The 227,107-nt window shown below is 64.0% G+C and carries 208 protein-coding genes, 1 pseudogene and 2 riboswitches (2 of these 211 running past the window's edge); of the genes and pseudogenes, 135 read left to right on the forward strand and 74 right to left on the reverse strand.

What is annotated here, in order from left to right:
* Positions 1 to 214: the final stretch of a winged helix-turn-helix domain-containing tetratricopeptide repeat protein gene (locus AB7Z56_RS20405; RefSeq protein WP_283016666.1), read on the forward strand. It extends 1,400 nt beyond the left edge of the window; the window shows 214 of its 1,614 coding nt (coding positions 1,401-1,614); its start codon lies beyond the left edge, outside the window; its stop codon occupies positions 212 to 214.
* Between the two features lie 51 nt (positions 215 to 265).
* Here the strand turns inward: AB7Z56_RS20405 and AB7Z56_RS20410 are convergent, their stop codons facing one another.
* Together AB7Z56_RS20410 and pdxR are read right to left on the reverse strand one after the other, a co-directional pair.
* Entirely contained in the window at positions 266 to 1,537 is a 1,272-nt protein-coding gene (locus tag AB7Z56_RS20410) for a hypothetical protein (protein WP_283016665.1), read from the reverse strand.
* A 138-nt stretch (positions 1,538 to 1,675) separates the two neighbouring features.
* Positions 1,676 to 3,085 (reverse strand): MocR-like pyridoxine biosynthesis transcription factor PdxR, encoded by a 1,410-nt coding sequence (gene pdxR, locus AB7Z56_RS20415; protein ID WP_283016664.1) that lies wholly within the window; start codon positions 3,083 to 3,085, stop codon positions 1,676 to 1,678.
* Positions 3,086 to 3,194: 109 nt separating this feature from the next.
* Between pdxR and AB7Z56_RS20420 the strand changes: the two genes are divergently transcribed.
* Both AB7Z56_RS20420 and AB7Z56_RS20425 read left to right on the forward strand, forming a co-directional pair.
* Positions 3,195 to 3,656 carry a carboxymuconolactone decarboxylase family protein gene (locus tag AB7Z56_RS20420; protein ID WP_259257335.1) on the forward strand — a complete coding sequence of 154 codons (462 nt, stop codon included), beginning with the start codon at positions 3,195 to 3,197 and terminating at the stop codon, positions 3,654 to 3,656.
* 50 nt (positions 3,657 to 3,706) lie between these two features.
* Complete coding sequence (locus AB7Z56_RS20425) at positions 3,707 to 4,345, forward strand: HD domain-containing protein (RefSeq protein ID WP_166341989.1); 639 nt, start codon at positions 3,707 to 3,709, stop codon at positions 4,343 to 4,345.
* Positions 4,346 to 4,353: 8 nt separating this feature from the next.
* Here the strand turns inward: AB7Z56_RS20425 and AB7Z56_RS20430 are convergent, their stop codons facing one another.
* Positions 4,354 to 5,655 carry an MFS transporter gene (locus tag AB7Z56_RS20430; protein WP_283016663.1) on the reverse strand — a complete coding sequence of 434 codons (1,302 nt, stop codon included), beginning with the start codon at positions 5,653 to 5,655 and terminating at the stop codon, positions 4,354 to 4,356.
* A 666-nt stretch (positions 5,656 to 6,321) separates the two neighbouring features.
* Between AB7Z56_RS20430 and AB7Z56_RS20435 the strand changes: the two genes are divergently transcribed.
* From AB7Z56_RS20435 to AB7Z56_RS20450, 4 genes are all read left to right on the forward strand, one after another.
* Positions 6,322 to 8,199, forward strand: coding sequence for an adenylate/guanylate cyclase domain-containing protein (locus AB7Z56_RS20435; RefSeq protein ID WP_441256406.1), 1,878 nt, complete (start codon positions 6,322 to 6,324; stop codon positions 8,197 to 8,199).
* Positions 8,200 to 8,248: 49 nt separating this feature from the next.
* The gene (locus tag AB7Z56_RS20440; protein WP_155795172.1) at positions 8,249 to 9,091 is read left to right on the forward strand and encodes a phosphatase PAP2 family protein; all 843 of its coding nucleotides are present in this window, start codon (positions 8,249 to 8,251) and stop codon (positions 9,089 to 9,091) included.
* Between the two features lie 113 nt (positions 9,092 to 9,204).
* Positions 9,205 to 9,765 (forward strand): papain-like cysteine protease family protein, encoded by a 561-nt coding sequence (locus tag AB7Z56_RS20445; protein WP_071913450.1) that lies wholly within the window; start codon positions 9,205 to 9,207, stop codon positions 9,763 to 9,765.
* Between the two features lie 29 nt (positions 9,766 to 9,794).
* The gene (locus AB7Z56_RS20450; protein ID WP_283016661.1) at positions 9,795 to 10,445 is read left to right on the forward strand and encodes a hypothetical protein; all 651 of its coding nucleotides are present in this window, start codon (positions 9,795 to 9,797) and stop codon (positions 10,443 to 10,445) included.
* An 89-nt stretch (positions 10,446 to 10,534) separates the two neighbouring features.
* Here the strand turns inward: AB7Z56_RS20450 and AB7Z56_RS20455 are convergent, their stop codons facing one another.
* Positions 10,535 to 10,789: a DUF3551 domain-containing protein gene (locus AB7Z56_RS20455; protein ID WP_135213820.1), complete on the reverse strand. Its 255-nt coding sequence runs from the start codon at positions 10,787 to 10,789 to the stop codon at positions 10,535 to 10,537.
* A gap of 1 nt (position 10,790) precedes the next feature.
* Positions 10,791 to 11,111, reverse strand: coding sequence for a DUF3551 domain-containing protein (locus tag AB7Z56_RS20460; protein WP_063986338.1), 321 nt, complete (start codon positions 11,109 to 11,111; stop codon positions 10,791 to 10,793).
* 254 nt (positions 11,112 to 11,365) lie between these two features.
* Between AB7Z56_RS20460 and AB7Z56_RS20465 the strand changes: the two genes are divergently transcribed.
* The 15 genes from AB7Z56_RS20465 (at position 11,366) to fabZ (ending at position 31,958) form a co-directional block, all read left to right on the forward strand.
* Positions 11,366 to 12,085: an outer membrane protein gene (locus tag AB7Z56_RS20465; protein ID WP_071913456.1), complete on the forward strand. Its 720-nt coding sequence runs from the start codon at positions 11,366 to 11,368 to the stop codon at positions 12,083 to 12,085.
* Positions 12,086 to 12,569: 484 nt separating this feature from the next.
* Positions 12,570 to 16,073 carry a DNA polymerase III subunit alpha gene (dnaE, locus tag AB7Z56_RS20470; protein WP_354123708.1) on the forward strand — a complete coding sequence of 1,168 codons (3,504 nt, stop codon included), beginning with the start codon at positions 12,570 to 12,572 and terminating at the stop codon, positions 16,071 to 16,073.
* A 326-nt stretch (positions 16,074 to 16,399) separates the two neighbouring features.
* Positions 16,400 to 17,170, forward strand: a complete 771-nt coding sequence (locus tag AB7Z56_RS20475; protein ID WP_283016659.1) for a carbonic anhydrase — start codon at positions 16,400 to 16,402, stop codon at positions 17,168 to 17,170.
* Positions 17,171 to 17,344: 174 nt separating this feature from the next.
* Positions 17,345 to 19,798, forward strand: a complete 2,454-nt coding sequence (locus tag AB7Z56_RS20480) for a caspase family protein (protein ID WP_283016658.1) — start codon at positions 17,345 to 17,347, stop codon at positions 19,796 to 19,798.
* 219 nt (positions 19,799 to 20,017) lie between these two features.
* Positions 20,018 to 21,013, forward strand: coding sequence for a 30S ribosomal protein S2 (locus tag AB7Z56_RS20485; protein ID WP_028151700.1), 996 nt, complete (start codon positions 20,018 to 20,020; stop codon positions 21,011 to 21,013).
* Positions 21,014 to 21,147: 134 nt separating this feature from the next.
* Positions 21,148 to 22,071 carry a translation elongation factor Ts gene (gene tsf, locus AB7Z56_RS20490; protein WP_028169462.1) on the forward strand — a complete coding sequence of 308 codons (924 nt, stop codon included), beginning with the start codon at positions 21,148 to 21,150 and terminating at the stop codon, positions 22,069 to 22,071.
* Positions 22,072 to 22,131: 60 nt separating this feature from the next.
* Positions 22,132 to 22,848 (forward strand): UMP kinase, encoded by a 717-nt coding sequence (gene pyrH, locus AB7Z56_RS20495; protein WP_028151698.1) that lies wholly within the window; start codon positions 22,132 to 22,134, stop codon positions 22,846 to 22,848.
* A gap of 63 nt (positions 22,849 to 22,911) precedes the next feature.
* Entirely contained in the window at positions 22,912 to 23,475 is a 564-nt protein-coding gene (gene frr, locus AB7Z56_RS20500; protein WP_014494937.1) for a ribosome recycling factor, read from the forward strand.
* A gap of 92 nt (positions 23,476 to 23,567) precedes the next feature.
* Positions 23,568 to 24,326 carry an isoprenyl transferase gene (locus AB7Z56_RS20505; RefSeq protein ID WP_014494938.1) on the forward strand — a complete coding sequence of 253 codons (759 nt, stop codon included), beginning with the start codon at positions 23,568 to 23,570 and terminating at the stop codon, positions 24,324 to 24,326.
* Complete coding sequence (locus tag AB7Z56_RS20510) at positions 24,323 to 25,165, forward strand: phosphatidate cytidylyltransferase (protein ID WP_354233652.1); 843 nt, start codon at positions 24,323 to 24,325, stop codon at positions 25,163 to 25,165. The genes AB7Z56_RS20505 and AB7Z56_RS20510 overlap by 4 nt, the downstream gene beginning before the upstream one ends.
* A gap of 4 nt (positions 25,166 to 25,169) precedes the next feature.
* On the forward strand, positions 25,170 to 26,393 hold the full coding sequence (gene dxr, locus AB7Z56_RS20515) for a 1-deoxy-D-xylulose-5-phosphate reductoisomerase (RefSeq protein ID WP_028151695.1): 1,224 nt from the start codon (positions 25,170 to 25,172) through the stop codon (positions 26,391 to 26,393).
* Between the two features lie 44 nt (positions 26,394 to 26,437).
* Entirely contained in the window at positions 26,438 to 27,589 is a 1,152-nt protein-coding gene (gene rseP, locus AB7Z56_RS20520) for an RIP metalloprotease RseP (protein WP_028151694.1), read from the forward strand.
* 174 nt (positions 27,590 to 27,763) lie between these two features.
* Entirely contained in the window at positions 27,764 to 30,304 is a 2,541-nt protein-coding gene (bamA, locus tag AB7Z56_RS20525; protein ID WP_063983033.1) for an outer membrane protein assembly factor BamA, read from the forward strand.
* A 128-nt stretch (positions 30,305 to 30,432) separates the two neighbouring features.
* The gene (gene lpxD, locus AB7Z56_RS20530; protein ID WP_283016657.1) at positions 30,433 to 31,500 is read left to right on the forward strand and encodes a UDP-3-O-(3-hydroxymyristoyl)glucosamine N-acyltransferase; all 1,068 of its coding nucleotides are present in this window, start codon (positions 30,433 to 30,435) and stop codon (positions 31,498 to 31,500) included.
* Positions 31,497 to 31,958 (forward strand): 3-hydroxyacyl-ACP dehydratase FabZ, encoded by a 462-nt coding sequence (fabZ, locus tag AB7Z56_RS20535; RefSeq protein WP_028151691.1) that lies wholly within the window; start codon positions 31,497 to 31,499, stop codon positions 31,956 to 31,958. The genes lpxD and fabZ overlap by 4 nt, the downstream gene beginning before the upstream one ends.
* Before the next feature lie 24 nt (positions 31,959 to 31,982).
* Here fabZ and AB7Z56_RS20540 read toward each other — a convergent pair whose 3' ends face one another.
* Entirely contained in the window at positions 31,983 to 32,306 is a 324-nt protein-coding gene (locus AB7Z56_RS20540) for a KTSC domain-containing protein (RefSeq protein WP_166096947.1), read from the reverse strand.
* Positions 32,307 to 32,583: 277 nt separating this feature from the next.
* Between AB7Z56_RS20540 and lpxA the strand changes: the two genes are divergently transcribed.
* From lpxA to lpxB, 3 genes are read left to right on the forward strand one after another with little or no spacing between them, the layout of a single operon-like run.
* On the forward strand, positions 32,584 to 33,378 hold the full coding sequence (gene lpxA, locus AB7Z56_RS20545) for an acyl-ACP--UDP-N-acetylglucosamine O-acyltransferase (protein ID WP_283016656.1): 795 nt from the start codon (positions 32,584 to 32,586) through the stop codon (positions 33,376 to 33,378).
* A gap of 19 nt (positions 33,379 to 33,397) precedes the next feature.
* Positions 33,398 to 34,255, forward strand: coding sequence for an LpxI family protein (locus tag AB7Z56_RS20550; RefSeq protein ID WP_049807903.1), 858 nt, complete (start codon positions 33,398 to 33,400; stop codon positions 34,253 to 34,255).
* The gene (gene lpxB / locus AB7Z56_RS20555; RefSeq protein ID WP_166096945.1) at positions 34,252 to 35,433 is read left to right on the forward strand and encodes a lipid-A-disaccharide synthase; all 1,182 of its coding nucleotides are present in this window, start codon (positions 34,252 to 34,254) and stop codon (positions 35,431 to 35,433) included. Before AB7Z56_RS20550 ends, lpxB begins: the two co-directional genes overlap by 4 nt.
* Positions 35,434 to 35,531: 98 nt before the next feature.
* On the opposite strand, the gene AB7Z56_RS20560 is transcribed toward lpxB, so the two are convergent.
* The 9 genes from AB7Z56_RS20560 to gltX all read right to left on the reverse strand — a co-directional run bounded on the left by AB7Z56_RS20560 (position 35,532) and on the right by gltX (position 45,294).
* Positions 35,532 to 36,299, reverse strand: a complete 768-nt coding sequence (locus AB7Z56_RS20560; protein WP_166096944.1) for an SDR family NAD(P)-dependent oxidoreductase — start codon at positions 36,297 to 36,299, stop codon at positions 35,532 to 35,534.
* A complete protein-coding gene (locus AB7Z56_RS20565) occupies positions 36,296 to 37,405 on the reverse strand; it encodes an ABC transporter ATP-binding protein (protein WP_283016655.1) in 1,110 nt (369 codons plus the stop codon). Before AB7Z56_RS20565 ends, AB7Z56_RS20560 begins: the two co-directional genes overlap by 4 nt.
* A gap of 10 nt (positions 37,406 to 37,415) precedes the next feature.
* Positions 37,416 to 38,273 carry a carbohydrate ABC transporter permease gene (locus AB7Z56_RS20570; RefSeq protein WP_014494951.1) on the reverse strand — a complete coding sequence of 286 codons (858 nt, stop codon included), beginning with the start codon at positions 38,271 to 38,273 and terminating at the stop codon, positions 37,416 to 37,418.
* Positions 38,266 to 39,186, reverse strand: coding sequence for a carbohydrate ABC transporter permease (locus tag AB7Z56_RS20575; RefSeq protein ID WP_283016654.1), 921 nt, complete (start codon positions 39,184 to 39,186; stop codon positions 38,266 to 38,268). Before AB7Z56_RS20575 ends, AB7Z56_RS20570 begins: the two co-directional genes overlap by 8 nt.
* On the reverse strand, positions 39,183 to 40,469 hold the full coding sequence (locus tag AB7Z56_RS20580) for an ABC transporter substrate-binding protein (protein ID WP_014494953.1): 1,287 nt from the start codon (positions 40,467 to 40,469) through the stop codon (positions 39,183 to 39,185). Before AB7Z56_RS20580 ends, AB7Z56_RS20575 begins: the two co-directional genes overlap by 4 nt.
* A gap of 58 nt (positions 40,470 to 40,527) precedes the next feature.
* Positions 40,528 to 41,706, reverse strand: coding sequence for an ROK family transcriptional regulator (locus AB7Z56_RS20585; protein ID WP_175618087.1), 1,179 nt, complete (start codon positions 41,704 to 41,706; stop codon positions 40,528 to 40,530).
* A 123-nt stretch (positions 41,707 to 41,829) separates the two neighbouring features.
* Entirely contained in the window at positions 41,830 to 42,234 is a 405-nt protein-coding gene (locus tag AB7Z56_RS20590; RefSeq protein WP_166096939.1) for a GFA family protein, read from the reverse strand.
* A 170-nt stretch (positions 42,235 to 42,404) separates the two neighbouring features.
* Entirely contained in the window at positions 42,405 to 43,709 is a 1,305-nt protein-coding gene (gltA, locus tag AB7Z56_RS20595) for a citrate synthase (protein ID WP_071913479.1), read from the reverse strand.
* A gap of 145 nt (positions 43,710 to 43,854) precedes the next feature.
* Positions 43,855 to 45,294 carry a glutamate--tRNA ligase gene (gene gltX / locus AB7Z56_RS20600; RefSeq protein WP_283016653.1) on the reverse strand — a complete coding sequence of 480 codons (1,440 nt, stop codon included), beginning with the start codon at positions 45,292 to 45,294 and terminating at the stop codon, positions 43,855 to 43,857.
* Between the two features lie 143 nt (positions 45,295 to 45,437).
* Between gltX and AB7Z56_RS20605 the strand changes: the two genes are divergently transcribed.
* From AB7Z56_RS20605 to AB7Z56_RS20620, 4 genes are all read left to right on the forward strand, one after another.
* Positions 45,438 to 47,114 carry a glutamine--tRNA ligase/YqeY domain fusion protein gene (locus tag AB7Z56_RS20605; RefSeq protein ID WP_166096937.1) on the forward strand — a complete coding sequence of 559 codons (1,677 nt, stop codon included), beginning with the start codon at positions 45,438 to 45,440 and terminating at the stop codon, positions 47,112 to 47,114.
* Positions 47,115 to 47,127: 13 nt separating this feature from the next.
* Positions 47,128 to 47,514 (forward strand): YybH family protein, encoded by a 387-nt coding sequence (locus tag AB7Z56_RS20610; RefSeq protein WP_283016652.1) that lies wholly within the window; start codon positions 47,128 to 47,130, stop codon positions 47,512 to 47,514.
* Positions 47,515 to 47,640: 126 nt separating this feature from the next.
* Positions 47,641 to 47,874, forward strand: a complete 234-nt coding sequence (locus tag AB7Z56_RS20615) for a DUF2171 domain-containing protein (protein WP_028149639.1) — start codon at positions 47,641 to 47,643, stop codon at positions 47,872 to 47,874.
* A gap of 95 nt (positions 47,875 to 47,969) precedes the next feature.
* Complete coding sequence (locus AB7Z56_RS20620) at positions 47,970 to 50,264, forward strand: ComEC/Rec2 family competence protein (protein WP_283016651.1); 2,295 nt, start codon at positions 47,970 to 47,972, stop codon at positions 50,262 to 50,264.
* A 9-nt stretch (positions 50,265 to 50,273) separates the two neighbouring features.
* Here the strand turns inward: AB7Z56_RS20620 and AB7Z56_RS20625 are convergent, their stop codons facing one another.
* Positions 50,274 to 51,215, reverse strand: coding sequence for a GAF domain-containing protein (locus AB7Z56_RS20625; protein ID WP_208071179.1), 942 nt, complete (start codon positions 51,213 to 51,215; stop codon positions 50,274 to 50,276).
* 224 nt (positions 51,216 to 51,439) lie between these two features.
* Positions 51,440 to 51,874 carry a hypothetical protein gene (locus tag AB7Z56_RS20630; RefSeq protein WP_166096930.1) on the reverse strand — a complete coding sequence of 145 codons (435 nt, stop codon included), beginning with the start codon at positions 51,872 to 51,874 and terminating at the stop codon, positions 51,440 to 51,442.
* 246 nt (positions 51,875 to 52,120) lie between these two features.
* Between AB7Z56_RS20630 and AB7Z56_RS20635 the strand changes: the two genes are divergently transcribed.
* On the forward strand, positions 52,121 to 52,453 hold the full coding sequence (locus tag AB7Z56_RS20635; protein ID WP_283016650.1) for a hypothetical protein: 333 nt from the start codon (positions 52,121 to 52,123) through the stop codon (positions 52,451 to 52,453).
* Between the two features lie 21 nt (positions 52,454 to 52,474).
* Here AB7Z56_RS20635 and lexA read toward each other — a convergent pair whose 3' ends face one another.
* From lexA to AB7Z56_RS20660, 5 genes are all read right to left on the reverse strand, one after another.
* Positions 52,475 to 53,176 carry a transcriptional repressor LexA gene (gene lexA, locus AB7Z56_RS20640; protein ID WP_166096924.1) on the reverse strand — a complete coding sequence of 234 codons (702 nt, stop codon included), beginning with the start codon at positions 53,174 to 53,176 and terminating at the stop codon, positions 52,475 to 52,477.
* Positions 53,177 to 53,352: 176 nt separating this feature from the next.
* Entirely contained in the window at positions 53,353 to 54,564 is a 1,212-nt protein-coding gene (locus AB7Z56_RS20645; RefSeq protein WP_135213798.1) for a molybdopterin molybdotransferase MoeA, read from the reverse strand.
* Between the two features lie 231 nt (positions 54,565 to 54,795).
* Positions 54,796 to 54,948: a hypothetical protein gene (locus tag AB7Z56_RS20650; RefSeq protein WP_244623050.1), complete on the reverse strand. Its 153-nt coding sequence runs from the start codon at positions 54,946 to 54,948 to the stop codon at positions 54,796 to 54,798.
* A gap of 197 nt (positions 54,949 to 55,145) precedes the next feature.
* Complete coding sequence (locus AB7Z56_RS20655) at positions 55,146 to 55,772, reverse strand: HAD family hydrolase (RefSeq protein ID WP_135213796.1); 627 nt, start codon at positions 55,770 to 55,772, stop codon at positions 55,146 to 55,148.
* Positions 55,773 to 55,785: 13 nt separating this feature from the next.
* The gene (locus AB7Z56_RS20660) at positions 55,786 to 56,919 is read right to left on the reverse strand and encodes an alpha-hydroxy acid oxidase (RefSeq protein WP_135213795.1); all 1,134 of its coding nucleotides are present in this window, start codon (positions 56,917 to 56,919) and stop codon (positions 55,786 to 55,788) included.
* A 307-nt stretch (positions 56,920 to 57,226) separates the two neighbouring features.
* On the opposite strand from AB7Z56_RS20660, the gene AB7Z56_RS20665 reads away from it, so the two are divergent.
* Positions 57,227 to 58,564: a S41 family peptidase gene (locus AB7Z56_RS20665; RefSeq protein WP_028149630.1), complete on the forward strand. Its 1,338-nt coding sequence runs from the start codon at positions 57,227 to 57,229 to the stop codon at positions 58,562 to 58,564.
* Between the two features lie 90 nt (positions 58,565 to 58,654).
* Here AB7Z56_RS20665 and AB7Z56_RS20670 read toward each other — a convergent pair whose 3' ends face one another.
* Entirely contained in the window at positions 58,655 to 61,387 is a 2,733-nt protein-coding gene (locus AB7Z56_RS20670) for a bifunctional diguanylate cyclase/phosphodiesterase (RefSeq protein WP_283018881.1), read from the reverse strand.
* Positions 61,388 to 61,699: 312 nt separating this feature from the next.
* Between AB7Z56_RS20670 and AB7Z56_RS20675 the strand changes: the two genes are divergently transcribed.
* Positions 61,700 to 61,864, forward strand: coding sequence for a Flp family type IVb pilin (locus AB7Z56_RS20675; RefSeq protein WP_028149628.1), 165 nt, complete (start codon positions 61,700 to 61,702; stop codon positions 61,862 to 61,864).
* Here the strand turns inward: AB7Z56_RS20675 and AB7Z56_RS20680 are convergent.
* Entirely contained in the window at positions 61,845 to 63,101 is a 1,257-nt protein-coding gene (locus AB7Z56_RS20680; protein ID WP_354123711.1) for an MFS transporter, read from the reverse strand. The genes AB7Z56_RS20675 and AB7Z56_RS20680 overlap by 20 nt on opposite strands.
* Complete coding sequence (locus AB7Z56_RS20685) at positions 63,098 to 64,513, reverse strand: amidase (RefSeq protein WP_283016648.1); 1,416 nt, start codon at positions 64,511 to 64,513, stop codon at positions 63,098 to 63,100. The genes AB7Z56_RS20680 and AB7Z56_RS20685 overlap by 4 nt, the downstream gene beginning before the upstream one ends.
* 139 nt (positions 64,514 to 64,652) lie before the next feature.
* Between AB7Z56_RS20685 and AB7Z56_RS20690 the strand changes: the two genes are divergently transcribed.
* Positions 64,653 to 65,246 carry a CGNR zinc finger domain-containing protein gene (locus tag AB7Z56_RS20690; RefSeq protein ID WP_063983054.1) on the forward strand — a complete coding sequence of 198 codons (594 nt, stop codon included), beginning with the start codon at positions 64,653 to 64,655 and terminating at the stop codon, positions 65,244 to 65,246.
* A gap of 12 nt (positions 65,247 to 65,258) precedes the next feature.
* Here AB7Z56_RS20690 and moaC read toward each other — a convergent pair whose 3' ends face one another.
* Genes moaC through AB7Z56_RS20710 form a run of 4 tightly spaced genes read right to left on the reverse strand, consistent with a single transcriptional unit; the run spans position 65,259 to position 69,534 of the window.
* The gene (gene moaC / locus AB7Z56_RS20695) at positions 65,259 to 65,777 is read right to left on the reverse strand and encodes a cyclic pyranopterin monophosphate synthase MoaC (protein WP_208087070.1); all 519 of its coding nucleotides are present in this window, start codon (positions 65,775 to 65,777) and stop codon (positions 65,259 to 65,261) included.
* Between the two features lies 1 nt (position 65,778).
* Positions 65,779 to 66,600 carry an indole-3-glycerol phosphate synthase TrpC gene (gene trpC / locus AB7Z56_RS20700; RefSeq protein ID WP_354123712.1) on the reverse strand — a complete coding sequence of 274 codons (822 nt, stop codon included), beginning with the start codon at positions 66,598 to 66,600 and terminating at the stop codon, positions 65,779 to 65,781.
* Between the two features lie 7 nt (positions 66,601 to 66,607).
* On the reverse strand, positions 66,608 to 67,621 hold the full coding sequence (gene trpD / locus AB7Z56_RS20705) for an anthranilate phosphoribosyltransferase (protein WP_166341966.1): 1,014 nt from the start codon (positions 67,619 to 67,621) through the stop codon (positions 66,608 to 66,610).
* Positions 67,622 to 67,635: 14 nt separating this feature from the next.
* A complete protein-coding gene (locus tag AB7Z56_RS20710) occupies positions 67,636 to 69,534 on the reverse strand; it encodes a peptidylprolyl isomerase (protein WP_283016645.1) in 1,899 nt (632 codons plus the stop codon).
* 222 nt (positions 69,535 to 69,756) lie between these two features.
* On the opposite strand from AB7Z56_RS20710, the gene tpiA reads away from it, so the two are divergent.
* From tpiA to AB7Z56_RS20725, 3 genes are all read left to right on the forward strand, one after another.
* Entirely contained in the window at positions 69,757 to 70,512 is a 756-nt protein-coding gene (tpiA, locus tag AB7Z56_RS20715; RefSeq protein WP_208071191.1) for a triose-phosphate isomerase, read from the forward strand.
* A 140-nt stretch (positions 70,513 to 70,652) separates the two neighbouring features.
* Complete coding sequence (gene secG / locus AB7Z56_RS20720; protein ID WP_063983061.1) at positions 70,653 to 71,039, forward strand: preprotein translocase subunit SecG; 387 nt, start codon at positions 70,653 to 70,655, stop codon at positions 71,037 to 71,039.
* A 166-nt stretch (positions 71,040 to 71,205) separates the two neighbouring features.
* Positions 71,206 to 72,837, forward strand: a complete 1,632-nt coding sequence (locus AB7Z56_RS20725; RefSeq protein ID WP_014494987.1) for a CTP synthase — start codon at positions 71,206 to 71,208, stop codon at positions 72,835 to 72,837.
* A gap of 4 nt (positions 72,838 to 72,841) precedes the next feature.
* Here the strand turns inward: AB7Z56_RS20725 and AB7Z56_RS20730 are convergent, their stop codons facing one another.
* From AB7Z56_RS20730 to AB7Z56_RS20740, 3 genes are all read right to left on the reverse strand, one after another.
* Positions 72,842 to 73,504: a class I SAM-dependent methyltransferase gene (locus AB7Z56_RS20730; RefSeq protein ID WP_063983062.1), complete on the reverse strand. Its 663-nt coding sequence runs from the start codon at positions 73,502 to 73,504 to the stop codon at positions 72,842 to 72,844.
* 109 nt (positions 73,505 to 73,613) lie between these two features.
* Positions 73,614 to 74,990, reverse strand: coding sequence for a sensor histidine kinase (locus tag AB7Z56_RS20735; RefSeq protein WP_441256407.1), 1,377 nt, complete (start codon positions 74,988 to 74,990; stop codon positions 73,614 to 73,616).
* Complete coding sequence (locus AB7Z56_RS20740) at positions 74,987 to 75,661, reverse strand: response regulator transcription factor (protein ID WP_063983064.1); 675 nt, start codon at positions 75,659 to 75,661, stop codon at positions 74,987 to 74,989. Before AB7Z56_RS20740 ends, AB7Z56_RS20735 begins: the two co-directional genes overlap by 4 nt.
* Positions 75,662 to 75,845: 184 nt before the next feature.
* Here AB7Z56_RS20740 and AB7Z56_RS20745 point away from each other — a divergent pair, with 184 nt between their 5' ends.
* From AB7Z56_RS20745 to AB7Z56_RS20760, 4 genes are all read left to right on the forward strand, one after another.
* A complete protein-coding gene (locus tag AB7Z56_RS20745; RefSeq protein WP_063983065.1) occupies positions 75,846 to 76,172 on the forward strand; it encodes an NIPSNAP family protein in 327 nt (108 codons plus the stop codon).
* 128 nt (positions 76,173 to 76,300) lie between these two features.
* Positions 76,301 to 77,152 carry a 3-deoxy-8-phosphooctulonate synthase gene (gene kdsA / locus AB7Z56_RS20750; protein ID WP_063983066.1) on the forward strand — a complete coding sequence of 284 codons (852 nt, stop codon included), beginning with the start codon at positions 76,301 to 76,303 and terminating at the stop codon, positions 77,150 to 77,152.
* On the forward strand, positions 77,152 to 78,363 hold the full coding sequence (locus AB7Z56_RS20755) for an MFS transporter (RefSeq protein ID WP_283016642.1): 1,212 nt from the start codon (positions 77,152 to 77,154) through the stop codon (positions 78,361 to 78,363). Before kdsA ends, AB7Z56_RS20755 begins: the two co-directional genes overlap by 1 nt.
* A gap of 138 nt (positions 78,364 to 78,501) precedes the next feature.
* A complete protein-coding gene (locus AB7Z56_RS20760) occupies positions 78,502 to 80,595 on the forward strand; it encodes a methyl-accepting chemotaxis protein (RefSeq protein ID WP_166096878.1) in 2,094 nt (697 codons plus the stop codon).
* 73 nt (positions 80,596 to 80,668) lie between these two features.
* Here the strand turns inward: AB7Z56_RS20760 and AB7Z56_RS20765 are convergent, their stop codons facing one another.
* The 5 genes from AB7Z56_RS20765 to AB7Z56_RS20785 are packed head-to-tail and all read right to left on the reverse strand — an operon-like array spanning position 80,669 to position 86,760.
* Positions 80,669 to 81,574, reverse strand: coding sequence for an HpcH/HpaI aldolase/citrate lyase family protein (locus tag AB7Z56_RS20765; RefSeq protein ID WP_135213780.1), 906 nt, complete (start codon positions 81,572 to 81,574; stop codon positions 80,669 to 80,671).
* On the reverse strand, positions 81,571 to 82,833 hold the full coding sequence (locus AB7Z56_RS20770) for a CaiB/BaiF CoA transferase family protein (RefSeq protein WP_028156065.1): 1,263 nt from the start codon (positions 82,831 to 82,833) through the stop codon (positions 81,571 to 81,573). Before AB7Z56_RS20770 ends, AB7Z56_RS20765 begins: the two co-directional genes overlap by 4 nt.
* The gene (locus AB7Z56_RS20775) at positions 82,817 to 83,920 is read right to left on the reverse strand and encodes an ABC transporter ATP-binding protein (protein ID WP_135213779.1); all 1,104 of its coding nucleotides are present in this window, start codon (positions 83,918 to 83,920) and stop codon (positions 82,817 to 82,819) included. Before AB7Z56_RS20775 ends, AB7Z56_RS20770 begins: the two co-directional genes overlap by 17 nt.
* Positions 83,913 to 85,652 carry an ABC transporter permease gene (locus AB7Z56_RS20780; RefSeq protein ID WP_283016641.1) on the reverse strand — a complete coding sequence of 580 codons (1,740 nt, stop codon included), beginning with the start codon at positions 85,650 to 85,652 and terminating at the stop codon, positions 83,913 to 83,915. Before AB7Z56_RS20780 ends, AB7Z56_RS20775 begins: the two co-directional genes overlap by 8 nt.
* Positions 85,642 to 86,760 carry an ABC transporter substrate-binding protein gene (locus tag AB7Z56_RS20785; protein ID WP_354123713.1) on the reverse strand — a complete coding sequence of 373 codons (1,119 nt, stop codon included), beginning with the start codon at positions 86,758 to 86,760 and terminating at the stop codon, positions 85,642 to 85,644. Before AB7Z56_RS20785 ends, AB7Z56_RS20780 begins: the two co-directional genes overlap by 11 nt.
* Positions 86,761 to 86,862: 102 nt before the next feature.
* Here AB7Z56_RS20785 and AB7Z56_RS20790 point away from each other — a divergent pair, with 102 nt between their 5' ends.
* Positions 86,863 to 87,537 (forward strand): GntR family transcriptional regulator, encoded by a 675-nt coding sequence (locus tag AB7Z56_RS20790; protein WP_354131580.1) that lies wholly within the window; start codon positions 86,863 to 86,865, stop codon positions 87,535 to 87,537.
* Positions 87,538 to 87,600: 63 nt separating this feature from the next.
* Here AB7Z56_RS20790 and AB7Z56_RS20795 read toward each other — a convergent pair whose 3' ends face one another.
* The 3 genes from AB7Z56_RS20795 to AB7Z56_RS20805 all read right to left on the reverse strand — a co-directional run bounded on the left by AB7Z56_RS20795 (position 87,601) and on the right by AB7Z56_RS20805 (position 89,979).
* Positions 87,601 to 88,398: a substrate-binding domain-containing protein gene (locus tag AB7Z56_RS20795; protein WP_283016638.1), complete on the reverse strand. Its 798-nt coding sequence runs from the start codon at positions 88,396 to 88,398 to the stop codon at positions 87,601 to 87,603.
* Between the two features lie 16 nt (positions 88,399 to 88,414).
* Entirely contained in the window at positions 88,415 to 88,891 is a 477-nt protein-coding gene (queF, locus tag AB7Z56_RS20800) for a preQ(1) synthase (RefSeq protein WP_041960296.1), read from the reverse strand.
* A 110-nt stretch (positions 88,892 to 89,001) separates the two neighbouring features.
* Positions 89,002 to 89,979 (reverse strand): Vgb family protein, encoded by a 978-nt coding sequence (locus tag AB7Z56_RS20805; protein WP_283016637.1) that lies wholly within the window; start codon positions 89,977 to 89,979, stop codon positions 89,002 to 89,004.
* A 174-nt stretch (positions 89,980 to 90,153) separates the two neighbouring features.
* Between AB7Z56_RS20805 and eno the strand changes: the two genes are divergently transcribed.
* The 17 genes from eno (at position 90,154) to AB7Z56_RS20890 (ending at position 108,588) form a co-directional block, all read left to right on the forward strand.
* The gene (gene eno, locus AB7Z56_RS20810; protein WP_085404746.1) at positions 90,154 to 91,437 is read left to right on the forward strand and encodes a phosphopyruvate hydratase; all 1,284 of its coding nucleotides are present in this window, start codon (positions 90,154 to 90,156) and stop codon (positions 91,435 to 91,437) included.
* Between the two features lie 34 nt (positions 91,438 to 91,471).
* Positions 91,472 to 92,611 carry a zinc-binding dehydrogenase gene (locus tag AB7Z56_RS20815; protein ID WP_071913536.1) on the forward strand — a complete coding sequence of 380 codons (1,140 nt, stop codon included), beginning with the start codon at positions 91,472 to 91,474 and terminating at the stop codon, positions 92,609 to 92,611.
* Between the two features lie 110 nt (positions 92,612 to 92,721).
* Positions 92,722 to 93,717, forward strand: a complete 996-nt coding sequence (locus tag AB7Z56_RS20820; protein WP_283016636.1) for an MBL fold metallo-hydrolase — start codon at positions 92,722 to 92,724, stop codon at positions 93,715 to 93,717.
* Between the two features lie 190 nt (positions 93,718 to 93,907).
* On the forward strand, positions 93,908 to 94,459 hold the full coding sequence (locus AB7Z56_RS20825) for an NADPH-dependent FMN reductase (RefSeq protein ID WP_071913540.1): 552 nt from the start codon (positions 93,908 to 93,910) through the stop codon (positions 94,457 to 94,459).
* Between the two features lie 172 nt (positions 94,460 to 94,631).
* On the forward strand, positions 94,632 to 94,949 hold the full coding sequence (locus tag AB7Z56_RS20830) for an FtsB family cell division protein (protein WP_028149600.1): 318 nt from the start codon (positions 94,632 to 94,634) through the stop codon (positions 94,947 to 94,949).
* Between the two features lie 216 nt (positions 94,950 to 95,165).
* On the forward strand, positions 95,166 to 96,125 hold the full coding sequence (locus tag AB7Z56_RS20835; protein WP_283016635.1) for a helix-turn-helix domain-containing protein: 960 nt from the start codon (positions 95,166 to 95,168) through the stop codon (positions 96,123 to 96,125).
* A gap of 309 nt (positions 96,126 to 96,434) precedes the next feature.
* Entirely contained in the window at positions 96,435 to 97,952 is a 1,518-nt protein-coding gene (gene adh, locus AB7Z56_RS20840) for an aldehyde dehydrogenase (protein ID WP_071913544.1), read from the forward strand.
* Between the two features lie 206 nt (positions 97,953 to 98,158).
* Positions 98,159 to 99,511, forward strand: coding sequence for a glycerophosphodiester phosphodiesterase family protein (locus AB7Z56_RS20845; protein ID WP_354123715.1), 1,353 nt, complete (start codon positions 98,159 to 98,161; stop codon positions 99,509 to 99,511).
* A gap of 254 nt (positions 99,512 to 99,765) precedes the next feature.
* The gene (pdhA, locus tag AB7Z56_RS20850; RefSeq protein WP_063983080.1) at positions 99,766 to 100,788 is read left to right on the forward strand and encodes a pyruvate dehydrogenase (acetyl-transferring) E1 component subunit alpha; all 1,023 of its coding nucleotides are present in this window, start codon (positions 99,766 to 99,768) and stop codon (positions 100,786 to 100,788) included.
* 29 nt (positions 100,789 to 100,817) lie between these two features.
* Entirely contained in the window at positions 100,818 to 102,218 is a 1,401-nt protein-coding gene (locus AB7Z56_RS20855) for a pyruvate dehydrogenase complex E1 component subunit beta (protein ID WP_283016633.1), read from the forward strand.
* A gap of 3 nt (positions 102,219 to 102,221) precedes the next feature.
* Positions 102,222 to 102,524, forward strand: a complete 303-nt coding sequence (locus tag AB7Z56_RS20860) for a DUF5076 domain-containing protein (RefSeq protein ID WP_028149595.1) — start codon at positions 102,222 to 102,224, stop codon at positions 102,522 to 102,524.
* Between the two features lie 2 nt (positions 102,525 to 102,526).
* Positions 102,527 to 102,979: a nucleoside deaminase gene (locus AB7Z56_RS20865; protein ID WP_283016632.1), complete on the forward strand. Its 453-nt coding sequence runs from the start codon at positions 102,527 to 102,529 to the stop codon at positions 102,977 to 102,979.
* A 57-nt stretch (positions 102,980 to 103,036) separates the two neighbouring features.
* Positions 103,037 to 104,383, forward strand: coding sequence for a pyruvate dehydrogenase complex dihydrolipoamide acetyltransferase (locus AB7Z56_RS20870; protein ID WP_283016631.1), 1,347 nt, complete (start codon positions 103,037 to 103,039; stop codon positions 104,381 to 104,383).
* An 8-nt stretch (positions 104,384 to 104,391) separates the two neighbouring features.
* On the forward strand, positions 104,392 to 104,625 hold the full coding sequence (locus AB7Z56_RS20875; protein ID WP_063983083.1) for a hypothetical protein: 234 nt from the start codon (positions 104,392 to 104,394) through the stop codon (positions 104,623 to 104,625).
* Between the two features lie 17 nt (positions 104,626 to 104,642).
* Positions 104,643 to 106,064: a dihydrolipoyl dehydrogenase gene (gene lpdA / locus AB7Z56_RS20880; RefSeq protein ID WP_283016630.1), complete on the forward strand. Its 1,422-nt coding sequence runs from the start codon at positions 104,643 to 104,645 to the stop codon at positions 106,062 to 106,064.
* Positions 106,065 to 106,247: 183 nt separating this feature from the next.
* A complete protein-coding gene (locus AB7Z56_RS20885) occupies positions 106,248 to 107,489 on the forward strand; it encodes a threonine synthase (protein ID WP_283016629.1) in 1,242 nt (413 codons plus the stop codon).
* Between the two features lie 127 nt (positions 107,490 to 107,616).
* Positions 107,617 to 108,588, forward strand: coding sequence for a tripartite tricarboxylate transporter substrate binding protein BugD (locus tag AB7Z56_RS20890; protein WP_259257381.1), 972 nt, complete (start codon positions 107,617 to 107,619; stop codon positions 108,586 to 108,588).
* A gap of 79 nt (positions 108,589 to 108,667) precedes the next feature.
* On the opposite strand, the gene AB7Z56_RS20895 is transcribed toward AB7Z56_RS20890, so the two are convergent.
* The 3 genes from AB7Z56_RS20895 to AB7Z56_RS20905 form a co-directional block, all read right to left on the reverse strand.
* Positions 108,668 to 109,054 (reverse strand): response regulator transcription factor, encoded by a 387-nt coding sequence (locus AB7Z56_RS20895; RefSeq protein WP_208087041.1) that lies wholly within the window; start codon positions 109,052 to 109,054, stop codon positions 108,668 to 108,670.
* A gap of 87 nt (positions 109,055 to 109,141) precedes the next feature.
* Entirely contained in the window at positions 109,142 to 109,819 is a 678-nt protein-coding gene (locus tag AB7Z56_RS20900; RefSeq protein ID WP_085404624.1) for a response regulator transcription factor, read from the reverse strand.
* Entirely contained in the window at positions 109,816 to 112,242 is a 2,427-nt protein-coding gene (locus AB7Z56_RS20905; protein WP_283016628.1) for a PAS domain-containing protein, read from the reverse strand. Before AB7Z56_RS20905 ends, AB7Z56_RS20900 begins: the two co-directional genes overlap by 4 nt.
* Before the next feature lie 702 nt (positions 112,243 to 112,944).
* Between AB7Z56_RS20905 and AB7Z56_RS20910 the strand changes: the two genes are divergently transcribed.
* From AB7Z56_RS20910 to AB7Z56_RS20920, 3 genes are all read left to right on the forward strand, one after another.
* On the forward strand, positions 112,945 to 113,343 hold the full coding sequence (locus AB7Z56_RS20910; RefSeq protein ID WP_014495024.1) for a hypothetical protein: 399 nt from the start codon (positions 112,945 to 112,947) through the stop codon (positions 113,341 to 113,343).
* On the forward strand, positions 113,340 to 113,528 hold the full coding sequence (locus tag AB7Z56_RS20915) for a hypothetical protein (RefSeq protein WP_084795121.1): 189 nt from the start codon (positions 113,340 to 113,342) through the stop codon (positions 113,526 to 113,528). Before AB7Z56_RS20910 ends, AB7Z56_RS20915 begins: the two co-directional genes overlap by 4 nt.
* A gap of 68 nt (positions 113,529 to 113,596) precedes the next feature.
* On the forward strand, positions 113,597 to 113,899 hold the full coding sequence (locus tag AB7Z56_RS20920; RefSeq protein WP_193560865.1) for a hypothetical protein: 303 nt from the start codon (positions 113,597 to 113,599) through the stop codon (positions 113,897 to 113,899).
* 90 nt (positions 113,900 to 113,989) lie between these two features.
* Here the strand turns inward: AB7Z56_RS20920 and AB7Z56_RS20925 are convergent, their stop codons facing one another.
* Entirely contained in the window at positions 113,990 to 116,176 is a 2,187-nt protein-coding gene (locus AB7Z56_RS20925; RefSeq protein WP_354123718.1) for a lytic transglycosylase domain-containing protein, read from the reverse strand.
* Positions 116,177 to 116,502: 326 nt separating this feature from the next.
* Here AB7Z56_RS20925 and AB7Z56_RS20930 point away from each other — a divergent pair, with 326 nt between their 5' ends.
* The 13 genes from AB7Z56_RS20930 (at position 116,503) to AB7Z56_RS20990 (ending at position 131,834) form a co-directional block, all read left to right on the forward strand.
* Positions 116,503 to 118,239, forward strand: coding sequence for an adenylate/guanylate cyclase domain-containing protein (locus AB7Z56_RS20930; RefSeq protein ID WP_354123719.1), 1,737 nt, complete (start codon positions 116,503 to 116,505; stop codon positions 118,237 to 118,239).
* Positions 118,240 to 118,365: 126 nt separating this feature from the next.
* Positions 118,366 to 118,542: a hypothetical protein gene (locus AB7Z56_RS20935; RefSeq protein ID WP_166341944.1), complete on the forward strand. Its 177-nt coding sequence runs from the start codon at positions 118,366 to 118,368 to the stop codon at positions 118,540 to 118,542.
* 151 nt (positions 118,543 to 118,693) lie between these two features.
* Positions 118,694 to 118,906, forward strand: a complete 213-nt coding sequence (locus tag AB7Z56_RS20940) for a hypothetical protein (protein ID WP_354123720.1) — start codon at positions 118,694 to 118,696, stop codon at positions 118,904 to 118,906.
* A gap of 104 nt (positions 118,907 to 119,010) precedes the next feature.
* Positions 119,011 to 119,268, forward strand: coding sequence for a hypothetical protein (locus AB7Z56_RS20945; protein WP_354123721.1), 258 nt, complete (start codon positions 119,011 to 119,013; stop codon positions 119,266 to 119,268).
* Between the two features lie 129 nt (positions 119,269 to 119,397).
* Complete coding sequence (locus tag AB7Z56_RS20950; protein WP_063986347.1) at positions 119,398 to 119,619, forward strand: hypothetical protein; 222 nt, start codon at positions 119,398 to 119,400, stop codon at positions 119,617 to 119,619.
* A 75-nt stretch (positions 119,620 to 119,694) separates the two neighbouring features.
* A riboswitch (cobalamin riboswitch) is annotated at positions 119,695 to 119,908 on the forward strand.
* A 114-nt stretch (positions 119,909 to 120,022) separates the two neighbouring features.
* Positions 120,023 to 122,140, forward strand: coding sequence for a TonB-dependent receptor plug domain-containing protein (locus AB7Z56_RS20955; protein ID WP_354123722.1), 2,118 nt, complete (start codon positions 120,023 to 120,025; stop codon positions 122,138 to 122,140).
* A gap of 33 nt (positions 122,141 to 122,173) precedes the next feature.
* Complete coding sequence (locus AB7Z56_RS20960; protein WP_354123723.1) at positions 122,174 to 123,184, forward strand: DUF6925 family protein; 1,011 nt, start codon at positions 122,174 to 122,176, stop codon at positions 123,182 to 123,184.
* Between the two features lie 61 nt (positions 123,185 to 123,245).
* A complete protein-coding gene (locus AB7Z56_RS20965) occupies positions 123,246 to 123,824 on the forward strand; it encodes a hypothetical protein (protein ID WP_063983095.1) in 579 nt (192 codons plus the stop codon).
* 113 nt (positions 123,825 to 123,937) lie between these two features.
* A riboswitch (cobalamin riboswitch) is annotated at positions 123,938 to 124,155 on the forward strand.
* 122 nt (positions 124,156 to 124,277) lie between these two features.
* Positions 124,278 to 127,181 (forward strand): ribonucleoside-diphosphate reductase subunit alpha, encoded by a 2,904-nt coding sequence (locus AB7Z56_RS20970; RefSeq protein WP_354123724.1) that lies wholly within the window; start codon positions 124,278 to 124,280, stop codon positions 127,179 to 127,181.
* Positions 127,182 to 127,191: 10 nt separating this feature from the next.
* Positions 127,192 to 128,346, forward strand: a complete 1,155-nt coding sequence (locus tag AB7Z56_RS20975) for a ribonucleotide-diphosphate reductase subunit beta (RefSeq protein ID WP_063986348.1) — start codon at positions 127,192 to 127,194, stop codon at positions 128,344 to 128,346.
* 75 nt (positions 128,347 to 128,421) lie between these two features.
* Complete coding sequence (locus AB7Z56_RS20980; protein ID WP_071913592.1) at positions 128,422 to 128,880, forward strand: GNAT family N-acetyltransferase; 459 nt, start codon at positions 128,422 to 128,424, stop codon at positions 128,878 to 128,880.
* A gap of 412 nt (positions 128,881 to 129,292) precedes the next feature.
* A complete protein-coding gene (gene ilvD, locus AB7Z56_RS20985; RefSeq protein ID WP_247305303.1) occupies positions 129,293 to 131,017 on the forward strand; it encodes a dihydroxy-acid dehydratase in 1,725 nt (574 codons plus the stop codon).
* The gene (locus tag AB7Z56_RS20990; RefSeq protein ID WP_071913596.1) at positions 131,004 to 131,834 is read left to right on the forward strand and encodes a tetratricopeptide repeat protein; all 831 of its coding nucleotides are present in this window, start codon (positions 131,004 to 131,006) and stop codon (positions 131,832 to 131,834) included. Before ilvD ends, AB7Z56_RS20990 begins: the two co-directional genes overlap by 14 nt.
* A gap of 65 nt (positions 131,835 to 131,899) precedes the next feature.
* Here AB7Z56_RS20990 and xth read toward each other — a convergent pair whose 3' ends face one another.
* Positions 131,900 to 132,697, reverse strand: coding sequence for an exodeoxyribonuclease III (gene xth, locus AB7Z56_RS20995; protein WP_014495040.1), 798 nt, complete (start codon positions 132,695 to 132,697; stop codon positions 131,900 to 131,902).
* A 133-nt stretch (positions 132,698 to 132,830) separates the two neighbouring features.
* On the opposite strand from xth, the gene AB7Z56_RS21000 reads away from it, so the two are divergent.
* Entirely contained in the window at positions 132,831 to 135,161 is a 2,331-nt protein-coding gene (locus AB7Z56_RS21000) for a hybrid sensor histidine kinase/response regulator (RefSeq protein WP_354123725.1), read from the forward strand.
* 71 nt (positions 135,162 to 135,232) lie between these two features.
* Here AB7Z56_RS21000 and AB7Z56_RS21005 read toward each other — a convergent pair whose 3' ends face one another.
* Positions 135,233 to 136,135: a hypothetical protein gene (locus AB7Z56_RS21005; RefSeq protein ID WP_354123726.1), complete on the reverse strand. Its 903-nt coding sequence runs from the start codon at positions 136,133 to 136,135 to the stop codon at positions 135,233 to 135,235.
* Positions 136,136 to 136,384: 249 nt separating this feature from the next.
* On the opposite strand from AB7Z56_RS21005, the gene AB7Z56_RS21010 reads away from it, so the two are divergent.
* Positions 136,385 to 136,906, forward strand: coding sequence for a methyltransferase family protein (locus tag AB7Z56_RS21010; RefSeq protein ID WP_354233622.1), 522 nt, complete (start codon positions 136,385 to 136,387; stop codon positions 136,904 to 136,906).
* A 277-nt stretch (positions 136,907 to 137,183) separates the two neighbouring features.
* On the opposite strand, the gene erpA is transcribed toward AB7Z56_RS21010, so the two are convergent.
* A complete protein-coding gene (erpA, locus tag AB7Z56_RS21015) occupies positions 137,184 to 137,513 on the reverse strand; it encodes an iron-sulfur cluster insertion protein ErpA (RefSeq protein WP_014495044.1) in 330 nt (109 codons plus the stop codon).
* Between the two features lie 123 nt (positions 137,514 to 137,636).
* Between erpA and AB7Z56_RS21020 the strand changes: the two genes are divergently transcribed.
* The 12 genes from AB7Z56_RS21020 to surE all read left to right on the forward strand — a co-directional run bounded on the left by AB7Z56_RS21020 (position 137,637) and on the right by surE (position 149,930).
* Positions 137,637 to 138,845 carry a deoxyguanosinetriphosphate triphosphohydrolase gene (locus tag AB7Z56_RS21020; RefSeq protein WP_094184451.1) on the forward strand — a complete coding sequence of 403 codons (1,209 nt, stop codon included), beginning with the start codon at positions 137,637 to 137,639 and terminating at the stop codon, positions 138,843 to 138,845.
* A 9-nt stretch (positions 138,846 to 138,854) separates the two neighbouring features.
* Positions 138,855 to 140,645: an arginine--tRNA ligase gene (gene argS, locus AB7Z56_RS21025; RefSeq protein WP_354123727.1), complete on the forward strand. Its 1,791-nt coding sequence runs from the start codon at positions 138,855 to 138,857 to the stop codon at positions 140,643 to 140,645.
* Positions 140,646 to 140,786: 141 nt separating this feature from the next.
* On the forward strand, positions 140,787 to 142,388 hold the full coding sequence (locus AB7Z56_RS21030; RefSeq protein ID WP_441256829.1) for an SPOR domain-containing protein: 1,602 nt from the start codon (positions 140,787 to 140,789) through the stop codon (positions 142,386 to 142,388).
* A gap of 46 nt (positions 142,389 to 142,434) precedes the next feature.
* Positions 142,435 to 143,463 carry a beta-N-acetylhexosaminidase gene (gene nagZ, locus AB7Z56_RS21035; RefSeq protein ID WP_354131574.1) on the forward strand — a complete coding sequence of 343 codons (1,029 nt, stop codon included), beginning with the start codon at positions 142,435 to 142,437 and terminating at the stop codon, positions 143,461 to 143,463.
* Positions 143,460 to 144,299 (forward strand): segregation and condensation protein A, encoded by an 840-nt coding sequence (locus tag AB7Z56_RS21040; RefSeq protein ID WP_063983110.1) that lies wholly within the window; start codon positions 143,460 to 143,462, stop codon positions 144,297 to 144,299. Before nagZ ends, AB7Z56_RS21040 begins: the two co-directional genes overlap by 4 nt.
* Before the next feature lie 21 nt (positions 144,300 to 144,320).
* A complete protein-coding gene (gene scpB, locus AB7Z56_RS21045) occupies positions 144,321 to 145,070 on the forward strand; it encodes an SMC-Scp complex subunit ScpB (RefSeq protein ID WP_063983111.1) in 750 nt (249 codons plus the stop codon).
* 167 nt (positions 145,071 to 145,237) lie between these two features.
* On the forward strand, positions 145,238 to 145,474 hold the full coding sequence (locus AB7Z56_RS21050) for a twin-arginine translocase TatA/TatE family subunit (RefSeq protein WP_028156107.1): 237 nt from the start codon (positions 145,238 to 145,240) through the stop codon (positions 145,472 to 145,474).
* An 86-nt stretch (positions 145,475 to 145,560) separates the two neighbouring features.
* Positions 145,561 to 146,100: a Sec-independent protein translocase protein TatB gene (gene tatB, locus AB7Z56_RS21055; protein ID WP_354123729.1), complete on the forward strand. Its 540-nt coding sequence runs from the start codon at positions 145,561 to 145,563 to the stop codon at positions 146,098 to 146,100.
* A complete protein-coding gene (gene tatC, locus AB7Z56_RS21060) occupies positions 146,097 to 146,909 on the forward strand; it encodes a twin-arginine translocase subunit TatC (protein ID WP_063983113.1) in 813 nt (270 codons plus the stop codon). Before tatB ends, tatC begins: the two co-directional genes overlap by 4 nt.
* A gap of 257 nt (positions 146,910 to 147,166) precedes the next feature.
* The gene (serS, locus tag AB7Z56_RS21065; RefSeq protein WP_354123730.1) at positions 147,167 to 148,498 is read left to right on the forward strand and encodes a serine--tRNA ligase; all 1,332 of its coding nucleotides are present in this window, start codon (positions 147,167 to 147,169) and stop codon (positions 148,496 to 148,498) included.
* A 197-nt stretch (positions 148,499 to 148,695) separates the two neighbouring features.
* Complete coding sequence (locus tag AB7Z56_RS21070; RefSeq protein ID WP_028152467.1) at positions 148,696 to 149,058, forward strand: hypothetical protein; 363 nt, start codon at positions 148,696 to 148,698, stop codon at positions 149,056 to 149,058.
* A 104-nt stretch (positions 149,059 to 149,162) separates the two neighbouring features.
* Positions 149,163 to 149,930 carry a 5'/3'-nucleotidase SurE gene (gene surE / locus AB7Z56_RS21075; protein WP_014495056.1) on the forward strand — a complete coding sequence of 256 codons (768 nt, stop codon included), beginning with the start codon at positions 149,163 to 149,165 and terminating at the stop codon, positions 149,928 to 149,930.
* 3 nt (positions 149,931 to 149,933) lie between these two features.
* On the opposite strand, the gene AB7Z56_RS21080 is transcribed toward surE, so the two are convergent.
* The gene (locus tag AB7Z56_RS21080) at positions 149,934 to 150,305 is read right to left on the reverse strand and encodes a response regulator (protein ID WP_028152469.1); all 372 of its coding nucleotides are present in this window, start codon (positions 150,303 to 150,305) and stop codon (positions 149,934 to 149,936) included.
* A gap of 236 nt (positions 150,306 to 150,541) precedes the next feature.
* Here AB7Z56_RS21080 and AB7Z56_RS21085 point away from each other — a divergent pair, with 236 nt between their 5' ends.
* The 6 genes from AB7Z56_RS21085 (at position 150,542) to AB7Z56_RS21110 (ending at position 158,858) form a co-directional block, all read left to right on the forward strand.
* Positions 150,542 to 151,192, forward strand: a complete 651-nt coding sequence (locus AB7Z56_RS21085) for a protein-L-isoaspartate(D-aspartate) O-methyltransferase (protein WP_028152470.1) — start codon at positions 150,542 to 150,544, stop codon at positions 151,190 to 151,192.
* A 109-nt stretch (positions 151,193 to 151,301) separates the two neighbouring features.
* Positions 151,302 to 152,684 carry a LysM peptidoglycan-binding domain-containing M23 family metallopeptidase gene (locus AB7Z56_RS21090; protein ID WP_354123731.1) on the forward strand — a complete coding sequence of 461 codons (1,383 nt, stop codon included), beginning with the start codon at positions 151,302 to 151,304 and terminating at the stop codon, positions 152,682 to 152,684.
* Between the two features lie 401 nt (positions 152,685 to 153,085).
* Positions 153,086 to 154,081, forward strand: a complete 996-nt coding sequence (locus AB7Z56_RS21095; protein WP_283016605.1) for a formylglycine-generating enzyme family protein — start codon at positions 153,086 to 153,088, stop codon at positions 154,079 to 154,081.
* A gap of 114 nt (positions 154,082 to 154,195) precedes the next feature.
* Positions 154,196 to 155,872, forward strand: coding sequence for an arylsulfatase (locus AB7Z56_RS21100; protein ID WP_283018879.1), 1,677 nt, complete (start codon positions 154,196 to 154,198; stop codon positions 155,870 to 155,872).
* 161 nt (positions 155,873 to 156,033) lie between these two features.
* The gene (locus AB7Z56_RS21105) at positions 156,034 to 157,743 is read left to right on the forward strand and encodes an arylsulfatase (RefSeq protein WP_441256408.1); all 1,710 of its coding nucleotides are present in this window, start codon (positions 156,034 to 156,036) and stop codon (positions 157,741 to 157,743) included.
* A 77-nt stretch (positions 157,744 to 157,820) separates the two neighbouring features.
* Positions 157,821 to 158,858, forward strand: coding sequence for an HAD family hydrolase (locus tag AB7Z56_RS21110; protein ID WP_354102450.1), 1,038 nt, complete (start codon positions 157,821 to 157,823; stop codon positions 158,856 to 158,858).
* A gap of 175 nt (positions 158,859 to 159,033) precedes the next feature.
* Here the strand turns inward: AB7Z56_RS21110 and AB7Z56_RS21115 are convergent.
* A pseudogene (locus tag AB7Z56_RS21115) lies at positions 159,034 to 159,255 on the reverse strand (hypothetical protein); the annotation flags it as partial.
* A 379-nt stretch (positions 159,256 to 159,634) separates the two neighbouring features.
* On the opposite strand from AB7Z56_RS21115, the gene AB7Z56_RS21120 reads away from it, so the two are divergent.
* From AB7Z56_RS21120 to AB7Z56_RS21130, 3 genes are all read left to right on the forward strand, one after another.
* Positions 159,635 to 160,255 carry a ParB-like protein gene (locus AB7Z56_RS21120; protein ID WP_283016602.1) on the forward strand — a complete coding sequence of 207 codons (621 nt, stop codon included), beginning with the start codon at positions 159,635 to 159,637 and terminating at the stop codon, positions 160,253 to 160,255.
* Between the two features lie 114 nt (positions 160,256 to 160,369).
* Positions 160,370 to 161,179, forward strand: a complete 810-nt coding sequence (locus AB7Z56_RS21125) for an MIP/aquaporin family protein (protein ID WP_283016601.1) — start codon at positions 160,370 to 160,372, stop codon at positions 161,177 to 161,179.
* Positions 161,180 to 161,191: 12 nt separating this feature from the next.
* The gene (locus AB7Z56_RS21130; protein ID WP_354102451.1) at positions 161,192 to 161,845 is read left to right on the forward strand and encodes a MarC family protein; all 654 of its coding nucleotides are present in this window, start codon (positions 161,192 to 161,194) and stop codon (positions 161,843 to 161,845) included.
* Between the two features lie 206 nt (positions 161,846 to 162,051).
* Here AB7Z56_RS21130 and AB7Z56_RS21135 read toward each other — a convergent pair whose 3' ends face one another.
* Entirely contained in the window at positions 162,052 to 163,572 is a 1,521-nt protein-coding gene (locus AB7Z56_RS21135) for an outer membrane protein (protein WP_354131602.1), read from the reverse strand.
* Positions 163,573 to 164,335: 763 nt separating this feature from the next.
* Here AB7Z56_RS21135 and AB7Z56_RS21140 point away from each other — a divergent pair.
* Positions 164,336 to 165,454, forward strand: coding sequence for a SphA family protein (locus tag AB7Z56_RS21140; RefSeq protein ID WP_244623043.1), 1,119 nt, complete (start codon positions 164,336 to 164,338; stop codon positions 165,452 to 165,454).
* Between the two features lie 280 nt (positions 165,455 to 165,734).
* Here AB7Z56_RS21140 and AB7Z56_RS21145 read toward each other — a convergent pair whose 3' ends face one another.
* A complete protein-coding gene (locus AB7Z56_RS21145; protein WP_354131569.1) occupies positions 165,735 to 166,727 on the reverse strand; it encodes an ATP-binding protein in 993 nt (330 codons plus the stop codon).
* 181 nt (positions 166,728 to 166,908) lie between these two features.
* On the opposite strand from AB7Z56_RS21145, the gene yajC reads away from it, so the two are divergent.
* From yajC to AB7Z56_RS21175, 6 genes are read left to right on the forward strand one after another with little or no spacing between them, the layout of a single operon-like run.
* A complete protein-coding gene (yajC, locus tag AB7Z56_RS21150) occupies positions 166,909 to 167,283 on the forward strand; it encodes a preprotein translocase subunit YajC (RefSeq protein ID WP_071913636.1) in 375 nt (124 codons plus the stop codon).
* Positions 167,284 to 167,329: 46 nt separating this feature from the next.
* Complete coding sequence (gene secD / locus AB7Z56_RS21155; protein WP_071913639.1) at positions 167,330 to 168,934, forward strand: protein translocase subunit SecD; 1,605 nt, start codon at positions 167,330 to 167,332, stop codon at positions 168,932 to 168,934.
* A gap of 11 nt (positions 168,935 to 168,945) precedes the next feature.
* Positions 168,946 to 169,965 carry a protein translocase subunit SecF gene (gene secF, locus AB7Z56_RS21160; protein ID WP_028152341.1) on the forward strand — a complete coding sequence of 340 codons (1,020 nt, stop codon included), beginning with the start codon at positions 168,946 to 168,948 and terminating at the stop codon, positions 169,963 to 169,965.
* A gap of 60 nt (positions 169,966 to 170,025) precedes the next feature.
* A complete protein-coding gene (locus AB7Z56_RS21165) occupies positions 170,026 to 170,409 on the forward strand; it encodes an Mth938-like domain-containing protein (protein ID WP_028152342.1) in 384 nt (127 codons plus the stop codon).
* On the forward strand, positions 170,406 to 171,269 hold the full coding sequence (locus tag AB7Z56_RS21170; protein ID WP_354131568.1) for a phytoene/squalene synthase family protein: 864 nt from the start codon (positions 170,406 to 170,408) through the stop codon (positions 171,267 to 171,269). The genes AB7Z56_RS21165 and AB7Z56_RS21170 overlap by 4 nt, the downstream gene beginning before the upstream one ends.
* Before the next feature lie 45 nt (positions 171,270 to 171,314).
* The gene (locus tag AB7Z56_RS21175; protein WP_354131567.1) at positions 171,315 to 172,559 is read left to right on the forward strand and encodes a threonine ammonia-lyase; all 1,245 of its coding nucleotides are present in this window, start codon (positions 171,315 to 171,317) and stop codon (positions 172,557 to 172,559) included.
* A 13-nt stretch (positions 172,560 to 172,572) separates the two neighbouring features.
* Here AB7Z56_RS21175 and AB7Z56_RS21180 read toward each other — a convergent pair whose 3' ends face one another.
* Positions 172,573 to 173,751, reverse strand: a complete 1,179-nt coding sequence (locus AB7Z56_RS21180; protein WP_441256409.1) for an aminotransferase class V-fold PLP-dependent enzyme — start codon at positions 173,749 to 173,751, stop codon at positions 172,573 to 172,575.
* A 202-nt stretch (positions 173,752 to 173,953) separates the two neighbouring features.
* Between AB7Z56_RS21180 and AB7Z56_RS21185 the strand changes: the two genes are divergently transcribed.
* The 5 genes from AB7Z56_RS21185 (at position 173,954) to AB7Z56_RS21205 (ending at position 179,125) form a co-directional block, all read left to right on the forward strand.
* On the forward strand, positions 173,954 to 174,910 hold the full coding sequence (locus tag AB7Z56_RS21185) for a LysR family transcriptional regulator (protein WP_354131565.1): 957 nt from the start codon (positions 173,954 to 173,956) through the stop codon (positions 174,908 to 174,910).
* A gap of 113 nt (positions 174,911 to 175,023) precedes the next feature.
* Positions 175,024 to 176,217 (forward strand): CaiB/BaiF CoA transferase family protein, encoded by a 1,194-nt coding sequence (locus AB7Z56_RS21190; RefSeq protein WP_354131564.1) that lies wholly within the window; start codon positions 175,024 to 175,026, stop codon positions 176,215 to 176,217.
* On the forward strand, positions 176,214 to 177,155 hold the full coding sequence (locus tag AB7Z56_RS21195; protein WP_354131563.1) for a hydroxymethylglutaryl-CoA lyase: 942 nt from the start codon (positions 176,214 to 176,216) through the stop codon (positions 177,153 to 177,155). The genes AB7Z56_RS21190 and AB7Z56_RS21195 overlap by 4 nt, the downstream gene beginning before the upstream one ends.
* A 39-nt stretch (positions 177,156 to 177,194) precedes the next feature.
* Positions 177,195 to 178,529 carry an MFS transporter gene (locus tag AB7Z56_RS21200; protein ID WP_283016588.1) on the forward strand — a complete coding sequence of 445 codons (1,335 nt, stop codon included), beginning with the start codon at positions 177,195 to 177,197 and terminating at the stop codon, positions 178,527 to 178,529.
* Positions 178,530 to 178,651: 122 nt separating this feature from the next.
* Positions 178,652 to 179,125 carry a VOC family protein gene (locus AB7Z56_RS21205; protein WP_283016587.1) on the forward strand — a complete coding sequence of 158 codons (474 nt, stop codon included), beginning with the start codon at positions 178,652 to 178,654 and terminating at the stop codon, positions 179,123 to 179,125.
* Positions 179,126 to 179,137: 12 nt separating this feature from the next.
* On the opposite strand, the gene AB7Z56_RS21210 is transcribed toward AB7Z56_RS21205, so the two are convergent.
* The 4 genes from AB7Z56_RS21210 to AB7Z56_RS21225 all read right to left on the reverse strand — a co-directional run bounded on the left by AB7Z56_RS21210 (position 179,138) and on the right by AB7Z56_RS21225 (position 182,601).
* Positions 179,138 to 179,701, reverse strand: coding sequence for a CAP domain-containing protein (locus AB7Z56_RS21210; RefSeq protein ID WP_208073856.1), 564 nt, complete (start codon positions 179,699 to 179,701; stop codon positions 179,138 to 179,140).
* 91 nt (positions 179,702 to 179,792) lie between these two features.
* Complete coding sequence (locus AB7Z56_RS21215; protein WP_283016586.1) at positions 179,793 to 180,887, reverse strand: AMP-binding enzyme; 1,095 nt, start codon at positions 180,885 to 180,887, stop codon at positions 179,793 to 179,795.
* A gap of 7 nt (positions 180,888 to 180,894) precedes the next feature.
* Positions 180,895 to 182,322 (reverse strand): methylenetetrahydrofolate--tRNA-(uracil(54)-C(5))-methyltransferase (FADH(2)-oxidizing) TrmFO, encoded by a 1,428-nt coding sequence (trmFO, locus tag AB7Z56_RS21220; protein ID WP_063983139.1) that lies wholly within the window; start codon positions 182,320 to 182,322, stop codon positions 180,895 to 180,897.
* A 126-nt stretch (positions 182,323 to 182,448) separates the two neighbouring features.
* Entirely contained in the window at positions 182,449 to 182,601 is a 153-nt protein-coding gene (locus AB7Z56_RS21225) for a DUF1127 domain-containing protein (protein WP_007590701.1), read from the reverse strand.
* Between the two features lie 639 nt (positions 182,602 to 183,240).
* On the opposite strand from AB7Z56_RS21225, the gene AB7Z56_RS21230 reads away from it, so the two are divergent.
* Positions 183,241 to 183,567 (forward strand): hypothetical protein, encoded by a 327-nt coding sequence (locus AB7Z56_RS21230; RefSeq protein ID WP_028152352.1) that lies wholly within the window; start codon positions 183,241 to 183,243, stop codon positions 183,565 to 183,567.
* 60 nt (positions 183,568 to 183,627) lie between these two features.
* Here the strand turns inward: AB7Z56_RS21230 and AB7Z56_RS21235 are convergent, their stop codons facing one another.
* Positions 183,628 to 184,452 (reverse strand): lytic murein transglycosylase, encoded by an 825-nt coding sequence (locus AB7Z56_RS21235; RefSeq protein ID WP_354123739.1) that lies wholly within the window; start codon positions 184,450 to 184,452, stop codon positions 183,628 to 183,630.
* Positions 184,453 to 184,587: 135 nt separating this feature from the next.
* Entirely contained in the window at positions 184,588 to 185,496 is a 909-nt protein-coding gene (locus tag AB7Z56_RS21240) for a DUF2189 domain-containing protein (RefSeq protein ID WP_166341915.1), read from the reverse strand.
* 332 nt (positions 185,497 to 185,828) lie between these two features.
* Between AB7Z56_RS21240 and AB7Z56_RS21245 the strand changes: the two genes are divergently transcribed.
* Complete coding sequence (locus tag AB7Z56_RS21245; protein ID WP_028156132.1) at positions 185,829 to 186,227, forward strand: DUF3597 domain-containing protein; 399 nt, start codon at positions 185,829 to 185,831, stop codon at positions 186,225 to 186,227.
* Positions 186,228 to 186,284: 57 nt separating this feature from the next.
* Here the strand turns inward: AB7Z56_RS21245 and AB7Z56_RS21250 are convergent, their stop codons facing one another.
* Positions 186,285 to 186,554 carry a GNAT family N-acetyltransferase gene (locus AB7Z56_RS21250; RefSeq protein WP_028152356.1) on the reverse strand — a complete coding sequence of 90 codons (270 nt, stop codon included), beginning with the start codon at positions 186,552 to 186,554 and terminating at the stop codon, positions 186,285 to 186,287.
* 104 nt (positions 186,555 to 186,658) lie between these two features.
* Between AB7Z56_RS21250 and AB7Z56_RS21255 the strand changes: the two genes are divergently transcribed.
* Both AB7Z56_RS21255 and AB7Z56_RS21260 read left to right on the forward strand, forming a co-directional pair.
* Complete coding sequence (locus AB7Z56_RS21255; protein WP_354123740.1) at positions 186,659 to 187,594, forward strand: tetratricopeptide repeat protein; 936 nt, start codon at positions 186,659 to 186,661, stop codon at positions 187,592 to 187,594.
* A gap of 202 nt (positions 187,595 to 187,796) precedes the next feature.
* Positions 187,797 to 188,195, forward strand: coding sequence for an SPW repeat protein (locus AB7Z56_RS21260; RefSeq protein ID WP_063986354.1), 399 nt, complete (start codon positions 187,797 to 187,799; stop codon positions 188,193 to 188,195).
* Between the two features lie 49 nt (positions 188,196 to 188,244).
* Here AB7Z56_RS21260 and AB7Z56_RS21265 read toward each other — a convergent pair whose 3' ends face one another.
* From AB7Z56_RS21265 to AB7Z56_RS21275, 3 genes are all read right to left on the reverse strand, one after another.
* Positions 188,245 to 188,520, reverse strand: a complete 276-nt coding sequence (locus AB7Z56_RS21265) for a GNAT family N-acetyltransferase (RefSeq protein ID WP_283016583.1) — start codon at positions 188,518 to 188,520, stop codon at positions 188,245 to 188,247.
* A gap of 11 nt (positions 188,521 to 188,531) precedes the next feature.
* Positions 188,532 to 189,047 (reverse strand): DUF3828 domain-containing protein, encoded by a 516-nt coding sequence (locus tag AB7Z56_RS21270; RefSeq protein ID WP_063983145.1) that lies wholly within the window; start codon positions 189,045 to 189,047, stop codon positions 188,532 to 188,534.
* Between the two features lie 92 nt (positions 189,048 to 189,139).
* Positions 189,140 to 189,502: a hypothetical protein gene (locus AB7Z56_RS21275; protein ID WP_014495092.1), complete on the reverse strand. Its 363-nt coding sequence runs from the start codon at positions 189,500 to 189,502 to the stop codon at positions 189,140 to 189,142.
* A 94-nt stretch (positions 189,503 to 189,596) separates the two neighbouring features.
* Between AB7Z56_RS21275 and AB7Z56_RS21280 the strand changes: the two genes are divergently transcribed.
* From AB7Z56_RS21280 to AB7Z56_RS21290, 3 genes are all read left to right on the forward strand, one after another.
* Entirely contained in the window at positions 189,597 to 190,094 is a 498-nt protein-coding gene (locus AB7Z56_RS21280) for a hypothetical protein (RefSeq protein ID WP_063983146.1), read from the forward strand.
* Between the two features lie 105 nt (positions 190,095 to 190,199).
* Positions 190,200 to 191,807 (forward strand): acyl-CoA synthetase, encoded by a 1,608-nt coding sequence (locus AB7Z56_RS21285; RefSeq protein WP_283016582.1) that lies wholly within the window; start codon positions 190,200 to 190,202, stop codon positions 191,805 to 191,807.
* Between the two features lie 9 nt (positions 191,808 to 191,816).
* Positions 191,817 to 192,677 carry a PCC domain-containing protein gene (locus AB7Z56_RS21290; RefSeq protein WP_283016581.1) on the forward strand — a complete coding sequence of 287 codons (861 nt, stop codon included), beginning with the start codon at positions 191,817 to 191,819 and terminating at the stop codon, positions 192,675 to 192,677.
* 16 nt (positions 192,678 to 192,693) lie between these two features.
* On the opposite strand, the gene AB7Z56_RS21295 is transcribed toward AB7Z56_RS21290, so the two are convergent.
* Positions 192,694 to 194,766 (reverse strand): DUF1217 domain-containing protein, encoded by a 2,073-nt coding sequence (locus AB7Z56_RS21295; protein WP_354123741.1) that lies wholly within the window; start codon positions 194,764 to 194,766, stop codon positions 192,694 to 192,696.
* A 266-nt stretch (positions 194,767 to 195,032) separates the two neighbouring features.
* On the opposite strand from AB7Z56_RS21295, the gene AB7Z56_RS21300 reads away from it, so the two are divergent.
* From AB7Z56_RS21300 to AB7Z56_RS21350, 11 genes are all read left to right on the forward strand, one after another.
* Positions 195,033 to 195,800, forward strand: coding sequence for an AAA family ATPase (locus AB7Z56_RS21300; RefSeq protein ID WP_135213716.1), 768 nt, complete (start codon positions 195,033 to 195,035; stop codon positions 195,798 to 195,800).
* Positions 195,801 to 196,273: 473 nt separating this feature from the next.
* Positions 196,274 to 197,623, forward strand: coding sequence for a site-specific integrase (locus tag AB7Z56_RS21305; protein ID WP_354233145.1), 1,350 nt, complete (start codon positions 196,274 to 196,276; stop codon positions 197,621 to 197,623).
* A gap of 66 nt (positions 197,624 to 197,689) precedes the next feature.
* On the forward strand, positions 197,690 to 198,106 hold the full coding sequence (locus AB7Z56_RS21310) for a hypothetical protein (protein WP_354132935.1): 417 nt from the start codon (positions 197,690 to 197,692) through the stop codon (positions 198,104 to 198,106).
* Between the two features lie 136 nt (positions 198,107 to 198,242).
* Positions 198,243 to 198,485, forward strand: coding sequence for a hypothetical protein (locus AB7Z56_RS21315; protein ID WP_354132934.1), 243 nt, complete (start codon positions 198,243 to 198,245; stop codon positions 198,483 to 198,485).
* A gap of 123 nt (positions 198,486 to 198,608) precedes the next feature.
* Positions 198,609 to 199,484, forward strand: coding sequence for a hypothetical protein (locus AB7Z56_RS21320; RefSeq protein ID WP_354233144.1), 876 nt, complete (start codon positions 198,609 to 198,611; stop codon positions 199,482 to 199,484).
* Positions 199,485 to 199,548: 64 nt separating this feature from the next.
* Positions 199,549 to 200,466 (forward strand): helix-turn-helix domain-containing protein, encoded by a 918-nt coding sequence (locus AB7Z56_RS21325; protein ID WP_354132932.1) that lies wholly within the window; start codon positions 199,549 to 199,551, stop codon positions 200,464 to 200,466.
* 99 nt (positions 200,467 to 200,565) lie between these two features.
* Positions 200,566 to 200,730, forward strand: coding sequence for a hypothetical protein (locus AB7Z56_RS21330; protein ID WP_354132931.1), 165 nt, complete (start codon positions 200,566 to 200,568; stop codon positions 200,728 to 200,730).
* Positions 200,731 to 200,878: 148 nt separating this feature from the next.
* Entirely contained in the window at positions 200,879 to 201,265 is a 387-nt protein-coding gene (locus tag AB7Z56_RS21335) for a hypothetical protein (protein ID WP_354132930.1), read from the forward strand.
* Entirely contained in the window at positions 201,262 to 201,612 is a 351-nt protein-coding gene (locus tag AB7Z56_RS21340) for a hypothetical protein (protein WP_354233143.1), read from the forward strand. Before AB7Z56_RS21335 ends, AB7Z56_RS21340 begins: the two co-directional genes overlap by 4 nt.
* Positions 201,613 to 201,680: 68 nt before the next feature.
* On the forward strand, positions 201,681 to 202,730 hold the full coding sequence (locus tag AB7Z56_RS21345) for a hypothetical protein (RefSeq protein ID WP_354132928.1): 1,050 nt from the start codon (positions 201,681 to 201,683) through the stop codon (positions 202,728 to 202,730).
* A 404-nt stretch (positions 202,731 to 203,134) separates the two neighbouring features.
* A complete protein-coding gene (locus AB7Z56_RS21350; RefSeq protein WP_354132927.1) occupies positions 203,135 to 203,335 on the forward strand; it encodes a hypothetical protein in 201 nt (66 codons plus the stop codon).
* Between the two features lie 23 nt (positions 203,336 to 203,358).
* Here AB7Z56_RS21350 and AB7Z56_RS21355 read toward each other — a convergent pair whose 3' ends face one another.
* Positions 203,359 to 204,471 (reverse strand): SAVED domain-containing protein, encoded by a 1,113-nt coding sequence (locus AB7Z56_RS21355; protein ID WP_354233142.1) that lies wholly within the window; start codon positions 204,469 to 204,471, stop codon positions 203,359 to 203,361.
* Between the two features lie 6 nt (positions 204,472 to 204,477).
* Positions 204,478 to 205,920 carry an SMODS domain-containing nucleotidyltransferase gene (locus AB7Z56_RS21360; RefSeq protein WP_354132925.1) on the reverse strand — a complete coding sequence of 481 codons (1,443 nt, stop codon included), beginning with the start codon at positions 205,918 to 205,920 and terminating at the stop codon, positions 204,478 to 204,480.
* A 439-nt stretch (positions 205,921 to 206,359) separates the two neighbouring features.
* Between AB7Z56_RS21360 and AB7Z56_RS21365 the strand changes: the two genes are divergently transcribed.
* The 5 genes from AB7Z56_RS21365 to AB7Z56_RS21385 all read left to right on the forward strand — a co-directional run bounded on the left by AB7Z56_RS21365 (position 206,360) and on the right by AB7Z56_RS21385 (position 213,541).
* Entirely contained in the window at positions 206,360 to 207,943 is a 1,584-nt protein-coding gene (locus AB7Z56_RS21365) for an MASE4 domain-containing protein (RefSeq protein WP_354132924.1), read from the forward strand.
* Between the two features lie 125 nt (positions 207,944 to 208,068).
* Entirely contained in the window at positions 208,069 to 208,392 is a 324-nt protein-coding gene (locus tag AB7Z56_RS21370; protein ID WP_354233141.1) for a hypothetical protein, read from the forward strand.
* 687 nt (positions 208,393 to 209,079) lie between these two features.
* On the forward strand, positions 209,080 to 210,693 hold the full coding sequence (locus AB7Z56_RS21375) for an arylsulfatase (RefSeq protein ID WP_441256830.1): 1,614 nt from the start codon (positions 209,080 to 209,082) through the stop codon (positions 210,691 to 210,693).
* Between the two features lie 1,322 nt (positions 210,694 to 212,015).
* A complete protein-coding gene (locus AB7Z56_RS21380) occupies positions 212,016 to 212,585 on the forward strand; it encodes an SRPBCC family protein (RefSeq protein WP_063983150.1) in 570 nt (189 codons plus the stop codon).
* Between the two features lie 2 nt (positions 212,586 to 212,587).
* On the forward strand, positions 212,588 to 213,541 hold the full coding sequence (locus AB7Z56_RS21385) for a YVTN family beta-propeller repeat protein (protein WP_135213715.1): 954 nt from the start codon (positions 212,588 to 212,590) through the stop codon (positions 213,539 to 213,541).
* 82 nt (positions 213,542 to 213,623) lie between these two features.
* Here AB7Z56_RS21385 and AB7Z56_RS21390 read toward each other — a convergent pair whose 3' ends face one another.
* The 9 genes from AB7Z56_RS21390 to AB7Z56_RS21430 form a co-directional block, all read right to left on the reverse strand.
* The gene (locus AB7Z56_RS21390; protein ID WP_208071250.1) at positions 213,624 to 214,559 is read right to left on the reverse strand and encodes a nucleoside hydrolase; all 936 of its coding nucleotides are present in this window, start codon (positions 214,557 to 214,559) and stop codon (positions 213,624 to 213,626) included.
* A 38-nt stretch (positions 214,560 to 214,597) separates the two neighbouring features.
* The gene (locus AB7Z56_RS21395; protein ID WP_135213713.1) at positions 214,598 to 215,239 is read right to left on the reverse strand and encodes an HAD-IA family hydrolase; all 642 of its coding nucleotides are present in this window, start codon (positions 215,237 to 215,239) and stop codon (positions 214,598 to 214,600) included.
* A 144-nt stretch (positions 215,240 to 215,383) separates the two neighbouring features.
* Complete coding sequence (locus AB7Z56_RS21400) at positions 215,384 to 215,716, reverse strand: hypothetical protein (protein ID WP_135213712.1); 333 nt, start codon at positions 215,714 to 215,716, stop codon at positions 215,384 to 215,386.
* Between the two features lie 45 nt (positions 215,717 to 215,761).
* Positions 215,762 to 218,740 carry an excinuclease ABC subunit UvrA gene (uvrA, locus tag AB7Z56_RS21405; RefSeq protein ID WP_208071256.1) on the reverse strand — a complete coding sequence of 993 codons (2,979 nt, stop codon included), beginning with the start codon at positions 218,738 to 218,740 and terminating at the stop codon, positions 215,762 to 215,764.
* Positions 218,741 to 219,044: 304 nt separating this feature from the next.
* Positions 219,045 to 219,800, reverse strand: coding sequence for an outer membrane protein (locus tag AB7Z56_RS21410; protein ID WP_166096658.1), 756 nt, complete (start codon positions 219,798 to 219,800; stop codon positions 219,045 to 219,047).
* A gap of 145 nt (positions 219,801 to 219,945) precedes the next feature.
* Complete coding sequence (locus tag AB7Z56_RS21415; RefSeq protein ID WP_247305428.1) at positions 219,946 to 220,710, reverse strand: outer membrane protein; 765 nt, start codon at positions 220,708 to 220,710, stop codon at positions 219,946 to 219,948.
* 189 nt (positions 220,711 to 220,899) lie between these two features.
* Positions 220,900 to 221,646, reverse strand: coding sequence for an outer membrane protein (locus AB7Z56_RS21420; RefSeq protein ID WP_208086988.1), 747 nt, complete (start codon positions 221,644 to 221,646; stop codon positions 220,900 to 220,902).
* A gap of 223 nt (positions 221,647 to 221,869) precedes the next feature.
* Positions 221,870 to 222,559, reverse strand: coding sequence for an outer membrane protein (locus AB7Z56_RS21425; protein ID WP_085404689.1), 690 nt, complete (start codon positions 222,557 to 222,559; stop codon positions 221,870 to 221,872).
* 233 nt (positions 222,560 to 222,792) lie between these two features.
* A complete protein-coding gene (locus AB7Z56_RS21430; RefSeq protein ID WP_085404690.1) occupies positions 222,793 to 223,554 on the reverse strand; it encodes an outer membrane protein in 762 nt (253 codons plus the stop codon).
* A gap of 449 nt (positions 223,555 to 224,003) precedes the next feature.
* On the opposite strand from AB7Z56_RS21430, the gene AB7Z56_RS21435 reads away from it, so the two are divergent.
* From AB7Z56_RS21435 to gyrA, 3 genes are all read left to right on the forward strand, one after another.
* Positions 224,004 to 224,525, forward strand: a complete 522-nt coding sequence (locus AB7Z56_RS21435) for a single-stranded DNA-binding protein (RefSeq protein WP_354123743.1) — start codon at positions 224,004 to 224,006, stop codon at positions 224,523 to 224,525.
* Between the two features lie 202 nt (positions 224,526 to 224,727).
* Entirely contained in the window at positions 224,728 to 225,126 is a 399-nt protein-coding gene (locus AB7Z56_RS21440; protein ID WP_166096654.1) for a DUF2306 domain-containing protein, read from the forward strand.
* A 168-nt stretch (positions 225,127 to 225,294) separates the two neighbouring features.
* Positions 225,295 to 227,107, forward strand: partial view of a DNA gyrase subunit A gene (gene gyrA, locus AB7Z56_RS21445; RefSeq protein WP_166096653.1) — the 5' portion only. Its footprint extends 926 nt past the window's final position; the window shows 1,813 of its 2,739 coding nt (coding positions 1-1,813); the start codon lies at positions 225,295 to 225,297; its stop codon lies off the right edge, out of view.

Genomic DNA, 227,107 nt, shown 5'->3' on the forward strand with positions numbered 1-227,107 from the left:
TCATCCCCTCCCGCATTACTATCTCGCCGCTGCGCTGTCGCTGCTCGGCTCACCGGACGAGGCGCGGGCCGCCGCACAGGCCGGCCTTGTGCTCAATCCGACCTTCACTCTCCGCCGCTACCGGGGCCGCGTGACGAGCGACCATCCGGCTTATCTCGCCGGGCGCGAGCGTGTGTATGAGGGCATGCGCATGGCCGGGGTGCCGGAGGGATGAACGGCAGGAGGTTGCCGGTGCGCGCCCAACAAGGATCGGGCGCTCCTGCGCTTACGGCGACGGCACGGCCGAGGGCGGCGCGGTGACGTTCGGCAGCGGAGTTGCTGGCCAAGGGCTTGCCGGCCAGGGACCTTTCGGCTTGGCGTCGACCGACGAGCACGCCGCCGCAAGCTGCGTCCGCATCGACGCCAGGCCCGTCAGGTCGATGTCGAATTTCGCGACGTCCACCTTTTCGTCCGGCATCGGCGTGGTCCGCCGGACATGGAGGGAGCGGGACGCGATGATCGCCTTGACCATGTCAGGGTCGATGCTGCCGCTCCACATCTCGTACTTCGCGGCTCGCACCGGAAACCCGCCGGCCTCCTGGTCCTTGTCGGAGTCCGCCGTCATCATGATCGTACTTTTGCCGACGCTCGCCTCGTCGATCTCGCCCGCGAACAGCAGCGGCACGCGATTCCTGGTTTCGCAAAACATGCGCCACTCCATCGTCCGGAACGAAGAGCCGCTTTCCTTCTTCATCACCGCGATCTTGCTGATGAACGGCCGCGTTGCCTTCTCCAGCCTCCACATCCCTTCGGCAAACGGTCGCGTGTCGATTCCGAAACGATAGAGCTCGGCTCGCGTCAGCATATGTAGGTTTTCGAACTTCACGATACGGATGAGACCGTCGAGCGCGCGGCTGATCCCCATCGCCGCGATGAACGCAGCGCGGTCGCGGTCGGCGTTCGCGATCCGGCGCTGCCTGTATTCCGCGACCGCCTGCGGCGCCGGATGCCCGTGAAAGACGAGGACCAGCCTGGAGTTATGGACCGCCAGGGCGGCGTCGGGAGCGACCTCGCGTGATGTCGCGCCGAGAAACAGGTAACCGCAGGCCGAGTTGCACATCGCATGGTAGGTCGTGAGCTCCGCCTCGACCTCGCCGCCTGCGGCCTTGGTCTTCAGGCATGCGGCGTCCACCTGTGTGCCGGCGGCGCACGCCGTCGCGATCGTCCGACCGACCCGCGCGACCGCCTTGCGACTGCGCAGCAGCCGGCCGATGACGTAGGACTGCTCCACGTTCTTGCCGGGCGAATGAAGGTAGATCGGACGCTGGGTGTCCTTGACGCCGGCCAGGAAGCGGCGAATGCGCTGGCTTGCGTCCCCATCGATCTCGCCCTCGATGGCGATCCAGCGGTCGCAGCCCGGCCCGCACGCGTCCGGTGCCCCCTTGGCAAGATAGATCGTCAGCCTATGCGCAAATCCGGGATTTTCGGCCGGCGTTTCCTCGGCATGCAGCGCGCATGGAAGCAGCATGGCCACGAGAAACAAAATACGGGCAAGCATGTAACGACTGGGCCACGCGCGGTGAGGATAGACGTCGATGTTACATGATGATCGGCGCGCTTACAACTTTCGGTGGCATGCCGGCCCGCGTTTATTCGGCCGGGCGGCACATCGTGCTGTCTCGAAATACAGCGTTCGTCACGTCAGACGATCGATGATTTCGAAGAGCCTCTCGCAGGAAGCCTCGATCCGCTTTTGCGGAGATGTGGCGATACCCAGCAACAGACCGGGGCGCGCCGAAGCCGTTGACGCATACCACAGCGACAGCGGGGTAGGCGCCAGTCCGAACGATGCCGCTTCCCTGGCGATGGCGAGATCGGGCGCTCCATCCGGCAGCCGCAGGACCGCTGCCAATCCGGCAAGCGCAACGTTCGCGGTGCGCGTCCGAAGCTGTTTCAGCAATGCATCGCCTTGCGCGGCGTAGACCCGCTTCGTGCGCCGGAGATGCCGCAGATAATGGCCCTCGCTCATGAAATCGGCGGTCGCGAGCTGCACCGCGGGCCCGGGCGCCGGTGCGAGGCAAGCCGCGGCTTCGGCAAATCGCGCCGCCAGAGCCGCCGGTGCAACGACAAAGCCGAGCCGCAAGGCAGGGGTCACGGTCTTGCTGAAAGAGCCGATGTGGATGACGCGGCCCGCGCGATCGAGCGAGGCAAGCGCCGGCGTGGCCCGGCCCTTGAGCTGAAGCTCGCTGAGATAGTCATCCTCGATCACCCACGCCTTGCGTCGGGTGGCCCAGTCGAGCAGGCGCGAACGCCTCGTCAGCGACAATGTGGATCCGAGTGGCGCCTGCTGTCCGGGCGTCACGACAACCAGCGCCGCGTCGGGAGCATGTTTCACGCCGTAATCGACATCGATGCCGTCAGCGTCGACCGGGATCGGCGCGATCGACAGTCTTGCAAGCGCGAGACCGTGCCGCGTGAAGGGAAAGCCCGGATTCTCCACCCAGACCTTCGTCTTTGGCTCGGGGCCGAGGACACGGAGCGCCAATCCGAGGCCGCCGCTGAAACCACTGGTGATGATGATCTGCGACGGCGCGCACGCGATCCCGCGCGCCAGCGCAAGGTAGGCTGCGATCTCGCGCCGCAAGTCGAGCTCGCCGCGCGGATCCGGATAGATCGCCGGCGCGCTCATTTCGGCGCGAACCGCCTGCGCGCGCATCCTTGAGAGCAGCGTCGCAGGAAAGGTCTCTTGCGCAGGCACGCCCATCTGGAAAATTGCCGGCCCCGCCGTGAGCTCCTGGTACATCTCCATGAACGAGCCGGGAGCCGGGGCTTTGTCCTTGCGAACGGGAAAGGACGGCCGATCCGCGACATGCGTGCCGGTCGCGCGTGACGCGACAATCAGTTGGGCGGAGGACAGCTTTTCATACGCCGCGCGCACAGTGCCCCGCGCGACGCCAAGCTGGGCTGCCAGATCCTGCCAGGAGGGCAGGCGCGCTCCGGGTGCGAGCACGCCGTTCTCGATGGCGGCCCTGATGCCCCCATGGATCTGCTCGGCCAGCGGCGTCTTCGCAGATCGATCCAGTTCGAGCCGCAGCGGTTTGGTCATGCCCCTTGGTACACGATTTTCGTGCATTCTTGGTGCTTTTTTGTGGACCAGGGCAGGGCCATTTATGGCGGAGACAAGGGCCGGGCATTGATCATCAAGGAGCAGGACAATGACAGGGCGTCTCGACTACGACCGTATCGCGCCGGCGGGTGTGAAAGCGCTGGGCGGCGTGTACGGCTACATCATGCAGAGCAATCTTCCTGCGGGGTTGATCAACCTCGTCTATCTGCGCGTATCCCAGATCAACAACTGCGCCTACTGCCTCGACATGCATATGCGCGATCTGCTCAAGAGCGGGGTGAAGATCGAAAAGCTCGCTCTGCTGCAGGCGTGGGAGGAAGCCGGCAATCTGTTCGACGCGCGCGAGCGCGCCGCCCTCGCATGGGCCGAAACGGTGACCCGCGTCGCGGATACCGGCGTGCCGGATCAGGCCTATGAAGCCGCGCGCGGGGTCTTCGAGGAGCGCGAACTCGTCGATCTCACCATCGCGATCGGCCTGATGAACACGTATAATCGTATGGCGATCAGCTTCCGTAAGACGCCGCAGGCCGCCGTCGAGAAGACAGCCTGACGGGCCACGAACGGCATCGGCCGACGTCAATGCAAGGCAGGAGTTAGAAAATGACGAGCGTGATTTCCGGCGTGAAAATTCCCGACAGCAAGCTGGCGCGCGAGGCCGCCGAGCTGGTGCGCAGCTACGAAGACGAGATGCTGTTCAACCATTCGGTCCGCGTCTACGTGTTCGGCGCGATGAAGGGGCTGCGTCAGAAGCTGAAATTCGATTCCGAGTTGCTTTATGTCGCGGCGCTGTTTCACGACCTCGGCCTGGTCGATCACTACCACACCGAAACAAAGCGATTTGAGGTCGACGGTGCCGACGCCGCGCGGGACTTTCTCCGGGCACGCGGCATCGCCGAGCCGCAGGCCGATCTGGTCTGGGAGGCGATTGCGCTGCACACCACACCCGGTATTCCGGAATATATGAGACCGGAAATCGCCCTCACGAGGGCAGGAGTTGTGGTGGACGTCGGGGCCGTTGGATATGACGAGTACACGCCGGAGCAGCGCGATCAGGTGATCGCTGCGTTCCCGCGCGGCGATTTCAAGAACGAGTTTCTGAAGGTGCAGACCTGCTCAGCGCTGAAGAAGCCGCAGACGACATTCGGGACCGTCAATTTCGACTATATCCAGGATCACGATCCCAGCTTCCACAAGCCAAACGTGTGTACGCGCATCCGCAACACGCCCTGGCAAAGCTGAGCTGCCGCTCAAGCCACCGGGTCGCTCGCGCGGCTGCGGTGATCCGGCGCCAGCGGCGGCGCCGCGCGCGCGGGCGCGTTCGCCGGCGGAGCGGCGTGCCTGCTCGCGGTGACCGCGACCGGTACAGACCTGGCGTCGCGCCAGGCGACGATCCAGATCAGGAAGCCGAGCAGTGCGAGCACGGCGCCGACCGGGCCGGTGGAGGTCCAGCCGAGCCCCTCGCGAATGGCGATGCCACCCAGGAACGGGCCGAGAGCATTGGCGGTGTTGAACGCCGAATGGTTCAGCGCAGCAGCGAGCGCCTGCGCGTCTCCCGCGACGTCCATCAGCCGCGTCTGCAGGACGGCGCCGAGCGAGACGCTGGCGCCGATCGCGAAGACGTCGGCCGCGAGCAGCCAGGGATTGCCGGCGGCAAGCGGAAACAGCAGCAGCGCGACCGCGGCGAACAGCAGGATGACGCCTGCCGTCGGCATCAAGGCACGGTCGGCAAAGCGCGGCACGAACAGATTGCCGAGCGTGGCGCCGATGCCGAACACGGCGAGGAAGAACGGGATGACCGCGGTGCTGACCTTGGTGACCTCGATCAGCGTCGTCGCGAGATATGTATAGACGGCGAACATGCCGCCAAAGCCGATGGCGCCGATCGCCAGCGTGATCCAGATGCGGCCGTTTCGGAGCGCACCGAGCTCGCGCAGCGGGTCGGACCGGCCGGCCGCATCGCGCGGCGCGAACAGGGCGCACAGCACGACCGTGATCAACGCCAGCACCGACACGAAGCCAAAACTCGCGCGCCAGCCGACCGCCTGGCCGATCAGATTGGCCAGGGGCACGCCGATGATCGTGGCAGAGGTCAGGCCGAGCATCACCTGGCCGATCGCCTGCGAACGGCGGTGCTGCGGAACGAGCGAGGCCGCGACCAGCGCGGCGATGCCGAAATAGGCACCATGCGGCAATCCCGACAGAAATCGCGCCGCGATCATCCAGCCGAAGCCCGGCGCGAGCGCGGTGAGCGCGTTGCCGAGCGCGAACACGGCCATCAGGGCCAGCAACTGGGTGCGCCGGGCGAACCGCGCGCCAAGCACGGCGATCAGCGGCGCGCCCAGCACCACGCCGAGCGCGTAGGCACTGATCGCGTGCCCCGCGGTCGGCTCGTCGATCCCGAGGTCGGCAGCGAAGAACGGCAGCAAGCTCATCGATGCGAATTCGGTGGTTCCGATCGCAAAGCCACCCATCGCGAGCGAGAACAGGACGATGGCGAGGTGAGGGGGCGCTGAGGCGCGGGGCGAGGTCGCGTGAGGCGAGGTCGTCATGTGTCCTGCATTGGTGGCGTCAACGGGAATCAGCCCAGCGAACGTCGCCACCCCTGCAAGATTTGTCGTCGTACTTAAACCCGCACCAGCCCGCGTCAACATCGGAGGCGCGATGCAAGGCATGCCGCATATCAGCGTCCCGATTTAAGTGTGGCGCCATCTGGACGCGTCGCGCATGAGGCCTGTGGCCTCATCGGTGCGCTTCGGCCTTCCCGCGACCTTCGCTATCCACTCTACAGATGGGGTCGACACGCCTGAGGGCAAAACAGTTGCATAGCTGCAGCAAAGTGTATTGGCGGTTGAAGCGGTCGGCGCGACCTTTTGCCATCGCGCCCGGCGCGAGGGCTTCCATGTCGGGGCCCGGCGCAAGTGGAAATTCGCGAATGCTGTCGAAATTCAAAAGGAATACATAAGGAATTCAAAAGGAATTCGAAAGGTAGAGTGCATTGATTGGGTGCCTTATTCCAGTGCGAGCCGCTCATCGCCAAGATGAGGTAATCCGAAGAACCCCTTTTACTCTCCGCCGCGACTTGTTGTGGCGCTGCCGCTCCAAGCCATTCGGGTGATTTTGGTAGCGCCTCAACCGAATTGCGTTTAGCGTGTTGCAGATTGGTTCAACGACGAGACTCTGCTCGGCAAGAGGCTTTATTCGCCGCTGAGGGATCAATGAAGTCGGAGCCTACGAGCGTCCCCCCGTCGTCGCCGAACACCGCCAACGACAGTGGTGCGAGGTTGGTTGGTGCTGCCGAACAGGACTTTAATTCCCAAGTCGGTACGATCCTCGAATTCGAAAGACCTTTCCGCGCCGTCCTCGTGGCGGACGTCGTCAGCTATACCAGACTTATGGAAGCTGCTGAGGTCGAGACGCATAGTCGCTATCGGGCTCTTCGCGTGAGCGTCATCGATCCCGCCTTGATCGGTCGACGAGGCGAGATCGTGAAGAACACCGGCGACGGCTTCGTCGCGGTGTTCGAGAGCCCGCTCGATGCCCTTCGCTGTGCCTCCGAGTTGCAGCGTGAAGTCACCGGGCTTGAAACCTTGCAACCTCCCGAGCGCCGCATAGCCTTTCGCATCGGCGTCCATTGGGAGCCTGTCATCTTTGATCTGAACGATGTCTACGGCCATGGCGTCAATATCGCAGCACGCTTGCAGTCTGTCGCTCCCGCGGGCGGCGTTGTGGTGTCGTCGGCCCTTTTGCGAGTAGTCGCCGATCTGAGCGAATTCAAGTTTGACGACCTGGGTGAGCTTCATCTCAAGAACCTGTCGCGGCCGGTTCATGCCTTTCTCCTGCTCTCGCCGGGAGTGGACCGCCGCACGGTGATCGGCGCTTCCACCAAATCCTCGAGACGAACCAAACTGCCCTCGATCGCCGTTCTTCCGTTTGCGAACAGCTCTTCGGAGGTCGACGACAGCTATTTTGCCGAAGGCTTCGTCGAAGACATCATTGTCAGCCTGAGTAATATTCAGGAGCTTCTGGTGGTGTCTCGCGGGTCGACGATGCCGTTTCGTCAGCGCGAGATCGATCCCGTCGAAATCGGCGAGAAGCTTGGCGTTCGCTATTACGTCAGCGGTCACGTTCGCCGATCGGGCAAGCGATTCCGGTTTTCGGTTGAGCTGGTCGATGTAGCGACTGGCTCCGTGGTGTGGGCCGAGAAATACGACACGGACCTCGCGGACGTTTTCGAAGTCCAGGACGAGATCGCCATTGGTGTCGTTGAGAAGATCGCCGCCTATGTGCGTCGCGCGGAGATCAAGCGGGCGCTGCGAAAGCCGCCGAAGAGCCTCAATGCGTATGACTATCTCCTGCGGGCGCTTGAGCTGCTCTACAAATTCGATTTCGCGAGCTTCTCGCGCGCCAAAGGGCTGCTCGAGAAAGCCAGCGAGGAAGACCCCGAATACGCGGCGCCGTACGCGTTCGCTGCGAAGTGGCACAATTTCAAGATCGCGGAGGGGTGGTCGTCGGATTTCGATGCGGATTCGGCCGACGTGATCCGGCTGTCCAATTGTGCCATCGAAAGAGACCCGCAAAATGCTCTCGCGCTCGCGATACAGGGGCACGGCAAGAGCATGTTCTTTCGTGACTACGACAGCGGATTGGACCTGTGTGAGCGGGCTCTTGCCATATCCCCCAGCAATTCGTGGGCATGGGTGTTCGGGAGCGGGACCCCCGGGTTCATCGGCGATGCTTCAACAGGAATTGCCCGTGCGGAGCGCGCCATCCGGCATTCACCACTTGGCCAACAGGCCTTTTTCAATTTCTGCCTGCTCGGCCAAAATCATTATCTGAACGGAACGTTTGACGATGCCATTCGCTGGTCGAAGAAGTCTTTGACCCTCAGCCCGCGTTTTGGAAACGCCGCGCGCGTCCTCGCCGCAAGCCTCGTCGCGGTTGGTCGCCTGGAGGAAGCGCGGCAGGTTTCGCAGCACCATAAGAACATCCTGCCCGGCTTCAGAGTATCGGACTATGCGCGCCGTTGTCCGTTCAAGGAGCCCCAGGGGTCTTTGTATGTCGAGCGATTAGGAGCAGCTGGGTTGCCGGATTGATGGGGCCAGGAGCCCGGTTCAAATTATTAGCCCCTCGATGGAGAGCACAATGCCTGGTGTTGCAGGAGGAGGCGGTGGCGGCGGTGGCGGTGGCGGCGGCGGTGGCGGTGGCGGTGGCGGAGGCGGAGGCGGCGGTGGTGGCGGAAACGGCGCAGTCAGCGGCGGTTACGTTGGTGGTGGAATTCCCCCGCGTCCTTTCCCGATCTTCGAGAGTTTCGTCGGAGTCCTGCCCGGTAGCTTGAATTACGGGGCGACATTCCCGCTGTCTGCCTGGCGCCCTGACTTTTTTGCCCAGATCGCATTGCTCGAATTTGCCAAGACCGATTGGCAAACCATCACTGTCGCCGGCCCGCCAACGGATCACGATGTGATTTTCGGCGAGATCGATGAACTGCTTGGGGCGTCGATGGATCGTCGCAAGAGGTTGGCAGATGAGATCGTCGATCAGGACGTGAGGCTTGTCGGCTATTTTGCGCAGGTCCTCATGCTTTCGCCGTCGGCGCATCCAAATACGATCAAGATTCTGGAGATGGCCGATCATGTTGGGCTGATGGTCGCCGTCTACTACAAGCTCAGGTTCAATCGCGGTCGGCCGCAACAGGTGTGTCCGGCGCTTTTCCCGATGGTCGCGTCGCCCTGGCACGCCTCCTATCCGAGCGGACATTCGCTGGAGAGTCACCTGATGGCACTGGCGCTGGGAGAGATTATCCCCGGTGCGAAGAGTGCACTGAGGGCGCTGGCCGCGCGGATCGGGAAGAATCGCGAGATCGCTGGCGTCCACTACCCGAGTGACACGGCTGCCGGGAAGGCCATTGCTGAAGCCGTGTTTCCGTACCTCCAGCAATGCAGCACCTTCCATGCGGTGACCGAGGCGGCAAAACAAGAGCATTGAACAGTGCCTAATGCCGCAGCCGAGATCGCATCCTTGGATTTTGCAAGGATGCGCTCCGCACGGCCACAAGGAATTGAAGTTGGACCAATCGATCTCAACCACGAGGTATTGCAATGGGTGTGGAAGAAATTTCCGTCATCGAAAGGACACGGATTCAGTTGGCGCCAGATTTCACGATGCAACATCAGTGTCACATCAATTGGTGCTGGGCCGCCGTCGCTTCCAGCATCTCGCGCTATTACGACGAGACCAGTACTTTCACGCAGTGCCGCATCGCCGACCTTGAATTGAACCGGCATGATTGCTGTGATTTCCCTTGCGGCACGCCGGGCCTGGAATTCGATGTGACGCATTCTCTCGGATCACCGCTCAACCGAGTCCGCTGCCTCGCCGTGTTGGCCCTCGACCAACGAGCGACACGAATGGAGGTGCAGCAGGAGATCAGTGCAGGGCGACCCATTTGTGTTCGCACGGTCTGGTCGGGAGACGAAGATGAGGAGGGACCGGCGCACTTCGTCGCGATCGTCGGATATCTGGAGGATACCGACAGCCTGGTCATCGAGGATCCCCTTTTCGGCCTAACACCGGAGATCCAGTTTGATCGATTTTGCTCAAACTATCAGGACGCCAAAGGTGTCTGGACGGACACTTACTTCACCAAGGCCCCGGTCTAGAACCTCGCCACCGTGAAAGGAGAGAAAAGATGGCAATTCATCCCAGCGATCCTCCGGCGGCTGCGGTCGTAGCTGTGAAGCGAGCGGTGGCCAGCCGGGTGGGCAACCCGAAATTCCCGCGATCAAGGCTTTCCACTGCCAAGCGCGACGCGGTCTTCATTTCCCTGCCGCATCGCATTGCCTATCTGGCTTTTGGCAAGATCCGCCGCGCAGACAAACTCAGAGCGGCTGCGAAGCTAGGCAATTGGAGATTTCTTGTGATTGAAGCGAAGCGGCGCACCGCCGCTGATGATGGTGGAGGAGAGGAACAGGAGCCGATCGCTGCTGCGACAATCGTGAAGTCGGCAGCGACGACGTATGAGACGACGTATGAACTGGGTGACCTGAACGAAGGGCCGTTTGTGGCAGCGACGTCGGAGGCGATCCGTCGTGCCGAGAAGCTTCCTGAAGTTCGGGAAGGACGCTTCGAGGCTTTCCTGCTCACCGTGCCGGCGGTCCATGTGACAGCGCTCTGGCTGCAAGATTATCAAGATTGTCATGGCGATGCGGACCTGCTGCTGACGTTACCGCCCTCGGACCAGGCCTTGGAGCCGTATCGGCCGATGGCGTCGGCTGCGTTCTTGGCTGTCGTGCAAGACCTCGCTCGGAAAGTAACTTCCGAATACGCGACGAGGGGGTGAGCGGGCAATGTCGGCGGGATGGAAAAGCTCGCAAGTGCGTTAAGCTCGTAAGGGCGTCAAAGTTGGCAAGTCCCGGCATGGGAGCACGCCTAGTCGGCCTGCTTCGGCCGCCGGGGAGCCTTTGACCGCTTCTGCGGAAAGTACGGGTTCACGGCGCAGCTCGCGGAGCGGCCGACGGCGAGAAATCTGCACTGTTCGAGCGAAGTGTAGCGGCAGTCGAAATAGCCGACCGGGCCGTAGATCTGCATGCAGACGGGATAGCTGGGATCGTAGGTCTGCGCGTGCGCCGGCACGCCCGAGAAGAGCAGGCCGGTGGCGACGAGCACGAAGCGGGCGCTGCGCATCTCAGCGCGGTGGGTAGTAGCCGGGTGAATAGCCCGGTGTCTGGGCGCGCGGACGATTCTGATAGGCGTAGGGATCGTCGCTCTGGCCCGTGAAATACGGATTCGCGATGCAGGTCAGCGCGCGGCCCGACGAGCTTGCCTGACACTGTGCGTAACTGTCGAACGTGCAATTGCTCAGCCCCGGCCATTCCTGGCCGGTCAGGCAGAACGCGTGATGCGTGCCGAATGCGCGTGCGGGCGTGCTTGCACTCAGCGTGAGCGCGAATGTGGCGATTGCGAGCGAAAATGTGGCGACAATGGGGAGGGCAATCTGTCTGCGCATCTCAATCTCCAATCACACAATCGTGCGTGCATCAGATGTCCAGGCACAGATGCAACATACGTCGTGTAGTCGACATTGGAACTCATGAAAACCCTTGTTTCAAAGGGTTTCGCGCGCGCGCTGCTAAACATTCATTAACGCAGCACAGCCCTTTGGCCCCGACTGTTGCGTCGGGGTTACAGCAATTCCGTCGAGCGCTGATATGACGGCCCTACGGCCCGGGGGCCTAACGACGAAACTGGAACGGGAATCAAATGAACAAGAATCTGTTGCTTGCTGCTGTGAGCCTTGTCGCGCTGAGCGCGACTGCGCCGGCGCTGGCTGCTGACCTCGCTGCGCGGCCTTACACCAAGGCGCCTGCGATGATCGCGACCGTCTATGACTGGAGCGGCTTCTACATCGGCATCAACGGCGGCGGCGGTTCGTCGCACGCGACCTGGGATTTCGTTGGCGTGGGTCGCGAAGGCTCGCACGATGCGACCGGCGGCACGGTCGGTGGTCAGATCGGCTATCGCTGGCAGTCCGGCCAGTGGGTGTTCGGCGTGGAAGGCCAGGGCAACTGGGCCGATTTCTCGGGCGACAACAACAGCGCGCTGTTCGCCTCCCGCAACCGCACCAAGATCGATGCGTTTGGCCTGATCACCGGTCAGGTTGGCTACGCCTGGAACAACGTCCTGGTCTACGTCAAGGGCGGTGCGGCTGTGGTCAGCAACAAGTACGAGATCTCCAGCACGGCGGGCGCGCTGCTCTCCTCGTCCAGCGACAGCCGCTGGGGTGGCACGGTCGGTGCCGGCCTCGAGTACGGCTTCGCGCCGAACTGGTCGGTTGGCGTCGAGTACAACCACATCTTCCTGTCCGACAAGGACGTGACCTTCGCTGGCTTCGCCGGCTCGGAGCGCATCCGCCAGGACGTCGACATGGGTCTCGTCCGCCTGAACTACAAGTTCGGCGGCCCGATGATCGGTCGCTACTGAGACTGGTCGCTCATTTCGAGCGATCGTCGAAAAGCCCCGGCCTTGCGCCGGGGCTTTTTTGTTGCGTGAATTCAGCGAGTTAACCATCACTTTTCGAGAGAGCTCACACGGCTTGACTCTCTAGAACGAAATGAGAACAATGTTCTTCATACGTTCTGGTGATGGAGCAAGCCATGTTCAGGATTTTCGTGGAAGAAGCCGCCGCACTCGCCTCGATCTCGCTGTTCGTCGGGATGATCGCAATCTGGGCGCAGGTGATTCCGCAGCTCTAGGCCGCGGCTCGCCAGATCCCCTCAGTACCCCCAGGTCATGCCCTTGGGGAAAAGCGGGACGACGCGGCCGATCGGCCGCTCCGGCGTGGACTCTGAAGCGGTGACGCCCCACCATTGTGAGGCGAGTCGGCTGGGTGGGCGGAAGATGTCCTCATGATCCCCCTGGAGCCGGCGACCGCTCCATCTCATCTGCAAGAGGCCGTCACGCGACCATGCCGAGCGCCGGATTTGTCCACCTTCACGTTCACTCGGCCTATTCGCTGCTCAAGGGCTCGATCAAGATCGCCAAGCTCGCCGAGCTTGCGAAGAAAGACCACCAGCCCGCACTGGCGCTGACCGACACCGACAACATGTTCGGCGCGCTGGAGTTCTCCGACAAGATGGCGGGCTCCGGCATCCAGCCGATCGTCGGCTGCGAGCTCGCGATCGATTTCGGCGACCAGGATCCCAATGCGCGCAATGCGCTGCTGCCGTCGCGTGTGGTGCTGCTGGCGGCCCAGGAGCGCGGCTATCGCAGCCTGATGCGGCTGAACTCGCGCGCGTTCCTCGAATCGCCTGACAGCCACGCGCCGTTCATCAAGTTCGATTGGCTTGACGGTGAGACCGAAGGTTTGATCGCACTCACGGGCGGCCCTGACGGGCCGATCTCGCTCGCGCTTGCCAGCGGGCAGGCCGAAATTGCGGCGACGCGCTGCGAGCGTCTCGCCGGCCTGTTCGGCGACCGCCTCTATGTCGAATTGCAGCGCCACAACATCGACAAGGAGCGCCGCGTCGAAAGCGGGCTGATCGACATCGCCTACGCAAAAGGCCTGCCGCTGGTTGCGACCAACGAGCCGTATTTCGCTTCGAACGACGATTACGAGGCGCACGATGCGCTGCTCTGCATCGCCGGCGGGCGGCTGGTCGCCGAGACCGATCGCCTTCAGCTCACGCCCGATCACCGCTTCAAGACCCGCGCCGAGATGGCGGTGCTGTTCGCCGACATTCCGGAGGCGCTGGCCTCGACGGTGGAGATCGCCGAGCGCTGCTCGTTCCGCCCGATGACGCGCAAGCCGATCCTGCCGTTCTTCACGGTCGGCGCCGCCGCAAGCTCCGACGCCGCGTCGGTCGAGGCGGCCGAGCTCAAGCGCCAGGCGGAGGAGGGGCTCGCCAACCGCCTGCGCGTGCACGGCCTGTCGCAGGGCACTACGGAAGAGGACTACGACAAGCGCCTGGCGTTCGAGCTCGACGTCATCATGCGGATGAAATACGCGGGCTACTTCCTGATCGTCTCGGATTTCATCAAATGGGCGAAGGGCCAGGGGATTCCGGTCGGACCGGGGCGCGGTTCGGGCGCCGGCTCTCTGGTCGCCTGGGCGCTGACCATCACCGACCTCGACCCGATCAAGTTCGGCCTGCTGTTCGAGCGCTTCCTCAATCCGGAACGCGTCTCGATGCCGGACTTCGACATCGATTTCTGCCAGGACCGCCGCGGCGAGGTGATCAGGTACGTCCAGGAGCGCTACGGTCGCGACCAGGTCGCGCAGATCATCACCTTCGGTACGCTGCAGGCGCGCGGCGTGCTGCGCGACGTCGGCCGGGTGCTGCAGATGCCCTATGGCCAGGTCGACAAGCTGACCAAGCTGGTGCCGCAGAATCCGGCCGCGCCGGTGACGTTGGCCGCCGCGATCGAGAGCGAGCCGAAGCTTCAGGCGTTCCGCGATGAAGACCCGGTGGTGGCGCGCGCCTTCGACATCGCGCAGCGCCTTGAAGGCCTGACCCGCCACGCCTCGACGCACGCGGCCGGCATCGTGATCGGCGATCGCCCCTTGAGCGAACTCGTGCCGATGTACCGCGATCCCAAGTCCGACATGCCGGTAACCCAGTTCAACATGAAATGGGTCGAGCCGGCCGGGCTCGTGAAGTTCGACTTCCTCGGCCTGAAGACGCTGACCGTGCTCGACGTCGCGGTGAAGCTCCTGAAGCCGCGCAACATCGACATCGATCTCGCGACGCTGCCGATCGACGATGCCGAAAGCTACCAGATGCTGGCGCGGGGCGAGGTGGTCGGCGTGTTCCAGGTTGAAAGCCAGGGCATGCGGCGCGCGCTGGTCGACATGCGCCCCGACCGTTTCGAGGACATCATCGCGCTGGTCGCGCTCTATCGCCCGGGCCCGATGGCGAACATCCCGACCTATTGCTCGCGCAAGCACGGCGACGAGGAGCCGGAATATCTGCATCCGGTGCTGGAGCCGATCCTGAAGGAGACCTTCGGCGTCATCATCTACCAGGAACAGGTGATGCAGATCGCGCAGGTCATGTCGGGCTATTCGCTCGGCGACGCCGACCTGCTGCGCCGCGCCATGGGCAAGAAGATCCGCGCCGAGATGGACAAGCAGCGCGACATCTTCGTCGCCGGCGCGGTCAAGAACGGCGTGCCGAAGGGGCAGGCCGAGACCATCTTCGAGCTGCTCGCAAAGTTCGCCGACTACGGCTTCAACAAGAGCCACGCGGCGGCCTACGCGCTGGTGTCCTACCACACCGCCTATATGAAGGCGCATTACCCGGTGGAGTTCATCGCAGCGTCGATGACGCTCGATCTCAACAACACCGACAAGCTCTCCGAATTCCGTTCCGAGGCGCAGCGCCTCGGCATCAAGGTCGAGCCGCCGAACATCAACCGCTCAGGCCCGACCTTCGAGGTCGGTGACAAGACGATCTACTACGCGCTTGCCGCGCTCAAGGGCGTCGGCATCCAGGCGATCGAGCAGATCATCGAGGAGCGGACCAGGCGCGGGCTGTTCACCTCGCTCGCCGACTTCGCCGCGCGGGTCAATCCACGCGCGATCAACAAGCGCATCATCGAGAGCCTCGCCGCTGCCGGCGCCTTCGACACGCTGGAGCCGAACAGGGCGCGGGTCTTTGCCGGCGCGGACTCGATCCTGGCCGCCTGCCAGCGTGCGCATCAGGCCGAGACCATCGGCCAGAACGACATGTTCGGCATGTCGGCGGACGCGCCGACCATCATGCTGCCGCAGATCGAGCCCTGGCTGCCGGCCGAACGGTTGCGCCGCGAATATGACGCGATCGGATTCTTCCTGTCGGGCCATCCGCTCGACGATTACGCGATGGTTCTGAAGCGCCTGCGGGTGCAGAGCTGGGCCGAATTCTCGCGTGCGGTGAAGACCGGCGCCACCGCCGGCAAGGTCGCGGCCACCGTGGTGTCGCGCATGGAGCGGCGCACTAAGACCGGCAACAAGATGGGCATCATGGGGCTCTCTGATCCCACGGGCCATTTCGAGGCGGTGCTGTTCTCCGAAGGCCTCGCGCAATACCGCGATGTGCTCGAGCCGGGCGCCGCCGTGCTGCTCCAGTTGGGCGCGGAATTGCAGGGCGAGGACGTTCGTGCCCGCGTGCTGCATGCCGAGCCGCTCGATGACGCCGCCGCCAAGACGCAGAAGGGCCTGCGCATCTTCGTGCGCGACACCAAGCCGCTGGAGTCGATCGCCAAGCGACTGGCCGGACCCGACATGGCGGCCTCGAACGGCGCCGCGCCAAAAGTCGGCAGTCCCGGCATCGCGCCGCGTTCGAACGGCGACGGCGAGGTCTCGCTGGTGATGATGCTCGACCTCGAGACCGAGGTCGAGATGAAGCTGCCGGGCCGCTTCAAGGTCTCGCCGCAGATCGCCGGCGCGATCAAGGCGGTCGCGGGCGTGGTGGACGTGCAGCAGCTGTAAAGCGCGATGAGATCTGGAAGAATCGTCTTCGCGCTTGGGATCGGCGTTGGCGTATGATCTCACCACAAACGCGTACCGCGTTTGTGGTGAGTGAGAATTGCTGCCCTTTTTCCGGATCATGCTTTCGCAGCCGATCTCGAATATATGCAGATGGACGCAGCTCTGTGCGGTCGTTGCGCGTGAGGCGAGCGATCGCTTCGGCTTTGCAGCACGGTTCGCGTTGCAGCAATCATCAGTTGCATCATTTATCATTGGTGATTTCTTCACATCGATGCACCTATCATCGCGACGCTTCCATTCGTCCACTGTACCTGGGGAAACGTCACATGTGCGACAAGTGCTCTGAATCTCTGCATCATGAATCTCTGCATCGAGACATCGCGCCGTCGCGGCGATCCGCGATGCTGTTTGGCGCCGCTGCATTCGGCATGGCCTTCGCCGGCGGAGCTTTCCCGAGCGGCGCCTTGGCAAAGGAGGCCAAGCAGCCACCCAAGCCGCAGAACGTGTTGTCGCCCGACGCATCGCTGAAGCGGTTGATGGAGGGCAATGCGCGCTATGTCGACGGTGTGGCGCGGCGCCACGATTTCAAGCACGAGCGCGAGGCGCTGGCCGGTGGACAGAATCCGTTCGCGGCGGTTCTGAGCTGCGCCGATTCACGCATCGCGCCGGAATATGCCTTCGACAGCGGCCGCGGCGATCTCTTCGTCTGCCGCGTCGCCGGAAATTTTGCCGGCACCGAAACCATTGCCAGCATGGAATATGCGGTGGCCGTGCTCAACGCACCGCTGATCCTGGTGCTTGGCCATGATGCCTGCGGCGCGGTCGATGCGACGCTGAAGGCAATCAAGGACAACACGTCGCCGCCGGGACACATTCCCTCGCTGGTCGATGCGATCGCGCCCGCCGCAAAGGCTGCGATGCAGCAGGGCGGGGACGTGCTCAACAAGGCGATCCGGCAGAACGTGATCGACAACGTCGCGAAGCTGAAGTCGGCCGCGCCGATCCTCAATGCGGCCGTGGAGCAGGGCAAGCTGAAGGTCGTCGGTGGCATCTACCGGCTCACCACGGGAACAGTCGATCTGATCGCGCAGGGCTGAGCGAGGTTCGCGCCACAGCGCGGTCGCGAGGCTTACGCGGGCCTGACGCAGGGACTTGATGGGGCGGGGCGCCATGCCGCCGCCTCAATCCGCGCTTTTCGTTCAAGAGCCATTCAGCCGGCCGCGCGTCTCATGTACGGTGGCAGCTCAACAACGATAGCGGGCAAGCAAGCCATGCGTGGGACCTACAAGGCCTTCATCTGTTTTCTCTTGCCGATCCTGGCGTTCGCTGCGGCCGCGCCTGATCCGGCGCGCGCGCAGCAGCAGGAAAAGCGCATCGCGCTCGTGGTCGGCAACGGCGCCTACGCCAAGTCGCCGCTGGCGACGACCGCGAACGATGCCGGCCTGATCGCGCAGACGCTGCAAGCGGCGGGCTTCGACGTGGTCGGCGCGCGCGATCTCGACGGCGACACGCTGCGCAAGAGTCTTCGCGATTTCATCCAGAAGGCGCAGGCCTCGGGTCCCGGCACCGTCGCGATGATCTATCTTGCCGGCTATGGCGTCCAGCTTGCGGGCGAGAACTATTTCATCCCGGTCGATTCCAACATCGTCCGCGACACCGACATTCCGACCGAAGGCCTGCGGATCAGCGACTACGCCCGCCAGCTCGCCTCCATTCCGCTCAAGGCCAACATCGTCGTGCTCGACGCGGCGCGCGCACAGCCCTTCATCGAGGGCGGCCAGCAGATCGCGAGCGGACTGGCGCTGGTCGAGCCGGATCCGAACATGCTGATCGCCTTCAACGCCGCGCCCGGCACGGTCGCGCCGGAAGAGCCCGGCCCGTACGGCATTTATGCGCAATCGCTGGCGGAGATGATCCGTACCGGCGGTCTGCCGCTGGCCGAGGTGTTCGACCGCGTCCGTCTGCGCGTCAACGAGGCCAGCAAGGGCGCGCAGGTGCCGTGGAACGAGGCGAAGATATCGGCACCCTTCTCGTTCTTCGAGCGCGGGCCCGATGCGCCGCCGCCGGAGGCCGCGCCCGACCAGGTTGCCGCGATCCGCAACAAGCCGATCCGCGATCTCGGCGTGCAGGACGCCTATGCGGCCGCGCTCGAGCGCGACACGTTGCCGGCCTATGAAGAATTTCTCGCGGCCTATCCCGGTGATCCGATGTCGAAGCGCGTGATGGCGATCGTCGCGGCGCGCCGCGAGGCGATCACCTGGCGGCGGACCTATCGCGCCGATACGCCGGACGCCTACTGGTCGTATCTGCGTCGTTATTCGCGCGGTCCGCATGCCGGCGATGCACGGCGCAGGCTTGCAATCCTGACCGCGCCGCTCGAGCCGCCGCCGACTTTCGCGATGATGGACTATGACGTGCCGCCGCCGCCGCCCGAGGAGATCGTCTATGTCGACCGTCCCGTGCTGCTGTTCGGCGACCCCGTGTTCGGCTTCGCGCCGCCACCGCCGCCGCCGGTCTATTATCTGCCGCCGCCGCCGCCGGATTTCATCGTGCTCGAGCCGCCGCTGCCCGTGGTCGGCCTGTTCGTGCTGCCGCAGCCGCTATTCGTGCCGATCCCGGTGTTCGTCAGGCCGCCGATCTATGTCGCGCCGCCGCCGAACAACATTGTCTTCAACAACATCCATAACACCACGGTCATCAACACCGTGATCAACCGGCCGCCCGCCCCGCCCGCAGGAGCGGGAGGAGGGACCGGGCCCGGCAATCTGAGGCCAGCGATTGCCGACCGCGCCAACCCGGTAGCGCCAATGTTGCCGCAAGCCGCTACGCAGCGCGCCGCGCTGATCCAGCAGGGCAAGGCGCCGATGCCGCCGAGCGCGACGGTCCAGCCGACGGCGAGGCCGGGGATGCCTCCCGGGACGCCGGCCAATGTCGCGCCGACCGGCACGCCCCCTGCCGCACCGCCGACCAGGCTGCCGCAGGCCAATACGCTGCCGGTTCCGGGCGCCCAAGGCGGGCCGCCGGCTGGGGCAGGGACGCCGCAGGGCGGCAGGCCCTTGGCGCCGACGGCAAATGCACCCGGCGGGCTCCCGCCGACGCATCCGGGGGCGCCGACCACGGCTGCGCCCGGCACAACGCTGCCGCCCCATCCTGGTGCGCCAACGGCCGGCACTCCGACGACCGTTGCGCCCACCGCGAATCCGGCTGCGCCCGGCCAACCGCCGAAGCCGCCGGTTGCTCAGACCCCGCCTGCCGGCGCGCCCGTTGGCGGCAAGTCTGCAACCCGTGAGCCGGCTGGCGCGCCGCCACCTACTGCGGGCACGCCGCCCGGCACGCCCTCGGGCGCCGCGGGCAAGCCGGTCACGCCGCCGCCCTCGGCCGCGCGCGAGCCGGTCAAACCGCAGAACTTGCCCGCGACCCCTCCAGCGCAGGCCGCCCGGCCGTCGCCGTCAACTCCAGCATCGCGGCCGCAGGCCGTGGCGAGGCCGACGCCGCCACCGCCCGCCGCTCGCCCGGCACCGCCGCCGCATGTCGCATCGCCTCCGCCGGCCCGAGCGGCTCCGCCTGTGGCCGTTGCACGGCCGGCGCCTCCGCCAATGGCCCGGCCGGCACCACCGCCGCCGCCGCGGATGGCCGTCGCGCCCCCGCCGCGTCCAGCGGCACCTCCGCCGCACCCAGCGGCGCCGGCGGCGAAAAAGTGCCCGCCGAACCAGCCCAAGTGCTAGGTCTTTGCGGGCTGGCGTGGTCTTTACGGAAGAGAGCCTTCGGGAGGCGAAAACAGCCCCCGAAAGGCCCTTATTTCCTTGCTTCTGGCCGAAATGGCGCTATATAGCGCCCCATCTCACACGGAAACATGGCTCACAAGGCCGTCCGGTGGCAACCGGGGCGAGAACGCTCCGTTTTGCTCACACGTTTCCGGAGGAACCAACCGGAGAATTGAAACTATGGCGCTTCCCGATTTCACCATGCGTCAGCTCCTCGAAGCTGGCGTGCACTTTGGTCACCAGTCTCACCGCTGGAATCCGAAAATGGCACCGTTCATTTTCGGCGCCCGCAACAACATCCACATCGTCGACCTCGCGCAGACCGTGCCGTTGCTGCACACCGCCTTGCAGGCGGTCAGCGACACCGTCGCCAAGGGCGGCCGCATCCTGTTCGTCGGCACCAAGCGCCAGGCGCAGGACGGCGTCGCGGACGCTGCCAAGCGCTGCGCGCAGTATTTCGTCAATTCGCGCTGGCTCGGCGGCACGCTGACCAACTGGAAGACGATCTCGGCCTCGATCAAGCGCCTGCGTCATCTCGATGACGTGCTGTCCGGCGGCGACGCCAGCTCCTACACCAAGAAGGAGCGCCTGACGCTTCAGCGCGAGCGCGACAAGCTCGATCGCTCGCTCGGCGGCATCAAGGACATGGGCGGTCTGCCCGACCTGATCTTCGTGATCGACACCAACAAGGAAGACATCGCGATCCAGGAAGCCCAGCGGCTCAACATCCCGGTCGCCGCGATCGTCGACACCAATTCGGATCCCAAGGGCATCACCTATGTGGTCCCGGGCAATGACGATGCCGGCCGCGCGATCGCGCTGTATTGCGACCTGATCGCACGTGCGGCGATCGACGGCATCTCGCGCGCCCAGGGCGATTCGGGCATCGACATCGGTGCCTCGGCTCGTCCGGTCGCCGAAGAGCTGCCGGCCGCTTCCTCGAGCGGCTTCCAGGGCCTTGCCGGTCCGCGCGGCACCGCCGACGACCTCAAGAAGCTCCCGGGCGTGTCGGGCGCGATCGAGAAGAAGTTCAACGACCTCGGCATCTTCCACTTCTGGCAGCTCGCCGAGCTCGATCACGACACCGCGCACAAGATCGGCGAAGAAGTCGGTCTGCCGAGCCGTGCGGATGCCTGGGTGGCCAAGGCCAAGGCGCTGACCGCGGAAGCGGAATAGTCAAAAAGAGCGATGGGTTGGCCGGATATAAGTCCGGCCACCATTTCAGTTGACGCGAATTCCTGAGATGGACCGCGGCGGGGCTGTTTGATGCCACGCCGCGGCAAACCGGCAGGCAAGAAGGATTTTCAACGATGGCAACGATCACAGCTGCGATGGTCAAGGATCTGCGCGAGTCCACCGGCGCAGGCATGATGGACTGCAAGGCCGCGCTCACCGAAAACGACGGCAACATGGAAGCGGCGCAGGACTGGCTGCGCAAGAAGGGCCTGTCGAAGGCCGCCAAGAAGTCCGGCCGCGTCGCCGCGGAAGGCCTGATCGGCGCGCTCACCAAGGGCACCAAGGGCGTCGTGGTCGAGGTCAACTCCGAGACCGACTTCGTCGCGCGCAACGGTCAGTTCCAGGGCCTCGTCAAGATGGTCGCGCAGGTCGCATTCGACGTCGGCGCCGATGTCGAGAAGATCAAGGCCGCCAAGGTCGGTGACGTCACGATCGAAGCCGCGATCAACGACGCGATCGCCACCATCGGCGAGAACATGACGCTGCGTCGCGCAGCTTCGCTCGAAGTGACGCAGGGCGTCGTGTCGAGCTACGTCCACGGCGCCGTCGTCGAAGGCGCCGGCAAGATGGGCGTGATCGTCGCGCTCGAATCGCCCGGCAAGGCCGACGAGCTCGCGGCCCTCGGTCGCCAGATCGCGATGCATGTCGCGGCCACCAACCCGCTCGCGCTCGAGCCGTCCGGCCTCGATCCGGCGGTCGTGAAGCGTGAGAAGGACGTGCTCGCCGACAAATATCGCCAGCAGGGCAAGCCCGAGAACGTGATCGAGAAGATCGTCGAGTCCGGCCTCAAGACCTATTACAAGGAAGTCTGCCTGCTCGAGCAGGCCTTCATCCACGACACCGGCAAGTCGGTCGCGCAGGCGGTGAAGGAAGCCGAAGGCAAGGTCGGCGGCGCGGTGAAGATCGCGGGCTTTGTGCGCTATGCTCTCGGTGAGGGAATCGAGAAGCAGGAAAGCGACTTCGCGGCCGAGGTCGCAGCGGCCAGCGGCAAGAAGTAAGCGCCGGTACGTTCCTTCCGGCTTGCCGCCGGAAGCGGCGCCCGGGCGGGGAAAGTGCTCATGACTGATCCGGTCTATCGTCGCGTCGTGATCAAGCTGTCCGGCGAGTATCTCGCGGGGCAGCAGGGTTTTGGCATCGATCAGCCGACCCTCGACCGGGTTGCGGACGATCTGATCGCCGCCCGCCAGCTCGGCACCGAGGTTGCGGTGGTGATCGGCGGCGGCAACATCGTGCGCGGCGTCGAAGTGTCCTCGCAAGGGGTGTCGCGCACCACCGGCGACACCATGGGCATGCTCGCCACCATGATGAACTGCCTCGCGCTGGAGGCGACGATCGAGCGCAAGGGCACACCGGCACGTACGCTGTCGGCCTTCGTCATGCCCGAGATCTCCGAGCTGTTCACCCGCACCGCGGCGCACAAATACCTCGCCGAGGGCCGGATCGTGCTGCTCGGGGGCGGAACCGGCAATCCGTTCTTCACCACCGATACGACCGCGGTGCTGCGGGCCGCCGAGATCGGAGCCGAGGCTGTGCTGAAGGCAACCAATGTCGACGGCGTCTACTCGGCCGACCCCAAAAAGGATCCGACCGCCACGCGATTCGACCGGCTGACGCATTCGCAGGCGATCGAGGGCGGCTACAAGGTGATGGATGCGACCGCCTTCGCGCTTGCCCGCGAGACGTTGCTGCCTATCATCGTATTCTCGATCGCGGAGCCGGGTTCGATCGGCGCTGTGCTGCGTGGCGGCGGCCACGGAACCGTCGTCGCCGGCTGACGCCTCGTCGGTCGCGCCTGAGGGGCGCGGAGTGGGTCGCCGGGATTTTGAAGGAGAAACGTGATGGCCACGGGTAATTTCGACCTCAACGAAGTGAAGCGTCGCATGCAGGGCGCCGTCCAGGCCCTCAAGCACGAGCTTGGCGGCCTGCGCACGGGGCGCGCGTCGGCCTCGATGCTCGACCCGGTGCAGGTCGAGGCTTACGGCAGCCACATGCCGCTCAACCAGCTTGCCACCGTCAGCGTGCCGGAGCCGCGGCTGATCTCGGTGCAGGTCTGGGACAAGTCGATGGTCAAGCCGGTCGAGAAGGCGATAGTCGATTCCAATCTCGGCCTGTCGCCCGCGACCGAAGGCCAGGTGCTGCGCCTTCGCATCCCCGAGCTCAACGAGGAGCGTCGCAAGGAGCTCGTCAAGGTCGCGCACAAATACGCGGAAGCGGCCAAGGTCGCCGCGCGTCACGTCCGCCGCGACGGCCTCGACGTCCTCAAGAAGCTCGAGAAGAATCACGAGATGTCGGAAGACGATCAGAAGCGTCACGCCGACGAGGTGCAGAAGGCGACCGACGGCACCATCTCCGAGATCGACCAGTTGCTGGCTGCCAAGGAAAAAGAAATCCTCACCGTCTAAAGCGCGATCATCGCGCTTTAGGTTATTGTTCGCGCATGATCTTTCGGAAAACCGCTTCGCACTTGTCCGGATCATGCTTTAGGGCCGCCTTCATGTCCAACGCCGCCGCGCCAGCAACCGAAGGACCAGACCGGTCCGACGCGCCTGCGCATGTCGCCATCATCATGGATGGCAACGGGCGTTGGGCCGCCGCGCGCGGCCTGCCGCGGGCCGAAGGGCATCGCCGCGGTGTCGAGGCGCTGCGCCGGGTGGTGCGTGCCTCGCACGAGCTCGGCATCCGCTATCTCACCATCTTCTCCTTCTCTTCGGAGAACTGGTCGCGCCCGGCGAGCGAGATCGGCGATCTGTTTGGTCTCCTGCGTCGCTTCATCCGCAACGATCTCGCGAGCCTGCACCGCGACGGCGTCAAGGTCCGCATCATCGGCGAGCGCGACGGACTCGACAGCGACATTTGTGCACTCCTCAACGAGGCCGAGGAGCTGACGCGCGACAACACGCGCCTGACGCTGGTCGTCGCCTTCAATTACGGTTCGCGGCAGGAAATCGCGAAAGCCGCGCAGAAGCTCGCGCGAGAAGTCGCAGACGGCAAGCGCGCCCCTGAAACGATCGACGCCGAGACGATCGGGGCTCATCTCGATGCGCCCGACATCCCCGATCCCGATCTCATCATCCGCACCAGCGGCGAGCAGCGGCTGTCCAACTTCCTGATGTGGCAGGCCGCCTACAGCGAGCTGGTCTTCGTGCCGATCCACTGGCCCGATTTCGACAAGGCGGCGCTGGAAGGCGCGATCGCCGAATTCGCCAGACGCGAGCGCCGTTTCGGCGGTCTGGTCGCGAAAAACGCCTCGTGAGCGAACCCGACGCCGCATCAGCGGGCGAGAAGCCTGCCTCGAGCAATCTCGTGATGCGAGTCCTCGCAGCGCTGGTGCTGGCGCCGCTCGCTATTGCACTCGCTTATGCCGGCGGCTGGCTGTGGGCGCTTCTCGTCACCCTGGTGTCGATCGGGCTGTTCGCGGAATGGCTGATGGTGGTGGGCGCGGGGTCTGCTGCACTGACCGGGGCAGGGACGATCGTCATTGCCATGATGGGGGCCTGCGTCGCCTTCGGCGCGCTCAAGACCGCGATCATCACCGGCCTCATCGGCGGCGCAATCGTGACGCTGATCGCGCGGGCCAAGTTCATCTGGGCGGCCACCGGCTTCGCCTACGCATCGGCGGCGCTGCTGGCCTCGATCCTGGTGCGGCAGGATCTCGTCAACGGGTTCGCCGCGCTGATGTTCGTGCTGCTCGTGGTGTGGGCGACCGATATCGGCGGCTATTTCGCCGGACGCAGCATTGGCGGACCGAAACTATGGCCGCGCGTGAGCCCGAAGAAGACCTGGTCCGGGGCGCTCGGCGGCTTTGCGGCGAGCCTTTTGGTTGCGGCCGGCTTTGCGGCGTGCGGGATCGGAAAGGCGGTTCCACTGCTGCTCGTCAGCGCCATCCTGTCGGTGGTATCGCAGGCGGGCGATCTGTTCGAATCCGCGGTGAAGCGGCGCTTCGGCGTCAAGGATTCCAGTCACTTGATTCCCGGCCATGGCGGGCTACTGGACCGTCTGGACGGTTTTGTTGCCGCCATCCTGATGGCATGGATTATCGGCTTTCTCCGCCATGGTGTGCATAGCGCCGGAAGCGGTCTTATGGTTTGGTGAGGATATGAGCGCGGTCCCATTGCGTAACAACAAGGCTGCGGCGTCGACCGTCCGCAGTGTCACGGTTCTCGGCGCCACCGGCTCGATCGGCGACAGCACGATGGATCTGCTGCGCGCCTCTCCCGAGCGCTATCGCGTCGAAGCCTTGACGGCGAACGGCAATGTCGAAGCGCTGGCCAAGCTCGCCAAGGAGTTTTCCGCGCGCTACGTCGCGATCGCCGACACGTCCAAGTTCGCCGAGCTCAAGGCTGCGCTCGCGGGAACGAGCACGGAATGCGGCGCGGGCGAAAGCGCTGTGATCGAAGCCGGCGCGCGTCCGGCCGATTGGGTGATGGCCGCCGTAAGCGGCGCCGCCGGACTGAAGCCGGCCCTGGCCGCGGTCGATCGCGGCGCGCATGTCGCGCTCGCCAACAAGGAATGTCTCGTCTGCGCCGGCGACTTCTTCATGCAGCGCGCGGCGAAAGCGGGCGCCTGCATCCTGCCGGCCGATTCCGAGCACAATGCGCTGTTCCAGGCGCTCGGCTCAGGCAACCGCGACGAACTCGTCCGCGTCATCATCACCGCCTCGGGTGGGCCGTTCCGGACCTGGAAGCCCGCCGACATCGAGCAGGCGACCCTCGAGCAGGCCCTGAAGCATCCGAACTGGAGCATGGGCCAGAAGATCACGATCGATTCCGCCTCGATGATGAACAAGGGCCTCGAGGTGATCGAGGCGTCCTATCTGTTCGCGCTCTCGCCCGACGAGATCGACGTCCTCGTGCATCCGCAGTCGATCATCCACGGCATGGTCGAGTTCTCCGACCGTTCGGTGGTGGCCCAGCTCGGTTCTCCCGACATGCGCACGCCGATCGCGCACTGCCTCGGCTGGCCCGATCGCATCAAGGGGCCGGCGGCCAAGCTCGATCTGGCCAAGATCGGCCAGCTGACCTTCGAGGCGCCGGACTTCGAGCGCTTCCCTGGGCTTCGGCTGGCCTTCGATTCGCTCCGGACCGGGAAGGGGGCGACCACCGTCTACAACGCCGCCAACGAGGTTGCGGTCGCCGCGTTCATCGCCGGCAAGATCCGGTTCGGCGCGATCGCGCGGCTGGTCGAGGCGACGTTGGACGACTGGATTCGCGGCGGGAACCAGGCTCCCCTGACGTCCGCTGACGATGCAATCTCTGTTGACCATGTTGCGCGAAATAGAGCTGCCGCCCTATTGCCTCAAATTGCCTTAAAGGCATCCTAGATGGCACGGGGCCAGGGCCTTGCGGCGCTGGATGAGGGAATTCGATGATCGACTTTTTCGTCCATAGTTTCAATACGTTGAGCCATGGGCTCCTCGGCTACGCGGTTCCCTTCCTGTTCGTCCTGACGATCGTCGTGTTCTTCCATGAGCTCGGCCATTTCCTGGTCGCGCGCTGGGCAGGCGTTCGGGTGCTGACCTTCTCGCTCGGTTTCGGACCGGAGCTCGTCGGCTTCAACGACCGCCATGGCACCCGCTGGAAGATCTCGGCGATCCCGCTCGGCGGCTACGTCAAGTTTTTCGGCGACGAGAGCGAGGCTTCGACCCCGTCGGCCGAGACACTTGCGGCCATGACGGCCGAGGAGCGCGCCGGTAGCTTCCATCACAAGAAGGTCGGCCCGCGCGCCGCCATCGTCGCGGCCGGACCGATCGCCAATTTCATCCTGGGCGCGCTGATCTTCGCCGCCATGGCGCTCTATTACGGAAAGCCGAGCACGATCGCCCGCGTCGACGGCGTGGTCGCCGACGGCGCTGCGGCCACGGCCGGTTTCAAGATCGGCGACGTCGTCGTGCAGATCGACGGCAAGCCGATCGAGAGCTTTGCCGACATGCAGCGAATCGTTGCGATGAATGCCGGTTCGGCACTTGCCTTCCAGGTCAAGCGGGACGGCGCCATCGTCTCCCTGACCGCGACGCCGGCGCTGCTCGAGCGCAAGGATCCCTTTGGCAACAGCCACCGCCTCGGCGTGCTCGGCGTCGAGCACAAGTCCCAGGCCGGCGAGGCCTCGACCACGCCGGTCGGCGTCGGCGAAGCGCTCAAGATCGGTGTCGAGCAGGTCTGGTTCATCATCACCAGCACCTTCAAGTTCCTTGGCTCGCTGTTTGTCGGACAAGGCAATCCCAACGAGGTCAGCGGCGTGCTCGGCATCGCCAAGATGTCGGGGCAGGCGGCCAGCGCCGGGTTCCAGTTCGTGATCAATCTGTGCGCGGTGCTGTCGGTGTCGATCGGGCTGTTGAACCTGTTCCCGATCCCGCTGCTCGATGGCGGTCACCTGATGTTCTACGCGGCGGAGGTGGTCCGGGGCCGACCCCTGTCCGAGCGGACTCAGGAGATGGGGTTCCGAATCGGGCTCGGTTTGGTGCTGATGCTGATGGTGTTTGCCACCTATAACGACATCTTGCGGATGGCAGCTTCCTGATACGGGCTTTTTTGTGGCGTTGCTCATGAGCAACGTCTTGGAATGAAATTGAAATTACGGTGTCAGCGGCCGTTTGCGACATCGGGGAAATTGGCTACAAGCGGCTTCGAACTTGGGGAATCTCCCGGACCGGCGTTGGGGTTGGGTCTGGTACTGATAAGGGCGCGTTGCGCAATGAAGTTTGGACTGCGACTCCGGGGGGGCTTGCTCGCATCCCTGATCTTGTTCGGCGCGCCGGTGCTTGCCCCGGTTGGGGCTGGTTTTGTGTCTTCGTCTGCGCTTGCTCAGACCGTCCAGTCGATTTCCGTCGAAGGAAATCGCCGTGTCGAGGTGGAGACGATCCGCTCCTATTTCAAGCCGGGCCCGGGTGGCCGCCTGGATCAGGGCGCCATCGATGACGGCCTGAAGGCCCTGATCGAGACCGGCCTGTTCCAGGACGTGCGAATCAATCGCGGTTCCGGTGGCCAGATCATCGTCTCCGTGGTGGAAAACCCGGTGATCGGCCGCATCGCGTTCGAAGGTAATAAGAAGGTCAAGGACGAGCAGCTCACCGCTGAAGTCCAGTCCAAGGCGCGCGGCACCTTCTCCCGCGCCATGGTGCAGTCCGACACCCTGCGAATCGCCGAAATCTACCGCCGCTCGGGTCGCTATGACGTCCGCGTCACGCCCGAGATCATCGAGCAGCCGAACAACCGCGTCGACCTGATCTTCACGGTCGAGGAGGGCGCCAAGACCGGCGTCAAGTCGATCGAGTTCGTCGGCAATAACGCGTTCTCGTCCTACCGCCTGCGCGACGTCATCAAGACGCACGAATCGAACCTGCTGAGCTTCCTCGCCAGCAACGACCTCTACGATCCCGATCGCGTCGAGGCCGACCGTGACCTGATTCGCCGTTTCTATCTCAAGAACGGTTTCGCCGACGTCCAGGTGGTCGCCGCGCTCACCGAATACGATCCGGAGAAGAAGGGCTTCAACGTCACCTTCAAGATCGAGGAAGGCTCGCAGTACCGCGTCGGCACCGTCGACTTCCGCTCCTCCATTCCGAACTTCGATCCGACCACGATGCGCAACTATTCGCGCGTCAATGTGGGCGCGCTCTACAACGTCGAATCGGTCGAGAAATCGGTCGAGGAAATGCAGATCGAGGCGTCGCGGCGCGGCTATGCCTTCGCCGTGGTCCGTCCCGGCGGCGACCGTAATTTCGAGGCGCACACCGTCGCCGTCGTGTTCAACATCGACGAAGGCCCGCGCACCTATATCGAGCGCATCAACGTCCGCGGCAACACCCGCACGCGCGACTACGTGATCCGCCGCGAGTTCGACATCTCCGAGGGCGATGCCTACAACCGCGCGCTGGTCGACCGTGCCGAGCGCCGCCTGAAGAACCTCGACTACTTCAAGAGCGTGAAGATCACGACGGAGCCGGGCTCCTCCAGCGACCGCGTGGTCCTGATCGTCGATCTCGAAGAGAAATCGACCGGCGACTTCTCGGTCTCGGGCGGCTACTCCACCACGGACGGTGCGCTCGCGGAAGTCTCGATCTCCGAGCGTAACCTGCTTGGCCGCGGCCTGTTCGCCAAGGCGTCGGTGACCTACGGCCAGTATGCGCGCGGCTATTCGCTGTCGTTCGTCGAGCCGTATCTGCTCGACTACCGCGTCGCGCTCGGTCTCGACCTCTATCAGCGTCAGCAGCTCTCCAACAGCTACATCTCCTACGGTACGAAGACGCTGGGCTTCAGCCCGCGCCTCGGCTTCAGCCTGCGTGAAGATCTGTCGCTCCAGCTGCGCTACTCGATCTACCAGCAGGAAATCACGCTGCCGTCCTACCTGGCGAACTGTAACAACGTCCTCGGTTCGTCGGCCTTCAACCCGAGCCCGGCCTTTGCCGCATCGCAAACGCCGCCGATCGATCTGACCTCGACCGGCGGTCTCGGCTGCTACTCCGACGGCGAAGCCTCGCTGCCGGTCCGCAAGGAGCTTGCCGGCGGCAAGACCCTGACCTCGGCGCTCGGCTACACGCTGACCTACAACACGCTGGACAACAACAAGAACCCCACCGACGGTCTGCTCGTCGACTTCCGGCAGGACTTCGCCGGCGTGGGCGGCGACGTCACCTACCTGAAGTCCGTCGTTGACGCGAAGTACTACGCTCCGCTGGTGTCCGACATCGTCGGCCTCGTTCACCTTCAGGGCGGCATGCTGAACAAGATCGGCAACAACGATATCCGCATGCTGGATCAGTTCCAGATGGGCCCGAACTTGGTCCGCGGCTTTGCTCCGAACGGCATCGGTCCGCGCGATTTGAATCCCTTTGGCACGCAAGACGCGCTTGGCGGCACCAAATATTGGGGCGCTTCGTTCGAATTGCAGATGCCGTTCTGGTTCCTGCCGAAGGAAGTGGGTCTGAAGGGCGCGGTCTACGCCGACGCCGGCGGCCTCTTCGACTATCAGGGCCCGACGACGTGGTCGCTGACGAACGAAATGACCACGACCAGGAACTCGAACTGTACGCCGTCGACCATCAACCCGCCCTCGGCTGGAACCTGTACCGGCCTGGTGTATGACAACGGCAATGTCGTCCGTTCGTCGGTTGGTATTGGCCTGATCTGGCAGTCGCCGTTCGGTCCGCTGCGGTTCGACTACGCCGTGCCGCTCACCAAGGGCCAGTTCGATCGCGTGCAGCAGTTCAGGTTCGGCGGCGGCACCTCGTTCTAGTTCGATCAGCAGGGCATGAGCCGGCCCCTTGTTGGGGCCGGTTTCCAAAAAGATCGTGCTCAATCCGTGAGATAAGGCATGATGCGGCCTGACCGCTTCATGCCGAAGCCGGACCGCGATGGGGTGGAATGGCGCAGCCGACCTTCTTCAGAAAGCCGCCGGCCTCACCGCTGGCTGACATTGCCGCGCTGACCAAGGCGCAGCTCGTCGACCCTGCCAGGGGCGGTCACGTCATTACCGGTCTTGCTTCGCTCGACGAAGCCGGCCCGATGCATCTGGCGTTCTTCGACAACCTCAAATATGCCGACGAGCTCAAGGCGACCAAGGCCGGGGCTTGCCTGGTGAGTCCGCGCTTCGAGGCCCAGGTGCCCGCGCATGTGGCCGTGCTGCGGGTGGCGCAGCCGTTCCGCGCCTTTGTCGGGCTCGCCCGGGAATGGCACGGCGATGCGCTGCGCCCGCAGTCCTGGGTCGGTAATGACGGCATCGCCCCGTCGGCCATCATCGATCCCTCGGCCCGGCTGGAGGACGACGTCATCGTCGATCCCCTGACCGTCATCGGCCCTGACGTCGAGATCGGCAGCGGCACCGTAATCGGCGCCGGCGTAGTCATCGGTCCCGGCGTCAAGATCGGCCGGGACTGCAATGTTGGCGCCCGCACGGCCATCCAGTGCGCGCTGATCGGCAACAACGTGCTGATCCATCCCGGCTGCTCGATCGGCCAGGACGGCTATGGCTTCATCTTCTTCGGCCCCGAGGGCCATCTCAAGGTGCCCCAGACCGGCCGCGTGCTGATCCAGAACAATGTGGAAGTCGGCGCCGGCACCACCATCGATCGCGGCTCCCTGCGCGACACCGTGATCGGGGAGGGCACCAAAATCGACAACCAGGTCCAGATCGGCCACAATGTGACCATCGGTCGGAACTGCCTGCTGGCGGCCCAGATCGGGCTCGCAGGCAGCCTGACGATCGGCGACAACGTGGCGCTGGGAGCGAAGGTTGGCATCAACAACCACCTCAAGATCGGCGATGGGGCTCAGGTCACCGCGATGAGCGGCGTCAAGGACGACATCCCGCCGAACGGGCGCTGGGGCGGCTTTTTCGCCAAGCCGACCAAGCAGTGGTTCAAGGAAATTATCGCGGTGGAGCGCCTGGTACGCGACAGCAGGGCCGATCCGAAGAACGAGGGACGGGAATGACGGAGGAATCACCGATCAAATTCGAGCTGGTGGATATCAACGCGATCCTCCGGACGCTGCCGCACCGTTTTCCGATGCTGTTGATCGACCGGGTGATCAATATCCGCGCCGATTACAGCGGCATTGGCATCAAGAACGTCACCTTCAACGAGCCGGCCTTCCAGGGGCATTTCCCGGAACGCCCGGTCTATCCCGGCGTGATGATGATCGAAGCGATGGCGCAGACCGCGGGCGTGATCGGCATCACCTCGGTCGAGGGCACCGAGAAGCCGCGCGCGGTGTATTTCCTCACCATCGACAAGTGCAAGTTCCGCAAGCCGGTGCTGCCCGGCGACACCATCGAATATCACATGCGCTCGATCGGCCGCCGCAAGGCGATGTGGTGGTTTCACGGCGACGCCAAGGTCAACGGCCAGATCGTTGCTGAAGCCGACGTCGGCGCCATGCTGACGGACTGAGCAGCTCAGGCCAGCGGAAATGGATTATGCGCCGCAGCCGTAACGGCCGCCGGCCGTCTCGCGTCCGATATTCCGGTTGAAGAACTGGCCCATGGACGGCGCGCCGAGCAGGCTGTCGACCGTCTCGGCCGCAACCCCGCAATAGCGGTCATATTGGCCGTCGATCGCGACGATGAGGTCCCGCCGCGCGCGGTCGTAGCAGACCCGCTGAAGCACCGTGCTGCGGGTGATGTCGCGGCACTCGAACGTCCCGAGATCGACGAAGCGGCGTTCGCCGGTCTCGACCGTCTCGGAGACGATCGGGGCGGCCGCGAGCTGTGCGAGCAGAACTGCCAGGGCCCTGACCACGATGACTTCAAGCTCCACATGAAGGCGTTGACGAGCTAGAGCATGATCCGGAAAAGCGTGCAGCGGTTTTCCGAAAGGATCATGCTCGAACGATAGCCTGAAGCGCGATGACGATTCATCCCAATCTCATCGTGCTTTAGGACGGCCGGCTCATCCGGTGCCTGAAACAGGCCGAGATGATACGTCACTGGACAGATCGGGCATAGTCGCGCTAACCACCGGAAAACTGAGCGACTTCAACACATAATCAGACCTTCTTGATGAGTCAGATTGCTTGATGAGTAAGATTGATCCCACCGCACGGGTCGCGGACGGCGCCGTGATCGGCGAGGGTACCGAGATCGGACCCTTCTGCATCATCGGTCCGAATGCCGTGATCGGCGCGAACTGCAAGCTGATCGGACAAGTCACGGTCATCGGCCACACCTCGATCGGCGATGGCTGCGTGATCTCGCCCTTCGCGGTGCTGGGCGGCGCGCCCCAGGACCTCAGCTACAAGGGTGAGCCGACCAGGCTGGAGGTCGGTTCCGGCTGCACCATCCGCGAAGGCGCGACGATGAATGTCGGCACCATCAAGGGCGGCGGGCTGACGCGCGTCGGCAACGGCGGCTACTTCATGAACAACAGCCATGTCGGCCATGACTGCATGGTCGGCAACAACGTGATCTTCGCGACCTCGGCGACGCTCGGCGGCCACTGCGAGATAGGCGATTTCGTCTATATCGGCGGCCTGTCGGCGGTGCATCAGCTCACGCGCATCGGCCCGCAGGTGATGGTCGGCGGCCTCTCGGGCGTGCGCGACGACATCATTCCGTTCGGCCTCGCCAACGGCCAGTATGCGGCGCTGGAAGGCCTCAATCTCATCGGGATGAAGCGGCGGCAGTTCACCAAGCAGCGGCGCGCGACTGTGCAATCGTTCTACCAAAAACTCTTCCACGGCCCCGGCACGTTCGCCGAGCGGCTCGCGGCGGCCCAGCCGCTCGCCAGCGAAGACCCCGCGATTGCCGAGATCCTCGACTTCATCGGCAAGCGCAAGCATCGCCCGATCTGTCTTCCCGCCATCGAGAAGTGATTTCGGGATGGCCGCGGGCATGACATCGGCGGCTTCGGAGATTTCTTCGCCGGTCGGCGTCGTCGCCGGCGGCGGCGCCATGCCGTTCGCGGTCGCCGATTCGCTTGCCGCGCGCGGCATCACGCCGGTGCTGTTCCCGCTGCGTGGCGCCTGCGATCCGACGCGGGTGGAGCAGTTCCGCCATCGCTGGATCTCGGTCGGCCAGCTCGGCCGTGCCATGCGGCTGTTCCGCGAGGAGGGCTGCCGCGATCTGATCTTCATCGGCACATTGGTGCGGCCTGCGCTGTCCGAAATAAGGTTCGACGTCACGACACTGCGCCTGCTCGGCAACGTCATCCGCGCCTTCCGCGGCGGCGACGATCATCTGTTGTCCGGCGTCGGGCGCATTCTCGAGCAAGGCGGCTTTCGCATGGTCGGCATCAAGGATGTTGCGCCGGATCTGCTGATGCCCGAGGGCTGCATCAGCCGCGCCTGGCCGAACGACAACAGCAAGGCCGACATCGAGCGCGGCCGCGCGGTGCTGACCGCGCTCGGCCCGTTCGACATCGGCCAAGCCGCGGTCGTGATCGACGGCCATGTAGTGGCGATCGAGGATATCGAGGGCACCGACGCGCTGCTCGCGCGCGTGGCACGCCTGCGCGAGGAGGGGCGCATCCGCGCTGCGACAGGACGCGGGGTGCTGGTGAAGGTACCGAAGAGCGGGCAAGATTTGCGCTTCGACCTGCCGACGATCGGTCCGCGTACCCTGGAGGGCGTCGCTCGAGCTGGACTGGCCGGCATTGCCGTCGTCGCCGGCAACACCATCGCCGCCGAGCCGCAGGCGATGATCTCGCTCGCCGACGCCAAATATCTCTTCGTCATCGGCCTGACGGCATGATGCAGAGCCGCGATCCCAAGCGGAAGATCTTCCTGATCGCGACGGAGGAATCCGGCGACCGGCTCGGCAGCGCCTTGATGAAAGTGTTGCGCCAGCGGCTCGGCGACGGCGTGCAGTTTGTGGGCGTCGGCGGCCGGACCATGGCGCGTGAGGGGCTCGAGACGCTGTTTCCGATCGAGGAGCTGTCGATCGTCGGCTTCGCCGGGGTCGTCCAGCAGTTGCCGAAGATTTTGCGGCTGATCCGCCAGACCGCGGATGCCGTGACTACGGCCGCACCCGACGCGCTCGTCATCATCGACAGTCCCGATTTCACCCATCGCGTCGCCCGCCGCGTGCGCGCGAAGACGCCGGAGATCCCGATTGTCGACTACGTGGCGCCGCAGCTCTGGGCCTGGCGACCCGGGCGGGCGCGCACCATGCGCCGCTATGTCGATCACGTGCTCGGCCTGCTGCCGTTCGAGCCGGAGGAATACCACAAGCTCGGCGGGCCGCCATGCAGCTATGTCGGCCATCCCCTGATCGAGCAATTGCCGTCGCTGCGCCCGAACGCGGAGGAGCAGCGGCGCCGTGATGTCGAGCCGCCGGTTCTGCTGGTGCTGCCCGGCAGCCGCCGCAGCGAGATCCGGCACCATCTCGACGTGTTTGGCGCGACGCTCGGACGGCTCCAGGCCGAAGGCCGCGCCTTCGAACTGAAGCTCCCGACCATGCCGCATCTCGAAGCCACCATCCGCGAAGGCATCGCGAGCTGGCCGGTCAAGCCGCAAATCGTGGTCGGCGAGACCGAGAGGCGCGCCGCGTTCCGAACCGCGCGCGCGGCGCTGGCCAAATCCGGCACCGTGACGCTGGAGCTCGCGCTGTCCGGCATTCCGATGGTGACGGCCTATCGCGTCGGCGCGATCGAAGCCTTCATCCTGCGCCGCGCGATCCGCGTCTCCTCGGTGATCCTCGCCAATCTCGTGATCGGCGAGGATGTCGTTCCGGAGTTCTTGCAGGAGGACTGCGTACCGGAGAAGCTGGCGCCGGCACTGTCGGAGCTGCTCACGGACACGCCGCTGCGCAAACGACAGGTCGAAGCCTTCGCCAGGCTCGACACTATCATGTCTACCGGCAACAAGTCGCCGAGCGTGCTCGCCGCCGACATCGTGCTCGCGACGATGCGCAAGGGCAGGCGGCAATAGACGGCTTCGTAGGGTGGGCAAAGCGAAAGCGTGCACACAACCTCTCCGTAACCGAGAAAGAAATGGTGGGCACGCTGCGCTTTGCCCACCCTACAGTCCTAGGCGAGGCCGCCGTCGACCCGAAAACACTGGCTGGTGATACGCTGGCTCTCGTCGGATGCGAGAAACAGCACCATGCTGGCGATGTCTTCCGGCGTCACCGCATCGGGAACGGCCTGGCGGGTGCGCAGCTCGGAGATCTTCTGCTCGTCCGGAAACCAGAGCCGGCGCTGGCGCTCGGTGATCACCATGCCGGGCGCGATCGCGTTGACGCGAATGCGGTCGGAGCCGACTGACCTGGCCAGCGAGTTGGTGAAGCCGACGATCGCCGCCTTCGCCGCGGCATAGACCGGCAGCGCCGGCGCGCCGCGGATCCACGCCACCGACGACATGTTGATGATCGAGCCGCCGCCGCGCGCCTGCATCTGCGGCACCACCGCCTGGGCCGCAAAGAAGACGTGCTTGAGATTGACGCCGATCGTCCAGTCGAATTCGGCCGGCGTCACCTCGGCCAGGACCTGACGCTGGTCGTTGGCGGCATTGTTGACGAGGACTGCGGCATCGCCGAGCGATCCGTGCACCCGCGCCACGGCAGCGCGCAAGGCGTCGATGTCGAGGAGGTCGCAGGGCACAAACAGGGGCGCGGAGCCGGATGAGGTCGCGACGTCCCGCACCAGCGCTTCGCCGGCACTCGCATCGATGTCGAGGAAGGCGACGCGGGCGCCCTGGGTCGCGAAGGCGCGCACGAAGGCGGCACCGATGCCGCTGGCGCCACCTGTGATCAACACCACGCGGCCGGCAAGGCTGGGAAAGATGGTCCGGGTCATGCGATCAGCCGCTCCGTCTCGGGGTCAAACAGGCAAATGCGCCGCGTGTCGAGCGCGAAGGTGGCGGTCGCGCCGGGCGCGGGACGGATATCCGGCGTGATGCGCGCCAGCGCAGTCTCGCCGCCGAGACGCAGCAGCACGATTGTCTCGGCGCCGGTCGGCTCGATCATCTCGACCGGCGCGTTGACGAGGACGGGCGCCTCGCCGGAAAAGACGCGGCTGGCCTCGGCGATGCATTCCGGCCTGATCCCGACGACCACCTCGCGGCCGAGATAAGATGTTGCCGCGTCGTGTCCATGCAGGCGCAGACGAACTTCGTCGGGTCGCCCCGCGCCGATTACGGCCACAGGTCCGCCGCTATCGGCCTCGAGCCGCCCCGGCATGGTGTTCATCGGCGGCGAACCCATGAAGCGGGCGACGAACAGATTGGCCGGATAGCGGTACACCGTGTCCGGATCGGCGAACTGCTGCACCACGCCCCGATGCATCACGGCGATGCGCGTTGCCATCGTCATCGCCTCGATCTGATCGTGGGTGACATAGACGATGGTGGCGCCGATGCGCTGGTGCAGCCGCTTGATCTCCATCCGCATCTCGACGCGCAACTTCGCATCGAGGTTGGAGAGCGGCTCGTCGAACAGGAAGAGCAGGGGATCGCGCACCAGCGCCCGGCCCATCGCCACGCGCTGGCGTTGCCCGCCGGACAATTGCGACGGCTTGCGACCGAGCAGGGGCTCGATCTGGAGGAGGCGAGCCACACTCGCCAGCGCCTTCTCCTGCTCCGCCTTCGGAACGTGACGGCATTCCATGCCGAAGGTGATGTTCTGGCGCACCGTCATCGACGGATAGAGCGCGTAGGACTGGAACACCATGGCGATGTCGCGATCCTTGGGCGGGACGTCGTTGACGACGCGTCCGCCGATCTCGATCGTTCCGTCACTCGGACGATCGAGCCCGGCGACGATGTTGAGCAGGGTGGACTTGCCACAGCCGGATGGCCCGACCAGCACGGTGAACTCGCCGCTCTCGATGTCGAGGTTGATGCCCTTCAGCACCTCCAGATTGGCGTAGCGCTTGGACAGGGTGCGAATGCTCAGTGCTGCCATGACGACCCCATCATTTCACTGCGCCGGCGGTCAGGCCGCGCACGAAGTACCGTCCGCCGAGGAGATAGATCAGCAAAGTGGGCAGCGCTGCGATGATCACCGCGGCGCTCTGCACGCCATGCTGCGGAATGTCCGCAATTGCGGCAGAGAGCGCGATGAGCGCGGCCGTGACGGGCTGCTGCTGGCCGGTGGTGAATGTCACGCCATAGAGGAACTCGTTCCAGATATGCGTGAATTGCCAGATCACGGTGACGATCAGAATAGGAGCCGAGAGCGGCAGGATGATGCGCCAGAAAATGCGAAAGAACCCGGCGCCATCGATGCGTGCGGCTCTGATCAACTCGTGTGGAATGGCGACATAGTAGTTTCGGCAGAACAGCGTGGTGAAGGAGAGCCCCTGGATCGTGTGAATCAGCACGAGGCCCGTCAGCGTGTTGATGAGACCGGTGTCCCGCAGCACGATGGTCCAGGGAAGCAGGCGCATCTGCTGGGGAAGGAAGAGGCCGAGGGTCACGATACCGTAGATCCAGCTATCGCCGCGAAAGCGCCAGAGCGACACGGCGTAACCGGCGACAGCGCCGAGCAGGGTCGAGAAAATCGTCGCCGGGATGGTGACGAGCGCGGAGTTCAGCATGTACGGCCGGATGCCGGCGCAGGTCTCAGCGACGCAGAAGCCGCTCCAGGCCTTGGCGTAGTTGCTCCAGGCCAAATGTTGCGGCCAGCCGATCATCGAACCCTGCGCGATCTCCTCGTTGGTGCGGAGAGAGTTCAGGACGACAACAACGAGTGGCGCGAGATAGGCTGCAGCGAACAATGTCACGACGAGATAGATCAGAATTCGGCTCGGTGCGAAGCTGCGGTCACGCATGGGTGGCCTGCCTTCGCTGGACATAACGCCACGCCGCATAGGGCAGCAGCACCGCGAGCAGGATGAGCAGCATGAGCACCGCCGCCGCGGCGCCCCGGCCGAGCTGGCTGCGCTGGAACATGAGGTCGTAGACGACAAGGGCCGGCAGCTGGGTCGCGATTCCCGGCCCGCCATTGGTGAGCGCACGGACGAGGTCGAAGGCCGAGATCGCGAACTGCAACTGGACGACGACGACGGTGATGGTGATCGGCCAGAGCGTCGGCAGAATGACCCGCCAATAGGTTCGGACCGGTCCGGCGCCGTCGATCTGGGCGGCCTTGATGATGTCGGAATCGACGGAGCGAAGGCCGGCGAGGAAGAGCGCCATGGCGAAGCCCGAGGATTGCCAGATCGCAGCAATCACGATCGTCCAGATCGCCATGTCGCGGTCGATCAGCCAGTCGAACCGGAAGGTGGTCCAGCCGAGATCATGGACGAGCTTCTGGATCCCGATGCCGGGATTGAGTAGCCAGCTCCAGACCGTGCCGGTGACGACGAACGACACCGCAAGCGGATACAGGAAGATGGATCGCAGCACATTCTCGCCGCGAATGCGCTGATCGAGCAGGATCGCCAGCATAAGGCCGGTGATCAAACTCAGCAGCACGAAAGCACTGCCAAACAGCAGCAGATTGTCGAAGGCGATCTGCCAGTTCCGCGATGCCAGGACCGCGTTGTAGTTGCGCAAACCCACCCAGCCGGAGACCGGAACAAGCGTCGAGGGCGTGAACGAAATCCAGATCGTCCACAGCGAAAACGAAATGAGATGCGCAGCCGACAACAGCAGTGGCACCCAGATCATCAGATATTCGGGCAGCCGGCGCACGAGATCAGACGTCGCCGGCCGCGTTGCTGTGGAGACGGTGTCGGTCAACGCGAACCCTCGACGGCCTCGGCGAGGCGGGTGACCGCCTGCTCCGGCGTGATCGTCTTGTTCTTCACATACTCGGTGAGCACGTCGATCATCGCGGCCGTCAGGCCGTTTTCCTGTGCCATATTGTGCGCAAGACTCAGGACGGCCTGATTGTTGGCGACAGCGTCCTTGAGCGCGGCTGCGGTCCGCCGTTGACCGTCCGACCAGCCCTCACCGGAGAGGTCGACATCGGTGCGCACCGGGATCGATCCCGTGATCTGCGAGTACATGGTCTGGATCGCCGGATCCATGACGAGCTGGGCCATCAACGTCTGACCGGCCTGGAGATCCGGCTCCTTGCGCTGCCAGAAGATGAAGGCGTCGGCATTCAACAGGAAGACCGGTTTGCCATTGTCGCTCGGGCCCGGCGTGATCATGAAGTCGTCGAACTTGAAACCGGCGTTACGCAACACGCCCTGCGCCCACCCGCCCATGATCATCATGCCCATGTCGCCGTCGACGAAGCGCTTCAAATTGGTGGCGTAGGGTTGGGCACCGACGTTGGGGTCCATCCAGTTGGCGATCTTGCGGACTTGGACGAAGGCAGCCTTGATCTCGGGGCCCTCCAGGGCCTTCTTGTCGAGATTCATGATGGCCGCACGGTATGCCGTGGGACTGATGCCGGCCAAAGAGGCCTCGAATTTCTGCCCGTCATCGGGGCGGGTGCCGCCGTTGGCGATGGGGTAGGTGATGCCGCCCGCCTTCATCTTGTCGGCGAGATCGTTGAAGTCGGCCCAGGTGACCGGGACCTTGTCGGCCTTGGCCTTGTCCATCGCGCGCTTGGAGAGAAACAGCATGTTGGTGCTGTAGATCTGCAACGGCAGCGCAATCCACTTGCCGCCCGGCTTGTGCAATTTTGCGAGGTCCGGAGCGACAACCTTTTCATAGCCGGCGGCCGCGACGAGGGCGTCGAGATCGACGGTCGGGGCGATCTTCGACCAGGCCGCAATCTCGGGGCCCTTCAGCTGCGAACAGGCCGGCGGATCGCCGGCGATGATCTGGGCGCGCAGCTTGTTCATCATCTCGGTGGTGAAGCCGGGGACGGGCGAGTGCTGCCAGACGCCGCCTTTCTCCTCGAATTTCTTGCCGAGTGCGGTGATCGCCGCGCCATCGCTGCCTGCGGACCATTGCGAGATCGCGGTGAGGCGCGGCTTGGCCGCGCCTTGCGCGCGGGCGAATGCCGGTAATGCGAGTGCGGCCGCAGATCCAGCGAGTAGACGGCGCCTTGTTGTCGTGATCGGCATGGCAGTTCCTCCCGGTGTGAACTTTCTTGGCGCGTTGAGCCACGCGGCTCAGGGCATGTCAGGCGGCCTCCGTCGAAGCCGCGGGCATCCCGCCGCGGCTGGCGAGACAAAAGGCGGCGAAGGCGAGAGCTGCTTGCGGATCGTTACCGTTCGAGGGCGGCACGAAGGCGAGCGACACCTGCGCCAGTTTCCGCCCGCCGAGAAGGCAGGCGTCGATCCCATCGACCACCGCTTTGCGATCCTCTTCCGAGAGAAGCGACGGCCAGCCGCTGATCGCGACGCCGTTGCACGGCTTCACGTTCAGCGTGTTGCCGATCGAAAGGCCCAGCCGGAACAGGCGCTGGCGCAACTCCTGGCGCATTCGCGACGAGCGCGGGATCGTGCTCACCCATTCGCCGCCGAGCTGGAGCAATTCGGCTTCAGTTACGCCGAGGAGCTCGGCGAGGGCCGGAAGCGACGTATAGGCCTCGACGCAGCCATGATGACCGCAGCGGCAGCGCGGCCCGTCGGCATTGAAAACCATATGGCCGAGCTCGACCGGCTGCGGGGCATCGGCCTCCAGCGGATCGTCCATCCAGGCGCCGGCAACGCCCTGGCCGACGAAGACGAAGAGATGTGCGCTGCTGAAGGGATAGTCCTGCGTGCGGCAGCGGTGAAACGTGGCGTGTGCGACCACCGAGTTGGTGAACTCGACCGGCACGCCGGCGAACATTCCGCCGAGCATGTCGCCGATGCGTTCGACGTCGCACGGAATGATCGGATTGCCCGCGGCGCTCAGGCGGCCGAGGCCGGGAATGGTGATGCCGATCTGCGCGAGACTGATGCGGCGGCGGCGCGTCCAGTCGCGCAGCAAGGTGAGGGCTTCGCGGAACACCCGGCCGACGGTCTCGACGGTCGGCTTCTTCAGCAACGGAACACGCTCGGTGTAGTGCATTTCGCCCGACATGCCGCCAACGCCCACGCTGAGCCACTGGCCGGTCAGCTCAAGGGCTGCGAGCGCCACGGAGCCATCGAGCGACACGAGGCCTGTCGGACCGCCGACATAGGGGGCAGGGCGCCGCACTTCCTCGATCAGGCCTTCGGCTTTCAGATCAAACAGGATGCGCGACAGGCTCGCCTCGGACAGGCGCACGGCCTTGGCCAGCGGCGGCCGGAACGAGCCGCCGGACTGGAGCAAGTGAGTCAAAATGGCAGCGCGCGTCTGCCGCCGACTTCTCGGCTGCTCCGGCATTTCCATCCCTGTCGTCATTCTTACTTAGTGTAAGAATTTGCGCGCGGAGCGTTTCGACTGTCAAGCGATTGCGGACGCGATGAGCCGACTTGTTGTTGTGCGTGGCAGCAAGATGAGGCGAAGAACCGATCAGGCTTTTGGTGCGGTGCCTTCGGCCCACTCCGGTAATTCGGCCTTCGGGTCGTACCAGTTGGCGGAATCTGATCGCCAGATGTGCATCTCGGGCCGTTCTGTGATCGGTGTATCGAGGCAGCCCATCCGCAGCAGGACCGTGTTCTTGCCCTCGCGCGAGGCGACGATGTGTGATCCGCATTGCGAGCAGAAATAGCGGGTTTTGCCGGGCGAGGATTCGAAGCCGCGCAGCAAGTCTTCGCCCTTGGTCCAGCGGAAGCGGTCGCGCGGCACGTTGGTGACGGTGGAGAAGGCCGATCCATGCGTCTTGCGGCAGGTCTGGCAATGGCAGTGCATGATGGTGCCCGGGGTCGCGTCGACCTCGTAGGCAACGCCTCCGCAGAGGCAGCTTCCGGTCAGCATCGGGTTCTCCATATCGTAGGGTGGGCAAAGCGCAGCGTGCCCACCGTTTCTGGCTCGGTCGCGGAGAGGTGGTGGGCACGCCGCGCTTTGCCCATCCTACAAATGTCGCCCGCAAACAAAAACGGCGCCATCACAGGATGGCGCCGTTTCCAAAAGCCCTCAGGCCGATCTTACTTCCGATCCTTGATCGCGACGTAGTCACGGCGGGTGACGCCCGTGTAGAGCTGGCGCGGACGGCCGATCTTCTGCTGCGGGTCCTCGATCATCTCGCTCCACTGGCTGATCCAGCCGACGGTGCGGGCGACCGCGAACAGCACGGTGAACATCGAGACCGGGAAGCCCATCGCCTTCAGCGTGATGCCCGAATAGAAGTCGACGTTCGGGTAGAGCTTGCGGTCGATGAAGTACTGGTCGCTGAGCGCGATCTTCTCGAGCTCGAGCGCCACCTTCAGCATCGGATCGTCGCCATGGCCGGTCTCCTTGAGAACGGCATGACACATCTTCTGCATGATCTTGGCGCGCGGATCGTAGTTCTTGTAGACGCGGTGGCCGAAGCCCATCAGGCGGACTTCGCTGTTCTTGTCCTTCACCTTGGCGATGAATTCCGGAATCTTGTCGACCGAGCCGATCTCGGCGAGCATCGCGAGCGCGGCTTCGTTGGCGCCGCCATGCGCCGGGCCCCAGAGGCAGGCGATGCCGGCGGCGATGCAGGCGAACGGGTTGGCGCCGGAGGAGCCGGCGATGCGCACCGTCGAGGTCGAGGCGTTCTGCTCGTGGTCGGCGTGCAGGATGAAGATCTTGTCCAGCGCGTCAGCCAGCACCGGGTTGATCTTGTACTCCTCGCACGGCACGGCGAAGCACATGTGCAGGAAGTTCTCGGCGAACTTCAGCGAGTTCTTCGGATACACGAAGGGCTGGCCGATCGTGTATTTGTAGGCCATCGCCGCCAGCGTCGGGATCTTGGCGATCATGCGCATCGACGCGATCATGCGCTGCTTCGGATCGTTGATGTCGGTGGAGTCGTGGTAGAACGCGGCGAGCGCGCCGACGGAGGCCACCATCACCGCCATCGGATGGGCGTCGCGGCGGAAGCCCTGGAAGAAGCGGGCCATCTGCTCGTGCACCATCGTGTGATGGATCACGCGGTCGTCGAAATCCTTCTTCTGCGCGGCTGTCGGCAGGTTCCCGTAGAGCAGGAGATAGCAGGTCTCGAGGAAGTCGCCGTTCTCGGCGAGCTGCTCGATCGGATAGCCGCGGTATTCCAGCACGCCGGCGTCACCGTCGATATAGGTGATCTTGGACTCGCAGCTTGCGGTCGAGGTGAAGCCGGGATCGTAGGTGAACAGCCCGGACTGGGCGTAGAGCTTGCCGATATCGACGACATCAGGCCCGACGCTGCCGCTGTGGATCGGGAGATCGTAGTTCTTGTTTCCGACCGTCAGCGTGGCGGTCTTATTGCTTGCTTTTGCGTCCATCAGAGGTCCCCGATGTGTGGTGAAACGGGCCGGACCCGGAAGGCCCCAATGACTTGGTGGGGCAGGCCGGATATTCCAGAAGGTACGGGTGAGATGGGTATATTATTGCTGTGTGCGCTGCAAGATCGCCGCACGCATGGTCGACTTACGTCGTAGCCTGGTCCTTGGCCTGGTCCTTAAGCCGGCCCAGGCTTTCCTGGCGTCCCAGCACGTCCAAAACCTCAAATATACCAGGCGATGTCGACCGTCCCGTCAGCGCCGCCCGCAGCGGCTGGGCGACGGCGCCGAGCTTGAGACTATTTTCCTCGGCAAAAGCGCGCAGCGCGGCCTCCGCATTCGCCGCACTCCACGTCTCGACTTTCTCCAGCGCGGAATGAAGCTGGCCGATCAGCTTGCGGTTCTCGGGCGTCAGCAGCGCTGCCGCCTTGGCATCGAGCTCCAGCGGCCGGTCGGCGAAGATGAAATAGGCGCTGTCGATCAGCTCGATCAGCGTCTTGGCGCGCTCCTTCAGGGCCGGCATGGCCTTGAGAAGCTGCGCCCGCGTCGTGTCGTTTAACTTGGCCTTAAGCTCGTTGCGGCTGGGCACGACGTGGTCGAGCACGTCCTCGAACATCTTCACGAGTGATTGATCGTCGGCGTGGCGGATGTAGTGGCCGTTGAGGTTTTCGAGCTTGGCGAAATCGAAGCGGGCGGCGGCGCGGCCGACGCTGGCGAGGTCGAACGCGGCGATCATCTCCTCGGTCGAAAAGATCTCCTGGTCGCCATGGCTCCAGCCGAGACGGACGAGGTAATTGCGGAGCGCGGCCGGGAGGTACCCCATGGCGCGGTAGGCATCGACGCCCAGCGCGCCGTGGCGCTTCGACAGTTTTGAGCCGTCCGGGCCGTGGATCAGGGGGATGTGGGACATGCTCGGCAGCGTCCAGCCCATGGCGTCGTAGATCTGCTTCTGGCGGGCGGCGTTAATCAGATGGTCGTCGCCGCGGATGACATGGGTGACGCCCATGTCGTGGTCGTCGACCACCACAGCGAGCATGTAGGTCGGATTGCCATCGCCGCGCAGCAGGACGAGGTCGTCGAGGTTCTCGTTCTGCCAGACCACGCGGCCCTGGACCTGGTCCTCGATCACGGTCTCGCCGGTCTGCGGTGCGCGCAGGCGGATGGTGGGCTTGACGTCGGACGGAGCGGTCGCCGGATCACGGTCGCGCCATAGGCCGTCATAGAGGCGGGTGCGGCCCTCGCTGCGCGCCTTCTCGCGCATGGCGGTGAGCTCCTCGGCGGTCGCGTAGCAGCGATAGGCCTTGCCGTCGGCGAGCAGCTGCTCGGCGACCTCGCGGTGACGCGCGGCGCGGCTGAACTGGTAGATGACGTCGCCATCCCAGCCGAGCTCCAGCCATTTGAGGCCGTCGAGGATGGCGCCGATCGCAGCCTCGGTGGAGCGCTCCCGGTCGGTGTCCTCGATCCGGAGCAGCATCTTGCCGCCGTGCTTCTTCGCATAGAGCCAGTTGAACAGCGCCGTGCGGGCGCCTCCGATATGGAGGAAGCCGGTCGGCGAGGGAGCAAAGCGGGTGACGACGGAATCGGTCATTCTTGGCAGGGCCTATGCATTGGAGGCGGTGGTATATAACAGGACCGGAGCATAACTAAAGCCCGGCAGCGGACCGCTAAGCTCTTGGCTCAGCCAAGCGAATTTGGCAGAAGGGCCGCTGATTTCCCTACAGGATTTTCGTAATGACAGAACCGGTGGCGACTGAGGTTGGGCGCGATTTCATTCGTGACATCATCCAGGCCGACCTCGATCAGGGCAAATACCAGGAGATCGTGACCCGGTTCCCGCCGGAGCCGAACGGCTACCTGCATATCGGCCACGCCAAGTCGATCGCACTCAATTTTGGCATCGCCCAGGAGTTTCCGGGCCGCTGCCACCTGCGCTTCGACGACACCAACCCGGTCAAGGAAGAGCAGGAATACATCGATTCCATCCAGGCCGACGTGCACTGGCTCGGCTTCGATTGGGGCAAGAACCTGTTCTTCGCCTCGGATTATTTCGACCGTCTGTACGAATGGGCGGAGAAGCTGATCCGCGACGGGCTCGCCTATGTCGACGACCAGACCCAGGAGGAGATTCGCCTGGCGCGCGGCACGCTGACCGAGCCCGGCAAGAACTCGCCGTTCCGCGACCGCAGCGTGGACGAGAATCTCGACCTGTTCCGCCGCATGAAGGCCGGTGAATTCCCGAACGGCGCGCGCGTGCTGCGGGCCAAGATCGACATGTCCGCGGGCAACATCAACCTGCGCGACCCCGTGCTGTACCGCATCCTGCATGCGCATCATCCGCGCACCGGCACAAAGTGGTCGATTTATCCGAGCTACGATTATGCGCACGGCCAGTCGGACGCGATCGAGGGCATCACGCACTCGATCTGCACGCTGGAGTTCGAGGACCATCGGCCGCTCTACGACTGGTTCATCGAAAAGCTGCCGGTGCCGTCCAAGCCGCACCAGTACGAAATGGCGCGGCTCAACCTGACCTACACGCTGCTGTCCAAGCGCGTGCTGACCCAGCTCGTCCGCGACGGCCATGTCGCCGGATGGGACGATCCGCGCATGCCGACTGTAGCGGGGATGCGCCGCCGCGGCGTGCCGCCGGCGGCCTTGCGCGAATTCGTCAAGCGCATCGGCGTTGCCAAGGCCAACAGCGTCGTCGACGTCGGTATGCTGGAGTTCTGCATCCGCGAGGAGCTGAACCGCACGTCGCAGCGGCGCATGGGCGTGCTGCGGCCGCTCAAGGTGGTCATCGAGAACTATCCGGAAGGGCAGACCGAAGAGCTCGAGGCGATCAACCATCCCGACGATCCCTCGGCCGGCACGCGCAAGATCACGTTCGGCCGCGAGCTCTATATCGAGCAGGACGACTTCATGGAGAACCCGCCCAAGAAGTTCTTCCGCCTGTCGCCCGGCAACGAGGTGCGGCTGCGCTACGCCTATTTCGTCAAGTGCACCGGCGTGATCAAGAACGACGCGGGCGAAGTGGTGGAGCTGCGCTGCACCTACGATCCCGCGACCAAGGGCGGCAACGCGCCCGACGGCCGCAAGGTCAAGGCGACCATGCACTGGCTGCCGGCGGCGAATTCGGTGCCGGCGGAGATCCGCATCTACAACCAGTTGTTCGCCAACCCGAGCCCGGACGCCTCGAACTTCGCGGCCGATCTCAATCCGCAGTCGCTGGAGATCCTCTCCAACGCGCGGATCGAGGCATCGGTTGCGGGAAGCAATTCGACCGAGCCGATGCAGTTCGAGCGTCAGGGCTATTTCGTGCGCGACAAGGACTCGACGCCGGGCAAGCCGGTGTTTTCGCGCACCATCGGCCTGCGCGACACGTTCGCGAAGGAAGTCGCCAAGGGCTGAGGGGATTGGGCCTATGAGCAGTGAAGCCGACGCCATCGTTTCCGCCATCATCGCGAAATGGTGCGCCGGCTTCGCGACGCTAGATGCGACCGCGCTGTCGTCGCTCTATGCGAAGAACGCGTTCTTCTTCGGCTCGAATCCAAGACTCTATCGGGGCAGGGACGGCGTCGCCGACTACTTCAACGGCCTGCCGCGCTGGCGCCAGCCGAGCGCCGTGTTTTCCGAGGTGCGCGCCACGCAAACCAGCCCGGACCTGATCAACATGGCCGCGATCGTGTCGTTTGACCTCGCCGGCGAGAGGGAGGAGTTCTCGGTCAAGATGAGCTGGGTCATCCTCTGCGAGGACGGCGACTGGAAGATCGTCAATCACCACGCCTCGTCGCGCGCGCCGTTGATCTAGCAGTCGCGCTACTCCGCCTCTTTCTCTTTCGTCATTCCGGGCTCGCGCCAAGTGGCGCGCCCCGGAATGGCGATAGCAACGAACTCTGCTCCCGCGCGTTGGGGTGGGTCCAACAAGGAACCCACCATGCAGAACATCGCAGAGCATATGGAAGTCATCGGCGCCGATGGCGTCCACATCGGCACGGTCGACAAGGTCGAGGGCCATCGCATCAAGCTGACCAAGAAGGACAGCGGCGAGGGCAGCCACAAGGGCCACCATCACTTCATCGACAAGGGCCTCGTTGCCGGTGTCGAGGGCAACAAGGTTCGGCTCTCGGCCAAGGCGGACGTCGCCGTGACGATGGAAGAGGAAAAGTAGGGGGCCGTTCGCTCCGTTCCTGATCCGTACCGCTATTCGCGCAGCCGCACGTTCCGGTAGCCTCCTGGCCTGTCGCGTATCGTAAGGTGCAGGGAATGGCGGAGCCGGGCCGGCCAGTTCGGTCCCAGGGGATCGCGGGGACTTGGATTGCGGGGACTTGGCCCGTCGGCCGAGCTGCATCCGCGGGCGGCCTCGCGCCGGCTGGGTTCGACCTCTGGACGTCGCTGGCCGGGACCCTGAGCGAATGGGCGCGCGCCGAGGCCGGCGCCGGGCGGTTGTTGCCATGGGTGCCGGTCGCGTTCGGCGGCGGCATCGCTCTCTACTTTGCCGCCGATCATGAACCGGTGCTGTGGGTCGTTGCCGCGACGGCCATCGCGCTCATGCTTGGCGCCGTGCTGTTGCGGCGGAGCCGGTTGTTTGCGCCGGCGATCATGATCGCGGCGGTCGCGGCCGGCTTTGCCACGGCGACCTGGAAGACGGCGCGGATCGCGCACACGGTGCTGGCAAAGCCGCTTTATTCCGTCTCGCTGTCGGGCTTCGTCGAGACCCGCGACATCCGCGAGCGCACCGACCGCTTCGTGCTGCGCGTCACCGCGATGGAGGCGCAGCGCAGCGACGTCAAGCTCGAGCGCGTGCGCCTCTCCGTGCGCAAGGGGACTGCGCCCGAGGTCGGCAGCTTCGTGCAGTTGAAGGCGCGGCTGTTGCCGCCGTTGTCGCCGGTGCGCCCCGGCAGCTATGACTTTTCGCGCGACATGTTCTTCCAGGGCATCGGCGCCTCCGGCTTCGTGATGGGCACGATTGCGGCATCGGTGCCGCCGGATGCCGGCGGCTTGCGGCTGCGTTATGCCGCCTTCATGCAGGGTCTGCGCGATGCGATCGACGCGCGCATCCGCGCCACGCTCGAGGGCGACAACCGGGCGATTGCGACCGCGCTGCTCACGGGCCGGCGCGACGCGATTACCACGCCCGTCAACGACGCCATGTTCATCTCGGGGCTCGGACATGTGCTCTCGATTTCCGGCTATCACATGGCGGTCGTCGCCGGCGTGGTCTTCTTCGCGGTGCGCGCGCTGCTGGCGTTGATTCCTGGAATGGCGGCCGGCTTTGCCATCAAGAAATGGTCGGCGGCCGCCGCGCTGGTCGCAGCCGCGTTCTATCTGCTGCTGTCGGGTGCGGAGGTCGCCACACAACGCTCGTTCTTCATGACGGCGGTGGTGTTGATCGCGGTCATGGTCGATCGCCGTGCCATCACCTTCCGCACGCTGGCTGTGGCCGCGCTGATCGTGCTCGCGGTCGCGCCGGAGGCGCTGGTGCATCCGAGTTTTCAAATGTCCTTCGCCGCGACGCTCGGACTGGTGGCACTGGTGCAGATCGGCATGCCGAACCTGTTTGCGTCGCCCGATCATTCCGCGACCGCGCGGATTGCAATGTGGGGCGGGCGCGAGATCGCGATGCTATTCCTGGCCTCGCTGATCGCGGGGCTCGCGACCACGCCCTATGCCGCCTTCCATTTTCACCGCGTGACGCCGTTCGGCGTGCTTGCCAACCTCGGGGCGATGCCGGTGGTCTCGGCCCTGGTGATGCCCGCGGGCCTGTTGGGCTTGATTGCAGCGCCGTTCGGACTCGATGGTCCGTTCTGGTGGCTGATGGGGATCGGCATCGACTGGATGGTTGCGGTGTCGCGCTGGGTGGCCGCTTTGCCGGGCGCGGTCGGCCGCATCTCGGCTTTTGGCATAGCACCGCTGATCGCGGCAAGCTTGGGAATCATCGTGATGGGCTTGTTGCGCACGCCGTTGCGCTGGGCCGGCGCGGTGGTGTTGTTGGCCGCGATCCTCTGGGGACTGTGCGCGCGGCAGCCCGATGTCCTGATCGCCGGTGACGGCCAGAGCGTCGCGATGCGGGGCAGGGATGGGCACCTGCATCTGATCAGGTCGAGCAAGGACAGTTTTCTTCTGAAGGAATGGCTCGCCGCCGACGCCGATCCGCGCGATGCCGGCAGTGCCTCACTGGCCGCCGGCGTGTCGTGCGACGAAGCCGGCTGCGTGACGCCGCTCGCCGACGGGCGCCTGGTCGCGCTGGCCTTGCGCATCGATTCATTGGCTGACGATTGCAGCCGGGCCGCGCTGGTGGTGACGGCGCGGCCGGCGCCGCCGGATTGCGCGGCCATGGTTGTCGACCGTCAGCGTCTCGCAAGGCAGGGCGCGCTGGCACTGACGCGAAGCGGCGACGGCTTTGCGGTTCAGGCGGCGAAGACGAGGGGGACAGACCGTCCGTGGTCGCCGGCGGCGGCCGGCGAGGCGGATTTCAGCGCGAGCCTTGCGCCGCAGGCGGCGGCTCCCCGCAACCGCGACGCGACGCCATCGGAAGCGGACCTGCAGGCTGAGGATTGAGCGGACGGGTTACAGATACCAGGCCAGCACGGCGTCGAGCCTGGCATTGCCGATCACCGGCAGGACGACCATCTGGCTCAGTCCAGAGGCGCTGGCCTGCGAGGCCGCGACCGAGCCGTCACGCGCGAGATCGTCGTTGAGCGCGGGCATGCCGGTGGCCCAGGCCCCGCCGATGCTGCCTTCGCCTTTGGCGATGGATTTCGTCGCATAGAGCGCGGCGAGGTCGGTCTGCGCGCTGCAATCGCCGGTGCGGAAGACCAGCGCCGAACGGGCCTCGTCCGGGACCCAGATCTCGAAGCGTCGCGCAATCGGGGTCGCCTGCGCGGAGAGAAATGTCAGCACCCAGGTTTGATCGGTGCCGGTCCGGTAGGGAACGCCGACGCCGAGATTGATTCCGACCTTGGCGGCGTCCTCCCAGCGCAGAAAACTCCTGGCATCGTGCAGGTCCTTGATGATCAGCGGCAGGCCGGCTTTCCAGATGCGGCCGGGCAGGCCGAAGCCACGCGGAAATCTGGTGTGGCGGGAGTTGAATTCGAACATGTCGGCGGTGCCGTAATAGCCGTCGACGAGCCCCATCTCGTGGGAGGTTTCGGCATCGTTGTGCCAGAGCTCGATCGCGCCGACATGGGCCTCGTCGTCGCCGCAGAACAGCACCATGACAGCTTGCAGGAATTCGCCTGAAAACACCGGCACCGCCACGCCGCAGGTCAGCCCGGCGGCGATGGCCTGATCGGTCCGCTTGAAATAGGAATCGGTGAATCTGGTGAGGATCACGGGGTGGCCGCTGGCCCAGGCCTTGCCGGGAAGTCCCTCGTCATATCCGAAGTGCAGATCCTCGCTCACGTCCCTAAACGCGGACAACCCTTCGCCGTAGAGGCCGCCGCCGAATTCCAGCCGCATGCGCGTGCGGTCAGGCACCCAGAGTTCAACGACGCGAATGAAGGTCTTCATCGAACGTGCCCGCCGTCTCAAGCCGCACCAAGCATCGGCCATTTGGCTGCGGAACGGACGTTTAAAATTCAGGCAGGACAGCGCAAACTTCGTGCGGTGGGAGGCACAACGGCTTGGTCCGCCCGATGGCGTTTCGCGGGGCACGAGCAACACCATCTCGCCGGCCTCGGCCGGCGATGGCGATTTTCAATCCTGGCCCGACCTGCCGGCCGGGAATGGCGATGTCAGCCGATCGGCAGGCGGGTGCTGGTTGGCCGGCTGTCGGTGATGGTCTGCGGCTTGTGCTCGCGCTCGCCGAGCGGCTGGGTCACCGGTAGCTGCAGCACGGTCGCACGCTGGCCTTCGACCAGCTGCGTCACCAGCACGGATTTGCCGTCGGGGAATTCGATCGCATCATGATGGCGATCGGGAATGTGCGGATCGATCTTGCCGAACTTGCCGACGCGCGAATTGACGGTGCGCGTCCAGATCCAGCGATTGTCGTAGCGGACGTTGTCGGCGAAGGCGAGCTCCGTTCCCGGGAGCAGGCAGACCGCGACGGTCGGATCGGCCGCGGAGGCAAAGCCGCGCGTCGAGGTGCCGCGGAAGGTTGTCGTGACGATCGTCTCGCCGACTTCGGCGGGACGCGACGCGACGGCATGCAGGCTGTAGTCACACATCGGGTGCTCCTCATGCAGGGATAGCGACCCACGTCTCTTAATCGAGGCGCAGGCCTCTATCAGAGTGGAAATACCAAACGTTCTGCCGGGTTGTAGGCAAATCTACGGCTCGCCGCCGCAGGCCGCAATCACATTAACTTTCCCGAATCCACCAGGAACAAAGCCCGCCCCTTTGCATTCCGCAGGCGCGTGTCAGCGCCCCGCAGGCGCCGACCAGCCGGAATATTGCCAGCCCGGCCGCGACGGTTGGTCGACGGCGTCGAGGGCCTTGCGGACTTGCTCGCTTACGGCGGTATCCTTGCGGGCATGGGGCCGCGATTGCGCGGCCAAGGCTTGCGCGGCCGATGCTGCGATCAGCGCCACAGCAACTGTGCTCAGAACGATCTGGCGCATGACTTCTCCTCGAACCTGAAGGCCGCGAAGCAGGGCTGCTTCGTGTGGCGTGCCGAGGATGTACCGCTGGAGGAGGGGCCGGATAATCTGCGCGAAACCAGAAAGACTATCCAGCGGAAGCGGACAATCGTCCGCTCCAATCCCGGATCGGCGATGCCGATCGAAAGCGCGCGGGGCGCGAAATGACCGATACCGGCACGTTCGGTATCAATACTTCCGGTACAGTCCGATCAGCTTGCCCTGGATCTTCACCCGGTTGGGCGGCAGAATGCGGACCTCATAGGCCGCATTGGCGGGCTCGAGCGCGATCGAGGCGCCGCGGCGGCGGAAGCGCTTGAGCGTCGCCTCCTCGTCGTCGATCAGCGCCACCACGATATCGCCGGTATCGGCGCTCTCGTTGCGCTGGATCAGCGCCATGTCGCCGTCGAGAATGCCGGCCTCGACCATGGAATCGCCGCGCACTTCGAGCGCGTAATGTTCGCCCGAGCCGAGCATGTCAGGCGGTACGCTGATGGTGTGGCTGCGGGTCTGCAAGGCCTCGATCGGCGTACCGGCCGCGATGCGGCCCATCACGGGGACCGCGACGGGGCGCTCGCCCTCGTCCGGCGGCGGGCTCGAAGTCGTGCGGACCTTGCCGAGATTGCCTTCGATGACGCTCGGCGTGAAGCCGCGGCGGCTGCCGGCGGCGGCCTGAAGCTCGGGCAGCTTGATCACCTCGATGGCGCGGGCCCGGTTGGGCAGGCGCCGGATGAAGCCGCGCTCCTCGAGCGCGGTGATCAGGCGATGGATGCCCGATTTCGAGCGCAGGTCGAGCGCGTCCTTCATCTCATCGAAGGAGGGCGGCACGCCGCTTTCCTTCAGTCGTTCGCTGATGAACCGCAGGAGCTCGTATTGTTTGCGCGTTAACATCTCGACCAAAATCCCCCGGTTGATGTCGTTCGATTCCGAGACGCTGAATTCAGCAGTAAGCCGCTACATTCTCGAAACAAATCATGAACGGACACTATATGTTCGATACATGTTCCGCAACTGCTTAATTTACCGTGAACGCGACAAAGTTCGCGGAACGCACGCGAACGAAGCGCTCAGACGGGCAGCCGCAAGACCTCGCAAGGCGTGCCGGCTTCGGCCTTCGACGCGAATGGCGCGCGCACGAGAAGTGCCTGTGCCGCAGCGAGATTCGCAAGCAGCGAGGAATCCTGGTGATTGACCGGAAGGGCGACGAGCGTGCCGTCGTCGCGCAGCTCGAGGCGTGCGCGCAGGTAATCCTCGCGCTGGTCATTGGCGCCGACATCGCGGCCGAGCACCGCGCGTTCGCGGCGGTGATGAATCATCGAACGGCCCGAAAGCGCGCGAATCAACGGCACCATGAACAGGAAGCCGCAAACGTAGGATGACACGGGATTGCCGGGCAGGCCGATCACGCGCATCGCGCCGAGCCGCCCGTTCATCATCGGCTTGCCCGGCCGCATCGCGATCTTCCAGAACGCCATCGAGATACCTTCGTCCCTCAGCGCCTGCTGGACCAGATCGTGGTCCCCGACCGACGCGCCGCCGGTCGTGATCAGGATGTCGGCGCCGCTCTCCCGCGCGCGGCCGATGCCGGCCGTGGTGGCCTCCAGCGTATCGGCGGCAACGCCGAGGTCGATGGTATCGGCGCCCTCGCTGCGGGCGAGCGCGTGCAGGGCGTAGCCGTTGGAATAGACGATCTGGCCGTGGCCCGGCGTCGTACCCGGCATCACCAGCTCGTCGCCGGTCGCGAGGATCGCGACCTTCGGGCGTCGCCGGACTGGCAGTTGCGGGTAATTCATGCCGGCGGCGAGCGCGAGGTCGCGCTCGGTGAGCCGGGCCCCTTTGCGCAGCAGCACGTCGCCTTCCGAGAAGTCGACGCCGGCGGGGCGGATGTGCCGCCCCGTTACGGCAGCTTCCTTGATCGTTATGCGCTTGCCGTCCGCGATCGTGTCCTCCTGGATCACGACCGCATCAGCGCCATCGGGAACGACACCGCCGGTGAAGATACGCACGGCCTCGCCGGCGCCGACCGATCCCGCAAACGGGCGGCCCGCCGCGACCTCGCCAATCAGGGTGAGCTGGGAGTCGATCTTCGCCGCATCGACCGCGCGCACCGCATAGCCGTCCATTGCCGACATCGCCTGCGGCGGCTGCGTGCGCCGCGCGGCGACGTCGCGCGCGAGCACGCGGTGGAAGGCTGCGTCGAGCGCGATCATCTCTTCAGGCAGCGGCTCTGCGCCCGCCAGCACCGCAGCGAGCGCGTCGGAAACCGGCATCAGGGCCACGGGTGAAAACTCCTGCTGGGCCCGTTCGGGCAAATCGGCGGCGAGAGTTCTAGCCGAGTGCAGGCGCAGAGGCAAAACAGTGGCCGCGCAGGATGATTTATCCTGCGTCATCCGCTCTGCGATGAAGGGTGAGCATCAAGTCCGCCGCGGCATGATCCAGAAGGCGAGACAGACCGGTACGAGGATGGCCATGGCGAGGACGAGAAGGACGAGAGCCACGGCCAGCATCGGTCAACTCCCCGGCGGCTTGTACGGACTGACGTCCGGCGCTGCGGGGCCCTGATCCTTGTCAGGCAGCGGGTCGGCCTGGGATTTCAGGTCGGCGGCCTTGCTGATCAGTTTTGCGGAGAGGTCAGAATCCGAGGTGGTTCTGGCGAATTTCATCAGCAGAGAGGCTTGCTTGGTAAGGTAGGTTTTGCCCAACACGACGATAAGCCCGATGTAGAATTCACAACGGACTCATGAGTCCCGAGAGGGGCAATCGTTCCGGGAACTCCGTATAAAAATGCACAAAGGGTTTTGGTTCCTCGCCCCCAGGCAAAATAGTTCCACTCGCGGCCCGTCGGCTTGCCGGCCAGAGGTCAGATTCCGAGCGCCTTGAGGGCATTCCCGACGTCGCGGGGCGAGGTCACGTGGACCGCGGTCAGGCCGCGCGACCGCGCTCCTTCGATGTTCTCGGCAAGATCGTCGAAGAACACGATACGGTTCGCCGGCACGCCGATCGCGGCCACGACATGGTCGAAGGCCTCCACATCCGGTTTGCGCAGGCCGATGCTGGACGACAGATACAGCTCGCGGAAATGGCCGAGCAGGCCGGCATATTCCTTCGAGAAGTGGTCCACATGCGGCCGGTTGGTGTTGGAGAAGGCGTAGAGCGGCAACTGCTTCGCCGCACGCGGCAGCAGCTCGGCGATGTCGGGCATCTCGCCGGCGAAGATCGCGTTCCAGCCCTCCAGGAACTGCGCGTCCGAAATGCCGATCCCGAGCGAGGCGCGCAGCGAGTCAAAATAGGCCTCGTCGCTGATCTTGCCGACCTCGTGCAGCCGGTAGGCTTCGCTGTCCCGCACGTAGCGCGCGACGATGGCGTCCGGCTTGCAGCCGGCATGTCCCGCCCAGCAGGCGATCGCCTTGGAGAAATCGATGTCGAGCACGACGCGCCCGAGATCGAACAGCAGCGCGTCCGCGCTGCCGGGAGAGAGCGAGCTCATTGCATCCTTTCACTCAATATCGATAGGGGTCATGGTCGAACAGCGGGAACGCGCTGAACACGCTCGGCGCATTCGTTGCAGTCGCCTGGTGCAGGCAGGACTTGTCGACCTCGGCGAATGAGGTGGCGCCCAAGAGGCCGAGGCAGCGCAGCACCTCGTCCTCGAGCAGCTCCAGCATTCGCCTCACGCCGGCCTCGCCGGCCGCCGCCAATGCCCAGCATTGCAGCCGGCCGATGCCGACCATGTCCGCGCCCGCCGCGATCGCCTTGACGATGTCGGTGCCGCGGCAGAAGCCGCCGTCGACCATGATCTTGGCGCGTCCCTTCACGGCGTCGACGATCTCGGGCAGCACATGCATGGCGCCGCGGCCGTGATCGAGCTGGCGGCCGCCATGGTTGGAGACGTAGATCCACTCGACGCCGTGATCGACCGCGATCCGGGCGTCCTCGGCGGTGGCGATGCCCTTCAGGATGAGCGGGATCTTGAACTTGTCCTTGATCATCTTCACGGTCCGCCACTCCAGGCCCTTCTGGTAATCACCGCCGGTGGCGCGCAGGCGGCTCTCGCGAACATAGCGCTTGGCAATGTCACGTTCGCGACGGCTGTAATGGGCCGTGTCAACGGTCAGGCAGAAGGCGGCGTAGGCGTTCTTCTCGCTCCGGCTGACGACATCGGCGACGAAATCGTCGTCGCCGCGCACATAGAGTTGATAGAGCCGCAGCGCATCAGGGGCGGCCTCGGCGGTCTTCTCCAGGCCGGGCTCGGACACCGAGCTCAGCATGTGCGCCGCGCCGAAGGTGCCGCAGGCGCGGGCGACGCTCGCCGCGCCATCCGGATCGAAGATCTCCAGTGCGCCGACAGGGGCCAGCACCACCGGCAGCCGCATCCGGCGCCCGAACAGCTCGACCGAGCCGTCGACCTCGCGGACGTCGCGCAGCACGCGCGGCCGGAAGGCGATCTCGTCCAGCGCCATGCGGTTGCGGCGCATCGTGGTCTCGGTCTCGGCGGCGCCGACGATATAGTCCCAGGCGTTCTGGTTGAGGTTGGCGCGCGCCTTACGGATGAATTCGTGCAGGTTCTGGAATGGCTCGGCGCTGGCGCCGAGTTCGACGTTCCTTTCCGGCCGGATGCGGGGCGCGTCATTCATTGTTGTCCTCCCGAGAATTTGAAGCGTTATTGTCATCGCGTATCGTGTCCGGCCCTCCAAAACCATCCTAAAATCGCATAGCTGCGAGGCGTGGGCCGGCCGGGTCGATTCCCGCCTTGCGCGAAACGGTTTCGGAACGTTGCCAAAAGTTTAGGCCCGGGCGAAGGGATTTTTACGATGTACCCGCCGGCGTGGCGTCCCGGCCTTGAAGAAACCAGAATGGTGTTGTGAACAGCGGGCTGGATCGCCATTTGCATGGCGCCTCACAAGCCCAAAGCAAAGCTCCAGCAAGAAGGCCAGCCTATCCATGCGGAAAAACCTGCTGTTCCCCCTGGGCGCGCTCACGGGAGCGTGTCTAACCCTTCTGGTCGCCAGCCCGCACGGTGGAGTATGGGCGGCACGGGCGGCAGCGAGCGCGGATGATGCCTATTCCCGGCTCAATCTGTTCGGCGAAGTGTTCGAGCGGGTGAAGGCGAGCTATGTCGAGAAGCCCGACAATTCCAAGCTGATCGAGGGTGCGATCACCGGCATGGTGACCTCGCTCGATCCGCATTCACGCTACATGAACGACAAGGCCTGGACCGAGATGCAGGAGACCACCTCCGGCGAGTTCGGCGGGCTCGGCATCGAGGTCACAATGGAGGACGGCTTGGTCAAGGTCGTCTCGCCGATCGACGACACGCCGGCGTCCAAGGCCGGGATCATGTCCGGCGACCTTATCAGCAAGATCGACGGCGATGCCGTGCAGGGCATGACGCTCGAGCAGGCCGTCAACAAGATGAAGGGGCCGGTCGATACCCAGACCAAGCTCACCATCGTTCGCAAGGGCGCCGACGCTCCGCTCGACGTCGCGATCAAGCGCGAGATTATCCATGTGCGACCGGTGCGCTTCCACGTCGAGAACGGCGACATCGGCTATATCCGCGTCACCTCGTTCAACGAGCAGACCACCGACGGGCTGAAGAAGGCGATCGCGTCGATCTCCAAGGAGGTCCCGCCGGAGAAGCTGGTCGGCTACGTGATGGACCTGCGCAACAATCCGGGCGGCTTGCTCGACCAGGCCGTCTCGGTGTCGAGCGCCTTCCTTCAGCGCGGCGAGGTCGTTTCGACCCGCGGCCGCAATCCGGAAGAGACCCAGCGCTTCACCGCCCATGGCGGCGACCTCACCAAGGGCAAGCCGCTGGTGATTCTGGTCAATGGCGGCTCGGCTTCGGCCTCGGAAATCGTCGCCGGCGCGCTGCATGACCACAAGCGTGCCACGATCATCGGCACGCGCTCGTTCGGCAAGGGCTCGGTGCAGACCATCATTCCGCTAGGCGCCGGCAATGGCGCGCTGGCGCTGACCACGGCGCGCTACTACACGCCGTCGGGCCGCTCGATCCAGGCCCAGGGCATCGCGCCCGACATCGAGATCCTCCAGGACGTGCCGCCCGAGCTGAAGGGCCGCATGGACACCATGGCGGAGTCCCAGATGCGCGGCCATCTGCAGGCCGCCGACGGCACCGAGCAGACCGGATCGCAGTCCTACGTCCCGCCGGAAGAGAAGGACGACAAGGCCCTGCATGCGGCCTACGACTTCCTGCACGGCGTGACCGCGAATGCGGTCGCCGCCAAGCCTGCGCCGAAGGCGGCGGTACCGAACTAAGCCTTACGACGTCCAGATATCGCCCGGGAGCGGATGACCGCTCCCGGGCGAATTCGTGCGGTGACGCTTCCAATTGTTGGGAAGACCGCCCTAGCTGGCCTCGCGGCGCCGGCTTCCTTCGCCGCCGCGCTGGGCGAGGCGGCTGCGGTGCAGCGCGAACAGCTCCAGCACCTTGTCGGCCGGTTTTGCGGCACTGAACAGATAGCCCTGCATCTCGGAGCAGCCGAGCGCACGGAGCAGGCGCTGCTGCTCCTCGGTCTCGACGCCCTCGGCCGTGGTGGTCATGCGGCGGGCGGCAGCCAGGTTGACGACGGCCTGCACGATGCTGGCGGAGCCGTCGGGACCGGCGATGTCGCTGACGAAGCAGCGGTCGATCTTGATCTTGTCGAACGGGAAGCGGTGCAGATAGCTCAGCGAGGAGTAGCCGGTGCCGAAATCGTCGAGCGCGATGCGCACGCCGATGGCGCGGAGTTGGTGCAAGATCGCAAGCGCGGCGTCGTCGTCGCGAATCAGCACGGCCTCGGTGATCTCGAGCTCGAGCCGGCTCGCCGGCAAATTGGAGGCGGCAAGGGCCGCCATGATCTTCAGCGCCAGCGTGCCGCTCTTGAACTGCACCGGCGAGACGTTGACGGCGAGGCGGATGTCGTCGGGCCAGTTGGCGGCATCGCGGCAGGCCGTGGCCAGCACCCATTCGCCGATCTCGTTGATCAGGCCGGTGTCTTCGGCGATCGGGATGAACTCGGCGGGCGAGACCATGCCGCGCTCGGGATGGCGCCAGCGCACCAGCGCCTCGCAGCCGGTGATGCGGTCGTCCTTCAGGGCAAGGCAGGGCTGGTAATAGACCTCGAGCCCGCCTTCGAGCCCACCTTGGGCGATGGCGTGGCGCAGATCGATCTCGAGCTGCCGCCGCTCGCGGACCTTGGCATCCATCTCCGGCTCGAAGAAGCGATAGGTGCGGCGTCCGGCGGCCTTGGCGGCATACATCGCCATGTCCGCGTTCTTCAGGATCTGGTCCAGCGCGGTGCCGTGTCGTGGCGCCAGCGCGATGCCGATACTGGCGTCCGTGGTGAGATGATGGCCCATGCAGTCGAACGGCGCGCGGATGGCCTGGAAGACCCGCGCGACGAGCTCGTTGACCTGCTCCAGCGACGTCACCGCGCTCTGCACGATGGCGAATTCGTCGCCGCCGAGCCGCGCCACGAAGTCCTGCGGACCCGCGCAACGGCTGAGGCTCGTCGCGATCGATTTCAACAGCTCGTCGCCGACGAGATGGCCGAGCGCGTCGTTGACGCCCTTGAACTCGTCGATGTCGATGTAATGCACCGCGATCTCTTCGCCACCGGCGATGGCGGCGAGCTCCGCGCGTAGGTGCTCGTGGAACATGGTGCGGTTGGGCAGGTCGGTCAGCGCGTCGTAATGGGCGAGGTGGGTGATGCGTTCCTCGATGCGCCGGCGCTCGGTGACGTCTTCGTGGGTCGCCACCCAGCCTCCGTCCGCGAGCGGCTCGTTGAGGATGTGGATCGAGCGCCCGTCGGAGGTGTCGACCACCATGGAGTTACGCACATGGATGTCGCGCAGCACACGGACGACATAGTCGCCGATGTCGCCACTGAACGAGCCGGTCGCCTTGCGGTGGGCAATGATGTCGTGGAAGCTGGAGCCGGGCTTCACCACCTCGGCTGACAGGCCGTACATCTCGATGTAGCGCTGGTTGCAGATCACCAGCCGCCGCTCGGCATCGAACAGCAGTAGGCCCTGCGTCATGTTGTTGACGGCGCGGTCGAGGCGCTGCTTCTCCAGCGTCAGCCGCTCGCGAGAGGCGCGGTGCTGCTCCAGCAGCTTGCGCACGATCGCGATCAGCACGCCCGCAATGGCGAGCGCGGAGGCGCCCGCAACCGAGATCAGGATGCCGATCTGCTCGCGCCAGTCCGTCAGCGCCGCCGCGCGCGTCGTGGTGGCCATCATCAGGATCGGGAAATGGGGCAGGGCGCGCGAGGAGATCAGCCGGTCTTCTCCGTCGACGGGGCTCGTGATGCGGCCGGCGAAGTGATCGAGCCCGAAGATCCTCTGCTGCTCGAACGGGCCGGTCTTGAAATTCCTGCCCATCTGCTCGTTGGAATGGGGATAGCGAGCGAGCAGCGTGCCGTCGCGATGCAGCATCGAGATCGTAGCGCCGTCGCCGAGCACGACGGAGGCGAAGAACTTCTCGAAATTGGCCGGTTCGATGCCGCGTCCGACCACGCCCATGAACTCGCCGTTCGGTCCCACGATCTTGCGCACGATCAGGATGGTCCAGGCGCCGGAGACGCGGCTGTGCACAGGCTCGATCAGCACGTTCGGCGAGTAGGGATCGTATTTGAAAGTGCGAAAATAGGCGCGATCGGCGACGTTCACTTTGGGGGCCGGCCATGCCGTCGACGAGTTGATCAGATTGCCTTCGGCATCGATGATGTTGACGCCGCCCATGTAGGGCAGCGCCTCGATCTTCGAGCGCAGCATCCGGTGGACGTCCTGGCCGGAGAGGCGTTTGCGATAGTCCTCGGCGCTTGCGATGCCGGTCGCGCGGACGTGGTCGACGAAATCCTTCTGGATGACCGCGAAATCCTGCAACTGCTGATCGAAATGATGAGCGAGCAGCAGCACGGTGTTTTCCAGCTCGCGCCCGCTGTTGCGCAGCGCGCGCTCTCGGAAATTCTGCGCCATCAGGACCGAGCCAATGGCGATGGCCGCGATCAGCAACGTGCCGCCCACCACCAGCCAGCGGATCGGTCCGCTGCGCACGAAGACCTGGTCAAAGAGGCGACTGCCGTATTTCGTCATCATGTCGATCGTTGCCGCGCACACGTCAGGATCGCTTCTTGATCCCGAGAACATCCGTTGGTTTACGGAAACGATATGGAGGCGAAGTTAGGAAGCGCGGTTAATGCGACATGAACGGCCGCGTACAAAAGCAATCGATGCGCGCGACGCAAGACGTGCAGGAATTGCCGGACGCTCTCGCGATGCCGGTCAATTCCTGCCGGTCGTGCCACGGTCAACCAAGGCTTAACCATCTAAGATGTTGGCGATCCTCGAGTCGGCATTGGCACGTGATTTGCGAACATGCCTGCCGACGACACAGAGAGGACACGAACGATGACAAACACCTTGAAGAACTTCCTGGCCGACGAGCGTGGTGCGACCGCGATCGAATACGGCCTGATTGCCGCCGGCATCGCGCTGGCCATCATTTCCGTCGTGAACGGCATGGGCTCCAAGCTCAACGCCAAATTCGGGTCGATCAGCTCCTCGCTGCGCTGATCGCGTCGGCTCCGCTGCGCGCCAGTATCGCCGCCACGATCAGCGCCGCGACGACGTTCGCGGCGGCGCTGATCAGGATCGGCAACGTATAGCTGTGGTTGACGTCGTAGGCGAAGCCGGCCGCACTCGGGCCAACCAGCGTGCCGAACGCCACGCTGGTGTAGAGAATACCGATGATTCCGCTGACGTTGCGTCCGCCAAAATAGTCCATGACCACAGCGGGCAGCACCGCGACCCAGCCGCCGTAGAACACGCCGTAGACGAAGGCGAAAGCGGCGAGGGTCCAGACATCGGCGGCGATGGCCCAGATCGCCATCGCGAACGCCATTCCGACCAGGACCATGATGAGCGAGCGGTCGCGGCCCATCCGGTCGGCGAGCGCGCCGAGAAAGAAGCGGCCTGCGGTGCTGCCGGCCCCGATCACGCCGAGCAGCAGCACCGCAGAGGACGCTGTGACCCCGTGGTCGCGCGCGTAAGGCACGAGATGGACGAACGGGACGAAGGCGCCGAACGAGCAGACCAGACACGATGCGTAGAGGGCGATAAACCGCGTCGACCGGACGGCCTCGCGCACCGAAGCGCCGCCGGCATTGCTTGCGCCCGCGGCCTCGCGAGGCGGATCGCCGTCGGGTCCGAGGCCGCGGTGCTTCGGATCGTTCTCGATCAGCAGCGACGCTCCGCCGCCCAGCACCAGCGCGATCGCGCCCAGCACCAGATAGGCGCCGCGCCAGCCCACCGATGCGATCAACAATGAGGCGAGCGGCGGCATCGCCAGCGTACCGAGCCCGATGCCGCTCACCGCGAGCCCGGAGGCAAAGCCGCGGCGCTTGACGAACCAGCGTTGCACCGCGCCGATCGCGGGAACATAGGCGCAGCCAAGGCCGAGGCCGACGCCCAGCCCGTAGGCGAGATAGACCTCGACAAGGGAACGCGCCGCGCTCGCCGCCGCAAGTCCGACCGCGATCAGGATCATGCCGGCGACGGCCAGCGGACGCGAGCCGAGCCGGTCGGCGAGGGGGCCGCTGACGAGTCCGAGCGCGAAGTACAGAAAGCCCGCAATCGAAAACACGAGCGAGATCGAACCGCGCGAGGCGCCGAAATCGCGCTGGAGCGGCTCCAGAAATGCGCTGAACGTGTAGGCGGAGCCGAAGCCGACGAACATGACGGCAAATGCCGCCGCGACGACGAACCAGCCATGGAAAATGCTTCGCTGAGCGAGCGTGGATTGAATGGTCAATGCTGCCTCCGCGAGGTGAGGGAAGGATGGCGACGGTGCCAGGACGTGGCACGCTGGAACGCCGCGCCGGCGCGCACGAGCATGGCCTCGCCGAGATGAGCGGCGACGAGCTGGAACGCGATCGGCAGTCCGTCGGCCGATGCACCACCCGGTAGCGTGATCGTGGGATGACCGGTCACGTCGAACGGGCAGGTGTATCGCTGCAGCTTCGCGATCAGATCCGGCTGCTCGCCGAGCGTCTGGATCATGGCGAGCGTCACCGGCGGGAACGGGTGTACCGGGATCAGCAGCAGGTCAATGGTCTCGAACAGCGCGGTGACGCGGCCGCGCAGCGCCAGCCGCCGCAGCAGGATCTTCTGATAATCGAGAGCGGAGAGCGCGCGACCGGCCTCGATCAGCGAGGCGAGCATCGGGCCATACTCGTTCTTGCGGGCAGGATAGGTCGCCTCGTGCGCGACCGCAGATTCCACCGCACAATTCGGTGTCCAGTCGGCAATCGCCTGCATGACGTCGGGAAATCTGACATCGACGATGCCGGCGCCGAGCGCACGGAACGCATCGATAGCGTCCGCCAGCACGTGTTGTGTCTTAACGTCCACGTCGTCGCTGTTCCAGGCGGCATCGACGCCGATCCGCAAGCTTCGCACGTCCTGTGCGGCCGCGGCCAGATAGTCGGGCACCGGATTGAACACCGAGGTCGGGTCGTTGGGGTCGTGTCCGGCAATGACGCCGAGCAGCGCGCCCGCATCGGCCGCGCTGCGGCCGATCGGTCCGACATGGTCGAGCGTCGCGGCCAGCTCGAAGGCGCCGTGTCGGCTGACGCGACCCCAGCTCGGCTTCAATCCGGTCAGCCCGTTGGCGGCGCAGGGCCAGCGGATCGAACCGCCGGTGTCGGAGCCGAGCGAGCCGAAGCAAAGCCCGGCAGCGGTTGCGACCGCCGAGCCACTGGACGAAATGCCCGGCCAGTAACTCGCATTCCACGGATTCTTCGGCGGCGTCACCAATGGATGGTGATCGGAATAGGCGCCCTCGGTGAGTTGCAGCTTGCCGAGTATCACGGCGCCTGCGTCCTTGAGCCGGCGCACGACGGTTGCGTCTTCGTGGGGACGAAAGTCGCGATGAAGCATGGTGCCGGCCGCCGTCGGAATGCCCTTGGTCCAGAACAGGTCCTTGAGCGCAATCGGCACGCCATGCAGCGGCCCCCGATACCGGCCCTGTGCGATTTCGGCGTCCGCGGCTTTTGCCTCGGCGATGGCCGTTTCTGCCATCACGTGAACGTAGCTGCCGAGATCCCGGTCCATGGCGTCGATACGGTCGAGTTGCGCGCGCGTCACGTCCAGCGCGGAGATGTCGCGCGCCTTGAGGCGTGCTGCGAGCGCGGTGAGTTCGAGATAGTGCAGGGCGTCGGCCATCGGTTCGGGGTCTCCGTTCTGGTGATCGCAATGGGCGCTCGATCCCGAAGGATTCGACACTAGTATAATTAGGATACAGGTGTCGCTTGCTGTCAACCAGTAAATCTGTTTTACTGGTGTTCCAATCTTTGGTGTCCCGATGTCGAAAGAGTCTCGCAAATTCCAGGTTCCCGACACGCTGGCGAACGTCTACGATTTCGCCAACACGCTCGATGTTCGCCACTTCATGCATTTCGGCGTGGAGCACCCGGAGAGCGATGAGCTTGGCGGGCCGAAGGAACTTGCGGACTGGATGCGGGAACGCGGCCTTGGCGCCGAGGGCGGGCGTGTCACGCCCGCGATGTTTGAGACTGCGCTAAGACTGCGCGGCGCCTTGCGCGCCTATCTGCAATGTGAGCCCGCCGAACGGCCCCGGAACAGGAGCGTTCTCGGCACTCTCAATGAGGCGCTCGCGCCGTTTCCGTTGCGGGTGGAGGCGCGCGCAGGCCGTGGCGCGATGCTGTCGGCAGCGCGCGAGGATGCGCTCGCAGGCCTCTCGGCCATCGCGATCGAGCTTCATGACGCGACGCTTGTGGGAACGCTGGACCGGCTGAAGATGTGCGCGTCGGAGGAATGCCGCCGGGTGTTCTTCGACCGCTCGAAACCATCGACGCGGCGGTGGTGCATGTCGACGCTGTGCGGCAACCGGATGAAGACGCGCGCCTATCGCGAGCGGCAGCGCGAGGCGAAATAGATCACGCGGCGTTCAGGCGCGGTAGTGGCCCGACTTGCCGCCGAGCTTCTCGACCAGATGGATGCCCTCGATGCGCACGCCGCGTTCGACCGCCTTGATCATGTCGTAGATGGTGAGGCAGGCGACCGACACCGCCGTGAGCGCCTCCATCTCGACGCCGGTCGGCCCCGTCACCTTCACGCTGGCGCGGACGAGGCAGCCTGGCAGCTTCGGGTCGGGCTCGATGTCGACGGTGACCTTCGACAGCGCGAGGGGATGACAGAGCGGGATCAGCTCCGAGGTGCGTTTGGCGGCCATGATGCCGGCGATGCGCGCGGTGCCGAGCACGTCGCCTTTCTTGGCGTTGCCCGAGACGATGAGATCAAGCGTCGCCTTGGTCATGATGACGTGGCCTGCGGCGACCGCGAGCCGCTCGGTCGCGGGCTTGTCCGACACGTCCACCATCCGCGCCTCGCCGGAGGCGCCGATATGGGTGAGGGCAGGGCCGGCTTTCGCTTTGGATTGCCTGGCCTTGGCGGGCTTGCGCGCCATGTCAGCGCGTACCCGTCGCGCGCGGCGCGTTCTCACGCGCGAGCAGCGTGCGCGTGGCGGCGGTCACGTCGGCCTGGCGCATCAGGCTCTCGCCGACCAGGAAGGTCGACATGCCGACGCGCTCAAGCCGGGCGAGATCGGCGGGCGTGAAGATGCCGCTCTCGCCCACCATCAGCCGTTCCGCTGGGATCAGCGGCGCCAGCGTCTCGCTGGTCGCGAGCGTGGTCTCAAAGGTGCGCAAATTGCGGTTGTTGACGCCGATCATCGGCGAACGCAGCTTCAGCGCACGGTCGAGCTCGGCGCGATCATGGATTTCGATCAGCACGTCCATGCCGTAGGCGAGGGCGGCGTCCTCGAGGTCCTTGGCGGTGGCGTCGTCGAGCGCGGCCATGATGATCAGGATGCAGTCGGCGCCATGCGCGCGCGCCTCAATCACCTGATAGCTGTCGAACATGAAATCCTTGCGCAGCACCGGGAGCGACGTCGCCGCGCGCGCTGCCACCATGAAGTCGAGATGGCCCTGGAACGAGGGCGTGTCGGTCAGCACCGACAGACAGGCCGCACCGCCGGCCTCATAGGCCTTGGCGAGCAGCGGCGGATCGAAATCGGCGCGGATCAGCCCCTTCGACGGCGAGGCTTTCTTGACCTCGGCAATCAGCGCGTAATCGCCATTGGCGTGCTTGGCCTTGATCGCGCGCACGAAGCCGCGTGGGGCCCCTTGCGCCTTGGCCCTGGCCTCGACGTCCGAGAGCGGCTGCGCGCGCTTGGCGGCTGCGATCTCGTCGCGCTTGTAGGCTTCGATCTTGGTCAGGATGTCAGACATGTCAGGTTCAGCCGTTCGAGACCGCGATCAGATGCTTCAGCCGCGCGCTCGCGGCGCCGCTGTCGAGCGACTTCGCGCCGATCGCAACGCCCTCCTTGAGGTCCTTGGCGCGGCCGGCCACGACCAGCGCGGCGGCGGCGTTGATCAGCGCGACGTCACGATAGGGGCTCGGCTTGCCGTCGAGCACGCTCTGCAAGGCGATCGCATTGGCGTCGGCGTCACCGCCCCTGAGCGCACCGGGATCGCAGCGCGGCAGGCCGGCGTCCTCCGGCGTCACCTCGAAATTCCGGATCTCGCCATTGTGGAGCGCGGAGACGAAGGTCGGGCCGGTGAGGGTGATCTCGTCGAGACCGTCGGAGCCATGCACCACCCAGGCGGATTCCGAGCCGAGGTTTTTCAGAACCTGTGCCAGCGGCTGCACCCATTGCCGCGAGAACACGCCGACCATCTGGCGCTTAACGCCGGCCGGGTTCGACAAGGGGCCGAGCAGATTGAAGATCGTGCGTGTCGCAAGCTCGACCCGGGTCGGGCCGACGTTCTTCATAGCCGGATGGTGGGCAGGGGCGAACATGAAGCCGATGCCGCATTCGCGCACACAGCGGCCGACCTGCTCGGGCCTGAGGTCGATCTTCACGCCGAGCGACGCCAGCACGTCGGCGGCGCCGGAGCGCGACGACAGTGCACGGTTGCCGTGCTTGGCCACCGGCAGGCCGGTGCCCGAGACGATGAAGGACGCGCAGGTCGAGACGTTGACCGAGCCGGAGCCGTCACCGCCAGTGCCGACGATGTCGACGGCGTCCGCGGGCGCGTCGACTGTGAGCATCTTGGAGCGCATCGCCGAGACCGCGCCGGTGATTTCGTCCACGGTCTCGCCGCGCACCCGCAGCGCCATCAGGAGGCCACCCATCTGCGAGGGCGTGGCCTCGCCGGACATCATGGCGTCGAAGGCGGAAGCCGCTTCGTCACGCGACAGGCTGGCGCCGGTCGCCACTTTTCCAATGATCGATTTCAGGTCGTCCATCGCGTGCTTTCAATTCACTGGTTCGCGCCGGTCACCTGCGCGAAGGCGGCCTGATTAATGGTGGTCCCGATGTCGGTTTCAAGCTTGTTGACGTAGGAGGCGACCTGCTCGTCGGTCAACGCGCGGTCGAGGCTGTCCTTCAGCTTCTTCACCGCGTCGGACGCGGCGTCGACCGCGGGTTCGACGATGTCGGTGACGCGGAAGACGATCACCTCGCCGCCGCCGCTCACGGCGGTCTGTCCGACCCCGTCCTTGGCGGTGCGGAAGGCGGCCGCAACGACGTTGGCGGGCACGCCGGCGGGCGAGTCGTCGCGCTTGAAGCCGGAGGCGGTCTCGACCTTGGCGTTGATCGCGGCGGCCTCGTCAGCGAGCTTGCCGCCCTGTTCGAGCTTCTGCACCATCTCGGTCGCTTTGGTCTTCAGCTTGGCGGCGATCTGGTCCTGGCGCCAGCGCGCCTCGACCTGGTCGCGGACCTCGTCGAGATTGCGGTCGCGCGAGGGCGTGATGGCGAGCACGTCGTACCAGACATAGCCGCCCTTGAACGAGATCGCGTCGTTGTCGACGCCGACATCGGTGTTGAAGGCCTGCGACACCACGTCGAGGCCCTGCGGGATGCTGGTGACTGGCTGGCCGTTCGGGGTACGGCCGGAGCGGTCGACGGCGTCGATGGTCACGGCCGTGAGGCCGAGCTTCTGCGCCGCGTCGATCACGCTGGCGCCGCCGCCGCGCTCGTCTTCCATCTTGTCGCGGAGATCGTTGACCTTGACGCGGGCGCGCTCGGTGGCGATCTCGCGCTTGATGTCGCCGGCAAGGCTGGCGTAGTTCGCCTCATTGCCCGGCTCGATCTTGTCGACCTTGACGATGGACGTGCCGAGACGACCCTGGATCGGCTGGCTGATCTCGCCTGCGGGAAGCGCGAAGGCGGCATCGCCGACCGCGGGGTCGAGCGACGATTTGGTCACGAGCCCGAGGTCGACATCGGAGGTGCTCAGCCCGCGCTCCTTGCCGAGGTCCTCGAACGACATCCCACCGGCGAGGCGCTCGCGTGCGGCCTGCGCCTCGGCGGCGTTGGGGAATACGATCTGATGGATCTGGCGCTTCTCCGGCGTGCCGAGCCGGTCCTTGCGCTGGTCGAACACTTTCTTGGCGTCCTCGTCGGAGACCTCACTCCATTTGCCGATCTCTTCCGGAGAGACCACGACGAAGGAAATCTTGCGATATTCGGGCGCGCGGAACTGGACCTTGTGATCCTCGAAATAGGCGGCGAGGGCTTCGGGCGAGGGAGCGTCGATGGTGCCGGCCTGCGCGGCGTCGAGCCTGACGAATTCGATCGCGCGCTGCTCGTTCTGGAAGCGCGTCAGCACGTCGATCATGGCCTTCGGCGGTTCGAGGCCGGCGCCGATCGTGCCGGTGATCTGCCGGCGCAGCGACACCTTGCGCTGCTCGGAGACGTAGCGCTGCTCGGTATAGCCGAAATTGCGGATCACGGCCTGGAAGCGGTTCGGATCGAAGCTGCCGCCGACGCCCTTGAAGTTGGGGTCGTTCATGATGACCTGGCGGATCTGCTCGTCGGACTGGCCGAGCCCGAGCCGGCGGGCTTCTTCGTCGAGGGCGGCTTCCGCGATCGTCTGCTGGAGCACCTGGCGGTCGAGGCCGAAGGCACGCGCCTGGTCAGGCGTCAGCGGCCGGCCGAACTGGCGGCTGATCTGTTGCAAGCGGTCGGTATAGGTCTGCCGGAACTCGTTCAACGAAATCTCGGTGCTGCCGACCTTGGCCACCGTGGACTGCCCGAAGCCCTTGAAGATGTCGGCGATGCCCCAAACGCCGAAACTGATGATCAACACGCCCATCACCACGGCCATAATGGACTTGCCGAGCCAGTTTGATGAGGCCTTGCGCATTCCTCGAAGCATTTGGTCCAACTTGTTTGGCAGGAGGGGAACGGGAGCGCGTCTTAATGCAGATTCCGCAAAAGCGCGTCACCAAATTGATCAATCATCATAAAGTGGCGGCTTTCCCCCCGCAACCTCAGGCCACGCGGTCCCTCGACGCTGCGGTTAAAAGCCTTAGCTCTCTGGAACTGCCGCGACGGCTCTGCTAGCGCATGCACAAACCTCATTTTGCTGGAAATTGACATGACCGACGCCATCCGACCGCTGATCGCCGGCAATTGGAAAATGAACGGCCTCAAGGGCTCGGCTGCCGAATTCGACGCCATGCTCAAAGGCGCGGCAGAGGTGGCCGCCAAGGCCGACCTGCTGGTCTGCCCGCCCGCGACCCTGATCGCGGCCTTCGCCGACAAGGCGCGCGGCAGCAAGGTCGCGGTGGGGGCGCAGGATTGCCACCCCAAGGCCTCCGGCGCCCATACCGGCGATATCGCAGCCGAAATGCTGGCCGATGCCGGTGCGACCGCCATCATCGTCGGCCATTCCGAGCGTCGCGCCGACCACGGCGAGGGCGATGCCCTGATCCGGCAGAAGGCCGAGGCCGCCTGGCGCGCCGGCATCACCGCGATCGTCTGCATCGGTGAGACGCAGGGCCAGCGCGATGCCGGCCAGACCCTGGACATCCTGCGCGGCCAGCTCGACGGCTCGCTGCCGGACGGCTCGACCGCCGCCAACCTGGTCGTGGCCTATGAGCCGGTCTGGGCGATCGGCACCGGCCTGACTCCGACGGCCCAGGATGTCGAGCAGATTCATGGCTTTATCCGGGAACTCCTGACCTCCCGGTTCAGGGCGGACGGGGCCAGGATGCGCATCCTCTATGGCGGCTCGGTCAAGCCGTCGAACGCGGCCGAGCTGATGTCCGTGAAAAACGTCAACGGCGCGCTGGTCGGCGGCGCCAGCCTGAAGGCGGCCGATTTCCTTGCGATTGCGAAGGGCTGCCCCTAGCTAATCTCAATGCGCGGCCGTGGCCGATCGGGGGGTGGCAATGCCTCTTCCGATCGTGTAACACCGCGCAACTTCAGGAAAACCCGCGAAGCGCGATCGGCCGCCGTCTCGGCGCTGTCGGCTTGTGACGGAAGGACACTATGCAGACTGTTGTCATCGTCATTCACCTCATGATCGTCGCCGTCATGATCGGCGCCGTCCTGCTCCAGAAGTCGGAAGGCGGCGGCCTCGGCATGGGCGGAGGCGCAGGCTTCATGTCGAGCCGCGGCACCGCGAACCTTTTGACGCGGACCACCGCGATCCTGGCTGGGGGCTTCTTCCTCACCAGCCTGTTCCTGTCCTGGCATGCCGGCTACAACCGGGCGCCTTCGTCGATCATCGGCGCGCCGGCGTCCCAGACCCAGCCGGCCGGAGGCGCCCCGATCGCGCCGCCGACCTCGGGCGGCATCCTGGATTCGCTGAAGAAGGCCGACGAACAGCAGCAGAACCAGGCGCCAGCCGGCCCGCAGGTGCCGCGCTCGCAATAAAGCAGGGGGGCCATGCAGGGCGGCTTCTACCGTCCTGCATCAAAAATCCCCATCAAGGCTCTGTCACCACTCTTAGTTTTGGCTCACCCACAGGCCCGCAAATTATTTGGGGCGGAATACGAATCGCTTTGGCGAATCGAATTCGAGGGATTAGAGGTTAAGTCCCATGGCGCGGTACATATTCATCACCGGCGGCGTGGTCTCTTCGCTCGGCAAAGGTCTGGCTTCAGCGGCACTCGGTGCCCTGTTGCAAGCCCGGGGCTACAAGGTCCGCCTCCGCAAGCTCGACCCCTATCTCAACCTCGATCCCGGAACGATGTCGCCGTATCAACACGGCGAAGTGTTCGTGACCGATGACGGCGCGGAGACCGATCTCGATCTCGGTCACTACGAGCGCTTCACCGGCCGGCCTGCGACCAAGCAGGACAATATCACCACCGGGCGCATCTACCAGGACATCATCTCCAAGGAGCGGCGCGGCGATTATCTCGGCGCGACCATCCAGGTCGTTCCGCACGTCACCAACGCCATCAAGGAATTCGTCCTCTCCGGCAATGACGATTACGACTTCGTGCTGGTCGAGATCGGCGGCACCGTCGGCGACATCGAGGGCCTGCCTTTCTTCGAGGCGATTCGTCAGCTCAAGAACGAGCTGCCGCGCGATCATGCCGTCTACATCCATCTGACGCTGCTGCCTTACATCCCGAGCGCGGGCGAGCTGAAGACCAAACCGACACAGCACTCGGTGAAGGAGCTGCGCTCGATCGGCATCCAGCCGGACATCCTGCTCTGCCGCACCGACCGCGAGATCCCGAAGGAAGAGCGGCGCAAGCTGGGGCTGTTCTGCAACGTGCGCGAAAGCGCCGTGATCGAGGCGCGCGACGTCGACAACATCTACGCCGTGCCCGAGGCCTATCACAACGCGGGCCTGGACGACGAAGTGCTCGCCGCCTTCGGCATCGGCTCGCGGATTCCGCCGGAGCTGCGAAGCTGGCAGCAGATCAACGAGCGCGTCCGCAATCCCGAAGGCAACGTCACCATCGCCATCGTCGGCAAATATACCGGCATGAAGGATGCGTATAAGTCGCTGATCGAGGCGCTCTCGCATGGCGGCATCGCCAACAAGGTGAAGGTCAATCTCGACTGGATCGAGAGCGAGATCTTCGAGAAGGAAGATCCCGCGCCGTTCCTCGAACACGTCAACGGCATTCTGGTGCCGGGCGGCTTCGGCCAGCGCGGTGCCGAGGGCAAGATCCGCGCGGCGCAGTTCGCGCGTGAGCGCGACGTGCCGTATTTCGGCATCTGCTTCGGCATGCAGATGGCGGTGATCGAAGCCGCACGAAACCTCGTCGGCATCGAGGACGCCAACTCCACCGAGTTCGGCCCGACCAAAGAGCCGCTGGTCGGTCTGATGACCGAATGGCTGCGCGGCAACGAGCTCGAGAAGCGCTCCAAGGCCGGCGATCTCGGCGGCACGATGCGTCTGGGCGCCTATCCCGCGGCGCTCAACCGTGGCAGCCGCGTCTCGCAGGTCTATGGCGGCGCGACCGAGATTTCCGAGCGCCACCGCCACCGCTACGAGGTCAACACCGCCTACAAGGACCGCCTCGAGCAGCACGGACTGAAATTCTCCGGCCTCTCGCCCGACGGCGTGCTGCCGGAGATCGTCGAGTACGAGGATCATCCCTGGTTCATCGGCGTCCAGTTCCACCCCGAGCTGAAGTCGCGGCCTTTTGAGCCTCATCCTCTCTTCGCCTCGTTCATTCAGGCGGCGATGGTGCAGTCGCGTCTGGTGTGATGCCTCAGGGCGCGCCGGTGTAGTCGCGCACGAGGTGCATCGGCGCCGGCGCGACCGGCATTGAGGCATCAGGCGCAAGTGTTTCCGTGACGATCTTCATCTGCGGCCGTCGCGTCAGCTTGTAGACGGCGGCCGGCGGCACGTTCAGCAAGGCGCGATCCACCAGCTTTGCCCGCAAGCCGAGCCGGTCGAGCACCGGCCGCGGCACCGGGCAGCTCATCCCGTAGGTGAACTGATAGAACGCGCCTCCCGGGCGGACGTAACGAAACGCACCGCCGATGATGGAGACGACCTTGCGCGTCGACATATTGAGCAGCGGCAGGCCGCTGACCACGGCGCCGACCGGCGCACCGTCATAGAGCCGCTCCGTCGTGAGCCGTCCCGCATCCATCCACAACACGCGCGCGCCGGGAAAACGGATTTGCAGGAGCTTGGTGAAGTCCGAACCGTATTCGATCAGCGTGAGGTCCTGCTGGCGCACGCCGCGTTTCAGGAGCTTGTATGTGAAAGCGCCGGTGCCGGGGCCGAGCTCGAGGATCGGGCCTGTCGTTGCGGTGATCTCGCGGGTGATGAGATCGGCAAGGGCAGCGCCCGAAGGCGCGATCGCGCCGACCCGCCGCGGGGCCGACATCCAGGACAGGAAGAATGAGAGGAAATCGTTGGGCATGCGCACTCCGGCATTTCGATTGCGCCTCGCAAATCAGAGGTGAGGCGGTCGAAGAGTCGCCTGAGCGCATTGCGACAGCATTGCGCCTGAGACGCAGAGACGAATTGAATCAGCCCTGTTGCAGGGGCGGCAGCGTCATCCTGAAGCATGCACCGCCGTTCGGTCCGTCCAGGACCGAAACGTGACCGCCATGCAGGAGCATGATCTCGTGCACCATGTTGAGGCCGAGGCCGGCGCCGCGATCGAGCGGCGTGAGCCGGTAGAACGGCTCGAAGATCAGCTCGCGCTGATCGGCCGGAATGCCCGCGCCCTCGTCGGTGACCTCGATGCTGGCGGGACGGCTGACGCGAATGACGATCGTGCCGCGGCGAGGGCCGTGCTGGATGGCATTCTGCACGAGGTTGGTCAGCGCGCGTTCGAGCGCGGCCGCATCGCCGAGCACGTCGATCCGCGCCGCCGGCGCGTCGAACGACAGCTCATAGCCAGCCGCGATCGCCAGTGGTGCGAGGTCGGCGGCAACGCCTTGCGCGACGGAGACCAGGTCGACCGGCACGAATGGATGCCCGCAACGGTCGAGCCGCTGGATATCCAGCAATTGCTCTGCAAGCGTCGCGAGCCGCGCCGCATCCTCGATCAGGCGGGTCTTGTCCGGTCCCGACGGCAATGACTCCAGGCGCGTGTTCAGGATCGCGATCGGCGTACGCAGCTCGTGCGCGGCGTCGGCAACGAAGCGCTTGTGGCGGGCGTAACCCTGATCGAGCCGCGCGAGAGCGTCATTGACCGCGGCCACGAGCGGCACCACCTCGAGCGGAATCTGCTCCACCGACAGCCGCGCGCCGCGCTGATGGATATCGATCCGCCGGGCCTGGTCTGCGGTCGCGTCCAATCCTCTGAAAGCGCGCTGCACGACCATCGGCGTCGCGATGAACGTCGCGGTCCCCATCAACAGCAGGCCGGGGAGCGCGATGCCCAGCAACACGAGCGACGTCGTGAACACCGCCTTGGCGCCGCTGAGCTTGCCCTGCGTCGCCGTGATGACCTGCACGTTGCCGGCGGCCGTGTCGATGCGTTTCAACCGCGCCGCCGGCTTGCGTGGGTCGTCCTCGAAGAGCTGCCAGCCGAGCCGCGCCTGGCTGATCTGGTCGAGGGCGCCGCCGATCCCCGCGAATTCAGCCGGCACGGGGCCTTCACTGAGCGAATGCCCCTGCCTGTCGCGAACCAGCAACCAGAGGTCGGGGATCTCCTCGCGCAACGCTTTCAGCTCAGCCGTCGGCCGCAGCGTCAGGCCGCCGGCCGCGTCGCGCGCGAGCGCGCTCTGCACGACGTCGATCACGCGATCTTCGTCCCGTTGGACCAGCACGAAGCCCGTAGCGCACAGCGCGCCGATGATGACGACGACCAAAGCGACGAACAGCGCGGCCTGGAGCGAAAGCAGGCGCCAGCTCAGCCGAGAGCGCAGGCAATATGGGTCGGCGTGCCTGCTCACGGCAGTTTCTTCAGGAGATAGCCGACGCCGCGGATGCCGTGGATCTCCACGTGCGCGTCGGCTTCGGCAAGCTTGCGGCGCAGCCGCGAGACATGCGTATCGAGTGCGTTCGACTGGATCTCGTCGTCGAAACTGTAGACCGCTTCCTCCAGCGCCGATCGCAGCACGGTCCGGCCCATGCGGCGGACCAGGGCTTCGAGCACAAGGAGCTCCCGCCGCGGCAGTTCGAGCGGAGCCCCGTCGACGCTCGCCTCGCGATGGCCGAAGTCGAAGGCGAGGCGGCCGGCGCGAATGATGTCGGGCTGAACCCCGGCGGGCCGGCGCAACACCGCGCGCAGGCGCGCCAGCAATTCCTCCACCGCGAATGGTTTTGCCAGATAATCATCCGCCCCGCTGTCGAGCCCGGCGACGCGATCGGCGAGCTCGCCGCGTGCCGTCAACACGATGATCGGCACACCGTCGGCGCGCGCTCTCAGTTTCGGAATCAGGGCAAGACCGTCGCCGTCGGGCAGCTGGCGATCGAGCAGCACGGCGGCGTGCACGTCGGCGGAAATGGCCTCTTCGGCCTCGGCAAGCGTTGGCACGTGATCGACGATCATGTCGTACCGCTTGAGCGCCGAGGCCAGCGCCCCGGCCATCTCCGCTTCATCCTCGACGAGCAAAATCCGCATGATCCGCACCTGAGCCTCAACCGAAGCGTTGTAGCGGCAGTATCATTGCGGCAGCATTACGGGAACCGGGTGCGATCGGGGCCGGCAAGCCATGCGCCAGACGCCGCGGGCGGTATCGGGCGGGGCCGAAGACACCGTCACGGCCAGCCGTTATAACCCCCGACGTCATCAGGGAGGAACCAGAATGATCTATGAAATGCGCATCTACCGTTGCGTGCCCGGCCGCCTGCCGGCGCTCCTGAAGCGGTTCGAGACGGTCACGCTGAAGCTCTGGGAGAAGCACGGCATCAAGCAGGCCGGGTTCTTCACCACGCTGATCGGCGAATCCAACCAGGAGCTGACCTATTTCCTGGCGTGGGATTCGCTCGCCGACCGCGAAGCGAAGTGGGGCAAGTTCATGACCGACCCGGACTGGATGAAGGCGCGTGCCGAGAGCGAAGCGGACGGCCAGATCGTCGGCAACATCGTCAGCCAGCTCCTGACGCCGACCGCCTTCTCGGCGGTGAAGTAAGGGGCCGCCGGCGCAAGGGCCTCGCACGGAACCCCGGCGCAACCCTGATATTCGGGTGGCCCGGGGCGAATGGGGTTGATCCGACCCTGATGGCGGCTATGGTCGCGCCGAAACGAGGGACATTGGCCTTGAGCTCTTCGAATTCAGCGGCGCCGGTCGTCACCATTGGCACAGTCAGGTTCGGCAACGATCTGCCGATCTCGATCATTGCCGGGCCGTGCCAGCTCGAAAGCCGCCAGCATGCGCTGGAGGTGGCCTCTGCGCTGAGGGAGATCGCCGCGCGGCTGAAGATCGGGCTCGTCTACAAGACCTCGTTCGACAAGGCCAACCGCACCAGCGCGTCGGCAGCGCGCGGTCTCGGGCTCGCACAGTCGCTGCCGATCTTCGCCGAGATCCGCGCCTCCCTCGGCTTGCCGGTCCTGACCGACGTGCATGACGCCGCGCAGTGCGCCGAGGTGGCGCAAGCCGTGGACATCCTCCAGATCCCGGCCTTCCTGTGCCGGCAGACCGATCTGCTGCTGGCCGCCGCCGCGACGGGCAAGGTCGTCAACGTCAAGAAGGGGCAATTCCTCGCGCCCTGGGACATGGCGAATGTCGTGACCAAGATCACGACCGCAAACAATCCCAACGTGCTCGTTACCGAGCGCGGCGCCTCGTTCGGCTACAACACGCTGGTCTCCGACATGCGCGCGCTGCCGATCCTGGCGCGCACCACCGGCGCGCCCGTGATCTTCGACGCCACCCATTCGGTGCAGCAGCCGGGCGGGAAGGGGACGTCCTCGGGCGGCGAGCGTGAGTTCGTGCCGGTGCTGGCGCGCGCAGCCGTCGCGGTCGGCGTTGCCGGCGTCTTCATCGAGACCCATCCCGACCCTGATCGCGCGCCCTCGGACGGGCCCAACATGGTGCCGCTGCGCGAGTTCGAAGGGCTGATCCGCACGCTGATGGCATTCGACGCGGTGACGAAAAGCACAACGCGCTGATGTCCCCGCCTGCGACCGGGCCGTCGTCCGACCAGAAGTTTCCGCCCGCGATCAATATCATCGCGCTCGCGAGCTTCTCGGCGGCGTTGTCCACGCGCGCGCTCGATCCCGTCCTGCCGCATGTCGCGGAAGATTTTTCGATCAGTATCACGACGGCCGCCAGCATCGCGGCCGGCTACGCCTTGATCTACGCGCTGGTTCAGCCGGTGATCGGAGCGGCTGCCGATCTGTTCGGCAAGGCGCGGTTGATGACGCTGTGCCTGGCGCTGCTTGGCGTCTCCTGCATTCTTGGCGCGGTCGCGACCACCTTCTCGGGCCTGTTCGCGAGCCGCATCCTCGCCGGTATCGCCTCCGGTGGCGTGTTTCCGGTCGCACTCGGCCTGACCGCCGACCTCGTTGCACCCGCCAAGCGGCAGGTCGCGATCGGCCGCACGCTTGCGGGTTCGATGACCGGCAATCTGCTCGGTGCGACCGCCTCCGGCGTCATCGGCGAACTCATCGGCTGGCGCGGTGTGCTCATGATGCTCGGCGCGCTCGGCCTGATCGCGGCCGTTGCAGTGGCGGCGGGCTTTCGCGGTGCCGCGCTGACGGCGCCGCCGAAGACCGATCTGAAGGCCTTGCGGCAGGGCTATCGGACCATCTTCGCCAACCCCAACACGCGCTACTGCTACTCGGCGGTCTTCGTCGAGGGCTGCTGCGTATTCGGCCTGTTTCCGTTCATCGCCGCGCTGCTGTTCGATCTCGGCGAGAAGTCGCCGTCGATCGCAGGCATCGTGATCGCGGGCTTTGCGATCGGCGGACTGTTCTACACTTTCACGGTCTCACGCTTCCTGCCGTGGCTCGGCGTCAGGGGCATGATGATTGCGGGCGCGGGCCTCGTCGGACTGCAGCTCGGCGTGCTCGCCTTCGGTCCCGGATGGAAGCTGCAATTCGCCAGCATGCTGGCGATGGGCTGGGGTTTCTACATGATCCACGGCTGCCTGCAGGTGTTCGCCAGCGAGCTGTCGATCGGGGCGCGGGCAACGGCGATGTCGCTGCATTCGTTCTTCTTCTTCATGGGGCAGACCGTTGGCCCGATCGCCTATGGGCTTGGCCTCCAGCACGGTGGCAAGGTCTCGACCCTGCTCACGAGCGCCGCGATCATGGTGGCGCTTGGTCTCGTCTGCGCCCGGCTGCTCAAGCAGCGGGCACCCTCGGACGCACGGGTCTGAGGGGAGTATCGAACTACCGGTTTCCGTATTTTCCCGGAAGAGATTGGTAGCCAAAGCCGTTCAATCTTAAACCAAATCTCATCGTTCGCTCCGTAGATTGCCCGCGAACCGCGTCTTGGCGGCAATATGGATCAGTCGATGCAAAAGCAGCGTTCGGTCGCCCGCATCCTCGGGGCGGTGGTTGGATCTCTCGGTCTCGTCCTCGTCGTCATCTGCGCCTATGCGCTGAAGCTCGCGGTCACCCGCTACTCGGACAGCAACCGCATCGTCTCGCTCGCGGTCGCCAGCCGCGACCTGACCAATACGCTCGTGATTTTCCGCCTGGAGCGCGGTGACACGCTGAGCTATCTGGCGTCGGCTGCCCCCGCGCCCGACAGCGTCATGAGCAGTCTCGCCGACCAGCGAGCCACCGTGCAGAAGAATTACGCGCAGGCCTTGCAGAGCCTCGCCTCTGCTGAAGCGCCCGGTCTTGCCGAAAAGCTCGACAAGCTCCGCGGCATCTGGGCGCAGCTCGAGGAGTTGCGGCCGCGCGCGGTCACTGCCCTGAAGCAGGAGAAGGCGGCGCGTGACGCGAACCTGCAACCGAGCTGGGCCAAGATCAGCGACGCCTATATGGACGCGATCGGCGACGTCACCGCCCATGTCGACAACGCGATGACGCTGATCGATCCCGTGGTCGATCGCCTCTTGATCGCCAAGCAGGCCTCCTGGCAGGCCCGCGCCAACGCAGGTCAGACCATTCTCGTCCAGTTCTCCTCGATCCTCGCCAACAAGACCTGGACCGCCGCCGATGGCGTAACCTTCGCCGATCTCCGCGGTCGCATCCAGCAGTCCTGGGTGGTCGTGCGCGATCTCAGCCCGAATGTGGCCTCGCCCGAGCTGTTGCAGGCGATCCGTAACGCCGAGCCGGAAATCTCCGGCGCGCTCAGCGACGAACGCAATGCCATTGCGACCAAGCTGCTCGCCGGCGAGCCCGCCGGCGTCGCAGGCATCGACTACCGCGATCGTCAGCTTGTCGGCGCCAACAACGTCGTGATCGTCACACAAACCGCGCTCGCCAACATGATCTCGCGGGCCGAAGACGGTGCCTCGCGCGCCCGCTTCAGCCTGATCCTGTTCGGCCTGCTGGTGCCGGCCTCGCTGGCGCTGACGATCGGCGGGCTGATGCTGATGCGCAACCGCGTTACCCAGCCGCTGACCGCGATCACCGGTGTCATGACCCGTTTCGCGGCGCATGATTTCGCCGGTGAGGTGCCGGGTCTCGGCCGCAACGACGAGATCGGCCGCATGGTCGCGGCGCTCCAGGTGTTCAAGGAGGCCATGATCAACGCCGAGCGCCTGTCCGGCGACCGGGCCGCCGAGCGCGCCGACAAGGAGAAGCGTGCGTCCGAATTGTCCGGCCTCGTGCGGCAATTCGAGAGCCGCATCGGCCAGATGGTACAGACGCTGTCGAGCGCCTCGGGCGAGCTGGAGACGACCGCGCGCTCGATGTCGGGCACGGCAGCCGAGGCCCAGACCCAGGCCGGCTCGGCCTCGACGCTCGCCGACCAGGTCGGCGGCGGCGTGCAGACCGTGGCGGCTGCGGCGGAGGAGCTCAACGCCTCGATCCGCGAGATCAACCGTCAGGTCGAGCAGGCGACGCGCGCCACCGAGCAGGCGGTTGTCACCGTCAAGGAAACCGACAGCACCATGCGCGCGCTTGCCGACGGCGCCGATCGCATCGGCGAGGTCATCGGCCTCATCACCTCGATCGCCGGCCAGACCAACCTGCTGGCGCTGAACGCGACGATCGAGGCAGCCCGAGCCGGCGAGTCCGGTAGAGGTTTTGCGGTGGTGGCGAGCGAGGTGAAGAACCTGGCCTCCCAGACGGCGAAGGCGACCGAAGAGATCAGCGCCCAGATCACGGAGATCCAGGGGGCGACGCAGAAGGCGGTCTCGGCGATCGACGGCATCGTCAAGACCATCGAGGAGGTCTCGAGCATCAACCGCGTCATCGCCGCCGCCATCGAGGAGCAGAACAAGGCCACCGCCGAGATCGCAAACACCGTGCAGCACACGGCGGAAGCGACCTCGACCGTCACCCGCAACATCGCAACCGTGTCGTCAGCGGCGAACGAGACCGGCCGCGCCGCTTCCGGCGTGTTGAAGGCCGCCGCCAACCTGTCGAGCCAGTCGACCTCGCTGACGTCGGAGGTCGACGGCTTCATCAGCAAGGTGAGGGCGGTGGCGTAAGGGCTGCCGCGCGCTCTATCGAATGTCCTTGGCCCCCAGAGACGGCGCTTCGCGCCGCGCTGGGGTGGCACAATCAACGAGGGCGATGCGCGCGGGCGGCGATTGCTTGCGCGCGTTCGAGCAGCGCTTCGGCGCGCTGCACGATCGGAATATCAATCATCTTGCCGTCGATGGCGAAGGATGCGCGGCCCTCGGCAGCCGCCTGCTTGTTGAGCGCAACGACGCGCTCGGCGTCCGCTACCTCCTTGGCGGAGGGGCTGAAACCCTCGTTCAGGATCGGCACCAGCGACGGATGGATACAGGCAGAGCCCACGAAGCCAAAGTCCGCAGAGCGCCTGACGATCCTTGTGTATCCTTCCAGATCGGAGAAATCGGCGACTGAGCCGATGGTGCCGAGCGGCATGATGCCGGCGGCGCGGGCTGCCTGCACGACCTGTTGCTTCGGCATCAACAGGGTTTCTTCCGTCGGCTTGGCGCCGATGGCGGTGGCATAATCTTCCGCACCCAGTGAAATGCCGGCCAGCCGCGGGATCGATCGCGCGATCTCGTGAGCCCTAGAGAGAGGACCGGGCGCCTCGATCAGGCCGACAAACCAGATATTGCCGATGGGCAATCCGCGCTCGATCTCCAGTCTGGTCACCATCTCGTCGAGCAGGCGCAGATGCTCGGCGCCTTCGACCTTGGTGATCTTGATCGCGTCCACGCCGGCGATGACAGCCGCTTCCAGATCGGGCACCGCCAATTCGAGCGGCTGGTTGATCCGCACCATGACATCCGAACTTCCGGTGTCGCGAAAGCGCTTCACGATGCCCGGGATCAGCTTTCGAGCGTTGGCCTTTTCAGCCAGCGGCACGCTGTCCTCGAGATCGATGATCAGCGCGTCCGCGCCGCGCTCGACGGCCTTGACCACGAACCGCTCGACGTTCGCGGGTACGAACAGCGCAGAGCGCCAGACCGGGAATTTTCGTTCAACTGTCATGTGCTGGTTTCCTTCACAACGCCCGAGGCGAGGGCGGCATCGATGTCGTCAGGGCTGAGGCCGGCTTCGGCCAGGATGGTGCGGCTGTGCTGACCGAGGCGTGGCGCAGGCGTCCGGATGCTTCCGGGCGTCTCGGACAGGCGAACCGGGACGGCGTGCATCGGGAACGTTCCCATGTCCTCGTCGGGATAGTCGGCCAGCAGTCCCCGGGCCTGCACGTGGCGATCGTTCATCAAGCGGACGGTGTCGTTGACCGGACCGATCGTGACCTCGGCCGCCTCGAAGAAGGCGACGTTGTCGTCGACCGTTCGTGTCGCGATGAAATCGCCGATGATCTTGTCGAGTTCGGCGACATGGACGAGCCTCTGCTCGTTGGTCTTGAACTTTGGATCCTCGCAGAGCTCCGGGCGGCCGATCGAACGCAGCACCCGCATCGCCATGCCTTGCGTGGATGCCGACAGGCAAACCCAGCCGCCATCGAGCGTGCGGTAGACATTGCGCGGTACCGAGCCGCTCGAGCGGCTCCCGCTGCGCGGTTTGACCACGCCGGTCAAACGGTAATTTGCCGCCTGAGGCCCGAGCGAGTTGACGATCGGGTCGAGCAGCGGCAGGTCGATCACCTGTCCCTTTCCGCCGTTGATCTCGACCTCCCGAAGGGCCGCCATCGCGGCGAACGCTCCGGTGAGACCGGACAGGGCATCGGCCAGATACATAGGCGGCAATACCGGCTCTCGATCGGGGAAGCCGTTCATCTCGGCGAAGCCCGAAAAGCCTTCCACCAATGTCCCGAAGCCGGGCCGGCGATGATAGGGGCCGGTCTGCCCCCATCCCGATATGCGAACGATCACAAGCTTGGGCTCCAGCCGCAGCAGTTCCTCCGGCGAGAGCCCCATCTGCTCGAGCGTGCCGGGACGGAAACTCTCGACCAGCATCGCGGCGCCGGGAATCATCTTGCGGATCAGCGGCACCGCTTCGTCGTGACGGAATTCCAGGCAGATGCTGCGCTTGTTGCGCGAATGGATCTTCCAGTTGGTTTCGACACCCTTGGTGCGCCAGCCGCGCAGCGTATCGCCTTCGCGCGGCTCGACCTTGATAACGTCGGCGCCGAAGTCGGCGAGATGCTGGGTGAGCAGATTGCCTGCGACCAGCCTCGAGAGGTCGATGACGCGGAGCCCTGTCAGCGGGCCGCGGACACCGGGGGTGTAGTCGGCCTGATGCAGTCCGCTTTCGGGAGAGGTGGCGTCAGTGGGATTTGCCATGGTTCCGTTCTGTAAACAGGATGCCGCCGGTGACAGGCAGCCACAGGCGCAACTGGCGGTCAGTCATTGCCTCCTGGGTTTCGATGCGGATCTGATTTCCGCCGACGCTCAATCCGATTTGCCATCGGCCGCCAACATAGGAATGGCTGACCACGTCGGCTTCAACGATCGAACCTCCGATCGCCTGATCGTTGGCCGCCGCCAGGCGCATCTGCTCGGGGCGATAGGCAAACGTGACCTTGTCGCCCAGGGATGGACGTTTGTCGGACTTGATCAGAACGCGCTGACCATCGGCGAGACTGACCAGTGTCTGTCCATCGCCGTCGGGCGCCCCGACCACGTCGCCGTTGAGGAAATTGGTCGTTCCGATGAAGTCGGCGACGAAACTGTCTGCCGGCCGCGTGTAGATCTCTTGGGGCGAGCCGATCTGGCTGATGCGGCCGCCATTCATGACCACGATGCGGTCGGACAGAGCCAGCGCTTCGACCTGGTCGTGTGTCACGTAGATCGTCGTCAGGCCGAGGCGCGTGCGCAGTTCGGCAAGCCAGGTCCGGGCGCGATCGCGCAGCTTTGCGTCGAGATTCGACAGGGGCTCGTCGAGCAGGAGGATTTCGGGCTGGTAGACCAACGTTCGCGCGAGCGCGACACGCTGCTGCTGGCCGCCCGAGAGCTGATGCGGATAGCGGTCCTGAAAGCGCTCCATCTCGACGAGAGCGAGACTCTCCTCGACGCGGCGCTTGCAGTCGGCGGTCGATACCTTGCGCAGCTTGAGCGGAAACACGACGTTGTCATAGACCGTCATGTGTGGCCACAAAGCGTAGCTCTGGAACACGAGCCCGCAATGGCGCGCTTCCGGCGGCAGGAAGATTCCCTTTTCTCTGTCGAAATAGGTCTTGTTGCCGACGCGGATGCGTCCGCTCGTCGGCTGATCCAGTCCGGCAATGGCGCCGAGCGTTGTTGACTTGCCGCACCCTGACGGCCCCAGCAGCGTGACGAACTCGCCATCGGCAACGTGGATGTTGACGTCGTCGATCGCTTTGACCGGTCCGTACCGCTTGTGCAGGTTCTCGATCAGCAACTCAGCCATAAAGCTTCACTCCGAGAAAAGCGCGCGCCGCCGTGACACAGACGCCGATCACCAGGATCTGGATGGTCGCCAGCGCGGACACCAGACCGACCTCGCCCTGCGTCCATGCCTGGAGCAGCGTGGTCCCGATCACTTCGCTGCCGGGAGCGAACAGGAAGATCGCGGTCGTGTATTCCTTGAAGAACGTGATGAAGAGGATGATGAAGCAGGCTACCAGAGCCGGGCGCAGCAAGGGCAAAACGATGCGCCGGCTCGTCGTCCACCAGTCCGCGCCCTGCGTACGGGCGGCGCGATCGAAATCCGGGCTCATCTGCAACAACATCGGAGCAACCGCACCGAGCCCCACAGGAATGAAGTGCATCGTGAAGGCGGCAACCAGAATCCAGATCGTGTTTCGGAGGCCGCCCAAGCCAGGCACGAGCGCAAACGCGTAGAAGAAACCGATGCCGGCGACGACGCCGGGCACTGCACGGGGAAACAGCGCGGCGTAGTGCAGCGCGCCACGCCAGCGGAAGTCGGACCGCAGCACGATGATGGCGATCAGGGCGACCATCGCAGTGGCGACGACGCCACCGACCGAACTGACGATCAGCGAGTTCCAGATCGAACGCGGGTAGACCGGGTATTCGAGCATGTTGGCGAAGTTGCCGAGCGTCAGCACCTCGCTGATCGGCACCATCGGCGACAGCAGGCTCGTGAAGGCGCGCAGCAGCAGCGCGCCGATCGGCATCACGACAGTTGCGGTGATGTAGATCGCCGAGACGATGCAAAGCGGCCAGCGCAGGTTGTTCAGGCGGAAAGGGCGCGGTCGCGTGGCCTTGCCGCCGAGCGTGACGAAGCGCCTTGTGTTACCGAGCAGGCGTCCTTGTAGCCACACCAACACGCAGACGACGGCAAGCATCAGCACGGCAGCTGTTGCCACCAGCCCGTGATCGGGGCGGGCCGACGCCACGCCGTTGTTGTAGAGGAACGTGGTCAGCACAGTGATGCCGGCGGGATCTCCGAACACCAGCGGAATTGCGAGGAGCTCCAGTCCCACAGTGAAGTTCAGCACGGCACTATAGGCGATCGCCGGCATGAGGAGCGGCAGCGTGATCCGCCACAAGGTCCTCAAGGTGCCGGCGCCGGTCACGCGCGCGGCTTCCTCCAAAGTCGGATCGGTGATCGAGGCCGACGACATGCAGTAGATGTAGGCGACCGGTGCTTGCGAGACGCCCGCGATCATCGCCATGCCCGGCAGCGAGTAGAGATTCCAGGGCGCGCCGTCGAAGATCGACTGAACCAGAAGCGTGAGGTAGCCGGCCGGTCCGTAGATCGTGTACCAGCCGAACGACAGTACCAGCGCCGAGAGATAGATCGGCCACAGGAAGAGCTCGCCAAACAACCGCGCAAACGGCATGTCGGTGCGGCCGAACAGCACCGCCGCCAGCGTGCCCAGCGTCTGCGAAATCACGGTGGTGAGGGTGGCGAACACGAACGTGTTCCAGATGACGAGCGCGAAGCCGTCGGTGCGAAGCAGGCGCCCGAAATTGCCCAGCGTCAGTTGCTGGCCGGAATCGTAGAGCGCACGATCCAGGAAAGATTGATAGAGAACGGGCAGGAGAGGCGCTGCGATCAGGACAACAGTCAGCAACGCCATGCCATACTGGATGACCGTGTCGCGGCCGGGCAGCGGCTTCGGCAAGGCGTCCGCGGCCGACGACCCCAGCGCGCTGCTTGCGTCAAGCGACATTGAAGGTCTTTTTCCAGCGCGCGAGGAAGCTGTCGTAGTCCCGCACCGCGTCCCGATCGTAGCCGATGTAGCAGATGTTCTGCTCGCCGACGGCTTCCACGATCGACGAGTAGGTGTGGCGGATTCCGTCGCCCGGCTTCACACCGGGGCGTGCCGGCGTCAGGCCGCCCCGTCCGAATGCGCGCTGACCGTCCTCCGAGACGACGTAGTCGAGCATCAGTTTTGCTGCGTTGACGTTCTTCGATCCCTTCGGAATCGCGATGCCACGCAGCACGACCGGCTGACCGTCTCCGATGAAGCTCCAGCCGAGGATCTTTGCCCGCGCCGGATCGTTCAGGCGCGGCCAGAAGGTGATGGCCGAAACGAAGAAGCCCATGGTGTATTCGCCGGAGGTGACCTTCTCGGTCATTGGGCCGCCGGAACGCTCGAATCGGGGCGAAAGCTTTGCAAGTTGGGCGAACCAGTCCCAGGCCTTTTCGCCGTGCTTCTTCACGAACGCGTAGCTGATGCCGTAGCCGAAAGTTGTTTGATGCACGCCGTAGCTGGTGATGCGGTTGCGCCAGGTCTTCTCGTTTGCGACTGCAAGCTCGACGAACTCGGCAAGTGTCTTGGGACGCTTGCCGTCGGCCACCAGCGTGTTGTTCCAGATTAGCGCCATGGGGTCGGACGAGACGGTGTAGACGCCGGGAAACGGCTTTGACCAATCCGGCCAAGCCTTCGCTTCAGGCGATACGTAGTCTAGGACTTCACCGCGCTCCTGGAAATCGATCCATCCGCCCGGATCGGCCGTCGCGATGAGGTCGCAGGTGCGGCTGTTGGTGCTCCGCTCGGCCAGATATCGCTCGAAGCTCTCGCGGGAGGCGGGGAGATCCAGGGTCTCGACCTTGATCTTCGGGTAGAGCTTGTTGAAGCCCTCGATCACGGGACGCCAGTTTTCCGGCGACATAATCGAGTAAATGAGGAGGCTGCCCTCGTTATGAGCGTCGTCGATGACCTTCTGATAAGTCTCGGGATACCCGTTCGGCGCCGCCTGGGCCGTGCCCCGGAGCCCCATCGTGGCGCCGAGAACCGACATCACCATTAAGCTTCTACGATCGATGCCCGACATCTACTGTTCCTCCGGCCGCCGCGATTTGTTATGCACATTTATTGGCGCCAATTTGTGCGCAATAGTATTGGCAAGTCAAGCGCTCCAAAAAGGGAAGCAGCCATGAAAGTACGGAAGGAGCAGAAGAGGCTGTTGGCGGCGGAACTCGGTGCCGCCATCCTGCAAGGCGACTACCGGCCAGGCGAATGGTTGCGCCAGATCGACCTGGAAGAAGCCTTCGCTGCCAAACGGTTTGACGTCCGGAGTGCGCTGACCCAGCTTGCCGCAAGCGGGATGGTGACGCATGTCGAAAATCGCGGATACCGGGTCGCGCAACCCGACTTGAACGTCGTCCGCGAGATATTGGCGATCCGCACGCTGCTCGAAGTTGAAGCGGCAAGGCAGGCGCTACCGAATATCGGCCCCGACGAACTCAAGAAGATCAAGCAGGCTCAGCAAATCTTCGAAGATGCTGTGGCGCGCGGTAGCAAGGCGGATCAGGCAAATACCAACGCAGCCTTTCACGATGAGATCTATCGCCATGCAACGAACCAATCGCTCGCCAGCCTCATCGTGGAAATCAGAAATCGCGCCAGACCAGGGCCGATTGCCTTGTGGCCCTCGAACGCCGAGCTGCAGAGAAGCGCTGCACACCATGTCGAGATCGTCGATGCGATCGAGTCTCGCGATCTCGCCGCGCTCGTTGCAGCAGTGCGACGACACATCGTCGAATCCGGCGCCAACTATCCGGCGCGCGATCTCGGTCCGGTCAAGAAGACCTCGGCAGCCTCCGATTGACCAGGAGTGGCGAAGCCAATCTGTTGAGGGCGTGTCAGGAGCAGCGCACGGAGTAGGCCTGCCTCAATTCGCGCCCCCAGCCGGGATCGGCTCCATCCCGCTTGCGATGATCGCTTCGCGCGCGGCGGGGGAGGCGAGGAATTTTATGAGGGCATGGCCGGCCTCGGGCTCCTTCGAACCGGCCGCGATCCCGGCCGAGAAGATCGTGATCTTCTGCAATTCGTTCGGCAGCGGTCCCACGATATCGATGCCCTTCACGGGCTTCAGCTCGCTGATCTGCTGGAAGCCGAGCTCGGCCTCGCCGTGCGCGACGATCTCGCCGACCGGCGTTGCCGGAATCTTTCGTGCCTTGTCCTTCATGACATCGGCGATGCCGAGCTTGTCGAACATCTCGGTCGAGACATAGACGCCGCTGGCGCTATCGGAATAGGCGATCGTCTTGGCCGCCAGCAGCGCGCGCTTGACGGCCTCCACCGAGCTGATGTCCGGCTTCGACGCACCCGATTTCACGGCAACGCCGATCGGCGATCTGGTGAGGTCGACCTGGCTGCCGGCCACGACCTTGCCCTTGCCGGCGAGGTCGGTGAGGGCATAGCCCACCATGATTAGGACATCCGCGGGTTCGCCGCGCTCCAGCCGGACCGGGATCGCATTGGTGGTCGTCCCCATCGACGGCCCATATTCCGTCAGCACTTTGTTGCCGGTGGCCTTCTCGAATTCCGGCACGAGCGCCTTGTAGGCAGCCGTCAATCCGCCCGAGATCATCACATGGACCTCGGCAGCTTCGGCCGCGCCGGTCAGCCACAGGACGGTTAGAACGCCGAAGGCAATGTTGCGGAATGTTGCTGATATCGATGTCATCGTCATTCGTCTCCAACTAACCTCGTCCGCGATACGGCGCGACGCCTTGCTCCGGCACCCACAATCCCTTCGGCACGCGGCCGGTCTGCCAGAACACGTCGATCGGGATGCCGCCGCGCGGATACCAGTAGCCGCCGATGCGCAAGAACTTCGGCTTGATCTCGCTCGCGATGCGCTTGCCGATCATGACGGTGCAATCCTCGTGGAATGCGCCGTGATTGCGGAAGCTCGCGATATAGAGCTTGAGCGACTTCGACTCCAGCAGCCACGGGCCGGGGGCGTAATCGATCATCAGATGCGCGAAATCCGGTTGTCCCGTGACCGGGCAGAGCGAGGTGAATTCCGGCACGGTGAAGCGCACCAGATAGTCCGTGCCCTTTTGCGGATTGGGCACGCGGTCGAGCTGGGCTTCTTCCGGTGTGTGCGGCCATTCGACCGCGCGGCCGAGCTGGAGGGATTTCTTCGCCATCGTCGTCACATCCTGTTCGAGCATGATCCGGAAAAGTGGGCAGGTTTTCCGAAAGATCATGCTCAACTAAAAAACCGGAGCGCGATAAGATCACGCTCCAGAGGATGCCGGGATGGACGCAAATGTCGCCGTCGTCAACCGGCCGCGATCGTCTGGATCATGACGATCCGGTCGTTGCCGGACTCGCAGCCCCACAGCTCGCCCGGGCGGCCGTCGAGCTGGCGCACATTGGCATTGGCCTTGTCGCTGGCGAAAACGTTGAACCGCTCTGTCGCGGGATCGAAGCGGACGATGGCATTGGCGGAGAAATCGGTCAGCCAGACCTTGTCCTTGTCGTCGACATAGACGGCATAGGTGCGAGGGCGATCGCCCGGCAGCTTCCAGGTTTTCCAGGAGCCGTTGGCGGGATCGTGCACCGAGACGTGACCGCTGTTCCACTCGCTGACCCAGATCCGGCTTTGCGAATCTGACCAGACCCGCCGCGACCCCTGGCTCGGCGTCGGCGGCTCGACAATGGCAGCATTGCCGGTCGCAAGATCAATCTTCGCGATATGGCTGCCGGCCAGCGAGGCGTACCAGACCTCACCCCTGGGTGTCACCGCGATGCCGTAGGGGCCAACACCCCTGGGCGCCCTGAACACGTCCATCTCGCCCGATCCCGGCTTGAGCCGGCCGTAATAGCCGGACTGGCCGGTGAACCAGTAGGTGCCGTCCTTGTCGAACACGCCGGTGTTGAGATTGGCGTAGGCGAATTTCTCGGGCAGGCGGAACAGCGTGACCTTGAGATCGCCGGGATCGACCCGGGCGATCGCGTTCTGGCCGCCCTCGGTGATCCAGGGGGCACCGTCGGGGCCGATCGTCACGCCGTGCGGCGCGGCGCCCTGGCCGAGGCTGACTGTCTTGAAACTGCCATCCCGGGGGTCGAGCCTGCCCAGCATGCCCTTGCCCTGCGCCGTGAACCAGACTGTGCCGTCGCGAGCGGGGGCGAGGTCGTGCAGGCCGATGCCGGCGCTGATGGGGAAATATTTTGTCCGGAACAGGCCTTCCTGCGCAAAACTTGGGCGAACAGCGAGGAGGGCAGCGCTCGAGGCAAGAAACTGGCGGCGGTTCATGGCGTTACCCCGACTGTTTCAGATTGAGGTTGGACGCGCTGAGCAGGCGACTTCAAGGATAGTCCGAGCCCGCTCACGCGTCAGCCGAAGCACGCCGTCCAAGCGTTCACATTTGCTTGCGGCCCGTGTAAGACCCCCGGCACCGATCAGCCCTAACGAACGGAAGTGCACATCATGACCGCCATCATCGACATCATTGGCCGCGAAATTCTCGACAGCCGTGGCAATCCCACCGTCGAGGTCGACGTCGTGCTGGAAGATGGTGCGCTCGGCCGTGCCGCGGTGCCGTCCGGCGCCTCCACCGGCGCCCATGAGGCGGTTGAACTGCGCGATGGCGACAAGGCCCGCTATCTCGGCAAGGGCGTCACCAAGGCCGTCGGCGCCGTCAATGGCGAGATCTTCGAGGCCCTGAGCGGCCTCGATGCCGAGCAGCAAGCCCAGATCGACCAGATCATGATCGACCTCGACGGTACGCCGAACAAGAGCCGGCTGGGCGCCAATGCCATCCTCGGCGTCTCGCTTGCCTGCGCCAAGGCTGCCGCAAACTCGCTCGACATGCCGCTCTATCGTTACGTCGGCGGCACCTCGGCGCGTCTGTTGCCGGTGCCGATGATGAACATCATCAATGGCGGCGTGCATGCCGACAATCCGATCGACTTCCAGGAGTTCATGATCCTCCCCGTCGGCGCGTCGTCCTTCGCCGAGGGCCTGCGCTACGGCGCGGAAGTGTTCCACACCCTGAAGTCCGAGCTTAAGAAAGCCGGCCACAACACCAATGTCGGCGACGAGGGCGGTTTCGCCCCGAACCTGCCGTCGGCGGACGCCGCGCTCGAATTCGTCATGAACGCGATCGGCAAGGCCGGCTACAAGGCCGGAACCGACATCGTGATCGGCCTCGACTGCGCCTCGACCGAGTTCTTCAAGGACGGCAAATACGTCTATGAAGGCGAGGGCAAGACCCGCTCGATCTCCGAGCAGGCCAAGTACCTCGCAGACCTGGTGTCGCGCTATCCGATCGTGACCATCGAGGACGGCATGTCGGAAGACGACATGGACGGCTGGAAGGAGCTCACCGACCTCATCGGCAAGAAGTGCCAGCTCGTCGGCGACGATCTCTTCGTCACCAACGTCAAGCGCCTGGCCGAAGGCATCAAGGCCGGCCGCGCCAATTCGATCCTGATCAAGGTCAACCAGATCGGTACGCTGACCGAGACGCTCGCTGCCGTCGAGATGGCGCACAAGGCCGGCTATACCTCGGTGATGTCGCACCGCTCCGGCGAGACCGAGGATTCGACCATCGCCGACCTCGCGGTCGCCACCAATTGCGGGCAGATCAAGACCGGCTCCCTTGCGCGTTCGGACCGCACCGCCAAATACAATCAGCTCCTGCGCATTGAGCAACAGCTCGGCAAGCAGGCGCTCTACGGCGGCAAGGCGGCATTGAAGGCGCTGGCATAAGCCGGCGCTCCAGCTAGGACAAGGGAGGATCGACATGAGTGACGGCAAGACCGGACTGCAACTGCGTTCGCTGATCAAGAAGAGCGGTGAACTGGAAATCTCGCTCGTCGACGTGCCGACCCCCGAGCCCGCCGCGGACGAGGTCGTCGTCCGCGTCGAGGCGGCGCCGATCAACCCGTCCGACCTCGGCCTTCTCGTCGGCGCGGCCGATATGAGCACGGCGAAGGCGTCCGGCACCAAGGACGCTCCCGTCATCACCGCGAAGGTGCCGGAGGGCGCGATGCGGGCGATGGCCGGCCGGCTCGACGAAGCCATGCCGGTTGGTAACGAAGGCGCGGGCGTCGTCATCAAGACCGGCTCGTCCGATGCCGCGAAAGCATTGATGGGCAAGACCGTCGCGATGATCGGCGGAGCGATGTACGCGCAGTACCGCACGCTGAAAGTGCGCGAGTGCCTGCCGCTGCCGGCGGGCACCACGCCGGCCGAAGGCGCCTCCTGCTTCGTCAATCCGCTCACGGCGCTCGGCATGACCGAGACCATGCGGCGCGAGGGGCACAAGGCGCTGGTGCACACTGCGGCCGCCTCCAATCTCGGCCAGATGCTGAACAAGATCTGCATCAAGGACGGCATTCCGCTGGTCAACATCGTGCGCAGCAAGGAGCAGGCCGACATCCTGCACAAGATCGGCGCCAAATACGTCGTCGATTCCACCGCACCGAGCTTCCTCGGCGATCTCACCAATGCGCTGGTCGAGACCGGCGCCACCATCGCCTTCGATGCCATCGGCGGCGGCAAGCTGGCCGGCGACATCCTCAACTGCATGGAAGCCGCGATCAACAAGACCGCCAAGGAATACAGCCGCTACGGCTCCAACGTGCACAAGCAGGTCTACGTCTACGGCGCGCTCGATATCCGCCCGATCGAGCTGCCGCGCGGCTTCGGCATGGCCTGGGGCGTCGGCGGCTGGCTGCTGTTTCCGTTCCTGATGAAGATCGGGCAGGCGGACGGAGCCAGGCTGCGCCAGCGCGTCGTCGACGAATTGAAGACGACCTTCGCCAGCCACTACACCAAGGTGGTGTCGCTTCAGGAGGCGCTCGATCCCGCCAACATCGCGGTCTACGCCAAACGGGCCACCGGCGAAAAATTCCTCATCAACCCAAATAAATCTTCGTGATGTGCCACGGCACACCATCCAAAGAAGGACTTGCCTTCTGAGCGAAGCGCGGGAACATTTGCGCCGCAATTGAAAGCGGGGCAACCGCAAGCAAAGAAGGGGACACTTCCATGACTGATCTGAATCGCCGCGACCTGCTCGCGGGCGCTGCCGCTATGGGCGCGGCGGCCGTAACCGGACTTGGACCGACCACCGCCAGTGCCTCGGTGCCGCAAAGCGGGGCACAGGCGCCCGGCTTCTATCGCTACAAGGTCGGCAGCTACGAGTGCACCTCGATCAACGACGGCGCGCGCACCTTCCCGATGCCCGACAAGTTCGTGGTCAACCTGCCGAAGGAGGAAGCGCTGGCCGCGGGTGAGGCGGCGTACATGCCGAAGGGCATGGTCACGGTGCCGTTCAATCCGCAGCTCATCAACACCGGCTCGAAGCTGGTCCTGATCGACACCGGCAACGGTGTTGCCAATCTCGAGCCGAGCAAGGGCGCGGTCGGCCGTACGCTGCAGAACCTCGCCGCTGCTGGCGTCGACCCGAAGAACATCGACGTCGTGCTGCTGTCGCATCTCCATCCTGATCACACCAACGGCATTCGTCTCGCCGACGGCGCGCTCGCGTTCCCGAATGCGGAGATCATGGTGCCGGCGAAGGATTGGGAGTTCTGGGCGAGCGACGAGAACGCGGCCAAGGCTCCGAACGACATGACGAAGAACTACTTCGCCAACGTGAAGAAGACCTTTGCCGGCCTCGAATCCAAGGTCACGAAATACGAGTGGGGCAAGGAGGTCGCCCCGGGCATCACCTCGATCGCGACGCCCGGCCACACGCCGGGTCACACCTCGTTCGCGGTGGCCTCTGGCGACAAGAAGGTGCTGATCCAATCTGACGTCACCAACATTCCGGAGTTCTTCCTGCGCAATCCGGATTGGCACGTGGCGTTCGACAACGACGGCGCGATGGCGCAGGCGACGCGCCACAAATTCTACGACATGGCGGCAGCCGAGAAGGCGACCGTGATCGGCTTCCACTTCACTTTCCCCTCGGTGGGGCATGTCGAGAAGGACGGCGCGAAATACCGCCTGATCCCGTCGGCCTGGAATCCGACGATCTGAACCGAGCCAGGGGTTTGCGAGAAACGTCAGGCCGCCTTCGGGCGGCCTGATTGTTTTTGGATCGTAGCGACCATCTGCTTTCGAGAAACTCAGCGTTTCCAAACAGGACCGGTTCATGCACTTGCATCCATCGACCGGGATCGCTTAAGTGCCGCCCCGGAACTTCCGCTCAAGCCCCCAAGGACAATCCATGGCCTACAACATCGTCGTGATCGCCGGCAGCCTGCGCAAGGACAGCTTCTCGCTGAAGGTCGCCAACGCGCTCGCAAAGCTCGCGCCGGCCTCGCTCAAGCTCGAGGTCATCACGCTGGCAGGCATCTCGTTCTTCAACCAGGACCTCGAGGGCGCGCCGCCCGCGGACTGGCTGTCCTTCCGCGAGAAGCTGCAGAAGTCGGACGGCGTGATCTTCGTCACCCCCGAATACAACCGCGCCATCCCGGGCGTACTCAAGAACGCCATCGACGTCGCTTCGCGCCCCTATGGCAAGAGCTCGTTCAACGGCAAGCCGGTCGGCATCATCTCGAACTCGCCGGGCCCGCTCGGCGGCGTCAGCGCCGCCAAGACGCTGCAGAACATCCTGCCGGGCATTGCCGGCCCGATCCTGCAGCAGCCCGAGACCTATCTGAACGCGGTCGGCGATGCCTTCGATGCGGAGGGGAACCTGACCAAGGAATCTCTGAAGCCCGTACTCCAGGCCTATATCGACGCGTTTGCCGCGCACGTGGCCAAGCACCACGGCTGAGGTCTTTCTTCGTCATGGCCGGGCTTGTCCCGGCCATCAACGTCTTGGCTCGTGGTGACGAAGAAAGTGGATGCCCGGCACAAGGCCGGGCATGACAGCTGGGGGCATGGATTGGAACGCGAAGGGGGAGGCGATTAGCACTCCCTTAACCAACCTGCCGCATCTTCCCAAGATGGTCTCCCGCGCGCGCCTGAAATCGATCCTGACCGGCCTTGCCCTCTATGCGATGGCGGCCGCTATCGTCGGCTATTTCGGCGTCAACGCCTACACCGGCAAATACGGTCTCAACGCCCGCCAGGAGCTCGACCAGGAGATCATCGCGCTGACGAGTGAGCTGGCCCAGCTCAAGCGCGAGCGCGCGAAGAGCGAGCAGCGCGTGTCGCTGCTGCGGACGTCGCGGATCGACCCTGACATGCTGGACGAGCGGGCGCGCTATCAGCTCGACTATGTCAATCCGCACGATCTCGTTCGGATGATCCCGGCGAAGTAGCGCTTTTCGCTGCATTCGAAACCGGCATCGAAAGCCGCTGCCGAAATCCCGCAACCGTGTAGCAATTCTACCGAAAGTCTTAGGCTTGGAACCGGGCTGCCGCCTTGACGGCAACGCAGCAACGGCCCCATGGCTTCTGCCGCCGTCTGCCTGAGTTGACGCAGATCAACCGGGCCATGCCGGCGCAGCCTAGACTGCCACCCGGAGGAAACAGTGATGAATGGGCCAATGTCCCGGCATCACGCGGCCCGCGTCGAGGCCGCCATTGCGTCAGGCCAGGCCGCGCGCTCCGCGCTGGTGGCCTCATGGCGCCGTTCGTCCCGATTGCATCATCTCGATCCCGCCGGTCGCAGCGCGCCGATGCGGCTGAGTGATGTCGAGTTGCGGCAGGCGCGCGAGCGTGTCGCGCCGCTGCTCGCCGCCGCGCAAGGCGCGATGGACCGGCTCTATCAGGCGGTCGGCGCGAGCGGCTGCTGCGTGCTGCTCGCCGACGGCGCGGGCGTGCCGGTCGACCGCCGCGGCACAGCGGTGGACGATGCGACGTTCCAATCCTGGGGCCTGTGGACCGGCGCGCTCTGGAGCGAGGATCATGAAGGCACCAACGGCATCGGCACCTGCGTCGTCGAGCAGCGCCCGCTGACGATCGACCGCGACCAGCATTTCTTCACCCGCAACACGCTTCTGAGCTGCACCGCCGTTCCGATCTACGACCACGAGGCGGCGTTTGCGGGCGTGCTCGACGTCTCCTCCTGCCGCGCCGACCGGACCGATGCGTTTTCCAATCTGATCGCGCTCGCGGCAGGTGAGGCGGCGAGGCGCATCGAGGCTGATCTGTTTCGCCGCGCCTTCGCCCATGCCCGCATCGTGCTGACGCAAGGCGCCGACGGCCAGGCCGGCGGCCTCGTCGCGGTCGATGCGGATGATCTCGTGATCGGCGCGACCCGGTCCGCGCGGGTGGGACTCGGGATTGCGCCCGGCCGTCCCTTGCAGCCGGTGCCCGCGGCTGACCTCCTCGGCGGCGAACCCGCGCATGACCATCTTGCCGGCGGCCAGCGCGCGGTGTTGCAGCGGGCGCTGCTGCGCGCGGACGGCAATGTTTCTGCCGCCGCCAAAGCCCTCGGCGTCAGCCGCGCCACGCTGCACAGGAAGCTGAAGCGGTTCGAGCTGAAGCACTGAGCTGCGGCTCTGTTTTTCTTCCGCGCCCACCAACTCAACCCTCATGGTGAGGAGGCCGCGAAGCGGCCGTCTCGAACCCATGCAGACCTGGCTGTGCCCGCGGCCATCCTTCGAGACGCGCGCAAGAGCGCGCTCCTCAGGATGAGGGCTGAGTGTGTGGGGGAGCTGCGTCACCTGTCGCAGAACTGCGACAGGTTACCCCAGCCATCGCTCCCGCCCGGGCTGACAGGAAAACGCTCCCGCGACATCGTCGGCGCAAGTCGTGAACACGCGACGAATTGCGCAAACAGCAAACATCGGGAGTGATCAATGAACAAGGTGGAATTCCTCGGCGTCACCCAGGTTCCCTTCGCCGAACGCTATGACAATTTCATCGGCGGCAAATTCGTCGCGCCAATCTCCGGCAAGTACTTTGACAACGCCTCGCCGGTGAACGGCCAGATCGTCTGCAAGATCGCGCGTTCCGATGCGCAGGACGTCGAGGCCGCGCTTGATGCGGCGCACGCCGCCAAGGGCGCCTGGGGACGCACCAGCGTCGCCGAGCGCGCCGCGATCCTGAACCGTATCGCCGACCGGATGGAAGAGAATCTGGAGCGCCTTGCGATTGCCGAGACCTGGGACAACGGTAAGCCGATCCGCGAGACCCGCGCCGCCGACCTGCCACTCGCGATCGATCATTTCCGCTATTTTGCCGGCGTGGTGCGCGCACAGGAAGGCTCAATCGGCGAGATCGACCACGACACCATCGCCTATCATTTCCACGAACCGCTCGGCGTGGTCGGCCAGATCATCCCCTGGAACTTCCCGCTGCTGATGGCCTGCTGGAAGCTCGCGCCGGCGCTTGCCGCCGGCAATTGCGTCGTGCTCAAGCCGGCCGAGCAGACGCCGGCCTCGATCATGGTCTGGGCCGAGATCATCGGCGATCTCCTGCCGCCCGGCGTCCTCAACATCGTCAATGGCTTTGGCCTCGAAGCCGGCAAGCCGCTCGCGTCCAGCCCGCGGATCGCGAAAATCGCCTTCACCGGCGAGACCACGACCGGCCGGCTCATCATGCAATATGCCAGCCAGAACCTGATCCCGGTCACGCTCGAGCTCGGCGGCAAGTCGCCGAACATCTTCTTCAACGACGTCACCGCCGAGGACGACGACTTCTTCGACAAGGCGATCGAAGGTTTTGTGATGTTTGCGCTGAACCAGGGCGAGGTCTGCACCTGTCCGAGCCGGGCGATTGTCCACGCCGACATCTACGACCGCTTCATGGAGCGGGCGCTGAAGCGCGTCGCCGCGATCAAGCAGGGCGACCCGCGTGCGGCCGACACCATGATCGGCGCGCAGGCATCTAGCGAGCAGCTCGCCAAGATCCTCTCCTATATCGACATCGGCAAGCAGGAGGGCGCCAAGGTGCTGGCCGGCGGCGGTCGTGCCGAGCTCGGCGGCGATCTTTCCGGCGGCTTCTACGTCCAGCCGACGGTGTTCGAGGGCCACAACAAGATGCGAATCTTCCAGGAGGAGATTTTTGGTCCCGTCGTCTCGGTCACGACCTTCAAGACCGATGACGAAGCGCTCGCGATCGCCAACGACACGCTCTATGGCCTGGGAGCCGGCGTCTGGAGTCGCGATGCCAACCGCTGCTACCGCTTCGGCCGGGCCATCCAGGCCGGACGGGTCTGGACCAACTGCTACCATGCGTATCCTGCGCATGCCGCGTTCGGCGGCTACAAGCAGTCGGGCGTCGGTCGCGAGACCCACAAGATGATGCTCGATCACTACCAGCAGACCAAGAATCTCCTGGTCAGCTACAGCCCGAAGAAGCTTGGCTTCTTCTGATCGGGCAAGATCTGATTGGGCAATATCTGATGGGGCAGGAGAGGGCGGTGCAACCTTGCGCCGTCCTCTCCGCCGTCATCCGTCTGTCAGAGTCTTGAGACAAGACGACAGCGCCGACCGTATTCGGTTCGGCGCCCGCGGCATTCGAAGCGATGCCGGGCAAAGACGGAGGCTTGGTGATGCGGAACAGTCGTTCAGGACGGACAATGGGTGTCGCAGCGATGCTGTTCGGCGCGGCGGTGCTGCCGCTGTCGATGGCCTTTGCACAGTCCGGCGCGGCGCCAGCTGGCGCCAAGCCCTTCCTGACCGTCGATGGAAAGGCGCCACTGGTCCTTGGCCATCGCGGCCTGCCGGGCCTGGTACCTGAAGAGACCGAGGCGTCGTACGACCTCGCCGCGGCGCTCGGGACCGATGCGCTCGAAGAGGATTTGCACCTGACCAAGGATTGCGTTCTGGTCGTGCGCCATAACCCCTGGCTGAGCGACAACACCAACATTGCCGAGGTGGCGAAGACCAATGCGGCCGTCGCTGCCCGCAAGCGCACCGTGCCCGGTGTGCGCGTCAAGGCCCCGTCGGCCACCGGCGTGCCTGCCGACTACCTGACGGATCTCAGCGACCAGGCCGATCCCAAGTCGGTGCTGAAGTCGCTGATCGTGGACGGCGAGGATCATACCAACGATTGGTCGATCAGCGACTTCACCATGGCCGAGCTGAAGCAATGGATCGGCGGCACCACCTATGACGCGGCCAACGAGCGGCCGAAAGTCTTCAACGGCAAGCTCCCGATCATCAGCTTCCAGGACGTCATCGACATCGCCAAGGTCAAGAGCAAGGAGACCGGGCGGTCCATCCTCGTCTATCCCGAAACCAAGAACCCGACCTGGAACAATGCCCAGGCGATCGCCAATGGCTGCGGCGCGGCCGGCAGTCGTCCGCTCGAGGATGCCCTGATCAAGATCATCGGGGATAACGGCCTCAATACCAAGGACGCTCCCATCCTGGTCCAGAGCTTCGAACCCGGCAGCCTGAAATATATGCGCAGCCACGGCCTCCAGACGCGGCAGGTCCAACTCGTCGACGGCAACGGAATCGACTTCAAAACCGGCAAGGTTCTCCTCAACAACATCACGAATTCGCGCCCGTTCGACTGGACGGTTGCGGGCGATGCGCGCTTGTACGATGCGATGCTGACGCCCGAGGGGCTTGCCGAGATCAAGACCTACGCCGACGGCATCGGTCCGTGGAAGGCCTATATCGTTCCGCTCAAGATCGCGCCGTGGAAGGACAGCAACGCCGATGGCACGCCCTACAAGGGATCGACGCCGGAGGCCTCGACGCAGGACGCGACCAGCCTTGTCGCGGACGCGCACAAGCTCGGTCTTTTCGTCCATGTCTTCACGTTTCGGAACGAGAAGAAGTATCTTGCCGCCGACTATCGCGGCGACCCGAGCCTTGAATATCTCAAATTCTACCGGCTCGGCGTCGATGGGGTCTTCAGCGACTTCACGCATACCGGCGTTGCCGCCCGTGCGGCGTATTTGCGCGAGTTGGGCTGGTAAGGCTGGCACGGCGAATCGGACGCGCGTGGGATTTCGGATACAAAACGGCGCGTCCGATTTCTCTGCGTTGGCTGCCCACGTTCCCTTCGCTGACCGGTGAGCTAAAGTTGCCCGATCGGCGGCAAAGGTTTTGCAAAGTTTCGGCCACGTTGCAGTGCGGCATAATGAAAGTCGCGCCATGCCGCCGCGGTCCTTTCCAAGGGCGTTTGACTTGGGTTAGAGAGGGCTGAAGTTTTCTCTGACCCGGAATTCCCATGGCCGCACCCAAGAAAGCCGCCGCAAGCACTCCACAGGACAAGACCGACGGCGGTTCGCCCCCGGAATTCACCAGAGAGCAGGAGCTCAAAGCGCTCCGCGACATGCTCCTGATCCGGCGGTTCGAGGAAAAGGCCGGCCAGCTCTACGGCATGGGCGCGATCGGCGGCTTCTGCCACCTCTATATCGGCCAGGAAGCCGTGGTGGTCGGCATGCAGATGGCCCTGAAGCAGGGCGATCAGGTCATCACCGGCTATCGCGATCACGGTCATATGCTTGCCACCGGCATGGAGGCCAACGGCGTCATGGCCGAGCTCACCGGCCGGCGCGGTGGCTATTCCAAGGGCAAGGGCGGCTCCATGCACATGTTCAGCAAGGAGAAGCACTTCTACGGCGGCCACGGCATCGTCGGCGCCCAGGTCTCGCTCGGCACGGGTCTGGCCTTCGCCAACCACTATCGTGGTAACGACAATGTCAGCGTCACCTATTTCGGCGACGGCGCGGCCAACCAGGGCCAGGTCTATGAGAGCTTCAACATGGCGGAGCTCTGGAAGCTGCCGGTGATCTACGTCATCGAGAACAACCGCTACGCCATGGGCACCTCGGTGTCGCGCGCTTCGGCGCAGCAGGATTTCTCCAAGCGCGGTGCGTCCTTCAACATCCCCGGGATGCAGGTCGACGGCATGGACGTCCGCGCCGTGAAGGCCGCGGGCGAGGAGGCGGCGGCCTGGTGCCGCGCCGGCAAGGGCCCCTTCATCCTGGAGATGCAGACCTACCGCTATCGCGGCCACTCGATGTCCGACCCCGCCAAATACAGAACGCGCGAAGAGGTCGAAAAAGTCCGCCACGACCAGGACCCGATCGAGCAGGTGCGCAACCGCCTGCTCGCAGCCAAGGTGAGCGAGGCCGATCTCAAGGCGATCGACGCCGAGGTCCGCGACATCGTCAATGCGTCCGCCGACTTCGCCCAGCATGATCCCGAGCCGGATGCCGCCGAGCTCTGGACCGACATTTATCGCTGAACGCGCGCAAGCTTTCTTTTGGAGTCGATATGCCAATTCAAGTGCTGATGCCCGCGTTGTCACCCACGATGGAGAAGGGCAACCTTGCCAAGTGGCTGAAGAAAGAGGGCGAGACGATCAAGTCTGGCGACGTCATCGCCGAGATCGAGACCGACAAGGCGACCATGGAGGTCGAGGCGACCGATGAAGGTACGCTCGGCAAGATCCTGATCCCCGAGGGCACCGCCGACGTTGCCGTCAACACGCCGATCGCGACCATCCTCGCCGATGGCGAGACGGCCGCCGATCTCGCCAAGGCGCCGGCCGCGCCCGTGCCGAGCGTCGCGCAGGAAGTCGCCGAATCCCGCTCGCCGGTCGGCGAAGGCAAGCCGATGATCTCGGCGCCGAAGGCTGCGGCTGCCCCTCAGGCCGTTGCCGAACCCGATCCCGAAGTGCCCGCCGGCACCGCGATGGTGACGCAGACCATCCGCGAAGCGTTGCGCGACGCCATGGCCGAAGAAATGCGCCGCGACGCCGACGTCTTCGTGATGGGCGAGGAAGTCGCTGAATATCAGGGCGCCTACAAAGTGACCCAGGGCCTGTTGCAGGAATTCGGCGCCAAGCGCGTCATCGACACGCCGATCACCGAGCACGGCTTTGCCGGCATCGGCGTCGGCGCTGCCATGACCGGGCTGAAGCCGATCGTCGAGTTCATGACCTTCAACTTCGCCATGCAGGCGATCGACCAGATCATCAACTCGGCGGCCAAGACGCTCTACATGTCCGGCGGCCAGATGGGCTGCTCGATCGTGTTCCGCGGCCCGAACGGCGCCGCCGCGCGCGTCGCCGCCCAGCACAGCCAGGACTACTCGTCCTGGTATTCCAACGTCCCGGGTCTCAAGGTGGTCGCGCCGTTCTCCGCAGCGGACTACAAGGGCCTGCTCAAGGCTGCGATCCGCGATCCCAATCCGGTGATCTTCCTCGAGAACGAGGTGCTCTACGGCCATACCGGCGAAGTGCCGAAGCTCGATGACTTCGTGATCCCGATCGGCAAGGCGCGCATCGTGCGCTCGGGCAGCCACGTCACCATCATCTCCTGGTCGAACGGCATGACCTATGCGCTGAAAGCCGCCGACGAACTCGCCAAGGACGGTATCGAGGCCGAGGTGATCGACCTGCGCACGCTGCGGCCGATGGACACCGAGACCATCGTCAACTCGGTCAAGAAGACCGGCCGTGCAGTCACGGTGGAAGAGGGCTGGGCGCAGAGCGGCGTCGGCGCCGAGATCGCCGCGCGCATCATGGAGAACGCCTTCGACTATCTCGATGCGCCGGTCGCGCGCGTCTCCGGCAAGGACGTGCCGATGCCCTATGCCGCGAACCTGGAGAAGCTCGCGCTGCCGTCGGCAGCCGAAGTGGTCGAGGCCGCCAAAGCCGTCTGCTACAGGTAGATCATGGCGGGCCCGAAGGAGCAGCCATTGCCACCCGACGTCCTCGCCCGCGACGATGCGGTCGAGATCCTGCGCGTATTCGTGCTGGACGGCGGGCTGTCGATGGCGTTCCAGCGCGCCTTCGAGGAGCCCGACATGTGGGGCCTCCTTCTCGTCGATCTCGCCCGTCACGCGGCGCGCGCCTATGCGCGCGAGAGCGAATACACCGAGGAGGATGCGCTGAGCCGGATCCTCGAGATGTTCCAGGCGGAGATTGAACGGCCGACCGATACGGGCACGACGACACCGCGCGGGAAGGGGCACTGATCGTGGCGATCGAAGCCCATCATTTCGATTTCATGCTGGAGGCGATCCGCGAGGCGGAGGCCTCGATCGCGCAAGGCGGCCTGCCGATCGGCGCCGTGCTGACGCGCGGCAACGAGATCATCGCCCGCGGCCACAACAACCGTGTGCAGGAAAAGAACGTCATCCTCCACGGCGAGATGAGCTGCCTGCGCGAAGCCGGCGTGATCTCGTTCCACGACACCGTCATGTACACCACGCTGTCGCCATGCTCGATGTGTGCTGGCGCACTCGCTCTGTTCAAGGTCCAACTGGTGGTGATTGGGGAATCCGTCACATTCCCGGGCTCCAAGGACATTCTCGACAAGTTCGGCATCTCCTGGATCGACCTTGCCGACGATCGCTCCATCACCATGATGAAGAATTGGCGTTCCATCCCTGCCAACGAACGCCTGTGGCAGGGCGACATCGGCAACTAAACCTGGTCGTCTTCGCTGTCGGAGACGACGTATTGCAAAGTTCTTCTTGAGGTCAGCATGCCCATCAACATCCTGATGCCCGCTCTCTCGCCGACAATGGAGAAGGGCAACCTCGCCAAGTGGCTGAAGAAGGAAGGCGACAAGGTCAAATCCGGCGATGTCATCGCCGAGATCGAGACCGACAAGGCGACCATGGAGGTCGAGGCGATCGACGAAGGCACGATCGCCAAGATCCTCGTGCCCGAGGGCACGCAGGACGTCCCGGTCAACGACGTGATCGCCGTGCTGGCCGGCGAGGGCGAGGACGTGAAGGCGGCTGGTGCCGCCAAGCCCAGCGCCTCGGCCGCACCTCCGAAAGCTGCTGAAGCGCCCGCCGCCGCGCCGGCTCCCGCTGCCGCGCCCAAGGCGGCGCCGTCGCCTGCCGCTGCACCGGCGCCGCAGGCCGCAGCTCCAGCCGCGCAGAGCAACGGCCATGGCGGCCGCGTGTTCTCGTCGCCGCTGGCGCGCCGTCTCGCCAAGGATGCAGGCATCGACGTGTCGATGGTGACGGGCACCGGCCCGCACGGCCGCGTGGTGGCGCGTGACGTCGAGCAGGCCAAGTCCGGCAAGGGCCTGAAGGCGCCTGCCGCTGCGCCGTCCGGGGCGCCCTCGATCGCGCCGACCATGTCGGACAAGCAGATCCTGTCGCTGTTCGAGCCCGGCTCCTACGAGATCGTGCCGCATGACGGCATGCGCCGCACGATCGCGCAGCGCCTGACTGCGTCGATCCAGAACGTCCCGCACTTCTACCTCACCATCGACTGCGACATCGGCAAGTTGCTCGCCGCGCGCGAGGAGATCAATGCGGCTGCTCCCAAGGACAAGGAGAAGAAGCCGCTCTACAAGATCTCGGTCAACGACTTCGTCATCAAGGCGATGGCCGTTGCGCTCCAGAGGATCCCGAACTGCAATGTCAGCTGGACCGAAAGCGGCATGGTCAAGCATCACCATTCCGACGTCGGTGTTGCCGTGGCGATGCCCGGGGGCCTGATCACGCCGATCATCCGCAAAGCCGAGACCAAGACGCTCTCCACCATCTCCAACGAGATGAAGGATTTTGCCGCGCGCGCCCGCTCGCGCAAGCTGAAGCCCGAGGAATACCAGGGCGGCACCACCGCAGTCTCCAACCTCGGCATGTTCGGCATCAGCCACTTCACCGCCGTGATCAACCCGCCGCATGCGACCATTCTCGCGGTCGGCACCAGCGAGGAGCGCCCGGTCGTGCGTGGCGGCAAGATCGAGATCGCGCACATGATGAGCGTGACCTTGTCCTGTGATCACCGCGCCATCGACGGCGCGCTTGGCGCCGAGCTGATCGGCGCGTTCAAGCAGCTGATCGAAAATCCCGTCATGATGATGGTCTGAGATGGCGCATGAGGACGCGCTGGCCCTGGATCTCGATGCTGGTCTCGCTGATCCTCACGCTCAGCCCGCTCGGCCGCGACATCGTTGACTCCGCCTTCTTCGCCGGCGAGGCGCTGTCGCGTAACATCTGGGCGCCGATCGCGCTCACCATCTTCGCCGTCATGGCGGCCGCCATTCTCTCGGAATGGCTGATCAGAACCTACATCCGCAATCGCCGCGCCCGCGGCGCAACGACCGCTTGAGTTGAACGGGAGCCGCCATGGCCGATACATCCTTCGACGTCATCATCATCGGCTCCGGCCCCGGCGGCTATGTCACCGCGATCCGCGCCGCCCAGCTCGGCTTCAAGGTCGCGATCGTCGAGAAGTCCTATCTCGGCGGCATCTGCCTGAACTGGGGCTGCATCCCGACCAAAGCGTTGCTGCGCTCCGCCGAGATCTACCACTACATGCAGCACGCCAAGGATTACGGCCTGTCGGCGGAGAAGGTCTCGTTCGACCCGAAGGCGGTGGTGCAGCGTTCGCGCGGCGTCTCGAAGCGGCTGAATGACGGCGTCGGCTTCCTGATGAAGAAGAACAAGGTCAGCGTGATCTGGGGCGCGGCCTCGATCGACGCGCCCGGTAAGGTCACCGTGAAGAAGTCCGACGTCGAGGGCCCGAAGGGCGCGCTGGGCGAGGGGGCTTACCAGGCCAAGCACATCATTATTGCAACCGGCGCGCGGCCGCGCGTGCTGCCCGGGCTCGAGCCTGACAAGAAGCTGATCTGGACCTATTTTGAAGCGATGGTCCCGGAGAAGATGCCGAAGTCGCTGCTGGTCGTCGGCTCCGGCGCGATCGGCATCGAGTTCGCCTCGTTCTTCCACACCATGGGCTCCGAGGTCACCGTGGTCGAGGTGCTGCCGCAGATCCTGCCCGTCGAGGACGCCGAGATCGCGGGCCTCGCCCGCAAGCGTCTGGAAAAGCAGGGCATCAAGATCATGTCCTCGACCAAGGTCACGAAGCTGGAGAAGAAGGCCGACAGCGTCGTCGCCACCATCGACGACGGCAAGGGCAAGCCCGTTACCACCGAGTTCGAGCGCGTGATCTCGGCGGTCGGCGTCGTCGGTAATATCGAGAATCTCGGCCTGGAAAAGCTCGGTGTGAAGACTGACCGGGGCTGTATCGTGATCGACGGCTACGGCAAGACCAACGTCCCCGGCATCTACGCCATTGGCGATGTCGCCGGTCCCCCGATGCTGGCGCACAAGGCCGAGCATGAAGGCGTGATCTGCGTCGAGGCCATCAAGGGCTTGCATCCGCATCCCATGGACAAGAACCTGATCCCGGGCTGCACCTATTGCCAGCCGCAGGTCGCCTCCGTCGGCCTCACCGAAGCCAAGGCCAAGGAAAGCGGCCGAGAGATCCGCGTCGGCCGTTTCCCCTTCGTCGGCAACGGCAAGGCGATTGCGCTGGGTGAGGATCAGGGCCTGGTCAAGGTGATCTTCGACAAGAAGACCGGTCAGCTCCTCGGCGCCCACATGGTCGGTGCTGAAGTCACCGAGCTGATCCAGGGCTACGTCGTCGCGATGAACCTGGAGACGACCGAAGAAGAGCTGATGCACACGGTGTTCCCGCATCCGACCCTGTCGGAGATGATGAAGGAAGCCGTGCTCGATGCGTATGGAAGGGTTTTGAATATTTGAGGATTGGACGGCGGCGCCGTGCCCGATCCGTCATCCTGAGGTGCGAGCAAAGCGAGCCTCGAAGGGTGAACGGCCGAGATGCAGCAGCCGGGCTCGTCGCCCTTCGAGGCCTCCGCTTCGCTCCGGCACCTCAGGGTGACGAGTTCAATAGCAACCAAGCAGAACAACAAGAGGGGTCAACCCATGCACGATAACGACAACCTGACCATCGAACGCCCGACCTTCGTCACGCACCTGGAATGCGCGATGGAGGGCGATCATTACGCTGCCGACCAGGTCCACAATCTCTCCAAGGCCGGCAAGCCGCTTTTGGTGCGCTACGACCTCGCGGGCGTGAAGAAGGCGCTGACCAAGGACGCGCTTGCCCAGCGTCCTGGCGACATGTGGCGCTACCGCGAGCTCTTGCCTGTGCGCAAATGCAAGGACATCGTCTCGCTCGGCGAGGTCACGACGCCGCTGATCCGGCTGCCGAAGCTCGGCGCCAAGCTCGGCGGCGGCGAGATTATCGTCAAGGACGAGGGACGCCTGCCGACCGGCTCGTTCAAGGCGCGGGGCCTCGTGATGGCGGTGTCGATGGGCAAGGCGCTCGGCATCAAACACATGGCGATGCCGACCAACGGCAATGCCGGCGCGGCGCTCGCAGCTTACGCCACGTCGTGCGGCATCAAGACCACGATCTTTTGCCCGGCGGACACGCCGGAAGTGAACGTCAGCGAGATCGAGCTTCAGGGCGCGACCGTCTATCGCGTCAACGGCTATATCGACGATTGCGGCAAGATCGTCGGCGAAGGCAAGGCAAAAGTCGGCTGGTTCGACACGTCCACGCTCAAGGAGCCGTACCGCATCGAGGGCAAGAAGACGATGGGCCTGGAGCTCGCCGAGCAGCTCGGCTGGGAGGTGCCCGACGTGATCTTCTATCCGACCGGCGGCGGCACCGGCCTGATCGGCATGTGGAAGGCTTTCGACGAGCTGGAGAAGATCGGGTTCATCGGCTCCAAGCGCCCGCGTATGGTCGCGGTGCAGGCGTCGGGCTGCGCGCCGATGGTGCGGGCCTATGATGCCGGCACCGAGCATGCGACGCGCTGGGAGGACGCCCACACGATCGCGTCCGGCATTCGCGTGCCGCAGGCGATCGGCGATTTCCTGATCCTGCGCGCGGTGCGCGAGAGCAAGGGTTTTGCCATCGCGGTCGACGACGACAAGATCTCGGCGGCGCTGAACGAGGTCGCACGCGAGGAGGGGCTGCTGCTGTGCCCCGAGGGCGCCGCCACCTACGCCGCCTACAAGGACAGCCTTGCCGACGGCCGCGTCAGCAAGACCGACCGCGTGATGCTCTTCAACTGCGCGACGGGCCTGAAGTACCCGCTGCCGCCGGTGACCCGCACGCTCGATCGCCACAAGCCGATCGACTACACGCAGTTCTAGGCACGACCAGACCGCCGGAGCGCGATGGTCGCGCTCTGGCGCGTCATTTCGTCTCTTCACGACCGATCCCTCTTCCCGTACGCGGGAGGGCACAAAAAACAACAAAGACATCGCTGGGGAGAAGACAATGAAGAAGGCCATCTGGGCTGGGCTGTTCGGTATTCTCGCTGTGACCGGCGCCGCGCGCGCCGACGACTATCCCTCGCATCCCATCACCGTCATCGTTCCCTTCGCGGCCGGCGGGCCGTCGGATGCGATGGCGCGCGTGCTCGCCGAGCGCATGCGGGTGACGCTCGGCCAGCCGCTGGTGATCGAGAATGTCACCGGCGCGGGCGGTTCGATCGGCGTCGGGCGCGCCGTCCAATCGGCGCCGGACGGCTACACGATCTCCTTCGGCCATCTCGGCACCCATGTTGCCAACGGCGCCGTCTACAAGCTCAAATATGACCTCGTTGCCGATCTCGAGCCGGTGGTGCTGCTGCCGAGCAATCCGATGATCGTCGTCAGCAAGAACGCGGTGCCCGCGACCTCGTTGAAGGAGCTCATCGAGTGGCTGAAGTCGCGGCCGTCGCCGCCGACCGCCGGCACCGCCGGCGCGGGCTCCGGCAGCCATATCGCCGGTGTCTATTTCGAGAGCGTCAGCGGCATCAAGCTGCAATATGTGCCGTATCGCGGCACGGCGCCCGCGCTGAACGATCTCATCGCCGGCCAGATCGACGTCATCATCGATCAGACCTCCAACTCCATCAACCAGGTCCGCGCCGGCACGATCCGCGCCTATGCCATCACCGACGACAAGCGGCTCTCGTCGGCGCCGGACATTCCGACGGCAGCCGAGGCGGGACTGAAAGGCTTCAACATGACGTTGTGGTCGGGCCTGTGGGTGCCGAAGGGCACGCCGAAGGAGATCGTCACCAAGCTCAATGCGGCCGCCGTGGAAGCGCTGAACGATCCCGCCGTGAAGAAGCAGCTCGAAAGCCAGGGCCTCGAGATGACGCCCAAGGATCAGCTCACGCCCGAAGCGCTCGGCGCGCGCCAGAAGGCGGAAATCGCAAAATGGTGGCCGATTATCAAGGCCGCCGACATCAAGGTGGATTGAGGCGGATTGCCTTTTCGGATGCGGCCACAACGTCAAGTGGCCGCACCCTGTGGAACAATCAGGTTCACGCGGCGCCGCGTTACGTCTTGGCTTCGCTGTGCTTCGACAGGGCCGTCTCCAGACAATTGATCAGAGCCGGCGTGGAAAACGGCTTCGCGAGAAAGCAGATGGCGCCAGCTTTCAGCGCGCGGTCGCGCACGGCATCGTCGGGAAAGGCGGTCATGAAGATAAACGGCGTGCGGTGACCGAGGCCGCGCATATGCATCAGGAGATCAACGCCGCTCATGACCGACATCTGCACATCCGCGATCACGCAGGACGTCGTCCTCAGTTCGGCCGACTGGAGAAATTCGAGAGCGGAGCCAAAGATGTAGACGGTGTATCCCCGCGACGTCAGCAGATTGTTGGTCGCAAGGCGGACGGATGGATCATCGTCAATGACGGAAATGACCGAAGGGACTGACAAGATGATCGCTCCTGATCGGGGAGCGGCCGCGCGCGGCGCAGCCGCCCATCGGAAAATGGGCCCCCGGAGCGACCTTGGAAAGCATACTTAGGTTTGCACCTTTCCCCCCGGGCGTGGAATTCCGAGCACCTCGGTCATTCTGACGAGATCGGCCAATGACTTCGCACCCATTTTCCGCATGATCTGCCCGCGATAGATCTTGACGGTAATCTCAGCCAATCCAAGCTCGGCAGCGACTTGCTTGTTCATCAGGCCGGACGCAACCAGGGCGAGAATGTCGCGTTGACGCGGCGTCAGGCCTTCGAAGCGAGTCCGCACGCTCGACACCGACTTCTCGGCATCGCGCCGCTTGCGATCGCGTTCGATCGCAGCCTGGACCGCGTCCAGCATGTCCTGGTCGCGCACCGGCTTGGTCAGAAAATCGATGGCGCCACTCTTCATGGCCCGGACGGTCATGGGGATATCGCCATGACCGGTGATGAAGATGATAGGCGTGCGAATGTCGGCCTTCACGAGGTCCGCCTGGAGGTCGAAGCCGCTCGAGCCGGGCAGGCGGATGTCGAGCACGAGGCAACTGGGGACCACCGGCGGCTTGGCTTCCATGACCTCCGCCGCCGAGCCGAAGGCCTCCACCCTGAGGCCGACCGATTGGAAGAGATTGGTGAGCGCCCGCCGCATCGACGGATCGTCATCGACGATCAGGACGATCGGATCATCGGCCCCCGCCTGTGCCTGCGCCTGCGTTGGCTTGGCGTGGTCGGTCACGACGCGGCCTCGTGTGGGAAGGGCAGGGCAATCTGGAATGTTGCACCGCTTCCCTCATTTGGGAATGCCGAAAGCCGGCCCGCGTGAGCCTCGATGATCGATCGGCAGATCGATAGTCCCATCCCCAGGCCGCTCGACTTTGTGGTGAAGAACGGCATGAACATGCGGTCTGTCACGTCGCTGTCAAGGCCGAGACCGCGATCCGTCACGGTAAGAAGCAGGTGCTCGTCGCCGTCTCGACTGGAGCGAATTGCCAGCTCGCGCGGGAGCTCGACATTGGCTTGCATGGCTTCGATCCCGTTCATGACGAGGTTGATCAGCACCTGCTGGAGCTGGATCCGATCGCCGCAAATGTTGGGCAGGCCCGACGACAACTCCATCCGCACCGACACGGCATGGGTAGCGAGCTCGCGCCGAACGAGGGCCATCACCTCCCTCACGACCTGATTGATGTCGACTGGGACCATCTCGATTTCGGTCTTTTTCGCGAGCGCCCGGATCCGGCGGATCACCTCGCTGGCCCGATTGGCGTCCTCGACGATCCACTCGACGGAACGGCGCGCAGCGTCGAGATCGGCCGGGTCGCGGCCGAGCCAACCGATACAGGCGTCGGCATTGGAAATGACGGCGGCGAGCGGCTGATTGATTTCGTGGGCAATCGAGGCGGTGAGCTCGCCGAGCGTCGTGATGCGCGTGACATGCGCGAGCTCGGCTTGCGCTTTGCGCAGGGCATCTTCGGCCTGCTCGGTGCGGATCGCCGCTGTCACATCGCTGCTGACGCCACGATAGCCGAGGAAGTTACCATTCTCGTCATGGAAGGGCTTGCCGCTGGTACGCACGTAAATCTGAGATCCGTTGCGATCCCTGCTGCGGTAAACCAGGTCGCGGAACGGAAGGTGGGCATCGAGCGCCGCGCGATGCTGCTCCCATTTCTCGGGCTCGAACTCGGCATCGGGCGGAATGTCCCAACGGGTCAGCCCGATCAAGCCGGTCGGCACCGGACTGGCCGTGTCGGCGTGTTCCGATATCCGGGTGATGCGGTGATCCGGCCCAGTCTCCCAAAACCAGTCCGATGCGGTTTCGGCATAGTCGCGGAAGCGCTGCTCGGATTGCTTGAGCTCGTCAAAGGCCTTTTGCAGCGCTTCTTTTGCGGCGAACTGCTCGGTGACGTCCACGTGCGTGCCGATGATTTCCATCACATCGCCATCGCCGCCTTTGACAGGATGTCCCTCCGTATGGACACGTCGTATCGAACCGTCCGGACGCGCAATCCGAAAGTCGATTTCGAAGGGCTCCCCTTGGTGGATTGCGCGACGTTCCACGTCGGCAATTCGTCGAAAGTCATCGGCGAGGATCCGTTGCTGGAAAGCCCGCGCCGGGACATCGATCTGGTCCGGCTCAAATCCGAACAGGCGGTAGAGTTCAGCCGATCGGTAGGCAAACTCCTGACGACGCACGTCCCAGGCCCAGCTGCTCGTATGGCTGAGGCGCTGGGCTTCGGCCAGATAGGCCTCACTGCGGCGCAGCCTCTTCTCTGTTTCCTTTGCAATCGTGACATCGGTGACAGCGCCGGCGAACTCGATGCGCCCGGATGCACGTCTCACCGCGCGTGCCACGGAATGGAGATATTTGATGGATCCATCCGGCATCAACAGGCGATATTCATGGTCGAAATCCTCCGCCTCGCGGAAGGCTCGATCAAGAGTCTTGCGGACCGCATCGCGGTCCTCCGGATGGATGCGCTGAAACACGAAGCCCAGGTTCGGCTGCATGGCCGGGTCACATTGGAAAATGCGAAAGGTTTCCCTCGACCAGAAGATCTCGTCGGTCGCGGGGCTCAAGCCGAAGCTGCCCGTGCGGCTCAGTTCCTGAGCCTGGGCGAGGTAGGCCTCGCTCTGCCGCAGCGCATCCTCCGCCTCCTTACGCTGGGTGATGTTTTCGCAGGCGACCAGCACGACTGGCGTGCCGTCGCCGCGCAGCATCGCCTTGGCGTTTTCACGGACCCAGAGAACCGAGCCGTCCTTGCGGATCTTGCGAATCTCCCAGGTATGCGACTGGTCCACGGTTTCCAGGCACAGCCCTACGCATTGACGGACAAAATCGCGGTCTTCCTCGAAAAAGACGTTCAGCACGGATTGGCCGGTCAACTCGGCCGCCGTGTAGCCCAATTGTGCGGCGCCAAACGTGTTCACGTTGAGCACCGTCCCGGCCGGATCGACCATGAAGTACATGACCGGATTGTGCTCGAACACCTCGTGCCACTGCTTCACGGCGTCGCGTAGATCGATGATGTCCTGTCGCGAGTCATCACCGACCGCGGGACTGTCCTTCTCGCCGGTGCCGAAAGATCGAAGCGCCGCGAGGCCGCCGAGCAGCAATTGTGCGGCCGAATTTCCAAATTTCGCGATTTGGCCAGGCATCATCGCGGGCGTCCCGGCTCGCAGGGGTCGAAGCAAGTAGAGCACTTTGCAACCAGGGGAGCAATTCCCTCCGACCAAAGTAGAACTTCGCGCCGAAACTCGCGGCAGCCGTGCAGCCTTCCGGCCTTGCGCCGTCTCGTTGCGAAGGTGCGGCGAAGGCCCGGAAAACTACGGGACAAACCTACGTATAGCTCGCGCATCCCAAGTCATAGCGCACATTTACCTCCGTACAATTGAGTCGTCCGTTGCATGCGGACTAGTCTCACAACCATCGAAGGGACGCGATGTGCAAGGCCACAAGCCGGCGATTGGCTCGATGTGCTGCTGATAGCTCCGCGTCCATTGCCCGACCTGCCGCACGCTTGGCTGGTCGCGATTGAGAGGCCGCATTTCAGTAACGAGCGTGGATGGTCGGGCGTCAGCGTACGCGCGAAGCCACGACCATGAGAGCCGGGAGGAGAGCATGATGTGCGATACGCCTGAACACTCCGAGCGTGGCCCTGCTGCAAAGGCCTGCGCTGTCTGTAGCGGCAAGTTTGGCCTGATCCGATATTATTCGTGGCGAGCGCCGCTGTGCTCCAGAAAATGTCTCGATCGCTTCAGGGCGCGCCGCGAACGCGACCGCCGATGGTTGTTTCGATTTCAGGCGGCATGAGGATTAGCCCTTCGATCGGCTCCATTCGGCAATTCTGAACCGGAGGCTGCGTGCTGAACCGTGCTTGCAAGCTCCTCTTGATGATCGCGCTGCCGCTTCCGTTGGTAACGGGGGTGAAGGCCGACGAGCTCGGACAGGATGGTGCACATCGTCATCATCCGCTCCAGGATCAGCTCCTGCACGAGAAGTTCTATTCCAGCTGGCACATGCCCGATAATCCTGTGCTCAGCTGCTGCAACAGTGCGGATTGCTACCCGACCGAGGTGCGATACGTCGACGGCCGGATCTACGCGCGGCGCCGGGAAGACGGGAAGTACATCCTCATTCCATCCCAGAAGGTCGAGCGAAACAGGGACAATCCCGACGGCCGCAACCATCTTTGCGCGCCGCCGCCGTCCGCCTCTCTTGTCGACACGGTCTACTGCTTCGCGTTGGGAGGTGCCACGTGAGATTCATATTGGTGAACGGCAGGACCCCTTTCCGCAAGACATTCTGTCTATGGTGCTGCGAGGAGATCAGCGGCGGCTATCTGCGCGACGCGAAGACGCTGCTGCCCTATTGCGGCTACGAGTGTTACGCGCTCCATCATGAAGCGGCGCCGTTGATCGAGAGGCGAGCGCAAGCGGCGTCTTGAGCTGACGGGTGGGCGAGGCGCATCGGCCGATGCGACTGCTGGCAGGGGAGGACAGAACGTTGAAATTCATGCTCGTCAACCAGGACCAACCGCATCATGGCGTCTCCTGCAGCGCGTGCGCCCGGCCGCTGGGCTCGAGCTACGTCCGGCATGTGTCCACGCAACGGCAGTACTGCGAGTATGATTGCTACCGCAGATATCAGCAGACGAGCATGGAAGCGCTCTGGCCTTACCGCAGTTCGCTCGAGATGGTTACGGTGTTGGCGGCCATTTCGAGCTGGAGTTGGATGATGCAATTCGGCGCGCTCTCGGGCGCGCTGACGGAAGCATTTCTGCGCGCGCACGAACCTTCTGACCACGGAAGGAGGTGACGGCTAGCCTAACGATGCGGGCCGCGCAGAGTCGGCGGCCGCAGTCACTGCATCCAGCTTCGCGCCGCGTCCAGCCCCGGCGTTGCGAAGCTAGGGCGCGGCGGCTGCGGCCGCTGCCGTGGGTGCCGCGCTGACTTCGTGCGTCGTGACGCGTTGCTCGGACTTCGCCGTGGCCGTGCCGCTGCCCTCGAACCGGGCGCGGTAGACCAGCACATTCTCCATCACGCGCTGGACGTAGTTGCGTGTCTCCGACAGCGGGATGCGCTCGACCCAGTCGACCGGATCGACCTTGGGGTCGCGCGGGTCGCCGCGCGCCTGCACCCATTCGCGCACCCGGCCGCGGCCGGCATTGTAGCCCGCGAAGGTCATGATCTGGTCGCCGCGATATTCCGACAGCAGCGCGCTGAGCTCGGCCGCGCCCATCTGCGTGTTGTAGACGGGATCGGACACCATCCTGTCCCAGTCATAGGTCAGGCCAAAGCGCTTTGCGGTATCGCGGCCCGCCTCCGGCGTCACCTGCATGAGGCCGACCGCGTTGGCGGGTGACTTGTCGCGCTGGTCGAACGAGCTTTCGGTGCGCGCCACCGAATAGATCACGCTGGTCTCGATCGCGGGCGCGACCTGCTTGTGCTCGGGAATGCCGATGGTCGGGAAGGCGTAATGGTCGAGCGCAAGCCCGCGGGCCAGCGCCGACTTGCCGACCTCCAGCATCACGCGCGCATCGTTGCGCCGGCCGGCGAGCTCGCCGAGCGCTTCCAGGGCTGCGACGTCGGTGCTCTCCTTGGCAAAATCCTCGGCGTAATAGAACACCATGTCGCGCTCGCCGATGCCGTAGAGCATCTCGGCGGCGCGGACGCGCTCGTCCGCGGGCTGCGTGTCGGCCGCGGCCAGCACGGGCGAGGGCGGGCGCAGCTCGATCCCGTCGACGCCGAGCCTGGCGCGTGCGAGCTGGCCGTAATAGGCGGTCGGATAGCGCGCCGCCGCCTGATAGCTCATGCGGGCATCCGCCGTCGCCCCCATCGCCTCGGCCGCGCGGCCGCGCCAGTAATGCGCACGCGACAGCGCGATCGGATTGGCCGAGCCTTCGTCGATCGCGGCGAAATGCACCATGGCCGCCTTGGGATCGTTGAGATAGCGCAGCGCAATCCAGCCGCACATGAAGTGGTAGTCGACGCGATAGACTTCCATCACGGGCACCGCCGCCGCGCGCACCACGTCGTAGGCGGTCTTGAACTTGCCCTGGTCGAGAAGCTTTCGCGCGAGCAGGCGCCGCTCGCGCCACCAGGCATCGGTGTCCTGGGCCGCCATCGTGTCGGGCGCGGCGGCCAGGATCACCTCGGCAGCGTCGTCGATGCGGTCGTTCTGGAGATGCCACTGCGCGCGGCACAGGACATAGCCGAGATCGCGGCGTGCTTCGGTCGAGACGTCCTCAAGATAATCCTTGGCCTTGTTGGCCTTGCCGGTGACGGCCGAGCAGGCCTTGACGATCGCGAGCGCGTCTTCGCCGATCCGCTTGGCCGCGCGCCTTGCACCGGCGTAGTCCTTGGCGCCGAGGCGCTTGTCCATGCGGGCGCGATGATCGTCAGCGGTCAGGAGATCGCGGAACGCCTCGTAGGAATCCTCCTCGCTGCGCTCGGACAATTCGTCCGTGCGCCAGGCCTCGCGCACCAGGCGCGTAGCCCTGTCATTGTCGCCTTCACCCAGGAGCACGCGGGCGAGCGCGAACTTGCCCTTGGCGCTGGTCGGCCGGTCCATCGTGAACTTGTGCACGGCCGCCGCGTCGCTCTTCTCCTGCCACAGCCGCGCTTCGGCGCGGCGGCGGAGCAGGGCGCTGCTCGGCCAGTCCGGATTGGCGGCGAGGAAGGCGGCATAGCGCTTGAAAGGTGCCGTGCTCTCGGAATGGCGGAGCATGAACCAGTCGGCGAGCTTCTGTCCGGCCGGATCGGCAATGCGGTCGCGCGCGGCGCTCGCATCGTCGGTCTTGCCCTTGCGCGCGAGATCGATGGCGTCCTTCAGCGCGGCTAGGTCGCCGGTGAGCGGCGGCGGCGCCGGCTTGTCCGAGGGCTCGTCGTCCTTCTTCGACTTGCGCTTGGCCTCGGCGTGCTTGCCATGGCGCGACTTGACCGCAACATGGCGCTGCTTGCCGCCGGCTTTCGTCTCATGCGTTTTCTTTGACGCCGACGATTTGTGACTGCTCTTCGCTGCCAGCTCGGCAGGAAGAAGGGCCAATGCGGCCACGGCAACGACACACGCGAGCGAGCGTAGGCACTGGTTCATTCGATGGTCCCCCTGCGAAACCACTACAAACCAAGGTCCGCGACGACATGCGGCTTGAGAATCAAAGACGACACCCAAAACGATGCCACGACATCGTTTCGCAGTCCTCACGCTCCTTCAACAATGCGGCAAAATACCGATGGGAACTCGGGAACTTCCGAAATGGCGGAAAGGGCAATGCCTTCAACCTTTGTTAACGAATAGGGCTCGCGCGACGGTTGCGCGCGGTCAGGGGCGTCGCACGGGCCAGATTGCGCGTGTTCCCGCCGCCAAAACCGGTGTATTGAGTTCCCAACCGGTCCTTTCAGCTCTTACCCCCACCGCTCATGCCACTTTTCAACCAGTCGATCAGGCGCAAGATCGTCGGGATCGCCCTCGGATTGATCGTCCTGATGCTGGTCACCGCGATTCTTTCGATGGTGATGTCGAGCCAGGTCGGCGTCCTGCTCGACGAGCTGACCGATCGCTACATTCCGGCCTACGGCCATCTGGCGCGCGCCAACATCCGCTCGCTGGAGCGCTCGGTGGCGCTGCGGCGGATGGTCATGATGAAGATGCAGGCACCCTCGGAGGAGGAGGCCTATGCGGCGCGCCTGCGCGAATTCGAGGAGGCCGATCGGAAGATCGACGAGGAAGGCGAGGCCGCGCGCACGCACATCAACGCGATCATCGACGACAAGAGGACGCCTTCCGACAATGCCGGGCTGGCGCGGATCGAGACCCGCATCGAAACCGCTCTCACCGAGCTGCGTCACGACATGAATGAGGACCACGCAAAACTCCTCAAGCAGGTCGAAGGCAAGCAGATGACGGAGGCGCGCGGGACCCTTGAGCATCTCGACACCATACGCGACCAGTTCAACCAGAAGATCGACGCGATCCGCGCCGACATGCTGAAGCAGGTCTTCGCCAGTACGGCGACAGTGATCGGTCGCCAGCGCCAGGCGATGATCATTTCGGGCATCGTCACCATCCTCGCGGCGGTGGTCGGATTTGCTTTCGCGCTCCTCGTCTCCAGTGGCATCACGCGACCGGTGCGGCTGTTGCTCGCCGGCACCCGCGAGGTCGAGGCGGGTCGCTTCGACAAGACCATCACGGTCTCGACCCAGGACGAGATCGGCGAACTCGCCGCCGCCTTCAATCGCATGATCGAGCAGCTGCGGCACAACGAGCGGATCCGTGAGACCTTTGGCCGCTATATCGATCCCAAGGTGGCGCAGGGGCTGATCGACCGCCCGGAGGTCGCCATCGACGGCCAGCGCCGGGTGATGACGATCATGTTCTCCGACATGAGCGGCTTCACCTCGATGAGCGAGGGCATGACCCCGCGTGGCCTCGTCAAGGTGATGAACCACTATTTCACGGTGATGTCCGCGCCGATCCGGAGCCATCGCGGCGTCATCGATAAATATATCGGCGATGCCATCATGGCCTATTGGGGCCCTCCCTTCATTGAGGAGGACGAGCCGGCGCTGTTCGCCTGCTACGCCGCCATCGACATGGCCGATGAGGTGCCGGCGTTGCAGAAGCAATTGCCTGACCTGCTCGGCATCCGCGCCATGCCAGGCCCTTGCGATCTGCGCATCGGGATTGCCACCGGCGAGGTCCTGACCGGCAGCATCGGCTCCGAGCTGATGATGAGCTTCACCGTGATGGGCGATGCCGTGAACCTCGCTTCGCGGCTCGAACTGGTCAACAAGATCTACGGCACGCGGATCCTGATCGCGCAGGCCACGGCGGACGCGATCGGCTCGAACCTCGAGCTGCGCGAGATCGATCGTCTGGCGGTGGCCGGCCAAAGCGCATCGCAGGCCATTTTCGAGGTGATGAGCAAGGCGCACGGGCTCAGCGTCCCGCAGGAGAGCCTGCGCGCACGCTACGCCGAAGGCCTCGCCGCCTACCGCGCGCAGCGCTTCGACGAGGCTCGCGCCGCGTTCAATGCAGCGCTCGAAGCCGTGCCCGGCGACGGTCCCTCGCGCACGCTGCTCGGCCGCATCGCGCAGTTCGAAGCCAATCCGCCGGACGCCAATTGGGACGGCGCCTGGCGGCTGGAGCAGAAATAGCCGTCCTTGCCGGGCTTGCACCGCCCTTGCTGGAAAAAACGTTTCTACTCGATAACGATGTTCGCCGTGACCTATTTCTCAGGCTTAGGTTTGACGTCCCTTGTGGCGTTTGATGGGGACACGCCGATGACAGAACTTCATGACAGGCTGGAACGGTTCGAGACGCTCACCGCCGAATGCGAGCTGATTGCCAAGCTCGCCACCGACAGCACCAAGCGCGAGTTCTATCTGAGACTCTCGGAGCAGTACCGTCAGCTGGCGGTGGATATGCGGAAGGCGATCGCGACCAAGGCCGCGGCCTGACGCCACCTGCAATCCGTTCTTAATGTTTGGCGCGCATCCTTCGGGATGCGAGCGTCGCGATCATGATTGCTCGCATTGGGAATGCCGAGGTCCGTTGCGGTGCAGCGCATCTCGCTGACGTCGCTTTGCCGCTCCTCACCAGGGCAATCCCATGCGCCTTCTCGCAGTCCTCATCTTCGCGCTCATGACGGCCGCCTGCAACCAGGAGCAGGACATCACCGGCTCGACCCCGGTCTGTGCGATGCGGAGCTACACGTCCTACAATCCCCGCGACATGAACCAGTGCGTTGCCGCCTGCAAGGCGTGCGACCACGGCAACACCGTCACCTGCACCACGTCATGCACCCTCAAGGGCGCGCACTGAGCGGCGGCGCTGCCTGAAGCTGAGGAGCAGACGGTGCTCGGGCACCGGAACGATTCACATGGGTTAGTCATTGAAGGGGCAGGCAGGACGCGGAGTCCTATGGAATGGGTATGCTCGATCCCGGTCGGTTCCTGGTGTCGTGCTCGCATTGCGATGCATGGCCGATGGCGGCCAACGTCAAACGTTCGAGCTGGTCGGCGTCGCCGCACGAGGTCCGCTTCGTATGCCCGCGCTGTCGCCGCGAGGAGATCGCCATCATCTCGGCCTCCGGTGAACTGACCCCGATCCGGCGCATCGACGCTCCGCTGCGCGACGTCACCGCGGCCTGGGCTCAGGCCCAGCGGCCAAGAGGGCGGGCGTAGCCCGCCCGTCACAGGACCAAGAGATCGGGCGTAGTCGGCTCTGCGCAACGCCTTGCGCGGTCCGTTTTTTGGAACCCGGCCTACGCCGACGCGTTTCCGCTCCGACATCAACGCATCGAGGCCCTGCGAATGATCAGCGAGCATTTCGACACCCGCACCCGGATCAACATGAAGCTGGCGCTGGATCGGGTCTGCCGCAATCGCCCGGTCGGCGAGGACCATTGCTTTCGCAGGTCCGTTGCCGAGAACATCATCCGCTGCGCGCTCACAGGCCGCACCGGCATCGGCCAGCTCGTCGATGCCGGCGAGCGGGCGATGATCAGGACGCGTTCGGAGCGGGAGCCGGCCTGATTGCGCCGGCTCAATCTCCGGTGCGGCGCTCTGACCGTGATGCAACCGGCCGATTGACTCTTCGCTTGCCCGCCCCGTAGATTGGCTGGTGACGGTTCTCCTCACGGAGATCAAAAGGGAACGTGGTGCGAGGTTTTCCCGATACCGGGATATTCTCAACGCCACGGCTGCCCCCGCAACTGTAAGCGGCGAATCTTTCGTCATATGCCACTGGGAATCTCGGTCCTGGGAAGGCGACGTAAGGTAACGACCCGCGAGCCAGGAGACCTGCCGTCAGCCGTGGTCACACGCGAAGATGTCGGTCGGGGAGTACAGACATTAGCTTCACCGGAGCAATCGAACGCTCCGCCGTGAAACCTCGTTCGCTGTGACGTGCCACTGACGTCATACCGAGGTTACAAGAGTGTCCCGTATTGTCTTTGCCGCCAGGCGCTTCCGCGCCGGCGTTGTCGCGTTCGTTTCCCTGTATTCGCTCGATCTGTCCATTGCCCAGGCCCAGCAGTCGGCATCGCCCGATCTGCTGCCGCCGGTCGAGGTCGCGCCGACCGAGCGTGCGGCCAAGCCGCGAGCCGCGCGGCCTGCGCCCGACCAGCCCGAGCAGCGGCGCGTCGCTCGGCTGCCGAAGCCCGAGCTGGTGCCGGCGTCGCCCCCGGTTGCCGGGGTATCCGCGGCCAACCTGTTTCCGACGGTCGTCGTCAGTCCGACGGGCGTTGTCACTCCGACCAATCTGGTTGCGAGCTCGGTGACGGTTCTGACCGCCAGAGACATGGAGCGCGATCAGCGCCGGACCGCATCCGATGCGCTGAGCGCGGTTCCTGGCCTGAACCTCGTGCAGACCGGCGGTCCGGGTGGACAGACGTCGATCTTCATGCGCGGAACGAATTCCAACCACACCAAGGTCCTGATCGACGGCATCGATGTCAGCGATCCCAGCAACCCGAACCGTTCGTTTGATTTCGGCCAGTTGCTCACCTCCGACATTCAGCAGATCGAAGTCCTGCGCGGTCCGCAGGGCGGTCTCTACGGCGCAGACGCGCTGGGTGGCGTGATCTCCATCGTGACGAAGAAGGGCGACGGTCCCGCCCGCGCCACCGGCTCGGTCGAGGGAGGCTCGTTCGGAACGTTCAATCAAACTGCAGGTCTGAGCGGTTCACAGGACCACTTCAACTATGCCTTCAACGTCGCGCATTTCCACGCGAACGACGTGCCGGTGACGCCGGTCGAATTGCTGCCGCCGGGGCAGAAGGCGATCGGCAACTATTACGACAACATGACCTATTCGACGAAGCTTGGCGTCGAATTGAGCGAAAACCTGACGCTCAATAGCGTGGCGCGGTACACCGACGCCACCCTGCGCTTTACCGGAGACACCTTCGATCCCGTCACATCCGCGAGCTTTCCCGCGGCCGCGCAAAGCACGCAGACGGTGCACCAGCTCTTCACGCGCGGGGAGGCGGTCTGGTCCGCTCTCGACGACCGGATGAAAAGCTATTTCGGCGTCAACTACACCAATCACTGGAACTACAACATCTCGCCCGGCGACGCGATGGCCACGATCACGACCGGCGACCGCGTCAAGTATGATTGGCACACCACGACCCAGCTCGCGCCCAACAACAATGTCATCATTGGCGCGGAGCATGAGACCGAAACACTGCAAACGGCGACGGTTTCGGCGCAAAACGTCAACAAGGCCGGATATATGGAGCTGCAGTCCCAGTTCCGGGATCGCATCTTCTTCACGGCCAATGTCCGGCAGGACGACAACGAGCGGTTTGGAGAGCATCCGACCTTTCGTCTGGCGTCTGCCGTGATCGTGCCGGTCACGGATACGAAGTTCAAGGGAAGCTACGGCACGGGGTTCAAGGCGCCGACGCTCAACCAGCTTTACGTCAGCTTTCCCGCGTTCTTCTTCTTTGCAAATCCCAACCTCAGGCCCGAGGAAAGCGTCGGATACGACGCCGGCTTCGAGCAACCCTTGTTTGGCGATCGTGTCCGCTTCGGGTCGACCTACTTCCGTAACAACATTACCGACCTGATCCAGAGCACGTTCGATCCCGTGACGTTCACGAGCACCAGCACCAATATCGGCAAGGCGATCACGGAGGGCACGGAGAGCTTCGTCGCGGCTGCGATCACCGACCGGCTTCGCGTTCGTGCCGACTACACTTTTACCCGCGCAGTGGATGCAACGGCGGGACTGGAGCTGCTGAGGCGTCCGAAGGAGAAGTGGAGCGCAAATGTCATCTGGAATCCGATCGACCCGCTCACATTGTCCGCAACCGTGTTGCACGTCGGGAGTTTCGTCGATGGCAACCGCGACTTCAGCATTCCGCGTCTGCTGGCTCCGGCCTACACCGTCGTCAATGTGGCGGCCGAATATCTGGTCACCGACCAGGTGAAGGTGTTTGGCCGGGTCGATAATCTCGCCAATGTGCACTATCAAAATCCGACCGGCTTTCTGCAGCCGGGACTGGGCGTCTATGGCGGCATTCGGCTGGCGAATTACGACGTCAGATAGCGAGAGAGAGAGAGAGAGAGAGAGAGAAGCCTCATGACGACGGCCGATCCGCTCATGGACCTGATCGCAAGCCAGCTTGCCGACGCTGAGGCCGGCTGGAGCGTCGGCACGTTCGGTGCCATTGCCGAGTTCACACGCGAGCCCGGTGAGGCCCTCGATATGGAGCAGTCTCGCAACGGGATCAGCGCCGTGACGCAGAAGGGTGGGATACGCGTTGTCTCCCACCCGGATCTGCGCCTGATCGCATCGGAATCGCCGACCACGGAGAGCTGGAGCCACCGCATCGCGCTGTGTCTTCCGCATGAAGCCAGCGCCATGAGTGGTCGTACCGTGCTGACCGAGCTCGGTCCGGATGTCGAGGCGCTCCTGACGAGGGATCGCAGCGGCATCCTGTTCGACCTTGGTCTCGGAACGTTGCAGATCGACGCCTGCATCCGCGTCAGCGATGCCGATGCCGTCGCCGCGCTCAGGAGCCGCACGGGCCAATCCGTGTTCGCGCCCGAAAGCGACGCCATGCGGATCATTCTGGCCGCCAATCCGCACCGCGTCTTCATCAGCCGCATCGGGCGCGCCGAGGTATTCCAGCCGATCCCGCCGCCGGGTGGGCGAAGCCCTGACGGCCCGCACACCCACGTCCTGCCAAAGCTGCTCGCGCATCGCCGCACCCATGCCGCCACCGAGCCGCTGCCTGAGGGGTGGATCCCCTGCGCGCATCTCTATCCGGCCCATCCGCTCCGCGATCAGCTCGGCCGCAAGCGCGCTTTTCGGCCGGATCATCACGCAGCCTTCCAGGCGCTGCTCGAGCTCTATGGGCTGCCGGAGCTAACGGTGTGCAAGAGGGCCGTGGTCGACGCGGTCGCGAAGGGGCGGGGACCTGAGATGGCGACGCTTCCGCCCGATCGCACAGCGCGCGCCACCGTTCGCGTGGCCTTGCGCCAATTGGCGGCCAAGGAGCCGCACACGGCGGCACTCGCCGCCTGGCTTGCCGCCTACGACCGGCGCGATCCAGCCGAGACTGAAGATCCCATGGAGGCTCTTCACTGAGTCAGACGTGATGCCGCGTTTCAGCAAAAATGTGCTACAAATCCCGCAAGGAGATCGTTCCATGACTGTCACCATCCTGCCGCCCCACGCCGACCGTTTCCGCCTTCATCCGGTCGCGTCGCGCCTCGCGCCGATGTTCTGCTTTGCACTGCTGACGGTGTCATGCGCGCTCGCGAGCTTCGCGCTTGCCTGCGCGACGCCGTTTGCGGCGTTCGCCGTCGTCGCCGCCGCGATGCTGCCGATGCGTCCGGCGCTGCTCGTCGTCACCGGCGCCTGGCTCGTGAACCAGACCATCGGCTTTGGCGTGCTGCACTATCCCATCGATGGCAGCACCATCGCCTGGGGCTTTGTCATCGGTGCTGCCGCGTTGCTGTCGACGGCAGCGGCATCGACCGTTCTCCGCCTGCTGCCGCAGGGCCGCACGCCGCTGATGCTGGCCATCGCGCTCGTCGCCGCCTACGCCGCCTATGAGCTCGCGCTGCTTGCCGCGACGCCGTTCCTTGGCGGAGAGGGCGCGTTCACTGCGGCCATCGTGACGCGCATCGGGCTGACCAGCGCCGTCTGGCTCGCCGGCCTCGTCGCCGCCTGCGAGATCGTCCGCCTGGTCGATCCGTTCGGGCGCGCGATGCGGAACGCGTAATGCTGGATGTGCGTCATCCCAAGGGTTGCGCGAGCCAGGCGGGAACTCCCGCATTCCACAGGGAACACCGCTTCCGGCCCGCAACGAATCGTTGACACCCGGCTGCATATGTCACCACATGTGGGCGTCACGGTTCCGCTGGATCGCAAGATTTAGTGGCTAAGAGGGAAGCCGGTGAACCGCGCGAGAGCGCGGAATTCCGGCGCTGCCCCCGCAACTGTCAGCAGCGAGCTGCTTCCGAACAATCGTCACTGGTGCCTTTCGCGCCGGGAAGACGGGAAGTGGGCGACGACCTGCGAGCCAGGAGACCTGCCGCGACGATCTGAACGTCCACGGGCGGGGTGTCCGGCGGTCGCTTGCACGCACCGCCCGGCAACTCTGCCGCCGGCGTTTCTGCAGCGTCCTTCCTTACAGCCCCGTTCAAACACAACGCGCGCATCACGGGGCCCTTTGATGTCACTCAACCTGCACGACGCGGACACCGCTTCCGCACCCATCGTTCATTTGCGTCCACAATCGCTTGCGCCTGCTTCGAGCGAGCCGGCCATGCAGATCATCCGTCGCAACGGCAAGGTCTCGCCGTTCGATTCCGCGAAGATCGCGGTCGCCATGACCAAGGCGTTTCTTGCGGTCGAAGGCACCAGTGCGGTCGCCTCGCGCCGCGTCCATGAGAGCGTGGAGCAGCTGACGGCCGAAGTCGTCGCTGCGTTGATGCGGCGGGCAGGCGAGGGACGCACCTTCCATATCGAGGATGTGCAGGACCAGGTCGAGCTCGCCTTGATGCGGAGCGAGCACCACAAGGTCGCACGCGCCTATGTGCTGTACCGCGAGGAGCGGTCGCGCCAGCGCGCCGAGGAGGCGGCCGCGGAAGCGACGCCCGCTGTCGCGCCGGCACTTCATGTCACGCTCGCCGACGGTTCGCGCGTTGGTCTCGACACCAAGCGGCTTGCGCTGATTATCGGCGAAGCCTGCGCCGGTCTCGACGGCGTCTCCGCGGCACCCGTGCTCACCGAGACCACCCGCAATCTCTACGACGGCATCAGCCAGGACGAACTGGCGCTGGCCTCGATCATGGCCGCACGCACGCTGGTCGAGCAGGAGCCGAATTATGCTTATGTCAGTGCGCGCCTGCTGCTGGACAAGCTCCGCGGCGAGGTGCTGTCCTATGTCCATGCCGGGCCGACCTTCGCCTCGCAGGCCGATATGGCTGTGCGCTATGCCGAATATTACCCGGCCTACGTGAAGACCGGCATCGCTGCCGAACTGCTCGATCCTGAACTGGCCCGCTTCGACCTCGGCCGGATCGCGGCTGCACTCAAGCCCGAGCGCGACCTGAACTTCCAGTTCCTCGGCCTCCAGACGCTGTACGACCGCTACTTCCTGCACGTCCGCGGCAAGCGGATCGAACTGCCGCAAGCTTTCTTCATGCGCGTCGCGATGGGTCTTGCGGTGCGCGAGATCGACCGAGAGGCCAAGGCGATCGAGTTCTACGATCTGCTGTCATCGTTCGACTTCATGGCCTCGACGCCGACGCTGTTCAATTCGGGTACGCTGCGTCCGCAATTGTCGTCCTGTTTTCTCACAACAGTCTCGGACGACCTCGACGGCATCTTCAAGTCGATCAAGGACAACGCACTGCTGGCAAAATATTCCGGCGGTCTCGGCAACGACTGGACGCCGGTTCGCGGCCTCGGCGCCCACATCAAGGGCACCAACGGCGAGAGCCAGGGCATTATTCCATTCCTGAAGGTCGCCAACGATACCGCGATTGCCGTCAACCAGGGCGGCAAGCGCAAGGGCGCCGTCTGCGCCTATCTGGAAACCTGGCACGTCGACATCGAGGAGTTCCTTGACCTGCGCAAGAACACCGGCGACGACCGCCGCCGCACCCACGACATGAACACCGCCAATTGGGTGCCGGACCTGTTCATGCAGCGCGTCGATATCGACGGCGAATGGACGCTGTTTTCGCCGGACGAGACGCCCGATTTGCACGGTCTCTACGGCGAGGCGTTCAAGACGGCTTACGAGGCCTATGAGACCAAGGCGAAAGCCGGCGGCATGCGCGTCTTCAAGACCGTGCGCGCGAGCGACCTCTGGCGTCGCATGTTGACGATGCTGTTCGAGACCGGTCATCCCTGGATCACCTTCAAGGACCCCTGCAATCTGCGTTCGCCGCAACGCCACGCGGGCGTGATCCATTCCTCGAACCTCTGCACCGAGATCACGCTGAACACCTCGGGCGACGAGGTCGCGGTCTGCAATCTCGGCTCCGTCAACATGCTCAACCATGTCGGGCCTGATGGTGTCGACCAGGCCAAGCTGAAGCGGACGGTGACGACAGCAGTACGGATGCTCGACAACGTCATCGACATCAATTTCTACACGATCCCCGAAGCGCGTCGCTCCAACATGCGTCATCGACCCGTCGGTCTCGGCCTGATGGGATTTCAGGAAGCGCTTCAGATCCAGCGCATTCCGACCGCGTCCGACGCGGCCGTGACGTTCGCCGACACCAGCATGGAGGCAATCTCGTTCCACGCGATCGAAGCGTCGTCCGATCTTGCCGCGGAGCGCGGACGCTATCCGAGCTTCGAGGGCTCGCTGTGGTCGAAGGGCGTCTTGCCGCTCGACTCCATCCAGCTTCTCGCCGACGCGCGCGGTGGTCTCGACGTTGATCGCTCCGCAACACTCGACTGGGATCGCCTCCGCAAGAAGGTCACGTCCAGCGGCATGCGCAACTCGAACGTCATGGCGATCGCGCCAACGGCGACGATCTCCAACATCTGCGGCGTCTCGCAGTCGATCGAGCCGAACTATCAGAACCTGTTCGTGAAATCGAACATGTCCGGCGACTTCACGGTCGTGAACGAGTTCCTGGTGCGCGACCTCAAGGCGAGGGGGCTTTGGGACGAGGTGATGGTCTCCGACCTCAAATATTTCGACGGCAGCGTCGGCCAGATCGACCGCGTTCCTGACGATCTGAAGGCGCTCTACGCCACCGCCTTCGAGATCGACAGCGCCTGGCTGATCGAGGCGGCCGCGCGCCGGCAGAAATGGATCGACCAGTCGCAGTCGCTCAACATCTACATCGCCAATCCCTCCGGCAAGAAGCTCGATGCGCTCTACCGGCTGGCCTGGCGGCGCGGCTTGAAGACGACCTACTATTTGCGCTCGCGCAGCGCCACGCATGTCGAGAAATCGACGTTGAAGGGCACCGATGGAAAGCTCAATGCGGTGTCCGCGTCTGTGGCGGTGTCGCACGCGCCGATCATGATACCGACCTCTGCGGTGCCGGACCTCGACGGCATCAAGGCCTGCCGGATCGACGATCCCGAATGCGAAGCGTGCCAGTGAGGAGATGACGATGCTCGACTGGTCCGATACCGAAACCACAGCGGCCGCTCCTGCCGTCTCAAGTCTCGCCACCGCACTGCGTCCGCAGACCCAGCTCAAGCTCGAGCCGGCCGACCCGACCGGCTTAGGCGCGATCGATCGCGCCGGCGGCCGCGTCTCGGTCGACGAGAAGCGGATGATCAACTGCCGCGCCGACGTCAACCAGCTGCTTCCGCTGAAGTACAAATGGGCCTGGGAGAAGTATCTCTCAGGCTGCAACAATCACTGGATGCCGACCGAAGTCTCGATGCAGGCCGACATCGCGCTATGGAAGTCGCGGGACGGGCTGACCGAGGACGAGCGGCGCGCGATCAAGCGCAATCTCGGCTTCTTCGCAGCCTCTGAATCGCTCGTCGCCAACAACATCGTGCTGGCGATCTACCGACACCTCACCAATCCGGAGTGCCGGCAGTACCTCCTTCGGCAGGCCTTCGAGGAGGCGGTGCACACCCACACCTTCCAGTATATCGTGGAAAGCCTCGGCCTCGACGAAGGCGAGCTGTTCAACATGTACCGCGAGGTGCCGTCGATCACGGACAAGGCGGCCTGGGCGCTCAAGCACACGCAGCACCTGGACGATCCGTCGTTCCAGACGGGGACGCCGGATAGCGACCGCGCCTTCCTGCGCGATCTCGTCGCCTTCTATGTCGTGTTCGAGGGGATGTGGTTCTACACCGGCTTCGCGCAGATCCTGTCGCTCGGCCGCCGCAACAAGATGGTCGGCATCGCCGAGCAGTATCAATACATCCTGCGCGACGAGAGCATCCATCTCAACTTCGGCATCGACGTGATCAACCAGATCAAGATCGAGAACCCGCATCTGTGGACGGCGGCGTTCCAGGACGAGATTCGCGGCATGATCCGCGACGCAGCCGAGCTGGAGGCCGCCTACGGACGCGATACGATGCCGCGCGGCTTCCTTGGGCTGAATGCCGCGCTCTGCGAGCAGTACATGCACTTCATCGCCAACCGCCGCTGTGCGCAGATCGGGCTCGCTCCGGTGTTCGCCGAGGTCGAGAACCCATTCCCGTGGATGTCCGAGGCAATGGACCTGAAGAAGGAGAAGAACTTCTTCGAGACCCGCGTCATCGAATACCAGAATGGTGGTGCGCTGACTTGGGAATAGCACCGATCATGGCTATGCCGCGGGCGTGTCACCTGTGCTTAAACGGTGGCACGCGTGCGACAGCAGGGGGATGAGGTGGAGATCCGACGAGACGATCCGACGGCGCCCTATGTCGCCGACTTGTTGGCACATCATCTCGAGGAGCTGCGCAGCGTCATGGCCGAGCGCGCCTTCGCTCTCGATGCCACCGGCCTTTCGGCTGCCACCGTGACCTTCTGGACGGCTTGGCAGGACGATGTCCTGCTCGGGTTCGGTGCGCTGAAGGAGCTGGATCATACGCATGGCGAGGTGAAGTCGATGCGTGCCGCTCCCGCTGCACGGGGCACCGGGGTAGGGCGCGCACTGCTGAGTCATATCATCGCCGAAGCCCGCAGGCGGGGCTACGTGCACCTCAGCCTGGAGACCGGCACGGCAGCCCTGCACGCGCCCGCCATCTCGCTCTACCGCAGCGCCGGTTTTGTCTCCTGCGCGCCGTTCGCCGACTATGAGGCAAGCCCGCACAACCAGTTCATGCGGCTCGACCTGACGGATTGAGCTGGGCGCTTGGCGCTCATCAGTCCCGCCTCAGGATGACGGTGTTGGTACTGCGGGCCGCCGCGACTCAGGTGAGGCACGCTCCGTTCCCGAGACCCGCGTTTTGGTGTTCCGTAGCAGAGTTGAAATCTAAAGTTGTGGATTGTCATATTCACGAGGGTATCGCGGTAAGCCAACCCGTGTCTTCCCGGTAACGATTGTGCTGTCTCTGCAACACTCATCTTGGATTAAACCCTTATCTCCGTCCGTTCGCATCAGCGCCGCTTTTTAGCCACACCCGAACATGAATAAAATCGCTCTAAAGTTTGAAGGGCATCGGCGGTCTTCGAAGGACGGAAAATCCCAAGGTCGATTCAAATCTTGGCTCTGATTTTTCGGGTCTGAAAGGGTTGGCCGGGGAAACTGGTTTGCGATGGACGCAAAGACCGACATCAAGCAGAGGCTGCCGAGCCGTCACGTGACGGAAGGCCCGACGCGCGCGCCGCACCGGTCCTACTTCTACGCCATGGGTCTGACCACCGAGCAGATCCACCAGCCCTTCGTCGGCGTCGCCTCCTGCTGGAACGAGGCCGCCCCCTGTAACATCTCCCTGATGCGCCAGGCGCAGGCGGTAAAGAAGGGCGTCGCGTCGGCCGGCGGCACCCCCCGTGAATTCTGCACCATCACCGTCACCGACGGCATCGCCATGGGCCATGACGGCATGCGCTCGTCGCTGCCGTCGCGCGAGTGCATCGCCGATTCCGTCGAGCTGACCGTGCGCGGCCACGCCTATGATGCGCTCGTGGGCCTTGCCGGTTGCGACAAGTCGCTGCCGGGCATGATGATGGCGATGGTCCGTCTCAACGTGCCCTCGATCTTCATCTACGGCGGCTCGATCCTGCCCGGCAATTTCCGCGGCCAGCAGGTCACCGTCCAGGACATGTTCGAGGCGGTCGGCAAGCACTCGGTCGGCGCCATGTCGGACGAGGACCTCGACGAGATCGAGCGCGTGGCGTGCCCCTCGGCGGGCGCCTGCGGCGCACAGTTCACCGCCAACACCATGGCGACTGTCTCCGAGGCGATTGGCCTGGCGCTGCCGTACTCGGCCGGCGCCCCGGCACCGTATGAAATCCGCGACGCTTTCTGCATGACCGCGGGCGAGAAGGTCATGGACCTGATCGCCTCCAACCTCCGGCCGCGCGACATCGTGACACGGAAGGCGCTTGAGAACGCCGCCGCTGTGGTCGCGGCGTCCGGTGGCTCGACCAATGCTGCACTGCACCTGCCGGCAATCGCGCATGAGTGCGGCATTAAGTTCGACCTGTTCGACGTCGCCGAAATCTTCAAAAAGACACCATATGTCGCGGATTTGAAGCCGGGTGGCCGTTATGTCGCCAAAGACATGTTTGAAGTAGGTGGCATACCGCTTCTGATGAAGACGCTGCTCGACAACGGATTTCTCCACGGTGACTGCATTACGGTCACCGGTCGAACGATCGCCGAAAACCTCAAAAGCGTTAAGTGGAATCCGCACCAGGATGTGGTGCACCCGGCAGACAAGCCGATCACCGTCACCGGTGGTGTGGTCGGTCTGAAGGGCAATTTGGCGCCAGAAGGTGCGATCGTGAAAGTCGCGGGAATGTCTAACCTAAGGTTCACCGGTCCGGCGCGATGCTTCGACCGGGAAGAGGACGCCTTTGAGGCCGTCCAGAACCGCACCTACCGCGAAGGCGAGGTCATCGTGATCCGCTACGAGGGCCCCAAGGGCGGTCCCGGCATGCGGGAAATGCTTCAGACCACCGCAGCGCTGACCGGCCAGGGCATGGGCGGCAAGATCGCGCTCATCACCGACGGCCGCTTCTCCGGCGCCACCCGCGGCTTCTGCATCGGCCATGTCGGGCCGGAAGCCGCCATCGGCGGCCCGATCGGGCTGCTCGAGGATGGCGACATCATCGAGATCGACGCCGTCGTAGGTACCCTTAACGTAAAATTGAGCGACCAAGAGCTCGCCCAGCGCAAGACCAAATGGAGCGCTCGCGCGACTAACCACACGTCGGGTGCGCTCTGGAAGTATGCTCAGCAGGTTGGACCAGCGGTCGGTGGGGCAGTAACCCATCCGGGCGGCGCGCACGAGAAACAGTGCTATGCGGACATCTAGGCGTGCCATAGTTGCGTTTGTGTTGGGGGTCGGTGCGCTGGCCGCGCCGGCGCTCGCCTTTGACGGCTCGGCCAGCAAGGATGCGGCCCTCCCGGTCGTGACCACCTTGCCGGGCGCCGCGGGTGCCGTGCGCAGCAAGGTGGCGGCACCGGCGACCACGCCCCAGGAAACCTCGCTCAGCGCCCTGCAATATGCCGCCGAAGGCGGTCATCCCGGCGCTCAGTTCAAGCTCGGCCGCATGTATGCCGATGGCGACGGCGTCGCCCAGGACGATGTGCGCGCCTTCGAATATTTCAGCCGCATCGCCAATGCGCATGCCGAGGACAGCCCGTCGGCGCCGCAGGCGCAGGTCGTGGCCAACGCCTTCGTCGCGCTCGGCCGCTACTATCTGAGCGGTATCCCGAACTCGAAGATCAAGTCGGATCCGGACCGGGCGCGGGAGATGTTCTCCTATGCGGCCTCCTATTTCGGCAATGCGGATGCGCAGTACGATCTCGCCCGGCTGTATCTGAAGACCCCGGACGCCTCGCGCGAGGATTTCCGCTATGGCGCGCGCTGGCTCGGCCTTGCCGCCCAGAAGGGCCAGCACGAGGCGCAGGCGCTGCTCGGCCAGATGCTGTTCAATGGCGACCGCCTGCCGCGGCAGGCCGCGCGTGGCCTGATGTGGCTGACGCTGGCGCGTGACAGCGCCGGTATCGAGGAAACCTGGATCAAGGAAAGCTACAATCGCGCTTTCGCCAAGGCCTCGGACGACGACCGCGCCATGTGCCTGCAAATGCTGGAACAGTGGGTGCAGGGCGTTCAGGGCCGCCGGTAGTAGGTACCCCCGCCGGGTAGGTTAGCCCGCGGCTGCGCGAAGCGCAGTCCGCCGGCGCCATCTGCTCAAGCCGCCTCCAGATCCAGATCCGCCCATACCGGCACGTGGTCCGACGGCTTCTCCCAGGCCCGCACATAGCTGTCGATGCCGACATTGGCGAGCCGGTCGCTGGCCTGCGGCGACAGCAGCAGATGGTCGATCCTCAAGCCATGGTTTTTCTGCCAGGCGCCGGCCTGGTAGTCCCAGAAGGTGTAGAGCCCGGGCTCGTCGGTGACCGCGCGCAGGGCGTCGGTGAGGCCGAGGCCCAGCAGGGACTGAAAGCTCTCCCGCGTCTCGGCCTTGAACAGGGCGTCCTCGGTCCAGGCGGCGGGATTATGGACGTCGCGGGCATGCGGGATGACGTTGAAGTCGCCTGCGAGGATCAGCGGCTCCTCGGCCTTGAGGCGCTCCCTCGAATACTCAAGAAGCCGCGACATCCATTTGAGCTTGTAGGGATATTTCTCGGTCCCGACCGGGTTGCCATTGGGCAGATAGAGGCAGGCAATGCGCAGCACGCCGTGCTTGAGCGTGACCACACCCTCGAGGAAACGGGCATGGGCGTCCTCGTCGTCGCCGGCGAGGCCCGACTTGGTCTCGTCGAAGCGGAGCTTCGAAAGCAAAGCGACGCCGTTGAAGGTCTTCTGACCGTGGGTGACCACGTTGTAGCCCAGCGCCTCGATCTCCAGCCGCGGGAAGGCCTCGTCGACGCATTTGATCTCCTGCAGGCAGACGATGTCCGGCTGGCATTCCTTCAGCCAGGTCAGCAGCAGGTCGATCCGCTGCCGGACCGAGTTCACGTTCCAGGTAGCAACTCTGATGGGCATTGGTGGGGCTCCGGGCAGGGGTCATGGTTAGAACAAACTGCAAACGCGCCCGTCAAGGACGCCGCAAAATCTCCCACAAAATTAACCCGGCTTAAGCCGGGCTCGGGCCATTGATACCGAAAAGGTTTTTCGAATGGGATGGCCGGACAAATCCATGAAGCAAGCTGAGCCGCGCGACGGCCTGATCGGCGCGTTCCTGTACTGGCTCGGCGGCTTCGAGATCGAGGACGGCCTGACTGCCAATCTCAGCGAGCGCGAGCTGCGCCGCATCCGCGCCAAGCAGATCGACGCGGTGATGCGCGCGATCCCGGTGACCATGGCTGTCACCATGCTCAACGTCGCCATCGTGCTGATCCTGTTCTGGGGCAGGGGCTGGAACGATTTCCTCGCAATCTGGGGCATGACCCTCGCCGTCACCGCTTCGCTTGCCGTGCGCGCGTGGCGGCGGTCGCATCAAAACCCGCCGCAGGAAGCGTCACCGCGCGCCGCGCGGCAGATGCTGCGGCAGGCGTTCTTCCTCGCGGCGATCTGGGGCACGCTGCCGCTCGCGCTGTTCAGCCGGGTCGAGCCGACCAGTCAGCTCATCCTGGCCTGCCTGATGGTCGGCATGATGTCCGGCGGCGCCTTCACGCTGTCGACCTTCCCGCGCGCGGGCCTCGTCTATCTCGCGACCGTGACGATGGCCTGCGCCGGCGCGCTGTTCCTGTGCGGCACCGGCCCGTATCTGCTGACCGCGGTGTTCCTGCTGCTGTTTGCGTTCTTCATGGCGCGCAACATCGTCTCGCAGGGCAATCTGTTCCTCGGCAATCTCAAGGCCCGGCTCGAGCTCGAACGTCAGACCGAGATCATCTCGCTGCTGCTGAAGGACTTTCAGGAGAACGCCAGCGACTGGTTGTGGCAGACCGACGCCGAAGGGCATCTCGTCGACGTGCCCCAACGCTTCGCCGAAGTGGCGCAGCTTCCGCTTCCGCTGCTGAAGGGCTCGCATTTCGTCGACGTGCTCGACATGCTCTGTCCCGACGACAAGAGCGCAGCCTACAACGTCGTCGGCCTGATGGAGCAGAGCGAGCCGCTGCACGAGATGAACCTCAAGGTCGTCGCCGGCGGCGAGGCGCGGCTGTGGTCGCTGACCGCGAAGCCGGCCTACGACCGCGACGGCCAGTTTCTCGGCTATCGCGGCTTCGGCCGCGACGTCACCGAGCGCTGGCGCGCGGAAAAGGCGGAGGCCGAGAGCCGCGCGAAGTCCGACTTCCTCGCGGTGATGAGCCACGAGATCCGCACGCCCATGAACGGTGTGCTCGGGCTTGCCAGCATGCTGCTGGAAACCAAGCTCGATCCGGAGCAGCACGAGGCCGTCACCTCGATCCGCGAGTCCGGCGACAATCTCCAGCGCATCCTCAACGATATCCTCGACCTGTCCAAGCTCGAGGCCGGACGCTTCGCGTTCGAGGCGATCGACTTTGCGCCGCAGGCGCTGGTCGAGACGGTTGCGACCGTCGTGCGCGCAGGCGCCAAGAGCAAGGGGCTCGCCGTCAAGGTCGAGCTCGACCCGAACCTGCCGCCGACGCTGCGCGGTGATGTCGCGCGGATCCGGCAGGTGCTGCTCAACCTCGCCTCCAACGCGGTAAAGTTCACCGACGAAGGCGAGGTGACGATCAAGGCCACCTGCCAGGCGCGCCGCGATCTGCTTGCGACCGTCGAATGGACCGTGACCGACAGTGGCATCGGCATCGCGCCCGAGAAGCTCGGGGAGCTGTTCTCCGACTTCGCGCAGGCCGACGCCTCGATCAGCCGCCGCTTCGGCGGCACCGGGCTTGGGCTTGCAATCTCACGGCGCATCATCGAGCAGATGGGCGGCACCATCGGCGTCACCTCGACGCCGGGCGAGGGCTCGACCTTCCGCTTCACGCTGGTGCTGCCCTGGAGCCAGGCGCAGGTCTCCGACCAGGCGGCGGGCAGCGATGAAGCCGACGAGCTCAAGGCGCGGATCGCGGGGCTCGACCGGCCGCTGAAGGTGCTGGTGGCCGAGGACGATGCCGTCAACCGCATGGTCGTGACCAAGATGTTGGGGGCGTTCGAGGTCGAGCTGCGCGTCGTCACCGACGGCGTCCAGGCGGTCGAGGCTGCCTCGGAGAGCGATTACGATGTCGTGCTGATGGACGTGCGCATGCCGGACATGGACGGCCTTGCCGCGACGCGGGCGATCCGCGCGCAAGGCGGGCGCTTCGAAGCCTTGCCGATCGTCGCGCTGACCGCCAACGCCTTCCCCGAGGACGTCAAGATCTGCCGCGAGGCCGGCATGTCGGATTTTTTGGCAAAGCCGCTGCGTAAGCCCGCGCTCGCCGCCGCCTTGCTGCGCGCGCTCGACGGCCACATGATGTCGGAGGGCGCGCCGCTTCAGCCGGAGCTGACGCCGATCGACGTCGCGTGGACGGACGAGGAAAGGCAGATGACCGGCGTCTAGCCGGTCAGATCGAGAAGCTGGTCCCGCAGCCGCAGGACTCTACGGGCGCGTGCGCCGGCAACGCGGCGCCGTTACAGTTTTCCATAGACGCGCCCGGCGACCGCCCTCAGGCGCTCGACCGAGCCGGACTCGGGATGCGGCTTGACCGGCGCGAACAGGATCGAAGCCTGCCTGCCGTTCTTCCAGACATAGATGTTGACGGCGTTGCCGTTGCCCTTGGCGCAGGAATGCTCACCGAACGCTTCACTGCCGAGCTCGGGTATCGCCAAATGTTTGCACGGGCCCGAGCGCTTCATCATGCTGATGACCGTGTCGCGCGAGATCGCGATCACCGCGACGGTCATGGTGTTGGCCTCGCGATCGAACATCGTGCAGCTGCCGGCGCCGGTCCGCTGGACCGTCAGCGTGCCCTTGTCGAGAAAGCCGTCGGCATCCGCGGCGGTGAGCCACTCGCAATTGCCGAACCGCTCGCTGCTCTTGCTCACGTTGGCGATGGCAACGCGCGCGGCTTCGGTGATCGGCCCGAGCAGCGCGTCGTCGGCACGCCGGCCGATCGGATAGACGCTGATCTGCAGAATGTAATCGCCGGACAGGGCGACGACCGAGGCCTCCTGGCGCTCCGCGCCGGCGGCGCTCGTTCCGCCCTGGCCTTCGTCGCCGATCCCCGCGACTGCGTTGAGCGGCATGCGCTCACCAAGCGTCTTGACGAAGGTCGTGTACAATTCTCTGGCGCGGTCCTTGTCGGGATTGCGGAACACGGTCAACATCATCGTGTCGCCGCGCCCGCCCTGGTAGATGCAGCCGCGGCCGTCCTGATTTGAAATCAGTGACCATTTGAGCGCCGGCATCGCGCGGGCGAGCTCCTGGGTGCTGAGGAACGGGCAGGTTTCGGCCGCGCGCGCGGGAAGCACCGGGACGGCTGCGATTGCAAGGAATAGAGCGAGGCAACAGAACAGACGATCAATAACTCGCATTGGATAATTTACTACCGCTATTGGCGCGCCACGGCAGATGCCACGGCAGATGAAGATGGTCACTATTGCTTCGTCGTGGCGCTATGATGCAACGTTCAATTTTGCTCGACTGCTGCCCAGGGCGGGCGTGAGCCGCCGATGCTGCTATGATGAGCAACCGGATTTTGGATGGGCCACCGCCTACTTCCGCTGAACGCGCTGACCGGACATGGCTGCATTAACATTGCGACAGGACTGGAAGGAGGTGCCATGCCGAAAACGATCGCGATATTGGGCTCCGCCCTCTTCTTTGCGGTTGCGCCCACCACAGTGGCGGGGCTCGTTCCCTGGTGGATTACGCGTTGGGAGTTTCGGCCGCCCTTCTTCGATCTCGACGCGACACGCGCCGTCGGGATCCTGTTGATCGTCGCCGGTCTACCCGGGCTTGTCGACTCGTTTGCACGCTTTGCGCTGCAAGAATTGGGCACGCCGGCGCCGATCGCACCGACGCAGAACCTCGTGGTGACGGGTCTCTATCGCTATGTGCGCAATCCTATTTACGTTGCCCTTGTCGCCGTCATTCTGGGCCAAGCGGCCTTGTTCGGCGACCAGCGCCTTCTTGTGTACGGTGTGTTGGTGTGGCTCGCCTTCCACGCGTTTGTCGTGGGGTACGAGGAGCCGGCGCTCGTTCGTAGCTTCGGAACGGAGTACGAGGATTTCCGGGCCAATGTCCCGCGCTGGATTCCGCGGCTCACGCCCTGGCGAGCCGCACGACGCCGGAATCATTCGTGACGCGGGCGCCACCGCGGGAAGGGCGTAGTAGCGTGCCCTGTCGTAAAATGGCGCCGCTGACGAGATTCGAACTTTCTAGAATGATTGGACTGCGGCAGGGGCCGCTTCGGCGTCAGACTGTATCGGACCCGCCGAGCCCCGCTCTTTGGGACCGCGCGATGATCGCAACTTACCCCTGATTTGCCCGACGCGTCAAACGTTTTGCGGAAAATCCGAAATGAATCGTGCCGGCTCCCGACTACTTTGCATGGGGTTGTTTTTCAGATTTTAAGTCGGGTTAGATCGAGAAGCTGGTCCCGCACCCGCAGGACGCCGTCGCATTGGGATTGTTGACGCGGAACGAGGCGCCGATCAGATCGTCGACGAAATCGACCTGCGAGCCCGCCAGGAACGGCTGGGAGGCGGAATCGACCAGCACGACGGCATTCTCCTGCTCGATCACGAGATCGTCGTCGGTGCGGTCGCGGTCGATGTCGAATTTGTACTGGAAGCCCGAGCAGCCGCCTCCCTCGACGGAGATGCGCAGCATCGCGCCAGAACCTTCGCCCTTGAGGATCTCCCCAATCCGGCGTGCGGCGCGGTCACTGATGGTCACGTCAGTCGTCATAGCTCGTCTCCGATAGTCCCGCGGTCATACCAACTTCACTTGTCCAATTCATTTGGTATCCCGCGTCCGGCATAGTTAAGTGCAAGCATACGCAGAATCAAATGGATAGGGACTAAATTCGTCGTGTCCGTCGGAATGGCAGCCCCCCGTGCGCCCTATGCCTGCGACCCCGACCGCAGCCGCGGCCGGCTGGTCGTGGAGCCGCCGAGCCGGACCCGCAGCCCGTTCCGGCGGGATTGCGACCGGGTGATCCACTCCACCGCGTTCCGCCGCCTGAAGTACAAGACCCAGGTCTTCGTGTTCCACGAGGGCGACCACTACCGCACCCGGCTGACCCATTCGCTGGAGGTGGCGCAGATCGCTCGCGCCCTGGCCCGGCAGCTCGGGTTGGACGAGGACCTCACGGAAACGTTGGCGCTGGCTCATGATCTCGGCCATCCGCCGTTCGGGCACGCCGGCGAGCGGGCGCTGGATGCCTGCCTGAAGGATTTCGGCGGCTTCGACCACAACGCCCAGACCTTGCGGGTCGTCGCGTCGCTCGAGCACCGCTACCCGGAGTTCGACGGTCTCAACCTGACCTGGGAGTCGCTGGAGGGTATCGTCAAGCACAACGGCCCGCTGACGGATCGCAGCGGCGCGCCGGTCGGGCCCTATCGCGAGCACGGCATTCCGGTCGGCATCGCCGACTACATCAAGACCTACGATCTCGAATTGTGGAGCTTCGCCTCGCTGGAGGCGCAGGTTGCCGCGATCGCCGACGACATCGCCTATGATGCCCACGACATCGATGACGGTCTGCGCGCCGGCCTGTTCCATCTCGATGATCTCAAGGTGATGCCGCTGACCGCGGAGATCATTGCCGAGACCTCGGCGCATTATCCCGATCTCGAAGACGTCAGGCGCGGCGCCGAGCTGGTGCGCGAGCTGATCTCGCACCTGATCGGTGCGGTGTATTCGGAGGCGCAGAAGAACCTCGCCGCCGTGAAACCGCAATCGGCCCAGGACGTGCGCCGGCAGAGCCGGGCGCTGGTCACGTTCCCGGCGGCGGTTGCCGAGGAGGAGGCCGCCATCAAGCGCTTTCTCTATCAGCACATGTACCGCCACAAGCGGGTGATGCGGGTGATGGGGGAGGCGGAACAGATCCTGTTCGACCTGTTCGCAAAATACCTGACATCGCCCGGAGAGCTGCCACCGGAATGGCTGCTGGGGGCGGAGGCGGACAATGAGGGCGACCGGGCCCGCCGGATCGGCAATTTCATTGCCGGAATGACCGACCGTTTCGCCCTGACCGAGCACCAGCGGCTCTTTGACTCGACCCCGGATTTGCGTTAGGCGGCGGCCATGCCCGACACATCCTCAGCACTGCACCTGTTCGCCGACGTGCTCGCACGCGTGCACGCCGCCTGCCGCGCGCTCGCAGCGGACGCCAACTGGCCCGAGGGTATCGATTTCTCGCGCGTGGTGGTCGAGCCGCCGCGCGACGCCTCCCATGGCGACATGGCGACCAACGCCGCCATGGTGCTTGCGAAAGAGGCAAAGGCAAAGCCCCGCGACCTCGCCGAGCGGATCGCCGAGCGGCTCCGTGCCGACGCGCTGATTGCCAAGGTCGACGTCGCCGGCCCCGGCTTCATCAATTTGACGCTGAAGCCGACCGCCTGGGCCGAGGCGCTGCGGACGGTGCTGCGCGAGGGGGCTGACTACGGCCGCGTCCGCGGTGGCTCCAAAGTCAATGTCGAATACGTCTCGGCGAACCCGACCGGACCGATGCATGTTGGCCATTGCCGCGGCGCCGTGTTTGGCGACGCGCTCGCAAGCCTGCTCCAGTTCGGCGGCCACGACGTCACCCGCGAATACTACATCAACGATGCCGGCGCCCAGGTCGACGTGCTCGCGCGTTCTGCCTTCCTGCGGTACCGCGAGGCACTTGGCGAAAACATCGGCGCGATCCCGGAAGGGCTGTATCCCGGCGACTATCTGAAGCCGGTGGGCGCGGCGCTGGCGAAGGAGCACGGCGACAAGCTGCTCGCGATGAGCGAGGCCGAGTGGCTGCCGACGGTGCGCGCCAAGGCAATCGCGATGATGATGGACGAGATCAAGGACGATCTCGCCGCCCTCAACATCCGCCACGACGTGTTCTTCTCCGAGCGCTCGCTGATCGAGACCGGCAACAACAAGGTTGCCGAGACCATCGATTTCCTGAAGGCCAAGGGCGACATCTACGAGGGCCGCCTGCCGCCGCCGAAGGGCGCGCCGGTCGAGGACTGGGAAGACCGCGAGCAGCTCCTGTTCAAGGCGACCGCTTACGGCGACGATGTCGATCGTCCGCTGATCAAGTCGGACAATTCCTACACCTACTTCGCCTCGGATATCGCCTACCACAAGAACAAGTTCGATCGCGGCTTCGCCGAGATGATCGACGTCTGGGGCGCCGACCATGGCGGCTACATCAAGCGGATGCAGGCGGCGGTGAAGGCGACGACATCAGGCAAGGGCGCGCTCGACGTCAAGATCGTCCAGCTCGTGAAGTTGCTGCGCAACGGCGAGCCGGTGAAAATGTCGAAGCGGAGCGGGGATTTCGTCACCTTGCGTGAGGTGGTGGATGAAGTCGGTCAGGATGCCGTCCGCTTCATGATGCTCTACCGCAAGAACGACGCGGTGCTCGACTTCGACCTTGCCAAGGTCATGGAACAGTCGCGCGACAACCCGGTATTTTACGTCCAGTACGGCCACGCCCGCGGCCACTCGATCTTCCGCAACGCCCGGGCCGAGGTGTTCCCGGAACTGCCTGAGGATACCGGCAAGCGCATCGCGTGGCTCGGCGAGTCGGCGGTGGAACGGCTATCGGACCCGGTCGAGCTCGAGCTGCTCAAGCGCCTCGCAATTTTTCCGCGCATGCTGGAGGCCGCCGCCGCGGCCCATGAGCCGCACCGAATTGCCTTCTATCTCTATGACTTAGCGAGCGAATTTCACGCACTTTGGACGAAGGGGCGCGATTTGCCCTATTTACGCTTCATTATCAATAATGATGCAGATCTTACAAAGGCGCGACTGGCCATGGTCCAGGGCGTCGTCTCTGTCTTGGCATCGGGCCTCGCCATCCTCGGCGTCCATGCTCCGGACGAGATGCGGTAGTTTGGGGCGAACTACTTAAGGGGAATTTTGGGGGTAACCGGCAGAAGCCGGACCGCTTAGACTTGGTTGAATGCCTTGTGGGTCGAAAGCCGCGCCTTGGTCGAGGGGCGCGCGGCTTTCCCGAAGGGACGCATCATCACGATGGCCGAACGATATCAGGACAGAACGTTTCCTTCCGATGGCTATGGTCGCGGTGGCGATCAGCATGGGAAGGCGGAAAACGATCCCTTGGCCGAACTCGCCCGCCTGATCGGACAGACCGATCCATTCGCAGCGCAGGGACGGCCGAGCGCGCAGCCGCCGGCACCGCCAACGCAGAGCTATCAGGACCACGATTATCCGCAGGACGACTATCGGCAGGATTATGCCGAGCAGGCGCCGCCGGCTCCGCCCGGGCCGCCCTCATGGATGCGGCGCGCCAACGTGCAGCCGCAGCCCGCGCCCGAGCAGCCCGACTATCCCGCTTCTGTGAACCCGGTTCATCCATTGCACCGCTATTCAGCCCAGCCGACCGCGCCCGAGCCTGATTTCCATCAGCCGCAGGCCTACCAGGACCAAGCTTACCAGGATCAGGCCTATCAAGCGCAGGCCTATCAGGATCAGGCCCATCAAGGCCGTGCTCACCAGCAGCATGATCAGGCTTACCAGGAGCAAGCCTATCAGGAGCCGCATCAGCCGCCCGATCCGGCGCGCTACGACGACGCGCTCTATGGACGGCTGGAGGGCGGCGAGCAGGATTATCAGCGCGATCCCGCCTATCCGGATGATCCTTACGCGTTCCAGAGCGACTATCCCGAGGCCGATCTCGACGAGCCGAAGAAGCCGCGCGGCGGCATGATAACGGTCGCGGCGATCCTCGCGCTTGCCGTGGTCGGCACTGGCGCGGCCTTCGCCTACAAGACCTATGTCGGTTCGCCTCGCAGCGGCGAGCCGCCGATCATCAAGGCCGACAACACGCCGACCAAGATCGTGCCGGCGCCGACCGACTCCTCGGCCAAGGTGCCGGATCGCATGGCGAGCGGCGACGGCTCCGAGAAGATCGTGCCGCGCGAAGAGGCGCCTGTCGACGTCGCGGCCAAGGCGGGCGGCCCGCGCGTGGTGTTCCCGCCGCTGAACCAGAACGCGAACCCGCCGTCGGTGGCGAGCGTCGCGCCGTCCACGATCCCGCCGCCAAGCGCGGGTCCGATCCCGAGCAACGGCACGCTGCCGGCCAATACGCCGCGCTCGATCAGGACTGTGGCCGTGAGAGGCGATCAGACCGATAGCACCGCGCCGCAATCCGGTTCCGCCAAGCCGGCGGCAGCCGCGCCGAAGCCCGTTGCCGCGCCCGCCGCACCGCCAGCGCCGCGCAATCCGCCGACTTCGGCCAATGCCAGTGCCAACCAGCCGCTCTCGCTTGCGCCGCAATCGACGCCGGTTGCGGAGGTGCCGCAGCGGATGGCTGCGACCAACCCGACGCAAATCACGCCCGCCAGCAATGGTGGCGGCGGCTACGTCGTGCAGGTCTCCTCGCAGCAGAGCGAGGACAGCGCGGCCGCGTCCTACCGGGTGCTTCAGAGCAAATATGGCAGCGTGCTCGGATCGCGCTCGCCGGTGATCAAGCGGGTCGATCTGACCGACAAGGGCAAGGGGGTCGTCTATCGCGCTTTCGCCGGACCCTATGGTTCGGCCGAGGAAGCGACGCAGGCTTGCAACAGCCTGAAGTCCGCTGGCCTGTCCGCCTGCTTCGTCCAGAGGAATTAACGGCCGTTTCCTTGACCCCCTCGCGGGGCAGGGTTAATCGGCCGTTATGAGCACGCGGGCCTTCATTACCGGTGTATCCGGAACGGAACTAACCGCCGTCGAGCGGGAGTTTATCCGTGCCGAACGCCCATGGGGCTTCATCCTCTTCAAGCGCAATGTCGAGGCGCCGGCTCAAGTTGCTGCGCTGGTTGAGGAATTGCGGGCGGCTGCGGGCGCAGCTGACGCGCCTGTCCTGATCGACCAAGAGGGTGGCCGGGTGCAGCGGCTGGGCCCGCCGCACTGGCCGGTCTATCCGCCGGGCGCGATTTTCTCGACCTTGTACGACGCTGATTCGGTACTTGGATTGACGGCTGCGCGCCTCAGCGCCCGGCTGATTGCGTCGGATCTCGCCGATCTCGGCATTACCGTGGATTGCCTGCCGCTGGCTGACGTGCCGGTGCCGGGTGCCGATGCCGTCATTGGGAACAGGGCCTACGGCACTGAGCCCGGCAAGGTCGCCGCGATCGCGCGCGCGGTCACCGAGGGCCTGGAGCAGGGCGGCGTGCTGCCGGTTCTGAAGCACATTCCCGGACATGGACGCGCCACCGCCGACACCCATTTCAAACTGCCGACGGTCGATGCTCCGAGGGACGAACTCGACCGGACCGACTTTGCGGCATTCAAGCCGCTGGCCGACCTGCCGATGGCCATGACTGCACATGTTGTGTTTAGCGCGGTCGACCCCGCCCATCCGGCGACGACTTCTGCGACAATGATCACTCAGGTGATTCGCGGCGTGATCGGGTTCCAGGGTTTGTTAATGAGTGATGACGTGTCGATGAACGCGCTGTCGGGGAATATCGCCGAACGGACCCGCGCCATCTTCGCGGCCGGCTGCGACATGGCCCTGCATTGCAACGGCAACATCGAGGAGATGCGCGAGGTCGCCGGCCAGACACCTGAGCTGTCCGGCACGGCGCTGGCGCGCGCAAAGGCCGCACTTGCGTCGCGCAAGGCACCGCAGCCGTTCGAGCGGGTGGCCGCACGCGCCGAACTGGACGCATTGATCGCACGGGCAAACACGGCATCCGCATGACCGCAGAAATCCTATCGTTTGAAACCGGGCGGCCTGCAGAGCTCGCCGAGGGTGAGCCGGCGTTGGTTGTGGACGTCGAGGGCTATGAGGGCCCGCTCGACCTGTTGCTCGCGCTGGCGCGGCAGCAGAAGGTCGATCTCGCCAAGATCTCGATCCTGGCGCTGGCCGACCAGTACCTCCACTTCATCGAAGCCGCGCGAAAGATCCGGCTGGAGCTTGCTGCCGATTATCTCGTGATGGCTGCCTGGCTTGCCTTCCTGAAGTCGCGCCTGCTGCTGCCGGAGCCGCCGAGTGCGGAAGGCCCGAGCGCAGAAGAGATGGCGACCGCGCTCGCCAACCGCCTGCGCCGGCTGGAAGCCATTCGCGAGGCCGCCAACCGGCTGATGAACAGGCAGCAATTGCTGCGCGACATCTTCCCGCGCGGCGAGCCCGAGCAGATCGCGGAGATCAAGCACCCGAAATACACCGCGACGCTGTACGACCTGCTCACCGCCTATGCCGCGCAGCGCCAGTCGCGCGTGCTGGCGAGCGTGCATCTGGCCAAGCGCACGGTGTGGTCGCTCGCTGAGGCGCGCGCCACGCTGGAGCGGCTTGTCGGCAGCATCAGCGAACAGGACGACTGGGGCGTTCTCGACGACTTTCTGCTCCGGCACGTTGCCGATCCGACGCAGCGCGCGACGGTGCTCGCCTCGAGCTTTGCAGCTGCGCTCGAACTGGTGCGTGAAGGTCAGCTCGAATTGAACCAGAAAGAGGCGTTCGCGCCCATCTATTTCCGGAAGGGGCGCCCGAAACCGGTCGTGGACGCAGCTCCTGCGCCTGATGCGCCGGTCGGTTAAGTGCAAGAAGGAGAAGCTACCATGGCAAGCCTGGCTGAAGTGCGGGTAGAAGAGGCCGAGCCGATGGAGAACGAGTCCCAGGCACGTCCTGAAGAGCTGCGGCTGCTGGAAGCGCTGCTGTTTGCTTCGAATGAACCGCTGGACACCGCGACGCTGGCCAAGCGCATGCCTGATGGGGTCGATGTCAAGGCTGCGCTCGAACAGCTCCAGGCCGACTATGCCTTGCGCGGCGTCAATCTCGTGCGCGTCGCCAACAAATGGACCTTCCGCACCGCCGGCGATCTCGCCTGGCTTATGACGCGGGAGAGCACCGAGACCCGCCGCCTGTCGCGCGCCGCGATCGAGGTGCTGGCGATCATCGCCTATCACCAGCCGGTAACGCGCGCCGAGATCGAAGAGATCCGCGGCGTCGTCACCTCGAAGGGTACGCTCGACGTGCTGCTGGAGACCGGCTGGATCAAGCCGCGCGGTCGTCGCAAGACGCCCGGCCGCCCCCTGACGTTCGGAACCACCGAGGACTTCCTGTCGCAGTTCACCCTGGAACAGCTTGGCGATCTGCCAGGCCTGGAAGAGCTGAAGGGCACGGGCCTGCTGGATTCGCGCCTGCCGACCGGATTCAGCGTGCCGACCCCGTCGGATGACCCGCAGCTGCGCGAGGACGAGGATCCGCTGGAACCGGGCGAGGACCTGGATCTGGCGCTGGCACCTGCGGTCGAGCCCGAGACGCCGGAAGGCGGCAATGAGGGCGGCGAGGGTGGCAGCGAGGACTGACGTCCCGGCCGTTTAGAGGCTCCCTGCGACCAGTTAACACTGGCAAGATTACGTAGCGCCAACAGCGAATTGGCGCTGCCTTGGTCCTTGTTTTTGAGGCCTGCCGAGCCTAGGTTTCCGGGAAGATCGGCCGGGTCCCCGGCCAGGTGTGTTTGGAGGGTTGCAGGATGGGTTCGCTTAGCATTTGGCACTGGATCCTGGTGATCGCAGTCGTCCTGCTGCTGTTCGGCCGCGGCAAGATTTCGGATCTGATGGGCGACGTGGCCCAGGGCATCAAGGCCTTCAAGAAGGGCATGCAGGACGACGACAAGGTCGCCGACAAGCCCGAGCCGGCCAAGTCGATCGAGCACGCCGCCGCGCCGCCGACCGCGGCCCGGTCCGACGTCGGCAGCAAGGCCGTCTGAGTAAGCGTACGCGAGACGCGGGTGACGGCGCCGATCCTAAGCGCGAAGGATTGGGCCGGTCGCGGCTGGCGTGAACGGAAGGCCTCATGTTCGACATCGGGTGGAGTGAACTGGTCCTGATCGGGGTCGTGGCCCTGGTCGCCATCGGCCCGAAAGAGCTGCCGGGCGTGCTGCGCATGGTCGGGCAGTGGATGGGCAAGGCCCGCAAGATGGCTGCCGAATTCCAGGGCCAGTTCCAGGAAGCGATGCGCGAGGCCGAAATGGCCGACCTCAAGAAGAGCTTTGACGAGGTCAAGGAAGCCGCTTCCGGCTTTGCCGGCAACAATCTGATGACCTCGCTCCAGAAGGACGTCAGCGACGCGCTTCGCGTCGATGCGCTGGACAAGCCGGCCGAGGCCTCCACGACCACCACCGTCGAAGCGACTTCAAGTGAAGCGCTGGCGATTTCAAGCGAAACGCCGGCGACACCAACCACGCCGGAAGCGCCGACGCCCGAGACCTTCGTGGAGGCCGAGGCGCATGCGGCTGCGAACGAGCCGCTCGCGATTACCCGCGAGGTCGAGCAGGCCCAGGTCATTCAAGACACTGCGCCACCCGAGGCGATCAAGGACGTCAAAGCGTCATGAGCGACGCCGATATCGAGGCCAGCAAAGCCCCTCTGATGGACCACCTGATCGAGCTGCGGTCGCGGCTGATCAAGGCGCTGCTTGGCTTTGGCGTGGCCTTCATCTTCTGCTTCTTCTTCGCCAAGCAGATCTACAACGTGCTGGTCTGGCCGTTCGTGTGGGTCGCGGGTCCCGAGAATTCGAAGTTCATCTACACGGCGCTGCTGGAATATTTCATCACGCAGCTCAAGCTCGCGCTGTTCGGCGCCGGCTTCATCTCGTTCCCGATCGTCGCGACGCAGATCTACAAGTTCGTCGCGCCCGGGCTCTACAAGCACGAGAAGCAGGCCTTCCTGCCGTATCTGGTCGCGACCCCGTTCTTCTTCGTGCTGGGCGCGGCGCTGGTCTATTTCGTGGTGCTGCCGATGCTGGTCCGCTTCTCGCTCGGCATGCAGCAGGCCGGCAGCGACGAGACCGCGCAGATCCAGCTGCTGCCCAAGGTCGGCGAATATCTGTCGCTGATGATGTCGCTGATCTTCGCCTTCGGCATCGCCTTCCAGCTTCCGGTGATCCTGACGCTGCTCGGGCGTATTGGGATCGTGACCTCGAAGATGCTGCGCGAGAAGCGCCGCTATTTCATCGTCATCGCCTTCGTCATCGCGGCCGTTCTGACGCCGCCCGACGTGCTGAGCCAGTGCTCGCTGGCGATCCCCCTGCTCCTGCTCTACGAGGGCTCGATCATCGCGGTCGGGATGGTGGAGAAGAAGGCGGCGGCGTCGAAGGCCGCCACCGGCACCGACGTGTCGACGCCGGCTAATCCGGCGGAGTAGCGGCCAGGCGCGCTGTCATTCCCCGCGACCCGGCTACGCCAAGGCTTCGCCGAGGTTCAGGTGGTGGCGCGCCGAAGCTTCAGCGTAGGCGGCAAGCGGGGAATCCAGTACGCCGAGGCCCCTCGGAGAATCACTGCTGTCTCTGGAATACTGGATCGCCCGCTTTCGCGGGCGATGACGCCTGTGGTAGTGGGAAGCGCGATGCAAGCTCCCGACATACCGCGTTGGCTGTTGCACGCTGATCCAGGACCACCGCCATGCACGACATCAAATCGATCCGCGACAATCCGCAAGCCTTCGACGCCGGCCTCGCCAGGCGTGGCCTGAAGCCGTTGTCGGCGTCGCTGCTCGCGATCGACGAGAAGCGGCGTGCTGCGATCCTGGCCTCGGAGCAGGCGCAGGCGCGGCGCAATGCGGCCTCCAAGGAGATCGGCGACGCCAAGAAGGCGAAGGATGACGCGCGCGCCGCCAAGCTGATGGCGGAGGTCGCCGAGCTCAAGACCACGATGCCGCAGCTCGAAGCCGTTGCGAAAGCCGCCGACGAAGAGCTTGCCACGGCGCTGTCGGCGATCCCCAATCTGCCGCTCGGCGAAGTGCCCAATGGCGTCGACGAGCACGGCAATGTGCAACGCCATGTCTTCGGCAACCGGCGCAACTACGCGTTTGCGCCCAAGCCCCATGACGATCTCGGCGGCGCGCTCGGTGACATGGATTTCGAGACGGCGGCAAAGCTCTCCGGCGCGCGCTTCGTCGTGCTGAAGAAGGGGCTGGCGCGGCTCGAACGCGCGCTCGGCCAGTTCATGCTGAATCTGCACATCGACGAGCACGGCTATACCGAGATCAATCCGCCGCTGCTGGTCCGCAACGAGATCATGTTCGGCACGGGACAATTGCCGAAATTCGAGGACGACCAGTTCTGGGCGATCAAGGGCGAGTTGCTCGCCGCACCCGATCTGGAGCGGCTGCGGACCGAGCGTCTCGGCATCATTCCGACAGCGGAGGTGGCGCTCACCAACCTCGTTCGAGAATCCATCCTCGATGAGAAGCAGCTGCCGATGCGCTTGACTGCGCTGACGCCGTGTTTTCGCGCGGAGGCGGGCGCCGCAGGACGTGATACCCGAGGCATGATCCGCCAGCACCAGTTCACCAAGGTCGAGCTGGTGTCGATCACGACGCCGGAGACCAGCAAGGACGAGCATGAGCGGATGCTGGCATGTGCCGAGGAAGTGCTGCGCCGGCTCGATCTGCATTACCGCGTGATGACGCTTTGCACCGGAGATATGGGCTTTTCGTCGCAAAAAACCTATGACATCGAGGTCTGGATGCCCGGGCAGGGCGAGGGCGGCGCGTTCCGCGAGATCTCGAGCTGCTCGGTCTGCGGTGACTTCCAGGCCCGTCGCATGGACGCCCGCTCGCGCGGTCCGGACGGCAAGCCACGATTCGTGCACACGCTGAACGGCTCCGGCACCGCGCTCGGCCGCGCGCTGATCGCCGTGATGGAGACTTATCAACAGGAGGACGGCTCGATCGCAGTCCCCAGCGTGCTCCAGCCCTATATGGGCGGACTGAAGGTGGTCGCGCGCGAGTAGGGCGTTTTCGAGCGAAGTGGATACCGGTTCGCGTCGAGAAAGCGCGTCAAACAAGATAAGAATCTGAAGTCCCGTTCCGATTCTATCGGAACGGGAGTCCGGGGCGCGTTGCCCGGCTGTCACGCAGAAACGTTTGGTTGCGAAGATCGGTCGGCTGGTTATTCTGCCGACCACCCGACAATGCGAACTCACTGTTCATGGCCTTGCACCGCGATATCTTCTGGGTCGGCAGACAATGGGCGGTGACAGGTGCCGGTATCCAGGCTGTCGATCAACGTCTGCGTGGTGTGCTCGACATCGCGATCGCGCGGCTCTGGGATGACGATCTCGTGTGCAGCCGGCGGGCCAAGCCCGGCGTGAATGCTGCGGATTTCGACAAGGCGCTGACCGTGGCGCGCGAACGCTTTCCGCAGACGCCGGAGCCGGACCCGATCCTCGCGCAATTGGAGGCGCTCGGGGTGATCGAGGCTCCGGTCGTGAGCCTGGTGGTGCCGGCGATGAAGCTGCGCGCGGAAGGCAGGCTCGCACGCTTCCTGCCGCAATGGCGCATCCGCAGGTAGCAGGACCAGGCTGGGAACCCGCCCCCGGACCCAGTCGGCCGGTTTGCCTGATCGGCCCCGGCCGGATAAGACGGCTCAGACCCGCTTCAGGAACGATTTTTAATATGCGCATTCTCTGCACCAATGACGACGGCATTCACGCTCCCGGCCTCAAGGTCGTGGAGGAGATCGCGCGCGCATTGTCCGACGACGTCTGGGTCGTTGCGCCCGAGCTCGATCAGTCCGGCGTGTCGCATTCGCTCTCGCTGAACGATCCGCTGCGCCTGCGCGAGGTCGGACCAAGGCACTTCGCGGTGCGCGGCACGCCGACCGACTGCGTCATCATGGGCGCGCGCCATATCCTCGGCACCAAGCCACCGGACCTCGTACTGTCCGGCGTCAACAAGGGCCGCAACGTCGCCGAGGACGTGGTCTATTCCGGCACCATCGCCGGCGCGCTGGAGGGCACCATCCTGGGGCTGCCGTCTTTCGCCCTGTCGCAGGAGTTCAGCGTCGAGACGCGCGAGCGCCCGCTTTGGGACACCGCGCTCAAATTCGGACCCGACATCCTGCGCAAGGTGATCGCCGCCGGCATCCCGAAGGACACCGTCATCAACGTCAACTTCCCGGCCTGTACGCCGGAAGAGGTGCTCGGCATTCGCGTCACGCGCCAGGGCAAGCGCAATCTCGGCTTCCTCAGGATCGACGAGCGCAGGGACGGCCGCAACAATCCCTATTTCTGGATCGGCTTCGAGCGCGCCGCGATGATGGATACGCCTGCCGAAGGCACCGATCTGGCGGCGCTGCGCGAGCGCTATGTCTCCGTCACGCCGCTCCGGCTCGACCGCACCAATGAGGCGTTTTCCGAAGCGCTGAGCGCGACGCTGAAGTAATCGCTAGCCGCCGCGAAGAGCGGCTTCGATGGTCTTGCCGAGCGCGTCGAGCTGGAACGGCTTCTGCAAGGCCGGCCGGTCGCGGTACTGCTCGGGCAGGCCGGAGGAGCCGTAGCCGGTAGCGAAGATGAACGGGCAGCCCTTCGCCCTGATGACATCGGCGACCGGAGAGATGACCTTGCCGTTGACGTTGACGTCGAGGATGGCGATGTCGAACTCGGTCGCCTGGGCGAGCCGCAGCGCCTCGGTGATATCGCCGGCCTCGGCAGCCACCTTGTAGCCGAGCTCTTCGAGCATATCCGCGACCATCATCCTGATCATCACCTCGTCCTCGACGAGGAATACAGAGCGGCCCGAAGGTCCGGTCGCGGTCATAGTCGTTGAGTCCTTGCCCATTTACGGAAAACGTTCGCAGATAACGCGAATCGACGCAATGCGCGTTTCGGCGAGCGGACACCTGAAAATGGTCTTTGCAGCCAACCCGTTGCAAGCCGATTTATGGTCCAATACCGCGCCCGAACGGCTATCATGGGTTCCTGGGTAGGAACAGGATTCCTGCCCGGGTCTTAACGAGACACGTGGCCCCGGACCCGACGAGACGATAAGCAGCGATGACCTCCGATCAGCACCCGCCGGAAAAGATGATGTTTCAGCTCTCGCTGAGGCGCCGGGGCATCAGCGATCAGGCGGTGCTGCGAACCATGGAGGAGGTGCCGCGCGATCTGTTCGTCGAGGAGACCGATCGCGACGCCGCCTATCGTGACAGCGCGCTGCCGATCGCCTGCGGGCAGACCATCAGCCAGCCCTTCGTCGTCGCCTACATGACCGAGCAGCTGCAGCTCCAGAAGAAGCACCGCGTGCTCGAGATCGGCGCCGGCTCGGGCTATCAGGCCGCCGTGCTGTCGCGTCTCGCAGGCCAGGTGCTGACCGTCGAGCGCTACCGCAAGCTCGCGGAGGCGGCACGCGCCCGGCTCGAAAAGCTAAACTGTCACAATGTCGAGGTGATGCTCGGCGACGGCCTCAACCTGCCGGCCAATATCGGCCCGTTCGACCGCATCATCGTGACCGCCGCGATGGAGCAGCTTCCGGAGAACCTGGTCGAGCGGCTGGAGGTCGGCGGCATCCTGATCGCACCCATCGGCCCGCACCATGGTGTGCAGACGCTGGTCCGCTTCAGCCGGACCGAAGCCGGGATCGAGCGCAAGGAACTCGTCGAGGTCCGCTTCGTGCCGGCGCTGCCCGGGGTGGCGCGGGAGCTGTAGATTTCCGGATCGGCTGTGTCGCCAACATCTTATTGGGAGGGTTAAGCCGTTATTTACTCGCGACGTGTTTACTTAAAAGACCAGTTCTGTTGCGTACGAGTGAGTAACCATGTCTGTAGTCGCCGAGTTGCTTTACTCGCGCCGCGTGCCGCAGGTTGCGGTCTTGGCGCTGATCTCGTTCAGCTTCGCAGGGTGCAGCGCCGACATGCAGTCGCGGCTGTCCCAGTCGAATTTCTCCAATCCTTTCGCGTCTGAGCAGACCGGCTCGGTGCAGCAGGCACCGCCGCCGCAGCGTGAGCTGCCGCAATATTCGCGGCCGCAGACGCAGCCCGGTTATTATCAGTCGCAGCCCTTGCCGCCGCCGGCGGTCTCCGCGCCGCAATCCTATCCGGTAGCGGCGGGTGGCGGGGTGTCCGGAGGCGGTCGCGGCGTCAGCTCCTACGCGCCCCCGGCACAGCCGCATCTTGAGACCACGGCCACCGTGCCGCCGCGCTCGGTCGCGGCCGCCCAGCCGGCCGGCGGGACCAAAATCATCGTCGGCACCAGCGACACGCTCGACGTGCTCGCCAAGCGCTATCGCGTCACGCCGCAGGCGATCCTCGCCGCCAACGGCTACAAGGGCCCGCGCGCGCTCTCGCCCGGCCAGCAATTGATCATCCCGCATCCGGCCACAGCCGCTGCGCCCGCACCGGCGATGGCTCCTGTCGCGGCGGCTCCCGCGATGGCGCCTGCTGCGAAGCCGGTTGCAGCTGTCGCCGCGCCGCCGAGCACGCACTTCGTCAATCACGGCGACACGCTCGCCAGCATTGCCCGCAAGAACCACATCTCGTCGGCTGAGCTTGCCCGTGCCAACGGCCTCGATCCGTCGGCCAAGCTCAAGCTCGGCACCAGGCTGACCGTGCCGGGTGCCAAGACCGCCGCCCTCGCGGCGCCGGTTGCTGCGGCTCCTGTCGCGGGCACGCTGCAGCCCGTTGCGGTTGCTCCCGCACCCGCCACCAAGATGGCCGCTGTCGCCGCACCCGTGCAAAGCGCGCGTCTGGCCCAGGCCACGGCCAATGTCGAAGAGAAGGCCGCGGAGGCTCCGGCGAAAGCTGCGGAGACCACGAGCGCGCTGCCGACCTTCCGCTGGCCGGTGCGCGGCAAGGTGGTCACGAGCTACGGCGCCAAGACCAATGGCAAGTCCAATGACGGCATCAATCTCGCGGTGCCCGAGGGTACGCCGGTCAAGGCGGCAGAAGACGGCGTCGTCGCCTATTCAGGCAACGAGCTCAAAGGTTACGGCAATCTGGTCCTGGTTCGGCACTCCAACGGCTACGTCACCGCATATGCCCATGCGAGTGAGCTGATGGTGAAGCGCGGCGATACCATCAAGCGCGGTCAGGTCATTGCCAAGTCGGGTCAATCCGGGGAGGTGGCGTCGCCGCAGCTCCACTTCGAGATCCGTAAGGGATCGAGCCCGGTTGACCCGCTTCAATTCCTGAACGGGGCGTGACGCGCGGGCCCACAGAGTAGGGCACGCAATCACCACGAGTATGCTGTCATCGCCCGCCTTGCGCGCATTGCGCACTGGTGCGGGCGATCCAGTATTCCAGAGGCGGCGGTCGCCAAGCCGAGAAGCTGCCTCGAACCGTGGCGTACTGAGGCTTTTGTGTCCGGACAATCAATTTTCGAAAAACAACCCCATGCAAAGTAGCCGATGGCTGCCGGGGAGATGTCCTAATGTCCTGAAGCTGCTTCGGTTTCGATGGCGCAGCGGACATGGCAGGGCTTGCTGGTGGCCCAGCTCCGTCATGAGGGACGCGACCAGGACTCTTTGATTTGGATCAATTCTGAAATCTGCCGTTCCGGCTCCGTGTCAGCGCTGGGTAATGACGCACGGGTCCGGAGATCGGCATGAAGCTGGCTGATACGAAATCGTCGCCTGATCGCGGGCAATCGCTCCAGCATCCTGCAGGCGAGGGGATGCTGTATGTGCCGGGCGGCACGTTTCGCATGGGTTCGGATCGGCACTATCCGGAGGAAGCGCCGGTCCACCGCGTCACCGTGGATGCGTTCTGGATGGATCGCCATCCAGTGACCAACCGGCAATTCAAGGCGTTCGCCAAGGCTACCGGCCACGTCACCGTTGCCGAGATCGTGCCCGATCCAAAGGACTATCCGGGAATGCTTCCGCACATGGTCTATGCGGGCTCCCTGATGTTCTCGCCGCCCGCGTATCCGGTCAGTCTCCGGGATTTCAGCCAGTGGTGGACCTTCGCCAAGGGCGCGGACTGGCGGCATCCCTACGGGCCGGGCAGCGATATCCGTGGGCTGGACGATCATCCCGTCGTGCATGTGGCCTTCAGCGATGCGGTCGCCTACGCAAAATGGGCCGGCAAGGATTTGCCAACCGAAGCCGAATGGGAATTTGCGGCGCGCGGCGGACTGGACGGCGCCGAGTTCGCATGGGGAGATGAGTTTACGCCCGACGGCCGTCATATGGCCAACACCTGGCAGGGTGAATTTCCGCGCCAGAACACCCGGGACGACGGCTTCGAACGGACATCGCCGGTCACGGCATTCCCGCCGAACGGTTACGGGCTGCACGATCTGATCGGCAACGTCTGGGAGTGGACGTCCGACTGGTACTCGCCTCAGCATGAAGCCGACGCCGCAAAAGCCTGCTGCATTCCGGAGAACCCGCGCGGCGGCCGCGAGGCCGATAGCTACGACCCAAGAACGACCAACGTCAAGATTCCACGCAAGGTCATCAAAGGCGGCTCGCATTTGTGCGCGCCGAATTACTGCCGACGCTACCGGCCGGCTGCGCGGCATGCGGAGCCGGTCGACACTTCCACAAGTCATCTTGGATTTCGGTGCATCAGGCGAGGAGCCTCTGACGCATCTTAATGGGAGAGCGATGCCATGTTGAATTGCGTATTCAATGATGAGCTTTCGGTCACAATGCCACGCAAGAAGCAAGGGTGGCTCAAGCGGTCCAGCGCAGCGCTGCTCGGTGCGACGATGATGATACCGTCGGCGGGATTGATCAGCACGCCGGTGGCCGCCCAGCCGGCGCAAAAGCCCAACATCCTCTTTATCATGGGTGACGACATCGGCCTCTACCAGCCAAGCATCTACCATCGCGGGTTGATGGTCGGCGAGACGCCCAACATCGATCGCATCGGCAATGAAGGCGCGATCTTCACGCATTACTATGCCGAGCAGAGTTGCACGGCCGGTCGCAACGCCTTCTTCACCGGAATGCATCCGCTGCGCACCGGCATGATTCCTCCGCAACTGCCCGGCAGCCCGTCCTATCTGCGGCCCGGTACCCCGGCGCTCGCCAAGTTCCTGCTCGATCTCGGCTACAACACCGGCGAGTTCGGCAAGAACCATCTCGGCGACCACACCGACGCGCTGCCGACCGCGCATGGTTTCCAGGAATACTGGGGCTATCTGTATCACCTCGACGCCATGCAGGGCGTGAGCTTCCCGGACATCAACAAGACTCCGAGCCAGCAGTCGGTTGCCCCGCCCTGCAAGAATACGCCGATCCCCGGCATCCCGGAGGTACCGGGCGCGGTCGATCCGAAAACGACGGTTTGCCTGACGCCTCCGCGCAACGTCCTGTTCTGCAAGTCCGATGGAACATCCAGGACTCAGCAATGCATCGACCAGGGCCCGCTAACGCTTGAGCGATCGAAGGGTGTCGACGAGGAAATCTCGTCCAAGGTCATCGACTTCATGGATCGCAATGATCCGAAGACGACGGGCAAGCCTTTCTTCGTCTGGTACAACCCCGCGCGCATGCACATCACGACCGTGCTGAATGACAAGTACGCGGCCATGGTCGGCGAGCCCGGCGGCAAGGACTGGGGCCTCAACGAGGCCGGCATGAAGCAGTTGGATGACAATATCGGCTATGTGCTGAAGAAGCTCCAGGACATGGGTCAGCTCGACAACACGATCATCGTGTTCACGACCGATAACGGCGCCGAGACCATCACCTTTCCGGACGGCGGCACGACTCCGTTCAAGGGCGGCAAGCTGAGCACCTGGGAAGGCGGTATGCGCGCTCCGGCGCTCATTCGCTGGCCGGGCGTCATCAAGCCCGGCACCATCAAGAACGACATCTTCGCGTCACTCGACTGGCTGCCGACGTTTGTCAACATCGCTGGCGGCGCAAAGGGAGACGCGCTGAAGAAGCGGATCGAGGCCGGCCAATATCCCGGCATCGTGAAGACGACGCTCGATGGCGTCGATCAGACCGAGTACCTTTCCGGACGTTCGGAAACGTCGGCGCGCGACACCTTCTTCTACTATTCGGGCAAGGACCCGTCGGCGGTGCGGTACAAGAACTGGAAGATCTACTTCACGATGGTGTCCGACGCCCCGCAGGGCTTTATTTCTGGAGCGGCTCCCTATCACTGGGCCCAGGTCGTCAATATCAAGCGAGACCCGTTCGAGACCTCGATCGGTTCACAATACAAGACGCTCATGGGCCTCGGCGGCGTAATCGGCTCCCCTTCTACCGCCTACGTCTATGACTGGAACATGCTGCCCATCGGCCAGGCGCTCTGGCTGAAGGAACTGGAGACCTATCAGGCGTACCCGCCGCTCCAGGACCCGGCCAGCTATAACCTCGATCAGGTGCTGCAACAGATCAAGCAGGCCAAAACTGCCGGTCGCAGCGACTAGCCGCGAGCGTGATCTGACGAAGCGGGCGCCTCACGAAGGGGCGCCCGCCAACGGAATAGCGAGCAAAGCGATAAAGGCCCGCGGCACCTCCGCGAGCCACGTCCGCTTCCGACACGTTAAGCGAACAGAACCAATTGCATTACAACAAAGAGGAGCGCGTCATGAGCAACAAGCTTCCGCCTAGAGATTCCCACGACGCTACTCCGCAATCGGGCAGTGGAATGAAACGCCGCGATCTCTTGCTGAGCGGGAGTTCTCTTGTCGCCGCCTCGGCACTCGCCGCGGTCGGGCTGACAAGTTCCGCGCAGGCGCAGCAGCCAACACCGTCACCCGCGCCAGCGGGGCAGCGGCCGAACATCGTCGTCATCATGGGCGACGATATTGGGATGTGGAATATCGGCGCCTATCACCGCGGCCTGATGGCGGGGCGGACGCCCAATCTCGACAAGCTCGCCGCCGAAGGCATGCTGTTTACCGATTACTATGCCGAGGCAAGTTGCACGGCGGGTCGCGCCAACTTCATCACCGGTGAATTGCCAATCCGCACCGGCATGACCACGGTCGGCCAGGCCGGCGCAGCGATCGGGATACCCGCGCAGGCCGTGACCATCGCCACGGCGTTGAAAGGAATGGGCTACGCCACTGGCCAGTTTGGCAAGAATCACCTTGGCGACAAGAATGAATTCTTGCCGACGATGCACGGTTTCGACGAGTTCTTCGGTTATCTCTATCACCTCGATGCAATGGAAGACCCCGCGCACCCCAATTACCCGCAGGACCTGCTGAACGTCGTTGGTCCGCGCAACATGCTTCATACCTATGCGACCAACGTGGATGACCCGGCGGTCGATCCGCGCTGGGGCAAGGTCGGTAAACAGAGGATCGAGGATGCCGGAACGCTCTATCCCAAGAGGATGGAAACCGTAGATGACGAAATTCGCGACCTGGCGATCAAGTTCATCGAGAAGGCCAAGGCCGACAACAAGCCGTTCTTCCTGTGGCTCAATCCCACCCGGATGCACATCGTCACCCACCTCGCCCCCAAATACCAGGCCCTACGAAACTCCAAGAACGGCTGGTCGATACATGAAGCCGGCATGGCGCAGCTCGATGACGACGTCGGCCTCGTGATGCAGAAGCTCAAGGATATGGGCGTGGACGACAACACCATCGTGGTCTTCACCACCGACAACGGCACCGAGGTCTTCACCTGGCCTGATGGCGGACAGACGCCCTTCGCGCAGAGCAAAGGCACCGTCATGGAAGGTGGCTTCCGCGTACCCTGCATGATCCGTTGGCCGGGCAAGGTGCCGGCCGGCAAGGTCGAAAACGGCATCATTTCCGGTCTGGACTGGTTTCCGACTTTCCTGGCGGCGGCCGGCAACCCGAACATTGCAGAGGAACTGAAGAAGGGCAAACAGATCGGTGACACGACCTATAAGTGCTATCTGGACGGCTATAACCAGATGGACATGATTACCGGCAAGGGACCGTCGAACCGGCACGAAATCTTTTACTTCGGCGAGAGCGAACTCGGTGCCGTTCGCATCGACGACTTCAAGTATCGTTTCATCGACCAGCCCAGAGGCTGGCTCGGCGAAAAGACCAAGGCTGACGTGCCGTACCTGACCAACCTTCGCCTCGATCCGTTCGAGCGCACGGGCTGGCCCGACAATGGGACCAAAGAAGGCGCGCAACAGTACTTCGACTGGTTCAAATACGAATTTTGGCGCTTTGTGTTTGTTCAGCAGCAGGTGGAAAAGCTGGCGATGACGGCGATCGAGTTTCCGCCGATGCAAAAGGGCGCGAGCTTCAACCTCGATGCCGTGAAGGCGAAAATCGAGGCGGCCCGGGCGGCAGTGAGTAGGTAGTCGCCAGGGCTTCGACTGATTTATGGCCGGCGCGCCGAATTTCCGTGCGCCCGCTGGGCAATGGAAAGGTGTCGACCATGAAGCCGATCATCCGTTTACCTGCTATCGATCGTCGCGTCCTTCTCTCGTCCCTGGCGATGCTTCCGGTACTGTCCGTTTCACTCCGTTCCACCTCCGCGGTGGCACAAGGGCAGAGCGATCCTCTGCCGTCCTGGAACGAGGGAGCGACCAAGGCTTCGATTCTTGACTTCGTCGCCCGCATCACGATGCAAGGCGGGCCCTTCTTCGTACCGGTCGACCAACGCATCGCGACCTTCGACAACGACGGGACGCTTTGGATCGAGCAGCCGATGTACGTGCAACTGGCCTTCGTACTCGACCGCGTAAAGGCTATGGCGCCAATGAATCCGGAATGGAAGACCAAGCAACCGTTCGCGGGGGTGCTGGACGGTGATCTGAAGGCGGTGATGGCATCCGGCGAAAAGGGATTGGTCGAACTGATTGCGGTGACGCATGCTGGCATGACCACGGCGGAGTTTGAGAAGATTGTCACGGATTGGCTGGCGACCGCGCACGATCACCGCTTCAAGCGGCCGTATACCGAACTGGTCTATCAGCCGATGCTCGAACTGCTCGCTTATCTCCGGGCCAGCGGCTTCAAGACCTTCATTGTGTCAGGAGGCGGCATCGAATTCATGCGGCCCTGGACCGAGCGGATCTACGGAATACCGCCGGAACAGGTTGTCGGATCGTCGATCAAGACCCGATTTGAGATCAAGGACGGTGCGCCAACGCTCTTCCGGCTGCCCGACATCAATTTTATCGATGACAAGACGGGAAAGCCGATCGGCATCAACGAGCACATCGGCCGGCGTCCGATCGCCGCCTTCGGCAATTCCGACGGCGATCTCGAAATGCTGCAATGGACGACGCTCGGCGCCAGTGGCGCGCGGTTCGGCCTGATCGTCCACCATACCGATGCGGAACGCGAATATGCCTACGACCGCGACTCGCATTTCGGGAAACTCGACGTCGCGCTGGACGCCGCGGCCGTCAACAAGTGGACCGTCGTCGACATGAAGAAGGACTGGAAGCGCATCTTTGCCTTCGACTGACATCCTCTAAGGACCCATAAGCGCTATCTGGACGGCTATAGCCAGTGGACATGGTTGCCGGCATGAGGCACGCAACGCATTCCGGATTTGCACACCGACCATCTTTGTCGCCTGCGGCACCGCGTTCGAGGCGCGGACGTCCGCTGTTAACGCAAGGCGGACATCAGCAGGACGTTGGGCGCCCCTTGGGCGGCACCACGGTCGGTGGCCAATAGGGTTTGGAATCCTTGGCATCCATATTGATCGTTCCGCCGAACGGCGCGGGCGGGTTTGGGATATATTTGCCGTCTATCGTCGTCGTGGCGCTGGGTGAGCCCGGCGCTCCCGAGGTCTGCTGGGCGAAGGTCGGACCAATTTTGAGAGCCAGAACGGAGGTCGACCATACCAATGCGCGCATGGTGGGAGTGATGTTCATGGTCAGACTCCCTCGAATTGACTATTCGAAGCTAAACCTGCGAACAGCATTCGTCATACGCTTCAGGATGGCCGCATCGTCATCGACCACAATCACGAAGCGCCATCATGTCCGTGTCGCCCCGGTACGGGCGCGCGTCAAGGGTCTTGGCCGACCGTTGATCCAGATCAATGGAAGAGTCCACCGTGAGCACAATGAAGGGTCGTTGTTAGAAAGGCGGGCTTTGCCGACGGGCGCTGAGAATGTCTGGTGATCGGGACCGACCGGACGCGGCTGGCCCGGCGGTGGGTTGCTGACGAGGCGACGACGTCTTCTTCTAAAAGCGAACATTTCCGGACTAGTGATCAAAGAAGTCTGCACGATGTCGGTTCGCGAACCCATTCTCAAGCCCGTTGCGATCGCAGACCTGCGCCCGACCCAGATGACGGTCGGCATTCGGGAGGTCAAGGAGAAGCGCAAGCGCTGGCGTGACGAGAGTAAAAACAAAGGAGCCGAGTTCTTGGGCAAGCACATGATCCCGGTCGTGCTTGGCCCGAAGGACCGCCACTACGTCATCGATCATCACCACCTGGCGCGTGCGCTCCATGAAGAAGGGGTCGAAGAGGTACTGGTTACCGTGGTGAAAAACCTCAGGACGCTGGAGCCCGATTCGTTCTGGTTCGTCCTGGACAATCACAGCTGGATGCATTCGTACGACGACGAGGGCCGTCTGCGCCCTTACAAGGATTTACCGAAGACCGTGGCCGGGCTTGTTGACGATCCGTTCCGCTCGTTGGCGGGAGAACTGCGGCGCGCCGGGGGGTACGCCAAAGACACGACGCCGTTCAGCGAGTTCTTGTGGGCGGACTTTTTGCGTCGACGGGTCAAGCGCAAAACCGTAGAGACCCACTTCGAGGCCGCGCTCGAGCAAGCCCTGGAATTGTCAAAAAACGAGGAGGCGAGCTACCTGCCCGGCTGGTGTGGTCCCGTCCTGGAGGATTGAAGGCATGCCTGGCCCGCTCGAAAAATCCGCAAGCCCGCCGAGGACCCGAGGAGCCGTGCTGGCCCGGTGCGAGAGGCTAACGGACAGCGGCATCGACCAGAGGAAAGAGCAATCATGGCGCAAGCAGAGGCCGACAGAGCACTGAGCCATCTGGATCACGAGCTTGTCGCATCGCTAAACGACTTCCACGATCCGAGCCAAGAGTGGCGCCGCCTCTTCTCGGAGCTGCTCGGAACGTTCTTCCTCGTCCTCGTGGCCGCCGGTGGCGGCATGATGGGGCAGGCCTTTCCCGGCACGATCAGCCGTGCCGCTGCGGTCGTCGCACCCGGTCTGATGGTGATGGCGATCATCCTCTTCATGGGCAAGGTGTCCGGCGCTCACCTCAATCCCGCGGTCAGTATCGCGTTCTCGCTGCGTGGCGACTTCCCGTGGCGTCGCGTGCCGGGATACATCGCCGTGCAGTTGATCGGGGCGACGCTCGCGGCACTGTTCCTGCACGCCGTGATCAACGTGTCGGCCAGCTACGGGTCGAACTATCCCGCGTCGGGATACTCGGCGTCCGATGCGTTCCTGATGGAGGCCGTGCTGACCTTCGGTCTCGTCAGCGTCATTCTCGGCACGGCGTCCGGCGCCCAGAACATCGGGATATTGGGCGCGATCGGCGTCGGCGCGTACATTGCGCTCGCCGGGCTGTGGGGGAGCCCTATCTCGGGAGCGTCGATGAACCCCGCGCGCACGTTCGGCCCGAACTTAGTCGCAACCGACTTCATGAGCTACTGGGTGTATGTCGCAGGCCCACTCGTGGGTGCAGTTCTCGCAGTGGGTGCGGCATGGGTGCTCCGCGGTGCCGGCGGCGGCCGCGCAGGCTCAGGCGCCGCCCAGGGAAGCCTTTTCACCGAAGTCGAACACCCGGGGAAGGGGTGAGGCGCAGGCATAATGGGTCATGAACTCTCGCTGTTCGTGGGTACGTTCGCGACATTGCTCGCGATAATAAATCCGTTCGAGGTCCTGCCGGTCTATCTGAAGATGTTGGAAGGCAAGGACGCCGCCACGCATCGCCAAGTGGCATGGAAAGCCTGCCTCTATGCGCTGCTCCTATCGCTCTTTTTTCTGATCTTCGGAACGCTGATCCTACGCTTGTTCGGCGTGCCGCTGAGCATGGTCCGCATCGTCGGCGGGATCATCCTGATGAAGATCGGCTTTGAGCTATTTTCACCATCCGCTTCCGGTGGCGTGATTCCAGCCAGCGGTGCGGATCAAAGCGGCAACATAGCTTTCGTGCCGCTTGCGATGCCGCTCATGTGCGGACCAGGCGCCATCGCCACCATCCTCGGCATGACTGCCACGATTAAGCGATCATCAGCGGAACTGGCCTCTTTCGTAGCGATCGTCGTGGCTATTTTCGCGACGATGGTCGTCACCTACCTGTGTCTGGCATATGCCGGGAAACTTTTCGACAAGCTCGGCGCAATGGGGATCGATGCTATCACCCGAATAGTTGGCTTCTTCGTCTCTGCGATGGGCGTTGCGCTGATCTTCGACGGTATCATCGAGGCATTGCAGACGCATGGTGTGACGATTCTGCGTTGAACTAGCTGTTGGTGGCGCCACGCAAATTCCGGGGCGATCTTGACCTCGGATGTATTCTGCCAATCGGAGATTTGTTCTGAACCGAACCGAGTCCGAGGTGGACCGTATTACGCGGCGTCGGGAAGTTGTCGGCCCACAGTACAAAGGACGCGATCATCCACTTCGGACACTGAGACACAAGTCTCGTTGCGCGCCAGGTTGCCGTGTCAATTAACCGGGAACAGCAACGCGACAGTAGTTCGCAGGGACCAGGCCGGAGCGCCGGTCGGACGTATCACGTTGTAATAGGCTTGAATCGATGCGTTGATCGGTTGATCACCCACTCTGAAAACCCGACCGATACCGCCGCCGACCGGCACTGTCCACCGCTCCCCCGACGCCGCGAGCCAATCCGCGGTGATGATGGGTGATGTGTTCAGGTACCAGCCGTGCGCCATGTTGTAGTTGGCGAAGGGCTGGGCGAGGAAGGCGTTGACGGGCGGTCGCAGTGGATTGCCGCCGACCGACCACTGGTTATTTAGCAATACACCGATCACCCAATGTGGCGGCGTGACCACTAACACGGCCGTTGGGCCGAACAAGAATTTACCGGTCCCGAGGATGGGATCGTTTGCGGACGGAACGGTGAAGACTGGTCCCACGCCCCAGATCAGCGGCCCGGGATGCACGGGGGACACAAACAACGATTGAGTAATGTCGCCAATCCCGTTGGTGCTACTGTCGAAGAACGGACTCGGCTGGCTCACCAACGGAATGATGGTACGTGAGATTACGTTCCAGTCATCGTTTAAATGCATGGGCACGACGGGTTGAATGTTGAGTACTTCCTGGGTGCGATTGAATGGTCCGGTATTGAAATTGGTGTTGCTCTGAAACGGCACGCTGACCAAATCCGCGATCGGGTTTTGTGATTTCTTCTGTAGATCTTCGTCGTCTGAAGGCTCGTGGGAATGCTTCGGCGCCTCGGCCACCGCAGGAAGGCCGCTTTCGAATTTATAATTGATGCCAGCTTTGACCATTTGTAGGTCGCGGTTCAAAGCGACCGAGGGGACGGTGGGAGAACTCCAGTTCGATAGCCCAAGATAATCGTATTCGAGTTTGACGGTCCAATGCGACTTGAAGCCGTATTCGATGCCAGCGCCCGCCAACCAGCCGGTGTTCGTGCTGGTCCCGTTCCAAGCGGCGCCGGGGAGGTTCAAAGTAGCGCTGCTGTTGACCCAGCCGCCGCCAAGCTTGGCGAATACGAGCCATCGATCATCCACGAGGCCGACACGGCCCGCCACGGTGCCGATCCAGTGTTGATCTACAAAGGCTAATGTCGGAGCAGGAAAGACCGGATGACCGAAGCCGGCTCCATCGAACTCACCTTCGACACCAAACAGAAAGTGGCCGGCCTGGAAGTTATAGCCCGCCTGCACGCCTCCAACGAATTCGGTCAGGCCGCCATACAGATTGTTGCCGGGAATGTTCAGGCTGCCGTTGGACCATCCCCCACCGAAGTTGGCACCAACATAAAACCCTCCCCAATTATACAAAGGTGCCGCGATTGGTGCTTTGTATATCGGAGCTTTGACAGGCAGGTCGGACGCAAGAGCGGGTCCGCTCAACAATCCTGCCGCGATGCAAATGAGGAAAACTCTCTGCACTGTCGCCTCCTCAAGGTCGGCCACAACTCGCAAACATATGACCAAGAAGGTCTCTGACCAATCAACTTGTTTGATCTGCATCAAGCCTAGCTTGCAATGTCGATGCAGGTGACATTTCGGTCACAACGAAATTGAGGATCTTCGTGCCGCTTCGTGTTCTTTAAGTGAACATTGTTGTCTGACTTTGCGATCGTCTCCTGTTTGAGAACGCGCTGGGCGATCTGGCAGTGAAGCATCGGAATTTGTGCCCATGGCGGTCATCAGCACCGCAATAGAAGTTTCGGCTAGCGGGGAGGTTGCTGCGTAGCCGGCTTCCCCATGCCTTGGCCGTACAGGGCCTTGGCGTAATCGCCTCTGGCGTGAGCATCGACGGCATCCTCGAATAGGCCAGCGGCCACAGGTGCGGCGAAGACTGACGCTAGAACGACGCCGACGAGCGTGAGTTTGAGGTTCATCGTCTGGCAACTTTGCTCTTGGTCACACTCGATTACCAATAAGCAGTCGTGAGGCTTATGCGACCTAACAACGGTTGGCATCGCGTTGCAGCAAGAGACGCCGGCGAACGGCGATGCGAGCTTGCTTTTCTCACTCGTTGTTGGGGTCCGAAAATAGAATCAGTGGCACAAAATGCATACTCAACAATTCCAGCTATGAGAGGGTTGCAGTAGGTCTGCCGTGGCGCCCGATCGGACTTGGGTTACCGAATGTGGCTCTTTGGTCGCAGCATTGATCTTTCTTGCGATAGATCTATCCCCGTTGAATTTTACATGATGAGCCCCGATCGCCTCGGGGGTACGCTGTCGCCGGATTGTATTCGGAGGTAACACATCTTACGAGGCACGACATGACAGTGAGCATTGCACTGGCGGCGGGGCAGAGTGAGCGATCGAAATCAGCACGTCGACGCAGACTTGGCGTTGCTGCATTCGTCCTGACGTCCGCGATCGTTGGTTTTTCCCATTGTGCGTTGGCCGATGAAGGCGGCGTCAGCTTCTGGGTCCCCGGTTTCTTTGGAAGTCTGGCGGCCACGCCGCAGCAGCCGGGTTGGTCGCTGGCAAACATCTACTATCACACCTCTGTCTCCGCCGGCGCCGACGTCGCGCGTGCGCGCGAGTTCACGCTCAACAGGGTTCCGGCCAATGTTACCCTCGACGCAAAACTGAATTTGAACGTCAACGCCACGGGCGATCTTGGCTTTGTGATCCCAACCTATGTATTCGCGACGCCGGTTCTCGGCGGCCAGGCGTCGGTGTCCCTGTTAGCAGCCTACGGCGTCGTCGGCACCAGCCTGGCAGGCACCTTGTCAGGCGTGCTCACGGGCCCTCTCGGCAACAACGTCCCCTTCGCGCGGTCCGACACCATCAGCGACACCACATGGGGCTTTGGGGATGTAGCGCCGGTATTCCAATTGCGCTGGAACGCCGGGGTCCACAACTACATGACCTATATCATGGGCGACATCCCGGTTGGCGCTTACCAATCCGATCGCCTGTCGAATATAGGCATCGGACACAGCGCGATCGACGTCGGCGGCGGCTACACCTATTTCAATCCGCAGACCGGCCACGAATTCTCCGGCGTGCTCGGCTTCACCTACAATTTCAAGAACACTGCAACGCAGTATCAGAATGGCGTCGACATGCACTTCGACTGGGGTGCATCGCAATTCCTGTCGAAGCAGGTCATGGTTGGCCTCGTGGGCTATGTCTATAAGGAGCTCGGCTGCGACAGCGGTTCAGGCGACCGCGTCGGCTGCTTCCAGTCCCAAGTGGTCGGCATCGGCCCCCAGATTGGATTCCTGTTTCCGGTCGGCGACATGCAGGGCTATCTCAATTTAAAGGCTTACGGTGAGTTCGCTGCGGAAAACCGGCCATCAGGCTGGAATACCTGGGTCACCTTCTCTATCTCGCCGCCCGCGCCCGGAGCACCTCCGACGACAAAGCCCATCGTTAGAAAATATTAGCAGCAACCAAGCTGCGGCTTGTCAGTTTGCTGATCATTCTTTGCAACACGCGGGCAACCGGTGGCACCTGGTCCCCGTCGAAGCTCGTTCCGGTGACCACCAGCGAGGCCGTAGTGCCTGCGCGTAGCAGGCGTCGCCTTCGCGCGCGATTTGCGATCTCGCCCGCCGCGCCTGAAAGTACCGTCACGCCGACCCGGCACATGGTGACGAAGCGAGGCACGCGCCCTTGACCCTCCGCCTTCGGGGAAGGGCGGCACGTAGCCAGGTTGCGATCCGACCGCTAATTCACCGTCAGTTTCACGCCGAGCCGCCCCGCAAGCTCCTGCACGAACTGCCAGGCGACGCGGCCCGAGCGGGAGCCGCGCGTGGTCGACCATTCCAGCGCCTCGCGCTCCAGCGCCTCGTCATCGACCTCAATGCCGAAATGGCTGCAATAGCCTCGCACCATGGCGAGATATTCGTCCTGGCTGCAGCGGTGGAAGCCGAGCCACAGGCCGAAGCGATCGGACAACGAGACCTTCTCCTCGACCGCTTCGCCAGGATTGATCGCGGTCGAGCGCTCGTTCTCGATCATCTCGCGCGCCAGCAGATGGCGGCGGTTGGAAGTGGCGTAGAGGATGACGTTCTCGGGCCGGCCCTCGATGCCGCCTTCGAGCACGGCCTTGAGCGACTTGTAGGACGCATCATTGCCGTCGAAGGAGAGGTCGTCGCAGAACACGATGAAGTAGAAGGACGAGGCGCGAAGCTGTTCCATCAGCGCGGGCAGGCTCTCGATGTCCTCGCGATGGATCTCGATCAGCTTCAGCTTATCGGCGGCCTTGCGCTCCGCGTTGATGCTGGCATGCGCCGCCTTCACGAGCGACGACTTGCCCATGCCGCGCGCGCCCCAGAGCAGGGCATTGTTGGCCGGCAGGCCGTTGGCGAAACGCTCGGTGTTCTCCATAAGGATGTCGCGCATCCGGTCGACGCCCTTCAGCAGGAACAGCTCGACGCGGCTGACCCGCGGCACTGCAGCGAGGCGGCCGTCGGGGTGCCAGACATAGGCGTCCGCCCGCTCGAACGATTCGCGTTCGGCGGCCGGCTTGCCCTGGGCGGCGAGGTGCGCCGCGATCGTCTCCAGCGCGCGGACGATACGATCCTGGGAGAGGTCCGGGGCTGCCTTATCGACTGCCTTGGGGGTTGCCTTGGGACGTTTTGCCGCGACGCGGGCAGGCGTCCTGGCAGGGGTGCGGGGGCCTTTGCCGGCCGGGCTTTTGCTTGGTTTTTTGGGCATGTCCGAAGTTCCTGAGAATGCAGCCTTATCGGGCCTGACGGCGCGCCGCAAGATGGCCAAATCGACGGTCTGGCAGCGTTGCAATTGGGGCAATGGCCGCTATAGTCCGCGCGAATTTGACCGAACCGGTCGCCTTTGAGGGCCTGACCGGTTTTCCCCCGTTTCCACGAGGATCGTCCGAATGTTCATTACCCCTGCGTATGCCCAGGCCGCGGGCGCCGGCGACACCAACAGCATGTTGATGTCGCTGCTGCCGTTCGCCCTGATCTTCGTGATCATGTACTTCCTGATTCTGCGCCCGCAGCAGAAGAAGGTGCGCGACCATGCCGACCTCGTGAAGAACATCCGCCGCGGCGACACCGTCGTGACCTCGGGCGGCCTCGTCGGCAAGGTCACCAAGGTCGTCGACGACGACCAGATCGAGTTCGAGATTTCCGACGGCGTGCGCGTGCGGCAGATGCGCCAGATGATCTCGGGCGTGCGCGCGAAGGGCGAGCCGGCCAAGGAATCCAAGGATAGCAAGGAAGCAGCCAAGGACGACGCCGCGTCGAAGTGAGCGCTTCCGCGAGCATCCCAATCTCCTGATCTGACAGGTCCAGTCGATGTTGTATTTCACGCGGTGGAAGGCGCTCGGGATTATCCTGACGGCGCTGATCGTGTGCCTCTGCGCGGTGCCGAACTTCTTCCCCGAAGCGCAGGTCAAGACCTGGCCCGCCTGGGCGCAGCGCCGGCTCGTGCTCGGCCTCGACCTCCAGGGCGGCTCCTATCTGCTGCTCGAGGTCGATTCCAGCTATGTGAAGAAGGAGAGGCTGGACCAGGTCCGCGACGACGTCCGCCGGACGCTGCGCGATGCCAAGATCGGATTCACCGGCGGCGTGACCGTGCGCAACGACGCGGCCGAGGTTCGCATCACCAAGGAATCCGACGTGCAGCCGGCGCTCGCCAAGCTGCGCGAGCTGTCCCAGCCACTGGGCGGACTGATGGGATCCAGCGGTCAGCGCGACCTTGAGGTGACCGATGCCGGCGGCGGCGTGATCCGCCTGGCGATTCCGCAGGCTGCGATGCTCGACCGCATGCGCAAGACCATCGAGCAGTCGATTCAGATCGTCGAGCGCCGCGTCAACGAGCTCGGCACCGTCGAGCCGGTCATCCAGCGCCAGGGCAACGACCGAATCCTGGTGCAGGTCCCAGGTCTTCAGGATCCGACCCGCCTGAAGGAATTGCTCGGCAAGACCGCGAAGATGGAATTCCGCATGGTCGATGCGTCCGTGCCGCCGGATCAGGCGCAGCAGGGACGGTTGCCGCCGGAATCCGAGCTGCTGATGAGCGCCTCGCCGCCGCCCACGCCCTATGTAGTCAAGAAGCAGGTGCTGGTCGCCGGTGGCGACCTGACCGACGCCCAGGCGAGCTTCGACCAGCGGACCGGTGAGCCGGTCGTCAGCTTCAAGTTCAACACCTCGGGCGCGCGCAAGTTCGCGCAGGCCACGCAGGAAAACGTCGGGCTGCCCTTCGCGATCGTGCTCGACAACAAGGTGATCTCGGCGCCCGTCATCCGCGAGCCCATCACCGGTGGTCAGGGCCAGATCTCCGGCAATTTCACGGTGCAATCGGCCAACGATCTCGCGATCCTGTTGCGCGCCGGCGCGCTTCCGGCCCCGCTCACGGTGGTCGAGGAGCGCACCGTCGGTCCGGGCCTCGGCCAGGACTCGATCGAGAAGGGTGAGCTTGCGGCTTACGTCGGCTCGATCCTGGTCATCATCTTCATGCTTCTGACCTACCGGCTGTTCGGGGTGTTCGCGAACATCGCGGTGGCGATCAACGTCGCCATGATCTTCGGCCTGTTGTCGCTGCTCAACGCCACGCTGACGCTGCCCGGTATCGCCGGCATCGTGCTCACCGTCGGCATCGCGGTCGACTCCAACGTGCTGATCTACGAGCGCATCCGTGAGGAGCTGCGGGGTGGCCGCAATGCGATTTCGGCGATCGACGCCGGCTTCAAGCGGGCGCTTGCGACCATCCTCGATTCCAACATCACCACCTTCATTGCCGCCGCCGTGTTGTTCTACATCGGCACCGGCCCGGTGCGCGGCTTTGCCGTGACGCTCGGCATCGGCATCATCACCACGGTGTTCACCGCCTTCACGCTGACCCGGCTGATCGTAGCCTGGTGGGTGCGGTGGAAGCGGCCGCAGAGCGTGCCGATCTAGGAGCTAAGACCGTGACTCACTACGTTCTCATCGGGCTTGGCATTCTCATTGCCGTTCTCACCGTGGTCGCAGCGCTCGGGCTGCTGCCGTCGCTGCGTATCGTCCCGGACGATACGCATTTCGACTTCACGCGCTTCCGCCGGATCAGCTTCCCGATCTCGGCGGCGCTGTCGATCGTCGCGATCACGCTGTTCTTCACCCATGGCCTGAATTTCGGCATCGACTTCCGCGGCGGCACGCTGCTGGAAGTGCAGGCCAAGTCCGGCGCCGCCGACATCGCCGCGATGCGCACGACGCTCGATGCCTTGCATCTCGGCGAAGTCCAGTTGCAGCAGTTCGGCGGCCCCGAGAACGTCCTGATCCGCGTCGCGGAGCAGCCGGGCGGCGACGCCGCCCAGCAGGAAGCCGTGCAGAAGGTGCGCGGCGCGCTCGGCGATTCCGTCGAATATCGCCGCGTCGAGGTCGTTGGACCGCGCGTGTCCGGCGAGCTGCTGGCCTACGGCATGCTCGGCCTGATGCTCGCGATCGTCTCGATCCTGATCTACCTCTGGTTCCGCTTCGAATGGCAGTTCGCGCTGGGCGCCATGATCGCCAACGTGCACGACATCGTGCTGACGATCGGCTTCATGTCGATCAGCCAGGTCGATTTCGACCTGACCAGCATCGCGGCCCTTCTGACCATTCTGGGCTATTCGCTCAACGACACCGTCGTCATCTACGACCGTATCCGCGAAATGCTGCGCCGCTACAAGAAGATGCCGATGCCGCAGCTGCTCAACGAGTCGATCAACTCGACCCTGTCGCGTTCGATCATCACCCACTTCACCGTGACGCTGGCGCTGTTGGCTTTGCTGCTGTTTGGCGGCCATGCCATCCACAGCTTCACCGCGGTGATGATGTTCGGCGTGGTGCTGGTCGGCACCTATACCTCGATCTTCATCGCGGCCCCGATCCTGATCTATCTCGGCGTCGGCGAGCATCGCGAAGATGCGCCCGATACGGCTACGCCGGCGAAGAAAAACAAGGCATGATCCGAACCGCGTGCCCTCGCAGCCGTTTGCGAGGGCAGTAAGCTCATTCGGACGAAGCACATGGCCGGCGATCCCAACGCACCGCATTTTCCCCGCTCGGCGCCGATCGAAGCCTATGGCAAGGGCGGCTTCGCCTTTGCCGGCATGTCGCATCGGGGATCGCTGCTCTGCCTGCCCGACGCGATCTGGGCCTGGGACGTGACGGACCCGACGAAGATCGACCGCTATTCGCTGGATCGCGTCTTCACGGCGGCCAACAGCATCGACACGCTCCTGATCGGCACCGGAACCGGCGTCTGGCTGCCGCCGCCGGACCTGCGGCAAGCGCTGAAGGCGGTGAGGGTGGTGCTGGATACGATGCAGACCGGTCCCGCCGTGCGCACCTACAACATCATGATCGGCGAGCGGCGCCGCGTCGCGGCCGCGCTGATCGCCGTGCCATGAGCAGCGCTGCGCCTCCGGCCGATTCCGTCGCCTTCTGCGCCGGCCTCGTGCGCAGCCATGACTTTCCGCGCTATGCCGCAACGCTGTTTGCGCCGGCCGCCGAGCGCCAGGCGCTGCTGGCGCTCTATGCCTTCAATGTCGAGATCGTCCGCGTCCGCGACCAGGTGAGCCAGCCCTTGCCCGGCGAAATCCGCCTGCAATGGTGGACCGACATGCTGTCGGGCCACGTCCACGGCAGCGCCGAGGGCAACCCGGTGGCGGCGGAGCTATTGCGTGCGATCAGTGATTTCGACCTGCCGGTCGAGCCGTTGTCGCTGCTCGCCGACGAGCATCAGTTCGATCTCTACAACGATCCGATGCCGACCATGGCGGCTCTGGAGGGTTATCTGGACGCGACCTGTTCGGCATTGTTTGCCCTCGCGGCGCGGGTCATGGCGCTGCCTTCGGAGGCGGCCGAGCATGTCGCAAGGCATGCCGGGCTCGCCCAGGGCATCGCGCAGGTGATTGCGAATCTGCCGCGCGACTCGGCGCACCGGCAACTGTTCCTGCCGCAGCAGCTGCTGGCGGCCCATGGCTGCCAGATGGAGGACGTGTTCGCCGGCAAGGAGACGCCAAATCTGCATGCGGTGCTCAGCCAGCTCGTGGGCGAAGCCGAGCAGCATTTGACGACGGCCTTGTCGTTGTTGCCGGAGGTGCCGGCGCCGGCACGGCCAGCGTTTCTGCTGCTGAGCCAAGTGCGGGGTGACCTCAAGCGCCTGTCGCAACCCGGGCGCAATCCGTTTGCGCCGCAGCCCCCGTCGCGGCTGCGCACGCTATGGACGCTGTGGCGGGCTTCACGTTCCCGGGAATTTACCAAATAGCGGCCGGCTTATCGCCTCAAACGGCCAAATGCTCTATGCTGTCCTATGGCTGAATTGTCCGAAAATACGTCCTCCAATCTCAGCGGCTTGCCGGTCGCTCTGGGCGACATTCATGCCGCCGCCGACACCATCCGCGGCGCCGTCGTCGAGACGCCGTGTAGCTACAGCCGCACGCTGAGCAACATCTGCGGTTGCGACATCTGGCTGAAATTCGAAAACCTCCAGTTCACCTCCTCGTTCAAGGAGCGGGGTGCGCTCAACCGGCTCACCGCGCTGACGCCGGAGGAGCGTGCGCGCGGCGTCATCGCGATGTCGGCGGGCAACCATGCGCAGGGCGTCGCCTATCACGCCAAGCGGCTCGGCATTCCCGCCACCATCGTCATGCCGGTCGGCACGCCCATGGTGAAGGTCGAGAACACCAAGCACCACGGCGCCGAAGTGGTGGTGACGGGCGCGACGCTGGAGGAGGCGGCCGCGTATGCGCGCAGCCATGGCGAGGCCCGCGGCATGATCTTCGTGCACCCCTACGACGACCCGCTCGTCATCGCGGGGCAGGGCACTGTCGGGCTCGAGATGCTGAAGGCGGTGCCGGAGCTCGATACGCTGGTGGTCCCGATCGGCGGCGGCGGCCTGATCAGCGGCATCGGCATTGCCGCGAAATCGATCAAGCCGACAGTGCGGATTCTTGGCGTCGAGGCCTGGCTCTACCCCTCGATGTACAACGCCATCCATGACGGCAATCTGCCGGCGCGCGGCGACACGCTCGCCGAAGGCATCGCGGTGAAATCGCCGGGCAAGATCACGACCGAGATCGTCCGCCGCCTCGTCGATGACATCGCGCTGGTGAACGAAGCCGAACTCGAGCGTGCGGTCGCGACCCTGATCTCGATCGAGAAGACCGTCGTCGAGGGCGCCGGCGCCGCCGGGCTTGCCGCGCTGATGTCCGATACGTCCCGCTTTGCCGGCCAGAAGGTCGGCCTCGTCCTGAGTGGCGGCAACATCGACACGCGGCTAATCGCCTCCGTTCTGACGCGTGAGCTGGCGCGCGAGGGGCGGCTGACCCAGCTGTCGCTCGACATCCCCGACAGGCCCGGACAATTGGCTGCCGTCGCCTCACTGCTGGCCGAGGCCGGCGCCAACATCATCGAGGTCTCGCATCAGCGGACCTTCTCCGACCTGCCGGCCAAGGCAACGCTGCTCCAGCTCGTCATCGAGACCCGCGACAGCGCGCATCTCGACGAGGTCATGGCCAAGCTCGGCGCATCCGGCTTGAGCGCGCGCTGTACCTGAGTGGCGCGCGCCGCTATCGCGGCGCCAAACCCGCGAGGTGGCCGATCAGCCGATCGATCTCGGCTTCCGTATTGTAGTAATGCGGGGAGGCCCGCACGACCGGCGGCAGCGAGCGGATTTCGGCATCGATACGGGTGCTCCCCGGATCTGAAGCGCCGATGGTGATGCCCGCCGCAGCGGCGCTGCTGACGATGGCGTCCGCCCCATATCCATCCAGCGTGAAGCTGACGATGGCGCCCGGTGCGCGTCCGAGGTCGCGAATGGTCACTCCGCGAACGGAGGCGAGGCCGCCGCGAAGACGGTCCGCAAGCAGTCGGCAGCGCTGCGCGATCGGGCCGAGGCCGATCGCGAGGGCATAATCGATGGCAGTGCCGAGACCGAGACGTGCCGCGTAATTGTTCTCCCATGTCTCGAAACGGCGCGCGTCGTCACGCAACCGATATTCATCGCGCGAGACCCAGGGCGCGGCGAAGTGATCGATCATCGGCGGCTCGAACCGTTGCAGCATCTCGCGGCGGACGTAGAGAAAGCCCGTGCCACGCGGGCCGCGGAGGAATTTGCGCCCCGTCGCCGACAGCATGTCACAGCCGATGGCGTCGACGTCGACCGTCATCTGGCCGACCGCCTGACAGGCGTCGAGCAGATAGGGAATCCCGTGCGCCCGCGCGATCTTGCCGATCGCCGCCGCGGGATTGACCAATCCGCCATTGGTCGGAACCCAGGTGATGGCGATCAGCTTCACGCGCTCGTCGATCATGCGCTCGAGCGCGTGGACGTCGAGCTCGCCGCTGGCATCGCTCGGCACCACATCGATGATCGCGCCCGTGCGCCTTGCGACCTGAAGAAACGCGACGTAGTTCGCAGCGTATTCCGCTTCGGCGGTCAGGATCCGATCGCCCTGGCGAAACGGAAGCGCGTAGAACGCCATCTGCCAGGCAATTGTCGCGTTCTCCATGAGGGCGATCTCGTCGGGGCCGGCATTCAGCAGGCGCGCTACGGAGCCGTAGACCGCATCGAGCCGGTCGGACTCGCGGTCGGCAGCGGCATAACCTCCGATCTCGCTCTCCAGGTCGATGTGGTCCTTCATTGCCGCGACGACGGCAGTTGGCATGAGGGCCGCGCCGGCATTGTGGAGATAAGCGAGGCGGAAGGCGGCCGGGGTGTCGGAACGTATCCGGTCGATGTCGATCAAGTGCTGGTCTCCGCCTCTGCTGTCCCGATCCCAAGAATTAGGCGCGTTGACGAGCGCGAGCAAGTTCATGTGAAGCTTGGAACAAAATGCCTGATTATTGCCTCGTCTTGGTATCGGATTCCAAATCGGCGGCCTTTCTCCCCGGATTTTGAGAAACCCGGTGACTTCGAACGCTATATCTTCCCGGATCGGGAAACAGACCATGCAAGAGAAGACGCAATCCCGCTCAATGACCGGGACGCTCAGGACCAACATCACCCGACGGATCGACCTCACGACGCTCAGGTTGTTCATCGCCATCTGTGAGGAAGGCAATTTGACGCGCGCCTCACAGCGCGAGGCGATCGCGCCCTCTGCTGTCAGCAAGCGCATGCATGATCTCGAGGAGGTGCTCGAGGTCGCGCTGTTCGAGCGGCATCCGAACGGCATGGCGCTGACGCCGGCCGGTGAATCGCTGCTGCATCATGCGCGCGTGACGCTGCTCAACGTCGAGAAGATCGCCGTCGACATGGCCGAGCATGCGCGCGGCGTGCGCGGGCATGTGCGGATGCTGGCCAATCTGTCGTCGATCGTCGAATTCCTTCCCGACGATCTGCCCGGCTTCTTTCGCTCACACGAGCTGGTGCGGCTCGATCTGCAGGAGCGCCCCAGCGCCGATGTCGTTCGCGGCGTCGAGGAGGGCGTCGCCGAAATCGGCATCTGCTCGGCAGACGTTTCGACGCGCGGGCTGGAGCGGTTCTCCTATCGGCGAGACCGCCTCGTCATCGTGGTGCGCACGGATCATCCGCTTGCGTCGGCAAGAGACGTTTCGTTCGCCGACACACTCGACTACGACCATGTCGGCCTGTTTGCGACCAGCTCGATCTATCTGCGCTCGCAATACACCGCGCAGCAGATCGGCAAGTCGATCCGGTTGCGAGTCCACGTCCCGGGTTTTGATGCGGTGTGCCGGATGGTGCAGGCCGGCATGGGCATCGGCCTCATTCCCGACCGTGCGTTCCAGGTTCTCAGTCACGGCATGAATCTGACGGCCGTCGAGTTGAGCGACGACTGGGCTGATCGCGAACTGGTGCTGGTAGCCAGGGATCCCGCGGGATTGTCGGCGACGAGCCAGTTGATGCTCGATCATCTGCGATCGCCCGGAACCAAACCTCACTGATGCCGCCCTTCGTGTCGTTCGTCATCCGCGAACGCGTGTTCATCAAAGGGTATTGGACTTAGGGCCCTGCGCTCGGCGACACCACGATCAAAGACGATCGAGGAGCGCCAGACGTGGACGGACCATTATCCGGAATACGAGTCGTCGAACTCGGAACTTTGATCGCGGCACCATTTGCCGCGCGGCTCTTTGCTGAGTTCGGCGCCGAAGTCATCAAGATCGAACAGCCGGGCAGCGGGGATCCGTTGCGCAGATGGCGTAAGCTGCATCAGGGCACCTCGCTCTGGTGGTACCTGCAATCCCGCAACAAGAAGTCGATCGCGATCGATCTGAAATCGCCTGACGGGCGGGACGTGGCGCTTCGGCTGGCCGCGCAAGCCGACGTCGTGATCGAGAATTTCAAGCCAGGGAGCCTCGAGAAACTCGGCCTCGGCTGGGACGTGCTCTCAAAGCTCAATCCGGACCTGACACTGGTCCGCATCTCCGGCTACGGGCAGACCGGCCCTTACCGCGATCGCTCCGGGTTCGGCGCGATCGGCGAGGCCATGGGCGGGCTGCGCTTCACCACCGGCGATCCCGACAGCCCGCCGGCCCGGGTCGGCATCAGTATCGGCGACAGCCTTGCGTCGCTTCATGGCGTGATCGGCGCGCTGATGTCGCTGCTCCGAGTCAAGACAGGGCAGGGGCGAGGGCAGGTGGTCGACGTCTCGCTCTACGAGAGCGTGTTCAACCTGATGGAGAGTCTCGTCCCCGAATATGACCTCATGGGTCATGTCAGGACCCGCACCGGCGGCGCCCTGCCGGGCATCAGTCCATCCAATACATATCCCAGCTCCGACGGGCGCCATGTCGTGATCGCCGGCAACAGCGACGCGATCTTCAAGCGCTTGATGCTGGTCATCGGGCGTCCGGACCTTGCCGACGATCCGGCCCTTGCCAGCAATGACGGACGTGTCCGCGGCAACGACTTGCTCGATGCTGCCATCGCGGCATGGACCTCGGAGCGAACGATGGACGAGATCCTCGCACGTCTCGATGCGGCGGATGTTCCTGCAGGCCGGATCTATTCTGTCGCGGACATCGTCGAGGACCCCCATTACGCCGCCCGCGACATGATCCTGTCGACCGAGCTGCCGGGCGACGTCACCGTAAAGATGCCGGGCATCGCGCCGAAGCTCTCCGACACCCCGGGCGTAGTCAAATGGCCTGGCCCCACGCTGGGACAGCATACCGACGAGGTGCTCGCGGGCCTCGGCTTGCAGGCAGGCGATATCGCGCAGCTGCGCCGCAGCGGAGCGGTGCAATGACGGCAACGCCACCGGACATCCTGATCCAGGAGGTCGCTCCGCGCGACGGCCTTCAGATCGAAGCGAAATTGGTCGAAACCAGCGAAAAAATCCGGCTGATCAATTCGCTCTCTGCGATCGGCTTCAGTCGCATTGAGGTCTCGTCGTTCGTGTCAGCGGCGGCCGTGCCGTCGCTGCGCGACGCCGCGGACGTCTTCGCTGGCATCGAGCGGCGGCCCGGTACGATCTATGCGGCGCTGATCCCGAACCGGAAGGGCGCCGAGCTGGCGCTGGCCGCACGCGCCGACGAGCTCAATTTCGTGATGTCGGCGAGTGAAACGCACAACCGCGCGAACATGAACATGACGCATGCGGTGTCGCTGGCGTCGCTCGGCGAGATCGTGAAGCCGGCCCATGCAGGCGGCGCGTTGGTCAACGCGACGGTTGCGACCGCGTTCGGCTGTCCGTTCGAAGGCCTGCAGCCTCTCGAGAAGGTGCTCGATATCGTCAAGCGCTATCTCGATCTCGGGGTCGACGGCGTCACGCTCGCCGATACCACGGGCATGGCCAATCCCAAGCAGGTTTCGCAGCTGGTTGCCGAGGTCTTGATGCTGGTCCATGCGGACATGCTCACGCTTCACTTCCACAACACGCGCGGTCTTGGGCTGGTTAACGTCCTCGCGGCCTATGACACCGGCGCGCGCCGCTTTGACGCCGCGCTGGGCGGCCTCGGCGGATGTCCATTTGCGCCGGGCGCCACCGGCAATGTCTGTACCGAAGACCTCGTCAATCTCTGCCACGAGACGGGCCTGCGAACCGGTCTCGATCTGCAGCGCTTGATCGATCTCTCGTTCCGATTGCCTGGACTGGTCGGACACGAGGTGCCGGGGCAGGTCGCCAAGGCCGGCCGTCCCCTCGATCTGCATCCCATACCCGAGCGGCTGCGACGCTCGGGCTGAGCGACCACGATCAAAATTCAAAACACATTGGAGGAAACCATGACGATTGCCACGGCGGCGACTGCCGACCTCGATACTGGACTCACAGAGCATCAGGTTATCAAGAAGATTGCGTGGCGGCTGATGCCGCTGATCATCGTCTGCTACTTCTTTGCGTTCTTCGACCGCGTCAACATCAGCTTCGCCAAGGCTGCGCTCCAGGCCGATCTCGGCCTCAGCAACACAGCCTACGGATTTGGCGCCAGCCTGTTCGTCGTTGGTTACGTCCTGCTGGAAGTGCCGAGCAACATGCTGCTCTACCGCTTCGGCGCGCGGCGCTGGATCGCCCGCATCATGATTTCCTGGGGGCTGGCGACGGCAGCGATGGTCTTCGTTCATAGCGAGTGGCAGTTCTATGCGCTGCGCTTCGTGATCGGCGCCATGGAGGCGGGATTTGCGCCCGGCATTCTCTATTACCTGACACTCTGGTTTCCAAAATCGCATCGCGGCCGCATGACGTCCGTGTTTTTTCTCGCCACTGCATTCTCGGGGATCATCGGCGCACCGATCTCGGGTCTCATCCTCAACTACCTGAACGGGCTGCACGGTCTGGCCGGTTGGCAATGGCTGTTTCTGGCCGGCGGCATTCCCTGCGTTGCGCTGGGCTTCGTCGTGCTGCTGCGCTTCGACGACGGGATCGAGCAGGCCGAATGGTTGAGCGACGACGAGCGCCGGTTGATCTCGGTTCAGCTGGACCGCCAGAAGACCGAGATCGGCGAGCATTCGGCGTGGCGCTCGCTGCTCATGCCCGGCGTGCTGCTGCTCGGATTCATCTACTTCCTGATCCAGATCGCCTCCTACGGCCTCAATTTCTGGGCGCCCGACCTGATCAAGGCGGCCGGCGGAGGCAGTGCAGCCGCGATCGGCTTCCTGACCGCCGTACCCTATATCTGCGGCGCCATCTGCATGATCGTCGTAGGCCGATTGTCGGATGCATCGGGCGAGCGCCCGAAATTTGTCGCAGCCTTGATTCTGACCGCGGCCGTGGGCTTCTTCGCGTCCGGTGTATTCGACAGGAACGTCGTCACGCTGGTTGGCGCGCTTGCCATTCTCGGCGCCGGTGTTGTCGCGGCCATTCCGACATTCTGGACGCTGCCTCCGAAAATTCTCACCGGTGCGGGGGCGGCGAGCGGGATCGCGCTCATCAACACGCTGGGGCAGGTCGGCGGCATCGTCAGCCCGGTCATGGTTGGCTCGGTCAAGGATGTGACCGGCAGCACGACACCCGCGCTCTATGTCATTGGCGGCTTGTGCGTGCTCTGTGCGTTGCTGCTGCTGACGGTGCTTCCGCGAGACCTGAAAGCCAGGGACGTGGCGGAACCCCGGGTCGCATAGGCCGCGGCATTGGCGCGCCTTGGTGAGGCGCATTCAAGAGGGTATCTAGGCGAAAGACATCGCACCGCCGTCCATTCTCAATGGATGGCGGTGTGATGGCCTGGAACCGAAGGGGACGCGCAATGGCGAAGAACACGATTTGCCTCTGGTACGACAAGGACGCCGAGGCGGCCGCCCGCTTCTATGCCGAGACGTTCCCCGACAGCGCAGTGAGCGCCATCCACCGCGCGCCCAGCGATTACCCCTCCGGCAGGGCGGGCGATGTGCTGACCGTCGAGTTCACGGTTGCCGGCGTTGCCTGTCTCGGCCTCAACGGCGGTCCGATTTTCAAGCACAACGAGGCTTTCTCGTTCCAGATCGCCACCGACGATCAGGAGGAGACCGACCGCTACTGGAACGCCATCATCGGCAATGGCGGGCAGGAGAGCGCCTGCGGCTGGTGCAAGGACAGATGGGGCCTCTCCTGGCAGATCACGCCGCGGGTGTTGACCGAGGCACTGGCGGCCGGCGGTGCCGAGGCGAAGCGCGCCTTCGATGCGATGATGGGCATGACGAAGATCGATGTCGCCGCGATCGAGGCCGCGCGCCACGGCTGAAATTATCTCGTCTCAGATACAGAGGCCGAGCAGCTTGACGTGGCAGCCGCTGGATTTCGGTTTGCTGGCGGGCGCGGCCTCGCGCTTCACGGCAACCAGCGGCTCCTCGTCCTTCTTGCCTTTACCTTTGCCCTTGCCCTTCGGCTCGTAGTCGCCCGCGATCACCATGGCCCAATAGGTTCGCTTGCCGCTGGCATTCTTGGCGCTTGCGATGCCGACGCGGGAGGCGTTGTGCAGCAGCAGGTTCTTGCGATGCCCGGACGAGTCGATCCACTGTCCCAGCGTCTTCTCGAAATTGTCGTAGCCGTAGGCGATGTTCTCGGCCGCGCGGCCCGCGCCGGCCGGTGCGACGCGCCGGTTGAACGGGCCGAGCGCGTCGTGGCTGAGGTCGTCCTTCGCCGCCATCGCGCGGGCCTGGTCCATGGCGATGCGGTCGAGGATCGAATCGCGGACGACGCGGACTTCACCGTTCTTAAGGCGAAAGCTGGAGATCAGCTCGGCCGGGGAGTCGGCCATCGCGGGCGCGGCCGCGAGCAGCAGAAGGCCAGCGATCACGCTGCCAACCACACGATGCATCATCATCCCCCGAATGCCCATGACCCGCCGCCCGAATGATCCGATCGCTTCTCTATCGCCAATGTGGACGCTTCAAGGCGCGCGCAGCCCGTCAGCTCGCCGGCAGGTCGGCCTCGAAGTTGAAACGGTCCCGCAGGTTCTTCCGCTGTTCCAGGATGTCCTTGAGGAAGGCGCGGTCCTGGTCGTTCTTCATCATCGGCTCGATCAGGTCGAGCTGGTTCATGGCGACCAGTTGCAGGATCTCGGTCCGCGGCTTGCCGCTGGTATCGCGGGGCAGCGCGTGTACGACCTGGATGTGCTCCGGCGGCTTGGGACCTTTGGCGGCCGAAAGCTCGCTGCGAAGCTCGCCTTCAAGCGTGGCCTGATCGGCCTCGACGAAGGCATAGAGCCCGACGCCGGAGCGGCGGTCGGCGAAGGCGACGATGGCGGTGTCGCGCACGGCCGGGTTCTTGCGGATCAGCTCGGCCAGCACCGGCGCGTCGTTGACCAGCCGGCGGCCGCCGCCCTCGCGGTCGGTGAAGTTGAACAGGCCGCGCGTGATCGCGCGATAGACCTTCTTGCCGGTCGCGAGCCACAGGCTGGCGGCGAATGATTTCTTCGCCAGGATCTTTCGCTCGCGCGGCGTCAGCGCCTCGGGTGCATAGGAACGCTTGTGCTTGAGCAGATGCCGCAGGTCCTCGTAGGCGAGGATGCGGTAGAGCCGGCCACGTCGGTTGAAGCAGGCCGCGAGCTGGAAGTCGGTCACGTAGGCGCGGCCGTCGCGGCCGACCAGCCAGTTCTGCTCCTTGGCGAGATCGTTGTGGCAGATGCCGGCGCGGCGCAGCCGGCGTAGCGCCGCCTTGGCCGAGCGGAAATAGGCGAGGTCGCCATGCGGCTTGGCCAGATGCAGGGCAACGCCGTCGACAAAGCCGCGTACCAGGGCGCGGCGTCCGGCCCACAGCAGCTCGGGGCCGACGTTCAGGCCTTTTGCAAGAACGAGTGCGTGTTTCTCGCGCGCGAACAGATGACGGGCCAGGAGGAATGACCACCACGGCACCTCGTCGAGCCGGCGCAGCACGGCGTCGACCTCGCCGCTATCGCCGCGGAAGCGGCCACGCTCGACGGTCGAGAACACGTCGCGCTTGAGCAGCACGCCCTCGGTCCAGAGCGCCGATAGTGTCGCGGCGTCGTCTTTGGGAAGACTCATCGATAACTCACGCGGCTGCGGCGATGCGCAAATGATCGGCGATCCAGCGATCGAGATCGGCGAGCGCCAATGCGCTCATCGCCTGCTTCTTGGCCACCGTCTTCTCGTTGCCGCGCAGGCGCGTGCCGTCGGGCTTCTTCGTCGGCGCGCTCGCGAGCGGCGGGAACAGGCCGAAATTGATGTTCATCGGCTGGAACGAGCGCGTACCGGGCTCGATGGTCTCGATATGGCCGCCGGTGATGTGACCGAGCAGCGATCCCAGTGCCGTCGTAGCAGGCGGGCTCGCCAGCGTTTCGCCGCGCGCATCCGCTGCCGCATAGAGACCGGCGATCAGGCCGACGCTGGCGGATTCCACATAGCCCTCGCAGCCGGTCATCTGACCGGCAAAGCGCAGCCGCGGCTGCGCGCGCAGGCGCAGCTGGCCGTCGAGCAGCTTTGGCGAATTGAGGAAGGTGTTGCGATGCAGGCCGCCGAGGCGGGCGAATTCGGCCTTCTCCAGCCCCGGAATGCTGCGGAAGATGCGCTGCTGCTCGCCGTATTTCAGCTTCGTCTGGAATCCGACGATGTTGTAGAGCGTGCCGAGCTTGTTGTCCTGGCGCAGCTGCACGATCGCGTAGGCCTTCGTGGTGGGATCGTGCGGGTTGGTGAGGCCGACCGGCTTCATCGGGCCGTGACGCAACGTCTCGGGGCCGCGCTCGGCCATCACCTCGATCGGCAGGCAGCCGTCGAAATAGGGCGTGTTGGTCTCCCATTCCTTGAACTCGGTCTTCTCGCCCGCGATCAGCGCGGCGACGAAGCCGTCATACTGCTCCTTCGTCATGGGGCAGTTGATGTAGTCGGCGCCGGTGCCGCCGGGACCGACCTTGTCATAGCGCGACTGGAACCAGGCCACTGACATGTCGATGGACTCGCGATGCACGATCGGCGCGATCGCGTCGAAGAAAGCGAGCGCGTTCTCGTCGGTCAATTCGCGGATCGCGTCGGCCAGCGGGGCGGAGGTGAGGGGGCCGGTCGCCACGATCACGTTGCTCCAATCGGCCGGCGGCAGGCCGGAAACCTCGCCACGGGCGATCTCGATCAGGGGGTGGTCGTTGAGCGCCTTGGTGACGGCCGCCGAGAAGCCGTCGCGGTCGACCGCGAGCGCGCCGCCGGCGGGCACCTGGTTGGCGTCGGCCGCGCGCATGATCAGCGAGCCGAGCCGGCGCATTTCAGCGTGCAGCAGGCCGACGGCGTTGTTGGCGGCGTCGTCCGAGCGGAACGAATTGGAGCAGACGAGCTCGGCGAGCCCATCGGTGCGGTGCGCCTCGGTCATGCGGTCCGGCCGCATCTCGTGCAGCACCACGGGTACGCCGGATTTGGCGACCTGCCAGGCAGCTTCGGAACCGGCAAGGCCAGCGCCGATCACGTGCACAATGTTGGATTGGGGTCCTGTCATGGGGCGGACAGGTAGCGCTTTTCGGCGGTCAGTGGAATCGCCGAGATGGAGTTTTCTGCCATCAGAAACGACAACGCCCGCACGAGGCGGGCGCTATCGGTTCGTCCGGTGAAGGGCTGAACGAAATCAGCCCTGATACTGACCGGCGGCAACGCGCGGGATGTCCGAGCGATCGAGGCCGATGTCGGCCAGTTCGCGATCGCTGAGCTGGGACAGCTCGGCAACATTGCGCTGATAGTCCCGGAAAGCCTGGATCATGCGGATGAGCGAGAGCAGCATTGGTAGTCTCCTGTAGTTCGATTCAGCCCTTGCCCGGGCCTCATCGTTGAAATGAATATAGGTGAGAGTGGTGCAGTGCGAAAGTTCCGATGTTGCGATGCAGCTAAGCGCGAGGTGCATAGCGGTGGTAACGGACGATTAACCCGGGAGCACTCTCGCCTAAAGGGTAGGCGAAATAGGGAATGCTTTGCCATAAATCACCGTGAATTCACGGGTTTACTGCGCCCACTCTCGTTACCGGTGAAATGGAAATAGGTAGGGTTCCAACTGTTCTCAAGGCGATCAGTCAGCGCCTGCGCCCAAGTCTCGCATGCGCGAATCGCATGATAGCGGAACTATAGAGATGAATATAAATTCATTCATATGAGAGATGCCACGCGACCGGATCCCGCCGATCCGACTCGCTCAGGGCTGGCGGATCACCAGGCACCGGCCATGGAGCCTGTCGAAACTCACCCTGCCTCGTTTCAGACCGCAGCCGCCTCCTTGGTGCGGTGCACACACGCCGAACGTGTGGCGTTCATTACAAGGGTGTAATGAAAATCAGAAATTTCGCATGGTGCCTCTGCGCCGCGCGCAACATCACGCAATTCTCGCGAGAAATTTATTGCGGCAAGTTGCCGCGCCCGGAGGAAAGTCATGTCGCAGATTCTGGCAATGTCGCTGGTTCTGTCACAAGAACAAGAGAAGGAAAGTAACATCATGACGAAGTTACTCGGGGTTATCGCAATTGCCGCCGTCGCGTTCGCCGTCGCGCCGGCCCAGGCTGCCAAGCACGCTATGGGCGGCTGCAGCTCGGCCAATCTGGAGAAGACGGAGACTGCGATCGAGAACATGGCCGACGGCGACAGCAAGTTCGTGGCGCAGAAGGAGATCGCGGCTGCGCAGGACGCGCTGCTCAACGGCAAAATGGGTGTGTGCGGCGCGCACCTGAACAAGGCGATGAACGCCACCATGGGGAAGTAAGCGCACCAAGAGAGGGCCGATCGCCGGGCGATCGGCCCTACGCGTCCTGTCGGGCGCTATTTAAGGGGCGCGTGCGAGCTGGGTCGCGAAATAGGCGACGGTCTTGGAGTAGACTTCGCTCTTATTCCATTGCTGCAATACCGCAAAATTCGGACTGCCCGGCTGCCAGTCCTTGCCGCGCTGCCAGCCGTAGCCCGCGAGATAATTGGCGGTGGAGGCGAGCACGTCGGGCGCGTTGTGCAAGAGGTCGCGCTTGCCATTGCCGTCGAAATCGACAGCGTATTTCATCCAGGACGACGGCATGAACTGGGTCTGACCGAGCTCGCCGGCCCATGCGCCCTTCATGTCGGCGGGGGCGAGGTCGCCGCGCTGGACGATGCGCAGCGCATCCAGCAGCTCGGCACGAAACTGGTCGGAGCGACGGCAATCATAGGCCAGCGTTGCCAGCGAGCGGATGGTTGCGAACTTGCCGGTGTTGACGCCGAAATCGGTCTCGAGACCCCAGATCGCGACCAGCACCTCGCCGGGCACGCCATAAGTCTGTTCGATGCGGGACAGCACCGAGCCGTACTGCTTCATCATGTTGGAGCCGCGCTGCATGCGCGGCGGCACCATGCGGCCGGAGAACTCCTCGAAGGTCTGGGTGAAGACTTTTTGCGAGCGGTCCCGGTTGAGCACGCTCTGATCGAGCGTCACGCCGGCAAGCCCGGCGGCAACGGCCTGCTGCGAGACGCCCTTGGCCGTGGCGTCGGCTTTGAAGTCCGCGAGCCAGGCGTCGAAATTGCCTGAGCCGCAGGCAACAGCGGCGAGGGCTGGCTGGGCGGTTAGGATTGACGCGGAGAGGGCGAGGGCTGCGAGAGCGAGACGAGAAATCGTCGGGGTCATCAGATGAAATGGATTCCGTGAAGTGATCTGACCGGCGGGCGCAATTTCGATTGTAACCGCGGCCAAAGCAAGGCGTATGACAGCGCGCAATCCTGCCCGAGCTGAGCCCGGGCAGGATCGCATGTCACGATATCGTCAGGCGTCCGTCCGATTCCGCCAGGGGAAGAGGTTGGCGGGGAAGTCGGCGGCCGGCTTGCGCGGGCGATGCGGCGGGGGCGGCACCGGGCGTGCGCCGGGCTCCGAGACGATCACCTTGCGGTAGAGGTGCCAGGTGGCGTGGCCGAGCAGGGGGATCACCACGGCAAGGCCAAGGAACGCCGGAATCGTACCGAGCGCCAGCAGCACCGCCACGATCAGGCCCCAGGCCGCCATCGGCACCGGGTTCTTGGCGACGACGCGCAGGGACGTCACCATGGCCTCGAACGCGCCGGCATGGCGGTCGAGCATCAAGGGGAACGACACGGCGCTGATGCAGAGCGCGGCAAGCGCAAACAGGAAGCCGGTGCCGCAGCCGACCACGATCAGCCACCAGCCTTGCTGGGTCGTCAGAACGCGCGTCATGAAATCAGAGATACCGGTCGCGCCCTCATAGCCGAACGCCGCGACATAGATCGCCTGAGCGGTCGCAACCCAGGTCACGAACAGAGCGAGCAGCAGCGTGCCGAGACCGAGCATGGCGCCGAACGAAGGCGAGCGCAGCACCTCCATGGCATTCCAGGCGCTGGCCTCCTCATAACGTTCGCGCCGGCTGGAGAGCTCATAGAGACCGAGCGCGGCGAACGGGCCGATCAGCGCGAAGCCTGCGGCCAGTGGGAACAACAGCGGCAGCACCGAATAGCCCATCACCGCGCGGGCGAGCACGAGGCCCAGCACCGGATAGATCACGCAGAGGATGATGGCGTGGCTCGGCACCGCCTTGAAATCTTCCCAGCCGCGCCTGAGCGCGTCGTGCAGATCGGACAGTTGGATGGTTCGGATCACCGGTCCAGCCGCATCCGCGGGCTGGGCCACAGTGGGGACATTGCCCGGGTAGAGTGTGGCCATGGTCGCTAGCTCCCTTGCCATGCAGCCGAATTCGGCGCCGGCAACGGCGCAAGCGGCCGCTTTTCTGAGTTTCGCGATTCCGGCCAGACGCGAATTCCGGACGTCATCGCGAACTGAAAGTGGAGCGTACGCCCATTTCCGAGTCCTGTCCCACACGCTTGGTTGAGATTCGATGCCGCACCGCAACCTCAACGATGTCATTCGGTCGTCATTTCGCCGCAGATAAGCTGATGCTGGTTGTCGGTTCGCAGAACTTCGCGGGCGTAACGCAGTAACTTCGTTTATAAGTGCCACTCAAGGCCCTTCCAACGGATCCTTTTCGGGGAGAAGACATGAGCATTTTCGGGAAAATCATGGGCGCGATCTTCGGCAGCCATCCGGCTTCCGCCGCGCCCGCAGGTGGCGCACCCTCGGGTAGCGCACCCGCCAGCGCCGCGCCGGGCGGATCGGCGCCTGCTGCCGCGCCGATGGCAACCGTGGACGTTGCGGCCATCGTCGACAAGCTGGTCGCTGCCCAGAAGGAGAAGCTGGAATGGCGCACCTCGATCGTCGACCTCATGAAGGCGCTCGACATCGACTCCAGCCTTGCCGCGCGTAAGGACCTCGCCAAGGAGCTCGGCTACAGCGGTGACATGAACGACTCGGCGAGCATGAACGTCTGGCTGCACAAGCAGGTGATGTCCAAGCTGGCCGCCAATGGCGGCAAGCTGCCGCCGGAGATCAAGCACTGACCGATTGCTCGGTCGTAAGCCAAAAGGGGCCCGCGATCTCGCGGGCCCCTTTTGCATTCAGGCGACGAGGTCTGCTTCCTCCGGATGCCTGTCGAGATAGTCGACGACGAAGCCACAGCCGGCGATCACCTTCTTGCCGTCGCGGCGGATCAAGTCCAGCGCACCCTTGATCAGCTCGGACGCAATGCCGCGGCCGCGTAGCGCGCGCGGCGTCTCGGTATGGGTGATGATCACGGCCGACGGCGTCAGCCGGTAATTGGCGAAGGCGATTTCGTTGCCCGCATCGAGCTCGAAGCGACTCCTGTCCTTGTTGTCCCGTACCGCCATGCCAGATCCCTTCGAAGCGCTGCGTGTTCCCTGATCTAGGCGCCTGAACCGGCCCTTGCCAAGGTGCGACCAAGGGAGGTTGCCGCAGGGGAGATATCCGGAAAATGCGTGTCCCGCTCAGCCTCGTGGCGCTGCTTGCGGCGCTCGTCTCGACCGCGCCGGTGCCGGCTGCGGCCGAAGGCGGTCCGGCCTGGGAGGCCTGCGTCGGGCTGGCCAGTACGCCGGACGAGCGCATCAAGGCCTGCTCGACCGTGATCGATACCAGGAGCGAGGGCGGGCAGAGGCTCGCCGGCGCTTATTGCAATCGCGGCCATGGGCTCACCGAGAAACGCGAACTCGACGCCGCGTTGTCCGATCTCGACGAGGCGGTCCGGCTCGATCCCGGCTATGCCTGCGCCTACAACAATCGCGGCCGCGTCTACAGCTTCAAGCGCGACTATGATCGTGCCATCGCCGAATACGACCAGGCCATCAAGCTCGATCCGTCGCTGGCGCTGGCCTATAGCAACCGCGGCGAGGCCCGTTTCAACAAGGGCGACCTCGACGGCGCCATTGCCGATTTCGACGCGGCGATCGAGCGCGATCCCAACTGTGTCACCGCCTACGCCAACCGCGGCTTCGTCTATGCTCGCAAGCACGACGCGGCGCACGCGCTCGCCGACTACAGCATGCGGATCAAGCTGGCACCGGATCTGATTGCCTATATCGACCGCGGCAACGTCTACCGCGACAGCGAGCAGCTCGATCGGGCCGCCGCCGACTACGGCGAGGCGATCCGCGTCGCGCCGACCGACGCACGCGGCTGGCGCAATCGCGGCATGATCCGGCTCTATCGGGGCGACAACAAGGGCGGCCTCGCCGACTACGACAAGGCGCTGCAATACGATCCCTCCGACGTGTTCTCCTGGAACAACCGCGGCCAGGCCAGGCTGCGCCTCGGCGACAGGCAGGGCGCGATTGCCGATTTCCGGAAGGCGCTGGAATTGCGTCCAGGCTTGCCGTCCGCCCATGATGCACTGCAGAAGCTTGGGGCTCTGTAGCGAGCGTTCGATCAACGCGTGAGCCATAATTCGCTAACGCCGCCTCGCTGGCAAAAAACATCAGTCCGTCTTGCAATCGTGCACCCGGTTCCCCACGTCTCGTTACAGGACATACGCCCGAATGCGGCCGGCACGGTCGCTAGACATTCGGAGTGTCATGATCGCCAGCCGCTGACGTATGCCTCTTTTGGAGGAGGATACGATGTCGGACTTTAGTTTCATCAAGACTCATCGAACATGGGAAGATTGGTGCGGGATGCTGCTCGGCGCGCTGATTGTCGCATCGCCGTGGTTCCCCATCCAGGATCACTCGCCGATCGTCGAACGCCAGACGATGATCCTGAACACGGTCGCAATCGGCCTCGTCGTATTTGGCCTGAGCCAGCTCGAATATGTCGCGTTGCAGCGCTGGCAGGAGGTGGCGACGATCCTGGTCGGGCTCTGGCTCATCGTCTCGCCCTATGTGTTCGGCTATTCCGGCGAAGGTTTTCTCCGGATCTACCATACGAGTCTGGGAGCGGTGGCGGTGATCCTCGGCGTGCTCCAGCTGTGGCAGGACTGGGATCTGAGTGACCAGGATATGCTGAAGCATGGGCAATAGGCGGTAGATTTGAGCAGGCCCGCCGCGCGCTCGGCGGGCCTGCGCTCGCTTAGCTCTTCACCAAATCCGCATACTCCGGATGTTTCTCGATCCACGCCTTCACGAACGGACATTGCGGGATCAGTTTCAAGCCGGCCGCGCGGACTTGGTCGAGCGCGCCTTGCACCAGCTTCGAGCCGACGCCCTTGCCACCGAGCTCCTTCGGCACGTCGGTATGCTCGAAGGTGATGACGTTGCCGTCGAGCTTGTAGTGTTCAGTCGCGAGATGGCCCTCCACCTCCAGCTCGAAGCGATGACCGGCCTTGTTATCGACGACGTCGCTCATGGTGTCTCCCGTCAGGTCTTCAACGAGTCCGCCAGCATCTTGCGGATCGACCAGGCCTCGCCGTCGGACGAGCCCTTGATGTCGTCGATCCGCCAGCTGTTGGCCTCGCGCACGAAGTCATAACGCACGATCTGGTCGGCGGGTTTGCGGTCGTTGCGGTGGCCGGTGATGGTCACCGCGATCGTCGCCTTGTCGGCCTCCATCTTCTCTGCGTCAACCTTGAAGGATTTCACGTCCGGTTCCTGCGAGTTGGTGACAGGATCGAAATCGACCGGACCAACGTCGCCCTTCGGCGTATGCGCATCCGCCCTGGCCCACAGCGCGACCAGCGCCCTCGAGAGATATTTTGTTTTGGCCGCCTTGTTCTCGATGACGAAGGCGCCGCCGCTATCGCCTTTGCCCTTGGCTACGCGCGTGTAGATGGCGGTCAGGATCGCGACGGGGTCGCTGGAGGCAGGCATCACGGCGAATGCCGGGGAGGCGGTGGCAAGCAGAGAGGCGGCGACGAAGGTCCGACGGGTGAGCATGAAATGTCCCTGAGATAATGACGTGCGACCGCAGGGCCGGAGCGGCCGGCGTCAGCGCGTATCTCTGTAGACCGATGGCGCGGCCGCTCGGTTCAATCGGTCGCTTTGGCGAGCCTGGAATCTTCAGATTGCGGCTGCGGGCGGAGGCAACCCTGGCAGATGACGAGGGAGCGGGTGACCTTGGCGTCCTGCTCGGCCTCGATGCCGTCCTGGGCCTGCCACCATTCCTTCGAATAGGGCTGAAGTCCGGCTTGCGACCTGTTGCGCTCGGAGCCGGCGTCGGCGCGCGTGGCACGCGGAGCCCCGGAACGTGGCTGGTTGGGATCCTCGCCGGCGCCATCCCAGGCATAGCGCGCAGGCTTGAAGGCGGGGTCGGCGGAGAGGTGCGCCTGAGGCGCCACGGCACATCCGGCGAGCGCCAGCGACAACAGGAGGAAGGCGGGCGCTTTGACCATGATGCGGCACTCTGTACGCGAGAACTGGCTGAGGTTGCGCCGATCATGTTTAAAATTCCCTGAACGGTCGCGGCCGCGCCGGCGACAAACGCGAATGCGATATCTGATCCTCCTGCTCACACTGCTCACCACCGCTGCGCGCGCCGATGATGCAAAACCGTTCAATCCGGCCGATTATCCGCCCGGCGTGCAGCAGGCGCTGCGCTACGCCAATGAGGAATGCGACAGCCAGGATGGTAGCTTGGTGACCTTCGCGCCGGACACCGTGCGCAAGATCGACCTGACCGGCGACGGCCGTGAGGACTACATCGTCGATTTCCGCGACACCAAATGCGGGGAGCGCGAGACCACCTATTGCGGAACCGGCGGCTGCGTCATGAACGTCCTGGTGACTTTGCCCGACGGCAGCGTGCGCCCCGTGTTCGACGGCTATGTCCGCGGCTACAAGATTTTGCCGCCGGCGATGAAGCGTGGCGCGGCGCGCACCATTCGCTTCGATCTGCACGGCAGCTATTGCGGCGGTTTCGGTGCGCAGGCCTGCCGGAAGGAGAAGGCCATCACGGCGACGCCGTTTGCGTTCAAGCAGCCGTAGGGCAGATGCGCGACCGACGGCCTTGCTACACCGCATTCGATGGCGATAAATGGGCTGCAAGGAGCGGGCGGCTCGTGCGCCGTCCGCCGTCGAAGAGGAAGCCCGATGCAGCCCCTGCGCATGTCCCGCCGCGTCATGAATCTCGCTCACATGCTGACCCAGAATGCGCGGCGGCATGGGTCGCGTCCTGGTTTCGTCTGGGGTGACAAATCCTGGACCTGGCGCGAGATCGATGCGCAGGTCTCGGCGCTGGCCGCCGCACTCGCCGCGCGCGGCATCGCCAAGGGCGACCGCATCCTCGTCCATTCCAAGAACGGCGACGAGATGTTCTTCTCGATGTTCGCCGCGTTCCGGCTCGGTGCGGTCTGGGTGCCCACCAATTTCCGCCTGATGCCGGATGAGGTCACCTATCTCGCGCAGGCCTCCGGCGCGAAGGCGTTCCTGTGCCACGTCGATTTTCCCGAGCACGCTGCAGCCGTGAAGGGCGGTGCGCTGGAGTTCACCTGGAGCGTCGACGGCAAGGGCTCGTTCGGCGAGCGCTCGGTGGCGGAAGCCATCGCCTCGCAGGCCGGTGCAAGCGTTGCGAACGTCGCCGTCGAGCACGACGATCCCTGCTGGTTCTTCTTCACCTCCGGCACCACCGGCCGCTCCAAGGCCGCGGTGCTGACCCACGGCCAGATGGGTTTTGTCGTCACCAACCATCTCGCCGATCTCACCCCCGGCGTTACGGAAGCGGATGCGTCGCTGGTGGTGGCGCCGCTGTCGCATGGCGCCGGCGTGCATCAGCTGGTGCAGACCGCGCGCGGCGTGTGCACCGTGCTGCTGCCGACGGAGAAATTCGACATCGACGAGGCGTTCCGCCTGATCGAGGCGCATCGGGTCAGCAATCTCTTCACGGTGCCGACGATCCTGAAGATGATGGTGGAGCATCCGGCCGCCGACAAATACGATCATTCCTCGCTGCGTCACGTGATCTATGCCGGCGCGCCGATGTACCGCGAGCACCAGAAGGCCGCGCTGAAGAAGCTCGGCAAGGTCATCGTGCAGTATTTTGGCCTCGGCGAGGTCACCGGCAACATCACCGTGCTACCGGCGGCGCTGCATGATCCCGAGGACGGACCCTATGCGAAGATCGGCACCTGCGGCTTCGAGCGCACGGCCATGCAGGTCTCGATCCAGGACGACGAGGGCCGCGAGCTGGCCGCCAACCAGAGCGGCGAGATCTGCGTGATCGGGCCTGCCGTGCTCGCCGGCTACTACGACAACCCCGAGGCCAATGCGAAGGCGTTCCGCGACGGCTGGTTCCGCACCGGCGACCTCGGTCACATGGACGAGGAGGGGTTCGTCTACATCACGGGACGGGCCTCCGACATGTACATCTCCGGTGGCTCCAATATCTATCCGCGCGAGATCGAGGAGAAGATCTTGACGCATCCCGCGGTCGGCGAGGTTGCCGTGCTCGGCGTGCCCGATGCGACCTGGGGCGAGGTCGGCGTCGCCGTCTGCGTCGCGCGCGAAGGCGAGAAGCCGGTGAGCGAAGCCGAGATGGCGGCGTTCCTCCTGCCGAAGGTGCCGCGCTACAAGATGCCGAAGCGGTTCTTCTTCTGGGAGGCCTTGCCGAAGTCCGGCTATGGCAAGATCCCGAAGCGCATGGTGCGCGATGAGCTCGAGGCGCGCGGGCTGCTCGATCTCGACAACAAGCAGGCGGGCTGAGCATACGCGATGCGAAGTATCAAGCAGCCGGGCGCGCCTGTCGCCGAACGCATCCAATGGGTCGAGGCGAGGGGGCGCGCATTCTCGTTTAGGGTCGAAGCGGGTCTGCCGCTGCTCGAAGCCGCGCGGCGTGGTTTTGCGGCAGAGGGGTTTGCCAGTGGCGTGCTGAATTTTGGCAGCGCTGCACTCGGACCATTCGCATACGTGATGCCGGCGCTGTCGAAGACAGGTGAGAACGCGGCGTTCTACAGTGACACTTTCCGCCCCAGCGGCGTGACGCGGACGAAACTCGGCTGCATGACGCTCGGAATGCGCGATGGCACCCCGTTCTTTCATTGTCACGGGCTCTGGACCGAGGCGGACGGCAAGGCAAGCGGTGGCCACATGCTGCCGGACGAGACTGTTGTCGCCGAGCCGCTCGAGGTCGAAGCGTTCGGCATCGACGGTGCGATGTTCACCGCGGAGCCCGATCCCGAGACCAATTTCAAGCTGTTTGGGCCGGTGCCCGGCGTGAGCACCGGCGCGCGTACGACAAGCCGCGCCTTCGCGCTGCGGCTGCGGCCCAACCAGGATTTTGCCGGCTGCCTCGAAGCGTTCTGCCGCGCGCATGGCATCGCACGCGCGAAGATTCACGGCGGCGTCGGTTCGACCATCGGCGCGCGCTTCACCCATGGCGGGGTGACCGAGCCGTTCGCGACCGAGCTCGCCGTGACAGCGGGGACGATTGTACAGGGCAGTTCGGGTGCACCGGAGGCGGCGCTCGACATTGCCCTGATCGACTACACTGGCGGCATCGCTGAGGGCCGTCTGATCCGTGGGGACAATCCCGTGCTGATGACCATGGAGCTGGCGCTCGAGGTGTTGGGCTAGTATCGGCGAGCGATCATCAGTGAGCACGTAGCTTGGCGATGGCCAAGAACGTGGATTCACTTATCCCTGATATGCCCGAGCTCGATCCTTGAAAGAGGTTGAGCAAGGGAGATTGACCCTGGCCGATGCTCTCGCCGTTTCTGACGTCATACATGGCGGAGAACCGGCTCAACAGTTTTTCAACCTTCGCCGGATCGGAAAGATCCTTGATCTTCATGAATTTGTCCACGACCTTGGCTTGCTGATCGATCTGCATCGAGGCCATCGAGTCAGGCAAATCGAAGGTGGTTCTGAACACCTCTGAAAGAGCCTTGTCGGCAAGGATGTCGTATGCGGACGTGATTTCTCCCGCCTTTCGCTGGAAATAGAGCGCAAGGCGTACGCCGGGATTCGTCTCCCCCTGCTGCTGCTCCAGGCTTTGCTGGAGATAGTTCGCCTGTGTGTCCCGGAATTGATCTCTCTTCTGAGGACCCATCATCGGGAGGCGCGCGACGTTGCCCTTGCTGTCGAAGTTGAACGACGCAACGATTTCGGCAAAGCGAGGATCGCTCTGCGTGTTCGCGAAGCTCTTTGGGTTGTTCAGGTCGGAGCTGAAGATCTTCTTGAGAAATTCGGTGCTGACCTTCTTAGGGTCCAAACCCTTGGCCAAGAGAATGAAATCGACCATCGGCCTGTTTGCGAGAAGCTCGGAAACGCTGTCGATGCCTGCGATTGCCTCTTGATAAGCCGTCGCATCTTTCGTGGCTAGTGCCCGAATTGCCTTCTCCTGCTGAGGGCTTGCCTGTTTCAGCGCGGCAACGACGTATTCTCTCGCGATCTGAAGGACCTGAGCCGAGTCTTGAGCCACCAAGGGGGTCGTCAGATTGCCTTTTGCGTCGAAGTTGAAGGCGCGTGCGAGCTCTACGTACCGATTGTCCTTGAGGGTATAGACGTAGCTCTTGGGGTCGTTGACGTCGCTTTCGAGAACTGCCTTGATCGTCGCCTTCGAGACCATTCCGGGATCGAGGCCGACGGCGCCCAGCGCAAAATCATACACGCCAGGTGTCGATACGAACGCCTGGACTGAATTGATCTTGCTGAGGTCCGTTCTGAATTGCTTGATCGCCAAAGCTTCGTATATCGGGCTTGCCGCCGAATAGACGGCGGCCTTGCTGTCGTCGAACCGCTTTTTCGTGATCGCGACATTTGCGGCAGTCTGGGCGGACACGCCTGACGGAAGCGACCCGTCGGGCGAGAACTCGAACGCGCCGGCCAGGTCTACAAACCCGCCAATCGTCGCTATCTGGTCACTGAGGCTGGAAATGCTTTTCGTATATGACTCCAGGTGACTTTTTTCGACCAGGATCTGGATGTTCAACTGGGTCACGTCGGCGCCCGGTTGCGATAGTTGGGCCTTGTAACCGGTTATCTTTAGATCAGCGGCGCTGGCGTCCGATTTGGCTTGAGCAAGCTGGGCGTTGAGGCCGGTCAACTGAGAAGCGAAGGTGGTGTTGACGTAGCTATTTGGATCGGACGGATCGCTGCGCAAGACCTGACTTATCGTGTCACCCGGCCACTTGCTTTGATCGATCCCGTATGCCGAGTAGACATAGTTGCGAAGACGGTCGTTGTTCAGGAGTTGGTCTGCACTGCTGATCTTGCCGATTTCAGCGCTGTAGTAATTCGAGTCTGCGGCGAGCGCATCGACCTGGCTCTTCTTGGTCGTCGTGTACAGACCGATCATCTCGTCGGTCTGGTCTCCCGATTGCGCAACTGGCGTGGCACTGCCATTGAAGGAGAATGCCGCGGCAAACTCCCGGTAGCGCTTGTCTACCAACTTGTTGACGAAGCTCTTTGGGTCGGAGAGGTCGCTCTCCAGCACCTTCTTCATGAAAGCCTTGGCGTAGGCCATGTCTTCCAGGCCATATGCCTTCATCGCATAATGATACAGGCGATAATCTTTCATAAGATCATCGACGGTCCGCACCTTGCCGATGTTGGCTTTGTAATAGGCGGATTCTCGCGCGACATCGGGTTGCTGTTCAACCCGCGTCAGGGACTGCTTGAGATGGTGCGCAATGTAGTTGTAGCTGAAATACGTTGATACCATCGCGCATTCCTCGCGGCTCTACGGTCCTGGACTTCCGTCAATCATTGCCGGGTCGCGGGGTGGGGGCTGGCCTCATGCCAGCAAGCTGTCTCGCAGCAACGTTTTCTTAAGGCGATTCTTCGCTGCAATCTTAGGTTTTAATTTGCGTCCAAGTGACGCATGCCGGGTTTTTGTTGCTGTATGTTTCTCAGGTGCTGCTTTCGCGAGGATTGTGTTCCTGATATGTTCCAGTCGAAATATCGACCGGAGTGGGTTGGAAGCAGAGCATGAGCCGACGAAGCAATCGCACCATCAACCTGCCGGCGCCGTATCTGAAGCGGGTCTGGCTCGATCCGTCGCGAGTTCACGATCGCGAGGCATATCCGTTTTGCCTGCCCATCTTCCCGGATGATTTCGAGCTCAACTTCGACGCCGCCATCACGATCATCGTCGGAGAGAATGGCACCGGGAAGTCGACGATCCTCGAGGGTATCGCAGCGCTTGCCGGCTACGACGATGCGGGTGGAGGCAAGGGCTACATGCCCGTCGACCATTCCGAAGCGCGGGAGAAGATGGGCGGCCAGCTTTCCAGGGCCTTGCGCGCAAGCTGGCTGCCGAAGATCGCCAACGGCTGGTTTTTTCGCGCCGAGAGTTTTTTCTCGGTCGCGCGATATCTCGACGAGGCCGCACGTGATGCCGGCCAGGCCGGCCCCGACTTCCTGTCGCATTCCCATGGCGAAGGTTTTCTGCGCTTCTTCGAGGAGCGCTGCCAGCGCCAGGGCATCTTCATCTTCGACGAGCCGGAATCGGCGCTGTCGCCGGCGCGTCAGATCGAATTCCTGAAGCTCTTGCGACGCATGGACGAGTCCCGCATCTGCCAGGTCATCATGGCAACCCATGCGCCTCTGCTGATGGCCTATCCAAACGCGAGACTGTTGCGGTTGGGCAAATACGGCCTGGAGCCGACGACGGTGGAGCAAACCGATCATTACCGGGTGATGCGCGAGTTCTGTGACGATCCGCGCGGGTTCGTGGAGGCGACACTGGCGGAGTAGGCGAGGGCGCGCTCCCACGGCACTCGCTCTTCTCGTGTCCCGGACGCGCTGCAGCGCGTAGCGGTGCGGCGCAGAGCAGGGACTCACGCAGTCACACGCTCGCTGATGCATGGGCCCCGGCTCTGCAGCGCACCGCCGCACTGGACGATGCTGCGCATCGCCAGGGAAGCGCTGCGCTGCGTCCGGGGCACGCGAGCAGCTTCTATCTTTGCATTCGAATTCAAATCGCACGCACGGATTCGCATCCTCGCGGCAAGATCTGCCCGAGCTCTGCTGTATTCATCGCCCCCAAAAGTGCCGAGGGCGCGGGGAAGGCCGGGTGCCGGCTGGCACCCGCGGTCCACTGTGCGGAAATTGCGCTACGAAGTTTGCACAGTGGCATACAGGTGAAGCCAAACATCCGGCCTTCCCTGCGCAGTGGAAAATAAATACTCATATGGGTTTGTAGAGAGGCGCGTAGAAAGCGTAACTCGTTGATCCCTCACGTCTTATCTCCGTATAATGCCATACGCATCTCTAGGCATTTACAGACACAATCGCGACACTTCGCGAGACACGGGGCACGATCAATGGCACGCAAAGTCAGTTTCAGCGCACTCGAAAGCCGCAGCGCACGGCTGCGACTGAAGGTCCGTCGGTTGCCCTACAGCGGGCCGACGCTCGCACGCGGCATCTCGCTGATGTACCGCCGCAACAAGACCAACGGCACATGGGTGCTGAAGGCCAGCGACGGGCACGGCGCATATTGGACCAAGGGCTTTGCGCTGGCCGACGACTTCGAGGATGCCGACGCCAAGACCGTGCTGACGTTCTATCAGGCCCAGGACGCGGCGAAGAAGCTGGCACGCGGCGAGGACGGCAGCGCCAGCAACGCGCCGATCACCGTGGACGGTGCGCTGAAGGACTACAAGCGCGACCTGGAAGCGCGCAGCGCCAATCCCTACAACGCCGAGCATCCGCGCCTGCATCTCACCAGCATGCTGTTGTCAAAGCCGGTGGCATTGCTCACGGCCACCGAGTTAAAGCGATGGCGCGACGGGCTGCTGGGCACGATGGCACCGGCAACGATCAACCGCCTCTGCCGTTGCGTCAACGCAGCGCTGGCGCTTGCGGCGCAGCACGATGCGCGCATCAAGAACCGTGCGGAATGGGAAACCGGGCTCGCCGGTCTGCCTGACGCCACAGAGGCACGCAACGTGATCCTCCCTGACGACAAGGTTCATGAATTCGTCGCCACCGCCTATGGCCTTGATGACAAGTTCGGCTTGCTCATGGAGACGCTGGCGATCACTGGCGCGAGGCCAAGCCAAGCTGTCCGCCTGCGCGTCGAGGACCTGCACGACCACCCGATCCGCCCAAAGGTCATGATGCCAAAGTCCGCCAAGGGCGGCGGCAGAAACCGCAGCCAGAAAAAGATCGAGCGCTACAGCGTCCCGATTACGGTGCAATTGGCCACACGGCTGAAATTGGCGGCTAAGGGTCGTGCCGACGATGCGCCGCTGCTGATGCAGAGCGACGCCAGTCCGTGGGACAAAAATCCTGGCCAGAACTATCACCGCCAAGTGGACAAGGTCGTCACCGCCATCGGGCTCGATCCTGCCGATGTGACGGCATATTGCTTGAGGCATTCGAGCATCGTTAGGATGCTGAAGATGAGCGTGCCGATCCGACTGGTAGCATCGTTGCACAACACCAGCGTCGCGATGATCGAAAAGCATTACAGCAAGCACATCACCGAGCATTCCATCGAGGACATCACGCGCGTCGGGCTGCTGTCAGAACCTGCGCCTGCGGCTGGCAACGTGGTCGCGATGGTGCGATGATAGCGACCGGGCCGGGGCGTTCGAGCGCCCCGGCCGGTCTCACCCGCAAGCCAATGGATCGCAGCCATGGGCACGAAGGCTAAAGCCGAGCATACACCCGAACAGCGCGCCGCCGCAGCGGAACGCGCGCGGATGCTCAAGTCGCCAAGCAGGCGGGCAGATCAGGACCGGATGCTGCTGATCGGCGAAAAGCTCGGCCTGACCCGGTTCGCTGAAGACCTGAAAAAGCGGCGCGAGGGCGAGACGGTGCCGCCAGTGCGGCAAGAGCCGACTGCACCAGAGCGGAAGCGCGGGCGCGGCGCTGGCCGCAAGCGCAGTATCCCGCAAGAACAGATCGAGCGCGGCATCGACATCCTGCAGAGCCAGGACAGGATGACGGTCGAAGCCGCGCGCGCGACGTTGCGTGCAGGAGGCATCGAGGGCGAAGATGGTCCGCTCTACCGGCTCATCATCAAACCGGCCTATGCTGGCATGTCAAAATAAGATCGGGCATGTCGAAATAACGGCCCTTGCTTATTTCGAAACAGAAACCCGTCATTTCGAAACAGTATCTATCTTCACACGGTGCGCTCCCTGCATTTCTACTGTCTCCCACGCAACCGAATTGTGTGAGGACAGAATGGCCCGCGCCGAAGTTACTGGCCGCAAGATCGCTGCCGACCCCATCCCCTTTGACGACGCCGACGCTTACACCATCGAGGAGTTTTGCCGCCGCAACCGGGTCAGCATCCAGATGTTCTACAAGCGCCCGGACCTGATGCCCCGCACCTTCAACGTCGGGAAGCGCCGCCTGATCTCTCGCGAAGCCGCTGCTCGCTGGCGCGCTGAGCGCGAAGCCGCCAGCGCCGCCGAAGCCCAGTAAAAAGCCGGACGCGCTGCAGGCACAGCGCTCCGGCCAATGTAGGGGGCACTTGGAACTGCTCCTCATATGCGCCAGCGCGCGAGACACTGCAAGCCCCGGCTCCCAACCATGGGGAAGCCGATCATGACTACCGAGTATTCTGGAACAGGTACCAAAATAGGTCGGGGGATGGCGCAGGGCTCGCTCGACCTGATCGAGGCAATGCGCGTCACAACCGAAGCGGCGCAGCCGATCACAGGTCGCGGCGTGGGCTACAAGCTGTTCACCAAGGGCCTGATCCCATCGATGGAGCGCAACGAGATGCGGCGGGTCTATCGGCTGCTGCTGAAGGCGCGCGAACAGGGCATCATTCCGTGGGACTGGATCGTTGACGAGACCCGCGAGTTCGAACGGGTCGCGACATGGGACAATCCCGACCAGTACGCCCTCTGCGTGGCCCGATCCTATCGCCGCGATTTCTGGAACCAGCAACCTGTCCGCGTCGAGGTCTGGTCCGAGAAGGGCACCGTGCGTGGTGTGCTCCAGCCCGTGCTCGACCAGTATGCTGTCGGCTTCCGCGTGCTGCACGGGTTCAGCGGCGCGACCACTGTTTACGATGTTGCTCAGGATGACGACGGTCGCCTGCTGATCATTCTCTACGTCGGGGACTTCGACCCGTCCGGCATGTTCATGTCGGAGATGGACTTGCCGTCGCGGCTCGCCAAGTACGACGGCAATCACATCACGATCAAGCGCATCGCACTCACGCGGCAGCAAGTGCGCGGCCTTCCGTCGTTCCCGGCATCCGATAAGCGCAAAGACCCGCGCTACAACTGGTTCGTTGCCAACTATGGGCGCGATTGTTGGGAACTCGACGCTATGGACCCGAACGATCTGCGCGATTGCGTCGAACAGGCGATCATCGAGTTGATCGAGCCTGATGCCTGGCAAAGGTGTGAGGTCGTCAATAAGGCCGAGCAGGAGTCCCTCAGGACCATTCTCAAAGGATGGCCGCGATGATCACCAGCATCAACCAGCCGATCGACCCATCCGACGCGATGGCGCGGGCGCTGGGAGATGCGCCATGAGCAGCGGCCAAGCGATTTCCGGGCACATGGGCCGCGACCAATGGATGCGCGCGTTGGCCGCCGCCTCCGACCTCTCACCAAGGGCGCTCCGTCTCACCCTCTGGCTGAGCGCAGCCTTCAACTGCAAAACCGGTCAATGCGACCCCGGCCATCCAACGCTCGCAAAAGGCCTGCAAGTTTCAAAGCGGACGGTATCCCGGGCAATCGATGAACTCGAAACTGCGGGGTGGATTTCGGTTGATCGGACCGGTGGCGACAACACGCGAAACGCCCAGATCAACCTGCTTATACCCAGCGCAGGTGAGACCCGATCAGGTGACAACATGCTGTCACCTGAGAAAGAGCCAAAAGGTGCCGCCTCAGGTGACAACATACTGTCACCTGAGAACCCGTCGCTTCAGGTGACAGAAAACGCCCCTTCAGTAGACAGAAAAGCGGGGTTTCAGGTGACAGACAGGGTGGCAGCACAAATAACCTGTGAACCTGAGAACCTGAATAGCCCGGCGGTCCCCGCCGCCGGGCGCACCTCCCGTGTTGATAGAGAGAGCGACAACAGCGCCGAGACCGATGGACCTGTAGCGCGCACCGCTGACGCGGCGCTCCATCAACCGGCGGCAGAGCCAGAGCAACAGACACCTCGCGTCGATCAAATAGGTACTGCCGCGCACGGCGCGCGCACCCGTCCCGGCTTCGAGGAGGTCCGTCGAAGCGCCCGCGAATTGTTTGGAGCTAAGGGCGACGCTGTCGCCACCCGCCTGCTCGCCGCCCTTGGTAACGACTTCGAGGATGCGATGGACACGCTCGCCTGCGCCGCAGATGAGGCTGACCCGATGAACTACCTCAAGCTGGAGGTCGAACGCCAGCGGCCGCGCGAGAACGACGCCGAGAACCCTTGGAGGACGAACGATGACTGATCGCCGCCGCGCCGATGCCCGCGCCGCCAAAACAAAACCCGCAAGCCGCTGCCGGGCTACCAGCACCGCCTGCTCGCCGCCGCTGCCGATCTGGCCACCATGCCCGGCGTGATGAACTGCACGGTCGAGCATGACGGCGACTGCGCGATCTTTCAGCGCGGTCCATGCACCTGCACGCCCGATATTGCGATCACCACCATGACCGGCGGCAGCGTGCTGCTGATCGATGAGCAGGGCCGCGCGCGCAGGACCGGCAGGCAATGAGGACCGAACGAGAACCGAGAGACACCACCGGCCCGTCCCATGGAGAGCGGGCGGATGATGCCAGCACCGAAGGCTGGATAGTCATCGCTGGACCAGACTGCCACGATCAGACATGATCGCATGAGCAACGTGACCGGGAGGTGGTGACATGAGCACCCGTCACGAACGTCGCCGTTACCGGCGCGAGGCGTCCGGTGCGCTATTGACCTATCTGGTCGATATCGATGATCCGCTCGATGCTCATCCACTTTTGCAACGCGCTGCACGCTACTGGTGTGATGGTCTCTCGATACCCCCACATAGAGAATGCGTCACCTGCGGCGTTCAGATGTCAGGCAGGAAGTATGTCGGGGCATTGCTGCTCACCACGCCAGCAATCATTAAACCGACTACCGCCAGCGTCTTCGGGGTCTGTCGCGAGTGCTGGCTTATTCGCGATCTTTCCCTGGAGGTGATAGAGCGCAAGGCAACGGAGGTGCTGCAGCCGGTGGTGCCCAACGGGAGGTTCGAGCCTCTTCGAGACATGCGAGGATGAAGCCGCATCGACCATCAACATTTGCAGGCGCGTTTCCGGTCGGTCGCGGGCATCCCACTCCTGCTGCGATGCTGTCGCGAGACGAGCGCGATCGATATCTGATCGCGGCTGCGGATCGGTATTGCATCGGGCTGAGCGACAATGAAGCGGCGGACATTCTGGTCGCCCGACTGACGAGATTTCGGGAAACCGCATGGCGCAACGATGGTCCAGAGGCGCTTTGTCCCCCTCGCCATCGAGGCACCATCCGGGAATTTTTTTGGATGATCCTGAAGGCCCGTGATCGTCTGCCGGGCGAGAGGCTGGTCCGCGAGGTGCTGCGGGCGAGCGAGCGAGATCGGGGCTGAAGCGACCCCGGTATTTTTTGCCAACGGCCTGCGCCACCGTGTCTCCGATCATCATCATGGAGGCGCACATGAGCTTCGAACCCGCAAACCCCCAACCGTTTTCCGCTGGGATACATCTCCAGCCGCAACTCGACGTGATCGAGTGGCTGCCGCCCGCTGCTGCCGAACGGCTGCGGCTGCTGCGCCAGCGTGCCGCCGATGCGCATCGACTCATTCCAGAGTTCGAGACTATTCGCGAAGCGAGCATGAGGAAGATCGAAGCCGCGAATGAATTGAAGCGGCTGACCGATCACCCGCAGGATTTTGGCTTCAACCTCAAGCCGGATGACCCGCGCGTCAAAACCGCTATCAAGCATCTCGAAAAGATGACTGCCGATTTGAAGCGACTGACAGAATTGCGGGAGGTGCGGACGGCGGCATGGCATGCAGCATCCGCCGCGCTGGCTGCCTGCGAGAGCTGGCTGCGCGATGGGAAGCCGCACGGCACCACGTTCGAAGAGGTTGAGACCGAGCCGCCGAAGCTGGACAAGGGCGAGGACGTTCTGTCGGGCATCGAACGCTTGCGCCGCCGCGTCCGCGAGTTGCGCGCCGATCTGCATCGCATCGCGAGCGCACCGTTCCCGTCGAGCTACGCCAAGGCGCAGATGCGCGCGCAGGTCGAGGCATTGGCGCAGCGTGGAGCGCCATCGGTGTCGCGCCTTGTCGAGCTTGATGGGCCGGTGGATTTCCAGATGCAGAGCCTCAGATCGGAGGTTCACGCGGAGCGTCGTTCAGTGGCCTTCACCGATACAGCCGACGCGCTCGCGCTGATCGCATGGTTGCATCGTGATGGGCTGATCGCCGCGCTTGACCGCGAGATTGCCAGCGAAGCCGATGATAAGGCCGCGCTCTCGCACGAAGCTCGCCAGAAAGCCGAAGCCGAGACGAAGGGCGATCTTTTGGCGGTCGAGCGCGATGAAAGCTGGTTCGTGTGGTCAGCGATGGAGCAAAACTTGCCGGTCCAGCACCGTGCCGACTGTTCCCAACTCGCGATCTTGCAATGCCAGTTGGTCACCGCGCCGCGCCCAGACGCATCGCCGGAAACATCGCCGGGGCTTTCGTGGACGTTGCGCCGATGAACACAGTTCGTGCAGCCGGTGGGCTCGCTGCCTGCTTCCTCACCGACATTGCACGGGCGCGGGACTGGGTCTGTCAAGCAACCCGTTCCGCGCCACCTCTATCACGAACCGCGCCGCCGGGCACTCGGCATGCTCGACGGCGCGCAGGGCGAGGCATCCGCTGGCGCAGATGTCCTGGCTCCGGGCGGAACGCTCGCTCCGCGTTCCGCCCAACCAAAACGCGACGGGGCCATGTGGCCAAGGCGGCGAGCCGTCGCGTCAGGGTCGAGGTGTTTGCTGGCGCAGGCATCTCGGCCCGCCTCGTTGATCGAGGATAGGGCGCGGTCATGCGCTTCTCCCAGTTGTTGACGCAGCAGCGGTAACGGCCATTTCGAGGGGGCGGAAAATGGCAACACGCAAAACCAATGTCCGGCGCGGGCGGCGTTCGCCCGGTGTGCGAACGCTGGCGCTACTTCCCGGCCTTCTATGCCGACATCGGCAAGCCCCCATCGTGGGCGCATCTTGTGATCCGCAGCGACACGAGCCGTCCGTTCGAGCCGGGCAACGCCAGTTGGCGGCTCGCGAAATGGTATCGATCGCGGCGATCGACCGCGCGGACACGTTGACGCCGCGACCTTTAGCGAGCCCGTTAGTGCCCGATTGTGAGACGAGGAACGAAGCCTTCGCCTCGTATTTCGTCGAAGATGGTCAGTGGCAAGTCAGCCTTCGGCATCCATACGCGTCCGACCTCGATTGCAGCAGAGACAGGGATTGCGGGGAACAGGTTGATTACAGCACTCGTGCCATGAGCCGCTTTAATCGCTTCATAGGTTTGTCGCAGAAGCCGACGAAATTCAGAAAGATCTTCGGGATAACGCATGATGTCGTTCCCCGGAGCATCGGAGTGGATACTCCACGTAGATGCATCTTTGCCGAGAACTGATGTGATCCGGTCGTCGGTAATCGTGGCGCTGAGACCGAGCTTCAAAGCGACAGGACCACTCTTGTTGGCGGGCGTAGTCGTCTTGAAGCAGATGCGTGGGCCCGTCTTGGCCCAAAGCCATCCCGCTGGCTCGCGATGCAACTGATACACATCAGCGGGCGTTATGTCGCCAAGCAGGCGACCGAGTTCGATCAGCAGCGGAATAGGCGCTAAACCAAAGACAGAAAGGTGATGGATTTGGCCGGTATCAATGCGCGACTTTACGAGCGTTGCGAATTGCTGGCGAAGGTTTTCGGGCTCAAGTTTCCAGAATAGATCGGCCGCGTCTGTTTGTATGCTCCCCTTTACTTCGATAGCGATTGATTGGCCATCGGCAGGGTATCTGTCCGGAAAGGTGGCGATGCGGACCTTCGGGAAGGACACTGGCGAGGAGTGACTTCCGATGTTCGCGGCGTACCGAAGAACATATGTGGCTCGATCTTCCGTGATGCCAGTAGCAATTCTTACACGTTCTTCGTGCCCAGCCTTCATGTCGAGAAGAAGCTGCTCAGGATAGCGATCTTCTTCATCGTCAATGATCTTGTGATGCTTGTAACACATCATCATTAGATTGCTGGGATCATCCGCGAGTTCGGGAGAGCGACCGGGATCGCCGCGAGGGCCGCCGGGCGTTTCGGCAATGATGTGTGCGATCAAGCCATAGTTTCTATTCTCCTTGCCCGCAATGAAGTCATCGAGAAGATACTCATTACAGCCGGGAAAATTACAGCGGCCTCCTGAGCGGGTCCAAATGATGATACGAGTGGGATAGGAAACCATTGGCTATTACTCTATGACGACGAAGAAACGGTCGCTACGGCCGACACATGCGCCCGTGCGTTTGCGAATGAGAAATGCCTCCACCCAGTGGATGCCGCGATACTCAGTGCGTTCCCACCTAACGCTGCGCGGCTTCGATGGATAAAATCCGCCGCGCAGTGCCTTGGCATAGCCTGCGGAGCGATCCGTATTCACCACCTGCCATTGGACATCGTGATCCTTACCTGTGAAAGGAAGGCCGGTCCCTGCAACCGCCTCAAAGCGTATGTGACGGTCCGCAGGAAGAACTTGACCAGAGGCGACGCTTCCGGCTGCTGATCCATTTTCCTGTAGGTGAACCGTTGCCTTGATCGAAATGGGAATGGCTTGTTTGCTAAACACGAACGGCGCTCGTTGTACCCAAGGCAAATCCCGCCGAACTAAACCGAGTACGCTCAGGCCCATTAGCTTGATCGCCTGTACGGTGTCCGCAAACCTCTGCACATTGAAGTTGGGAATGGGAACAAGCGAGCCGCTGACCTCCTCAGTCAGAATGTCCGCGCCTTTCGCGAACTCGTCTCCGAATATCCAGCGCCACTTCTTGATGCTCTGCTTTTCGTCGGTCTCGAGGTAGGCCTCATCAGTCCACTGACGGTATTTATGGATCATAGCCCGAAAATTCTCGTACTTGTCTTGATCCCAGTGCCGGTTGAAATCCTCGATCTGCAAGACGGGGTTTGTGACCTTGTGTAGGTGGGGTCGATCTTGCAGATAATGGTCGAGACGCGAAATCAGAGTACGAAACGCGGTCGGCAAATCCGGGAAGTATGATGGCCGGAAGTGGGTGTCCGCCTCGCTAATTTGGTTGGCTACTAGCGTGTTCAACAGGACGGACTTGCATGAGAAAGTGGTTTTGGTGTCGCGCAGATACTTTATGAGGCGCATGGCGTGGATGAGGTGATCGCTGCCGATCAAGTTATTGGCGTGTTGAAACCATTCTGTATATCGCTCCGAATCTGTGGGTTCGAAGCGGTCATCCGTTCGATTACAAACTTCATACGGATAAATCCGTCCGGGTCGTTCCACGACACACGGAACAACGTCGAGTTCGAAATCACCTGCGTAATTCAAGGTGACGCACCGGTTTTTTAGCCCGACTATATCCTTGTAGGTCTTGGACTCTAAAAAAAGGCCACGCAGCCCGAGAATGTAATCGTTGGCCGTCCAGCCCGGGACAGGATCAACGAACATGAGCAAGTCCGCGTCAAAGCCATTTTCGCCCGGTGGTTTGATAATTGTCTTGTGCGCCCATGATCCTTGCGAGCTAAACCGCTTGATGATTTGGCCCCAGTCGCTGCGCCAGAGAAAGCTTTCAATCGTCTCGACGCGATCACTAAGGGTTTTGATTCGAGTGTTGTTGAGATTGACCTCCCTCTCTAGGAAGGTGTTGAACTCGGCAAGGTGCTTCATCTTGAAATTCCACAAAAAGCCGGTTCGCGCGAAAGTGGTCGAAGGACCAAAACGCAATGTTACAGTGAGTCGGCCATGTGGACGAACCCTATGCTGCGCGGGAATGTGCCATATACACAGGGGGCCCCAGTAGCAGGAAGGTCCGGGAGGCCACTCCGATTAGTGCGGCCCGGCGTTTTGCCTATGTCCCACCCCATCATGCTCAATTCGCGCCCGGTGTCGTGTTGCGCACCACCGGGGCCGGATAATCTGGAAACACGCCCGGCATCGGCGCGAGGTTGCCGACACGGCGGTTGACGACGCGGAACAGGCCATGAGTTGCGCGGCTGGCCCAAAACTAGCCGACCTCCATCTCTGCGCGGGTCTGATCGTTCTGTGCTGACTCACGGTTGCAACTGGCTTGCTTCGGAATGCCGATCGGATATTCTTGGTACCGACGATGGTTACGGAAGACCGCACGGCTGTTTCCGAGATATTGCTCACGGACTTGCCGCCGACAAGGCGTCAGACGCGGGCGGCGATCGCCGTTTTATTAATAGTATTGGTTGGCTTTGCGGCAGTAGTTCCGTTCTCCGATAGACCGGTAGTCGCACTCAATGCCTTTTTTCCCTCACTTGATGCCATTGTTCTGGTCACCGACCTGATTACAGCCGTTCTGCTGTACGCCCAGTTTTCGATTTCCCGTTCGCGCTCGCTCCTTGCGCTGGCGAGCGGCTATTTGTTCACGGCATTCATCGTCATTCCTCATGCACTTACTTTTACCGGCGCGTTCACGCCAACGGGACTCTTCGGTGCAGGCCCGCAGACGGGATCATGGCTTTTCATCTTCTGGCATGTTGGCTTCGCAGTGGCTCTGTTGGGTTACGCGATATCGAAGGACGCGAAACACGACGGGCTCGCCTCCGAAGCACCTGTCGGACGTGAGATCGGCTGGTGCGCGGCAACCGTGGTTGCGTTGGTAATCGGGATCACCTGGCTAACTACCGCAGGTGAGGCGCTGCTACCCCCAATCGTTCTTGACGGGTCCCGGCTGAGTCCCTTCGTGATCTATCCAATCTGGTTCACGATACTGATCACCGCTGCTGGCCTCACCGTTTTGTTAATCCGGCGGCGTTCAGTACTCGACCTTTGGTTAATTGTGGTGGCTGCGGTGTTTATTGCGGAGCTTGCCTTCAGCGGCCTGCTGCCAACCGTTCGCTTCAGTGCCGGCTTCTACGCGGGGCGAGTATTCTCACTTATTACGTCGAGTATTGTCCTGATCATTCTGCTCGCGGAAACGACGTGGCTTTACGTCCACTTGGCTCGATCAAACGATGTGCTGCAGCGTGAGCAACACAACAAGCTCGCGAGCATGGAAGCGATGGCCGCCTTGATCATGCACGAGGTAAACCAACCTCTCGGGTCCATTCTCACTAACGTTGAAACGATGCAGTCGATGCTCGAGTCCCCCACGCCGAACATCAGTGAAATTCGAGAAATCGCTGCCGACATCAACCGCGACGATGTGCGTGCGAGTGAAGTACTTCGACGAATTCGGACCCTGCTCAAGAAGGTGCCATTCGAGGTAAAACCCATCGAACTCAACGAAAATGTCCGGCAGGCTGTCGCAGTTCTTTCCGGCCAAGCTGCTGCGCGGCAGGTTGATGTGAGTACTGCCATTGGACCCCCATTGCTGCCGATCAGCGGGGACCGGGTTCAAATTCAGCAGGTCCTAGTGAACCTGATCGTTAACGCGATGGATGCGATGTCCGAAATTCCGGCCTCTCGCCGCAGGCTGACAATCCAGACCTCGCTTCGCGGCGAATTTGCCGAAGTAGCAATTGCCGACGCTGGTCCGGGCATCCCGCCTGACAAACTCCAAGGCGTGTTTGAACCGTTTGTCACGACTAAGGCGCACGGCATGGGGATGGGATTGTCAATCGCGCGATCAGTTATCGAGGCCCACAACGGAACGATATCGGCGCACAATCAACCCAGAGGGGGCGCGGTGTTCCGTATTCGACTGCCGTTGCGCAAATCGTAATCCGTCGCTCAGGATTAAATCGGACTGTCACGAACTCCGGCAATCGGTCGTCCGGGTCCCTCTGGGAGCATAGATAGACGCGCGCCCCTTCAGCATATTTGCGTTTTTCATTTTTCGATGTTTGTTTGCCGCATCTGCTTTTCAAAGGGGCTCGCGAGATGCGGCGCACTGATCTGTTCGAGGTCACGATGAAGGGCTGGGCGCGGCTCAACCCGCAGCAGCGCGAGCGGTTCTTCCAAGCGGGCCTGAGGGCGGCGCTGCGGCTTGAGCGGCAAGAATTCCGCGAATGGCTCCGGCGGCGCGTAGGCGAACCACCGCTCGCCCCGCCGGTCGATCCGGCCCGCTTCGCAATTTCGCAGGCCGACATCGCGCTTCTCATGCGATCGGCGCGCGAAAAGTCAGGTGTACCAAATGATACACCTGCAAAGCGTGAGGTCGGCGCGCGATAACTCTCCGCAACGCAATCTGGATTTCGTCCGGGTGAAATATCTTCACGACGTGGGGTCGCACGGTCCCCCCATTAATTCACGCTCTCAGAAGGACCCCGGCACCGATGCGGTGAGCCGCCATGTTCGACGATCCCACCAGCGTCACACATCACCGCGACCTAGACGCGACCGTGTCAGTCGTCACCACGACAGACACCCGCCCCGCGACGATCTCTGCTTCCGGGGGAAGACCGGAAGTCGAGAGCCAACTGCTGAAAACGACGCGATTGACCCCAAACGGACGTGACGACCTCGCGCGTTCTTAAGTCAGCGCTGCAGCTCAATTCCCGAAATCCCCCGGGCGGGCCCAACCCTTGATCTGGATCAATGGAATCTAGACCGCTTTGTGCCGGTCTATCACCGAGCACTCGCCGTGCCACATGGGCACGGCGAGTGCTTCGCGGTTCTGAGCAAGCTTTCCATGCATTTGGCGCGGCGCCTTTGACGCCGCAAAAAAAGGAGGGTGACGCCATGTTTCGCTGCACACACAAAGATACAAGATCCGGCATCCCAAATCTGCGCAACGTTGCGACAGGTTGGCACAAACGATCCTGCGCCGCGCTTCTCGGCGCCACGACACTGGTGTCGCTGTCGCTGTCCGGACCGGCGGTGGCGCAAACACCGCAGAAACCAAACATTCTCTTCATCATGGGCGACGACATCGGCTGGATGCAGCCGCGCATCTACCATCAAGGGCTGATGGTCGGCGAGACGCCCAACATCGACCGCATCGGACAAGAAGGCGCCAAGTTCATGCACTACTACGCCGAGCAGAGCTGCACTGCGGGGCGCAACGCCTTCTTCACCGGCATGAACCCGCTGCGCACGGGCATGATCCCGCCGCAGCTTCCGGGAAGCCCGACCTATCTGCTGCCTGGGACGCCTTCGATCGCGTGGTTCCTGCGCGACCTCGGTTACAACACCGGCGAGTTCGGCAAAAATCACCTGGGCGACCACACCGACGCGTTGCCGACCGCCCATGGCTTCCATGAGTTCTGGGGCTATCTGTACCACCTGGATGCGATGCAGGGCGTGAGCTTCCCGGACATTAACAAGACCCCGACCCAGCAGACCGTCGCCCCACCCTGCAGGAACACACCGATCCCGGGTCTTGCGGAAGTGCCGGGCGCGGTGGATCCGAGAACGGTAACGAAGACAAAGACCTGCCTGACGCCGCCGCGTCCGGTCATCTGGTGCAAGTCCTCCGACGGAACGGCGAAGAACCAGACTTGCCAGGACCAAGGCCCGCTGACCCTTGAGCGTTCGAAGGGGGTGGACGAGGAAATTTCGGCCAAGGTCATCGACTTCCTCGACCGCAACGATCCCAAGAAGACCAACAAGCCGTTCTTCGTCTGGTACAACCCGGCGCGCATGCACGTCACGACCGTGCTGAACGACAAATACATGGCCATGGTCGGCGAGCCCGGCGGCAAGGACTGGGGCGTCAACGAAGCCGGCATGAAGCAGATGGATGACAACATCGGCTACGTGCTGCAGAAGTTGGAAGAGATGGGTCAACTCGCCAACACGATCGTCGTGTTCACGACCGACAACGGAGCCGAGACCTTCACCTTCCCCGACGGCGGCGTCACGCCGTTCAAGGGCTCGAAGATGAACACTTGGGAAGGCGGCATGCGCGCGCCGTGCGTCATCCGCTGGCCGGGCGTCATCAAGCCGGGCACGGTGAAGGACGAGATCTTCGCCTCGCTAGACTGGCTGCCCACGCTCGTCGACATCGCCGGCGGCCCCAAGGGCGATGGCCTCAAGGCGCAGATCGAGGCCGGCAGCTACCCGGGTATCGTCAAGACCACGCTCGACGGCTTCAATCAGCGCGACTACCTGGAGGGAACGACCGAGAAGTCCGCGCGCGACGTCTTCTTCTACTATTCCAGCAGCCACCCGTCGGCGGTGCGCTACAAGAATTGGAAGATGTATTTCGCGATCGCGCCCGAAACCCCGACGGGGTTTGTGAACCCGGGAGTCCAGACGATGTTCGCAGCCGGCATGGTAAACCTCAAGCGCGATCCATTTGAGATGGGGTGGGGCGACGAGAAAAAAGCGGGTTTCTGGTTCGGCGGCGCGCTCGCCGCACCGGCCACGGCCTACATATACGACTGGAACCTGCTGCCCATCGGCCAGGCGCTCTGGCTCGCGGAACTGGAGACCTACAAGACGTTCCCGCCGATGCAGGATCCGGCGAGCTACAACTTGGATCAGGTCATGAATCAGCTCAAGAAGGGTCAGGGCCACCCGAGCCAATAGCCGACCGCGCGTAACACAACCACGCGGCGCCCCTACGGGGGCGCCCGCACACGACAGGTGAACGATGAATGCGCTTCCGGTGCAATCGCTTCCAGAGACGGCCAACCTCACCCGTTCGTTTGGGTGGTGAAGCGGAGTTGCTCATTACTGCCATCGTTCGAGTGATGGGGTGTTTACCAGGACTGCACCCATTACACTTGTACTGGTTTAGGACCAAGATGACCGACGTGCCTTTTCCGCCGTAAGCGGCAACGCCAGCCCGATCTCTCCATCACTCCATCACTCCATGACTGCTGACCGCGTGGACCATCTGACCGAATGATGCTGCGCTGCATGAGTCCGGATGTGGCCCAAAGCAGAGCTGCTGAGTGCCAGCCCAGATGTCTGCTTCCGGGCGTAGTGCAGACATCGCAAGCCATCGCGCATCATTTGGAATGGGCGTCGCGGCGTTCGCTCGCTGCGAATTTCCCATCGCTAATGTCGTCTTTAGCGTGGTCGAACCAACGCACAGGGACGCCCCGTGGTGCGTGTCTGTCCCGTCGCGTTGTTCGGGGACGCCCCGACCCTTGAACGCACCAGCGCGCGTCCCTGCGAAGCGAGGGAATTGCCGGAATTACAACTACTGCTCAGGGCTAAGACAGGATGCAAGCAACCAATGCATGGGCGCGCATCGCAGAATTATGCACAGCTATCGGTTGCTCAGCGGATCGCGACACAAATGACGACACTCAAGTATCATCACATTGATTTATAAAGGTTTTTTGCGCATATACTTTTCATGCGCAGTGGTTTTACGGCTTATGCCGAGCTCTCCCCGGGGAGCGATGCACTATTGCCCCCGTCGCCTTGCGGATGACTGATGTGCGGGCCCGGTCGGGCCGCCACATCACCGCAAGACTTGGCGCACAGGCTCCGGGCGCCAGGACGGCACGGTTTTACCGTACACAGGCTGCACCGGTCGTGTGCGCGCGGCGTTCGCTCACGGTTGCCCGCCCTGCAAACCACCTTCGCGCCGACGCCGCCTGCGTCCACCACGTCCCACCCCGCGTGTCGTGACGATCGCGATAACGCCCCTCGGCCCGGGGTGGGATGGCTTTCTATATGATAATCCGAAATGCGGATAAAGAGAATTATTTCTGCGTGGTGCGGTTGACCCGCCCATTGGGTGTTTTGCCCGACGGGCGGCGCAAGGGGTTGTGGGACGCGCGAGCGCGCGCCGCAACGCCGCCATGAACAGGTCTCCCCACGGCCGCAAAATGCGCTACCATGATCGCAGCGCGCCTCAAGTCGCGCACGATCCACGAGACGCATGAGGAAACGAGATGAGGGTGACGATTGGACGGCGCATGGTCATGGGCGCGGTGCTGACTGCCGCGGGCGCGGTGGCTTTGACGGCGGCGTTTGGCCCGGCTTGGGCACATGGGCCGACCCGGCAGAAGGTGCGCGAATCCATCGAGATCAACGCGCCGCCGGCCAAGGTGTGGGCCGCGATCGGCAATTTCCAGGACATGAGCTGGCTGCCGCCTGTCACCAAGACCGAGGGCGAGAAGGGCAATGAGATCGAAGCGACGCGGCGGCTGACCCTGACGGGAGGCGCCACCGTCGATGAGGAACTCTACAAGTTCGACGCTGCCGCGATGACCTATTCCTACCGGATCACCAAGGTGGACGTGAAGGTGCTGCCGGTCACCAATTATTCCTCGACGCTGACGGTGACGCCGAGCGCCGACGGCAAGGGCGCGACGCTGGAATGGGCGGGCGCGTTCTACCGCGGCTTCCCCAACAACGATCCGCCGCCGGAGCTCAGCGACGAGGCCGCGGTGAAGGCGGTGAAGGGGCTCTATCAGGCCGGCCTCGAAGCGCTGAAGAAGAAGATCGAGAGCGGAAGCTGACCGTGCGGGCGCGGATCCTGGCGGCGCTCGCCGCCAGCCTTTGCGCTGCCAGTATTGGCAGCGCGTCCGCCGAAGAGGCGTTCGTCACCAACCAGCTCAGCGACGATCTGATGGTCGTGGACCTCGCGACATCGCGCAGCGTCGCGACCATCCCGATCGGCGGCAAGCCGGCCGGCGTGGCCGTCAGCGCGGATGGGCGCTTTGCCTATGTCACGAGCCCCGACGCCAAGGCGGTGACCGTGGTCGACGCCGCAACGCGGCAGGTCTCGGGGCGGATCGAGGTCGGCGGCGGGCCGCTCGGCATTGCCGTGACGCCCGATGGCAAGACGGTCTACGTCGCGGACTGGTATGCGGCGGCAGTGCGGGTGATCGATACGGCCTCGCGCAGTATCACGGCCAGCATCGCGGTCGGCGCATCCCCGTCCGGCCTCGCGGTGACGCCTGATGGCAGGCTGCTGCTCTCGGCGGACCGCGACGACGACAGCGTCTCGGTGGTCGATACCGCGACGCGTGAGCGCAGGGCGACCATCAAGGTCGGGACCCGTCCGTTCGGCGTCACCATCGATGCCGAGGGAAAACGCGCCTACACCGCCAATGTCGGCTCCAACGACGTCTCGGTGATCGACATCGCCGCGAGCCAAGAGATCGGCCGCGTGCCGGTCGGGATGCGTCCTTATGCGGTGGCGCTGACGCAAGGGCGCGGCTTCGTCACCGACCAATATGGCGGCACCGTCAGCGTGTTCGACCTGGCGACGCTGAAGCCGGTCAAGCGGATCAATGTCGGCGACTATCCCGAAGGCATCAATGTGACCGCCGACGGCAAGCGCGTCATCGTCGCCTGCTGGGAGAGCAACACATTGAGCATCATCGATGCCACCGAGCTGAAGGTGATCGGCGAGGTCAAGACCGGCGACGGCCCGCGCGCGTTCGGGGCGTTCCTGCGTAGGACGGAGTAGGGGGCGCGGAGCATCTGTAGCCTGCATGGAGCGAAGCGGAATGCGGGGACACTTTCCCGGATTGCGCTTCGCTCCATCCGGGCTACGGCGCTAAACCACTCTTAGATCCGGCAAACGCCTTCAACTTCAGGAAAAAGTCCTTCAGGATCGGGTTGCGATCCACATAGGTCACGTAGCGGATCGGATGCCGCCGGCGATCGATGCTCCACGTGATCTGATCCGTGAGAACCGGAGCCGGCACGATCACGCTCGGCGCCCAATCGGGATTGAGAAGCCAGCCGGCCGGCGCCATGTCCCAGATCTCCTTGGCCCAGCCCAGATGGTCGGACGAATAGTCCTTGAAGCGCATGGCGAGGAACGCGCCGATGCTGCCATGCGGTTCGACGTAGCGCTCGATCTCCGGCACCGTGCTGTGAAGGTGCGAGGTGACGCCCTTGCATGGCACGAGCACGAGCGGCACGCCGCTGTCGAACAGCACCTGCGCGCCGCCGACGTCCTGCTTGAGGTTGAACTCGATCGTGTGCGGCCATTCCAGCGCGTGACCGCCAAGCCAGACCACCACCACGCGGTCGATGATGTCGGGGGCCTCGAGCAGTGCCGAGGCGACATTGCTGATGGCGCCGATGGCAATGACGTAGAGCGGATTGTCTGGGGAGCCTGCGCGCGCCCGGGCCACGAGGTCGTTGACGGCGGGGGCCGCCTGCGCCGTCTTGCCGGGACCGACATAGTCGGTGACGCCGCGATGGACGAGGCCGTCCGGCGCGACGTTGAGGCGCTCCAGCAGGCGAAGGATTTCCTGGTAGCTCAGCTCCATGCCGTGGCCGGGACTGTCGGCGCGTGTGTTGAAGAACGGCGCGGCGTAGATCGCCTCGACGTCGAACCGGTCCTTCGACAGCAGCATCTGCACCAGCGCGAACTGATCGTCGATCTCGTTGTAGGTGTCGGTGTCGAGCACCACGCGCACCTTGCCGACCGGCGGCTCCAGGAGTTTGAGGCGGGCTGCGTCCGAGAGTGTCATCACCGTCTCCTTGGGCCGGGGGGGGGCTCGATTGCGGATCAGGCCTTGAGCGAAATCCGGCAGACCACGTCTGCGATCTCATCCATCTGCGCGAACATGTGATCGGGCGCAAGCGCCCGCAGCGCCGCCGGCGCGGCGTAGCCCCAACTCACCGCGCCGCAGGCAATCCCTACCGCGCGCGCCGCCTCGATGTCGCGGACCTCGTCGCCGATCGCGATCACGCGGCCTGGCTCCACGCCCGCGCGCCGGATCACGCGGCGGAATTTCGCGGGCTTGCCGAACAGCGACGCCGCGCAGTCGAAATGCGCGAACAGGGCGGCGGACTCGCCGAGCTTCTCGCGCGCATTGGCTTCGCTATCCGACGTCACCAGCGCGAGCTGCACGCCGTTCCCGGCCAGCGTCTGCAGCATCGTCTCGACGCCGGCGAATAGGGGAATCTCCGCCGCCGCCTCCGCCTTCAGCCGCCGCGCATGCCGCGCGATCGCCGGCAGCTTCCACAGCGGCACCTCGAGCCGGGCGAGGATCTCGCGCGACGAGGCATGTCGCAGCGCTTCGATTTCGTCATCCGCGACGCGGCGAAAATTGAAGCGATCGGCGACATCGTTGATGGTGCGCAGGAACCACGGAAAGCTGTCGGCCAGTGTGCCGTCGAGATCGAAGATGGCGAGGGAGTAGTGCATGGAGGAGGTTTTGGAGTTCGCTGACAAACGAGACGTGGCGGCTATTATTTAGAAGAATTCGAGGACACCCATGCGACACGAGCGCATTGAAATCAACCCTGCGATCATGGCCGGCAAGCCCGTCAGCCGTGGGACGCATGTGCGTCACCGCAACCTGCGCACGTGAACATTGATGTCGAGATCGATGTTGCTGACGCAGGTCTGAGTAGTCCGGTGAGAGCCGCCCTCGTGCCAGGGGCCATCGCGCGTGCGGGCGTTGGTGATATTGGCGAGCTTCAGGCATCGCCATTGCGGCAGCGGTCCGCTGCTCTCGCCGCCAAATTGCCAGGCGAGGACGGCTTCCTCACCCATCTTGTTGGTGCCGATGATGTGGGGGCAGAGCTCGCGATAACGCCCCTCGTAGATGCAGGTTACCTGCTGCTCGGCGAGGATTGCCTTGCGGAAGAGCATGTAGGTGCGGCTGGGCATCGCGGACACTTGCAGCCTTTCCCCGATGATCCCGCGGACGAGGCGGAATGAACTCTACTCCGCCGCCTCGCTCGTGCTCCTCCGCTTCGGCTTCCGTGCCTTCTTCAGCACCGGCTCCAGGAACTTCCCCGTGTAGCTCCGCGGCGCTTTCGCGATGTCCTCCGGCGGGCCCCAGGCGACGATCTCGCCGCCGCCGTCGCCGCCTTCGGGGCCGAGGTCGATGACCCAGTCGGCCGTCTTGATGACTTCGAGATTGTGCTCGATGACGACGACCGTGTTGCCCTGTGCGACGAGCTCGTGCAGCACCTCAAGCAGCTTCTTGACGTCGTGGAAGTGCAGGCCGGTGGTCGGCTCGTCCAGGATGTAGAGCGTGCGGCCGGTGGCGCGCTTCGACAGCTCCTTCGCGAGCTTGACGCGCTGGGCTTCGCCGCCCGACAGGGTCGTCGCCTGCTGGCCGACATGGATGTAATCGAGCCCGACGCGGTGCAGGGTCTGGAAGGTCTCGCGCACGCGCGGCACCGCCTTGAAGAAGTCGGCGGCTTCCTCGACGGTCATGTCGAGCACGTCGGCGATGCTCTTGCCCTTGAACAGGACCTCCAGCGTCTCGCGGTTGTAACGCTTGCCCTTGCAGACGTCGCAGGTGACGTAGACGTCGGGCAGGAAGTGCATCTCGATCTTGATGACGCCGTCGCCCTGGCAGGCCTCGCAGCGGCCGCCCTTGACGTTGAAGGAGAAGCGGCCGGGCTCGTAGCCGCGCGCCTTCGCTTCGGGCAGGCCGGCGAACCATTCGCGGATCGGCGTGAAGGCGCCGGTATAGGTCGCGGGGTTCGAGCGCGGGGTGCGGCCGATCGGCGACTGGTCGATGTCGATGATCTTGTCGATGTGCTCGAGGCCCTCGATGCGATCGTGGGGTGCGGCGCCTTCGCTAGCGTTGTTCAGCTTGCGGGCGATGGCCTTGTAGAGCGTGTCGATCAGCAGCGTCGACTTGCCGCCGCCGGAGACGCCGGTGACGGCCGTGAACAGGCCCAGCGGAATCTCGGCCGTGACGTTCTTGAGGTTGTTGCCGCGCGCGTTGACCACCTTGATGGTGCGGCGATGGTTCGGCGGGCGCCGCTCCGGCACCTCGACCTCGAGCTCGCCGGTGAGATATTTGCCGGTGAGCGATTTCGGGTTGCGCATGATCTCGGCGGGCGTGCCTTCGGCGACGATGTTGCCGCCATGCATGCCGGCGCCGGGCCCGATGTCGAGGACGTAGTCGGCAAGCAGGATCGCGTCCTCGTCATGCTCGACCACGATCACGGTGTTGCCGAGGTCGCGCAGGCGCTTCAGCGTATCGAGCAGGCGGGCGTTGTCGCGCTGGTGCAGGCCGATCGAGGGCTCGTCCAGCACGTAGAGCACGCCAGTCAGTCCCGAGCCGATCTGCGAGGCGAGGCGGATGCGCTGGCTCTCGCCGCCGGACAGCGTGCCGGAGGAGCGGGACAGAGTGAGGTAGTTGAGGCCGACGTCGAGCAGGAAGGTGAGGCGCTCGCGAATCTCCTTGAGGATGCGGCCGGCGATCTCGTTCTGCTGCGTGTTCAGCGCCTCGGGCACGGTCTCGAACCATTCGCCGGCCTTCCTGACCGACAGCTCCGAGATCTCGCCGATATGCTTGCCGCCGATCTTGACGCAGAGCGCCTCGGGCTTCAGCCGGAAACCCTTGCAGCCTTCGCAGGGGACGTCGTGGAAATATTTTGCGAGCTCCTCGCGCGCCCACTCGCTCTCGGTCTCGCGATAGCGGCGGTTGATGTTGGTGATGACGCCCTCGAACGGCTTCTTGGTGTCGTAGGAGCGGACGCCGTCCTCGTAGGAGAACTTGATCTCGTCCTCGCCCGAGCCAAGGAGGATCGCGTTCTGCGTCTTCTTCGGCAGATCCTTCCATTTGGTGGTCAGGGTGAACTTGTAGTGCTTGCCGAGCGCCGTCAGCGTCTGAATATAGTAAGGCGATGACGACTTGGCCCAGGGCGCGATCGCGCCCTTGCCGATGGCGAGCTCCTTGTCGGGGATGACGAGGTCCTCGTCGACATGCTGCTCGACGCCGAGGCCGCCGCAGGCCGGGCAGGCGCCGTAGGGATTGTTGAACGAGAATAGGCGCGGCTCGATCTCCGGAATCGTGAAGCCGGAGACGGGGCAAGCGAATTTTTCCGAGAACAGGATGCGCTCAGGCCCGCTCTTGTCGTGGATTTTTGCGGTCTTCTTCTTCTCCTCGACGGGCGCAGCCGCTGCAGGCGCATCGGCGAACTCGACGACGGCGAGGCCCTCCGCGAGCTTCAGCGCGGTCTCAAAGCTTTCGGCGAGGCGCTGGCCGATGTCGGCGCGCACCACGATGCGGTCGACCACGACGTCGATGTCGTGCGGAAATTTCTTGTCGAGCGTCGGCGCCTCCGCGAGCTCATGGAAGGTGCCGTCGATCTTGACGCGCTGAAAACCCTTCTTGAGCCATTCGGCGAGTTCCTTGCGGTACTCGCCCTTGCGGCCGCGCACGACCGGGGCGAGCAGATAGAGGCGGGTGCCTTCGGGCAGCGCCAGCACGCGGTCGACCATCTGCGAGACGGTCTGGCTCTCGATCGGCAGACCCGTGGCGGGCGAATAGGGCACGCCGACGCGCGCCCAGAGCAGGCGCATGTAGTCGTAGATCTCGGTGACGGTGCCGACGGTCGAGCGCGGGTTCTTCGAGGTCGTCTTCTGCTCGATCGAGATCGCCGGCGACAGGCCGTCGATCTGGTCGACATCAGGCTTCTGCATCATCTCCAGGAACTGGCGCGCATAGGCCGACAGCGATTCGACGTAGCGGCGTTGGCCCTCCGCATAGATGGTGTCGAAGGCGAGCGAGGATTTGCCGGAGCCTGACAGCCCGGTGAACACCACCAGCTTGTCGCGGGGAATCTCGACGTCGACATTCTTGAGGTTGTGCTCGCGCGCGCCACGAATCGTAATTGCGCGCAGGCTGGATCCCGCGTTCTGCTGTTGGCGCTTCGCCTTGATCACTTCATCCATCCGAGTTGCCCTCAAGGAATCCCAAAGGTGCGCGATCGCGCCAACAAAAAAGGCGCGCGTCGCCCGGAACCGGGATCGGCGCCGATGGGTATGGCAGCGAACGTAGGAAGAACGGGGACGGATTTCCAGTGGCGTGTGCGAATCGTCAACGGATTGTTGGCGCGCTGGCGGCATCTGGCAGGAGCAGGGCCCCCGGAACATGCGAAGGGCCGGCGCGAGGCCAGCCCTTCGTTCGCGTTTGAATGCGGATTTGGGGCAATCCGCACATGATCAGGACTTGGAGGTTCCTGAGGGAAGCTTGGTCTCAGTATTTGGCGACGACCGGGCCGCCCCAGCGGTAATTGATGCGGATCAGGCCCATGTCGATATCCTGGCCGATCCGGTCGGTGCGCGGGGCGAAGCCGCCGACGAGCGTTGCGAAGTCGGCGCTGTGATGGCCGAGGAAGACATGGTTGTACTCGCCGCCGACCGACCAGTTCTCGGCAAAGCCCCATTCCACGCCGATGCCGATGGTGTAGCCCCAGCGGGTCTGGTTGACGCTGTTGAACACCGCGGCCGGGACGCCGGGGACGAAGGTGTCGTACTTGTCGTGCGCCACCGCGGCGCCGGCCTTGCCATAGAAGAGCAGGTTGTTGACGGCGTAGCCCATCTGGCCAGTGAACAGGCCGAAGCTGTCGATCTTGGTCTGGTTGGTGAACAGCGGCAGCGCCACGCTGACATTGCTGCCCTTGAAGTCGGCCCAGTTGCCCTGGCCCTCGATGCCGAACACCCAACGCGACTTCTGCCAGCGATAACCGAGCTGTCCGCCGACCGTGCCACCGCCCGCATTGTGACAGCCTTCGCCAACGGCCGGATCGACAGCGATGCCGAGCGCGCGGGTCACGCCCCAGCAGGCATGGGCCAAGCCGCCGCCGCCGTTGATGCCGGCATAGATGCCGCTCCAGTCATAGACGGGAACGGCGGCCGCCGGCGCCTTGTAGATCGGGAGATCGGCGGCGGTAGCCGGCGCGACCGCACCGAGTGCGAACAGGCTGACCGCAGCCAGCATCCACGTCTTCATGTCACGTCCCCAACTCGCCAAAGCCATTAGCGGACGCCTTGCGCGCGCCTCACGACTCCAAGACGGTTGGGTGCACCCTCGCGCGAAAACAAAAAGGCCGGCGCAAGGCCGGCCTTTCGTAACGCGATGGCGTCGGAGGCGAAGATCAGTATTTGGCGATGAGGGGGCCGCCGAACCTGTAACTGACGCGGGCCGTTGCAATGTCAACGTCCTGGCGGATCCGATCGGCGCGCGAGAACGTGCCGTTGTTGAACGTAAAGCGGTTGTCGCGCGATCCCATGAAGCCGTGCACATAATCGACGCCGACCACGATGTTGGGCGTTACGCCGAAATCGAGGCCAGCACCAATCGCTCCGCCCCAGCGCGTTTCATTCGCCCTGTCGAACACGAAGCCGGTGGCGGTGGTGAAGCCCTCGTATTTGTCGCTCACAACCATCGCACCACCCTTCGCGTAGAACAGCACATTGCTCCAGGCGTAGCCGACCTGGCCGGTCACGAGGCCGAAGGCGTTGATCTTCGAGCGGTCTGAGCCGACGCCGCCGGCAGCCAGGCTCGGTCCATTGGAGCCGCTAAGGTGAGCCCAGTCGCCCTGGCCTTCCACGCCGAACACCCACGACGCGCTCTGCCAGCGAAAGCCGGCCTGGCCGCCGGCCACGCCGCCGGTCGCGGTGTGGCAGCCCTCCGATGCGGGGGGAGTGACCGGCGCACCGAGGATGTTGGTGACGATGTCCCAGCAATTATGGCTCCAGCCGCCACCACCGTTGGCGCCGATGTAGAAGCCGCTCCAATCGTAGACCGCGGCGATCATCGGGGCAGGAGCTTTGGTGTAGGGGCTCGCCGCCAGGTCGGCCGCCGAAACGGACGTGGTCATCGCGACTATGCCGGCGGCGGCAAGCATAAACTTGTTCAAGACGGACCCCCCAAGGCCAAAGTTGTTGCGATCTTCGATACAACCTTCGAGGTGCGACAGTCTGTCACCGGAGGGTCACAGCGCGCCGAAAAATGGAACTTGTCCGCAAGCGCTCGCGCCGTGCGCGCGAAAACAAAAAGGCCGGCGCAAAGCCGGCCTTTCGTAACGCGATGGCGTTGATGGCGAAGGTCAGTACTTCGCCACAACCGGGCCGCCGAAGGTGTAGTTCACGCGGACCGTGCCCATATCGACGTCCTGCTTGATACGGTCGATGCGGTCGTTGATGCCGAGAATCGTGAACGAGTTGTTGCGCTTGCCCATGAACAGATGGTCGTATTCGATCGCAACGGACCAGTTCGGCGCGAAGCCGAATTCGAGGCCGGTGCCGACCGCGCCGCCCCAGCGCGTCTCGCTTGCGCTGTCGAGGACCACGCCGACGACCGTGCCGTTGTACTTGGCATGCGTGACCGCCGCGCCACCCTTCACGTACCAGAGCACATTGTTCCAGGCATAGCCGACCTGGCCGGTGAACAGGCCGATCGCGTCGATCTTGGTCTCGTTGACCAGCGGAGCAAGCGCCACGCTCGTATTCGAGCCCTTCAGATTGGCCCAGTCGCCCTGGGCTTCAAGGCCGAACACCCAGCTGGCCGACTGCCAGCGATAACCGACCTGGCCACCGACGACGCCGCCTGTCGCATTGTGACAGCCTTCAGCCGTGTCCGGACCCGCAACGCCGAAGATATTGTTGACATCCCAGCAGTTGCGGCTCGAAGCGCCGCCGCCGTTGATGCCGAGGTAGAACCCGCTCCAGTTGTAGATCGAGGCCACAGCAATGGGCGCCTTGGTGTAGGGGCGGGCCGCCAAATCGGCCGCCGAGGCGGGAGCCAACGCGCTGAGTGCGAACAGACTGGCCGAGGCCAGCAAAACCTTCTTCATTTCAATTCCCCAGTTTCGTTTCTCTTTGTCGACCAAAAACGGCCGACCCAATGACCCAACCGATGTCATTGCTCTACACCATTGAAGCCGAAGGTTGTGTCACCGGGATACCACAGCTTTCCCCGAAAACGTTGGGAATCGGTTGGCCTGGATCTGGACGCGCGAAAACAAAAAGGCCGGCGCAAGGCCGGCCTTTCGTAACGCGGTGCGTTGGAAGCGAAGCTCAGTACTTCGCGACCACCGGGCCCCCGAAGTGATAGTTCACGCCGACCTGCACGGTGTGGAAGTTGAGCGTGCCGGTGGGCAGGGCGCCCGAGAAGTAGGTCTCGCCGCCGAGGCTGCGATAGAGGTACTCGCCCTTGACCGACCACTGCGGAGCGAAGAACGCCTCGACGCCCGCGCCGACGGTCCAGCCGGAGTGCCACTTGCTGTCCGACGCGGTCAGGCCGAGAGCGGAGAGGGTGATCTTGTTGTCGATCCAGGCGTAGCCGCCGGTGCCGTAGAACAGGACCTGATTGACGGCGTAGCCGATACGGCCGCGCACGGTGCCCATGGCATCGGTCTTCGAGCTCGCCGTTGCGGTCACAACGCCGAATCCGGGAACAACAGTGGCGCCGGTCGCCGAAGCGCTGACGTCAGCCCAGGAACCATCAGCCTCGACGCCGAACACGACGTTGCCGGTCTGCCAGTTGTAGCCGGCGGTGCCGCCGACGAAGCCACCCTTCATCTTCGGGTCGCCGGAACCGTTTTCCCAGGCGCCGCCGCCGACGATACCGAGGTAGAAGCCGGTCCAGTTGTAGACCGAGGCCACCGCCACCGGAGCCTTGGTGTAGGGGCGCGCCGCGAGATCAGCGGCCGAAGCCGGAGCAGCGAGAGCGAACAAACAGGCCGAAGCCAACAAAACCTTCTTCATTTTCAAACTAATCCCAGTCCCGGTTTCTGTTTTTGCCTTCCGTGCGTTCGGAAGGACATCGGACGCCGTGGTCCAACTGATGTCGTGCTTACACGAGCAAAGCCGCAAGTTGTGTCTCCCAAAAGCCACAATAATCGCAAAACGTAACGGTGACTGACCTATAATTCCCGTTGCCCACGCAAAAAGGCCGGCGCGAGGCCGGCCTTTGATCTCCAAGCGATTTCAGAGGGATGTCAGTATCTTGCGATCATCGGGCCGCCCCAGCGATAGTTCACGCGGACGAGGCCGATATCGACGTCCTGGCTGATGCGATCGGAGCGTGTGGCAACGCCGAGCGGGGCGAAATTGCCGGATCCGGTGAAGCCGATGGTGCGGTTGCCGAGGAAGATGTGGTCGTATTCGAAACCCACGGTCCAGTTCGGGGCGAATCCGAACTCGACGCCCGCACCCACGGTGCCGCCCCAACGGGTCTCGTTGGCCCGGTCGAACTCGAGGCCGCTGGCGACGTCGAAGCTGCGGTAGCGATCGCTGACGACGGCGCCGCCGCCCTTCACGTAGACTAGGACGTTGTTCCAGGCGTAACCGACCTGACCGGTAATCAGGCCGAAGGCGTTGATCTTCGAACGATCGCGCAGGCCGCTGATCGCACTGATGTTGTCACCCGAGAAATCGGCCCAGTTGCCCTGGCCTTCGAAGCCGAACACCCAGTTGGCTGACTGCCAGCGGTAGCCGACCTGGCCGCCGACCGTGCCGCCGGTCGCGTTGTGGCAGCCTTCGCCTACGAGAACGCCACCGCCGATATCGACGTCCCAGCACTTGTGGCTGGTGCCGCCGCCGCCGTTGATACCGATGTAGAAGCCGCTCCAGTCGTAGATGGTCGCGATCATCGGTGCTGGAGCCTTGGTGTAGGGACGCGCAGCGAGATCTGCCGCGCTTGCGGGAGCCGACAGCCCCAACGCGATTGCACCAATAGTACCAATCAAAATCTTATTCATTGCAGTCCCCCCAGTTTCTGACCGCTTTTCGAAGTCCCCGAAGCGGCTGATCAGGCGCGACGCCTATAAGAATCTAATTCCGCAGCAAGCGTAGCTTAGGCGGGAGGCGGAGTCCGTCTCCGGAATGCAACAGTCGGGCGGCATCTGAACTGCTTCTAACTTGATGAATGTTAAGCTGTTTCGCCGTCCTCAGGAATTCGGGGAAATTCCATTTGGCGCAGGCCGTCTTTGTGCATCGCGGTGCCGTCTTGCCAACGCAACAAGGTGAGGGGTGTCATAAGAACAAATCTGGAACGAACCGGCCAGGGGTGCTATATGTGGGGATAAGTGGAGGGGTGACGGGCCGATCCGTCCGCGCAAGCGTATAGGGTCGCGTCAACAGGTTGCAGAGGACGCGGGCGCGTCCCGGGCCTTCTAAAATTCAGTGGCATTCGGAGTGGAGAGCGGCGATGGCGGGAAGCGTCAACAAGGTCATTCTGGTTGGAAATCTCGGCAAGGATCCCGAAATCCGCCGCACCCAGGACGGGCGGCCGATCGCGAATTTGAGCATCGCCACCTCGGAGACCTGGCGCGACAAGAATAGCGGCGAGCGCAAGGAAAAGACCGAGTGGCATCGCGTCGTGATCTTCAATGAAGGGCTCTGCAAGGTCGCCGAGCAGTACCTGAAGAAGGGCGCGAAGGTTTACATCGAGGGCGCGCTCCAGACCCGCAAATGGACCGACCAGAGCGGCGCCGAGAAGTACTCCACCGAGGTCGTGCTCCAGGGCTTCAACTCGACCCTGACGATGCTCGACGGCCGCGGCGGCGGTGGAGGCGGCAGCTTCGGCGACGAGCCGGGCGGCGATTTCGGCTCCTCCGGTCCCGTCAGCAGCGCGCCGCGCCGTGCCGTTGCCGCCGGCGGCGGCGGTGGTGGCGGTGGTGGCGGTGGTGGTGGCCGCAACAGCGACATGGACGACGATATCCCGTTCTGAGGCGGGCGGGGGCGCTTCGCCCCTGATGTCACCTTGCTCGCGTAAAACGACAGGAGTCCTTACCAATTGACGGGCAAAGCTCGGTTTTTGCGGGCTTGCCTCATGTGCTGCCTCAAGCCTTTGACGAGGCGTGATGTGAATGGTATTAACTTGATGTTAATCCTATTCACATGGGTCGGCCGTCGATCGGAGAAAGCCCTGCATGAGCGTTGCGCCGCTGCTTGAGGCTGCTCCAGCGATCCCGCTGCACGCCTTTGCCGCCATGGCCGCCTTCGTGCTCGGCCTCGTTCAGTTTGCCGCCCCCAAGGGCACGCTGCCGCACCGGACGATCGGCTGGATCTGGGTGGGGCTCATGGCGGTCGTTGCGGCATCGTCGTTCTGGATCCACCAGATCCGCCTGGTCGGGCCGTTCAGCCCGATCCATCTCCTATCGATCTTCACGCTGGTGATGCTGCCGCTCGCGGTGTGGCGGGCGCACACCCACCGGGTCGCCGATCACCGGCGCATCATGATCATGACGTTCGTCGGCGCGCTCGTCATTGCCGGGCTGTTCACGCTCGTGCCTGGACGGATCATGCACCGGGTGATTTTCGGAGCCTAGGACGTGGTTCCATGCGGCTCATTCCGGCTTCGCTCGATGCAGTGGTGCTGAGCTCGTAAGTCTCTGGAAAAACAGTCGGAAAAACCGCTTCCCCAGACCTCGCAAGGGTGGTTATCAGGGGGGCGATGCGCTATATGATTCCCAGATAAAATCTCACCGGATTTCCCCTTGGCTGACGACGACAACAAGCCCGGCGACCAGCCGGCGCAACCCTCGGACATTCGTCCCGTTTCCATCTACGAGGAGATGAAGAAGTCCTACCTCGATTACGCGATGAGCGTGATCGTGGCGCGTGCGCTGCCCGATGCGCGCGACGGGTTGAAGCCGGTTCATCGCCGCATCCTCTACTCGATGAACGAGCAGGGGCACACGCCCGACAAGAAGTACGTCAAGTCGGCGCGCGTGGTCGGTGACGTCATCGGTAAATATCATCCGCATGGCGACCAGTCGATCTACGACGCCATGGTCCGGATGGCGCAGGACTTCTCGATGCGCGTGCCGCTCATCGACGGCCAGGGCAATTTCGGCTCGGTCGACGGCGATCCCCCGGCCGCCTATCGGTACACCGAAGCGCGACTGACGAAGGTGGCGTTGGCTCTGCTGGCCGACATCGACAAGGACACCGTCGACTTCCAGCCGAACTACGACAACAACGAAACCGAGCCGTCGGTCCTGCCGGCCAAGTTCCCGAACCTCCTGGTCAACGGGGCGGGCGGCATCGCGGTCGGCATGGCCACCAACATCCCGCCGCACAATCTCGGCGAGGTCATCGACGCCTGCGTCGCGTTGATCGACAATCCTGCGCTCACCATCGAGGAACTCATCAACATCGTTCCGGGACCGGATTTCCCGACCGGCGGCGTCATTCTCGGACGCGCGGGCATCCGCGCCGCCTACCACCTCGGCCGCGGCTCCATCGTCATGCGCGGCAAGGTCGCGATCGAGACCATCCGCAAGGAGCGCGAGGCGATCATCATCACCGAGATTCCCTACCAGGTGAACAAGGCGACGATGGTCGAGCGCATCGCCGAGCTGGTCAAGGAAAAGAAGATCGAGGGCATCGGCGACCTGCGCGATGAATCCGACCGCGACGGCTACCGCGTCGTCATCGAATTGAAGCGCGACGCCGTGCCGGATGTGGTGCTGAATCAGCTGTACCGATTCACGCCGCTGCAGACGAGCTTCGGCGTCAACATGGTGGCGCTCGACAGCGGCCGTCCGCGGATCATGCATCTGAAGGACCTGCTGGCGATCTTCGTCGACTTCCGCGAGCGGGTCGTCACGCGTCGCACCAAGTTCCTGCTCGCCAAGGCGCGCGATCGCGCCCACATCCTGGTTGGTCTGGCGATCGCGGTCGCGAATATCGACGAGATGATCCGCGTCATCCGGACCTCGCCCGACCCGACCACTGCCCGCGACACCCTGATGTCGCGCGACTGGCCGGCACGGGACGTCGAGGACATGCTGACGCTGATCGACGATCCGCGCCACCGCATTAGCGAGGACGGCACGATCCGGCTGTCGATGGAGCAGGCGAGGGCCATTCTCGATCTGCGCCTTCAGCGTCTCACCGCGCTCGGCCGTGATGAAATCCGCGACGAGCTCGACAAGCTCGCGGGCGAGATCGCCGATTATCTCGACATCCTGCGCTCGCGCGCCCGCGTGCTGGGCATCATCAAGACCGAGCTCGCCGAGGTGAAGGCCGAGTTCGCGACCCCGCGCCGCACCGTGATCATCGAGCAGGAGGGCGAGGTCGAGGACGAGGACCTGATCCAGCGCGAGGACATGGTCGTCACCGTCTCCCACGCCGGCTACGTCAAGCGCGTGCCGCTGTCCGCCTACCGGGCGCAGCGCCGCGGCGGCAAGGGCCGCGCCGGCATGCAGACCCGCGACGAGGATTTCGTCAGCCGCCTGTTCGTGGCGTCGACGCACACACCGGTGCTGTTCTTCTCGTCGCGCGGCCAGGTCTACAAGGAGAAGG

The sequence above is a fragment of the Bradyrhizobium sp. 482_C4_N1_8 genome (assembly GCF_052075965.1).
Taxonomy (GTDB): domain Bacteria; phylum Pseudomonadota; class Alphaproteobacteria; order Rhizobiales; family Xanthobacteraceae; genus Bradyrhizobium; species Bradyrhizobium barranii.

Excerpts from the sequence above, each read along its gene's own strand:
- AB7Z56_RS20410 (WP_283016665.1), bottom strand. The coding sequence starts at position 1,537 with ATGCTTGCCCGTATTTTGTTTCTCGTGGCCATGCTGCTTCCATGCGCG.
- eno (WP_085404746.1), top strand. The coding sequence starts at position 90,154 with ATGACCGCCATCATCGACATCATTGGCCGCGAAATTCTCGACAGCCGT.
- rseP (WP_028151694.1), top strand. The coding sequence starts at position 26,438 with ATGATCGACTTTTTCGTCCATAGTTTCAATACGTTGAGCCATGGGCTC.
- AB7Z56_RS20670 (WP_283018881.1), bottom strand. The coding sequence starts at position 61,387 with ATGATGACGAAATACGGCAGTCGCCTCTTTGACCAGGTCTTCGTGCGC.
- AB7Z56_RS21420 (WP_208086988.1), bottom strand. The coding sequence starts at position 221,646 with ATGAAGAAGGTTTTGCTGGCCTCGGCCAGTCTGTTCGCACTCAGCGCG.
- AB7Z56_RS21205 (WP_283016587.1), top strand. The coding sequence starts at position 178,652 with ATGGCGAAGAACACGATTTGCCTCTGGTACGACAAGGACGCCGAGGCG.
- AB7Z56_RS20685 (WP_283016648.1), bottom strand. The coding sequence starts at position 64,513 with ATGGCCGACGCCCTGCACTATCTCGAACTCACCGCGCTCGCAGCACGC.
- AB7Z56_RS21200 (WP_283016588.1), top strand. The coding sequence starts at position 177,195 with ATGACGATTGCCACGGCGGCGACTGCCGACCTCGATACTGGACTCACA.
- AB7Z56_RS20885 (WP_283016629.1), top strand. The coding sequence starts at position 106,248 with ATGCACGATAACGACAACCTGACCATCGAACGCCCGACCTTCGTCACG.
- AB7Z56_RS20460 (WP_063986338.1), bottom strand. The coding sequence starts at position 11,111 with ATGCGCAGACAGATTGCCCTCCCCATTGTCGCCACATTTTCGCTCGCA.
- secD (WP_071913639.1), top strand. The coding sequence starts at position 167,330 with ATGTTGTATTTCACGCGGTGGAAGGCGCTCGGGATTATCCTGACGGCG.
- AB7Z56_RS20570 (WP_014494951.1), bottom strand. The coding sequence starts at position 38,273 with ATGCGTGACCGCAGCTTCGCACCGAGCCGAATTCTGATCTATCTCGTC.
- AB7Z56_RS21165 (WP_028152342.1), top strand. The coding sequence starts at position 170,026 with ATGGCCGGCGATCCCAACGCACCGCATTTTCCCCGCTCGGCGCCGATC.
- AB7Z56_RS21410 (WP_166096658.1), bottom strand. The coding sequence starts at position 219,800 with ATGAAGACGTGGATGCTGGCTGCGGTCAGCCTGTTCGCACTCGGTGCG.
- AB7Z56_RS21375 (WP_441256830.1), top strand. The coding sequence starts at position 209,080 with ATGGGCGACGACATCGGCTGGATGCAGCCGCGCATCTACCATCAAGGG.
- AB7Z56_RS21270 (WP_063983145.1), bottom strand. The coding sequence starts at position 189,047 with ATGCTCACCCGTCGGACCTTCGTCGCCGCCTCTCTGCTTGCCACCGCC.
- AB7Z56_RS21295 (WP_354123741.1), bottom strand. The coding sequence starts at position 194,766 with ATGGTATCAACGTATTTCAGCTACAACTACATTGCGCACCATCTCAAG.
- AB7Z56_RS20875 (WP_063983083.1), top strand. The coding sequence starts at position 104,392 with ATGAGGACGCGCTGGCCCTGGATCTCGATGCTGGTCTCGCTGATCCTC.
- AB7Z56_RS21230 (WP_028152352.1), top strand. The coding sequence starts at position 183,241 with ATGTCGCAGATTCTGGCAATGTCGCTGGTTCTGTCACAAGAACAAGAG.
- AB7Z56_RS21195 (WP_354131563.1), top strand. The coding sequence starts at position 176,214 with ATGACGGCAACGCCACCGGACATCCTGATCCAGGAGGTCGCTCCGCGC.
- AB7Z56_RS21210 (WP_208073856.1), bottom strand. The coding sequence starts at position 179,701 with ATGCATCGTGTGGTTGGCAGCGTGATCGCTGGCCTTCTGCTGCTCGCG.
- pyrH (WP_028151698.1), top strand. The coding sequence starts at position 22,132 with ATGACTGATCCGGTCTATCGTCGCGTCGTGATCAAGCTGTCCGGCGAG.
- ilvD (WP_247305303.1), top strand. The coding sequence starts at position 129,293 with ATGGACGCAAAGACCGACATCAAGCAGAGGCTGCCGAGCCGTCACGTG.
- AB7Z56_RS21175 (WP_354131567.1), top strand. The coding sequence starts at position 171,315 with ATGGCTGAATTGTCCGAAAATACGTCCTCCAATCTCAGCGGCTTGCCG.
- bamA (WP_063983033.1), top strand. The coding sequence starts at position 27,764 with ATGAAGTTTGGACTGCGACTCCGGGGGGGCTTGCTCGCATCCCTGATC.
- pdxR (WP_283016664.1), bottom strand. The coding sequence starts at position 3,085 with ATGACCAAACCGCTGCGGCTCGAACTGGATCGATCTGCGAAGACGCCG.
- tpiA (WP_208071191.1), top strand. The coding sequence starts at position 69,757 with ATGACCGACGCCATCCGACCGCTGATCGCCGGCAATTGGAAAATGAAC.
- AB7Z56_RS20990 (WP_071913596.1), top strand. The coding sequence starts at position 131,004 with ATGCGGACATCTAGGCGTGCCATAGTTGCGTTTGTGTTGGGGGTCGGT.
- fabZ (WP_028151691.1), top strand. The coding sequence starts at position 31,497 with ATGACGGAGGAATCACCGATCAAATTCGAGCTGGTGGATATCAACGCG.
- AB7Z56_RS20740 (WP_063983064.1), bottom strand. The coding sequence starts at position 75,661 with ATGCGGATTTTGCTCGTCGAGGATGAAGCGGAGATGGCCGGGGCGCTG.
- AB7Z56_RS21145 (WP_354131569.1), bottom strand. The coding sequence starts at position 166,727 with ATGCCCAAAAAACCAAGCAAAAGCCCGGCCGGCAAAGGCCCCCGCACC.
- AB7Z56_RS21330 (WP_354132931.1), top strand. The coding sequence starts at position 200,566 with ATGCCCGGCGTGATGAACTGCACGGTCGAGCATGACGGCGACTGCGCG.
- AB7Z56_RS20550 (WP_049807903.1), top strand. The coding sequence starts at position 33,398 with ATGACATCGGCGGCTTCGGAGATTTCTTCGCCGGTCGGCGTCGTCGCC.
- AB7Z56_RS21255 (WP_354123740.1), top strand. The coding sequence starts at position 186,659 with ATGCGTGTCCCGCTCAGCCTCGTGGCGCTGCTTGCGGCGCTCGTCTCG.
- erpA (WP_014495044.1), bottom strand. The coding sequence starts at position 137,513 with ATGACGACTGACGTGACCATCAGTGACCGCGCCGCACGCCGGATTGGG.
- AB7Z56_RS20795 (WP_283016638.1), bottom strand. The coding sequence starts at position 88,398 with ATGACATCGATATCAGCAACATTCCGCAACATTGCCTTCGGCGTTCTA.
- secG (WP_063983061.1), top strand. The coding sequence starts at position 70,653 with ATGCAGACTGTTGTCATCGTCATTCACCTCATGATCGTCGCCGTCATG.
- AB7Z56_RS20765 (WP_135213780.1), bottom strand. The coding sequence starts at position 81,574 with ATGACAGTTGAACGAAAATTCCCGGTCTGGCGCTCTGCGCTGTTCGTA.
- AB7Z56_RS21140 (WP_244623043.1), top strand. The coding sequence starts at position 164,336 with ATGACAGTGAGCATTGCACTGGCGGCGGGGCAGAGTGAGCGATCGAAA.
- AB7Z56_RS20710 (WP_283016645.1), bottom strand. The coding sequence starts at position 69,534 with ATGCTTCGAGGAATGCGCAAGGCCTCATCAAACTGGCTCGGCAAGTCC.
- AB7Z56_RS20435 (WP_441256406.1), top strand. The coding sequence starts at position 6,322 with ATGAAGTCGGAGCCTACGAGCGTCCCCCCGTCGTCGCCGAACACCGCC.
- AB7Z56_RS21105 (WP_441256408.1), top strand. The coding sequence starts at position 156,034 with ATGAGCAACAAGCTTCCGCCTAGAGATTCCCACGACGCTACTCCGCAA.
- AB7Z56_RS20560 (WP_166096944.1), bottom strand. The coding sequence starts at position 36,299 with ATGACCCGGACCATCTTTCCCAGCCTTGCCGGCCGCGTGGTGTTGATC.
- AB7Z56_RS20430 (WP_283016663.1), bottom strand. The coding sequence starts at position 5,655 with ATGACGACCTCGCCTCACGCGACCTCGCCCCGCGCCTCAGCGCCCCCT.
- AB7Z56_RS21050 (WP_028156107.1), top strand. The coding sequence starts at position 145,238 with ATGGGTTCGCTTAGCATTTGGCACTGGATCCTGGTGATCGCAGTCGTC.
- AB7Z56_RS21120 (WP_283016602.1), top strand. The coding sequence starts at position 159,635 with ATGTCGGTTCGCGAACCCATTCTCAAGCCCGTTGCGATCGCAGACCTG.
- AB7Z56_RS20965 (WP_063983095.1), top strand. The coding sequence starts at position 123,246 with ATGACTGTCACCATCCTGCCGCCCCACGCCGACCGTTTCCGCCTTCAT.
- AB7Z56_RS21325 (WP_354132932.1), top strand. The coding sequence starts at position 199,549 with ATGAGCAGCGGCCAAGCGATTTCCGGGCACATGGGCCGCGACCAATGG.
- AB7Z56_RS21005 (WP_354123726.1), bottom strand. The coding sequence starts at position 136,135 with ATGCGAGTTATTGATCGTCTGTTCTGTTGCCTCGCTCTATTCCTTGCA.
- AB7Z56_RS20480 (WP_283016658.1), top strand. The coding sequence starts at position 17,345 with ATGCGTGGGACCTACAAGGCCTTCATCTGTTTTCTCTTGCCGATCCTG.
- AB7Z56_RS20505 (WP_014494938.1), top strand. The coding sequence starts at position 23,568 with ATGTCCAACGCCGCCGCGCCAGCAACCGAAGGACCAGACCGGTCCGAC.
- AB7Z56_RS20445 (WP_071913450.1), top strand. The coding sequence starts at position 9,205 with ATGGGTGTGGAAGAAATTTCCGTCATCGAAAGGACACGGATTCAGTTG.
- AB7Z56_RS21085 (WP_028152470.1), top strand. The coding sequence starts at position 150,542 with ATGACCTCCGATCAGCACCCGCCGGAAAAGATGATGTTTCAGCTCTCG.
- yajC (WP_071913636.1), top strand. The coding sequence starts at position 166,909 with ATGTTCATTACCCCTGCGTATGCCCAGGCCGCGGGCGCCGGCGACACC.
- queF (WP_041960296.1), bottom strand. The coding sequence starts at position 88,891 with ATGCTCGAACAGGATGTGACGACGATGGCGAAGAAATCCCTCCAGCTC.
- AB7Z56_RS20755 (WP_283016642.1), top strand. The coding sequence starts at position 77,152 with ATGTCCCCGCCTGCGACCGGGCCGTCGTCCGACCAGAAGTTTCCGCCC.
- AB7Z56_RS20475 (WP_283016659.1), top strand. The coding sequence starts at position 16,400 with ATGTGCGACAAGTGCTCTGAATCTCTGCATCATGAATCTCTGCATCGA.
- AB7Z56_RS21110 (WP_354102450.1), top strand. The coding sequence starts at position 157,821 with ATGAAGCCGATCATCCGTTTACCTGCTATCGATCGTCGCGTCCTTCTC.
- AB7Z56_RS20770 (WP_028156065.1), bottom strand. The coding sequence starts at position 82,833 with ATGGCAAATCCCACTGACGCCACCTCTCCCGAAAGCGGACTGCATCAG.
- AB7Z56_RS20930 (WP_354123719.1), top strand. The coding sequence starts at position 116,503 with ATGCCACTTTTCAACCAGTCGATCAGGCGCAAGATCGTCGGGATCGCC.
- AB7Z56_RS21070 (WP_028152467.1), top strand. The coding sequence starts at position 148,696 with ATGGCCTTGCACCGCGATATCTTCTGGGTCGGCAGACAATGGGCGGTG.
- AB7Z56_RS21235 (WP_354123739.1), bottom strand. The coding sequence starts at position 184,452 with ATGACCCCGACGATTTCTCGTCTCGCTCTCGCAGCCCTCGCCCTCTCC.
- AB7Z56_RS20450 (WP_283016661.1), top strand. The coding sequence starts at position 9,795 with ATGGCAATTCATCCCAGCGATCCTCCGGCGGCTGCGGTCGTAGCTGTG.
- trpD (WP_166341966.1), bottom strand. The coding sequence starts at position 67,621 with ATGGACGACCTGAAATCGATCATTGGAAAAGTGGCGACCGGCGCCAGC.
- frr (WP_014494937.1), top strand. The coding sequence starts at position 22,912 with ATGGCCACGGGTAATTTCGACCTCAACGAAGTGAAGCGTCGCATGCAG.
- nagZ (WP_354131574.1), top strand. The coding sequence starts at position 142,435 with ATGAGCACGCGGGCCTTCATTACCGGTGTATCCGGAACGGAACTAACC.
- AB7Z56_RS21345 (WP_354132928.1), top strand. The coding sequence starts at position 201,681 with ATGAGCTTCGAACCCGCAAACCCCCAACCGTTTTCCGCTGGGATACAT.
- AB7Z56_RS21290 (WP_283016581.1), top strand. The coding sequence starts at position 191,817 with ATGCGAAGTATCAAGCAGCCGGGCGCGCCTGTCGCCGAACGCATCCAA.
- AB7Z56_RS21265 (WP_283016583.1), bottom strand. The coding sequence starts at position 188,520 with ATGAGCGACGTCGTCGATAACAAGGCCGGTCATCGCTTCGAGCTGGAG.
- argS (WP_354123727.1), top strand. The coding sequence starts at position 138,855 with ATGCCCGACACATCCTCAGCACTGCACCTGTTCGCCGACGTGCTCGCA.
- AB7Z56_RS21275 (WP_014495092.1), bottom strand. The coding sequence starts at position 189,502 with ATGGTCAAAGCGCCCGCCTTCCTCCTGTTGTCGCTGGCGCTCGCCGGA.
- AB7Z56_RS21240 (WP_166341915.1), bottom strand. The coding sequence starts at position 185,496 with ATGGCCACACTCTACCCGGGCAATGTCCCCACTGTGGCCCAGCCCGCG.
- AB7Z56_RS21435 (WP_354123743.1), top strand. The coding sequence starts at position 224,004 with ATGGCGGGAAGCGTCAACAAGGTCATTCTGGTTGGAAATCTCGGCAAG.
- AB7Z56_RS20440 (WP_155795172.1), top strand. The coding sequence starts at position 8,249 with ATGCCTGGTGTTGCAGGAGGAGGCGGTGGCGGCGGTGGCGGTGGCGGC.
- AB7Z56_RS20420 (WP_259257335.1), top strand. The coding sequence starts at position 3,195 with ATGACAGGGCGTCTCGACTACGACCGTATCGCGCCGGCGGGTGTGAAA.
- AB7Z56_RS20485 (WP_028151700.1), top strand. The coding sequence starts at position 20,018 with ATGGCGCTTCCCGATTTCACCATGCGTCAGCTCCTCGAAGCTGGCGTG.
- lpdA (WP_283016630.1), top strand. The coding sequence starts at position 104,643 with ATGGCCGATACATCCTTCGACGTCATCATCATCGGCTCCGGCCCCGGC.
- AB7Z56_RS21440 (WP_166096654.1), top strand. The coding sequence starts at position 224,728 with ATGAGCGTTGCGCCGCTGCTTGAGGCTGCTCCAGCGATCCCGCTGCAC.
- AB7Z56_RS21395 (WP_135213713.1), bottom strand. The coding sequence starts at position 215,239 with ATGCACTACTCCCTCGCCATCTTCGATCTCGACGGCACACTGGCCGAC.
- AB7Z56_RS21000 (WP_354123725.1), top strand. The coding sequence starts at position 132,831 with ATGGGATGGCCGGACAAATCCATGAAGCAAGCTGAGCCGCGCGACGGC.
- AB7Z56_RS20650 (WP_244623050.1), bottom strand. The coding sequence starts at position 54,948 with ATGAAATTCGCCAGAACCACCTCGGATTCTGACCTCTCCGCAAAACTG.
- scpB (WP_063983111.1), top strand. The coding sequence starts at position 144,321 with ATGGCAAGCCTGGCTGAAGTGCGGGTAGAAGAGGCCGAGCCGATGGAG.
- AB7Z56_RS20905 (WP_283016628.1), bottom strand. The coding sequence starts at position 112,242 with ATGATGCCTGGCCAAATCGCGAAATTTGGAAATTCGGCCGCACAATTG.
- AB7Z56_RS21250 (WP_028152356.1), bottom strand. The coding sequence starts at position 186,554 with ATGGCGGTACGGGACAACAAGGACAGGAGTCGCTTCGAGCTCGATGCG.
- gltX (WP_283016653.1), bottom strand. The coding sequence starts at position 45,294 with ATGACCGATTCCGTCGTCACCCGCTTTGCTCCCTCGCCGACCGGCTTC.
- AB7Z56_RS20820 (WP_283016636.1), top strand. The coding sequence starts at position 92,722 with ATGACTGATCTGAATCGCCGCGACCTGCTCGCGGGCGCTGCCGCTATG.
- AB7Z56_RS20565 (WP_283016655.1), bottom strand. The coding sequence starts at position 37,405 with ATGGCAGCACTGAGCATTCGCACCCTGTCCAAGCGCTACGCCAATCTG.
- AB7Z56_RS21300 (WP_135213716.1), top strand. The coding sequence starts at position 195,033 with ATGAGCCGACGAAGCAATCGCACCATCAACCTGCCGGCGCCGTATCTG.
- AB7Z56_RS20425 (WP_166341989.1), top strand. The coding sequence starts at position 3,707 with ATGACGAGCGTGATTTCCGGCGTGAAAATTCCCGACAGCAAGCTGGCG.
- AB7Z56_RS20945 (WP_354123721.1), top strand. The coding sequence starts at position 119,011 with ATGGGTATGCTCGATCCCGGTCGGTTCCTGGTGTCGTGCTCGCATTGC.
- AB7Z56_RS20890 (WP_259257381.1), top strand. The coding sequence starts at position 107,617 with ATGAAGAAGGCCATCTGGGCTGGGCTGTTCGGTATTCTCGCTGTGACC.
- AB7Z56_RS20730 (WP_063983062.1), bottom strand. The coding sequence starts at position 73,504 with ATGCCCAACGATTTCCTCTCATTCTTCCTGTCCTGGATGTCGGCCCCG.
- AB7Z56_RS21130 (WP_354102451.1), top strand. The coding sequence starts at position 161,192 with ATGGGTCATGAACTCTCGCTGTTCGTGGGTACGTTCGCGACATTGCTC.
- AB7Z56_RS21260 (WP_063986354.1), top strand. The coding sequence starts at position 187,797 with ATGTCGGACTTTAGTTTCATCAAGACTCATCGAACATGGGAAGATTGG.
- AB7Z56_RS21310 (WP_354132935.1), top strand. The coding sequence starts at position 197,690 with ATGGGCACGAAGGCTAAAGCCGAGCATACACCCGAACAGCGCGCCGCC.
- AB7Z56_RS21030 (WP_441256829.1), top strand. The coding sequence starts at position 140,787 with ATGGCCGAACGATATCAGGACAGAACGTTTCCTTCCGATGGCTATGGT.
- moaC (WP_208087070.1), bottom strand. The coding sequence starts at position 65,777 with ATGGCGCGCAAGCCCGCCAAGGCCAGGCAATCCAAAGCGAAAGCCGGC.
- AB7Z56_RS20815 (WP_071913536.1), top strand. The coding sequence starts at position 91,472 with ATGAGTGACGGCAAGACCGGACTGCAACTGCGTTCGCTGATCAAGAAG.
- tsf (WP_028169462.1), top strand. The coding sequence starts at position 21,148 with ATGGCAACGATCACAGCTGCGATGGTCAAGGATCTGCGCGAGTCCACC.
- lpxB (WP_166096945.1), top strand. The coding sequence starts at position 34,252 with ATGATGCAGAGCCGCGATCCCAAGCGGAAGATCTTCCTGATCGCGACG.
- AB7Z56_RS21245 (WP_028156132.1), top strand. The coding sequence starts at position 185,829 with ATGAGCATTTTCGGGAAAATCATGGGCGCGATCTTCGGCAGCCATCCG.
- AB7Z56_RS20860 (WP_028149595.1), top strand. The coding sequence starts at position 102,222 with ATGGCGGGCCCGAAGGAGCAGCCATTGCCACCCGACGTCCTCGCCCGC.
- AB7Z56_RS20805 (WP_283016637.1), bottom strand. The coding sequence starts at position 89,979 with ATGAACCGCCGCCAGTTTCTTGCCTCGAGCGCTGCCCTCCTCGCTGTT.
- AB7Z56_RS21100 (WP_283018879.1), top strand. The coding sequence starts at position 154,196 with ATGATGATACCGTCGGCGGGATTGATCAGCACGCCGGTGGCCGCCCAG.
- AB7Z56_RS21365 (WP_354132924.1), top strand. The coding sequence starts at position 206,360 with ATGGTTACGGAAGACCGCACGGCTGTTTCCGAGATATTGCTCACGGAC.
- AB7Z56_RS20830 (WP_028149600.1), top strand. The coding sequence starts at position 94,632 with ATGGTCTCCCGCGCGCGCCTGAAATCGATCCTGACCGGCCTTGCCCTC.
- gltA (WP_071913479.1), bottom strand. The coding sequence starts at position 43,709 with ATGGACGCAAAAGCAAGCAATAAGACCGCCACGCTGACGGTCGGAAAC.
- AB7Z56_RS20920 (WP_193560865.1), top strand. The coding sequence starts at position 113,597 with ATGCTCGTCAACCAGGACCAACCGCATCATGGCGTCTCCTGCAGCGCG.
- AB7Z56_RS21320 (WP_354233144.1), top strand. The coding sequence starts at position 198,609 with ATGACTACCGAGTATTCTGGAACAGGTACCAAAATAGGTCGGGGGATG.
- AB7Z56_RS20845 (WP_354123715.1), top strand. The coding sequence starts at position 98,159 with ATGGGTGTCGCAGCGATGCTGTTCGGCGCGGCGGTGCTGCCGCTGTCG.
- adh (WP_071913544.1), top strand. The coding sequence starts at position 96,435 with ATGAACAAGGTGGAATTCCTCGGCGTCACCCAGGTTCCCTTCGCCGAA.
- AB7Z56_RS20745 (WP_063983065.1), top strand. The coding sequence starts at position 75,846 with ATGATCTATGAAATGCGCATCTACCGTTGCGTGCCCGGCCGCCTGCCG.
- AB7Z56_RS20455 (WP_135213820.1), bottom strand. The coding sequence starts at position 10,789 with ATGCGCAGCGCCCGCTTCGTGCTCGTCGCCACCGGCCTGCTCTTCTCG.
- AB7Z56_RS20605 (WP_166096937.1), top strand. The coding sequence starts at position 45,438 with ATGACAGAACCGGTGGCGACTGAGGTTGGGCGCGATTTCATTCGTGAC.
- AB7Z56_RS20925 (WP_354123718.1), bottom strand. The coding sequence starts at position 116,176 with ATGAACCAGTGCCTACGCTCGCTCGCGTGTGTCGTTGCCGTGGCCGCA.
- AB7Z56_RS21125 (WP_283016601.1), top strand. The coding sequence starts at position 160,370 with ATGGCGCAAGCAGAGGCCGACAGAGCACTGAGCCATCTGGATCACGAG.
- AB7Z56_RS20935 (WP_166341944.1), top strand. The coding sequence starts at position 118,366 with ATGACAGAACTTCATGACAGGCTGGAACGGTTCGAGACGCTCACCGCC.
- AB7Z56_RS21095 (WP_283016605.1), top strand. The coding sequence starts at position 153,086 with ATGAAGCTGGCTGATACGAAATCGTCGCCTGATCGCGGGCAATCGCTC.
- AB7Z56_RS20630 (WP_166096930.1), bottom strand. The coding sequence starts at position 51,874 with ATGTGTGACTACAGCCTGCATGCCGTCGCGTCGCGTCCCGCCGAAGTC.
- lexA (WP_166096924.1), bottom strand. The coding sequence starts at position 53,176 with ATGTTAACGCGCAAACAATACGAGCTCCTGCGGTTCATCAGCGAACGA.
- AB7Z56_RS20675 (WP_028149628.1), top strand. The coding sequence starts at position 61,700 with ATGACAAACACCTTGAAGAACTTCCTGGCCGACGAGCGTGGTGCGACC.
- AB7Z56_RS21315 (WP_354132934.1), top strand. The coding sequence starts at position 198,243 with ATGGCCCGCGCCGAAGTTACTGGCCGCAAGATCGCTGCCGACCCCATC.
- AB7Z56_RS21040 (WP_063983110.1), top strand. The coding sequence starts at position 143,460 with ATGACCGCAGAAATCCTATCGTTTGAAACCGGGCGGCCTGCAGAGCTC.
- trpC (WP_354123712.1), bottom strand. The coding sequence starts at position 66,600 with ATGTCTGACATCCTGACCAAGATCGAAGCCTACAAGCGCGACGAGATC.
- serS (WP_354123730.1), top strand. The coding sequence starts at position 147,167 with ATGCACGACATCAAATCGATCCGCGACAATCCGCAAGCCTTCGACGCC.
- AB7Z56_RS20590 (WP_166096939.1), bottom strand. The coding sequence starts at position 42,234 with ATGCTGACCGGAAGCTGCCTCTGCGGAGGCGTTGCCTACGAGGTCGAC.
- AB7Z56_RS21390 (WP_208071250.1), bottom strand. The coding sequence starts at position 214,559 with ATGACACTCTCGGACGCAGCCCGCCTCAAACTCCTGGAGCCGCCGGTC.
- uvrA (WP_208071256.1), bottom strand. The coding sequence starts at position 218,740 with ATGGATGAAGTGATCAAGGCGAAGCGCCAACAGCAGAACGCGGGATCC.
- AB7Z56_RS20615 (WP_028149639.1), top strand. The coding sequence starts at position 47,641 with ATGCAGAACATCGCAGAGCATATGGAAGTCATCGGCGCCGATGGCGTC.
- AB7Z56_RS20620 (WP_283016651.1), top strand. The coding sequence starts at position 47,970 with ATGGCGGAGCCGGGCCGGCCAGTTCGGTCCCAGGGGATCGCGGGGACT.
- tatB (WP_354123729.1), top strand. The coding sequence starts at position 145,561 with ATGTTCGACATCGGGTGGAGTGAACTGGTCCTGATCGGGGTCGTGGCC.
- AB7Z56_RS20725 (WP_014494987.1), top strand. The coding sequence starts at position 71,206 with ATGGCGCGGTACATATTCATCACCGGCGGCGTGGTCTCTTCGCTCGGC.
- AB7Z56_RS21090 (WP_354123731.1), top strand. The coding sequence starts at position 151,302 with ATGTCTGTAGTCGCCGAGTTGCTTTACTCGCGCCGCGTGCCGCAGGTT.
- AB7Z56_RS21430 (WP_085404690.1), bottom strand. The coding sequence starts at position 223,554 with ATGAATAAGATTTTGATTGGTACTATTGGTGCAATCGCGTTGGGGCTG.
- lpxD (WP_283016657.1), top strand. The coding sequence starts at position 30,433 with ATGGCGCAGCCGACCTTCTTCAGAAAGCCGCCGGCCTCACCGCTGGCT.
- dxr (WP_028151695.1), top strand. The coding sequence starts at position 25,170 with ATGAGCGCGGTCCCATTGCGTAACAACAAGGCTGCGGCGTCGACCGTC.
- lpxA (WP_283016656.1), top strand. The coding sequence starts at position 32,584 with ATGAGTAAGATTGATCCCACCGCACGGGTCGCGGACGGCGCCGTGATC.
- AB7Z56_RS21185 (WP_354131565.1), top strand. The coding sequence starts at position 173,954 with ATGCAAGAGAAGACGCAATCCCGCTCAATGACCGGGACGCTCAGGACC.
- tatC (WP_063983113.1), top strand. The coding sequence starts at position 146,097 with ATGAGCGACGCCGATATCGAGGCCAGCAAAGCCCCTCTGATGGACCAC.
- AB7Z56_RS20610 (WP_283016652.1), top strand. The coding sequence starts at position 47,128 with ATGAGCAGTGAAGCCGACGCCATCGTTTCCGCCATCATCGCGAAATGG.
- AB7Z56_RS20855 (WP_283016633.1), top strand. The coding sequence starts at position 100,818 with ATGCCAATTCAAGTGCTGATGCCCGCGTTGTCACCCACGATGGAGAAG.
- AB7Z56_RS21225 (WP_007590701.1), bottom strand. The coding sequence starts at position 182,601 with ATGCTGCTCTCGCTCATCCGCATGATCCAGGCTTTCCGGGACTATCAG.
- AB7Z56_RS21350 (WP_354132927.1), top strand. The coding sequence starts at position 203,135 with ATGTCCGGCGCGGGCGGCGTTCGCCCGGTGTGCGAACGCTGGCGCTAC.
- AB7Z56_RS21170 (WP_354131568.1), top strand. The coding sequence starts at position 170,406 with ATGAGCAGCGCTGCGCCTCCGGCCGATTCCGTCGCCTTCTGCGCCGGC.
- AB7Z56_RS20655 (WP_135213796.1), bottom strand. The coding sequence starts at position 55,772 with ATGAGCTCGCTCTCTCCCGGCAGCGCGGACGCGCTGCTGTTCGATCTC.
- AB7Z56_RS20975 (WP_063986348.1), top strand. The coding sequence starts at position 127,192 with ATGCTCGACTGGTCCGATACCGAAACCACAGCGGCCGCTCCTGCCGTC.
- pdhA (WP_063983080.1), top strand. The coding sequence starts at position 99,766 with ATGGCCGCACCCAAGAAAGCCGCCGCAAGCACTCCACAGGACAAGACC.
- AB7Z56_RS21360 (WP_354132925.1), bottom strand. The coding sequence starts at position 205,920 with ATGAAGCACCTTGCCGAGTTCAACACCTTCCTAGAGAGGGAGGTCAAT.
- AB7Z56_RS21425 (WP_085404689.1), bottom strand. The coding sequence starts at position 222,559 with ATGAAGAAGGTTTTGTTGGCTTCGGCCTGTTTGTTCGCTCTCGCTGCT.
- AB7Z56_RS20660 (WP_135213795.1), bottom strand. The coding sequence starts at position 56,919 with ATGAATGACGCGCCCCGCATCCGGCCGGAAAGGAACGTCGAACTCGGC.
- AB7Z56_RS20790 (WP_354131580.1), top strand. The coding sequence starts at position 86,863 with ATGAAAGTACGGAAGGAGCAGAAGAGGCTGTTGGCGGCGGAACTCGGT.
- AB7Z56_RS20960 (WP_354123723.1), top strand. The coding sequence starts at position 122,174 with ATGACGACGGCCGATCCGCTCATGGACCTGATCGCAAGCCAGCTTGCC.
- AB7Z56_RS21380 (WP_063983150.1), top strand. The coding sequence starts at position 212,016 with ATGAGGGTGACGATTGGACGGCGCATGGTCATGGGCGCGGTGCTGACT.
- AB7Z56_RS20625 (WP_208071179.1), bottom strand. The coding sequence starts at position 51,215 with ATGAAGACCTTCATTCGCGTCGTTGAACTCTGGGTGCCTGACCGCACG.
- AB7Z56_RS20690 (WP_063983054.1), top strand. The coding sequence starts at position 64,653 with ATGTCGAAAGAGTCTCGCAAATTCCAGGTTCCCGACACGCTGGCGAAC.
- AB7Z56_RS21215 (WP_283016586.1), bottom strand. The coding sequence starts at position 180,887 with ATGAGTCTTCCCAAAGACGACGCCGCGACACTATCGGCGCTCTGGACC.
- AB7Z56_RS21335 (WP_354132930.1), top strand. The coding sequence starts at position 200,879 with ATGAGCACCCGTCACGAACGTCGCCGTTACCGGCGCGAGGCGTCCGGT.
- AB7Z56_RS21010 (WP_354233622.1), top strand. The coding sequence starts at position 136,385 with ATGCCGAAAACGATCGCGATATTGGGCTCCGCCCTCTTCTTTGCGGTT.
- AB7Z56_RS20665 (WP_028149630.1), top strand. The coding sequence starts at position 57,227 with ATGCGGAAAAACCTGCTGTTCCCCCTGGGCGCGCTCACGGGAGCGTGT.
- AB7Z56_RS20785 (WP_354123713.1), bottom strand. The coding sequence starts at position 86,760 with ATGTCGGGCATCGATCGTAGAAGCTTAATGGTGATGTCGGTTCTCGGC.
- AB7Z56_RS20585 (WP_175618087.1), bottom strand. The coding sequence starts at position 41,706 with ATGGAAATGCCGGAGCAGCCGAGAAGTCGGCGGCAGACGCGCGCTGCC.
- trmFO (WP_063983139.1), bottom strand. The coding sequence starts at position 182,322 with ATGACAGGACCCCAATCCAACATTGTGCACGTGATCGGCGCTGGCCTT.
- xth (WP_014495040.1), bottom strand. The coding sequence starts at position 132,697 with ATGCCCATCAGAGTTGCTACCTGGAACGTGAACTCGGTCCGGCAGCGG.
- surE (WP_014495056.1), top strand. The coding sequence starts at position 149,163 with ATGCGCATTCTCTGCACCAATGACGACGGCATTCACGCTCCCGGCCTC.
- AB7Z56_RS20825 (WP_071913540.1), top strand. The coding sequence starts at position 93,908 with ATGGCCTACAACATCGTCGTGATCGCCGGCAGCCTGCGCAAGGACAGC.
- AB7Z56_RS21340 (WP_354233143.1), top strand. The coding sequence starts at position 201,262 with ATGAAGCCGCATCGACCATCAACATTTGCAGGCGCGTTTCCGGTCGGT.
- dnaE (WP_354123708.1), top strand. The coding sequence starts at position 12,570 with ATGCCGAGCGCCGGATTTGTCCACCTTCACGTTCACTCGGCCTATTCG.
- AB7Z56_RS20950 (WP_063986347.1), top strand. The coding sequence starts at position 119,398 with ATGATCAGCGAGCATTTCGACACCCGCACCCGGATCAACATGAAGCTG.
- AB7Z56_RS21080 (WP_028152469.1), bottom strand. The coding sequence starts at position 150,305 with ATGACCGCGACCGGACCTTCGGGCCGCTCTGTATTCCTCGTCGAGGAC.
- AB7Z56_RS21285 (WP_283016582.1), top strand. The coding sequence starts at position 190,200 with ATGCAGCCCCTGCGCATGTCCCGCCGCGTCATGAATCTCGCTCACATG.
- AB7Z56_RS20780 (WP_283016641.1), bottom strand. The coding sequence starts at position 85,652 with ATGTCGCTTGACGCAAGCAGCGCGCTGGGGTCGTCGGCCGCGGACGCC.
- AB7Z56_RS20835 (WP_283016635.1), top strand. The coding sequence starts at position 95,166 with ATGAATGGGCCAATGTCCCGGCATCACGCGGCCCGCGTCGAGGCCGCC.
- AB7Z56_RS20940 (WP_354123720.1), top strand. The coding sequence starts at position 118,694 with ATGCGCCTTCTCGCAGTCCTCATCTTCGCGCTCATGACGGCCGCCTGC.
- AB7Z56_RS20760 (WP_166096878.1), top strand. The coding sequence starts at position 78,502 with ATGCAAAAGCAGCGTTCGGTCGCCCGCATCCTCGGGGCGGTGGTTGGA.
- AB7Z56_RS21135 (WP_354131602.1), bottom strand. The coding sequence starts at position 163,572 with ATGCAGATCAAACAAGTTGATTGGTCAGAGACCTTCTTGGTCATATGT.
- AB7Z56_RS20775 (WP_135213779.1), bottom strand. The coding sequence starts at position 83,920 with ATGGCTGAGTTGCTGATCGAGAACCTGCACAAGCGGTACGGACCGGTC.
- AB7Z56_RS20465 (WP_071913456.1), top strand. The coding sequence starts at position 11,366 with ATGAACAAGAATCTGTTGCTTGCTGCTGTGAGCCTTGTCGCGCTGAGC.
- AB7Z56_RS21355 (WP_354233142.1), bottom strand. The coding sequence starts at position 204,471 with ATGGTTTCCTATCCCACTCGTATCATCATTTGGACCCGCTCAGGAGGC.
- AB7Z56_RS20970 (WP_354123724.1), top strand. The coding sequence starts at position 124,278 with ATGTCACTCAACCTGCACGACGCGGACACCGCTTCCGCACCCATCGTT.
- AB7Z56_RS20580 (WP_014494953.1), bottom strand. The coding sequence starts at position 40,469 with ATGCCGATCACGACAACAAGGCGCCGTCTACTCGCTGGATCTGCGGCC.
- AB7Z56_RS21280 (WP_063983146.1), top strand. The coding sequence starts at position 189,597 with ATGCGATATCTGATCCTCCTGCTCACACTGCTCACCACCGCTGCGCGC.
- AB7Z56_RS20870 (WP_283016631.1), top strand. The coding sequence starts at position 103,037 with ATGCCCATCAACATCCTGATGCCCGCTCTCTCGCCGACAATGGAGAAG.